The sequence below is a fragment of the Clostridiales bacterium genome (genome assembly GCA_015243575.1).
Lineage (GTDB): Bacteria > Bacillota > Clostridia > Peptostreptococcales > Anaerovoracaceae > Anoxybacterium > Anoxybacterium hadale.
Window position 1 is genome coordinate 3,805,902 of the sequence record CP042469.1, and the last position, 230,686, is coordinate 4,036,587.

At 45.3% G+C, this 230,686-nt stretch carries 207 protein-coding genes, 1 tRNA gene, 1 pseudogene and 1 riboswitch (2 of these 210 only partly in view); of the genes and pseudogenes, 159 read left to right on the plus strand and 50 right to left on the minus strand.

Annotation, left to right across the window (positions count from 1 at the left end; all coding sequences use genetic code 11):
- Together FRZ06_16695 and FRZ06_16700 are read left to right on the plus strand one after the other, a co-directional pair.
- A protein-coding gene (locus FRZ06_16695) for a PAS domain S-box protein (protein ID QOX64869.1) crosses the window boundary here: on the plus strand, positions 1-1,160 show its 3' portion. Its footprint begins 1,447 nt before the window's first position; the window shows 1,160 of its 2,607 coding nt (coding positions 1,448-2,607); the start codon falls outside the window, past its left edge; it ends in the stop codon at positions 1,158-1,160.
- Between the two features lie 94 nt (positions 1,161-1,254).
- On the plus strand, positions 1,255-2,205 hold the full coding sequence (locus FRZ06_16700) for an ROK family protein (protein ID QOX64870.1): 951 nt from the start codon (positions 1,255-1,257) through the stop codon (positions 2,203-2,205).
- A gap of 236 nt (positions 2,206-2,441) precedes the next feature.
- Here the strand turns inward: FRZ06_16700 and FRZ06_16705 are convergent, their stop codons facing one another.
- Positions 2,442-3,203 (minus strand): SDR family oxidoreductase, encoded by a 762-nt coding sequence (locus tag FRZ06_16705; protein ID QOX64871.1) that lies wholly within the window; start codon positions 3,201-3,203, stop codon positions 2,442-2,444.
- A 38-nt stretch (positions 3,204-3,241) separates the two neighbouring features.
- Positions 3,242-3,946: a GntR family transcriptional regulator gene (locus FRZ06_16710; GenBank protein QOX64872.1), complete on the minus strand. Its 705-nt coding sequence runs from the start codon at positions 3,944-3,946 to the stop codon at positions 3,242-3,244.
- A 370-nt stretch (positions 3,947-4,316) separates the two neighbouring features.
- Between FRZ06_16710 and FRZ06_16715 the strand changes: the two genes are divergently transcribed.
- The 11 genes from FRZ06_16715 to nifJ all read left to right on the plus strand — a co-directional run bounded on the left by FRZ06_16715 (position 4,317) and on the right by nifJ (position 18,536).
- Positions 4,317-5,333 carry a zinc-binding dehydrogenase gene (locus tag FRZ06_16715; protein ID QOX64873.1) on the plus strand — a complete coding sequence of 339 codons (1,017 nt, stop codon included), beginning with the start codon at positions 4,317-4,319 and terminating at the stop codon, positions 5,331-5,333.
- Between the two features lie 58 nt (positions 5,334-5,391).
- Positions 5,392-6,822 carry a hypothetical protein gene (locus tag FRZ06_16720; protein QOX64874.1) on the plus strand — a complete coding sequence of 477 codons (1,431 nt, stop codon included), beginning with the start codon at positions 5,392-5,394 and terminating at the stop codon, positions 6,820-6,822.
- 61 nt (positions 6,823-6,883) lie between these two features.
- The gene (locus FRZ06_16725) at positions 6,884-7,909 is read left to right on the plus strand and encodes a DctP family TRAP transporter solute-binding subunit (protein QOX65982.1); all 1,026 of its coding nucleotides are present in this window, start codon (positions 6,884-6,886) and stop codon (positions 7,907-7,909) included.
- A 185-nt stretch (positions 7,910-8,094) separates the two neighbouring features.
- Positions 8,095-8,532, plus strand: a complete 438-nt coding sequence (locus FRZ06_16730; GenBank protein QOX65983.1) for a TRAP transporter small permease — start codon at positions 8,095-8,097, stop codon at positions 8,530-8,532.
- The gene (locus FRZ06_16735; protein QOX64875.1) at positions 8,525-9,814 is read left to right on the plus strand and encodes a TRAP transporter large permease; all 1,290 of its coding nucleotides are present in this window, start codon (positions 8,525-8,527) and stop codon (positions 9,812-9,814) included. Before FRZ06_16730 ends, FRZ06_16735 begins: the two co-directional genes overlap by 8 nt.
- Before the next feature lie 33 nt (positions 9,815-9,847).
- Complete coding sequence (eda, locus tag FRZ06_16740; GenBank protein QOX65984.1) at positions 9,848-10,471, plus strand: bifunctional 4-hydroxy-2-oxoglutarate aldolase/2-dehydro-3-deoxy-phosphogluconate aldolase; 624 nt, start codon at positions 9,848-9,850, stop codon at positions 10,469-10,471.
- Between the two features lie 46 nt (positions 10,472-10,517).
- Complete coding sequence (gene gndA, locus FRZ06_16745; protein ID QOX64876.1) at positions 10,518-11,912, plus strand: NADP-dependent phosphogluconate dehydrogenase; 1,395 nt, start codon at positions 10,518-10,520, stop codon at positions 11,910-11,912.
- A 38-nt stretch (positions 11,913-11,950) separates the two neighbouring features.
- Positions 11,951-12,910, plus strand: a complete 960-nt coding sequence (locus FRZ06_16750; protein ID QOX64877.1) for a phosphoglycerate dehydrogenase — start codon at positions 11,951-11,953, stop codon at positions 12,908-12,910.
- A 210-nt stretch (positions 12,911-13,120) separates the two neighbouring features.
- Positions 13,121-13,573: a DUF2892 domain-containing protein gene (locus tag FRZ06_16755; GenBank protein ID QOX65985.1), complete on the plus strand. Its 453-nt coding sequence runs from the start codon at positions 13,121-13,123 to the stop codon at positions 13,571-13,573.
- Between the two features lie 191 nt (positions 13,574-13,764).
- The gene (locus FRZ06_16760) at positions 13,765-14,895 is read left to right on the plus strand and encodes a glutathione-dependent formaldehyde dehydrogenase (GenBank protein QOX64878.1); all 1,131 of its coding nucleotides are present in this window, start codon (positions 13,765-13,767) and stop codon (positions 14,893-14,895) included.
- Between the two features lie 74 nt (positions 14,896-14,969).
- Entirely contained in the window at positions 14,970-18,536 is a 3,567-nt protein-coding gene (gene nifJ / locus FRZ06_16765; GenBank protein QOX64879.1) for a pyruvate:ferredoxin (flavodoxin) oxidoreductase, read from the plus strand.
- Between the two features lie 264 nt (positions 18,537-18,800).
- Here nifJ and FRZ06_16770 read toward each other — a convergent pair whose 3' ends face one another.
- Positions 18,801-19,361, minus strand: coding sequence for a tyrosine-type recombinase/integrase (locus tag FRZ06_16770; protein ID QOX64880.1), 561 nt, complete (start codon positions 19,359-19,361; stop codon positions 18,801-18,803).
- A 236-nt stretch (positions 19,362-19,597) separates the two neighbouring features.
- Here FRZ06_16770 and FRZ06_16775 point away from each other — a divergent pair, with 236 nt between their 5' ends.
- The 3 genes from FRZ06_16775 (at position 19,598) to FRZ06_16785 (ending at position 22,955) form a co-directional block, all read left to right on the plus strand.
- Positions 19,598-20,107 (plus strand): purine-binding chemotaxis protein CheW, encoded by a 510-nt coding sequence (locus tag FRZ06_16775; protein ID QOX64881.1) that lies wholly within the window; start codon positions 19,598-19,600, stop codon positions 20,105-20,107.
- A 43-nt stretch (positions 20,108-20,150) separates the two neighbouring features.
- The gene (locus FRZ06_16780; protein ID QOX64882.1) at positions 20,151-21,971 is read left to right on the plus strand and encodes a HAMP domain-containing protein; all 1,821 of its coding nucleotides are present in this window, start codon (positions 20,151-20,153) and stop codon (positions 21,969-21,971) included.
- Between the two features lie 162 nt (positions 21,972-22,133).
- Positions 22,134-22,955, plus strand: coding sequence for a protein-glutamate O-methyltransferase CheR (locus tag FRZ06_16785; protein ID QOX64883.1), 822 nt, complete (start codon positions 22,134-22,136; stop codon positions 22,953-22,955).
- A 225-nt stretch (positions 22,956-23,180) separates the two neighbouring features.
- Here FRZ06_16785 and FRZ06_16790 read toward each other — a convergent pair whose 3' ends face one another.
- Positions 23,181-23,561, minus strand: a complete 381-nt coding sequence (locus FRZ06_16790; protein ID QOX64884.1) for a metal-dependent transcriptional regulator — start codon at positions 23,559-23,561, stop codon at positions 23,181-23,183.
- Positions 23,562-23,806: 245 nt separating this feature from the next.
- On the opposite strand from FRZ06_16790, the gene FRZ06_16795 reads away from it, so the two are divergent.
- The 8 genes from FRZ06_16795 (at position 23,807) to FRZ06_16830 (ending at position 33,338) form a co-directional block, all read left to right on the plus strand.
- Complete coding sequence (locus tag FRZ06_16795; GenBank protein ID QOX64885.1) at positions 23,807-24,517, plus strand: class I SAM-dependent methyltransferase; 711 nt, start codon at positions 23,807-23,809, stop codon at positions 24,515-24,517.
- Between the two features lie 16 nt (positions 24,518-24,533).
- Entirely contained in the window at positions 24,534-25,565 is a 1,032-nt protein-coding gene (locus tag FRZ06_16800; GenBank protein ID QOX64886.1) for a helix-turn-helix transcriptional regulator, read from the plus strand.
- Between the two features lie 157 nt (positions 25,566-25,722).
- Positions 25,723-26,292 carry an MptD family putative ECF transporter S component gene (locus FRZ06_16805; GenBank protein ID QOX65986.1) on the plus strand — a complete coding sequence of 190 codons (570 nt, stop codon included), beginning with the start codon at positions 25,723-25,725 and terminating at the stop codon, positions 26,290-26,292.
- Positions 26,293-27,012 (plus strand): energy-coupling factor transporter transmembrane protein EcfT, encoded by a 720-nt coding sequence (locus FRZ06_16810; GenBank protein ID QOX64887.1) that lies wholly within the window; start codon positions 26,293-26,295, stop codon positions 27,010-27,012.
- Positions 27,013-27,034: 22 nt separating this feature from the next.
- Positions 27,035-28,573 carry an energy-coupling factor ABC transporter ATP-binding protein gene (locus FRZ06_16815; GenBank protein ID QOX64888.1) on the plus strand — a complete coding sequence of 513 codons (1,539 nt, stop codon included), beginning with the start codon at positions 27,035-27,037 and terminating at the stop codon, positions 28,571-28,573.
- A gap of 3 nt (positions 28,574-28,576) precedes the next feature.
- A complete protein-coding gene (locus FRZ06_16820; GenBank protein QOX64889.1) occupies positions 28,577-29,530 on the plus strand; it encodes a helix-turn-helix transcriptional regulator in 954 nt (317 codons plus the stop codon).
- A 222-nt stretch (positions 29,531-29,752) separates the two neighbouring features.
- On the plus strand, positions 29,753-31,600 hold the full coding sequence (locus tag FRZ06_16825; protein ID QOX64890.1) for an ABC transporter ATP-binding protein: 1,848 nt from the start codon (positions 29,753-29,755) through the stop codon (positions 31,598-31,600).
- Positions 31,593-33,338: an ABC transporter ATP-binding protein gene (locus FRZ06_16830; protein ID QOX64891.1), complete on the plus strand. Its 1,746-nt coding sequence runs from the start codon at positions 31,593-31,595 to the stop codon at positions 33,336-33,338. The genes FRZ06_16825 and FRZ06_16830 overlap by 8 nt, the downstream gene beginning before the upstream one ends.
- Positions 33,339-33,432: 94 nt before the next feature.
- Here FRZ06_16830 and FRZ06_16835 read toward each other — a convergent pair whose 3' ends face one another.
- Complete coding sequence (locus FRZ06_16835) at positions 33,433-33,603, minus strand: DUF3787 domain-containing protein (GenBank protein ID QOX64892.1); 171 nt, start codon at positions 33,601-33,603, stop codon at positions 33,433-33,435.
- A gap of 159 nt (positions 33,604-33,762) precedes the next feature.
- On the opposite strand from FRZ06_16835, the gene FRZ06_16840 reads away from it, so the two are divergent.
- Together FRZ06_16840 and FRZ06_16845 are read left to right on the plus strand one after the other, a co-directional pair.
- The gene (locus FRZ06_16840) at positions 33,763-33,948 is read left to right on the plus strand and encodes a hypothetical protein (protein QOX64893.1); all 186 of its coding nucleotides are present in this window, start codon (positions 33,763-33,765) and stop codon (positions 33,946-33,948) included.
- A 131-nt stretch (positions 33,949-34,079) separates the two neighbouring features.
- Positions 34,080-35,276, plus strand: coding sequence for an amidohydrolase (locus FRZ06_16845; protein ID QOX64894.1), 1,197 nt, complete (start codon positions 34,080-34,082; stop codon positions 35,274-35,276).
- 41 nt (positions 35,277-35,317) lie between these two features.
- Here FRZ06_16845 and FRZ06_16850 read toward each other — a convergent pair whose 3' ends face one another.
- Positions 35,318-35,989 (minus strand): manganese catalase family protein, encoded by a 672-nt coding sequence (locus tag FRZ06_16850; GenBank protein ID QOX64895.1) that lies wholly within the window; start codon positions 35,987-35,989, stop codon positions 35,318-35,320.
- A gap of 57 nt (positions 35,990-36,046) precedes the next feature.
- Positions 36,047-37,489: an amidohydrolase family protein gene (locus tag FRZ06_16855; GenBank protein ID QOX64896.1), complete on the minus strand. Its 1,443-nt coding sequence runs from the start codon at positions 37,487-37,489 to the stop codon at positions 36,047-36,049.
- A 345-nt stretch (positions 37,490-37,834) separates the two neighbouring features.
- On the opposite strand from FRZ06_16855, the gene FRZ06_16860 reads away from it, so the two are divergent.
- The 3 genes from FRZ06_16860 to FRZ06_16870 are packed head-to-tail and all read left to right on the plus strand — an operon-like array spanning position 37,835 to position 41,369.
- A complete protein-coding gene (locus FRZ06_16860; protein ID QOX64897.1) occupies positions 37,835-39,091 on the plus strand; it encodes a hypothetical protein in 1,257 nt (418 codons plus the stop codon).
- Complete coding sequence (locus FRZ06_16865; protein QOX64898.1) at positions 39,051-40,367, plus strand: WG repeat-containing protein; 1,317 nt, start codon at positions 39,051-39,053, stop codon at positions 40,365-40,367. The genes FRZ06_16860 and FRZ06_16865 overlap by 41 nt, the downstream gene beginning before the upstream one ends.
- 21 nt (positions 40,368-40,388) lie before the next feature.
- Complete coding sequence (locus FRZ06_16870; GenBank protein QOX64899.1) at positions 40,389-41,369, plus strand: hypothetical protein; 981 nt, start codon at positions 40,389-40,391, stop codon at positions 41,367-41,369.
- A 102-nt stretch (positions 41,370-41,471) separates the two neighbouring features.
- Here FRZ06_16870 and FRZ06_16875 read toward each other — a convergent pair whose 3' ends face one another.
- The gene (locus tag FRZ06_16875; GenBank protein QOX64900.1) at positions 41,472-42,752 is read right to left on the minus strand and encodes a GHKL domain-containing protein; all 1,281 of its coding nucleotides are present in this window, start codon (positions 42,750-42,752) and stop codon (positions 41,472-41,474) included.
- A gap of 14 nt (positions 42,753-42,766) precedes the next feature.
- Complete coding sequence (locus FRZ06_16880; protein QOX64901.1) at positions 42,767-43,477, minus strand: response regulator transcription factor; 711 nt, start codon at positions 43,475-43,477, stop codon at positions 42,767-42,769.
- Between the two features lie 338 nt (positions 43,478-43,815).
- Between FRZ06_16880 and FRZ06_16885 the strand changes: the two genes are divergently transcribed.
- The 7 genes from FRZ06_16885 (at position 43,816) to FRZ06_16915 (ending at position 52,098) form a co-directional block, all read left to right on the plus strand.
- Positions 43,816-45,156, plus strand: coding sequence for a TolC family protein (locus FRZ06_16885; protein ID QOX64902.1), 1,341 nt, complete (start codon positions 43,816-43,818; stop codon positions 45,154-45,156).
- Between the two features lie 18 nt (positions 45,157-45,174).
- Entirely contained in the window at positions 45,175-46,341 is a 1,167-nt protein-coding gene (locus FRZ06_16890; GenBank protein QOX64903.1) for an efflux RND transporter periplasmic adaptor subunit, read from the plus strand.
- A complete protein-coding gene (locus FRZ06_16895) occupies positions 46,341-47,021 on the plus strand; it encodes an ABC transporter ATP-binding protein (protein QOX64904.1) in 681 nt (226 codons plus the stop codon). The genes FRZ06_16890 and FRZ06_16895 overlap by 1 nt, the downstream gene beginning before the upstream one ends.
- A gap of 21 nt (positions 47,022-47,042) precedes the next feature.
- Positions 47,043-48,215: an FtsX-like permease family protein gene (locus FRZ06_16900; GenBank protein QOX65987.1), complete on the plus strand. Its 1,173-nt coding sequence runs from the start codon at positions 47,043-47,045 to the stop codon at positions 48,213-48,215.
- A 76-nt stretch (positions 48,216-48,291) separates the two neighbouring features.
- Positions 48,292-49,701: a HAMP domain-containing histidine kinase gene (locus tag FRZ06_16905; GenBank protein ID QOX64905.1), complete on the plus strand. Its 1,410-nt coding sequence runs from the start codon at positions 48,292-48,294 to the stop codon at positions 49,699-49,701.
- A 1-nt stretch (position 49,702) separates the two neighbouring features.
- On the plus strand, positions 49,703-50,410 hold the full coding sequence (locus FRZ06_16910; protein ID QOX64906.1) for a response regulator transcription factor: 708 nt from the start codon (positions 49,703-49,705) through the stop codon (positions 50,408-50,410).
- Between the two features lie 236 nt (positions 50,411-50,646).
- The gene (locus FRZ06_16915; GenBank protein ID QOX64907.1) at positions 50,647-52,098 is read left to right on the plus strand and encodes an ATP-binding protein; all 1,452 of its coding nucleotides are present in this window, start codon (positions 50,647-50,649) and stop codon (positions 52,096-52,098) included.
- A gap of 116 nt (positions 52,099-52,214) precedes the next feature.
- On the opposite strand, the gene FRZ06_16920 is transcribed toward FRZ06_16915, so the two are convergent.
- From FRZ06_16920 to FRZ06_16935, 4 genes are all read right to left on the minus strand, one after another.
- Positions 52,215-52,823, minus strand: coding sequence for a manganese catalase family protein (locus FRZ06_16920; protein ID QOX64908.1), 609 nt, complete (start codon positions 52,821-52,823; stop codon positions 52,215-52,217).
- 2 nt (positions 52,824-52,825) lie between these two features.
- Entirely contained in the window at positions 52,826-53,077 is a 252-nt protein-coding gene (locus tag FRZ06_16925; protein QOX64909.1) for a spore coat protein CotJB, read from the minus strand.
- Between the two features lies 1 nt (position 53,078).
- Positions 53,079-53,267 (minus strand): spore coat associated protein CotJA, encoded by a 189-nt coding sequence (locus FRZ06_16930; protein QOX65988.1) that lies wholly within the window; start codon positions 53,265-53,267, stop codon positions 53,079-53,081.
- Positions 53,268-53,595: 328 nt separating this feature from the next.
- Positions 53,596-54,597: a patatin-like phospholipase family protein gene (locus tag FRZ06_16935; protein QOX65989.1), complete on the minus strand. Its 1,002-nt coding sequence runs from the start codon at positions 54,595-54,597 to the stop codon at positions 53,596-53,598.
- Between the two features lie 290 nt (positions 54,598-54,887).
- On the opposite strand from FRZ06_16935, the gene FRZ06_16940 reads away from it, so the two are divergent.
- The 14 genes from FRZ06_16940 to FRZ06_17005 all read left to right on the plus strand — a co-directional run bounded on the left by FRZ06_16940 (position 54,888) and on the right by FRZ06_17005 (position 69,866).
- A complete protein-coding gene (locus tag FRZ06_16940; protein QOX64910.1) occupies positions 54,888-55,298 on the plus strand; it encodes a zinc ribbon domain-containing protein in 411 nt (136 codons plus the stop codon).
- 74 nt (positions 55,299-55,372) lie between these two features.
- Positions 55,373-56,350, plus strand: a complete 978-nt coding sequence (locus FRZ06_16945) for a hypothetical protein (GenBank protein QOX64911.1) — start codon at positions 55,373-55,375, stop codon at positions 56,348-56,350.
- Entirely contained in the window at positions 56,337-57,710 is a 1,374-nt protein-coding gene (locus FRZ06_16950) for a cysteine desulfurase (GenBank protein ID QOX64912.1), read from the plus strand. Before FRZ06_16945 ends, FRZ06_16950 begins: the two co-directional genes overlap by 14 nt.
- A 109-nt stretch (positions 57,711-57,819) precedes the next feature.
- On the plus strand, positions 57,820-58,107 hold the full coding sequence (locus FRZ06_16955) for a 30S ribosomal protein S6 (protein ID QOX64913.1): 288 nt from the start codon (positions 57,820-57,822) through the stop codon (positions 58,105-58,107).
- A 35-nt stretch (positions 58,108-58,142) separates the two neighbouring features.
- On the plus strand, positions 58,143-58,574 hold the full coding sequence (locus FRZ06_16960; protein ID QOX64914.1) for a single-stranded DNA-binding protein: 432 nt from the start codon (positions 58,143-58,145) through the stop codon (positions 58,572-58,574).
- A 93-nt stretch (positions 58,575-58,667) separates the two neighbouring features.
- On the plus strand, positions 58,668-58,901 hold the full coding sequence (gene rpsR, locus FRZ06_16965) for a 30S ribosomal protein S18 (protein ID QOX64915.1): 234 nt from the start codon (positions 58,668-58,670) through the stop codon (positions 58,899-58,901).
- A 134-nt stretch (positions 58,902-59,035) separates the two neighbouring features.
- Entirely contained in the window at positions 59,036-59,785 is a 750-nt protein-coding gene (locus tag FRZ06_16970) for a DUF2232 domain-containing protein (GenBank protein ID QOX64916.1), read from the plus strand.
- A 227-nt stretch (positions 59,786-60,012) separates the two neighbouring features.
- On the plus strand, positions 60,013-61,878 hold the full coding sequence (locus FRZ06_16975) for a DHH family phosphoesterase (GenBank protein ID QOX64917.1): 1,866 nt from the start codon (positions 60,013-60,015) through the stop codon (positions 61,876-61,878).
- A gap of 103 nt (positions 61,879-61,981) precedes the next feature.
- Entirely contained in the window at positions 61,982-62,425 is a 444-nt protein-coding gene (locus tag FRZ06_16980) for a 50S ribosomal protein L9 (GenBank protein ID QOX64918.1), read from the plus strand.
- A 120-nt stretch (positions 62,426-62,545) separates the two neighbouring features.
- A complete protein-coding gene (gene dnaB / locus FRZ06_16985) occupies positions 62,546-63,883 on the plus strand; it encodes a replicative DNA helicase (GenBank protein ID QOX64919.1) in 1,338 nt (445 codons plus the stop codon).
- A 21-nt stretch (positions 63,884-63,904) separates the two neighbouring features.
- Complete coding sequence (locus tag FRZ06_16990) at positions 63,905-64,111, plus strand: DUF1858 domain-containing protein (GenBank protein ID QOX64920.1); 207 nt, start codon at positions 63,905-63,907, stop codon at positions 64,109-64,111.
- 113 nt (positions 64,112-64,224) lie between these two features.
- Positions 64,225-65,508, plus strand: a complete 1,284-nt coding sequence (locus tag FRZ06_16995; GenBank protein QOX64921.1) for an adenylosuccinate synthase — start codon at positions 64,225-64,227, stop codon at positions 65,506-65,508.
- A 202-nt stretch (positions 65,509-65,710) separates the two neighbouring features.
- Positions 65,711-66,985: a DnaD domain protein gene (locus FRZ06_17000; protein QOX64922.1), complete on the plus strand. Its 1,275-nt coding sequence runs from the start codon at positions 65,711-65,713 to the stop codon at positions 66,983-66,985.
- A 79-nt stretch (positions 66,986-67,064) separates the two neighbouring features.
- Positions 67,065-69,866 (plus strand): peptidoglycan DD-metalloendopeptidase family protein, encoded by a 2,802-nt coding sequence (locus FRZ06_17005; protein QOX64923.1) that lies wholly within the window; start codon positions 67,065-67,067, stop codon positions 69,864-69,866.
- Positions 69,867-69,909: 43 nt separating this feature from the next.
- Here the strand turns inward: FRZ06_17005 and FRZ06_17010 are convergent, their stop codons facing one another.
- Positions 69,910-71,058, minus strand: a complete 1,149-nt coding sequence (locus FRZ06_17010) for a S8 family peptidase (protein QOX64924.1) — start codon at positions 71,056-71,058, stop codon at positions 69,910-69,912.
- Positions 71,059-71,250: 192 nt separating this feature from the next.
- Between FRZ06_17010 and FRZ06_17015 the strand changes: the two genes are divergently transcribed.
- The 27 genes from FRZ06_17015 to FRZ06_17145 all read left to right on the plus strand — a co-directional run bounded on the left by FRZ06_17015 (position 71,251) and on the right by FRZ06_17145 (position 94,315).
- Complete coding sequence (locus FRZ06_17015; protein QOX64925.1) at positions 71,251-72,174, plus strand: LysR family transcriptional regulator; 924 nt, start codon at positions 71,251-71,253, stop codon at positions 72,172-72,174.
- A gap of 281 nt (positions 72,175-72,455) precedes the next feature.
- Positions 72,456-73,598: a 5-methyltetrahydropteroyltriglutamate--homocysteine S-methyltransferase gene (locus FRZ06_17020; GenBank protein QOX64926.1), complete on the plus strand. Its 1,143-nt coding sequence runs from the start codon at positions 72,456-72,458 to the stop codon at positions 73,596-73,598.
- Positions 73,599-73,718: 120 nt separating this feature from the next.
- On the plus strand, positions 73,719-74,291 hold the full coding sequence (locus FRZ06_17025; GenBank protein QOX64927.1) for a 5-formyltetrahydrofolate cyclo-ligase: 573 nt from the start codon (positions 73,719-73,721) through the stop codon (positions 74,289-74,291).
- Positions 74,292-74,504: 213 nt separating this feature from the next.
- Positions 74,505-74,694: riboswitch (cobalamin riboswitch) on the plus strand.
- Positions 74,695-74,926: 232 nt separating this feature from the next.
- Positions 74,927-76,333: a diaminopimelate decarboxylase gene (gene lysA, locus FRZ06_17030; GenBank protein ID QOX64928.1), complete on the plus strand. Its 1,407-nt coding sequence runs from the start codon at positions 74,927-74,929 to the stop codon at positions 76,331-76,333.
- Between the two features lie 18 nt (positions 76,334-76,351).
- Positions 76,352-76,960: a hypothetical protein gene (locus FRZ06_17035; protein ID QOX64929.1), complete on the plus strand. Its 609-nt coding sequence runs from the start codon at positions 76,352-76,354 to the stop codon at positions 76,958-76,960.
- Between the two features lie 358 nt (positions 76,961-77,318).
- Positions 77,319-77,591 carry a metal-binding protein gene (locus FRZ06_17040; protein ID QOX65990.1) on the plus strand — a complete coding sequence of 91 codons (273 nt, stop codon included), beginning with the start codon at positions 77,319-77,321 and terminating at the stop codon, positions 77,589-77,591.
- A gap of 211 nt (positions 77,592-77,802) precedes the next feature.
- Positions 77,803-78,501, plus strand: a complete 699-nt coding sequence (locus tag FRZ06_17045; protein ID QOX64930.1) for a response regulator transcription factor — start codon at positions 77,803-77,805, stop codon at positions 78,499-78,501.
- 5 nt (positions 78,502-78,506) lie between these two features.
- Positions 78,507-80,336: a cell wall metabolism sensor histidine kinase WalK gene (locus FRZ06_17050; GenBank protein ID QOX64931.1), complete on the plus strand. Its 1,830-nt coding sequence runs from the start codon at positions 78,507-78,509 to the stop codon at positions 80,334-80,336.
- 84 nt (positions 80,337-80,420) lie between these two features.
- The gene (gene yabP / locus FRZ06_17055) at positions 80,421-80,681 is read left to right on the plus strand and encodes a sporulation protein YabP (protein QOX64932.1); all 261 of its coding nucleotides are present in this window, start codon (positions 80,421-80,423) and stop codon (positions 80,679-80,681) included.
- Complete coding sequence (locus FRZ06_17060; protein QOX64933.1) at positions 80,678-80,980, plus strand: hypothetical protein; 303 nt, start codon at positions 80,678-80,680, stop codon at positions 80,978-80,980. Before yabP ends, FRZ06_17060 begins: the two co-directional genes overlap by 4 nt.
- Positions 80,981-80,984: 4 nt before the next feature.
- Positions 80,985-81,449 carry a hypothetical protein gene (locus tag FRZ06_17065; protein ID QOX64934.1) on the plus strand — a complete coding sequence of 155 codons (465 nt, stop codon included), beginning with the start codon at positions 80,985-80,987 and terminating at the stop codon, positions 81,447-81,449.
- 8 nt (positions 81,450-81,457) lie between these two features.
- On the plus strand, positions 81,458-82,000 hold the full coding sequence (rnmV, locus tag FRZ06_17070) for a ribonuclease M5 (protein ID QOX64935.1): 543 nt from the start codon (positions 81,458-81,460) through the stop codon (positions 81,998-82,000).
- Between the two features lie 11 nt (positions 82,001-82,011).
- On the plus strand, positions 82,012-82,884 hold the full coding sequence (gene rsmA / locus FRZ06_17075; GenBank protein ID QOX64936.1) for a 16S rRNA (adenine(1518)-N(6)/adenine(1519)-N(6))-dimethyltransferase RsmA: 873 nt from the start codon (positions 82,012-82,014) through the stop codon (positions 82,882-82,884).
- Between the two features lie 82 nt (positions 82,885-82,966).
- The gene (locus FRZ06_17080; GenBank protein QOX64937.1) at positions 82,967-84,931 is read left to right on the plus strand and encodes an LTA synthase family protein; all 1,965 of its coding nucleotides are present in this window, start codon (positions 82,967-82,969) and stop codon (positions 84,929-84,931) included.
- Positions 84,932-85,117: 186 nt separating this feature from the next.
- Positions 85,118-85,480, plus strand: a complete 363-nt coding sequence (locus FRZ06_17085; protein QOX65991.1) for an MmcQ/YjbR family DNA-binding protein — start codon at positions 85,118-85,120, stop codon at positions 85,478-85,480.
- 31 nt (positions 85,481-85,511) lie between these two features.
- Entirely contained in the window at positions 85,512-86,063 is a 552-nt protein-coding gene (locus FRZ06_17090; GenBank protein ID QOX64938.1) for a GNAT family N-acetyltransferase, read from the plus strand.
- On the plus strand, positions 86,060-86,410 hold the full coding sequence (locus tag FRZ06_17095) for a GIY-YIG nuclease family protein (protein QOX64939.1): 351 nt from the start codon (positions 86,060-86,062) through the stop codon (positions 86,408-86,410). Before FRZ06_17090 ends, FRZ06_17095 begins: the two co-directional genes overlap by 4 nt.
- Entirely contained in the window at positions 86,343-87,026 is a 684-nt protein-coding gene (locus FRZ06_17100; protein ID QOX64940.1) for a hypothetical protein, read from the plus strand. The genes FRZ06_17095 and FRZ06_17100 overlap by 68 nt, the downstream gene beginning before the upstream one ends.
- The gene (locus tag FRZ06_17105; protein ID QOX64941.1) at positions 87,023-87,544 is read left to right on the plus strand and encodes a YcxB family protein; all 522 of its coding nucleotides are present in this window, start codon (positions 87,023-87,025) and stop codon (positions 87,542-87,544) included. The genes FRZ06_17100 and FRZ06_17105 overlap by 4 nt, the downstream gene beginning before the upstream one ends.
- 74 nt (positions 87,545-87,618) lie before the next feature.
- The gene (locus FRZ06_17110; GenBank protein QOX64942.1) at positions 87,619-87,999 is read left to right on the plus strand and encodes a RidA family protein; all 381 of its coding nucleotides are present in this window, start codon (positions 87,619-87,621) and stop codon (positions 87,997-87,999) included.
- Positions 88,000-88,136: 137 nt separating this feature from the next.
- A complete protein-coding gene (locus FRZ06_17115) occupies positions 88,137-88,733 on the plus strand; it encodes a hypothetical protein (protein ID QOX64943.1) in 597 nt (198 codons plus the stop codon).
- Between the two features lie 76 nt (positions 88,734-88,809).
- On the plus strand, positions 88,810-89,193 hold the full coding sequence (locus FRZ06_17120; GenBank protein QOX64944.1) for a hypothetical protein: 384 nt from the start codon (positions 88,810-88,812) through the stop codon (positions 89,191-89,193).
- A gap of 254 nt (positions 89,194-89,447) precedes the next feature.
- On the plus strand, positions 89,448-90,107 hold the full coding sequence (locus FRZ06_17125; GenBank protein ID QOX64945.1) for a hypothetical protein: 660 nt from the start codon (positions 89,448-89,450) through the stop codon (positions 90,105-90,107).
- Between the two features lie 228 nt (positions 90,108-90,335).
- Entirely contained in the window at positions 90,336-91,031 is a 696-nt protein-coding gene (locus FRZ06_17130; GenBank protein QOX65992.1) for a polyphosphate polymerase domain-containing protein, read from the plus strand.
- Positions 91,032-91,104: 73 nt separating this feature from the next.
- The gene (locus tag FRZ06_17135; protein ID QOX64946.1) at positions 91,105-91,791 is read left to right on the plus strand and encodes a DUF4956 domain-containing protein; all 687 of its coding nucleotides are present in this window, start codon (positions 91,105-91,107) and stop codon (positions 91,789-91,791) included.
- A complete protein-coding gene (locus FRZ06_17140) occupies positions 91,751-93,631 on the plus strand; it encodes a spore coat protein CotH (GenBank protein ID QOX64947.1) in 1,881 nt (626 codons plus the stop codon). Before FRZ06_17135 ends, FRZ06_17140 begins: the two co-directional genes overlap by 41 nt.
- Positions 93,632-93,946: 315 nt before the next feature.
- Entirely contained in the window at positions 93,947-94,315 is a 369-nt protein-coding gene (locus tag FRZ06_17145; protein ID QOX64948.1) for an ACT domain-containing protein, read from the plus strand.
- A gap of 173 nt (positions 94,316-94,488) precedes the next feature.
- Here FRZ06_17145 and FRZ06_17150 read toward each other — a convergent pair whose 3' ends face one another.
- The gene (locus tag FRZ06_17150) at positions 94,489-95,247 is read right to left on the minus strand and encodes an SDR family oxidoreductase (GenBank protein ID QOX64949.1); all 759 of its coding nucleotides are present in this window, start codon (positions 95,245-95,247) and stop codon (positions 94,489-94,491) included.
- A gap of 426 nt (positions 95,248-95,673) precedes the next feature.
- On the opposite strand from FRZ06_17150, the gene FRZ06_17155 reads away from it, so the two are divergent.
- From FRZ06_17155 to ybaK, 5 genes are all read left to right on the plus strand, one after another.
- Positions 95,674-96,300: a TetR/AcrR family transcriptional regulator gene (locus tag FRZ06_17155; protein ID QOX64950.1), complete on the plus strand. Its 627-nt coding sequence runs from the start codon at positions 95,674-95,676 to the stop codon at positions 96,298-96,300.
- 28 nt (positions 96,301-96,328) lie between these two features.
- Positions 96,329-97,030 (plus strand): ABC transporter ATP-binding protein, encoded by a 702-nt coding sequence (locus FRZ06_17160; protein QOX64951.1) that lies wholly within the window; start codon positions 96,329-96,331, stop codon positions 97,028-97,030.
- Positions 97,024-99,405, plus strand: coding sequence for an FtsX-like permease family protein (locus FRZ06_17165; GenBank protein ID QOX64952.1), 2,382 nt, complete (start codon positions 97,024-97,026; stop codon positions 99,403-99,405). Before FRZ06_17160 ends, FRZ06_17165 begins: the two co-directional genes overlap by 7 nt.
- Positions 99,406-99,473: 68 nt before the next feature.
- Positions 99,474-100,559, plus strand: coding sequence for an efflux RND transporter periplasmic adaptor subunit (locus FRZ06_17170; GenBank protein QOX64953.1), 1,086 nt, complete (start codon positions 99,474-99,476; stop codon positions 100,557-100,559).
- 21 nt (positions 100,560-100,580) lie between these two features.
- Positions 100,581-101,057: a Cys-tRNA(Pro) deacylase gene (gene ybaK / locus FRZ06_17175; protein QOX64954.1), complete on the plus strand. Its 477-nt coding sequence runs from the start codon at positions 100,581-100,583 to the stop codon at positions 101,055-101,057.
- A gap of 313 nt (positions 101,058-101,370) precedes the next feature.
- On the opposite strand, the gene FRZ06_17180 is transcribed toward ybaK, so the two are convergent.
- The 4 genes from FRZ06_17180 to FRZ06_17195 form a co-directional block, all read right to left on the minus strand.
- Positions 101,371-101,568 (minus strand): FeoB-associated Cys-rich membrane protein, encoded by a 198-nt coding sequence (locus tag FRZ06_17180; protein QOX64955.1) that lies wholly within the window; start codon positions 101,566-101,568, stop codon positions 101,371-101,373.
- 103 nt (positions 101,569-101,671) lie between these two features.
- Positions 101,672-103,822 (minus strand): ferrous iron transport protein B, encoded by a 2,151-nt coding sequence (gene feoB / locus FRZ06_17185; protein ID QOX64956.1) that lies wholly within the window; start codon positions 103,820-103,822, stop codon positions 101,672-101,674.
- Positions 103,823-103,845: 23 nt separating this feature from the next.
- Positions 103,846-104,067, minus strand: coding sequence for a ferrous iron transport protein A (locus FRZ06_17190; protein ID QOX64957.1), 222 nt, complete (start codon positions 104,065-104,067; stop codon positions 103,846-103,848).
- Positions 104,068-104,117: 50 nt separating this feature from the next.
- Positions 104,118-104,327, minus strand: a complete 210-nt coding sequence (locus tag FRZ06_17195) for a ferrous iron transport protein A (protein QOX64958.1) — start codon at positions 104,325-104,327, stop codon at positions 104,118-104,120.
- Positions 104,328-104,706: 379 nt separating this feature from the next.
- Here FRZ06_17195 and FRZ06_17200 point away from each other — a divergent pair, with 379 nt between their 5' ends.
- Genes FRZ06_17200 through FRZ06_17215 form a run of 4 tightly spaced genes read left to right on the plus strand, consistent with a single transcriptional unit; the run spans position 104,707 to position 107,852 of the window.
- Entirely contained in the window at positions 104,707-105,279 is a 573-nt protein-coding gene (locus tag FRZ06_17200) for a transcriptional repressor (protein QOX64959.1), read from the plus strand.
- Entirely contained in the window at positions 105,276-106,319 is a 1,044-nt protein-coding gene (locus tag FRZ06_17205) for a zinc ABC transporter substrate-binding protein (GenBank protein QOX64960.1), read from the plus strand. Before FRZ06_17200 ends, FRZ06_17205 begins: the two co-directional genes overlap by 4 nt.
- A complete protein-coding gene (locus tag FRZ06_17210) occupies positions 106,316-107,032 on the plus strand; it encodes a metal ABC transporter ATP-binding protein (GenBank protein QOX64961.1) in 717 nt (238 codons plus the stop codon). Before FRZ06_17205 ends, FRZ06_17210 begins: the two co-directional genes overlap by 4 nt.
- Positions 107,025-107,852 carry a metal ABC transporter permease gene (locus FRZ06_17215; protein ID QOX64962.1) on the plus strand — a complete coding sequence of 276 codons (828 nt, stop codon included), beginning with the start codon at positions 107,025-107,027 and terminating at the stop codon, positions 107,850-107,852. The genes FRZ06_17210 and FRZ06_17215 overlap by 8 nt, the downstream gene beginning before the upstream one ends.
- Positions 107,853-107,891: 39 nt before the next feature.
- Here FRZ06_17215 and FRZ06_17220 read toward each other — a convergent pair whose 3' ends face one another.
- Positions 107,892-109,148 (minus strand): peptidoglycan-binding protein, encoded by a 1,257-nt coding sequence (locus FRZ06_17220; GenBank protein QOX64963.1) that lies wholly within the window; start codon positions 109,146-109,148, stop codon positions 107,892-107,894.
- A 205-nt stretch (positions 109,149-109,353) separates the two neighbouring features.
- Here FRZ06_17220 and FRZ06_17225 point away from each other — a divergent pair, with 205 nt between their 5' ends.
- The 5 genes from FRZ06_17225 to FRZ06_17245 all read left to right on the plus strand — a co-directional run bounded on the left by FRZ06_17225 (position 109,354) and on the right by FRZ06_17245 (position 115,273).
- A complete protein-coding gene (locus FRZ06_17225; GenBank protein ID QOX64964.1) occupies positions 109,354-111,117 on the plus strand; it encodes a S8 family peptidase in 1,764 nt (587 codons plus the stop codon).
- Positions 111,114-112,832 (plus strand): S8 family peptidase, encoded by a 1,719-nt coding sequence (locus FRZ06_17230; GenBank protein ID QOX64965.1) that lies wholly within the window; start codon positions 111,114-111,116, stop codon positions 112,830-112,832. Before FRZ06_17225 ends, FRZ06_17230 begins: the two co-directional genes overlap by 4 nt.
- Before the next feature lie 98 nt (positions 112,833-112,930).
- Positions 112,931-114,658 carry a S8 family peptidase gene (locus FRZ06_17235; protein ID QOX65993.1) on the plus strand — a complete coding sequence of 576 codons (1,728 nt, stop codon included), beginning with the start codon at positions 112,931-112,933 and terminating at the stop codon, positions 114,656-114,658.
- Between the two features lie 266 nt (positions 114,659-114,924).
- Positions 114,925-115,098 carry a 4Fe-4S ferredoxin gene (locus FRZ06_17240; GenBank protein ID QOX65994.1) on the plus strand — a complete coding sequence of 58 codons (174 nt, stop codon included), beginning with the start codon at positions 114,925-114,927 and terminating at the stop codon, positions 115,096-115,098.
- A 10-nt stretch (positions 115,099-115,108) separates the two neighbouring features.
- Positions 115,109-115,273 (plus strand): YtxH domain-containing protein, encoded by a 165-nt coding sequence (locus FRZ06_17245; GenBank protein QOX64966.1) that lies wholly within the window; start codon positions 115,109-115,111, stop codon positions 115,271-115,273.
- 133 nt (positions 115,274-115,406) lie between these two features.
- Here FRZ06_17245 and trxA read toward each other — a convergent pair whose 3' ends face one another.
- The 3 genes from trxA to FRZ06_17260 form a co-directional block, all read right to left on the minus strand.
- On the minus strand, positions 115,407-115,718 hold the full coding sequence (trxA, locus tag FRZ06_17250) for a thioredoxin (protein QOX64967.1): 312 nt from the start codon (positions 115,716-115,718) through the stop codon (positions 115,407-115,409).
- Between the two features lie 190 nt (positions 115,719-115,908).
- Entirely contained in the window at positions 115,909-117,321 is a 1,413-nt protein-coding gene (locus tag FRZ06_17255) for a HAMP domain-containing histidine kinase (GenBank protein QOX64968.1), read from the minus strand.
- Between the two features lies 1 nt (position 117,322).
- The gene (locus FRZ06_17260; protein QOX64969.1) at positions 117,323-118,003 is read right to left on the minus strand and encodes a response regulator transcription factor; all 681 of its coding nucleotides are present in this window, start codon (positions 118,001-118,003) and stop codon (positions 117,323-117,325) included.
- Between the two features lie 170 nt (positions 118,004-118,173).
- Here FRZ06_17260 and FRZ06_17265 point away from each other — a divergent pair, with 170 nt between their 5' ends.
- Together FRZ06_17265 and FRZ06_17270 are read left to right on the plus strand one after the other, a co-directional pair.
- Positions 118,174-118,587 carry a hypothetical protein gene (locus FRZ06_17265; GenBank protein QOX64970.1) on the plus strand — a complete coding sequence of 138 codons (414 nt, stop codon included), beginning with the start codon at positions 118,174-118,176 and terminating at the stop codon, positions 118,585-118,587.
- A gap of 100 nt (positions 118,588-118,687) precedes the next feature.
- The gene (locus FRZ06_17270) at positions 118,688-119,266 is read left to right on the plus strand and encodes a hypothetical protein (protein ID QOX64971.1); all 579 of its coding nucleotides are present in this window, start codon (positions 118,688-118,690) and stop codon (positions 119,264-119,266) included.
- Positions 119,267-119,375: 109 nt separating this feature from the next.
- On the opposite strand, the gene alr is transcribed toward FRZ06_17270, so the two are convergent.
- The 4 genes from alr to FRZ06_17290 all read right to left on the minus strand — a co-directional run bounded on the left by alr (position 119,376) and on the right by FRZ06_17290 (position 123,359).
- Positions 119,376-120,518, minus strand: a complete 1,143-nt coding sequence (alr, locus tag FRZ06_17275; GenBank protein ID QOX64972.1) for an alanine racemase — start codon at positions 120,516-120,518, stop codon at positions 119,376-119,378.
- A 170-nt stretch (positions 120,519-120,688) separates the two neighbouring features.
- Entirely contained in the window at positions 120,689-121,516 is an 828-nt protein-coding gene (locus tag FRZ06_17280; protein ID QOX65995.1) for a DMT family transporter, read from the minus strand.
- A gap of 50 nt (positions 121,517-121,566) precedes the next feature.
- Positions 121,567-122,169, minus strand: coding sequence for a hypothetical protein (locus FRZ06_17285; GenBank protein ID QOX64973.1), 603 nt, complete (start codon positions 122,167-122,169; stop codon positions 121,567-121,569).
- A 74-nt stretch (positions 122,170-122,243) separates the two neighbouring features.
- The gene (locus FRZ06_17290; GenBank protein ID QOX64974.1) at positions 122,244-123,359 is read right to left on the minus strand and encodes a radical SAM protein; all 1,116 of its coding nucleotides are present in this window, start codon (positions 123,357-123,359) and stop codon (positions 122,244-122,246) included.
- 178 nt (positions 123,360-123,537) lie between these two features.
- Between FRZ06_17290 and FRZ06_17295 the strand changes: the two genes are divergently transcribed.
- From FRZ06_17295 to FRZ06_17305, 3 genes are all read left to right on the plus strand, one after another.
- On the plus strand, positions 123,538-125,685 hold the full coding sequence (locus FRZ06_17295) for a diguanylate cyclase (GenBank protein ID QOX64975.1): 2,148 nt from the start codon (positions 123,538-123,540) through the stop codon (positions 125,683-125,685).
- Positions 125,686-125,791: 106 nt separating this feature from the next.
- Positions 125,792-126,403, plus strand: a complete 612-nt coding sequence (locus FRZ06_17300; protein ID QOX64976.1) for a TrkA family potassium uptake protein — start codon at positions 125,792-125,794, stop codon at positions 126,401-126,403.
- Between the two features lie 54 nt (positions 126,404-126,457).
- Entirely contained in the window at positions 126,458-127,126 is a 669-nt protein-coding gene (locus FRZ06_17305) for a TrkA family potassium uptake protein (GenBank protein ID QOX64977.1), read from the plus strand.
- Between the two features lie 71 nt (positions 127,127-127,197).
- Here the strand turns inward: FRZ06_17305 and FRZ06_17310 are convergent, their stop codons facing one another.
- Both FRZ06_17310 and FRZ06_17315 read right to left on the minus strand, forming a co-directional pair.
- A complete protein-coding gene (locus tag FRZ06_17310) occupies positions 127,198-128,547 on the minus strand; it encodes a Trk family potassium uptake protein (GenBank protein ID QOX64978.1) in 1,350 nt (449 codons plus the stop codon).
- A 73-nt stretch (positions 128,548-128,620) separates the two neighbouring features.
- Positions 128,621-129,343, minus strand: coding sequence for an AAA family ATPase (locus FRZ06_17315; GenBank protein ID QOX64979.1), 723 nt, complete (start codon positions 129,341-129,343; stop codon positions 128,621-128,623).
- Positions 129,344-129,478: 135 nt separating this feature from the next.
- Between FRZ06_17315 and FRZ06_17320 the strand changes: the two genes are divergently transcribed.
- Positions 129,479-130,024, plus strand: a complete 546-nt coding sequence (locus tag FRZ06_17320) for a phosphohydrolase (GenBank protein ID QOX64980.1) — start codon at positions 129,479-129,481, stop codon at positions 130,022-130,024.
- 19 nt (positions 130,025-130,043) lie between these two features.
- Here FRZ06_17320 and FRZ06_17325 read toward each other — a convergent pair whose 3' ends face one another.
- From FRZ06_17325 to hflB, 6 genes are all read right to left on the minus strand, one after another.
- On the minus strand, positions 130,044-131,675 hold the full coding sequence (locus FRZ06_17325) for an acetolactate synthase large subunit (protein QOX65996.1): 1,632 nt from the start codon (positions 131,673-131,675) through the stop codon (positions 130,044-130,046).
- A 92-nt stretch (positions 131,676-131,767) separates the two neighbouring features.
- The gene (locus tag FRZ06_17330; protein ID QOX64981.1) at positions 131,768-132,028 is read right to left on the minus strand and encodes a hypothetical protein; all 261 of its coding nucleotides are present in this window, start codon (positions 132,026-132,028) and stop codon (positions 131,768-131,770) included.
- Between the two features lie 47 nt (positions 132,029-132,075).
- Positions 132,076-133,251: a beta-hexosaminidase gene (locus FRZ06_17335; GenBank protein ID QOX64982.1), complete on the minus strand. Its 1,176-nt coding sequence runs from the start codon at positions 133,249-133,251 to the stop codon at positions 132,076-132,078.
- Positions 133,252-133,303: 52 nt separating this feature from the next.
- Entirely contained in the window at positions 133,304-135,490 is a 2,187-nt protein-coding gene (locus tag FRZ06_17340) for a M56 family metallopeptidase (protein QOX64983.1), read from the minus strand.
- A 2-nt stretch (positions 135,491-135,492) separates the two neighbouring features.
- Positions 135,493-135,855, minus strand: coding sequence for a BlaI/MecI/CopY family transcriptional regulator (locus tag FRZ06_17345; protein QOX64984.1), 363 nt, complete (start codon positions 135,853-135,855; stop codon positions 135,493-135,495).
- 478 nt (positions 135,856-136,333) lie between these two features.
- Positions 136,334-138,232 carry an ATP-dependent zinc metalloprotease FtsH gene (gene hflB, locus FRZ06_17350; GenBank protein QOX64985.1) on the minus strand — a complete coding sequence of 633 codons (1,899 nt, stop codon included), beginning with the start codon at positions 138,230-138,232 and terminating at the stop codon, positions 136,334-136,336.
- Positions 138,233-138,553: 321 nt separating this feature from the next.
- On the opposite strand from hflB, the gene FRZ06_17355 reads away from it, so the two are divergent.
- From FRZ06_17355 to FRZ06_17425, 15 genes are all read left to right on the plus strand, one after another.
- Entirely contained in the window at positions 138,554-141,046 is a 2,493-nt protein-coding gene (locus tag FRZ06_17355) for a hypothetical protein (GenBank protein QOX64986.1), read from the plus strand.
- A 367-nt stretch (positions 141,047-141,413) separates the two neighbouring features.
- Positions 141,414-142,124 carry an ECF-type riboflavin transporter substrate-binding protein gene (locus FRZ06_17360; protein QOX64987.1) on the plus strand — a complete coding sequence of 237 codons (711 nt, stop codon included), beginning with the start codon at positions 141,414-141,416 and terminating at the stop codon, positions 142,122-142,124.
- A gap of 1 nt (position 142,125) precedes the next feature.
- Positions 142,126-143,940, plus strand: a complete 1,815-nt coding sequence (locus FRZ06_17365; GenBank protein QOX64988.1) for an ABC transporter ATP-binding protein — start codon at positions 142,126-142,128, stop codon at positions 143,938-143,940.
- Positions 143,933-144,760: an energy-coupling factor transporter transmembrane protein EcfT gene (locus FRZ06_17370; GenBank protein QOX64989.1), complete on the plus strand. Its 828-nt coding sequence runs from the start codon at positions 143,933-143,935 to the stop codon at positions 144,758-144,760. The genes FRZ06_17365 and FRZ06_17370 overlap by 8 nt, the downstream gene beginning before the upstream one ends.
- Positions 144,761-144,874: 114 nt before the next feature.
- Complete coding sequence (locus FRZ06_17375; GenBank protein QOX64990.1) at positions 144,875-145,546, plus strand: hypothetical protein; 672 nt, start codon at positions 144,875-144,877, stop codon at positions 145,544-145,546.
- Between the two features lie 149 nt (positions 145,547-145,695).
- Positions 145,696-146,940 (plus strand): hypothetical protein, encoded by a 1,245-nt coding sequence (locus tag FRZ06_17380; GenBank protein ID QOX64991.1) that lies wholly within the window; start codon positions 145,696-145,698, stop codon positions 146,938-146,940.
- A complete protein-coding gene (locus tag FRZ06_17385) occupies positions 146,937-147,854 on the plus strand; it encodes a M23 family metallopeptidase (protein QOX64992.1) in 918 nt (305 codons plus the stop codon). Before FRZ06_17380 ends, FRZ06_17385 begins: the two co-directional genes overlap by 4 nt.
- 199 nt (positions 147,855-148,053) lie before the next feature.
- Entirely contained in the window at positions 148,054-148,269 is a 216-nt protein-coding gene (locus tag FRZ06_17390) for a helix-turn-helix transcriptional regulator (GenBank protein ID QOX64993.1), read from the plus strand.
- The gene (locus FRZ06_17395; protein ID QOX64994.1) at positions 148,253-148,735 is read left to right on the plus strand and encodes a hypothetical protein; all 483 of its coding nucleotides are present in this window, start codon (positions 148,253-148,255) and stop codon (positions 148,733-148,735) included. Before FRZ06_17390 ends, FRZ06_17395 begins: the two co-directional genes overlap by 17 nt.
- Before the next feature lie 507 nt (positions 148,736-149,242).
- Positions 149,243-149,920, plus strand: coding sequence for a Crp/Fnr family transcriptional regulator (locus FRZ06_17400; GenBank protein QOX64995.1), 678 nt, complete (start codon positions 149,243-149,245; stop codon positions 149,918-149,920).
- 5 nt (positions 149,921-149,925) lie between these two features.
- On the plus strand, positions 149,926-150,675 hold the full coding sequence (locus FRZ06_17405; protein ID QOX64996.1) for a nucleoside phosphorylase: 750 nt from the start codon (positions 149,926-149,928) through the stop codon (positions 150,673-150,675).
- A 1-nt stretch (position 150,676) separates the two neighbouring features.
- Positions 150,677-151,303 (plus strand): ECF transporter S component, encoded by a 627-nt coding sequence (locus tag FRZ06_17410; protein QOX64997.1) that lies wholly within the window; start codon positions 150,677-150,679, stop codon positions 151,301-151,303.
- An 88-nt stretch (positions 151,304-151,391) separates the two neighbouring features.
- Positions 151,392-152,168, plus strand: coding sequence for an energy-coupling factor transporter transmembrane protein EcfT (locus tag FRZ06_17415; protein ID QOX64998.1), 777 nt, complete (start codon positions 151,392-151,394; stop codon positions 152,166-152,168).
- A complete protein-coding gene (locus tag FRZ06_17420) occupies positions 152,156-153,019 on the plus strand; it encodes an ABC transporter ATP-binding protein (GenBank protein ID QOX64999.1) in 864 nt (287 codons plus the stop codon). The genes FRZ06_17415 and FRZ06_17420 overlap by 13 nt, the downstream gene beginning before the upstream one ends.
- The gene (locus FRZ06_17425) at positions 153,010-153,807 is read left to right on the plus strand and encodes an ABC transporter ATP-binding protein (protein QOX65000.1); all 798 of its coding nucleotides are present in this window, start codon (positions 153,010-153,012) and stop codon (positions 153,805-153,807) included. The genes FRZ06_17420 and FRZ06_17425 overlap by 10 nt, the downstream gene beginning before the upstream one ends.
- Before the next feature lie 119 nt (positions 153,808-153,926).
- Here FRZ06_17425 and FRZ06_17430 read toward each other — a convergent pair whose 3' ends face one another.
- From FRZ06_17430 to FRZ06_17440, 3 genes are all read right to left on the minus strand, one after another.
- Complete coding sequence (locus FRZ06_17430) at positions 153,927-154,898, minus strand: cation transporter (protein QOX65001.1); 972 nt, start codon at positions 154,896-154,898, stop codon at positions 153,927-153,929.
- Between the two features lie 30 nt (positions 154,899-154,928).
- Positions 154,929-157,112 (minus strand): ferrous iron transport protein B, encoded by a 2,184-nt coding sequence (feoB, locus tag FRZ06_17435; GenBank protein ID QOX65002.1) that lies wholly within the window; start codon positions 157,110-157,112, stop codon positions 154,929-154,931.
- A gap of 134 nt (positions 157,113-157,246) precedes the next feature.
- Positions 157,247-157,483, minus strand: a complete 237-nt coding sequence (locus FRZ06_17440; GenBank protein QOX65003.1) for a ferrous iron transport protein A — start codon at positions 157,481-157,483, stop codon at positions 157,247-157,249.
- A gap of 278 nt (positions 157,484-157,761) precedes the next feature.
- On the opposite strand from FRZ06_17440, the gene FRZ06_17445 reads away from it, so the two are divergent.
- Positions 157,762-158,157, plus strand: a complete 396-nt coding sequence (locus FRZ06_17445; GenBank protein ID QOX65997.1) for a DtxR family transcriptional regulator — start codon at positions 157,762-157,764, stop codon at positions 158,155-158,157.
- An 83-nt stretch (positions 158,158-158,240) separates the two neighbouring features.
- Here FRZ06_17445 and FRZ06_17450 read toward each other — a convergent pair whose 3' ends face one another.
- Positions 158,241-159,071 carry a MurR/RpiR family transcriptional regulator gene (locus FRZ06_17450; protein QOX65004.1) on the minus strand — a complete coding sequence of 277 codons (831 nt, stop codon included), beginning with the start codon at positions 159,069-159,071 and terminating at the stop codon, positions 158,241-158,243.
- Between the two features lie 223 nt (positions 159,072-159,294).
- Between FRZ06_17450 and FRZ06_17455 the strand changes: the two genes are divergently transcribed.
- The 7 genes from FRZ06_17455 to FRZ06_17485 all read left to right on the plus strand — a co-directional run bounded on the left by FRZ06_17455 (position 159,295) and on the right by FRZ06_17485 (position 165,087).
- Positions 159,295-160,296, plus strand: a complete 1,002-nt coding sequence (locus tag FRZ06_17455) for a Gfo/Idh/MocA family oxidoreductase (GenBank protein ID QOX65005.1) — start codon at positions 159,295-159,297, stop codon at positions 160,294-160,296.
- 33 nt (positions 160,297-160,329) lie between these two features.
- A complete protein-coding gene (locus FRZ06_17460) occupies positions 160,330-161,730 on the plus strand; it encodes a PTS mannitol transporter subunit IICB (GenBank protein QOX65998.1) in 1,401 nt (466 codons plus the stop codon).
- Between the two features lie 98 nt (positions 161,731-161,828).
- Entirely contained in the window at positions 161,829-162,479 is a 651-nt protein-coding gene (locus FRZ06_17465) for an HAD family hydrolase (protein ID QOX65006.1), read from the plus strand.
- Between the two features lie 19 nt (positions 162,480-162,498).
- Positions 162,499-162,939, plus strand: a complete 441-nt coding sequence (locus FRZ06_17470) for a PTS sugar transporter subunit IIA (GenBank protein QOX65007.1) — start codon at positions 162,499-162,501, stop codon at positions 162,937-162,939.
- Positions 162,940-163,042: 103 nt separating this feature from the next.
- On the plus strand, positions 163,043-163,939 hold the full coding sequence (locus FRZ06_17475; GenBank protein ID QOX65008.1) for an ROK family protein: 897 nt from the start codon (positions 163,043-163,045) through the stop codon (positions 163,937-163,939).
- A gap of 154 nt (positions 163,940-164,093) precedes the next feature.
- Positions 164,094-164,354, plus strand: a complete 261-nt coding sequence (locus FRZ06_17480) for an HPr family phosphocarrier protein (GenBank protein ID QOX65009.1) — start codon at positions 164,094-164,096, stop codon at positions 164,352-164,354.
- Between the two features lie 40 nt (positions 164,355-164,394).
- On the plus strand, positions 164,395-165,087 hold the full coding sequence (locus FRZ06_17485) for an N-acetylmannosamine-6-phosphate 2-epimerase (protein ID QOX65010.1): 693 nt from the start codon (positions 164,395-164,397) through the stop codon (positions 165,085-165,087).
- A 145-nt stretch (positions 165,088-165,232) separates the two neighbouring features.
- On the opposite strand, the gene FRZ06_17490 is transcribed toward FRZ06_17485, so the two are convergent.
- The 6 genes from FRZ06_17490 to FRZ06_17515 form a co-directional block, all read right to left on the minus strand.
- Positions 165,233-168,517, minus strand: coding sequence for a HAMP domain-containing protein (locus FRZ06_17490; protein QOX65011.1), 3,285 nt, complete (start codon positions 168,515-168,517; stop codon positions 165,233-165,235).
- Positions 168,518-168,667: 150 nt separating this feature from the next.
- A complete protein-coding gene (locus tag FRZ06_17495) occupies positions 168,668-170,107 on the minus strand; it encodes a pyridoxal phosphate-dependent aminotransferase (protein QOX65012.1) in 1,440 nt (479 codons plus the stop codon).
- Positions 170,108-170,124: 17 nt separating this feature from the next.
- The gene (locus FRZ06_17500) at positions 170,125-171,789 is read right to left on the minus strand and encodes an ABC transporter ATP-binding protein (protein ID QOX65013.1); all 1,665 of its coding nucleotides are present in this window, start codon (positions 171,787-171,789) and stop codon (positions 170,125-170,127) included.
- Positions 171,790-172,028: 239 nt separating this feature from the next.
- Complete coding sequence (locus FRZ06_17505) at positions 172,029-173,315, minus strand: radical SAM protein (protein ID QOX65014.1); 1,287 nt, start codon at positions 173,313-173,315, stop codon at positions 172,029-172,031.
- Between the two features lie 409 nt (positions 173,316-173,724).
- Positions 173,725-174,357: a helix-turn-helix transcriptional regulator gene (locus FRZ06_17510; GenBank protein ID QOX65015.1), complete on the minus strand. Its 633-nt coding sequence runs from the start codon at positions 174,355-174,357 to the stop codon at positions 173,725-173,727.
- Between the two features lie 197 nt (positions 174,358-174,554).
- Positions 174,555-174,630, minus strand: a tRNA-Arg gene (locus FRZ06_17515).
- Positions 174,631-175,111: 481 nt separating this feature from the next.
- On the opposite strand from FRZ06_17515, the gene FRZ06_17520 reads away from it, so the two are divergent.
- From FRZ06_17520 to FRZ06_17580, 13 genes and pseudogenes are all read left to right on the plus strand, one after another.
- Complete coding sequence (locus FRZ06_17520; protein QOX65016.1) at positions 175,112-176,638, plus strand: uracil permease; 1,527 nt, start codon at positions 175,112-175,114, stop codon at positions 176,636-176,638.
- Positions 176,639-176,675: 37 nt separating this feature from the next.
- Positions 176,676-177,629 (plus strand): riboflavin biosynthesis protein RibD, encoded by a 954-nt coding sequence (locus tag FRZ06_17525; protein QOX65017.1) that lies wholly within the window; start codon positions 176,676-176,678, stop codon positions 177,627-177,629.
- 143 nt (positions 177,630-177,772) lie between these two features.
- Positions 177,773-178,561 (plus strand): deoxyribose-phosphate aldolase, encoded by a 789-nt coding sequence (locus FRZ06_17530; protein ID QOX65018.1) that lies wholly within the window; start codon positions 177,773-177,775, stop codon positions 178,559-178,561.
- A 49-nt stretch (positions 178,562-178,610) separates the two neighbouring features.
- A complete protein-coding gene (locus tag FRZ06_17535; protein ID QOX65999.1) occupies positions 178,611-179,639 on the plus strand; it encodes a zinc-binding dehydrogenase in 1,029 nt (342 codons plus the stop codon).
- A 21-nt stretch (positions 179,640-179,660) separates the two neighbouring features.
- Positions 179,661-181,109 carry a hypothetical protein gene (locus FRZ06_17540; protein ID QOX65019.1) on the plus strand — a complete coding sequence of 483 codons (1,449 nt, stop codon included), beginning with the start codon at positions 179,661-179,663 and terminating at the stop codon, positions 181,107-181,109.
- A gap of 10 nt (positions 181,110-181,119) precedes the next feature.
- Positions 181,120-182,073 (plus strand): pyrimidine reductase, encoded by a 954-nt coding sequence (locus FRZ06_17545; GenBank protein QOX65020.1) that lies wholly within the window; start codon positions 181,120-181,122, stop codon positions 182,071-182,073.
- Between the two features lie 48 nt (positions 182,074-182,121).
- Positions 182,122-183,630 (plus strand): annotated as a pseudogene (locus FRZ06_17550) (hypothetical protein).
- 304 nt (positions 183,631-183,934) lie between these two features.
- On the plus strand, positions 183,935-184,663 hold the full coding sequence (locus FRZ06_17555) for a GntR family transcriptional regulator (protein ID QOX65021.1): 729 nt from the start codon (positions 183,935-183,937) through the stop codon (positions 184,661-184,663).
- Positions 184,664-184,849: 186 nt separating this feature from the next.
- Positions 184,850-185,482, plus strand: coding sequence for a hypothetical protein (locus FRZ06_17560; protein QOX65022.1), 633 nt, complete (start codon positions 184,850-184,852; stop codon positions 185,480-185,482).
- 32 nt (positions 185,483-185,514) lie between these two features.
- Positions 185,515-186,309 (plus strand): ABC transporter permease, encoded by a 795-nt coding sequence (locus tag FRZ06_17565; GenBank protein QOX66000.1) that lies wholly within the window; start codon positions 185,515-185,517, stop codon positions 186,307-186,309.
- Positions 186,296-187,081, plus strand: coding sequence for an ABC transporter ATP-binding protein (locus tag FRZ06_17570; GenBank protein ID QOX66001.1), 786 nt, complete (start codon positions 186,296-186,298; stop codon positions 187,079-187,081). Before FRZ06_17565 ends, FRZ06_17570 begins: the two co-directional genes overlap by 14 nt.
- 26 nt (positions 187,082-187,107) lie before the next feature.
- Positions 187,108-188,082: an aliphatic sulfonate ABC transporter substrate-binding protein gene (locus FRZ06_17575; protein QOX65023.1), complete on the plus strand. Its 975-nt coding sequence runs from the start codon at positions 187,108-187,110 to the stop codon at positions 188,080-188,082.
- 175 nt (positions 188,083-188,257) lie between these two features.
- Complete coding sequence (locus tag FRZ06_17580; GenBank protein QOX65024.1) at positions 188,258-189,568, plus strand: hypothetical protein; 1,311 nt, start codon at positions 188,258-188,260, stop codon at positions 189,566-189,568.
- Between the two features lie 60 nt (positions 189,569-189,628).
- Here FRZ06_17580 and FRZ06_17585 read toward each other — a convergent pair whose 3' ends face one another.
- Positions 189,629-190,273, minus strand: a complete 645-nt coding sequence (locus tag FRZ06_17585; protein ID QOX65025.1) for a CvpA family protein — start codon at positions 190,271-190,273, stop codon at positions 189,629-189,631.
- A gap of 179 nt (positions 190,274-190,452) precedes the next feature.
- On the opposite strand from FRZ06_17585, the gene FRZ06_17590 reads away from it, so the two are divergent.
- The 13 genes from FRZ06_17590 to FRZ06_17650 all read left to right on the plus strand — a co-directional run bounded on the left by FRZ06_17590 (position 190,453) and on the right by FRZ06_17650 (position 204,489).
- Positions 190,453-191,526: a hypothetical protein gene (locus FRZ06_17590; protein ID QOX65026.1), complete on the plus strand. Its 1,074-nt coding sequence runs from the start codon at positions 190,453-190,455 to the stop codon at positions 191,524-191,526.
- Positions 191,527-191,810: 284 nt separating this feature from the next.
- Positions 191,811-192,596: a transporter substrate-binding domain-containing protein gene (locus tag FRZ06_17595; GenBank protein ID QOX65027.1), complete on the plus strand. Its 786-nt coding sequence runs from the start codon at positions 191,811-191,813 to the stop codon at positions 192,594-192,596.
- Positions 192,597-192,608: 12 nt separating this feature from the next.
- The gene (locus FRZ06_17600; GenBank protein QOX65028.1) at positions 192,609-193,274 is read left to right on the plus strand and encodes an amino acid ABC transporter permease; all 666 of its coding nucleotides are present in this window, start codon (positions 192,609-192,611) and stop codon (positions 193,272-193,274) included.
- Positions 193,271-194,008, plus strand: a complete 738-nt coding sequence (locus FRZ06_17605; protein ID QOX65029.1) for an amino acid ABC transporter ATP-binding protein — start codon at positions 193,271-193,273, stop codon at positions 194,006-194,008. Before FRZ06_17600 ends, FRZ06_17605 begins: the two co-directional genes overlap by 4 nt.
- Positions 194,009-194,181: 173 nt before the next feature.
- Positions 194,182-194,637 (plus strand): nucleoside deaminase, encoded by a 456-nt coding sequence (locus FRZ06_17610; GenBank protein QOX66002.1) that lies wholly within the window; start codon positions 194,182-194,184, stop codon positions 194,635-194,637.
- The gene (locus FRZ06_17615; protein QOX65030.1) at positions 194,634-195,512 is read left to right on the plus strand and encodes a hypothetical protein; all 879 of its coding nucleotides are present in this window, start codon (positions 194,634-194,636) and stop codon (positions 195,510-195,512) included. Before FRZ06_17610 ends, FRZ06_17615 begins: the two co-directional genes overlap by 4 nt.
- A 311-nt stretch (positions 195,513-195,823) precedes the next feature.
- The gene (locus FRZ06_17620) at positions 195,824-196,816 is read left to right on the plus strand and encodes a 4-(cytidine 5'-diphospho)-2-C-methyl-D-erythritol kinase (GenBank protein ID QOX65031.1); all 993 of its coding nucleotides are present in this window, start codon (positions 195,824-195,826) and stop codon (positions 196,814-196,816) included.
- Between the two features lie 96 nt (positions 196,817-196,912).
- Positions 196,913-197,581, plus strand: a complete 669-nt coding sequence (locus FRZ06_17625; GenBank protein QOX65032.1) for a GntR family transcriptional regulator — start codon at positions 196,913-196,915, stop codon at positions 197,579-197,581.
- A 225-nt stretch (positions 197,582-197,806) separates the two neighbouring features.
- The gene (cysK, locus tag FRZ06_17630; protein QOX65033.1) at positions 197,807-198,736 is read left to right on the plus strand and encodes a cysteine synthase A; all 930 of its coding nucleotides are present in this window, start codon (positions 197,807-197,809) and stop codon (positions 198,734-198,736) included.
- Between the two features lie 386 nt (positions 198,737-199,122).
- The gene (gene srtB / locus FRZ06_17635; protein QOX65034.1) at positions 199,123-199,953 is read left to right on the plus strand and encodes a class B sortase; all 831 of its coding nucleotides are present in this window, start codon (positions 199,123-199,125) and stop codon (positions 199,951-199,953) included.
- A gap of 134 nt (positions 199,954-200,087) precedes the next feature.
- A complete protein-coding gene (locus FRZ06_17640) occupies positions 200,088-201,056 on the plus strand; it encodes a serine acetyltransferase (GenBank protein QOX65035.1) in 969 nt (322 codons plus the stop codon).
- Positions 201,057-201,162: 106 nt separating this feature from the next.
- Complete coding sequence (locus FRZ06_17645; protein QOX65036.1) at positions 201,163-203,496, plus strand: DUF3794 domain-containing protein; 2,334 nt, start codon at positions 201,163-201,165, stop codon at positions 203,494-203,496.
- Positions 203,497-203,592: 96 nt separating this feature from the next.
- Positions 203,593-204,489 carry a hypothetical protein gene (locus FRZ06_17650; GenBank protein ID QOX65037.1) on the plus strand — a complete coding sequence of 299 codons (897 nt, stop codon included), beginning with the start codon at positions 203,593-203,595 and terminating at the stop codon, positions 204,487-204,489.
- 168 nt (positions 204,490-204,657) lie between these two features.
- Here the strand turns inward: FRZ06_17650 and FRZ06_17655 are convergent, their stop codons facing one another.
- A complete protein-coding gene (locus tag FRZ06_17655) occupies positions 204,658-205,416 on the minus strand; it encodes a hypothetical protein (protein QOX65038.1) in 759 nt (252 codons plus the stop codon).
- Between the two features lie 246 nt (positions 205,417-205,662).
- On the opposite strand from FRZ06_17655, the gene FRZ06_17660 reads away from it, so the two are divergent.
- The 8 genes from FRZ06_17660 to FRZ06_17695 all read left to right on the plus strand — a co-directional run bounded on the left by FRZ06_17660 (position 205,663) and on the right by FRZ06_17695 (position 216,124).
- Positions 205,663-207,441 carry an HlyD family efflux transporter periplasmic adaptor subunit gene (locus FRZ06_17660; protein ID QOX65039.1) on the plus strand — a complete coding sequence of 593 codons (1,779 nt, stop codon included), beginning with the start codon at positions 205,663-205,665 and terminating at the stop codon, positions 207,439-207,441.
- A gap of 10 nt (positions 207,442-207,451) precedes the next feature.
- Positions 207,452-208,237 (plus strand): ABC transporter ATP-binding protein, encoded by a 786-nt coding sequence (locus FRZ06_17665; protein ID QOX65040.1) that lies wholly within the window; start codon positions 207,452-207,454, stop codon positions 208,235-208,237.
- 43 nt (positions 208,238-208,280) lie between these two features.
- A complete protein-coding gene (locus FRZ06_17670) occupies positions 208,281-209,402 on the plus strand; it encodes an FtsX-like permease family protein (protein QOX66003.1) in 1,122 nt (373 codons plus the stop codon).
- A 42-nt stretch (positions 209,403-209,444) separates the two neighbouring features.
- A complete protein-coding gene (locus tag FRZ06_17675; GenBank protein QOX65041.1) occupies positions 209,445-211,355 on the plus strand; it encodes an S-layer homology domain-containing protein in 1,911 nt (636 codons plus the stop codon).
- Positions 211,356-211,588: 233 nt separating this feature from the next.
- Positions 211,589-213,454, plus strand: a complete 1,866-nt coding sequence (locus tag FRZ06_17680; protein QOX65042.1) for a phospho-sugar mutase — start codon at positions 211,589-211,591, stop codon at positions 213,452-213,454.
- Positions 213,455-213,492: 38 nt separating this feature from the next.
- Complete coding sequence (locus FRZ06_17685; protein ID QOX65043.1) at positions 213,493-214,428, plus strand: Hsp33 family molecular chaperone HslO; 936 nt, start codon at positions 213,493-213,495, stop codon at positions 214,426-214,428.
- The gene (gene mscL, locus FRZ06_17690; protein QOX65044.1) at positions 214,428-214,898 is read left to right on the plus strand and encodes a large conductance mechanosensitive channel protein MscL; all 471 of its coding nucleotides are present in this window, start codon (positions 214,428-214,430) and stop codon (positions 214,896-214,898) included. Before FRZ06_17685 ends, mscL begins: the two co-directional genes overlap by 1 nt.
- 143 nt (positions 214,899-215,041) lie before the next feature.
- A complete protein-coding gene (locus FRZ06_17695) occupies positions 215,042-216,124 on the plus strand; it encodes a D-alanine--D-alanine ligase (protein QOX65045.1) in 1,083 nt (360 codons plus the stop codon).
- Positions 216,125-216,198: 74 nt separating this feature from the next.
- Here FRZ06_17695 and FRZ06_17700 read toward each other — a convergent pair whose 3' ends face one another.
- A complete protein-coding gene (locus FRZ06_17700) occupies positions 216,199-216,777 on the minus strand; it encodes a hypothetical protein (GenBank protein ID QOX65046.1) in 579 nt (192 codons plus the stop codon).
- A 764-nt stretch (positions 216,778-217,541) separates the two neighbouring features.
- Here FRZ06_17700 and FRZ06_17705 point away from each other — a divergent pair.
- Entirely contained in the window at positions 217,542-217,970 is a 429-nt protein-coding gene (locus tag FRZ06_17705; protein ID QOX65047.1) for a DUF1934 domain-containing protein, read from the plus strand.
- Between the two features lie 70 nt (positions 217,971-218,040).
- On the plus strand, positions 218,041-219,501 hold the full coding sequence (locus tag FRZ06_17710) for a PDZ domain-containing protein (protein QOX65048.1): 1,461 nt from the start codon (positions 218,041-218,043) through the stop codon (positions 219,499-219,501).
- 181 nt (positions 219,502-219,682) lie between these two features.
- On the opposite strand, the gene FRZ06_17715 is transcribed toward FRZ06_17710, so the two are convergent.
- Entirely contained in the window at positions 219,683-221,194 is a 1,512-nt protein-coding gene (locus FRZ06_17715) for a DUF1846 domain-containing protein (GenBank protein QOX65049.1), read from the minus strand.
- A gap of 499 nt (positions 221,195-221,693) precedes the next feature.
- On the opposite strand from FRZ06_17715, the gene FRZ06_17720 reads away from it, so the two are divergent.
- From FRZ06_17720 to FRZ06_17730, 3 genes are all read left to right on the plus strand, one after another.
- Entirely contained in the window at positions 221,694-222,695 is a 1,002-nt protein-coding gene (locus tag FRZ06_17720) for an S-layer homology domain-containing protein (protein ID QOX65050.1), read from the plus strand.
- A gap of 309 nt (positions 222,696-223,004) precedes the next feature.
- Positions 223,005-229,754, plus strand: coding sequence for a hypothetical protein (locus tag FRZ06_17725; protein ID QOX65051.1), 6,750 nt, complete (start codon positions 223,005-223,007; stop codon positions 229,752-229,754).
- 107 nt (positions 229,755-229,861) lie between these two features.
- Positions 229,862-230,335 (plus strand): hypothetical protein, encoded by a 474-nt coding sequence (locus FRZ06_17730; protein QOX65052.1) that lies wholly within the window; start codon positions 229,862-229,864, stop codon positions 230,333-230,335.
- Positions 230,336-230,579: 244 nt separating this feature from the next.
- Here the strand turns inward: FRZ06_17730 and FRZ06_17735 are convergent, their stop codons facing one another.
- Positions 230,580-230,686 carry the 3' portion of a hypothetical protein gene (locus tag FRZ06_17735; protein QOX65053.1) on the minus strand. 2,146 nt of this gene lie beyond the right edge of the window, so only the last 107 of its 2,253 coding nucleotides appear in the window; its start codon lies beyond the right edge, outside the window — the gene reads right to left on this strand; its stop codon occupies positions 230,580-230,582.

Consider the following 230,686-nt stretch of genomic DNA (forward strand, 5'->3'; position numbering starts at 1 on the left):
TATCCTCCAAATATCGATACAATCAGAAAAGCGAAATAGAGATCGTCGGAGTGAGCCGAAACATTGAAGAACGAAAAAAGGCAGAGAAAGAGGTTCTCTATCTGAGCTACCATGACCAGATGACCGGCCTATACAATCGGAGATTCTACGAAGAGGAGCTTCGCAGGATTGATCACATCAGAAATCTCCCGATCACGCTGGTTCTTGCAGATGTAAACGGACTGAAGCTTACCAACGATGCTTTTGGACATATTGCCGGGGACCAACTGCTGATCCGGACGGCAGAGGTTTTCACCAGGGAGTTTCGTCAGGGTGATCTGATTGCAAGGATCGGCGGAGACGAATTTGTTATTTTACTGCCCCGGACGGATGGGGAGGAGACAGACCGGATTATTGCAAGAATCAAAAAAGCGCTTGCAGCAGAACGTTGCGGAAATACGGTTTTGTCTGTATCCTTTGGCGCGGCCACAAAACAATCCATGGAGCAGGAAATGGAGAGCATCTTCATTGAAGCCGAAAATACCATGTATCGCCGTAAGCTAAATGAAAGCAACAGCATGAGGAATGAGACCATTAAAATCATCACCCATGCCTTGTACACAAAAAACCATACGGAAGAAGAACACAGCAGAAGAGTCGGAAGACTCTGCGGCAAAATTGCTGAGGCAATGGAGCTGAGCGAGGAAGCAATCAATGAAATCATAACAGCAGGGTTTCTCCACGATATCGGCAAAATCGGAATGGAAGAAAAACTGCTGCGCAAAGCAGAGCCGTTTTCACAAGAGGAATGGGCAGAATATAAACGTCACTCGGAAAAGGGCTATCAGATCTTGAAGGCCTCCAGTGAATTTGCCCAGGTTGCCCAGTATGTACTTTGCCACCACGAGCAGATGGACGGGCAGGGATACCCCAGAGGAATTGTCGGGGAGGACATCCCTATCCAGTCCAGAATTCTCAGGCTTGCCGATGCATACGATACCATGGTGCATCCAAGGGGATCTGCGGAGGCAATGACAAAGGAGGAAGTGACTAGAAGCATAAGAGAATCGGCAGGTACTGAGTTTGACGTCCAGATCGCAGAGCTGTTTCTTGAAAAGGTGCTGCCGGAAGAGGTTTCTCCCCATCATATTGACAGGATTACAGAAAATAAGATACAATGATCCTGACTTTTGAAAAGCAAGTTGTCATAAGTGTCACGGTTTGACAGGCGCTTGCTCCGAATGAAAAGACAAAAGATTGATAGGAGAGTAACAAATGTATCAGATCGGTTTTGATGTGGGCGGCACAAACTTAAAGGTTGGCGCTGTAAATGATGATAAGGTGATTGTTGCACGAAGAAATGTTGCGTTTCCAAAAGGCGAAACCTATCAGAATATCACTGCTCTTATGGCGGAGCAGGTAAGAGCGCTGGCTCAGGAATTAAACATATCAGCGAAGGATTTCAAATCGATTGGTGTAGCGACAGCAGGCTCCATCGATGCTGCAGGGGCAGTGATTCTTCATGCTCATAATCTTGGCTTTCATAATGTGCCAATGGTTGATGAAATGCACCGATATTTCCCCGATGTTCCCGTTTTTCTGGCCAACGATGCGGATGCCGCGGCTTTGGCAGAGCTTCATGCAGGAGCTTTCCGGGATAAGAAGACGGCAGTTCTGTTTACGCTGGGTACAGGAGTAGGCGGAGGGATCATCCTTGGAGGAAAAATGTTTAAAGGCGGCATGGGCAGAGGCAACGAGCTGGGACATATGGTTATTCAGGAAGGCGGTCCCATCTGTACCTGCGGGAACAAAGGCTGCATCGAGTCGCTTTGCACGGCAACCTGGCTGATTCAGCAGGGAAGAAGAGTCATCGTAGAGTATCCCATCAGCTTGATCCATGAAAAGGCCGAGGGTGATATGAATCTTGTAACAGCAAAGACCGTTATTGACAGTGCAAAGGAAGGGGATACCATCGCCAAGGACATCTTCAATACCTATGTGGGTCACCTAAGCTCTGCCATCGCATCCATCGCTGTCCTCCTTGATCCTGAGGTGGTGGCTCTTGGCGGCGGCGTAAGCCTTGCAGGGGATTTTCTCTTTGAATCTTTACGAGAGCGGGTAAAAGAAAAATCCTTCTTTAAAGTCTACCATGAAGTCGTTCCGGCACAGCTGGGAAATGATGCGGGAATCATTGGTGCGGCGATGCTGGCAAGAAACGAGGAATAGAGCAGTTCCGCTTCAAAATAAGAAATCAGTGAAAACGAGAAACCGAGCGGTATCGAATATATTATAGTGTTACGGATAATAAAAACAGCAAAACAATCTTTCGAAATGTTTTGCTGTTTTTATTTGGTTCTTTTTCTGTTTGTATTGGATGAAGAAGAGGAAATGGTACTGATTGTATCTTTGATACTGATGAATTCAGATACCCAATTCTTTATGACATCATTCTTGAAGTCATGTTATCTGGACAGATATCCGCCGTCAACAGGGATGATGGCCCCGTTTAAGTAATTGGAGGCTTCTGATGCAAGGAAAATTGCTACGCCTTTCATATCCTCAGGCGTACCCCAGCGCTTGGCTGGAATACGATTGAGTATCTCTGTATTCCTTGTTTCATCTGCAATGAGAGCCGTATTCATTTCTGTTGCCATATATCCTGGAGCGACTGCGTTTACGTTGATTCCTTTGGATGCCCACTCATTGGACAGCGCTTTTGTAAGCTGGGCTACGCCGCCTTTGCTTGCTGCGTATGCAGGAACTGTATATCCGCCGAAATAACTCAGCATGGAAGCGATATTAATGATCTTTCCTTGGCCTCCTTGCTTTATGTACTGCTGACCCGCCAGTTGACAAAGTAAAAATACGGAGTTCAAGTTGATATTGATCACTGCTTCCCAGTCTTCGATCGGAAATTCTTCACTAAAGTGGCGCTTTTGAATCCCCGCGGCGTTGATAATGATATCAAGCTGGCCGCCGAGGGCGTCTACTGCCAGAGCGAATCCTTTCTTAAGATCCTCCTTGTCGCCGAGGTCCGCGTTGACGGCATGGCACCGATACCCCTTTTGGCAGAAGGACTCAGCAACTTCTCCTGCTTTTTTTGATATGTCGATGATGCAAACTTCTACGCCTGCTTCCATCAAGCCCTCTGCCATTCCGTGTGCAAGACCCTGAGCCGCACCGGTAACGATTGCCTTTTTTCCTGCAATATTAAAAAAATCCATTGGTACTCCTTTCAGATTGACCCGCTTTTAAAGATGTGCTAAAGGATTTTATCAACCTTTAAAATAAGGCCTATGGTTCTCTTTGAGTTTCTGTTATGCACCCTTAGTGCCTCACGCAGAGACTCCTCGTCTTCCGTAAGAATGGAATTTAAAATTGCCTCATGCTCTTTCACGCCGGCAATATCTCTATCCTTTGACTGCTTGCGGAAGATAAAATTCGAATATAAGAAGGGGTTGATGTAATGAAATACATCAACAATTTTCTTGTTTCCTGAGCATTTCATAAGAAGTTCATGAAACTTGTAATCATAATCGTAATTTTGGAGATAGACGTCAACAGGAGAATCTGAAGTCAAGGAACTGACGCTTTGCATATGTTCCTCAACATTTCTTTTGAATTCTTCTTTCATCATCTCGTTATAGCTTACCGTTGTTATGATTTCTTTTGTAAAGCATAAATCCAGCATTAGACGCAGATCAAAAATCTCCGCAATTTCTTCTGCTTCAACAGATTTAAGCTTCATGCCCTGGCGAGGATAATTTTCTATAATCTTTTCAGATATCAAGCGGTTTAAAGCCAGCTTGATAGGTGTCAGACTTGCACCGTATCTTTCAGAAAGCTCTTTAATATTAATTTTCTGACCAGGAATCAATATGCCCTGAGTGATATCCTTGCGTATATTGTCATAAATAATGTCGACTAAAGTCGTTTTGGTATTCTTCGTCATTGCGGTTACTCCCATTTCTTGTAAATCTATTCTGATATCATTCAGACATAAAATCAGAGGATCTGTCAATATAAAAAACGAAATATTTTCATATTTGAATTTATTATACATGCTATTTTAATAATTGTGAAGAATAAAAAATTTTATTACTCAAAAAATAAATTTTTATCAATCTAAAATAAAATTTTATTTTCTTGACATTAAATTTTATTGCTCATATAATAGGGTTAATTCTTGTAAATCTAAACATCTTGCGTATGCCTACTCCAAAAGATACGCAGGAAAAAGACCGTATCTAACCGTATCTTGATGAAATCCAAAGAATCCCCAAAAGAACAAAAAAATAATGAGACAAAACGACAAATAAAAAGGGAGAGCAGCTACAATGAAAGCGATGGTTTATACAGAACCGAACAAAGTCGAAATCAGAGACATCCCCGAACCAACTCTAAAAGAAGGCAGCGTGAAACTTAAAATAAAGTATTGCGGTGTCTGCGGCTCGGATATCAGCATCTTTCACGGAAAGCACCCAAGGGCAAAGGCACCTCTTGTATTAGGGCATGAGTTCCTGGGAGAAGTTGCTGTGGATGGGAAAAAGTTTAAAAAAGGAGACAGAGTCGTTGCATATCCGCTTTTGTCATGCGGAGATTGCCTGCCCTGCAGAACCGGCAGCGCTCATGTATGCAATACCTTGGGACTGATCGGTATTGATGTGCAAGGTGCCATCAGCGAATATGCCTACGTGGATGAGGATGTACTGTTTCGCGTACCGGAGGGAGTCTCAGATAAAGCGGCTGCTGTCATCGAACCCCTTGCAGTAATCGTAAGAGCGATCCACCAAAGTAATTTTAAGGCTCTTGACACCGCAGCAGTAATCGGAGCAGGCCCGATTGGTATGATTACCGGAATGATGCTGAAGCACATGGGTGCATCTAAAGTTTTTATCTCTGATATCGATGAGAAGAGACTTGAAAAAGCAAGAGAATTTGGTATGGTTGCCGTCAATGCAAAATCCGAGAGCCTGAATGACGCTGTCAAATCTGCTACAGAAGGCGAAGGTGCAGATGTCTTGTTTGAATGCAGCGGAGCAGAAGTTTCTGTCATGCAGATGACTGATATTACTAAGGTTGGAGGAACCATTTGTCTGGTATCAATTCCAAAAACCCCGCTGAAAATAAACTTAAGAGATATTAACTTCAAAGAACAGCATCTCGTGGGTACACGAGTGTATACAAAGGAAGAATTCCGCCAGGCGGTAGAGTACTCCGCAGTTATTAATGAAGATCTTGAGAAGATTGTATCTCACATCATTCCATTAAAAGACAGTGAAAACGTCTTTGATATGATTGCAAATCCAGAATTTGGAACAGTTAAGGTTCTTGTAGACTGTACTGATGTTTAATGGTTTTATGGTACAGTTACAGCGAAGAGTATGACAGAAAAATGCGAAGGTGGAACCGATGTACATATTAGTTCTGGAATCCAGTACAACATCTGCAAAAGCAATGTTGTATGATGTAAAAAATCATGAATATACAGTAAAAGCTCAGGCTTATACCAGCCAGTATGAGGATCTTACCGTTCATAACGCTGAGCAGGTTTTTCAGGAGACCATCGCTTTGGGTCGGATGCTTTGTCAGAATAAGAAAATTGCACTGATTGCCTTAAGCGGAACGTGGCATAGCTTGCTTCTTTGTGATGAGGATATGAAACCACAAACCCCTGTTTATTTATGGTCCTATACAGGCGCAGCAAAGCTGTGCAAAGAATTGCGGAAGGACAAGGCATACACAAAGGAATTTTATCAAAAAACCGGGTGCATGGTGAATGCGATCTATCCCGCCTTTAAACTGAAATTACTGAAAGAGAAGGGACACTCTCTGGATCACTGCTTCATAGAAGGGCAGGGAACCTATAATCTGTTCCGATTGACCGGAGAACGTGTTACTATGGATAGTATGGCTTCAGGAACAGGTCTTCTGAACATTCATACAAAGCAATATGATCAGGACATTCTTCTTGATTTGGGAATCAAAGAATCTCAGCTTAGCAGATTGGTTTCCTATAAAGAAACGGTTCCTTTGTCAGAAGAGGGAGCTCAGATGCTGGGTGTTGATCCGGGAATTCCGGTGATGCCAACAGGTCCTGACGGAGGATTGAACCAGATAGGTGCAGGTGCAATCGGAGATGGTGTGATGACATTTTCAGTTGGTACAAGCGGAGCCATTCGACTATCGGCACCAAGGCCAATCATTCCCGACGTACCGAGTACCTGGTGTTACCTTTCCCCAAAGGGCTGGCTCAGCGGAGCAGCTACATCAGGCAGCTGCAATTGCATCGATTGGTTTAAAAATAAGATGTTCCCTTTCGGAACAACATATGATGAGATTGAAAAAGGGTTCAGCGGCGCAGGAAGTACACCGGTATTTCTTCCGTTTTTATACGGAGAACGCTGTCCCGGATGGCAGGATGATAGAAATGCAGGATTCTTTGATGTTAGGCCAAGTCACTCGGTCAATGATTTTTACCTTGGTGTCATGGAAGGCGTATTGTTCAACCTGTATCAATGCTATGAGATCCTCACAAAGTTGAACGGAATTCCTCGGAAGATAAAGCTCTCAGGGGGGATTCTTCATTCCGCATACTGGACACAGATGTGTGCGGATATCTTTGGAACGGACATGGTAATTGATCAAACAGAGCATAGCTCGTTATTGGGCGGCGCAGCCCTTGGTCTTGAGCTCTTAGGTCAGGTCAAAGATGCATCCGAGTTTATGAATGAAAACACGAAGGTCATTCATTATAACCCTGGAAAAGTAGACTTTTTTTCTAAAAAATATAGACGTTACAAATATTGGTATGATCAAACGAATCCAGATATAAAATATTAAGACCTGAAGGAATTAGTATTTTTATATAAAATAATGTTTAATTTTAGGGAGGAAAATCATGTTGAATCACAAAAGAATGCTGGCCTTGGCCGTGGCATTATTAATGGCAATGGCGATGTTCACAGGATGCGGCGGCTCAGATGCTTCGAAGGAAGCAGGCGGATCCGAGGAGCAAGCAGTAGCGCTTACTTTTGCAAATGTTACTTCACAATCTGCAAAAGATGCGGGGCAAAAATTTAAGGAAGTTGTTGAGGCTGAGTCCAATGGGACAATAACCGTTAATCTGTTTCCGGACAACCAGTTGGGCGATGATCGCGTAGCCATTGAGACCACCCAGTTCGGTGACATTGATATCGCTGTCAGCTCAACCAGCCCTCTGGCCAATATGTATGCAGACTTTTATCTCTTCGATGCGCCATATATCTTCTTAAGCAATGAGGAGGCATACCAGAATCTTGACGGTGAGGTTGGAAAGAAGGTTCTCGACGGAATGGAGGCTATCGGAATAAAGGGGCTTTGCTTCTGGGAAAACGGCTTCCGTAACTTCACGAACAATACCGTTGCGGTCTCAAAGCCCGCGGATGTTAAGAGCATGAAAGTACGTACCATGGAAAATGAAGTTCATATCGCTGCGTGGAAAGCGTTTGGCGCTAATCCAACCCCAATGGCGTTTACGGAACTATTCACCGCACTGCAGCAAGGTACTGTCGATGCGGAAGAAAATCCGTTAGGAATTATCGATGCCAATAAATTCGCTGAAGTTCAGAAATATGTTTCCATGACTCAGCATGTTTACACACCATATGTGGTTTGCATGAACCTTGAAAAATATAATTCCTTATCAGACGCTCAGAAAGCTGCCATCGACAAAGCGGCAGCAGCGTCAACGGAATACCAGCGGGAGGTTTCACAGAACCTGGAAAAAGAAATCATTTCGAAGATTGAAGGACAAGGGGTTACCGTTGTTCAGCTGACCGATGCTGAAAAAGCGGAGTGGCAATCAATTGTTACGGATGCCAAAGTTTATGATCTCGTTAAAGAGAAGATGGATCACCCGGAATATGTTGATACAATCCTGAACCAGTAATCCATAAGCAAATCTGAATTTTCTATGATGCTATAGAAAAGCAGATATCTGAAATTTGGATTTCAACCGTATGTACCCTTGGTTGAAATCCAAATTTATATTTGACTCTGAGGAAAGGATGAGAGTAGTTGAAGATTCTAAAAGCTCTTGACGAAAAACTTGAACTTACAATCTGTATTCTGTTGATGTCACTCATGACCATCATTATATTCATACAGGTTATCATGAGATATGTCATGGCAAACTCTTTGGTATGGTCTGAAGAACTTGCCAGGTATTTATTCATATGGCTCATTTATATGGGAATCAGCTATGGAGCAAAAATAATGAAGCACATCAAGATTGAGGCTGCGTTAGGCATGTTCCCAAAAAAAATCAGACCTCTGGTGGTGATTCTGGGGGATGTTCTCTTTTTAGGCTTTTCAATATTCATTGCCTATACAGCATTCACTGTGGTTCAAAAACAGCTGGTTCTTGGACAGACTTCTCCGGCAATGCAAATGCCAATGTGGGTCATTTATGCAGCTCCAATGGTAGGATTTTCACTCACCGCAATACGGCAAATTCAAACGATTTTGTTTCGAGTGAAAGAAATGAACAGCGGAGGTGAACTTGATGGTTAGTGCAGCTTTATTTCTTGGACTTATCGTTTTTCTTATCTTAAATGTGCCGGTAGGCATCGCCATTGGAATGTCCTCTCTGGCGGCCATCATCGTCGGCAATAAATTATCCTTGGCATATGTGGCACAAACCTTGGTTACAAGCACCGATTCCTTCCCCATTATGGCCATTCCGCTGTTTATTCTGGCAGGCGAGCTGATGGGTGCAGGCGGCGTATCGAAAAGAATTCTCGACGTCTGCAACGTTTTCTTCGGGAGAGTCACAGGAGGACTTGCTATTGTAACGGTTGTTGTGTGCATGTTCTTTGCTGCAGTATCGGGCTCTGGACCGGCGACAGTAGCAGCTGTCGGATCTATGGTTGTCCCGGCTATGCTTCAGAAGGGATACAGCAAACGGTTTGTGCTTGCGTTAATTGCTTGTGCGGGAAGCATCGGTGTTATCATTCCGCCAAGTATTCCAATGGTTATCTTTGGCGTATCCACAGGAACCTCGATTAGCGGCTTATTCATGGCAGGCTTTCTCCCGGGTATCTTAATCGGTATCGCCTTGATAATCTGGTGCTATTACTACTGCAAGAAACAAGGCTGGAAGGGTGATGACGAAAAATTCACCTGGGGCAGGGCAGGAAGAGCCGTATGGGATGCAAAGTGGGCCCTGATCAACCCCTTTATCATCTTGGGAGGCATCTACGGGGGGATTTTCACTCCTACAGAAGCCGCTTCCGTTGCTGCGGTTTACGCGTTTGTCTGCGGAGTCTTTATTCATAAGGAATTAAAATTCAATGGTTTGATCAGCACCATCGGAAATGCCTGCTCCACTACGGGAACCACCATGGTGATTCTAGGCTGTGCTTCTGCATTTACAAAAATCCTGACCATTGAACAAATCCCGGCGATGATAACGAATGCAATCATCAGCTCAACGGACAGTGCAATTCTTATCTTGCTGTTAATCAATATTTTGCTTTTGATTGTTGGCTGCTTTATGGACACAACGCCTGCAATCATGGTGTTAGCACCAATTCTTATGCCTGTAGCAGCATCCATCGGTGTTCATCCGATCCACTTTGGTATTATCATGGTTGTAAATCTGGCCATCGGCTTTATTACACCACCCCTTGGAATCAATCTGTTTGTTTCAGCCAGAGTCGGGGGCGAGCCCCTGGAAACGGTCACAAAGGGAATTATCCCCTTTATTATCGTCATGATTCTATGCCTGCTGCTGATTACCTTTATCCCTCAGATTTCCATGCTCCTGCCAAAGGTGTTTATGGGCTTGTCCTAAATGGAATTATCAAAGGAGTTATCAAACATGAACATGAATACCTTATTACATAAAATCGCGGAAATGAAGATTGTACCGGTGATCAAGATTGATGCTGCTGCAGATGCAGCACCTCTTGCAAAAGCGTTGATTGCCGGAGGGCTGCCCCTCGCTGAAGTTACCTTTCGAACGGCGGCAGCAGAAGAAGCGATTCGAGAGATGAAGAAGTTCCCGGAAATGCTGGTCGGCGCGGGAACCATCACAAGCGTTGAGCAAGCGAAAGCAGCCTGTGAGGCAGGTGCAGAGTTTTTGGTTACTGCCGGGTTTAATCGGGCGGTGACTGAGTTTGCAGTAGAGAATAATGTACCCATTTTTCCCGGTGTCTGCACACCGACGGAAATGATGCTTTTATTGGAATATAACCTTCCGGTAGCAAAATTCTTCCCTGCAGAGCAATACGGTGGTCTGGCTACCATTAAGGCCCTTTCCGCACCGTTCCCCGGCATAAAATTTATGCCCACAGGCGGAATCAATGAGAAAAATATACTGGATTATTTAGCAGCGCCTCAGATTGTTGCCTGCGGCGGGAGCTGGATGGTCAAGGAAGCTCTCATTAACAACCATCAATTTGGTGAAATAGAGCGTTTGGCAGCAGAGGCTGTTCAGCTGGTGAAGTAGGCTCCAGGATCTGCTGTATAACAGGAGCAATAGGGGTATTAAAACCATGTTTGATATTGCGATGTATGGCCTTGGCGTTATGGGGAGCAGCCTGGCGAAGAACCTTATCGATAAAGGGTTTCGCGCAGCACTCTTCAGCAAGGATCCTAAAGAATCAATGCGTTTTTCTCATAATGCACATGAGAGTTGGAGGGTTTTCTCAACGGAGAAAACGCTTGCAGCCTCTCTGGTCCGGCCGAGAGTGATCTTTCTGATGATTACAGCGGGAGAGCCGGTAGATCGTGTCATTGATAGCCTGCTCCCTTACCTGGAAAGCGGTGATATGATACTGGATGGTGGAAACTCACACTACAAAGATACCACCAGAAGAGTTCATCAGCTCAAGGAAAGGAACATTGGATATCTGGGCATTGGCGTTTCCGGCGGGGAAAAGGGTGCTCTTATGGGACCGAGTATGATGGCCGGCGGCAGCCTTGAGGGCTGGGAAGCAAGCAGATCCATCCTGCAGAAAATAGCGGCGCACCATAAGAACCAGCCTTGCTGCAGCTTTGTCGGACCGGAAGGTGCAGGACATTACGTAAAGATGGTTCACAATGGCATAGAGTACGGGATTCTACAATTGATTGCCGACATCTATTTCATCATGAAAAGAGGTCTTGCACTCGATCATGATGAGATAGAAACTACCTTTTCTGAGTGGCAATCGGGACGACTGAACTCCTATCTCATTGAAATTACAGTCCTTGTACTGAGGAAACGGGATGAAGACGGAACCCCTCTGGTGGATAAAATATTAGATGTAGCAAAGCAGAAGGGAACCGGAAACTGGACTGCCATTGAAGCTATTGAGCGGGGCGTATATGCGCCGACGCTTTGTGAGGCCGTCTTTTCCAGGCACTTTTCCGCAAATCAAAGGATCAGGACAGAGGGAAATCAAAAGCTTACCGATTCAGGGATGCCAATGAAGCTGAAGCAGTATAAAACGCAATTAGAAGGAGCACTGCTTGCAGGCATTATTTGCAGCTATGCTCAAGGTCTTGAATTGATCCAAAAAGCATCTGACGAGAATCACTGGCGCATCGATTTAAGTGAAACCGCTGCCTTGTGGAGAGAAGGCTGCATTATACGAAGCCCGCTGCTGGAAACTATTATGGAAGCATTACAAGAGGAGGTCAGTAATCTTCTTATTTCTGAAAAGTTTTCATTTATTACTTCGCTGGAGCCTACCTGGCGTGAGGTTGTGATACAAGCGCAGCGTGCGGCGTTATCTGTGCCTACGCTAGTATCGACCCTTTGCTATTATGATCGCATTCGTGGGGGCAAGATGCCTGCAAACCTTGTACAAGCATTAAGGGACTGCTTCGGTGCCCATACCTATGAACGGACCGACAGAGAAGGACCGTTTCACACAAACTGGGAGCAGAACGGGAACCGGGAATAGAGCAGCGTGATAAGAGGAGTTTAACAGGAGGAGTACCCATGGGTAAATATAAAGTATTAGTCACCGCAAGATCGTTTGGATCAGCAGACGGAGACGCGGTTAAATTACTGGAAGAAAATAATTGTAATGTGATAAAGCTATCCGCTGAAAGCGGTCCGATCTCGGAACAGCTGAAACTGGAACTGCCTGGTGCAGATGCGGTGATTGCAGGACTGGAGCATTATGAAAGAGAACTGCTTGCAGGGGCTGCGAAGCTCAAGGTGATCTCCAGATACGGTGTGGGGTATGACAAGATTGATTTAGATGCAGCAGCGGAGGGCAATATCACCGTAACGGTTACCCCTGGCGCAAATGGAGATTCTGTTGCGGATATGGCTGTTGCACTAATGCTAAGTGCGGCCAGAAATATTTCTTTCATGGATCAATGCATCAAAGAAAAGGATCAGAAAAGGCCAATCGGCGTTGAAATGTGGGACAAAACCCTTGGTGTGATTGGTGCGGGCAGAATCGGCCAAGGGGTAGCCAGAAGGTGCCGCGGCTTCAATATGAAAATTCTTTGCTACGATACGTATCGGGATGAGTCGTTTCAAAAGGAGTGCAATGCTGAATATACAAATTTTGAAACAATCCTAAAAGAAGCAGATTTCATAACGATCCACGCACCCCTCAACGATGAGACAGAGAATATGTTTGGAGCTGAACAGTTTAAGAAAATGAAAAACCGTGCGGTGATTGTGAATACGGCAAGAGGCGGCATTATAGATGAAGTGGCCCTTTACGAAGCGCTGAAAAACGGAGAAATCGGTGCGGCAGGTCTTGATGCTACGCTGGAGGAACCACCTTATACCAGCATGCTTTTGACGCTGCCAAACTGCACATTAACACCACATGCCGGGGCAGCGACCTACGAAGCCAGCAGTAAAATGAGCTTGCTGGCAGCGCAGAACGTGATTGACGTGTTAAAAACGGGAAGCTGTCAATTTACAGTAAGCAAATAAAACGGAACGATACAAATAATTCTCCTTTATACATTATAAAAATGAAATCCCATCTGTCATAAGAAAACGAATCACAGGATTTGGATTTTCAAAAAAAGTATTAACGCATTGTCTGTGACACATACTAAATTGAAAACAGTATCAGTTGCAGACAGCATTGTTTATCTGCAAGCGGCGTTATGTAAAAGGAGAGATCGTGCTATGATATGTATGAAAAATGTATTGCCGTCCACTACCCATCGTGTGGCAACATACACCAATCCTGAAATGAATGAATCAATTCGCAGAAGCACACTGGAAACCTTGTCTGAATTAGAAGATGCAGGGGAAGCCGAAATCACAAAACGAATTCAGAAATTGGATTCGGAATGGGATGTAGAACGCGTTGTAGAAGCCAAAGCGGCCATGTGTGTAGTAGGCTGCTCCTTATTTGGCATTGCTAAGAATAAATACTGGTCTTTTCTTACACTGATTGCAGGAACCTTTCTGCTCCAGCATGCGTTGCTGGGCTGGTGTCCATCCGCTCCGGTCGTAAGAAAAATGGGAGTGCGTACTGCAGAGGAAATCAACCAGGAAAAAATGGCGTTAAAGTTGATGCGGAAGGATTTTGCACATGTGAAACACAATGATGCGGAAAGTGTACTCGGCGCAGTGGAGAAATAGCTGAATCGTTGCCGATAAAGACATGATTCATAAAAAACAGTATCAGATGTTGATTGGAAGAGTAGAACAAGTAGAAAACTAAAAAGCCGTTTGTTTTAGAAATTATGCTAAAACAAACGGCTTTTCTGTTGGGCTTAGAATATTTCCGGCTTTGCAGGCAAAAATACCCTTAAAAGACGGGAGGAAATATTATGAAAGCAATTGTTTATGATGGGATGAAAAATGTTAATGTCAAGACGGTAAAGGACCCTGAACTCGTACAGGATGATGATATTATCGTAAAAGTCACCTCTACAGCTATCTGCGGGTCGGACCTGCATCTTTATAACGGACGGATTCCCAATCTGCCCCACGGCTTTATCCTTGGACATGAGACCATGGGTATTGTAGAAGAGGCTGGAAAAGGCGTAAGTAAAGTGAAAAAAGGAGATCGGGTGATCGTTCCGTTTCCAGTGGCTTGTGGGCACTGCTGGTATTGTGAGCACGGACTCTGGAGCCAATGCGATAACTCTAATGAACACGGAGAAGCGGGAGGTTTACTAGGCTATAGTGATACCTACGGCGGATATGACGGAGGGCAGGCGGAATATTTGCGCGTTCCTTATGCAAATGTGGGTCCATCGCTGGTTCCGCCGGATCTTACCGATGAACAGGTATTATTCCTTACGGACATCTTACCCACTTCTTACTGGGGTGTTGAAATCGGAGGGGTAAAGCAGGACGATACTGTCATTGTTCTGGGATGCGGACCTGTTGGACTTTTGACAATTAAATGGGCGCTTTTCAAAGGAGCAAAAAGGGTAATCGCGGTAGACTGGGTGGGGTACAGGTTGAAGCATGCGTTGACCTATCCAGGTGTAGAGGTAGTAAATCTGGAGGATCATGATAATACAGGAGAGTATCTCAAGGAGATTACAAGGGGAGGGGCAGACGTGGTTATTGATTGTGTCGGACTTGATGGAAAAATGACTGTGATAGAGCGGGCAGAAACCTTGCTGAAGCTTCAGGGTGGATCAAAATCAGCAATAGAGATTGCCACTCAGGCCGTAAGGAAAGGCGGTACCGTTTCCATGGTAGGCGTTTACGGAGGCCGATACAACAACTTCCCCCTAGGCGATTTCTTTGCGAGAAATATTACCCTGAAAATGGGACAATGTCCAGCGCACACCTATGTGGATCCAATCCTTAAACTCATTGAAGCGGGGAAATTTGATGCTACCGATATCATTACCCACAAGCTTTCTCTGGACGAGGGCGCTCATGCCTACGATGTCTTTAATAAGAAGGAAGATAACTGCATAAAGGTCATTTTGAGACCCTAGCGTATCACGATAGGAAAGAAAGAACGAAATCAAAAGAGCAAGATTAATTGGAAGAAAGATAAAGGAGAGAATCTATGAAAAAAAAGGAAACGATGGATGGAAACCAGGCTGCCGCATATGCAGCGTATGCTATGACTGAGGTAGCGTCCATATTCCCAATTACGCCGTCTACGGCAATGGCAGAAGGCGTTGATGAATGGTCTGCCTCTGGCAAGAAGAATATTTTCGATCAGCCTGTAAAAGTGGTAGAGATGCAATCAGAGGCAGGCGCTGTAGCGGCAATGAGAGGAGCCCTCCAGTCAGGCGCTTTGGCTTCTACGTATACGGCTTCACAGGGTCTTTTGATGATGATTCCGGGACTCTATAAAATGGCAGGTGAGCTGCTTCCTGGTGTCATTCACGTCACCGCAAGAGCACTTGCAACCCATGCTCTGTCCATTTATGGTGACCATCAGGACGTTATGGCATGCAGGCAGACCGGTATGAGCCTCCTTGCCTCCGCAAATGTACAGGAGGTTATGGATCTGGGTATTATCTCGCACCTGGCAGCCATTAAGTCCCGTGTACCTTTTCTTCACTTCTTCGATGGATTCAGAACCTCCCACGAGTACCAGAAAATAGAGGTGATTCCCTATGATGAGATCAGCAAACTCGTTGATTTTGATGCAGTGAAAGCCTTTCGGGAACGATCCTTGAATCCTCAGCGTCCGGTGGCAAGAGGGACAACTCAAAATCCGGATATTTACTTTCAGCAAAGGGAAAGCGCAAACCCATTCTTTGATGCAGTTCCCGATATTGTACAGGAATATATGGATCATTTGGCCAAGCTAACCGGCAGAAACTACAAGCTCTTTGACTATTACGGGGCAGAGGATGCGGAGCATGTTATTGTTGCTATGGGTTCGGTCTGCGATACCATACACGAAACCGTGGACTATCTTATGGGGAAGGGAGAAAAAGTAGGGGTAATAAAAGTTCGTTTGTATCGTCCTTTCGCTCAAAGCTACTTTCTTAATGCTCTGCCGAAAACCGTCAAACGGATTGCCGTACTGGACAGAACAAAGGAGCCGGGAGCTCCGGCAGAACCCCTCTATCTTGATGTGGTAAAGGCTCTCAAAAGCAACCATTCCTACATCAGAACCTTTGAAAGTGGTGATAACGAGTATGATCATTTTGAAAAGATCATGACCGTGGGCGGAAGATACGGCTTATCCTCAAAGGATACGACACCTTCCCAGATGCTGGCTGTATTTCGCAATTTGAAACAGGATAAACCAAAGGATGGCTTTACCGTTGGAATTGTGGATGATGTTACCAATACCTCCCTACCGGAAGAAGCGCTGGTCAATACTGTGCCTGCAGGCACAAAAAGCTGTAAAATATACGGCCTTGGCTCCGATGGAACCGTGGGTGCAAACAAAGCGGCTGCGAAGATTATCGGTGACAATACAGACCTTCTGGTTCAGGCATATTTTTCCTACGACAGCAAAAAATCAGGAGGAACAACCGTTTCGCACCTCAGGTTTGGCAAGCTGCCGATACGGTCTCCATATCTTGTGAATAACGCCGATTATATTGCCTGCCATAATCAGTCCTTTGTCTATCAATACGACCTTTTAAAGGGCTTAAAACAGGGTGGAACCTTTGTGCTCAACTGCACCTGGAAAGCAAAGGAATTGGAGGAGAAGCTCCCGGCTAATATCAAACGATATCTGGCAGAACATCAGATCCGTTTCTATACGATCGACGCACTTGCCATTGCATCCGAGCTGGGCCTTGGAAACCGAATTAATATGGTGATGCAGGCGGTGTTCTTTCAGCTGGCAGACATTATTCCGGTGGAGGAAGCTCTTGGATTTTTGAAAAAATCCATTGAGAAGATGTATGGCCGGAAAGGGAAAGAAATTGTGACGAAGAATACCGACGCAGTGGATCACGCCATTGAAGCGCTTCACCAGATTCAGGTGCCGGCGGACTGGAAGGATGCAAAGAAGGAGGTCCAGAAGGAACGAGATATTCCTGAGTTTGTCAGCAGGATTCAACGGCCAATGGCTAGACATGAGGGAGACGAACTACCTGTCAGTGCCTTTCAGGGAATGGAGGATGGAACCTATCCACTGGGAACAACAGCCTATGAAAAGAGAGGCATTGCACCAAATGTACCGGAATGGCAGATTGACAAATGCATCCAATGCGGTCGCTGCGTCTATATTTGTCCCCATGCAACAATAAGGGCATTTCTGCTCAACGAAGAAGAAATGGAAAATAAACCGGAGACTTTCAAAACAAAAGAGGCTTCCGGCAAGGGACTGGAGCACCTTGGATACCGCATCCAAGTCTCTCCACTGGACTGCACAGGCTGCGGAAACTGTGCGGATATCTGCCCTGCAAAGGGGAAAGCGTTAATTATGAAACCGGCGGATCAGGAGATCAAGATGGAGTCAGACAATTGGGATTTTGCTGTAACCATCACAGAGAAAAGCACGATTGTCAATCCGAATACCATATTGGGATGCCAGTTTATAAAGCCGCTGCTTGAGTTCAACGGAGCTTGTCCAGGCTGCGGAGAAACACCGTATATCCGTCTTCTGACACAGCTTTTCGGAAGAAGAATGCTCGTCTCCAACGCAACAGGCTGTTCCTCTATTTGGGGCGCATATGCGCCCTCCATTGCATATACTACCGATAAGGATGGACGAGGACCGGCATGGATCAATCCACTATTTGAAGATGCTGCGGAATTTGGTTATGGGCTGGCCCTTGGATCGTGGCAGATCAGAGAAAAACTTGCAGCTCTCATGGAACAAGCCTGCTCCATGGACATTACGGTTTATTTGAAAGAGCGCTTCCAGGGTTGGATCAAGCACATGTATGACGGCGAGGGATCAGAGCAGGCAGCAATGGAGATTTTGGCCTGCGAGCATGAGATGGAGAACAATTCCGTATTGACAGAAATTTTGAAACTGCGAGATTACCTCGTAAAACCTTCGGTATGGTCCATCGGCGGTGACGGCTGGTCCTATGATATCGGATACGGAGGACTGGATCACGTCATTGCTTCAGGCGATGACATCAATCTCTTTGTTATGGATACAGAGATTTATTCCAACACCGGCGGACAGGCCTCAAAGTCTACCCAGACAGGAGCAGTGGCAAAGCTGGCTGCGGGAGGCAAGAGTACCAGAAAGAAAGATCTTGGTCTAATGGCAATGACGTATGGAAATGTATACGTGGCCCAGATTGCCATGGGTGCGGATATGAATCAGACTATGAAAGCAATTCTTGAAGCAGAGCGCTATCAGGGACCCTCGCTGATCATTGCCTATTCTCCCTGCGTGAGCCATGGCATAAAATCCGGAATGGGTACCAGTATTATGGAAGAAAAGCGTGCCGTGGAAAGTGGCTACTGGCAGCTTTACCGCTTTAACCCAGATCTGCGCAAGGAAGGAAAGAACCCCTTTGTTTTGGATTCCAAACCGCCGACACAGGATTATAAAGAATTCCTCCAGGGAGAAATTCGATATGCGCAGCTAAGCAATACCTTCCCGGAAAGAGCGCAGGAATTGTTTGAATTAAGCAAGGACTATGCGTATAATAGGAACAGAATCAAAACGCTGCTGGCAGAGAAGGAAATCTTCTAAATGAAAAATGAATAAAGTTTGGTTTATAATTTAAACAGCATCAGCAACTTGTAAGAAGAGGGCGCTCTCCATGATTTGCAATCATTTCGAGATGCCCTCTTTAATATTCCATATTCTGGAGACATGCCCAGTTCTACTGAGCATACACTCAATGTAACAATTTACTTAAAATGTTGTCTAAAATTTATCGACAAAATAATACTAATTATGACACAAAATTTATAATTATGCAATTAAATTATAAGAATATACTGTTAATATACTCTAAAATTGGACAAGTGAATAAAGCTCATCTTTCTGATCCTGATTAACACCGATATAACGGAGGGTAATACTTTGAGAACTATGGTTGAAAGTGTCCATAATCAGACCAATATTATACTTAGACATTTTATAAGTCCAATAACCCCATGTTTTTCTCAGACTATGAGTCCCGAAATTTTCAACTCCGATCAAATCGGCTGCATCTTTTAGAACACGGTATGCCTGAATTCTGCCGATATAGTTGCCCTTTTTGCTTGGAAACAAGTAATCTTCGCCATCCAATCCATTTTCCAAAACATAGGACAGCAGCTTATTTCTCAAGGCTGCATTCAGTTTGATCTTCTTTTCTTTTTTTGTTTTCTTTTCTTTCAGAACAAGATATTCGTAAAAAACTCCCTTTCGATGAAAGATATCCTTAACCTTGAGCGGCAGAATATCGCTGATTCGGAGTCCTGTATTGAGCCCAAATTTGAAAATCAACCCATACTTCGGATCTCTTCCGTTCAAATATTGGTACATTTGTTTGATTTTTACTTTATCACGAATTGGTTCTACAGTCATTTTATTATCTCCTTCTGCGATTACACTTGGATTTATTTGATCAATTTTATGATGATTTGATTTATTAAAATGGCTTAGAAAACAATACATTAGAATTTAAGTCAAATCAATCATCTTTTGAATGTTGGAAACATTTACCTTGAATTTTAAAGCTCTTGGGCTTCCAAAGAATGTAACATTTTAAGTAAATTGTTACATTCTCAAAAAACTACACAAATGAGGAAGGTGAAAAGAGTATGACCCAAGTAACAGAAAGCATCGAAATCATGGAAGATACTCAAAAAAACCGGTTCCTAACATTCGCTGTCGGAAAAGAAATTTACGGGATTGAAATCATGCATGTAACCGAAATTATCGGCATTCAGAGCATAACCGCGGTGCCGGAACTACCGGATTACCTGAAAGGGATTATCAATTTGAGGGGAAAAATCATTCCGGTCATGGATGTTAGACTGCGTTTTAAAAAAGAACCCAAAAAGTATGACGATCGAACCTGTGTAATCGTCATCGATGTAGAAAGCAGCCCCATCGGTCTGATTGTCGACAATGTAGCGGAAGTTCTGACCATACCGGAAACAGATATTGTAGAGCCGCCCAAACTGAACAACGGCTTTAGCAGCAGTAACTTTGTCAACCGGATTGGAAAAACAGGAAATGAAGTAAAACTGCTGTTGGATTGCAGAAAATTACTTTCTGAAAAAGAGTCAGCAGAGTTGAACGAATTACCTCACCTAATGCATCACTAGATGAACTAAAAATTGAAGCAACTATCTTATCAGGAGGATTCACATGAAATTTACAATCAAAGCAAGACTCTTTCTAGGCTTCGGCATTATAACAATTATTTTAGCAGGAATGGGATTCTTTTCCCTGAATGCACTAAGTCAGTTCAACAAGGAGACCTTAAATATCGGCGAAAATTATTTGCCAAGTGTGGATGTTGCCCATACGCTGAATTCAACCGTTGCAAACTTCAGAATCGCAGAACTGCGCCATGTCATTGCAATTTCACCGGATGAAATGCAAGAAATGGAGGAACGGATAAGCACACTGGACAGTACAATGAAGGAAAATATTACGGCATATGAGGCGCTAATCAGCTCCGATGCGGGAAGAGATTTAATTAACAACATTCGTGCAGAGTGGCAGATTTACACAAATATAAGCAACCAGATTACTACGTTAAGCAGTAGCGGAAATAGTGATGAAGCCATGACTCTGGTTCGGGGTGACTCCAAAGCAGAGTATGATAAAATTACACAGATGACACAGGATTTAGTTTCTGTAAATAGGCAGGGAGCAGAACAGTCGGTAGATAACGCGGCACAAGTGTACAGCAGTACCAGAATGATTCTCCTTATTGTTATTGCCATTGCAGTTTTCATTTGTATTGGAGCAGCCTTCCTGATCACACGCAGCATTGTGAAGCCGATCAATCGTCTGATTACTGTAGCTGATGCAATGGCAGAGGGTGATGTTAACGTAAGTGTTGAGACAAACTTGAAGGATGAGATTGGACAGCTCATGGCATCCTTTGACCGGATGATCAGCAGTATCAGGGAGCAAGCGCTGGCGGCAGAACGAATGGCGGCCGGAGATCTGACCATTGATATCAAGGTACGTTCTGACCGGGATTTGCTTGGAAAGAAGCTGGCAGAAATGGTGGATAAGAATAATGAAGTGCTCTCCAACATTGCAGTAGCTTCAGAGCAGGTGGCAGCCGGATCAAAGCAGGTATCGGATTCAAGCATTGCACTTTCTCAGGGTGCTACCGAGCAGGCCAGCTCGGTAGAACAGCTAACTGCATCCCTGGAGGAGATTTCCTCTCAGACAAAGATGAATGCGCAGAATGCAAACCAGGCCAACGATCTGGCGGAGACTGCCAAATCCAATGCAGTGCAGGGAAATCAGCAGATGGGAGATATGCTCAGGGCGATGGAGGATATCAACGAAGCATCTGCTAATATCTCAAATATTATAAAGGTAATAGACGATATTGCATTCCAGACCAATATTCTTGCACTGAACGCAGCGGTGGAAGCGGCGAGAGCCGGCCAGCACGGAAAAGGCTTTGCTGTTGTAGCAGAAGAAGTGAGAAATCTGGCAGCCCGCTCTGCTGACGCTGCAAAGGAGACGACTTCTATGATTTCAAGCTCCATCAAAAAATCGGAGGACGGAACCAAGATTGCGAGAGATACTGCAGGTGCCCTCAATAAGATTGTTGACGACATTGACAAGGTTGCGACGTTGATTAAGGAAATCGCGGTAGCATCTAATGAACAGGCCACCGGAATCGGACAGGTGAATCAGGGAATCATGCTTGTCTCGCAGGTTGTTCAGACCAACTCGGCAACTTCAGAGGAAAGTGCCGCAGCCAGTGAAGAATTGTCCAGCCAGGCATCCTTCCTGAGGGAAATGGTCGGTAAATTTAACCTGAAAAAGAGAAGCAGCGGTTACAGCAGGCTGGCTTCTGTTGATCCGGAAGTATTGAAGATGATTGAAAGTATGTCCGAAAGGAAAACCGGAGAAGCCCAGGGCGAAGAGGCTCCGGCAGCGGTGCAAAAGGAAAAGACTATTTCCCTGAGCGATTTCGAATTTGGTAAGTACTAGGCGAGGATTAAGAACGTAACAGCCACAATAACTTTTAATACTGTTTTCAAATTATCTGAATTTGTTAGCAGTATCAAACGATAACTGAAAAGATGTGTTTGATATAAACTGGCTGAGGGGAGGCTTTTCCTCTCTCTCAGCCCCCTAAAGGCGAGTGAAACAATGATCTCCATAACGAAAAAAGAATTTCAGCAGCTGGCAGCATTTATCAAGAAGAATTATGGAATTCATCTAAAGGAAGAAAAGGAGGCACTGGTTACAGGACGCCTTCAAAATGTCCTTGTCCAAAACAATTTTAGCAGCTTTTCTGAGTATTATGATTATATCGTCTCGGATCGAAGCGGCGATGCGGCTGTGACACTTATTGATAAGATTACGACGAACCATACCTTCTTTATGAGGGAGGCAGATCATTTTCTGTATTTAAAGAACCATGTCCTGCCCTATTTAAAATATACCGTGTATGACAAGGATCTACGCATCTGGAGCGCTGGCTGCTCCAGCGGGGAGGAGCCATATACTCTGGCTATGTTGGTAGATGAATTTTTCGGAAAGGAGAAAATGTGGTGGGATGCAAAAATCCTAGCCACTGATATCTCCAATGAAGTGCTCGATATCGCAAAAGCAGCAGTTTACAACACAGACAGAATCTCAGTACTGCCACCTGAATGGCGGCTGAACTATTTTAAGAAAATAGATTCTGAAAACAGCATCGTTACAGAACGAGTTCGAGATGAAGTGATTTTCAGAAAGTTCAACCTTATGGAGCGGAACTTTCCATTCAAGAGAAAGTTTCATACTATTTTCTGCAGAAATGTAATGATCTATTTTGATTCTGAGACCAAAAAAGATTTGGTCAATAAATTTTACGACATGACGGAACCGGGCGGATATTTGTTTATAGGACACTCTGAGTCCCTAAACCGGGAGGAATCCAGATATAAATATATCATGCCTGCGGTTTACCGAAAGGAACTGCCCTGAAAAGCAGGATCATGACGCAATTAACTAACAGCATATATGGCTTACGCAAATACAAATCCGAACCCAACCCTTACGGGGACTGCGTTCGGATTTGTATTTACTGTCGCTTCCTATAAAAAAACTTCCTTGTTTCCAAGAGGGAAGTACCACTCCGAAATCAAGGAAGCCTGATGAACTTGTACTATAACAGATGTGTGACGGCCGCTTTCATCAATCAAATGAATGCTAAGCCTGATTTTTTACCAGAAACTCATAATGTTTCTTTAAACTCTGATAGCTTTCTTCACTGATATCATGCTCCATGCGACACGCGTCATCTAAAGCAGTTTCTTCCTTTACTCCTAGCAGCATCAAAAGCTGAGCTACTGTTTTATGGCGCTCATAAATTCGGGTAGCGATTTCATATCCGTCATCTTTTAACGTAATATATCCTTCTTCATCAACTTCGATATAACCGTTTTCTCTGAGCTTCTTCATAGCCACACTGATGCTGGGCTTCGTAAAACCCATCTCATTGGCGATATCGATGGAACGGACTTGTCCCATACGTTCTTTGAGCATCAGGATTGTTTCAAGGTAGTTTTCCCCTGATTCATGCATCTCCATTTTATCACCCCCGATTTCATTTTATCGTCATGCTTCTATAATAAAGGAAGCTTTGAGTTTTTTCAAGATAAGTTTATTTTAATTAGTTAGAGTACCCGCAATAGGCAGAACGGTGCTCCGTTGACAATAATTGTTAACGATGGTAAGATAAAAATGGGTTAGATGAAGCTAACTCGAGGCACTTAGAAACTTTTCACTTAATTATTAGAAAGCAGCGAAGAGCGGTTGGGAGAGGGGTGTTTTGAATGGAACGAAAAGATGTTATTTTTAAGCGATATCAGAAGGGGGCAGGGTTGTATGATCGCCTTCTATCAACAGATAGCCTATGGTCTACTCTGGCCTGCAAGCTGGTATGGGGGTTTTCTGATACGGTATATGCAAATCGGCTTTTAAAGTGGATCCCGGATGACTTCAACGGCAGTCTGCTGGATGTTCCGGTGGGAACTGCGCTGTTTACCACTCCGAAATACAAGGAATTAAAGGGTGCACAAATTACGTGTCTCGATTATTCACCGGAAATGATGACTGCTGCGGAAAGGAAGTTTGCGGATGCAGGTATTGAAAATATTCAATGTCTCAGGGGCGATGTGGGAGACCTTCCTTTTGAAGAAGCATCCTTTGATATTGTATTGTCCATGAACGGGTTTCACGCGTTTCCAGATAAGGATGCGGCGTTTCAAGAGATCAAAAGAGTGATAAAACCGGGAGGCTGCTTCATTGGATGCTTTTATATAAAAGGAGAGAATCGGAGAACCGACTGGTTTATCAATCACCTCTATGTTCCAAAAGGATACTTCACGCCTCCCTTTATGACAAAAATAGAGTTGGAGGATAAGTTGAATAACCACTACCGTCATGTCGAGATCTGGAATACTGGGTCTATCGTCTGTTTCCGCGGAGTAAACCCATCTAGGGAAATTCCCTCTGGGAAGGTTCCCTCTGGGAAGGTTCCTTGAGAGCGGGAGAGCAATCATGAGTATTCTATCAAAGGAAAAAGAGCTGTATGGGTCTGTGATTGAGATCGTTTCTCAGGAGGATGGCTGTGCGGTCTATCGGATGGCAGACGGAAGTGACGGAATTATGACGTCCTATGAGGTGTTTCCGGGTGTGGAGTTGATCTACAATGATTTCCATACGGGGGAGTGTTTTCAGGGTCCGAGAATTTATCGAGATATCATGGAAATCAACCACTGCAGGCAGGGGCGCTTTGAGTGTGATTTCCCCGATGGATCTTGTGTATATCTGGAGGAGGGAGACTTATCGGTTAATATGATTGGCAACAGGACACTTCGCTCTACATTTCCGCTGGAGCATTATCATGGCATTTCTGTCGTAATCGATCTTGAGCAGGCAGCAGGTTCTTTGTCCGGTGTGCTGAGTGATATCTCCATTAACTTATATGCTCTTAGAGATAGCCTTTGTGGTTGTGACCGCTGCTTTATCATGCGGGCCACAGAATCGGTGGGGCATATTTTTTCAGAGCTCTATCGGGTGCCGGAAGCAATCAAAAAAGGCTATTATAAGATTAAAATTTTGGAACTGCTTTTGTTTTTGAGCACCGTAGACAGTTCCGCCCACATGGGTGAGAAACAATATTTTCATAGAAGTCAAGTTGAGGTAATTAAAGAAATCAAGGAATATATGACTCAAGATCTTGAGAGACACGATACACTGGAGGAGTTATCAAAGCGTTTCAAGATACCGCTGACGGCTATGAAGCTGTGTTTTAAAGGCGTTTACGGAACAACGCTCTATTCATATATGAGAACTTACCGCATGCAGGCTGCGGCTGTTATGCTGAATCAGACGAGAGCAAGCATAGCTGAAGTGGCGGGCTTGGTAGGCTATCAGAACGCAAGCAAGTTTGCTTCGGCCTTCAAAGATGTGATCGGAATGTCCCCTTTGGAGTATCGCAGAGCCAACTGCGGTTTACCTTCCAATGATCCACTGACGTCTTTGCTCCAAAGAGACAATCCGCCGACGGACTGGAGTTGTTTTGACTAAATGGAGTAGACAATTTTACCTGTTTTTACTATATTTAAGAAGGGCGCTGAAGAGCGTTTTTCTTAAATAGATAGGTTAGTAATGACTAACTAAATTGCAAGGGAGGTTATTCGTGGAGAAAAAATTGAATACAGAAGGTGGGATTAAGGAGCGTAACCTGAACGCTAAGGATCTAATCAATGTGGGAATCTTCACCGCCATTTATTTTGTCATATTCTTTGTTACTGGAATGGTGGGGTACATACCGGTAATGATGCTCGCAATTCCTTTTCTTTGTCCTCTTACAGCCGGCGTACCCTTTATGCTTTTCCTGACACGGGTACGGAAATTTGGAATGGTAACAATCATGGGGATACTGCTTGCGATACTCATGCTGGTTTTCGGCCATCCCTGGCCTTGTATTATTACCGGAATCGTCTTTCCTCTGGCAGGAGATCTGATCCTGCGAAATGGGAATTTTAAAAGTTGGAGTTCTATTTTGCTCGGATATGCCGTGTTCAGCCAATGGATTACCGGGCTGATGATTCCCTTTTATTTCATGAGGGAAACATATTTCAAAAGTTTGCGGAGCGGCTATGGTGATACCTATGCGGATACTCTTATGGCTATTACTCCCACCTGGGCCTTCGGCGTTGTAGTTCTGGCCGCAGCGGCAGGAAGCGTGCTTGGTGCATATTTTGGGAAATCTCTGCTGAAGAAGCATTTCAAACGGGCGGGGATTGCGTAGATGAAGCTGCTCTTGTTTACCGAACAAAAGAATAGCAATTTTCGTCTTGATCCCCGAACGAAACTCATCATGCTCTTTGCCGTTAATCTTGTTTTGGTCAGCGGGGGCTATGACGGCTTGTCGGGAGCTGTACGCCAGATCCTTGCCGTTCTTCCGTTCTTGCTGCTGATAATGGAAGGAGGCGTTCGGACGGCCTTGATCTATTTCATTTTCATTGCAGCAGCCATATCGGGAGAAACCTTTCTGGTACAGAAGACGGAAGGAATTGCAAATCTGCTGATTGTGATTTTTTCGGGAATGATTACAAGGTTTGTCCCCGGATTGGTTATGGGCTACTATGTGGTGAGCACAACAAAAATCGCGGAGTTTGTCGCTGCTCTTGAACGGATGCGGATTCCGAAAAAGATCATCATCCCTTTTGCAGTAATGATGCGTTTTTTCCCTACGGCGGCAGAAGAGCTGGCTGCCATCCGAGACGCAATGCGAATGAGAGGGATCGGCTTGGGAGGGAATCGTCCCGCAGCTATGCTGGAATACCGTCTGGTTCCTATGTTGATGTGCACCGTAAAAATCGGAGAGGAGCTCTCTGCCGCAGCGCTGACAAGAGGTCTGGGCAAGCCGGTTCGGCGAACAAATATCTGCCGCATCGGGTTTAGATTAACGGATTGGCTGCTGATTCTGTTTTCGCTTGGGGCGCTGTCAGTATGGATTCTATTCTGAAACACAAAAGGAGGAGATATTTTTGATCGAAATAAATAATGTATCCTTCACCTATGGAAGCGGGGACCGCGAATGCGGCCTGCACGATATTAGCCTGACGGTAACGGAGGGAGAATTTCTTCTTTTATGTGGTGGTTCTGGCTGTGGGAAAACTACGCTGACCAGGCTGATCAATGGGCTGATTCCTCACTATTATGAAGGACGGCTGGCAGGTCGTGTTTTGGTTGAAGGAAAGGACGTAACCGTCATTCCTCTTTATGAAACAGCAGAGCTTGTGGGTTCTGTATTTCAGAATCCTAGGAGTCAGTTTTTTAACACCGACACCACAAGTGAACTTGCTTTTGGCTGCGAAAATATGGGCCTTCCGGAAAATGAGATTCTGAGCAGGATTAAAAATGTTACAGAGGAGCTGGAGTTGAAACCATTGCTCGATAAAAGTATCTTTGCCCTGTCTGGAGGCGAAAAGCAGAAAATCGCTTGCGGGTCAGCTGCTGCGATGGGCGCTGCGGTCTTTGTTCTGGATGAGCCATCGTCCAATCTTGATCCTTATGCGGTAGAGGATCTGAGGGTGCTTCTTGCTAAATGGAAGCGTATGGGAAAAACGGTAGTGATTGCAGAGCATCGGCTTTATTATCTTCGGGAATTGATCGACCGTGTCATGTATATGGAAAATGGCCGTATTACGAGAGAGTATAATGCCGAAGAATTTTCAACTCTCATGAGAAACGGACTGGATCTTATGGGTCTTAGGACTCTTAAGCTGGAGAGCCTTTCTGAGACTGCTCCTGCTGCTTCAACACAGTCCTTAAAGCCGGGCTGTAAAATTTCCCTGTCCCAGTTTCAATTTTGCTATTCCCGGAATACTGAGGTGCTGCGGATCCAACAGGCTGATCTCCCTCGAAACCAAATCATAGCAGTAATCGGGCAAAACGGAGCCGGAAAATCAACCTTCGCCCGCTGCCTCTGCGGCTTGGAACGGAAGTGCAGGGGTAAGGTGATCCTCGATGGAGACGCACTGACAGGAAGACAGCTTCTAACGAATTGTTATATGGTAATGCAAGATGTCAACCATCAGCTTTTTGTCGAAAGTGTATTGGATGAAGTATTGATCTCCATGGATCGTGAGGATATTCCAATGGCAGAATTCATTTTAGAAGGACTTGATCTTTTGAACCTGAAGGACTGTCACCCCATGGCACTTTCCGGCGGGCAGAAGCAGCGTGTTGCGATAGCCTCTGCCATAGCATCGGGGCGACAGATCATTGTATTTGATGAACCCACAAGTGGGCTGGATTTAAAACACATGAAGGAGGTGGCCCAAAACCTCCGCATGTTGGCTGCAAAAGGAAAGAGTGTCTTCGTGGTTACCCATGATCCGGAGTTCATATTTGCATGCTGCACCCATATTATTCAGATTGAGGATGGCAGAATTGTTCGGAATGAATCCCTTGATTCCTGCGGTATCAGAAAAACGCTGACATATTTTCTTGAATCTGCTGGAGAAAGACGTTTCATAGAGACCACCGGAGAGGAACGCTGCAGGGGAGAAAAGGTGGTGTAGAACATGGCAATTGATGACGCAGCCTATCTCGGCGACAATGTGATCTTGGTTTGCAGGGACGCATCCTGCACCGTTTTCAAGCTCCAGGATCGCACAGGTGAAGGGATGATGACTGCATATGAGGTGTTCCCGGGAGTCAGCCTTCTGTACCATGATTTTCATATCGATTGCTGTATGTCCTATTTTCGTCCGGAGGTAAATATGTTCTGTATCGACCATTGCCGGGAAGGACGGCTTGAGTGGGAACTGGATGAAGGAAGCTGCCTCTATATGGAGGCGGGAGACTTACAGATGAATGCGAGGGATCATCATAGCAGAATGTTTCACTTTCCCTTGCGCCACTACCACGGCATTACAGTTTCCTTCTGCCTGGAAGAAGCTGCTCAAGCGCTTAAGGGGATATTGGAGGGATTTGAGGTTGATCTTCATGACTTAAGTGAAAAATTCTGTTCGGGAAAACGCCCCTATATCATGAGGGCAGGGGCAAGTATTGAGCATATATTTTCAGAATTGTATTTTGTGCCTGAAACGGTGCGTACCGTTTTTTTTAGGATTAAAATACTAGAGCTTCTGTTATTTCTCAGTACCCTGGATGTACCGCCAGACTGTGGAGAACGGCCTTACTTCTATAAGACTCAGGTCGAAAAGGTGAAGGCCATCATGGCTTTTATTACCGCATCACCCCATCGCCATTACACCTTGGAGGAGATTTCGGAACAGTTTCGATTTCCGGTTACCTCCATGAAAAAATGCTTTAAGGGGGTTTACGGCACTTCTATATATGCATATATGAAGGCGTACCGAATGAATGTTGCTGCTGTTCAGCTCCGAAGAAGCGAAGACAGTATAACTTCTATTGCCCTTCAAATGGGATATGATAATGCCAGCAAATTTTCTGCTGCATTTAAGTCTATAATCGGTATGAGCCCGGGCGAATACCGGAGATCAAGCGGATAATCAAGCAAAAAAGGTGCATAACCAAATTGAGGAGATCGGTGCGCTGATCACTTGGCAAGATTTGTTGTCCGAACGGAGCAGCATAATCACATATGGAGTAGTGTAGCTTCCGAATCGTTGTTAAGATAGGTTGAGGTTAGAAACATCTAACCGTTGGCGGTGGTACCGACGTACTGCGCCAATCAGGCAGCAAATTAAACTTACCATTCGGAGGTGAAATCAATGAAAGAACAACGAGGTACGTTCCGTACCATAATCCAGTTTGCGCAGGACTGCAAGCTCAAATTCATACTTTCTGTCGTTTTTGCAGTGATCAGTGTGGCAGGAGGGCTGGTTCCATATGTGGGCGTCTATCAAATGATCCTTCTCTTTTTTGAAGGATCACCATCGCCGGATGTCATTTTGTTCTGGTCAGGAATTAGTGCTTTGGGATACGGGCTTAAGCTGATCTTTTACGGCATTTCCACAACGTTGTCTCATCAGTCTGCATATCAGATCCTGGAGAATATTCGTTTTGCCATCGCTCAAAGCCTGATGTCTGCACCTTTGGGAGAAGTTCAATCACATCCATCGGGCAGGATAAAGAACATTATAGTAGATCGGGTGGAGACCATTGAGCTGCCTTTGGCCCATATGATACCTGAGGGAATTTCAAACCTGCTGCTTCCGGCCGCAGTGTTCCTTTATCTGATTGCTATTGATTGGAGGCTTGCCTTGGCAGCTCTTATCTGCATTCCGCTGGGAGCGGCAGTTTATGGGGTGATGATGAAAAATTACAACACCCAGTATGCAGCATATATGGAGGCGAGCAATCGCGTCAACAGTGTTATTGTGGAATATATCGGCGGAATTCAGGTCATTAAGGCATTTAATCGTTCCTCGGGCTCATATGAGAAGTTTGCTGACGCAGTGGATTCCTTTAAGCAGTTTACACTGAACTGGTATCAAAGCACATGGAAGCTTATGAATCTGGGCGGTGCAGTTCTTCCTTCCACACTTTTGGGAATTCTGCCGATGGGGATGCTGCTTTATCTGGACGGAAGTCTTACCCCGGCGGAGCTGACTTTGGGAATGATTCTTTCCATGAGTATCACCGCACCCGTCGCATGGTTTACGGTTGCGGTAAACGACTGGAAGTCAATCGAATATGCAGTTAAGGATATCAATGAGCTGCTCACCCTTCCCTCTCTGCCGGATACTGCGAGAAACGTACCGCTCTCTTCCTATGAAGTGAAGCTGGAGAACGTGAGCTTTGCCTATAACAAGGACGGCGGGGATGTGTTGCATGATATCAATATAAGACTGCAGGAAGGAAGCTTCAACGCCCTGGTGGGTCCTTCGGGAGGCGGAAAATCAACAATCGCACGTCTGATTGCAAGATTTTGGGATGTGAACGGAGGCTCCATCACCATTGGCGGCACAGATGTGCGTAAAATGCCCCTTGCCCAGCTGGCACGAATGATCAGTTATGTGACTCAGGACACTTATCTTTTCAACTGTTCTCTTCTTGAAAATATTCGTCTGGGAAGGCCCGGCGCTTCAGATCAAGAGGTAATGGCAGCTGCAGAAGCAGCTCAATGCGGGGAATTTATTTCTCGTTTGGAAGGCGGATGGAGCACAATGGCAGGAGAAGCGGGGGGGAAGCTTTCTGGAGGAGAGCGCCAGCGAATTGCCATCGCGCGGGCCATCCTGAAAAACGCACCCATTGTTATTTTGGATGAGGCGACGGCCTTCACCGACCCGGAAAATGAGAATAAACTGCAGAACTCAATTGCAATGCTCACAAAGGGAAAAACGCTTCTTGTGATCGCTCATCGCCTTTCTACGATAAAGCATGCAGACCAGATCATCTTAATCCATCAGGGGATAATTACCGCAAGCGGAACGCAGCAGGAACTGCTGGAAGGCAGCAGGATGTATCTGGATATGTGGCGGGCACATATCGGTGCGAAAAAGTGGGCTGCTACAGGGAAGAAGGTGACGGAGGCAGACAGCACCGAAGCCCTCGATATTGGTGCCGGAGGCAGCGTAGATGCAGATCGCAGGAAAGGGGTGATGGCAGGTGCTTAAGACAATGAGAAGAATTTTTCAATGGTGCGGATCGAGGAGGAACAGGCTTTATTGGGGATTTTTATGGTCTTTTCTGAGCGCAATGTTCACTGCCATGCCCATAATTGGTGCGGCTTACGCGTTGAACCTTATGCTGGAGCATCAGGCAGGCAGAAGGATCCTTACCCCTGTTTACAGCCTGTATTTTCTTATATTTATGGTAATTATGATCATGGGAAGATTCTTATTTTCCTATCTGCGGGCTGTCTTTCAGGACAGTGTGGGCCATGAAGTGACCGCTGAGGAGCGGATGAGGATGGGAGATATATTGAAGAGGGTTTCGCTGGGATTCTTTGACCGACACAGTACAGGGGAACTGGTGGGCGCTGTGACAACCGACCTCTCCTTCGTGGAAATGTATGCTATGAACATGTTGGACACGGTAATCGGCGGATATATCAGCGCCTTTGCTATGATCCTTTGCCTTGGATTTTATAGTTGGACCGCCGCAGTCATTGCCGTAATAGGAGTGGCCTTATCTGCACTTTCTTTGCGGCTCATGGGATATTTCAGCCATAAAAATGCTCCGGTTCACCAGCAGGCGCAAAATGAAATCATAACAGCCTCACTGGAATACATAAAGGGAATTCCGGTTGTGAAGGCATACGGACAGGAGGGGGCCTCCACCGCCAACATCAGGAAGGCATTTCGCCGGCACCGGAGTATCAATGTAAAGATAGAGCGGCAGTACGTACCCTGCAACTGTCTTCACTTGATAGCCCTAAAGCTGGCGTCCGTTGCAATTTCTGGAGCTGCTGCGCTGATGGCAGCGGCAGGAAAAATGGCGGTCAGCGAGTTTCTGATGATGGCAATTTTTTCCTTTGTAATCTTTGGTCAGGTGGAGAAGGTGAACAATGCGACGCATGTTCTGCAGGTAATCGGGCCCACGTTAGATAAGCTGGACAAAATCAAAGGAACGGATTTTATTGATGAAAACGGCATAGATCTTGTTCCTGATAATTTTACTATTGAACTGAAAAATGTGGATTTTGCCTATGAGAGGCGCAAGGTGCTGGACGCGGTGAACTTCATCGTTCCTCAGCATACAACCACCGCCATCGTAGGACCTTCCGGAAGCGGAAAAACAACAGTGTGCAATCTCATTGCCCGCTTTTACGATGCGGATTCGGGCTGCGTGTCCATTGGGGGAATTGATGTAAAAAGAATGAGCTGTGACAGTTTGCTTCGAAATATCAGCATGGTATTTCAGAATGTGTACCTGTTTCATGACACGGTGATGAATAACATTAGATTCGGGAAGCCGGATGCAACCATAGGAGAAGTGGAGGAAGCTGCAAAAAAAGCCCGTTGCCACGACTTCATAACAGCGCTTCCGCAAGGTTATGAAACCATGATTGGGGAGGGAGGTTCATCATTATCAGGAGGAGAAAAGCAACGGATTTCGATCGCACGCGCCATGCTAAAGGATGCGCCCATCGTAATTCTCGATGAAGCAACCGCTAGTGTAGATCCGGAAAACGAACACTTTGTCCAGGCGGCAATCAGCTCATTGACGCAAGGAAAGACCATTCTAGTCATTGCACATCGCATGGCGACCATCAAAAGCGCAGATCAGATTTTGGTATTGGATGAGGGACGCATCGTCCAGCGGGGCGATCATGAAAGCCTTGCGGCCCAAGAGGGGGTTTACCGGCGGTTTATTGAAATACGAAAACAAGCAGAAGAATGGAACATATAGCTTTTTGGTTTGACTCCATTGTACGAGTAGTGAGCCCAATCTCAAATAGATTAATAAAACAGAGATTCATAAAATAGGGTGCATTGTGCGCACCCTATTTTTCGTTTTCATCCACGAAATCTTTTGCGAGGGCAACTTCTTGCTCGCTGGGAATATAGACGCCGGAAAGCTCATTATAAGTGCCGTTATTGCTGAACAAAGCTGCTGTCACATGACTTTCAACCTTCGTTTTCCTGTTTCTTTCGTTTAAGTTTTGCTCTGTCATCAAATCACCTCCATCACACGATTGATGCGAGTACACTGTAACGCAGCGAATACTCGCCGCCAATTAACTATAGTTTATCCTTCGGCAGATTTAATAAACGGGTAAAATTTCTGAATAATATTTTTTTCAGCGCAGATACTATTATCGGAGGTGAGAACTATGGACAACAGATTTGAAAACACAAACAACAACAACAATCAGAATGTACGCAACAGCCAGAATAATATGCGTAATTCTCAAGAAAAGAACAACGCTAACAACAGCCAGAACGTGCGCAATAATACTCAGAACAACAACAATAGCAAAGACTTGCGCAACAGCCAGAATAATAACAACAATCGTTAATAACAAGTTATTATTATTGGAAAAAACACGAGGTAGTGATCCGCTACTTCTTGTTTTTTTTGTAAGAAAAACAAGAAGTAGATTTATTATATTCAAGAGTAAGGAATTTATACACAAGGGAGCAAAGGAATATGAATCTTTTGATAAAAAACGGACGGATTCTCACCATGGCGGGCAAAGTATACGAATCGGGCTGTATTCTGATCCGGAACGACAAAGTTGCAGAAATAGGAGAATCAATCAGCATCGCCTCAAATGAGCAAATCGAGACGATTGATGCATCTGGGTGCTGGGTCATGCCAGGCCTGATTGACGCACACTGCCATATCGGAATCACGGAAGAGAAAAAAGGATTTGAGGGCGATGACTGCAACGAGATGAACGACCCGATGACGCCTTACATCAGAGCGATTGATGCCATCAATCCAATGGATTCAGCATTCCATAATGCCATTGGATCAGGAATCACCTCGATGATGACTGGGCCGGGCAGCTCCAATGTTGTAGGAGGACAATCCGCATTTATTAAGGCGGACGGGCGATGCATCGATGATATGGCTGTTCTTGCTCCTGCGGCAATGAAAATCGGACTGGGGGAAAACCCTAAAAACAACTATGATGAGTTAAAAATGCTCCCCACTACCAGAATGACCATTGCGGCGTTCTTGCGGGAAGAACTTTTTAATGCGAAAGAATATTTGAGAAAGAAAGAAGCTGCAGACAAGAACGGCAGTGATTTTGAGAGCGACTTTAGAAAAGATTGCTGGATCCCGGTGCTGCGAAAAGAAATACCGTTGAAAGCCCATGCCCACAGAGCAGATGATATTCTAACCGCAATTCGCATTGCCAAGGAATTCGACCTCAAGCTGACGCTTGATCATTGCACCGAGGGCCATCTCATTGCAGACGAGATTGCGGCTTCGGGATTTCCGGCTATTGTTGGGCCCACATTATCCTCAAGAAGTAAAATCGAAATTCAGAATATGGATTTTAAAACCGTTGGAATCCTTCATCGGCACGGTGTCGAAGTTGCCATTTGTACCGATCATCCTGTATCAAGAATTCAGTATCTGCCTATCTGTGCTGGATATGCGGTCAAGGAAGGTCTTAATATGGAAGAAGGTCTGAAGGCAATTACCATCAATCCAGCACAAATCTGCGGTGTGGCTCATCGTGTAGGAAGCCTTGAAGTAGGAAAGGATGCGGATATTGCTATTTTTGATGGAAATCCAATGGAGGTTTTCACAAAAACAAAATTTACCATTATCAATGGGAAAATCGTCTATCGCGCAGATGAAAAAACCACTGACAGTGGGAGACGAGATTAATAAAGAGGACCGTCGTTTCCGAAGGTCCAATTTTATAATATTTAATTATTAAAGCTCGGTGGATTGACATTCATATTGTTTCGCATAGCATCGCTGGCTGAAGGAGTTGAAAGGTTGAAATAGAGCTTGGAATCCTCTGTCACGCCGAAATCTTTATTGGATCCTGTATCCTGTACCTTGTTAAATGCCTGGCGGAACAAAGCATTATGAGCCTCCTCTCTATTCAGCAGAAAATCAATGGTTTCTTTTACATACTTATCATTGATCTGCCTGTAGAGGTATTCGTAAACCACCTTCGCCCTTTGCTCTGAAGCGATATTAGAAAGCAGGTCCGCACAAAGATCTCCGGTAACCGTCACATAGTCGGCGGTCCAGGAGTATCCGGATGAATTCATCAAACCTGGATTGAGACCAAGGAGCACATGAGTCTGGATTTCTCCAACCCCAGTCTTTTCATAATCAACCTCATGTCCGTTGAGCAGATTAATGGTGGTTGCAACCATTTCCATGTGGGATAATTCCTCTGCACCGATATCTAAGAATAGATCCTTGATTTCCTGATCTTTAATCCGAAAGCTCTGTGAAATATATTGCATCGCAGCTTTCAGTTCGCCATTCCCTCCTCCCAGCTGTTCTTGCAGCAAGACCGCATACTGGGGATTGGGTCGTTCAATCTTAACGGGATTCAACAATTGTTTTTCATGTTTAAACATAACAAACCTCCTTTGGTTTTGATTTTTAGTATGCGCCAAAGGAAGAATAATATGTTTCTATTCGTCGAATTCGAAATCTTGAGGTGTGAGCATCAGGTGCCATTGATTTGAATTATCTTCTGCTGCATCGTAAACCACTTTACCATCAATTACGGTCATGACAGCCTGTAATTCTTTTAATGCTTCGATACTTCCCAACCCAAAGGGGTCTTTGTCAAAGACTGCAAAGTCTGCATGTTTTCCCTTTTCAATGGTACCGAAGCTGTCAATGATTCCCAACTGGATTGCTCCATCAACGGTGAGCAGATCCAAGGCTTCGGTTATCGTTGCCGCTCTTTGAATGCCGATCCAGGCGCCTTCTCGTTCATAGGTGCGTGGAGTTTCTTTGATATCAGTTCCTAAGCTTGTGTGCTCAAGTGCTGCATTATCCGCATCTTTATCGTGTGCCACGGTGAAGGCGGATTTTTTATATCCGGCAGAACGGCTGGCTTGCAGCGCCTCCACTGCTTCTGCAACTGCTTGGCCTCCAATGGCATCAATGTGAATGTCAAAGCCGTTGTCGGCTGCCAGCAGGCAGAACTCCCGCAAAGCACTATCCGTAATGGAGACAGCTCCGGGTGTTCGATCAACAAGGAGCTTTAACGTAGAAAAATTCACATGTTCATTGAGCTCTACGCAGTGCGTACGGTATTGAGACAGTTTCCGGATCATGGGTGCAGGATTAATATCCCTGGTGACTAAAAGAGAGCCGAAAAACCGATTTTTCACCATATTCTCCTGATAAGCATGAACCATAAAACCCTGGTATATAGAAGTAAAATACTCTGGAGCACCGCAGTCAAAAACAGAGGTGAATCCCTTCTTGCAATATCGGAGCATGCCGTCTGTAAATTCTTTTGGAATAATGTCGGAATGAAAAGGTTCCAAAACATGGAGCAGATATGCCAGAGAAATTGTGGTGATCTCATCCTCAGCTGCTGCGGCCTTTACTGTCTCTGTTGCAAGGGTATTGAGCCAGCAGTGAAGTCCGCTTTTCCCCAGTACAACAACAGGCTTCTCCTGACAGATTTCATCCAGTGCTTCGCTGGCTTTGTCCTGCTCAAGAGACTCGAAGATCGATTCTTCATAGCCATAGGCAAAGATGATCTCTGAATCAGTTTGTGCACCTGCATATTCGGAAATTTGTGACAAGGTCTCATCGAAGGTACCTTTTTTCAGAAACAGACAGGAATTCTTAAATGTGTCTAAAACAGGATGACCGGAGGTTTCTATCAAACCGGGGAGCATGAAGCCTCCTGCCAGATCAACGATTTTGGTATGCTTCCCTTCAAGTTCCTTGATATCTTCATAATCGCCCAAGGCGAGAATCAGCCCGTTCTTACAGGCAACTGCTTCCGTCCAGGGCATGTCAGTATTTTGAGTATAGATTTTGCCGCCCATAAAAATGATGTCGGCTGTTTCTGTTTTCCTAAAAAATCCGAACGCCATAAAGTCCTCCATATTGATTTGCACCTAATACTCTGTAACACCTAATTCCCTACAAGATTTAAGGGCTACAGAGTGCTAGGTGGGGCATGAGTTTTGGTTTCTTTTATTAAATCATAAAGCGGTTTGTTTTTCAACAAATAGGGATACGTTCTTTTCCAATCGGAGATAGGGCATCATCAACAATGAAAACAACAGGAACGAGTATCTTGTTGCAATAGGGCTGTCCGGGTACTATTTTTGACGGAAATAAGCCTGATTTTGCAATCGTGCTCCACAAGACAATTCTGTTTGGTATATTGATTTGTATGATATAACAATGAAACTAAAAATAGAGGCACAGGAGGAACAGAAATAAAAATGGCAATACGAAAAAAAATGTCCCGTGTCTGCATGCTAATAATGTGCCTGCTTCTCGCAGGAATCATGCTGCTCCCCGGATGCGGCATGCAAAAGGCGGCAGGACAGAGTAATAGCACAGGGAAAACCGCATCTTCCAGCCACTCGGCTGAAAAGAAGGAGGAGAAATCTGCTTATGTACTGACCGGTGTCAAATACTATGATGCAGATGGAACCTGTACCATGGAGATCTCGTATGGATACAATGAGGAAGGCAAAAGGGTTCGCAGGATGCAGCAGAGTTTTGGCGAAAACGAAAGTATGTTCGAGTCGCTTTATTCCTATCCAGATGCTGTTACCCAGCAGGAAACGTACATTGACCAGGATACCGGCGTAAGAAGTCAGGTGGATACCACAGTGTATGATGAGGCGGGTAAAATTCTGACGGCAACAAGTACAGATTATGACAGGGAAGGTTACTCAAATGTAATGAGCCAGATAGAATACAGCCATGACAAACAAGGGAACCTGATCCTGAAAGAGGAGCATTCCACCGCAACGGTGGGCGGTGCCTTGAACAACATAACAAAAACGGAGTATACATATGACTCAGCCGGCAATTGCCTCACTGAAAAGCAAACCCATTCAAGGGAAGGGCAGGAGGATAAAGTCTGGCGTGATCTTGAATACCAGTATGACAGTAAGGGAAATAAAATCAGGGAAGTAAGTCATATCACAGACGAGTATACAAATTCACCAATTGTATATGAATATAATGGAAAAGATCAGTTGATCAAAGAATCTCGGTATCAGTCCATACAGCCGGATGCTCTGAGTCAGTATATCGTTTCTGAATACGACGAGTACGGCAATACAACAAGATCACGATCTTATTCAGCGGATGATCAGCTGCTTTCCTACGTGGAATACGAATATGCCAAGATTAGTGAGCTGAAAACAGAGGGAAAAGCTGGGTCAGAAAAGGATCGTCTCTATAAATCCTGGAAGGTGGATGGAACCGCGGCTTCCACAATTTCTTTCCAGATCATTGATCCGGCAAGCGGCATTTGCTGTGAGATCAAGAACTACGATATCCGAGCACAACAGGAAAGAGCAGAAGGAATGACGTCTACCTCTGCCGAAGTAGACGACAGCACCGTAGAGATATTCAGCGGACCAGACGAGTATACAAATCTAGCCTATTGGTTTGAAGCGGATGGAGCTCTTAAGCTGAGGGATGCAGCCACAGGAAATACCATTAGCTTGCATGCACAGTAATAAAGGAACGGGAATAGATCTAAAGTTGTTTGCATTGCTTGATCCATGTGGAATGAAAGCAGAACGGTTTCTGGGAGGAACAGTTATGAAGAAATACCTTATCATTTTAATTTTTATGGCGATGGTGTTCAGCGTGCCGGCTGCGGTATCTGCGGAAACCTACACCGAGACCGTGGTGACTGGACTTGGTTCCGGCTATTACATGGCGTGGGGTACGTTCAGTGAAGGGATGTGTGCGTTTTCCGACGGTGAAAAGTATGGTTATGTAAATTCAGATGGTAAGGTGGCCATCGACTGCAAACTGAGCCTTGTCGCCTATGGTTTTGCAAGCTCGGAATTTTCTGAAGGTGTCGCAAGGACCGTGATCAATGATAAGATCTGCTTTATCGACAAGAGCGGAAAGACCGTGCTTGCCACAAACTATAGCTATTCAGCAAATGCGAATCAATACAGTTGGTCTGACACAATGAACTGGGGTATCGCCGCCTTTCACGAAGGGCGGGCATGCGTTGTAGGCGATAACGGGAAATGGGGGTTTATTGACAAAACCGGAAATGCCATAACTGACTTTCTGTTCACCATCGGGGCAAAATTCGAGAACGGAAAAGCATATGTTAGCTATGAAGGCGGTGGCAGTAACCTCATCGATCTTAACGGCAATAAACTGTTTCCCAGGGATTATGGCAGAATTGATGAGAAGGAGGATGGAAGCTGGTACTGCTATGACCTGACTTTTCATCCAGAGATCGAGGTTGGTACCTTCTTTGGAACAGCTTACGATACAAACAGCTACGATGTTTATGATGCAAACTGCACCTATATAAAAACCGTTAAGGTTGACAAAAAATATGAGACACCGGATAGGATTGATTTTTTAAGAGCCATTCATCAGTATGGGTTTGACCAAAACAGGTACTCCTATGCGTATGAGGTGGGCAATGGCCTTGTGTTGGCAGAGTTAAAAGAGTTCGATGAAGATGGTAATTATCGTGTTCTGATAGATATTGCAACAAAAAAAGAATTGGCAATTCCACCGTTTGTTACGGCAGAAGAGTTTAATGATGACGGTATTTGTGTGATCGGAAGACGCTGTCCTGAAAATAATGTGAGCTATATAAAAATAGGCGCGATTGACATGAAAGGAAATCTCCTGGTTCCATTTAATTACCTTGGAAGCAGCTGGGCAAAGAAATTCAACAACGGATTTCTTCTGGCACAGAGAGCCTCAGATCATAAATTGGTGGTTGTGAAGCTCGCCGGAGCCAAATCATATTAAATTAATTGGAGAGGAAATAGAATGAAAAAGTTGATGTTTCTGGTTTTGATTGCTGTCACTACGCTGTTGCCGACTGATGCATATGCTTCCGGCATTACCCTGAATTTTGACAGCTATGGATCCTATGAGGATGATATCAATGGTGACGGCGCTAAGGAGAAAGTATGGATTGTGCCTGTCGGCGGTAGTTATCAGGTGGACAAAGCACGCTGTTCTGTTGATGTACACAGCTTTCATCTGATGTATGAAATGATAGATATACTGCCGGAGCCGATAATCATCAACGGCCATTTGCAATTCGTGCAGTATATCGATATCGGCACAAAAAAAGGCCTGGAGTGGTATGGCGCAATGAAGACCTTCGTTGGCAGCGGTACGTATGAGGGGCCCGATACAGCGTATTATTTTGACAAAGCGGATATCACCTATGTGGATTTGGGATCGACTGGCGGCAATGATTCCTTCAGTGATCTGGCCGCCGCAATTTTCAGCGGGAACTATCCTATGTCAGACCCTGTTCCAAAGGAATTTTATAGTCTTTCCGCAGTAAAAAAAGGCACGGCAGATGCGATTCAAACGTGGTACTTTAAGGTTCTGCCCTATGAATATGCAGCACCTGCGACCGTGAAGGCTTCCGTATTTGGCAGAGATGAGACCTTTCGTGCTTACAATATAGAAGGATACAACTATTTTAAAATAAGGGATTTGGCGGCAGCCTTCAAGGGAACGCGCTATGCATTTGATGTGGGATGGGACGAAGGGGGAGTTAATATCCTCATGGGCGTGCAATCCAAAGACGCAATTTCTATTGAAAGCCTGGGTGCAGATGCCGCCCACGCAGTACACAGCAACGGTGGAATTCTACACAAAGGCGATGATGTTGTAAGCGTGGAATGTTTTATGATAAACGGCTACAACTACTATAAAATCCGTGATCTAGCTGCTTTTCTCGGCTTTACTGTAAGCTATGACAGCAAATCAGGAAAAATAAACTGCCAATAGGGAGACGTCAACTACTAATAGGGAGACATCAACTGCCAATAGAGAGACTGTAATAGCGGGTTAGCGGCAAAAACTGAAGCCACGATCCCGCTGTTTTTTATATTATTCCACCACCGTCAGAGCAAGCATGGCGCAATAAATTCCGCTGTTCCATTCTGCCTGAAATTCGCCGCCGTACCGAAGGGCGATATCACGAAGAATTTCCTGCCCGTAGCCTTTACGCTGGTGTTGATGGGCTTTTTTTGTTTCTAAGGCAGAGTTTTCAACCTTGATGTGGAGGTAGTCTTCTTTTCTTGCTGATTTTAGTAAAATAAACCGCTCAGGCTCAGGGCATTTCTCCGCCGCGTGAATGGCATTGTCCAAAAGATTTGTAAAAATGCTGCACATGTGAATTGGCTGTATGGATGGAATCTCTCCAAGCTCCAGCTCGGTTTCCAGCCGTATCCCTCGGGCTTGACAGGCTGCAGCCTTTTCATTCAAAACGGCATTGACCACAGCGTTGCCACAGTAAGGATATTCTCCTGTACCGGCAATACCCGCCTTGACTGCGTCCAAAAGTGCACGCATCTTTGCCATTTCACCTTGCTCTGCCAGATGGTATGCGGTAACGAGCTGATTATTAAAGTCGTGGCGAAGCTTTGCCATTTCTTCTCGTCTGGCTTCAATGGCCTGGTAGTGAATCTGCTCCACTTGGTGAAGCGTTTCCAGCTCCTGAAGCTGCATTGCAAGGGCTTCCTTCTGCCCCTGCTCCACGAGAATATAAAGCAGGATCAAATCAGAAAGAAAACCAGCTAAGATTCCAACGCTGCCGAGAACTCCGCCGGAAGAGCCTTCTGCTGGAATGCTGTCATTGAGGGCATACAGCGTAACCAGCTGACTGAACGGAAATATGAAAAAAATCATGGTTCGGCGAGGTGTTGTTCTCTGACTGACAAACCGATTCCATATCATGAGAAGCAACGCAGAAAAAATGATAAGAACAGTGGTATTGGTAGCTACCATCCAGACCATTTCCGGTGAGTTGAAGGACGGATCAAAGGAAGTGTCCATGTTTCCAGCGAGAAACTTGCAAAGTATTTCACTGATGTACGTAATTGCACTAAAAAGAATGAAGAGTAGAATTTTCTTCCAGATCCGGTCCTTAAAGGGGATCAATATATACAGCAGCAGTGTGCCATAGGCAAGCAAGGCCAGAAGCTCAAACCAGGGGGTTGCCGTGCTGGTGATTTTCAAATATGCTTCCGGAAGGCAAAACAGCGTAAAGCCTACAGCAAGAAGCCAGCGGGGTGCCTTTTCCCAACGGGGCTCCAGCGCCATGGCGAAAAAGAATCCAATCCATAAAATTCCGAAGCACCAAAGTAAGAAATTGATCCAGAAAAGCATGGTAAAAGCCCTCCTTATAATGTTTGTCCTATATAACGAAAAAAAGCGGCGCGGGTATCAGCGTATTTGGCCTTGCTGACAGGCAGTTTCTCACCGGTTTTCAATAGGATACCTTGCTGCTGAATAAGGCGAATGTAGTCCATATTCACAAGATAGCTCTTATGGCATTGGTGAAAACTGCGGGGGAGTCGCTCTTTCATATTCTCCAGCCGCTCATAACAGGTCAAGCTCTCCTCTGCGGTATGTATTGTGAGCTGGTGTCCCCTGCTCTCTAAATAGTAGATTTTATGAATTGGAATTGCATGGCTGATCCCCTGCTGCTGAATCAACAATTGCTGCGTTTCTTTTGTACGAATGGCGGATAAGGCCTTTTGCATCAGTTTTTCCAAAATCTCAAGATCGATCGGCTTACCCATATATCCGCAGAGATTGATATGTTTGAGAAAAATTTGCTGATAGTAACTGTCAGGATGACCGGTGACAAAAACAATTTGAAGTTCTGGACACAGCTCGTTCAACGAATGGGCAAAATCAATTCCCGTCTTTTCTTGATTCCAGTCAATATCCATAAACAAAAGATCGTAGGATTTCCCTTCTGATATCGCTTGATGCAGCTGCTTTACAGAAAGGTAACAATCAATTACATTTGCCCGTCCATTCTGCTCTAGCCGGGATTGCAGCAGTTCCAACGCTTCTGCCTGGTCATCGCATATTGCAACACGCATAATTATGTCTCCTTTATTAATACACAGCTAAGTATATCAAATAATAGGCAATTCTGGTACTGAAAAAAGGCATGCGTTTCTATAATAGAACAGTCGGAAAGCAGTTGTTCTATTGTATTGCAATCGTAATTGTACAAGCTGTCTGGATCAAACATCATAAGGGAAAAGGGAAGGCCTAAGCCTGATTTGATGAGGTTTTTTAATATTTATCGCTTGTTTCGAATTTGTTTATATTTCTTCATGCGTCAGTTTATTTCAATCATCTAAACTATCCATATGCTTTAAGAGTTGCTGATATAGAAAGCAACGGCAATGGAAGCAAAGGAGGAGAATTTAAAATGAAGCGAACTATGATACCCGCATTGTTGATCTTGACGCTGATGACAATGAGCAGCATATCGGTCACATATGCGGATGAGGCGGCAACGGGCACTACCACCGCAGAAAAAAGTGCTGAAAATATAAAGACTGAGGATAAAAAGGAAACGGAAACTGCAAGTCCGGAGAACAACAAGGAGACTGAAAATTCAAATCCGGAGAACAACAAGGAGACTGAAACTGCAAATCCGGGGGATAACAAGGAATCCGAAAATGCAAAACCGGAGGACAGCAAGGAAACAGAAACCATTGCCGGGCTTGTGTTTATCGGCCCGGCAGAGGATTTGTCCCTGGAGCAGGCCCTCACTGATGCCTTGACCAGCGGAGCGTCCATCAAAGCTGCAGAAATTCAAAAACAAGCAGATGCAGCAAATGCAAAGGCAAATGCCGAATCCCTTTCCGATATGAATGCAGCAAATGAAAACGAGAACACCTTCTCAAAATCAGAGAGGGATAAAGTGAAAAAAGCAAGAGATTATTATAGCACAATGGCAGATAGAAATTTTGAAGCGACCCAAAATGCAATTACTTACAAGGTGAACAATGCATATTATTCACTGCTGAACGCGGGTGAGGGCGTTAGGATTGCGAAAGAAAATGTAACGCTTCAGAAGAACCTTTTGGCACTTGTCAATGAAAAGCTGTCACTGGGGGTTGCGTCAAAGCAGGATGTATTGAACGCGGAGATGAACCTTAAAAATGCGGAGTCTTCCTTAAGTACCGCAGAGGTTTCTTTGGCGGAGAAAAAAATTGCATTCAATAATGAGCTGGGGTATGAAGATATGCAGCGAGTGAGGCTCACATCAGAGCTTTCCCTGAAAAATATACCGGACCTGTCGGTCGATACGGCGGTAACGGATGCATTGGCAAACCGAAATGAACTGTATACCAGCGCTTTTAATATATATACGACTGAGAAAGAGTTAAATAACTATTCAGCATATCCCAAGAGTTCAGCCAAATATCTAACCGCTCTAAACAATTATCATTCTGCGCAGAACAGCTATAACAGCAAGGAGGATGCCATCAAGAAGGAAGTTCGTATCAATTATGCAAACATGGGAAGCAGCAAAGTTTTAGCAGAGAATTCAAAGCTCAGTGCAGAAAAGGCAAAAGAATCTTACGAGATCCAGCTTTCGAAATATAAGCTTGGATTGGCTACCTTGAGTGACGTTCAGCAGGCACAGATCAGCTGGGCTGACGGGCAGAAAGCTTACGCCGAAGCTATCCTGAACTGCAATCTTGCAATCATCACATTTGAACTGTCTGCCACTGTAGGAATGAGCAGTACGTCCCTATAATACGGAGGAAATGAAACCATGAAAAAGGTGTTAAATCTTAGCAGAAAACAGAAGATAATTTCAATAGTACTGATCCTGCTGGCAGCAGCAGCATTCCTGATCGTCAGAGGGTTTGCAGGGTCTGCATCAGCGGCTGAAGAGCAAGCAATTGCTGTAAAGCAGGATCTTGCAAAATACTACACGTTCAGTGGAAATATTGAGTCCAGCGAGGTGCAGAATGTAACCGCAACAACCAATGAGCCTGTAAAAAAGTTTTATGTAGAGGAAGGGGATAAAGTAAACACAGGGGATTTGCTTTACGAAGTGGACAGCAATACCATAGAATCAACTCTTACCACCGCATCCACGACCCTCTCCAATGCAAAGACCGGTTATGCGTCCAGCAAGCTTGATTATGAGAGAAAGCAGGAGCTTTATAATATGGGAGGCATCAGCCTTTCGGAGCTGGAGTCGGCAAGAGACAGCCTGACATCGGCTCAGAACCAGGTGACGCAGGCACAAGCCTCCTATTCCCAGGCACAAAAGCAATATGGAGACACGAAGCGCTATGCAGAGGTTTCCGGAGAGGTCGCTAAGACTTATGTGAAAGAGAATGAATCCATCATACCGGGAACTGCCATTATGGACATTGTCAACTATGATGACCTGGAGATCATAGTTAAGGTAGATGAGTATGATTTGTCCGCAGTTTCCGAAGGAATGGAGGTTTCTGTCTACTTAGAATCCATCAATAAAACCGTAACAGGAACCATTTCAGAAATCGCGCGGGGTGCCAGCGTTACCAATGGAGTTTCCTATTTTAACACCACGGTAAAGCTGCCACAGGATTCTGATCTTCGTGTGGGCTTATCCGCTGAGGTGAAGGCAGCAGCCCAGAGTGTGAAGGATGCAGTGACGGTACCGGTAGCAGCCGTTTTGTATGAGGGGTCAAATGCCTACGTGCAGCGTTACGACGAGAAGGGAAAGCTCCAGAAATTGCCTGTTACAGTGGGAATCAGCAACGGTGTTGACATCGAGATCAAAGAAGGCCTCAAGGAAGGGGATTCGGTGATTTACAGCGGAAAGAATGGGGCGATTGGAACTGCAGGTGCAGGCGGTGCAACAGACGGGAATCAGGGCGGCTTCGCGCCACCTGCAAGACAAGCAGGAGGTCAAGGTCAGACCGGCGGAACGGGGGGATTCTAATGAGTGAAATTCTCAGCATGAAGCAAATCATGAAAGAATACCAGATGGGAGAAGAAACCTCAACCGTTTTAAAAGGAATTGATTTGAATGTGAATTCCGGAGAATTCCTAGCGATTCTCGGTCCGTCAGGTTCAGGAAAATCAACACTTATGAATATCATCGGCTGTCTGGATACGCCCACTTCCGGCGAATACATTCTGTCAGGAAGAGAAATTGCCAATCAGGATGAAAAGGCGCTTGCACATATCAGAAGAAAGGAGATCGGGTTTATCTTTCAATCCTTTTATCTGCTATCCCGTCAAACAGCACTGAAAAATGTAGAGCTGCCTCTTGTTTATTCCGGATCGGATAAAAAAATTCGGCGTGAGATGGCGGCAGATCTGTTAAAAAAGGTAGGACTTGAGGAGAAAATCAATCATTTGCCCCGGCAGCTTTCAGGAGGTCAGCAGCAGAGAGTGGCAATTGCAAGGGCCTTGGTTAACAATCCCACAATTCTTTTGGCTGACGAACCCACCGGCGCACTTGATCAGAAAACAGGACATCAGGTTATGGAGTTGTTTCATCAGCTCAACAGTGAGGGAAGAACCATTATCATGATTACACATGATGTGAAACTGGCAAAGCAGGCCAAGCGGGTTGTCCAGATACTTGACGGCAATCTCATGGAGGAGGTGGTATAAGTGCTGAAAGAAAATCTTATCATGGCATGGGACAATATCAGGAACAGCAAAATGCGCTCCTTTCTGACCTCTCTTGGTATTGTCATTGGCGTTGCCGCAGTCATTGCACTCATCACCATCGTACAAAGCGCTACAGGGGAAATGATGTCTCAGTTTGAAAGCCTTGGCACCGATAAGATCACGGTGACAGCCACCGGGAATCCTCTGAAGTCAGGACTGAATTCCAGTGATCTGAAAACGCTGGAAGCGCTGGACAATGTGGCGGGCGTTGCCCCATCCGTCTCCATCACCGGGTCTGCCGGCCGTCAGGGAACTCTTCTCGACGAGGTTTCGATCATGGGGAAGAATGAAAAGTTCTTTGCAGCAGATACTACAGAAATGATGCAGGGGCGCAAATTGGCAGCATCGGACATGGATGGAAATACTTATGTGTGCGTCATTGACCAGGATATCGCGAAAAGCATGTTCGTCAATGAGAACCCTCTGGAACAAAGGATTATGGTAAACGGGCAGAGTTATGCAGTGGTGGGTGTCAGGGACACGGAAAGCACCAGTGATATCATGGCTGGAATGAATACAAGCAGCTCTGCTGATGGCACAATTATCATTCCTTACAAAAATGCCCTTGCCTTATCGGGAGCGTCAAACTACTCCACCGTAGACATTTATTTTGAAAACACAGATCTTTCCGACCAAACCATTGCAGATGTAGAGGGCGTGTTGGATGCAGCGTTCAACTATAAGGACAACAGTTATAGTATTCTGAACCTGGGAAGCCTGCTGGATATGATGAATACCATGAGCACCTTGCTTTCTGCTCTTCTTGCAGGAATCGCTTCAATTGCACTTGTGGTGGGAGGAATCGGTATCATGAATATGATGCTGGTGTCCGTTACGGAACGAACCAAGGAAATCGGGCTCAGAAAGGCGCTAGGCGCCGACCCGCTGCAAATACAGGTGCTATTTATCATAGAGGCACTTGCACTTTCGCTGGCTGGTGGAATCATCGGTATCGTTCTGGGACTAGGGATTTCCGTCATTGCAACCATGCTCATTGGAACTGAGTTTGCAATTTCATGGAGCGCCATCGGACTTGGTGCAGGATTCTCTATTGCAGTAGGGCTGATCTTCGGATGGACACCGGCAAAAAAGGCCAGCAGCTTGAAGCCCATCGACGCCTTGAGGACAGACTAGGGTTTTGGTATAATAAGGGAAAATACGGAGTTGCATTCGCAGTTTGAGGGTGAATTGCAACAACACGGGGGTCGGTATGAAAATAAAAAATAAAATTCTGTTGTCTAGTTCTTTGATGATGCTGTTATCGCTTATTACCCTTCTTGTGGTTGGTGGATTTGTCATTCGATCCTTTGCAAGTGCTTTCAGCGACGACAGCGTCAATCTCGTGAATAAGAATGCCTTTACTGTGGAAGATCAGCTGGCGTCTTTCGATGCAGAGGGAGGGGAATGGGAACCTTTGAAGGAAATGCTGGCCCAGTATCAGTACGAACTCTTTGTGATTCGAAATAAAGAGGCGGTATTTCCCATGGATGACCAGATACCAAAGGAGATTACCAGTTTTCTCAGCACGGGCAACTGGATGGAGGAGCCGAGAACCATTAATGTCGCAGGAATTACCATTGTGGGAATGAGAGAAGGAGAATACACAATCGCTGCAATTCACGGGAAGCGTGTGGGAGTTGCCAATATCCACCGAAATATAGAATTAATCTTGAAATCCTTTGTTATTATAGGAATTGCAGCAATCGCCATTATATTGCTCATCAGTCAGGTCTTCACAAATTGGCTCATCAAGCGGGTAATGCGTCCCGTTAATGCGCTGGCAGCAGGAGCCAATCGGATCGTCCAGGGAAATCTGTCCGAGCCGGTGATATACAAAGGCAAGGACGAGCTGGCTGCAGTCATTGCAACCTTCAATCAAATGCAGGCCTATCTGCTCGAGGAACGGAGGAGAAATGCATCCTTCGAAAAGGCGCGCACGGATATGATTGCGGGAATATCTCATGACCTGAGAACACCGCTGACTTCGGTAAAGGGATATATCAAAGGATTGCGTGATGGCGTGGCTTCAACTCCGGAAAAGCAGGAACAGTATCTATCTATCGCCTATAATAAAGCCAGTGAAATGGATGCTCTTCTGCAGAAGCTCTTCTATTTTTCGAAACTGGAGACCGGGAACCTGCCTTTAACGCTAATCCAAGAGGATCTGGGTCAATTCGTTAGAAAGTATGTGACGCAGAATCAGGCTGAGCTTTCTCAGAGAAATACGGCAATCAACGTGAACGGAGTAGAACTTGGACATTTTGTTTCCATGGATGCAGAACAAATGAACCGGGTGCTGACCAACCTAATCGACAATTCTATCAAATATGCAAGGGCAGAAATGCTGGATTTAAACCTATCAGTGTGGAGGGAAAAAGACAACGTACATCTGAGCGTTTCTGATAATGGACAGGGGGTGCCGGAAGAACAGCTGGCGAATTTGTTTGTTCAATTTTGGAGAGGGGATGAATCAAGGGGGAATCGTGACGGAGGAGGCGGCAGCGGCCTGGGTCTCAATATTGTGAAGCATATCGTAGAGGCTCATGGGGGGACTGTTTCTGCACGGAATGAAAATGGTCTGGTAGTGGATGTGATACTGCCTGCCGGAAAGGAGGGATAGGATGGGAAGAATATTGATCGTCGAGGACGATATCGAAATTTCCATGCTGGAGAGAGATTATTTAGAAATTAATGGGTTTGAAGCAGATATCATTTCCGATGGGAGCATCGCGGTACAAACCGCCTTAAGCGGGGAATATGACCTGATTCTTTTGGATCTGATGCTACCAGGCTGCAATGGCTATGAGATCTGCAGGGAGCTTCGGGACCGAATCGACATCCCGATCCTTATGGTCACAGCCAGGTCTGAGTCGGTCGATAAAATTCGCGGACTGGGCCTTGGCGCAGATGATTATATTGCAAAGCCCTTTGATCCCGCTGAGCTGGTTGCTAGAATCAAATCACATCTGAACCGTTATGAAAGACTGAAGGGAGCGCTTAAGGGCGGAACGGCCGCGGTGGATGATGCCATCATCATCGGAGATTTAAAAATATTACCAAGAAGCTGGAAGGTATATAAGGGTGACGAGGAAATTCGCTTGCCCAATCGTGAGTTTGAGCTCTTAAAGTTTTTAGCAGAGAATGCTGATCTGGTTTTTTCGAAGGAACAGCTTTTCGAGAAGATCTGGGGCTATGAGTATGTGGGCGACAGCGCTACTGTAACCGTTCATATCAACCGCATTCGAGAAAAAATTGAAGAGGATCCGTCAAAACCGCATATCATTGAGACTGTGTGGGGCGCGGGCTATCGGCTCAATCGGCAGAACTGATGCTTTCAGCATAAGAACAGCAGCAAAAGGTATGTAATGCCTCTGCTGCTGTTTTACGTTCAGCAATATGATCTTTCCTGAGGTCGGATTTATTTACATTTGGGCCTGTCGATTCAAGAACAAGTTGCATTTGAGAGATAAACTTTTAACTATGCGAATATTATTTAAAGTATACTTAGAATAATTATTGTAAATAATGAAAGTATATAATATAATTATTTCAAGAGGTGAGGAAAATGGCTATTACGACAAAAGAAGGAATCTTAAAGGTTTTATCTGCATTTAATCCCTGGTGGAAAACGGCAGCAGTACATCCGAGCTTTACAAAAGAGTACAAGCGATTCGCTTATCACGAAGCAATTAAGCGACTTGACCAGGCCGATATAAGACGGATCGTAGTACTTACCGGTACCAGGCGTGTGGGAAAAACAACCATTCAATACCAGATCATAGATACTCTTTTAAAGCGTGGAGTTGATCCTCAAAAAATCGTATTTATATCAATGGATCATCCGATGCTGAAGCTAAGTGATCTGAATCAAATATTAGAGTGCTACCATGAAAATATCCATGCCAATCAGGACGCCTATTATTTCTTTGACGAAATACAATACGCGACAGATTGGGATAAATGGCTGAAAACAATCTATGATATTCAGCCTGAAACGAAGGTTGTAGCAACCGGCTCAGCAAGTCCTGCGTTAATAAAGGGAAGTACAGAAAGCGGGGCTGGCCGGTGGAGTGTAATCCAGGTTCCGACTTTATCTTTTTATGAATATTGTTCCTTGATTGGCGTGAACGATGATGTTGAACTAGACAAATCCATACGCCCCACCGCTTTGATCAGTTACACGCAACCACAGCGTTCCGAAATAATGATGAAGCTTTCCGGAATGCAAAATCATTTTAACCGATATTTGCAGGTTGGCGGTTTTCCTGAACTTGCGCTTTCATCAAACGACTTGCTGGCAGAGCAAGCAATGAGAGAAGATGTTGTTGATAAAGTTCTAAAGCGCGATTTGCCGTCGCTTTACAACATCCGCAACTCGACAGAGCTTGAAAGAATTTTCTTATACCTGTGCAATGTATCGTCCAATATTGTATCAATAGAAGCAATTGCAAAGGAACTTAACGGAGTATCTCGCCCTACTGTTGAAAATTATATCCGCTTTCTTGAGAGTGCAAATCTCATTTATCTTAGTTATCCAGTAGAGATGGGAGCTAAAAAGGTTCTTAAGGCTAGTCCTAAGATTTATATTGCCGATGCAGCAATCAGAAATGCTGTGCTAATGGATGGCGATCTCTTAACAGAACCTGATGAAATGGGGAAAATGGTGGAAACCGCGGTCTATAAGCATGTTGCTGCGTTCTATTACCAAAAGGCTACAAAGATCGGATATTACCGTGGCGGTAAAAAGAATAAAGAGATCGATATTGTAGTTGACTATCCTAATATCAAAAACATCCTGATAGAAGTTAAATATAGGGAGCAGGCCCCTATTTCAGAAAATGAAGCTATTTGTGAATTAAGTAGTGAAGCGATCGCGGCAATTGTTGTGACAAAAAGATTCGATGATTATGGGATTCATCATGTGCCTGACGGGAGCAAATTATTACGGATTCCCGCATTTGCGTTTCTTTATCTTTTGGGTCATGCGGAGAAGAATGGCTATAAAGGCGAGGAATAGTCATAAGGGCAAAATAGAAATACCGCAGGCAAACAGCATAAGAACAGCAGCAAAAGGTATGTAATGCCTCTGCTGCTGTTTTACGTTCAGCAATATGATCTTTCCTGAGGTCGGATTTATTTACATTTGGGCCTGTCAAACTCGGGATTGAATGCGTAAAAGTTTTTGGAATTCAGGTTATCCTGAACCACTCTGAGCGCTTCGCCAAACCGTTGGAAATGTACGATTTCCCGTTCTCTGAGGAACTTGATGGGATCTCTCACATCGGGATCGTCGACGAGGCGGAGGATGTTGTCGTAAGTGGTTCTGGCTTTCTGCTCTGCGGCCATATCTTCAACCAGGTCGGTGATAGCATCACCTTTTGATGCGAAGACCGTTGCGGTAAACGGCATTCCGGATGCAGCAATGGGGTAGATTCCCGCGGTATGATCTACAAAGTAGGTATCAAAACCGGAAGCTTTAATTTGCTCCATAGTCATATTTCTGGTCAGTTGATGTACAATTGCGCTTACCATTTCCAGATGAGCCAGTTCTTCTGTGCCAACATCGTTTAATACACCGATTGCCTGTTTGTAGGGCATGGTATACCTTTGAGAAAGGTAACGCATGGATGCGCCCAGCTCTCCGTCCGGTCCTCCGTACTGGGTGATAATGATCTTGGCAATGGCTGGATTTGGGCATTTAATCTTTACAGGGTACTGTAACTTTTTTTCGTAAGTCCACATATCTATGCCTCCAATTCCCAGGGCCATGGCTTATCAATCCAGGTCCATTTGTTTTTAGACATCACCGATTCTGAAGTCATGGGGCCATAGCATTGATTATACTCGGCAACTGCAGCCTCCAGCAGCTCTCTATGATGGTGATAGTAGTTTAACGCCGCCTGATCCATCGGATGGGTATCAAGATAGAGAACGGTGTCATGGACTACAAATTCAAGAATTTGTATCTTTTGAAGCAATTCACGTCTTGCATCCATATTAGCAACCTCCTCCTCCTAAAAACGGCAGATCAAGTTCCGGGAAAATAGTTCCGCGATGCCAACCTTCTGCAGGTTCATAGGTGCTGGTCCAGCGCTGCATTGGCACATAGGCCATTGCCAGGGGACACATGTCGACAGCATCACATGCCGACTGGTTGTCATAGCAATTGTTGATGGGAACTGGCATGCCCACATAAGGCTCATTCGTATTGCGCCTGCCTTGTATTTTTACATTACTCAAGGTAAAGCTCCTTTCATTATTATATTTGATATCATTTTATGACAGCCCCAAAATTGGGTGCAAAGGTTCCGGTAAAAACATTGAAAAAGAAGGGACGAAGAATGCAGAAGAAACAAAAGCGCCTGCATTGCTGCAGGCGCGAAAAAACTTGAGGTGTTTATAAAGTTATTATTTAATTGTATTTTGAAAAGATCTAATGAAGCTAAAGAGGATTAGCGGTCATTTCTCTATATACTATGTAGGCTGCCTAAAAAGTGTGATATGGCCTCAAAAATTATTTTGAGAAAAAATCCATGGCAGCGAGATAGCCCTGATGATATAAAAATTGATAGTTCGTATCTCCCACACTAATATCAAAATCGATTGGGGAGATATCTCCCGTATCAATCTGAATTGACCGATTGATATCCAGAGGATTGTGATCAAAGAGGTTCTGCTGGATTCTGAGCTGAGAAAGGTAAAGGTTCTTGATATAATCCAGCAAATTGCTGATCTCATAATATTCTGTTTTGCTCAGAAACCTTGCGCCAAGGGTGATATTGCCAAGCTCCTGACCGGGCAGTGCTTGGAACGGATCAGAATCGAATAGATTGATCGGGTAGTTCCACATGACGCCTCCATCACAGAAGACGTTGAACTTGTCAGTATCACTCATTGCTCCGCAGCCGGTTTTCACTGCTTCAAAAAATAGTGGTATGGACATGGATATCCGGACAGCTTCCGCTACTTCCATGTTTGGTGTTGTCTCATATGAAAAAATGCAGGAGGAGCGATAGGACAGATTGGTTCCGATTACATAAAGATCGAAGAAAGGCCTCTGATCCTTATGGATTGCCGGATTACGAAAATCTGTAAAGGTGTAGGGCGGGGGTTTTTTATCACAAATAAATTGAGAATTGATCTGACTCTGAATCCACTGGTAAAAATACTGGCTTGAAAACCACCCATAATTATTCATCAGCCGGTAAACACTTTCGTAGTCCCCAAACATCTTCTCCAGCTCATTATTAATGGGTTCCGGTAGTTTCATCAGGTCGGGAAATGTACTTTTTTCAGGAACCTGCCTGAAATCGAGAGAGTCTGCCATCTTCTTGAGTTCTTCGAATGGAAGATTCAGGCTGGTGAGACAGGCGGTTATGGCACCGGCAGAAGTACCTGCCGTTCGCCTTAGATTCAGAAGCAGACCGTTATCCTCCAGATACTGCAGTACCCCAAGATATGCGATTCCCAGAACGCCTCCCCCTTCAAACACCAGATTCGACGGCTTGTAAAACATTGCATCACCTCCATGGATTACGGCTTTTGATAAACTATTCATCTTAGGAAATGTTGTTCCAATCATTTCCTCGACCATATGCACACCCCATTAAATCAGCGTTTTCATAATATATTAAATTAACTCCTGCGATATGCGGAATTGACCCAGATGAAAGGATTCAGCTGCAAGAACTCAAAAGGTACAGGACGCAAAAGGAAGCTGTGGCGGCGTGAATTCAACTATGATACAATGATGGAAGTGATGTTATCGGCAACTGAAGGATAGAAGCAAGTAAGGGGGAAAACGCCATGAAAAGTATAAAACCTGGAAGAGGACCGTCAATGATGAGTGCCATCGGATCTGCCGCAGCAGCAATCTTTGGTGTCATATGGACGCTCTCTGCCATATCCATGGGGGCACCAATTTTCTTCGCATTGTTTGGTGTCGTTTTTGTTCTGATGGGGATCGGTCAGGCAGTCTATAACTATAAAAACGCCACAGGAGAGAACCGATTTTCCGAATATGATATTACCAGCAGTTCCGAAGAGCCGGATCCGCTGAACGATTACTTTGGGCGCAGCAGGCGGGACGATAGCCATATCTCTCAAAGAAAAGAGACCCCGGCAGATACGGCAGGCAGACGGTTTTGTCCCTATTGCGGTTCTGAGGCCGAACGGGAACACCTCTACTGCTCAAAATGCGGAAAGAAGCTCTCATAAAATCGATCTATATGTTTAGAATGAGCCTCCTTTAACCATACTACTAAGGAAATAATGGTAAAGGAGGAATTTTAATGTCCGAACAAATAAGACAGGGGCAAGCAGGTTTTACTGATGCAAACAAAAAAATAGATTTTTTGACGTCAGAGGCAGCATATCAGCTGGCTGATATTACAAAGACGGTTCCACAGCTGGAATCTGTTACCCCAAGGTGGCTGTCCAGAATGCTGGAATGGAAGCCGCTGGACAATGGCATCTTCCGTCTGAACAAGGTGAAAGAAGGAGATTCGCCGCTGGATATGCTGAACCAGGAGGTAGGATATCAGTTTATTCCGGAGGGGTTTGTGGACTATGAGACAAATCCAAGAGAATATGTCCTGAACTCCATCTCTGCTATTGTGAAAATCAGCACCCAGGTATCTGATATCTACAGCAAGCCCTATGACCAGAGCGAGGAGCAGCTTCGTCTTTCCGTTGAATGCCTCAGGGAGCGCCAGGAATACGAAATCATCAACAGCAGTGATTACGGGCTTTTGAAAAATGCCGCAAAATGCCAGAGAATTCAGCCAAGAAACGGTTATCCAACCCCGGATGATTTGGATGAGCTGATCACCAAGGTTTGGAAGGAGCCCTCCTTTTTCCTGGCCCACCCCAAAGCAATAGCAGCATTCGGAAGAGAATGCACAAGGAGGGGAGTTCCGCCGGCGACTGTATCACTTCATGGTTCACCTTTCATCTCTTGGAGAGGCATACCGCTGATTCCCTCCAATAAAATGCTCATAGACGGAAAGCTTGACACAGCCGATAAAACTGGAAAAACCAACATTCTTTTGATCCGAACAGGAGAAGAGAAACAGGGCGTCATCGGCCTCTATCAGGCGGGACTTCCGGGCGAGCAGTCCAAAGGGTTGTCTGTACGTTTCATGGGCATTGATAATCAGGGCATCGGCTCCTACCTGCTGTTGCTTTACAGCTCCGCCTGTATCCTTTCCAAAGATGCCGTAGGCGTCCTTGAAAACGTAGAGATCGGAAATTACTATGATTATAAGTGATTGGCAAGGGTGGGCTCTGAGTGCAATTCCGTCTCTTGCGAATCGCGGCAACGGTGAGGATTGCAATGGGGGATTTCCCGTTCACCTGATTCGGAGAGATTTTCCGATTTTGTCCGAACGCATTAATGGAAAGCAGCTTGTTTGGCTTGACAATGCGGCTACAACCCAAAAGCCACAGTGTGTCATTGACCGGCTTACGGAGTTCTACCAGCATGAAAATTCTAATGTCCACCGAGGAGCTCATACTCTTGCGGCACGTGCAACCGATGCTTATGAAGATGCCAGAAAAGCCGCTGCCCGCTTTCTACATGCAAAAGATTCCAAGGAGATCGTCTTTGTGCGTGGCGCTACGGAGGCAATTAATCTAGTAGCGCAAACCTACGGGAGCAGAGAGATCGGCTTGGGAGATGAGCTGATTGTCACCCATCTGGAACACCATGCCAATATTGTGCCCTGGCAGCAGCTTTGTGAAGAACGGGGTGCCTTTCTCCGGGTGGTGCCGGTGGATGAAACGGGACAGGTCATTTTGGAAGAATATGAGAAGCTGTTCTGCAGGAGAACCAAGCTGGTGTCGCTGACTCACGTTTCCAATGCGCTGGGTACGGTGGTTCCGGTAAAGGAAATGATTCGCATCGCCCATGCCCACGGAATTAGGGTTCTGGTTGACGGCGCGCAGGCAGTGTCCCATCTTCCTGTGGATGTGCAGGAGCTGGGTTGCGACTTCTATGCTTTCTCAGGGCATAAGATTTACGGTCCCACGGGAATTGGCGTCCTGTACGGCAAGGGAGAAATTCTCCGCCAGCTTCCTCCCTATCAGGGTGGTGGAAATATGATTGCAGATGTTACCTTTGAAAAGACCAGGTATCAGGAGGCTCCTGAGCGGTTTGAGGCAGGAACCGGCAGCATCGGAGACGCCGCTGCTCTGGGAGCCGCATTGGATTACGTAAGCAGCATCGGCATGGAGCGGATTTCCCGATATGAACATGAATTGACAGAATATGCGATGAAGCGGCTCAAAGAAGTGCAGAACCTGATTCCCATAGGCACGGCGGAGGCAAAAACCTCGATTTTATCCTTTATCATAGAAAATATTCCGGGCGAACTCGTGGGAAAGGCCCTAAACGAAGAAGGCATCGCAGTGCGGACCGGTCACCACTGTGCCCAGCCAATCTTAAGACGATTTGGATTGGAAAGTACCGTTCGGCCATCGCTTGCGTTTTATAACACAAAGGAAGAAATTGACCGACTGGTTTCTGTTTTGATTGGAATTCATCGGGCAATCACTGACGAAAGAGCGTCTGGGAGAAGCGCGCATGGAGACACATCTGGCCCAACCGCTCGTCAATTTTTTCTTGCATAATTATTTTTTTATGGTATACTAGAAAAGCATTGGATTTTGCATCAGACAAAACTATTGCTCTCTGCTCTTTCTTGAAAAGAGCCATTTAGTCCACAGGGAGGTGAAAAAAATGAACAATTATGAAGTTATGTTCATCATTGAAGCGGCTTTAGACGAAGAGAAAAAAGCAGCTACAGTTGAAATGGTGAAGGAAATCATTTCTGCCGATGGCGAAGTGGGAAAAGTAAATATCTGGGGAAACAGAAAGCTTGCGTATCCGATCAATAAGAAAAACGAAGGATACTATACAGTGATCGAATTCACAGGCAGCTCCGAACTTCCAAAAGAACTCGACAGAAGATTGAAGATTTCCGATTCGGTTATCAGACACATTATAATCAATAAAGACGAGAAATAGAAATTATTTGGAAGCAGGAGGGGTGGTAATACATTATGAATAACGTTGTATTGATTGGCAGATTGACCAAAGACCCTGAATTACGATATATTCCTGAAAGCCAAAACGCGGTTGCCACATTTACACTTGCGGTGGATCGTCCTTTCGCAAAAGACAAGCAGGCGGATTTTATACGGATTACCGTATTTGGAAAGCAGGCTGAGAATTGTGAAAAGTTTTTGGCAAAGGGAAGGCTTGCGGGCGTACAGGGAAGAATTCAGACCGGAAGCTATAAAAATAAAGAGGGCGCTACTGTATATACCACTGACGTCGTTGCGGACAGAGTTGAATTTTTAGACAGGGGCGACAAGGGTTCCGGCATGGGAGGAGAGTCCGGTTTCGGATTCGACAGACCGGAGTCCAAGGGTTTCCCAGAGATTCCGGAAGGGTTCCAAGCCCTCGAGGATGACGATGATATACCATTTTAACGAGGCGCTTGCCCCGCTAAAACGCTCATAGGAACGGAAATTTTCAGTGAAAATTTTCTGTTTATGCGTTATTAAAACAGGAGGTAAAAAGTCATGATGGACAGAAAACGTAGTGGCATGAGAAGAAGAAAAGTATGCCAGTTCTGCGCTGATAAAACAGAGACCATAGATTATAAAGAAGTAGACAAATTGAGAAAGTACGTAACTGACCGAGGTAAGATTCTTCCTAAGAGAATCACAGGAACCTGTGCAATTCATCAGAGAGAAGTTACGAAGGCAATCAAGAGAGCAAGAATTGTTGCTTTACTGCCTTATACAGCAGACTAAGCTTAAGCGTAAGAAGAGGAAGAAGCGAGCAATCGCTTCTTTTTGTTCAAGCGTACATTTTAAAAATATACAGCCGGCTATGAGTTTTATAAAGCCGAGTTTATTCATGTGAAATTTGCAAAAGGGGGATTTGAATGTACACCCTGATCACGTTACTAATCATGATAGTTATGCCGATCCCCGTCATGATGAGATATATGCTGACCGGACGGAATGCCTACCGTGGAATTCTGGAAGGTTCTATGAGTGCGATAACAGGCGTAAGCCTTTTGTTTCTGGCATTCTGGTCCATGACAGGTCTATCCTATTTACAAGCGCTGAAAAACGCTTTGAATCAAGTCAATTTTGAAAATATGCAGCTTCCCAGCTACTATGCCATGGGCATAAAGGAGCTTGAGCCGGCTTCCATGCAGCTTGCCATGGATAGGATGAAGGAGATTACTACCCTTGCAGTGCCGGGGATTATTATTGTCTTCTGCATCGTCATCGCATATCTGAATTATGCGGTAATTTCCAGGGTTCTCAGTAAGGTAGGCAAAAAGAAGGTTTCGCTGCTCCCTCCCTTCAGAACGTTTTCCCTTCCGAAAAACATCGTGCTGGGTTCACTTTTGATCTACGTGCTGTCCTATATCACAGTAAGCATGGGAATCATTACCGAGGATCTCATTATGTTCAATCTTGAGATGCTGTTTACCTTTATCTTCTCTATTCAAGGGCTTGCGGCGGTTTTCTATTTCGGATACCGAAAAAGAGTGCCGAAATTTGTCTTGCTTTTATTTTCTGTGATTTTCTTCACAACCTGGATCGGACAGACGTTTTTGTTCCTTCTTGGCCTTACCGATCTTGTGTTTGATTTGAGAAAAAGATTTTCCAAACTCGTATAAAAAAGGAACGAATCTGTGGTATAATGGACGCAAATAATGGAAGCAAAATCAGAGATTTTGCCTCGGCAGGCGTACCTTGCATCACAGGCATTCTGTATAAAATAAAAAGTGAGCGTCAACAATGACCATAAGTTAGGGAAGTACTGATTTGACGAAAGGTACCGCCTGAATTAGTCAGCGTTTTCCATGACCATTTGAAAAACAAACCGAAGGATATAGGAGTTAGAATGGGCGAGAAATCTTTTAAAGACCGCATTTCAACTTATCTGAATATAGGCGCAGGTAAAAAAACGGAGTCCATGAAGGCGTATAAGGAGCATCTGTTCCAAATCGTTGACAAGACGATGAGTTATTCCGTTTCCAATCATCCTCTGCCCTTGTGCATGATCGATGCCGACGGAAAGTTTCTTTGGTTCAACAAAAAATTTGCAGATATCTATCAGGATGCGGAACTGGTCAATGCAGGAATCTATCGAGTGACCGGGTTGAAAGCATCTGAATTTTTTACTGAAGACCCGGTGGAAAAACCCGTTATGGTGACCCACAACGGAAAGCACTATAAGGTAGTATCCTCCTATCTGGATGAGGACAAAAACAACAGTGCAGTCTTGTACTGGATCGATATGACCAACTATGAGCTGCTGAAAAATCTTTATAAGGATGAAAAGAGCTGTTACGCTTACATTATTGTTGATAATTATGATGAATTGATCGGAAGTTCTCCCGATGATAGGAAATCCATTGTGGCAGCAGAAATTGAAAAAGCCATCAGACAATGGGCAGGCAGGATCTCTGCGTCTATCACCAGATATCGAAACAGTCAATATTTTATTATATTTGAACAGAAGCATTTTGAAAGGCTGGAAGCCAGTAAGTTCTCCATCCTGGACGAGGTGAGAGAAATTGAAACCGATGCGGATTTTCCGGTTTCTCTGAGCATTGGAATCGGGGTTGGCGGTAAAACTCCCCAGCAGGGCGATGAGTATGCTGCAGCGGCCTTGGATCTGGCTTTGGGCCGGGGGGGCGATCAAGCTGTCGTTAAGAAGGTCAGCAAAATTGAATATTATGGAGGCAGACTCCAGACTGTTGAAAAACGAAATAAGGGAAAATCGAGGATCATGGCCCATGCACTGCGTCAGCTCATTGAGCAGACCAATCAGGTCATCATTATGGGGCACAGAAAGCCCGATATGGATTCCTTCGGTGCGGCTGTAGGGATCAGCAGAATTGCTAAAAATAGAAATAAACCCGCTTATATTATCATCAATTCCTATAATGAATCCCTAAATGAGATGTACAATATGGCGGTTGAAACAGGAAATTATAAGTTTATCAATAATGAAGAAGCCATGGCGCTGGCAGACAAAGAAACCCTGGTGGTGGTGGTGGACACCCATCGGCCCAGCATGGTGGAATGCCCGGACCTGCTGACAAAAACGGATAAGCTTGTAGTAATAGATCATCATAGAAAAGCAGAAGAATTTATTGATAACGCAACGCTGACGTATATGGAGGCTTATGCATCTTCCACGGCAGAGCTGATTACAGAAATCCTGCAGTACAGCAGCGGAGAGAAAAAAGAGATCGACAAATACGAGGCGGAAGCCTTGCTTGCCGGCATTTCGGTGGATACAAACCGGTTTTCCATCAAGACAGGCGTTAGAACCTTTGAAGCAGCTTCCTGGCTGCGCCGGATGGGTGCCGATACAGCCATCGTAAGGCAGTTCTTCCAAAATGACATGGATGTGCTGAAGCAGAGATCCAAAATCGTATCCAGCACAACGATGCCATTGACAGGTATTGCTATGGCTAAATGTGAGGGCAAGCACCTGGACGTTCAGGTAATCAACTCTATGGCAGCAGATGAAATGCTGAACATTAAGGGTGTAAAAGCCAGCTTTGTAGTTGGTGAAAACGAAGACGGACTGACGGTTGTCAGTGCCCGTTCTCTGGGAGATATTAACGTTCAGACCATAATGGAAAAGCTGGGAGGCGGAGGAAATCTTACAAAGGCAGGCGCGCAGATTGAAATTCCAGTGGATGAAACCCTGGATCTCATCGTAGCCCTTGTCAAGGAACTGGAGCCCAAATAGCATTGGAAAAACTCAAGAGCTTAGCCCAAGTGCACCGCCGGAAAAAGAACAAATAGGTTGGTGGGTGTGGTGAGGCCTACGCTCATGATAGGAGGTATAGAAAATGATTGTAATATTACTGAAAGATGTAAAAGGACTTGGAAAGACCGGAGAAGTGGTAAAGGTCAGCGATGGATATGCTAGAAATATGCTGATTCCCAAAGGTACTGCAACAGAAGCCACAGAAGGAAATGTAAGAAACCTTGAAAAGCAGAAAGCGATTCAGGCAGAGAATAAGAAAAAGGAACTGGCAGAAGCAAACGCCCTTGCCGACCGGATCAAAGAACTTACGGTGGTCATCAAGACCAAATCCGGGGAAGGCGGAAAGCTGTTTGGTTCGATCACTTCCAAGGATATTGCCGACGCTCTTTCCAGTCAGCATAAAATTGATATCGACAAGAGAAAATTTATACTGGATAATCCCATCAAGCATATCGGAACCTTTTCGGTAGAAATTAAGATTTACCCCGAGGTAACAGCGAAGCTGAACGTTACCGTTTCAGCATAATATCAAAAGATAAAGAAGTGCTGATTTTATGGAGTGTGCGCAGCTGGTTGAGGAAAATTAGCCGACCAGATGTGCGCACGGAACGAATCAGTGTTTCCATAGATACCCGAGAGGTTTAATATGAGCCAATATGAAAGAATTCCACCTCATAATGATGATGCGGAAAAATCGGTGCTGGGCTCCATACTGCTGGATAAGGAGGCACTTTTCGAAGTGCTGGAAATCCTGCGGCCTGAAGATTTTTATAGCGAAATGCATAAAGAAATCTACAGCGGCGTAATCGAGCTGTACCGAAAAAATCAGCCGGTGGATATTCTTACTGTTTCGGAGGAGCTGAAAAAGCGAAAATCCCTTGAAATGGTAGGCGGCCGGGCGTACATAGCACTGCTGTCCACCTTGGTTCCTTCCACCTCCAATGCAGCAGAGTATGCGAAGATCATTGGAGAGAAAGCTATCCTTCGCAGACTGATTGGAACTGCTTCCGACATTGTTGATAAATCCTATCAAGAGAAAATGGGCCCCTCCGAAGTGCTGGATTTTGCAGAGCGAGGGATTTTTGAAATTGCCCAGCAGCGCCAGTCAAAGGATTTTGCTCCGATCAAGGATGTCCTTTGGAGCAACATTGCAAGACTTGACGAACTCTCAAAATTGGATGGCAATATTACAGGCCTGACCACAGGCTTTATTGATTTGGATGCCAGAACTTCCGGACTCCAAAAATCCGACCTGATTATGCTTGCGGCAAGACCTGCTATGGGAAAGACTGCGTTTGCACTGAATATCGCCCAGCAAGCAGCGATTAAGGGTAAGGGAACGGTTCTGATCTTCAGCCTTGAAATGTCCAGGGATCAGCTGGGGCAGAGAATGCTCAGCATGGAATCCAGAATTGAAATGCAGAAACTGAAGACCGGAAGCCTTGAGAGAAAGGATTGGGATCAAATTCATATGGCGCTGGACTCGCTGTCCAAAGCCAACATTTTTATAGATGATTCACCAGGCATAACCGCCATGGAGATCAAGAATAAATGCAGGAGATTAAAGGCCGATAAGGGACTTGACCTTGTAGTAATCGACTACCTTCAGCTCATGAGCTACGAGGGCAAAACAGAAAATAGACAGCAGGAAATTTCATCGTTGTCAAGGTTCCTGAAATTGCTTGCCAGAGAGATGGACTGCCCTGTTATCGTACTTTCCCAGTTGTCCCGTGCTGTTGAGCAGAGAACGGATCACAGGCCGATTCTTTCGGACCTGCGTGAATCCGGTTCCATCGAGCAGGATGCAGATATCGTAATGTTTTTGTATCGTGACGAATACTATAATCCTGAGACGACGGATAAACCGAATATTTGCGAAGTAATTATTGCGAAACAAAGAAGCGGACCCACAGGTACCGTCGAACTCACCTGGCTCGGAAAATACACAAGGTTTGTGGATAAGAGCCGCATAAGCGAGAAGTAGCGAGAAGTAGGAGGGAATGAAATGAAAGTAAATGAATCGATGCTCCTGAATGAAATTCTTGATATGGATCCAGACATAACCGATATCTTTATTCGCCACGGATTAAACTGTCTGGGCTGCCCCGGCGCCCGCAGTGAAAATCTCAGAGAAGCTGCAGATGGTCATGGAATCAACCTGACCCAGCTGCTGAAAGATCTCAACGATTATCTGGCGGAAAAAAACGATTGAGTGTATGCCTCTTGTTAAATGAGGCTAAACTATGGAAAAAGCTTAAATGGACCTTGTCAAAGGTGGGTAATATGCAAATAAGTTCAAAGGATAAATAGAAAAGGAGTGGTAGCATGCCAGGATTAGCAATCGTAGGTTCCCAGTGGGGAGACGAAGGAAAAGGTAAGATAATAGATTATCTGGCGGAAAAGGCAGATATGGTCGTTCGAGGACAGGGAGGCAACAATGCAGGTCATACCGTTGTCATCGGGGACAAGAAATATGCGCTTCACCTAATTCCATCAGGAATCCTCAATCCCGGAGCAATAAATGTCATTGGAAATGGTGTTGTATTTGATCCCGAAGGGTTTTTCAATGAGCTCGCGGTTTTGGAAAAAGACGGAGTGGATACTTCGGGCATCTTTATCAGCGACCGTGCCCATATTGTATTTCCGTATCATAAGGTTCTGGATGGTCTGTATGAGGCGGCTAGAGGCAAGGACGACATTGGAACAACTAAAAAGGGCATTGGCCCGTGCTATATGGATAAAATTGAGAGAAGCGGCATCAGAACCTGCGATATGCTGGATGAGGAAACCTTCCGAGAGAAGCTGGCTGCTCAAATTGATCGAAAAAATGACATTATCGTGAAGCTTTTCGGCAGTACCCCCGTGGATAAGGCTGCGATGATTGAAACCTTTGTGGATTATGCCAAACGGCTGACACCATACATTAAAGATACAGGAGTCATGGTATATGAAAGCCTGGAGCAGGGCAACAAGGTTCTGTTTGAAGGCGCTCAGGGCTCTCTTCTGGACGTCGACCTGGGAACGTATCCCTACGTTACCAGCTCTCATCCCACTTCCGGTGGTTTTACGACCGGTTCGGGAATTGGTGCAGGAGCGATTCAGGAAGTTCTGGGAATTACGAAGGCATACACTACAAGAGTGGGAAAAGGTCCCTTTGTAACAGAAGAGGATAACGAAACTGGAAATAAGATCAGAGAGCTGGGCCGTGAGTATGGCGTTACCACAGGAAGACCGAGACGCTGCGGCTGGTTTGATGCGGTAGTGGTCAGGTATTCCGCTAGAATCAACGGAATGACCAGTCTTTCGCTGATGCTTCTGGATGTGCTGGGTGAGTTTGAGACCATAAAAATCTGTACCAGCTATGAGCACGACGGAGAGCAGATCCACCATTTCCCTGCAAGACTGGATCTTCTTGAAAATTGCAAACCGGTTTATCGGGAGCTGAAAGGCTGGATGAGTGATATCTCAGCCTGCAAGACCTATGAGGAACTGCCGGAAGAAGCAAAGGCATACATTCAGGCCATCGAGGAAACCACCGGAGTACCTGTAAAAATTATTTCCGTTGGACCGCGAAGGGATCAGACCATTATCAGGGAGCAGATTTTCTAAGCAAATCATGTGAATATGGATCAGTACCGGGAACCGGTTAAGGGTGTTGCCGCCATCAAGGGAAACTCAAAACCGGATATGGTACAGGTACAACGAATTGAGGGTGTCTGTTTATTAGGCACCTTCTATAATCTTTAGAGCTAGCGCTTCTGCGCAGCATGAAAAATTAAGACGAAATTTATCAAGGCGAGTGGAATGAGATATGAACTTCAAAAGAGAGATCATCAAGGACTTTTATCTGCGTGATACCTGCGTGGAAAATATTTTTATCAATGAGTACATGACACAGGCCCCTGGCGATTATGTCAAGGTTTATTTGTTTGCCATCATGTACGCTGATTTTGACTTGCAAATGAGCAATGAAACCATAGCAAAGCATCTGGGAATGGAGGATGAAGATGTTCTCAAGGCTTGGAGCTACTGGGAGAAAATGGGTGTTGTTAAAAAGCACTACGAAAAAGCAAGCGACAAGTTCCGTTACCAGGTGGAGTTTCTCAATCTCAAGGAACGGGTTTATGGGAAAAAACCCAAACTCCAGAAAACAGAGAGTAAGGTGCCGGATCGACTGAAGGAGCTCATGGCAGACGACACCATCAAGGACATGTACTCTGAAATCGAGAGAATTACAGGTAGGCTGTTCACCGGAAAAGAGCCTTCAGAGATCCTGTCCTGGATTGACGATTATAATGCCACACCGGAAATGATCGTCTATGCTTATTCTTATTGCGTGAAGAAGAAAAATCACAGCAACCATAAATATGTGGCTGCTGTTGTCAAGGAGTGGACGGCACAGGGCCTAAAGACCATCGAACAGATCGAGGACTATCTGGAAGAAACCGATAACCGTCACTATCTTTATAAAAGGGTACTGCGCGCCCTGGGCTTTCTGCGTAATGCTACGGAAGAAGAAAAGCGCGTCATGGATACCTGGTTTGACCAGATGGGCTTCAGTATCGAAAAGGTGCTGGATGCCTGCAAAAAAACAACGGGGATTTCCAACCCGAATATCAATTACATAAACAGCGTTCTCAAAGCTTGGAGCAATGGCGTGGATAAACCAACGCCGGCACATGAAGAAGGAAAAACGGGAACGGGGTCCATCTCCAAGGTGATGAAGTATTATGAGGAACTGAGAGCTTCTAATGAGTTAAAAGCAGAGGGAAGACGGGCTGAAGTTTATAGCAGAATTCCGAGAGTAAAGGAAATTGAAGAGGAGTCCAGGGAAATCGGACTTCAAATTTCCAGGGTGATGCTGTCAGGCGGAAATGATGTCAAAAATAGAATCAGAGACATGAAATATCGAGTTGACAGCCTCAACGAAGAGAAGGCTTATCTAATGACCGAAAATAACTTTAAAATTGACTATATGGATATGGTGTATCATTGCCCCCTTTGTAGGGATACCGGTACACAAGATACAGGGGATCGTTGTATTTGCTTTGCTGAGCGGCTTGCCGCTATTCAAAAAATGGATTGAAAAATACCGCGAAAAAAGGTATAATAGCGGGAGTGGAAAAAAGAGTTACGGCTGCATATGATAAGCACCCCATCGTGAGATGACCGGGAGGAAACATATGAAGAATAGCAAGAACAAGAGCGATGAAAAGAACAGTCGCTTTTGGAGCAATATCACTTCAGGACTAAAAGAGAAACTTAATATAAAAGAGAAAAGCATATCAGAAAATGAAAACAGCATTAGGGATATGGGGGATACCCGTACCCCTTTTTCGCGTCTTGATTTAACAGGACTTAACAGACAGCAGGCAAAGGAGTTGATTGAAAAGGTCATCGACGAGCGGCTGGAACAGATTTCTCAGATTGAGCTTACAGAGTTGAAAGTAGATTACAAGGAAAAAGAGCGGCAGAAAGCGAAAGCTGCTGAGCGGGTTTCGGAAAGAAGAAATCGAAGGAAGCAGAAAGCTTCTGCGTCAGACGAGACAATGCTAACAGAAGATGGAGTCTTTTCGAATTGCAAACAAATATCCGTCTTTGATATCATACAGCCGGAGTCTTTCCCAATTGAGGAAGAGAGTCATCCTCTAGAGGAGGAGAGTCTTCCCTTGGAAGGGCAGCTGTCAATTTCAGAGGTTCTTGCTGAACCCGAAGTCGGATTGCCAGAAGCGCTTTCCTGTAAATCCGAAACCGAATTGACAGAAGGATTCACCTTTGAGGCGGAAGCCGAATTGGCAGAGGCGCTTTCCCTTGAGACGGAAGTCGAATTGGCAGAAACAGCAGGTCTTGAAACAGGGGGCAAAACAACAGAAGCCCTTGGCCTTGAGGCGGAGTTGGCACCCGCTGCTTCGAGCCAAACAGAATTTGGAGAAATTATGAGTGCCCAGACAGAGGCGATTACAAACCCAGATCAAGCAACCGGAAAAAAATCAAAGAAAAAATCAAAAAAACGTAAAGAAAATCAACAAAGTTTCAATACATTACCAGTGGAAAAGGGAGACGAAGAGACCTCAAGTCTGGCCGTGGCAGCGATTACTATGGCCGCTTCTGAAGTCCTGGCGGATGCCTCTGATGAAGAAACAATGGTACCAGCTGAAATCACACCCGCAGCAGCTGATGATGAAACCATGACAACAGTCTCTGACGAAGTCATTTTGACAGCCGAAGTTGTTTCAGCTACTCCTAACGTCAATACCTCTTTCGATGAAGCCATTGACATGATCTTCGGATTTTATGAGAAAAGTAAGGTTCAGATTCTGCGGGCCGGTAGTATTGGATGCAGAGTAACAAACGATGTTATTCATAATAAAGTGATTCCCCCTGTTTTAAGGTTTTTGAGCTTCATACGGATTAAAACCACGCCGATCATGATTGGCATTGATAAAAAGCTGGGACTCACTGTAACAGGACAAAAAGCACATCGCTTCCTTTCGAAAAAGGAAGCCGTTCTATCCGATAAAATGGCGCAATTTATAGAACTGACCGATAAGGGATGCGATAAAATTGCACTGCTTCTGTATCAGATCGGTAGCGGTACGAGCAGAATCTACAATCAATCGAAGGATTTCGTAGAGACACACAAAAAGAAGTTCCTCATCGGCTTTGGATGCACGGCAGCAGCAGCAGCAGCAATTACCATCACCATTGGCAGCATGACGGCTTACGAATACGTTTATAACGGAAAGGTTCTCGGTGTTGTTAAAAATCAGGAAGATGTATATAAAACCATTGATATCATTGGGGACAAGCTGTGCTACCAATATGATGCTGAAATAACCATTAATAAAGATGAGGATATCCAATTCAACAAGATTGTGGCGTTCGGTCAGGAACTGGATGATAAAGAGGATATCTTGAACAGGCTTACCTATATGCGGGATATGAAAGCTAACGGACATGGCATTTTCGTGGACGGAAAGGTAGTTGCTGTTTTGGACAGCGAGGAAACTGCAAAAGAAATCTTGAGTGCAATTCAAGATACGTATCTGAAACAGGCGGATAATATCCAGTACAAGGAAGTGGGCTTTGCAGAGAATGTTACCATAGATGATGTAGAGACAAAGCTTGGGAACATCGATGCGAGGGATAAAGTGCTGGAGTACATGATGACCGGTGCTGTGGAAAAGAAGATCCATCAAGTGCAGCAAGGAGAGACCTTCTCGGGAATTGCAAAGACTTATGGGATTAAGCAGAGTGATCTGCAGGTGTCCAACCCGAACATCACGCCCGACAAGCTTCAAATTGGACAGGAGATCAGCCTGAACCAAATAGTACCCCTTGTGACGGTGCAGACGGTAGAAGTTGCCGAATATATTGAAACGATTCCATTTGAAATAACGTATGAGAACACGGCCAGTCTCTTCAAAAAAGAGCAGACAGTAAAGTCTAAGGGTGTGAATGGGGAAAAAGATGTTGTCGCTGAGATTGTAAGAAACAACGGCTTAGAAGTAAGCAGGAAAGAAATCAGTGCAACGATTCTCTCCGAACCGGTCTCTCAGGTGGTGCTTGTGGGTACTAAGGATCCGCCGCCGCTCATCGGAACGGGGAATCTGATCTATCCCATCCGAGGAACCCTTACTTCTAGATATGGTACAAGATGGGGAAGGCTTCATTCCGGTATTGACCTGGCAGCACCCATTGGAACAAAGATAAAAGCTTCCGATGGAGGAAAAGTAATATTTGCAGGATACAATGGTTCCTTGGGATATATGGTCAAGATCGACCACGGCGGAGGAAAAGTTACCCTGTATGGACATTGCAGCAAGCTGTTTGTGAAAGTTGGAGACAGGGTATATCAGGGCCAGCATATTGCCAATGTTGGGAATACTGGCAGAAGTACCGGCCCTCACGTACACTTTGAAGTTCATATCAACGGCAATACAAAAAATCCGTTGAATTATTTATAAGCTATGAGCGCTGGAGCATTTGTTTCCGATAAGCTCCGTTTGCTTAAAGATTTAAGAACATCCTATAATTCAGGAGACCGCGGCCTTGTGCAAAGCGGTCTTCTCTTTTTAAGGGCATGGCATCCTGAACGATAATTTGTTTGACCTGCGCCGGGGTCAAATCCGGTCGCATGGCGTAGAGGCATGCGGCAACCCCGCTAACCACCGGTGCTGCCATGGATGTGCCGGATTGAATGGCATATCCTTTTAGATTTTTCCCGTCAAGAGAGCAGATCTCCACCCCCGGAGCGACAATGTCGGGTTTCGTGTCCCCTGCCAGCGTAGGCCCGCGGCTTGAAAAATTAGCCACTTTAATGTAGCCATCATCGCTGTGTGTCAGGTCGACTGCTCCCACAGTAATTACAAGAGGGCTGGTTCCGGGAGAATTGACGGTGCATTTCCCGGGCCCGTTATTTCCTGCGGCTGTGACGACAGTATATCCGTATCTGACTGCGGCATTCGCGCCTTTGATCAGCGGATCGTCGTCGTAGGGAGACTCAACCTTGATTCCCAGGGATAGATTGATCACCCGAATGTTATAGTAATGTCCATTGTTCACGATCCATTGCAGCGCGGCTAAAATGTCTGATTCCGTTCCGTTGCCGGATTCATCCAGCGCTTTGATTGCTATAATATTGGCACAGGGGGCTGTTCCGGTAAATTTGCCGGAAGTATAGCCATTTCCTGCAATGATACCAGCGACATGTGTTCCATGGCCATCGTCATCGTAAGGACGATCCCGATTAGAAAGAAGATCCTTAAAAGCAATGATTCTGTTGCGAGGCTTGATCAGATCATAGTGGGGAGAGACACCTGTGTCGATAATCGCAACACCCACTCCTTTTCCTCTTTCCGTGCTCCCGTAAATTCGCTCAATATCCTCCTCAAAATTACCACAGGTTGCTTTAACGGATTTCGCGCTGGGGTTGATAGGCGTTTTGGATACGATGGCGTCTTCGCTGATGGAGCCGACCATGTTATGTGCTGCCAGTTTTGTAATCTTTTCTTTCGGAATTTCTACGGAAACTGCATTGATGAAGGGGAGCTCATATTTTATTTGCCCGTAATTTTCAATAATACAGTCCCTTATCTCATTGATTGTTGATTTTGAATATATAATCACCGGGGTTCGATCCCCTTTGCTCAAATACATAGTTTATCACTTCCCATGCCCCATAATATGAGACAGGGCTTGGGCATGGTGATGGAGAGGGTTGCAGTATCTTCAAGGAAAAGGGTATAATAATTTTGAAACGGAATCCCTCTTTTTTCCATAACGAGTGATTCCGGCCGGCTGAAATCCGGTAAACTTTGTAGCAAGCGGAACGATAGAGGAGGGATTCCCATTACATTACAGCAGTTAAAATACGTGATTGAGATCGTTAACAGCGGCTCTATCAATGAAGCCGCAAAACGCTTATTCATAACCCAGCCCAGTCTTTCCAGTGCAGTAAAAGAACTGGAAGCGGAGCTTGGTGTTGAGTTGTTTCTGCGATCAGCAAGAGGCATTTCTCTCACGGCAGAGGGTGTAGAATTTCTTGGTTATGCCAGACAGGTAGTGGAGCAAACATCACTGCTGGAGCAGCGGTATTTGAATCGGAAACCCTCCAGGCAGCTTTGCAGCATCTCGACCCAGCACTATGCATTTGCAGTCAATGCTTTTGTGAACATGATTAAAAAGAGTGGTGCGGATGAGTATGAGTTTACGCTGCGGGAGACGAGAACCTATGAAATCATTGAGGATGTTCGTACCATGCGAAGTGAACTGGGAATTTTGTATAAAAACCCCTTCAATGCAAAAGTAATCGATAAGCTGCTGCGGGAAAACCATCTGGATTTTCATCCGCTGTTCACGGCCAATCCTCATATTTTTATCAGCGCACAGAACCCGCTGGCGGCTAGAGAATACGTTACTTTGGAGGACCTGGAGGAGTTTCCTTATTTATCCTTTGAGCAGGGAGAATATAATTCCTTCTACTTTTCCGAGGAAATATTGAGCACCGTATTTCACAAAAAAAGTATCCATGTCAGCGACAGAGCAACGCTGTTCAATCTCCTGATTGGGCTTAACGGGTATACCATTTCCACCGGCGTGGTCAGCGCCGATCTGAACGGAGAGAATATCATCCCCGTGCGTCTTCTTGCAGACGACCAGATTCAGGTAGGTTGGATTGCCAATCATCAGCTTCAGCTTAGCAAGCAGGCCTCTGCCTATCTGGCTGAATTAAGATTCGTAATTACCGAGTATGGCCAGGAGCTGCAGGAGTAGAATGCTGGATCTGACCAGGAGCTGGAGAAGCAAACGGTCGAGCTGGCCAGCTGCTGCAGAAACAAACGATAGAGCTGGCCGGAAGATATAGGAATAATCTATAACAAGATATAAAATATAGAAGTTACCCTATAGACACACCGCCGTGTTATAGTGGCATTAGTTGATGGAGCAGAAGACGTCCTGCAAGATCAAATTCAAGGAAACGCTGATTTCTTTCACGAATAACATCAGTGTCTTCCTTAGGAAAATAATGTGACTTAATATATGGAGGGAATCATATGGGTAAGCTATTTGAAAATACAACAAAACGAGAAATTCCACCGTTCCGATTCGATGCTGTCGGAAGCTATCTTCGCCCCCAGCCGTTAAAAGAAGCCAGAGAGGCGTTTCGTAACGCAACCATTACGCTGGAAGAACTCACACAAGTGGAGGATACTGAAATTAGAAAGCTGGTGGCAAAGCAGAAGGAAATCGGCCTGGCTGCGGTAACCGACGGAGAGTTTCGACGAAGCTATTGGCATCTGGACTTTTTCTGGGGCTTTGAAGGGGTTGAACATGTTTTGATGGATCGAGGATACCTCTTCCACGGAGAAGAGACGAGAGCGGATTCAGCAAGACTAACTGGAAAAGTTCGGTTTCAAGGGCATCCCTTTCTGTCCCATTACAAATTCTTAAAAGAGGCAGCAGGTGATGATGTCCTTGCAAGGCAGACCCTTCCTGCACCGGCTCAGTTTTATGCAGAGCTGGTTAGAGATGTAAATGAAAAAGAAATCGGTAAATACTACAGCGAACGGGAGGAGCTGTATCAGGATATCTCCAAAGCCTATCGAGAAGCAATTTTGGCTTTTTATGAGCTGGGCTGCAGGAATATCCAGCTGGATGACTGCACCTGGGGCATGCTTTGCGATAAAAGCTTCTGGAAGGCGATGGCAGGAGACGGTTATGATATCAATGAGCTTCAGGAGCTCTACCTGCGATTGAATAACGACGCAATTACGGATCTTCCTGAAGACCTGACGGTAACGACCCATATCTGCAGAGGAAATTATCACTCCACCTGGGCGACCACCGGCGGGTATGATCCAGTTGCAGAGACATTGTTTGGCAGAGAGAATGTTTCCGCATACTACCTGGAGTATGATACGGAGCGGGCGGGAGATTTCACACCACTAAAGTCGGTTTCCGGAAATAAGTTGGTTGTTTTGGGTCTTGTTACCAGCAAGTCAGGGAAGCTGGAAAAGAAAGAGGATATCATAGGCAGGATTAAAGAAGCTTCAAGGTATATCCCAGCAGATCAGTTGTGCTTGAGCCCGCAGTGCGGGTTTGCTTCTACAGAAGAGGGCAATATTTTGACTGAGGAAGAACAGTGGAGGAAGCTGGAGTTCATTAAAGAGATTGCCGAGGAAGTGTGGGGCGTATAAGCTGCGGCAACTTTGGGGTCGTATCACTGCAGCGACTTTGAACGAATCAATCGCAGGAAGCTGTGGAGTATAAAAAACGGAACCCCGCAAAGCGAGAAAAAACTAGGAGGAAAGATTGCAATGGAAGAGAATCGTATCCAGAAAAACATGCAGCGGCAGGAAGCAATTGCTGCCCGTAAGGCGCTCGACCCGGAGATTCGAAAGAGGTTCAGTCAGGTCATTTCAGAAAAGCTCATTGCGGAGCCAGCTTTTGCAAAGGCAGGAACGATTCTCTCCTACCAGGCCTTCGGAGAAGAGGCAGATCCCCGGCAGATAGACGCTGATGCTGTCAAAGCGGGGAAGAGGGTTGCTTATCCCCTCTGCTATGAGAAGGGGATCATGGCTGCGGCAATTCCCACGGTGGAAGATGGCTGGGAAGAAGGAAGGTATGGGATCAAAACACCGGTGGAATCCAAATCCCTAATCTTAAACCCTCTTGAAATTGATCTGATCGTTGTTCCTTGCGTTGCTTATGAGGGAAGTAAAAAAATGAGAATTGGCTGGGGTGCAGGATACTATGATCGCTATCTTCCTCAGTGCAAAAATGCGGTAACCATTGCGATTGGTTTCGAGGCCCAGCATATAAAAGACCTTACCTGCGACCCATGGGATATTCCCCTCGATGTGGTTATTACAGAAGCCAGGAGATACTGAATCAGGTCGGGACAAAGCTGCTGAGCTGATTGCTCAGATGAGAGGAAGGTATGGGCTGCAGCCGGATTGGTGAGGTAGCCTTTTGTAAGCCTTGAATGCCCAAAAATGATCCGTTATAAATTTATGGATTGACATTCCATCAGCGTGGTGATACGATCATGTCGAACCATATTTTGCAGGGATGTTATGCCTTATTTATGGTTCGAAGGAACAATTGAATAAGAGGCTTGATGTTCTGCTGATGAGAAATGATCAGCAGCTAAGAGGGAAGCAGGTGTAAGTCCTGCGCGGTCCCGCCGCTGTAAGCGTGTAGTCTGTTCGTAGCCACTGGGCATGTGCCCGGGAAGGAGAACCGATGTCAATGCGTGTAGCCAGAAGACCTGCATGAAGCTGATTAGGGGCACACCACGGGTAATTGGTTATCGTGTCTGGAGTACTGAAAGAATCATCTGCATATCACAGAAAATACGGCTGTGGCTTTTTGCCACAGCTTTTTTGACTTTCTGGGAGAGCGGTTTTTTCTATACGGTCACAACAGAGAACGGGCTGCGGCGGTTTGCTGCGGCCCGTATTTCACGTAATTGCTTTTTCTGAGGGTTCCCCTATCTGCAAAAAGAATCAGGAGGAAGCGATGTATGAAAATATTTGATAATAAGATTTATGGGCAAAAGGATGGCTGCTTTTGTTTTGACGGGCAAAACCTAACGGAGCTGGCCGATACCTACGGAACACCGCTGTACATATTTTCGGAGCGGGAGCTGAAGCGGAATGTTCAGGAGATCAATGAACAATTTGGACGCTTTCGGGAGAAGGTTTCCATACACTACGCGGCGAAATGCGAATCAACCGTTGCAGTTCTTCAAATCGTTCGAAAGGCGGGAGGCAGTCTGGAGGTCAATTCAGGAGGAGAGCTCTTCAAAGGTCTTTACTCCGGATTCAAAGGCAATCAGATTGTCTTTAACGGAGTGAGTAAATCGGAGGATGAGATTGAGATGGCCATCATCAATAATATCAAATCTATCAACGTTGATTCTCTGTATGAATTGAAACGAATCCTGAGGGTAGCCGGTAGATTAAAGAAAAAGGCAAAGATCTGTCTGCGTATCGTCCCGGAAGTTTCCACCGGCGTGGTAAAGGGCAATGAGACTGGAACCCATGAATCGAAATTTGGCATCACGCTTGATGAGGTGGAAAGAGCAGTCCGGCTGGCGTTGGAAAACCAAAGTCTGGTGATACTCAGGGGGTACCATTTTCATATTGGGACACAGACCTACGATCTGAAATCCTTTGTCGAGGCCCTTCGCACAATGCTTCAGATGGCAGCAAGGATATACAAATCCACAGGCTTCCGACCGGACCTGCTGAATATCGGAGGCGGGCTGCCGGTTCCCCATTATATCGATCCTACAGCAAGTCAGTATATGCCCAGAAATATCTATGCCATGCTGAAAAGTGAGCTTTCCATCGAACAAATCGCAAAAGAAATTTGCGGAGAACTAGCAGAAGAGAAGGTTCAGCATTGGGCCGGAGTGGAGTGTGGGGCACTGTTTCGCGATACTGAGCTGCTCCTTGAGCCAGGCCGGAAAATTTCCGCTTCTGCGGGAGTTCTTCTTTCACGGATCGAAAATGAAAAGGAGCGGAGAGAGCTTGACGAAAGCTGGCTGATGATTGATGCCGGATTCAATACCTTGATGGAAGTGAAGACCTATTCCTGGTATTACCATATGGTTTGTGCAAATAAGATGAATGAGCTTCCCACCAAGCCGTTCAAGGTTGCCGGTCCGTGCTGCGATTCGGGTGACGTGTATTTCGATATTGATTATCATAAAAGCCTGCCCGATTATCGGGTCTTCCCAGAGTCCACAGAACCGGGAGACTTAATTGCCATGCTCAATGTGGGTGCTTATGGTACTCCAAACATGTCCAATTATAACGGACGCCCTAAGGCAGGTGTTCTGCTGATTCGGGAAAATGGTGATGTCATCGTAATAAAGCCTGCTCAAAAGTATGGTGATCTTGTAAGTGATGAAATAAAACTATAGGGCGAGGAGGCTGGAGAAATGTATCAGTTGGAAGTATTCCAGAATAGAACGACAGTAAAAGAGTACATCCGAGATTATACTAAGGGAGAGGGATTCTTAGAGTTTTGTGAAAAAAACACCGGATATGGGCAAATCTGGTCTTGTCCGCTTTATGATTTCAATCCCTCTGCTTATGGAAAAAAATATAAATACCTTTACCTCTTTGGGAAGCGAGTGATCTTTGAACCTGCAGAACAGAATGATAAAGAATGGAAAAAAGCAAGAGCCGTCGACAGAGAACAGGAAAGAGCAAAGAAAAAGGAAAAAGAAAAATATATCAGTGAGGTTTGTCTGATGGAAAAGAATCTTCTGGTGGAACAAATTCATGGGCTGGAGAAAAAATACCCGGGCAGCATCACTCTTCCTGCAGGAAGCTGCCATGTCTGCAGCAGATGCAGCCGTACCGAAGGGGCGGGATGTCGATACTCCGACGAAATTCGCTTTTTTATTGAATCGCTGGGGGGCAGCATCGGCGGAACCGCCGGGGAGCTTTTAGGCATTGAGCTTCAGTGGATGAAACAACAGCCGCCGGGATATTATACCTTGATAGAAGGACTCTTTTCAGACGACCCAAGTGTGGAGATATAAAAAAAGTGAAAAAGACGGATCGAACGCGTACCAGCAATCTTTCTATAGAATTAAAAAGGATGAGAATATGAATATTAGCCAATTTACCAATCCAGAAAATGTGATAGTTATGACAACTGGAGAATTTGTATCGGGATTTGCAGATAAAACAGGAATCTCCGATTTAGAACGAGAGATCGAAGAATTTCGTCTGAAACCGGACAAGGAAGGAAAATTGCTCCTCGGAGAAAAGAGGACGACGATCAGAATTTTTATGCCAAAGCTTCTGTTTCGGAAACGCTTTCCGCAGGATGATTGCGTCTGGGTTTCCATGGGAGACAGTTCTCCCTATTACTGCCTTCAGGACATGGAGCCATGGATGGATAAATGCTATAGCTTTTTTACCAATTCCCAGTGTGAATATTTTCCATGTCACAAGGGAATTGATGAGAAAGCGTTTAACTGTCTGTTTTGCTACTGCCCGCTGTATGCGCTAAAGGACCGATGTGGAGGAAGGTTTCGTTACATCGGAAACATCAAGGACTGCAGCGGCTGTACCGTACCACACAGAAAGCAGAATTACGGGTACATTACTGGTAGATTTGCAGAAATTGCAGAAGCATCGAAACCTGACGGTAGGGTCTCTGACTAAGCAAGTCCCACAGATTTTAAAATTTTATAATAAAAAAACGGAAGTGATATATTACCAGAGTAATAAAAAGCTCCGGATTCATAATAAGATGAGGATATAAGTGCTGTTTTACTGCTATTTTTGAATAACAGAAAATGGTTTTTTGACGTAAAGGAAAATATTTGTTATACTTGCATAGTACTGTTTTCCAAAACGATTGGGGAGGATGGCTATGGACGCTAAAAAAGTGCTGATTATCGAAGATGAAAAATCCATATCAGATATTATAAAATTTAACTTGGTGAAGGAAGGCTTTGAGGTGGATACGGCATACGACGGGCAGGAAGGTCTTGAAAAGGCACTTGCGCGGCAGCCTGACTTAATCCTTCTTGATGTAATGCTTCCGCTAATGGACGGATTTCAGGTCTGCAAAAAAGTCAGAGAAACCTGTTCCGTTCCTATTTTGATGCTCACTGCAAAGGAAGAAGAGGTAGATAAGGTTCTGGGACTGGAACTGGGAGCAGATGATTATATCACAAAACCCTTTGGCATGAGGGAACTTATTGCAAGAATCAAGGCCAATATCAGAAGAACGGATCTTATGGCGAGCTTGCAGGATGTGCCTTCCAATATTCAGGACTTCGGCAGTCTGGCAATTGATTTGAATCGATATGAAGTCAGGAAACACGGAAAAGCTCTTGAACTGACACTGCGGGAATTCGAACTGCTTAAGTACCTGGCGGAACGGGAAAATAAGGTGTTTTCCAGAGAACAGCTTCTTGAAGAAGTCTGGGGTTACGAATATTATGGAGATATCAGGACCGTTGATGTAACGGTGCGCCGACTGCGGGAAAAGCTTGAGGATGATTCCAGCGATCCCAAATACATCATGACAAAAAGAGGTATTGGGTACTATTTCAGGAGGCCGTAAGGGTTATGATCGGAAAAAAGAGATGGTCCAGCATTAGATGGAAGATTGTTTTTATCTACTTTCTTCTTGTTTTTATCGCAACGACAATCATCGGTGTTTTTATTATGAGTCAGCTAGAGGCTTATTATAAAGGCTCAATTAGTTACAACATTACCCGTATGGTTGAGGAAAGTATGCTGCGTACGTCTCTTCAGGAATATGGGGATCTTGCCAGTCATCAGGCAGAGATTCAGATTAATATTGACAACTGGGGGCGGCGTGTTCAGCAGGAAATCTTCGTCATAGATGACGAGCTTACGATCATTGCCTCCAACAATGAAAACTTAATTTTGAAAAGTGCGGTGGGGTTTCTGAATCAAGATCTGATTGTGAGCGGACTCTCCGGAAAGATCGATGAAAAGGACGAAGTGATCGAGTCTTTAAAAAAAGAAACACCGGTAAAAAGTCTCGTCTTTCCAATCGGTGAAGAAGATGCGATTAAAGGGGTTCTTTATATACGCGAGGATATGACCAGCGTTTATGATACCATCAATAAATCAAAGCTTATCTTCGTTCAAGCGATGGCGATCGCGCTGTTGATCACCGTTGTCCTTGGTTTTTTTATCGCTAGAAGCATTACTGTTCCCATCAATGATGTGACAGAAAAAGCCGAAAAAATGGCCAAAGGAGACTTCAGCCAAGAGGTCAGCGTCAAATCAGATGATGAAATCGGACGGCTCGCCGAAATGTTTAACTTGCTCAGGCAGCAGCTCAATCTCACACTCTCCGAAATATCCAATGAAAAAAGCAAACTGGAAACCATTTTGAAATACATGGCGGACGGGCTCATCGCCGTAGACCTGTCTGGTCATATTATTCATGCAAACCCTGCGGCGATGGCAATGCTCAGCATTACAGCCGACGATATGGAGAACCGCTATTATGATGATATCATCAGGAATTATAACGAAGGACTGATGTTTGATAAACTTCGGGAAAACAGCAAAGACGGCGGCAACTCAGACATATTCTTCTATGGCGGCTCTACCTTTGCGGTGCGATATGACCGATTCAAGGATGAAAATGCTCAGGATGTGGGCATTATCATGATTTTGCAGGATATTACGGAACGCCAGAAGCTGGAAAACATGCAGACAGATTTTGTGGCAAATGTCTCCCACGAATTGAAGACACCGCTGACAACGATCAAAAGCTATACGGAGACACTTTTGGATGGCCACGTGGATGATAAAGAGACGGAAACTCAATTCCTGGGCATCATAGATGCAGAAGCTGATCGTATGAACCGTTTGGTCAAAGAGCTTCTACAGCTTTCCAGGATGGAATATAAGCAAGAGAAATGGAACAAGAAGGAGAGCAATCTCATCAGTCTTCTGAAATCAGTGGTGACCAAGGTTGAAATTACCGCAAAAAATAAGAACCAGCATATGAACTGCATCTTTGACGAAAGCCAGAAAATTATGGCGGTCATCGACAGAGATGGAATTGAGCAGGTACTGCTCAACGTACTTAGCAATGCAATCAAGTATACGCAGGAAGGCGGGCGAATCGACATTGATGCGCTTCGGAAGGATCGATGGGCCCAGATTATTGTAACTGACAACGGGATCGGTATTCCGGAGAAAGAATTGTCGCGGGTGTTCGAACGTTTCTTCCGAGTGGATAAGGCCCGGTCAAGGGCGATGGGAGGAACCGGACTCGGTTTAGCCATCTCCAAGCAGATTGTAGAGGAACACAAGGGAACCATTGAAATTGAGAGTAAGGAAGGACGCGGCGCCAAAGTCACGGTGACCTTGCCCCTCTCTCATGCCAGAGGTATTAAGGATATCGTGTAAACGCGTGGATTATTTTAATGGGATCTGGAATGTTAGACGAATACATGGACACTCCTTTTCATATATTGAAAAGGGGTGTTTTTTATGGATACACATGTAGTGAATATAGACAACAGAGAAAGAGTTTCCGTTACAGAAGTTGCGGATGTGGAAAGCTTCAACGAGGAGATCATCCTGCTGAGTTTGAAGAACGGCGGCCTGATTATCAGAGGAGAGAAGCTTCATATCCAGAAGCTTGATCTTGAAGAGGGCAGAGTTTTGATTACCGGGTCTATCGGCTCCGCTGTTTATACTGAGAAAAAAGACCGGCAGGATAAGGGATTCCTGAAAAAAATTCTCAAATGATCATAGGAATGAATCCGCTGATTCTGGATCAGTCCTTTGAATTCGTCATCATGCTTGCCGCCGGGATGACGATCATGATCTTCCATGATTTGTATTTAAAACTAAAAATTAAATTTCAGCCGAGCAAAAAGACGTCTTTTATTCAGGATGTCTTGTTCTGGCTGTTTGCCGCGCTTTTGACTTGCTCTTTTCTTTATTACAGCAGCTTTGGAAGGCTTAGTTTTCATGCTTTGCTAGCATTTGGAGCAGGGGCTGTCTTGTGGAAAAAATTTTTTTGTGCTACAATAAACAACAGGTGATCTTATGTTGAAGAGAAAGAAGCGCCGCAGCAGAGAATATAAGAATAGCAGTCAGGTTATTGACATTGAAGATGCAAGACGGGAACGAAAAAAGAAGCGGAAGGATGCTGCGGAGAAAAGGGGCAAGGCGCAAAAAACAAAACAGGTTGTAACGGAACGCCAGGCAGGGAAAAAAGCCCGTCGCAGAATGGTGTATTTTTTCATTTTCCTGTTTATCCTTTGCCTTATCGGTGTCTCAGCGTTTAATATTATCAGCCTCAAGCTCTTGGAAGCCAAAACAATTAAGGAACATCAAGCGCTTCTAGATCAGAAGGACAAGCTGGAAAAAATTTATTCACAGGTCAACAGCCCGGAGTACATCGAGCAGCAAGCGAGACAGCAGCTGAGGATGATACGCCCGGGAGAAATCTTATATGTGCTGCCAGACAAGGATGCAAAGAAGGACAAAGGCGGAATTATACCCGAATAGGAGTTTTCATGATAAAAGAGATCATTGTGGTAGAGGGCAGGGACGATGAAGCTGCTGTCAAGCGGGCAGTGGAAGCGGAAACCATCGCTACACACGGTTATGGAATCAGCAAGAAGACATTTGATTTGATAGAAAAGGCATATTCCGACAGAGGAATTATTATTTTTACCGATCCCGATTTTGCCGGAGATCAAATCCGGAAAAGACTTTCCTCACGTTTTCCTGATGGAAAGCATGCCTTTTTACCAAGGGAGGAAGCCTTAAAGGATGGGGACATCGGGATTGAAAATGCCGCACCGGAGCATATTAGAGCAGCGCTGGAAAAGGTCAGGCCATCTACTTCAGAGAAACGCTTCGAATTTACCCAGACGGATTTATTTGAACTTGAACTCGTGGGCACTTCCGGGAGTGCGCAGCGCAGGGATCGACTGGGAAAACTGCTTGGCATCGGCTATGGAAACGCTAAGGTGTTTCTAAATCGATTGAATCAATACGGGGTTATGCGCAGCGAACTTTTTGAAGCGGTACAGCAAATAGACAAAAGAGGATAATGGGGAAGAGCATGAAATTATATTCACCTACTACAATCAGTGAAGTTAGGAAAAAACACGGCTTTCATTTTTCGAAGAGCCTTGGCCAAAATTTTTTGACAGATAAAAATATCATTGACAAAATCATAGAAAAATCAATGATTGGAAAAGAAGATCTGGTTATCGAGATCGGCCCCGGTATCGGGGTTCTTACCGCTGCTGCTGCCGAGGCAGCAGGAAAAGTAATCGCCATTGAGATTGACAGAAATCTGATTCCCATACTAAGGGAAACGCTTGACGATTATGACAATATTGAAATTATAAACAATGACGTGCTAAAAATTGATTTTGCTTCCTTACTGGAACAAAACGAGCAGATCAATGGTCAAAAAAGAGAAAGCGTCAGAATTATAGGGAATCTTCCTTATTATATCACGACACCGATTATTATGAAGATACTGGAGGATCGGGTAAAGGCCGACAGCATCACCATCATGCTTCAGAAAGAAGTAGCGGACCGGATCAAAGCGCAGCCAGGTTCAAAGACCTACGGGGCTCTATCCGTTGCCGTGCAATACTATTGCACCGTTGCCCATGTGGCGAGTGCGCCAAAAGAAATTTTCGTCCCGCAGCCCAAGGTGGATTCCACTGTGATCAGGCTGGACGTACGTAAGGAGAAACCGGTGATTTTGTCCAGTGAAGAAACCTTTTTCGCTGTGGTCAAGGCTGGATTCGGTCAAAGAAGAAAAACGCTCCTAAACTCTCTAACCGGTATTTACGGGCTGACGAAGGATGAGGTTGCAGTGGTTATGGCTACCGCCGGGATCGATCCTGTTAGAAGGGCTGAAACCCTGAGCCTGGAGGAGTTTGCCGCTTTAGCAAATACCATTCGAGCAGAGAGATAACCGAAAGAAAGCGTATGGGAAACACGCATTGCGCACGCACAGTCTTTCCCAAGATAACAAACCTGGAGGAAATAGCATACTCATGAAAGCTTTTTTTAATAAATATTTGCATAACTCGATTACACTTTGTGTTGTGCTGTCGTTTATGATCAATTTCATAATTGAAGCCGTAAGCCGGAGATCTGTGCTGCTGTGTTTTGATTTTATCACAGACTCTCCCATGACCTTCCTGTACAACACATTTTTGATCTTCTTTACCTTTTCCATTGCATACCTGGTAAAGAGGCGAATTTTTGTATATGTGATGGTATCGATCTTCTGGCTGTCCATCGGAATCACAAACGGTGTGATTCTCAGCTACAGAACGACGCCGTTTACCGTAACAGATCTGGCCCTCCTGGAGTCAGTGATGTCGATTATACCCAATTACCTAAATACGTTCCAGATGGTCCTGGTCGGTGTGGCGGCACTACTGGTCGTCCTCGCACTGACTCTTGTTTTCTTCTTTATGCCAAAGCATAAGCAGAAGATTAATTATAAAAAAAGTGTTCTGGGAGTACTGCTTCTTGGCCTTGCCATGTATGGATCAACAAGCCTAGCGATCAATCAGAATTGGGTATCAACCTATTTCGGAAACCTGGGATATGCATACAGGGATTATGGATTTCCATATTGCTTTGTGAATACTTGGCTCAATACCGGAATTTCATCCCCAAACGGATATTCAGAAGCTGCAATTAAAGGAATTTTTACCGAAGAAGAGCTTGAGGAACTGAATACGATTCCCGTATCTGCGGGAGGGGAAGAGAGAAGGCCGAATGTCATTATGCTGCAGCTGGAATCCTTCTTTGATCCCACGCTGATGGAAGCTCTATCCTTTTCGGAGGATCCGGTTCCGAATTTCCGAAAGCTCAAGGAAAACTATTCTACAGGATTCCTTACGGTTCCTTCTATCGGTGCGGGTACTGCCAACACAGAGTTTGAGGTCCTGTCGGGAATGCGTGTGAGATTTTTCGGTCCGGGTGAGTACCCCTATAAATCGGTACTGAAGGATAAGACCTGTGAAAGCATTGCTTATGATTTGAAACGAATTGGCTACGGCACCCATGCAATTCACAACCATAGAGGAGCTTTCTACGGAAGAAACAAGGTATTCCCCAATATGGGCTTTGATACGTTTACTTCTCTTGAATACATGAATAATGTTACTAAGACACCGAAGAATTGGGCCAAGGATCGGGTTCTCACAGATGAGATTCTAGCCGCATTGAAATCGACGGTGAGCGAAGACCTAGTGTATACCATATCTGTTCAAGGACATGGACAGTATCCTGACATGAGGCTCATTGAGCCGAAGATCACAATGTCCGGAATTCAGGCGGAAAGTGATGCCTATGCGTTTGAATATTATGTGCAGCAGATTCATGAAATGGATGAATTTATTGGAGCACTTACTGAGGCCCTTAAGGCTTTCGATGAAGACACTGTATTGGTGATGTACGGAGATCATTTGCCAAGCTTGAACATCAAAGACAGTGATCTGGTGAATAAAACCGTTTACCAAACGGAGTATGTCATCTGGGATAATTTCGGACTAAAAAAAGAGGATAAGAATCTATACTCATATCAGCTCAGTGCAGAAGTACTGAACCAAATTGGGATTCATGATGGTGTGCTTACAAAGTTTCATCAGCAGCACAAGGAAGATCCCATGTATCTGTCAAATCTGAAAGCACTGCAGTACGATATGCTTTATGGCAAGGAGTACATCTACGGAGGCATTAACCCCTTTGCGACAACCGATATGAAGATGGGCGTTAAGGAGATCAAGGTGGATCGAGTGGTCGAGGTCGGTAAAAAATTATACATCAAGGGACAAAATTTCACACCGTTCAGTAAAATTACTATTGGAGATAAAGTCCTGGACACAATTTTCCTGGATCCCAGCGTCCTTGGATTACTGGAAGAGGTTAAGCCGGAAGATGTCTCAAAAATGAAGGTCAGCCAGGTGGAAAAGAATAACGAGATCCTGAGCACCACAGAATAAGACTGATAGGACCCTGAGTACCACAGAATAAAGTATGCTCGGTGAGCTTCACTGCATAAGGACGGTAGGCTTGGGCACTAAAATAAAAGGGACTGCGAAACAGGCAGCGCGGCTTGCGGAGAGGTTCCGTAGATCTTGCGCTGCCTTTGTGCGACAGCTCAAAGGATAAATATTAGGAGGTACATGATGAACTATTCTTGGATCGATGAATATTTGCTGAAAAAGCCGGGCGTCGAAAAGGATTATAAACCGGAGTGGGAAGCCACAAGGTATATGATCCGAGGGAAAATGTTCGGCATGCAGGGCGGCGATAAGTATGGAACCGCCATTTTTACCATGAAGCTAGCACCTATGGACGGTCAGCTGCTGCGAGATACTTACAAAGATATTGTTCCCGGTTACTATATGAATAAAGAACACTGGAATTCCCTGTATCTGGAGGGCGATGTGCCTGATGATGTGGTTCGGGATATGCTTGACCAATCTTATGAAGTCCTGCTGAATTCGCTGAGCAAGAAGGTACAGCAGGAGATCCGAGAACCTAGATAAACAGACAACAGATTGAGGAGATGAGACAATCATGAAAACCATAGAAACAGAGCGTCTATTGCTCAGAGACTGGTCCATTGAGGATGTTGATGATTTGTATGATTATGCGAAAAACCCTAACGTTGGACCCCACGGCGGCTGGAAGCCTCATGAGAGCAAGGTGGAATCTCTAGAAATCATGCAGTCCTTGTTCATTGACAAGTACGACAGCTGGGCCATTGTACATAAGGAGACTGGCAAGGTCATCGGTTCCATCGGCTATGAGAGCGATGCCAGGCGGCCGGGGATAAACTGCAGGGAGCTGGGTTATGCAATGCATGAGGGTTATTGGGGCAAGGGTATCATGACAGAGGCGGCCAAAGCTGTGATTCAGCATGCATTTTTAGAAATGGATATTCCGATGATCGCTATTTATCGGAGCCCACTGAATGAGCGCTCCGGGAGGGTCATTGAAAAGTGCGGTTTTACGTTTGAGGGCACACTTAGAAATGCCTATAAGATCTATGACGGAACCGTTCGGGATGTCAATTGTTACTCGATGCTGAAAGAGGAATTTGAAGCCCTTGCGAAGGTGAATCCATGAGCAAAAACGCTGAAGAAGCGAAAAAAGGAGACTTTGTGTATATCGTGGAGTGCGCTGACGGAACCCTTTATACGGGGTGGACGACAGATCTGGATGCTAGAATGGCTTCTCACAACTGCGGTGGAGGTGCGAAATATACAAGGGGGCGAGGCCCTGTAAGGCTTCTTTACAGCGAATGCTGCGAAGACAAAAGTACGGCTTTAAGAAGAGAGCACCAGATTAAAAACCTGGTGAGAGCAGATAAATTCAGGCTGATCAACGGGGAAAGAGAGGTTCTTGATGCAAGAGATGCAAAACGGAGAAACCATAAACGAAGAGGTGCAAAGAAAGAGAGCCCATCGATATGATATGAGCGGTTTAAAACTTGTTTTCTGGGGATTGATTCTCACTGCAATCAATGTTCGAATCCAGGGTTTTGACATCGTTCCGGATCCCATCGGATATATCATGGCAATCATAGGACTTGGGAGAGTTACGGTGTATGACAGTCATTTTGAAAATGCAAAGAAATTTGCTTTGATCCTGCTGGTGCTATCGCTGATTAATGTCTATCAGGCTCCTGCAACGGATTCTGTCGGTTCAGCGGGTGCTTTTGGAGAAAGTACTGCTTCTGTGCTCTTTAGCGCGGGGATCTTCGGCTCTGTGCCTTTGCTGGCCATGGTGTTCCTCTTGATGGGATTTGCTTGCAGCATTTTTTTTGCGTATTACATCTGCATGGGACTGAAGAATCTGCTGTCTGCCGTTGGGGATCAGACGCTGGCAGGACTTTGTGATGAGCGATGGAAATTGATGATGGCTTCTGAGATCGGTCTAATGGCTGCGCTGCTGCTGGTTCTGGTAGGAGTTCCCTTTGGAGAGATTCTGGTTATGCTGTTCGGTGCCCTTGCATTGATTGCACTGATTCTGTTTATTCTATTAATCCATCATAGCAATACAAGCATTCACGGAAAGGAAGTTTCATGAAAGAGATTACAATCAAGATCAGCATGACAGCTCAGGATTTTAAATCACTGACCTTTTTTAATACGTATCAAAAAAAGCGGGGATTTCTGCTATTTCAAATTTTGGCAGCAATATGCTCCGGAGGAGCAATACTTGGGAAAATGACTGGGGCTGCTGAGGTAGCAGACTGGTATTACTATGTATGCATTGCTTTTTTGGGTTTGATCGTTTTTCAGTATTTTGTCTTTGAAGCCAGCGTGAAAAAATTCCTTCGCTCTGATCATCTGGTGGTTGGAAGTGAGAGAACCATAACCATTTCCGATTCGGGTCTTCAGGAAGAAGGCGGGAAGGAAAACAGTTCTGGTTCCTATCAATGGGAGCTTTTTTACTGTGCCTATGAGACGAAAAAATACGTTTACCTATATCTCAATACCATGCAGGCAATTATTCTGCCTAAGCGGTATTTTCGCTCGGAGGAGATGGATTTTCTTCGTGAACTGATTCAAGAAAAAATGGTAAAACGATATTACAAACGTTAGTTGCCCAATTGATCAGGCAGTATGCCTTTGTAAATTGAGCCGCATCATTATTTTCATATAAATAGGAGGATTCTATGAGAAAAATTGTTTCAACAAAAGCCGCACCGGCAGCCATTGGGCCCTATTCGCAGGGCAATATTTTTGGAAATCTGCTCTTTACTTCCGGTCAGGTTCCGCTGGATCCGGAAACGGGTACCGTCGTAGGAACCACCATTGAAGATCAGACGGAACAGGTCCTGAAAAATGTGAAAGCTATCCTTGAAGAGGCGGGAAGCTCTCTTGACAAGGTGCTGAAAACCACCGTTTTTATTAAAGACATGAATGACTTTGCAGCCATGAACTCAATCTACGCCAAATATTTTACCGAAGGGTCCTATCCTTCCCGCTCTGCGGTGGAGGTTGCACGTCTGCCCAAGGATGTTCTGGTTGAGATCGAGACCATCGCGTACGTGTAAGCTTTCGGATTTTGTTGGCATCGAGATGAAGCACCGCATACAATATAGAGACAGCCCGCGGCATCCTTTTTTGAGGGAGCCGCCACCGCTGATTCTTACGAAAACCCCAGTGTTTGAATGAAGGAGATGCTTCGCCTATGGAAATGACTCGTTATCAGCAGGTGCCAATCATATCTTACGGATATATGAATTTAAGAGATGATATGCGGTTGTTAATGACACAGCTTGCATACTTGTCTCAATCCTACATGGTTTCCTCCTTTTCCGGCTATGGAAACAGCGAGGCGGTGGCGAGGAAGCTGTATGGACTTCCACTGAAATTCAAAGCAAAAGCGGAGCTGATCTTCGGAATTCCTCTGGGAGAAGAGCTTGTTACGCTCCTTTCCCTCTATGTTGTGCATCTGCAATCTTTGGTAAATGCGTTGATCCAGAATGATCTGGCAGCTGCTGAATACAGTGCACAGCAGCTTTGCCAGAACGGAAATGACATCTCCGCATACTACGCAAGGATCAATCCCTTTTGGGATGAAGACCAGTGGAGGAATTTGCAGAATACGTACTGTCAGACGTTGGTAGAGGAAGCGTATGCTTTAAAGGCCGGAGATTTTGAACGGGAGCTTGATGTTTTCGACAGGCTTTTGTTTCATGCCCTTCAAATGGGAGATTATTTGGCTGACGGAATCATTCAATATTTGACTGTGGCCAAAGGGGCTAGCTCACAAGGCTGGTCATAGGTGATCAGAGAATGGTCATAGTGTGATAAAGTACTGGTCGGGAGGATTAAAATACTGCAGATAAGGTGGTAAAGTAATGTCTAACTCAATGAAATTAATTGGCAGAACACTGATTATTCTGGTGTTGATGGCAGCGGGCTCATGGCTGAATAATCAGCTGGATCAATTTAGCAGCAGTACGGGACAACTGGGATTTCTATCCTTTGTTGCAATGTATGCCGTGTATTTTCTGATTGGAATCACATTGGGGGGAACTGCAAATCCCAGGTTTACAAAAGCAAAGAACAAATGGGTTTATTTTATCCCAATGATTTTATTTGCACTCATCGGAGCACAATGGTTTTTCAGTCCCATTTTCAACGTGGCCTCCCTGCCCTTTGGAATGGGGGCGCATCTACTTCCGTTCTCCTATCTCTCGTGGGGACTTGTGGGATACTTTCTGAATTTATCCCTTCGGTAGGCAGGAATAATCAATCAAGAATGTCTACATATTGAGGAAAACTGTCGAATGGATTCCGGGCATACGCTATATATAGCTGGGTTTCGGAGTCTTTTTTCATGGATTCCTGTCGAAAATTGAAGTAAAAAAAGGACGCAGCTGAAATAGAATTTGAGGTATCCTGTAATCAATGGAGGAAACTAATAAAAAAATGACTAAAAGGGGAACCCGGAAAATTATGAAAAAACCGGGTGATTCAGACGAGGGGATTGAAAATGATAAAAAGAGGGAAATTGAAGATCTACTTCGGGTATTCGTCCGGAGTGGGGAAAACCTACAGAATGCTGAAAGACGCGCATCAAGAGCTGAGAAGAGGAATCGACGTGATGATCGGATACATAAACCCAAATTCGGGAGCTGAGACGATAGAGCTTACCGAGGGCCTTGAGATTCTACCATTCAAGTTGGTTGCAAGCAGCAAGGGGATGCTGACAGAATTCAATCTGGAGGGAGCCTTGTTCAGAAAACCTCAGATTATTCTTGTGGATGAAATGGCGCATGTCAATGCGCCGGGGACAAAGCATGACAAAAGGTTTCAGGATATTGAAGAGATGCTGTCAGCGGGAATTAACGTATATACAACCGTCAACGCGCAGCAAATAGAAAGTCTGAATAAAACCGTAGCGGAGGCGCTTCAGATACAAAGTGGAGAACAGATTCCTGATTTTATTTTTGATTGTGCTGAGCGGGTGGAGCTCATCGATCTTGAGCCGGAAGAGCTGATTCGAAGATATCAGGAAGGCAAGTTTTTTTCCATAGAGAAAAAAGGCAGGTTAACGAAGGCTGCCATGAAGAAAAAGAATTTAGATATGCTCAGAGAGTTGTCGCTGAAAAGAACCACAGAACGAATTAATCAGGTTTGCAACTGGGGCTAGTCAAAAAATACGTTTGAAAACAATGCAGTAATTCTTATAGGGATCAAAAGCTGCTCAAAAACCTGTCACAAAAGAAGAGTACAATAGCACTTATTAACGTAATGTGCTGTCGTACTCTTTTTTTTATTGTGTATTGCAGGGAATATCATTCCCTAAGCATTCGGATGAAAAAAGAGAGCGACAGGATTAGGTAAAAAGAAAGAGAAGAAGAAAGGAGATGAGCCTGTGATTACGAAAGAATCGCCCGTCAAGTTCAGGCATGAATTAAAGCACTATATCAATATTAATGATTATTATCAAATCCGCCAAAGACTTCTGGCCGTTACCGATCTTGACTGCCACGCAGGGGAAAAGGGGTACTATAACATACGAAGCCTGTACTTTGATACTCCTGATGACAAAGCGCTGCGGGAAAAATTAAATGGAATCAATCCTCGGGAGAAATTTCGACTGCGCTACTACAATGATGCGTTTGACTGCGTGAAGCTGGAGAAAAAGTCTAAAGTGAACAATCTTGGGAACAAGCTATCCGCACCCCTTACAAGAGAGGAGTGCGAAAAAATGATTGAAGGTCAGACGGAATGGATGCGTAGTTCAAAGCACCCGCTGGTTCTTGAGCTTTATGCGAAGATGCAGTATCAGCTGCTTAGGCCCAAAACCGTTGTGGATTACATCCGGGAGCCTTACCTTTATGAACCGGGAAATGTGAGAGTGACCATTGACAGTGACATCAGAACTGGGCTCCATTCCAAGGATTTCTTTAACCGTGAGCTGCCAACCATCCGAAGCGGTGTGGGAGACATGATCGTCCTGGAGGTAAAATATGACGAATTCCTACCGGATATCATTCGCAATGCGATTCAGCTGAACAATAGAAGAGCAGCAGCTTGTTCCAAGTATGCGCTGAGCCGGTTGTTTGGATGACCTGGGTCAATTCGTTACGATTCTATAATAAGGCGTTACAAGTGTGTGACCTGCTTGATGATGCCGGAGAAAAATGAGGAGAAAAATTATGACTTTTAATGATATTTTTAAATCAAGCTTTGTGGAGAAGGTAACAGCCTTTTCAGCGGCAGATACGGCAATTGCTCTTGGGCTTGCCTTTGTTCTGGGCTTGTTTATCTTCTTTGTATATAAGAAGACGTTCAGCGGAGTAATGTATTCTTCGGGATTTGGGGTGTCCCTAATCGGCATGTCTCTCATCACGACTTTGATCATTTTGGCCATTAGTTCCAATGTGGTACTTTCCTTAGGTATGGTCGGTGCTCTGTCAATTGTCAGATTCCGGGCTGCAGTTAAAGATCCCATGGACATTGTATATTTATTCTGGTCCATTGCGGTGGGCATCGTTCTGGGAGCGGGAATGATTCCGCTGGCATTTTTCGGTTCGCTTTTCATAGGAATCATCCTAATGATCTTTGCTAATAGAAAGCCAAGCGACAATGCGTATATTCTTGTTGCTCACTGTGCTGATGATGCGGCGGAGAAGGCTGTGACTGACACGGTTAAAAGCAGTGTCCGCAAGCATTTGGTCAAATCCAAATCTGTATCCGCAAGAGGGATTGAGCTTACCCTGGAAATACGATTAAAAGAAATGTCTACCGAGTTCATCAACAAAATATCGGCTGTTGAAGGCGTCAGCAATGCGGTGTTGGTCAGCTATAACGGAGAGTACCTCTCATAGGGAAGGAGGTGTTCTCATGATAGAAAATAGATACATCAATAGAATTATTATTGGCCTGGTGGCCGCAGCCTTAGTCTTTACCGGTATATTTGTCTGGAATCCCGATTTGATTAAAATCCAGGCCCAGACAGCAGCACCCGAATATGCACGGCTGCTGTTCCCGGAAGATGAGGTGATCACCATCGATATTTCTGCGGATCCGGATGAATGGAGTGAGATGCTGGAAAACGCACTAAATGAAGAGTATATCTCCTGTGACATTACCATCAACGGCGAGACCTATTATTCCGTAGGCATAAGACCCAAAGGAAATTCCAGCCTGCAAACCATCGCAAGAGATGATACAACCGATCGCTACAGCTTTAAAATCAAGATGGATGAATATGTAGACGGTCAGACCTACCATGGGCTGAGCAAATTTGTAGTCAATAACATGCAGGCGGATGCTACCTACATGAAGGAGTATTTGTCATACGATATGATGAACTATCTGGGTGTCAGCACACCCCTCTACGCCTTTGCGGATCTTTCACTCAACGGGGAGGCTTGGGGATTCTATCTTGCTATCGAAGCGGTAGAAGATGAATTTGCCCAAAGAAACTTTGGATCAGACTTTGGTATTCTTTATAAACCGGAGAGCGTAGAAATGGGCGGCGGACAAGGTCAGCGCCCAAATGGGGAGCAGAACCAAGATGGAGGACAAGGTCAGCGCCCAAATGGGGAGCAGAACCAAGATGGAGGACAAGGCCAGCGCCCAAATGGCGAGCAGAACCAAGATGGAACGCAAGGCCAGATGGGGCAAGATGAGAATCAGAATGAAAAACAGCCGTCGCAGAATATGATGAACAATAGGCAGGGAGAAGCAGGAAGCGCGCAAGAAGGTGAGGCGACGGCGACTGATGAAGATGCGGATGGCGGCTTCAGAGGCGGTAGACCAGAAGGTGGCTTTGGCGGCGGACAAGGAGGCGTGTTCGGCGGCGGTCCGGGGGGCGGTTTCGGAGGCGGATCAGGCGGTTCAAGCGGAGGAACAGATCTCGTTTATACCGATGATGAGATTGATAGTTACTCCAAAATCTTTGACAATGCCGTATCCAAGGTTAGCGATACGGATAAACAAAGAGTTATCAAAGCGTTGAAGGCACTTTCAGTGGGAGAGGATCTGGAACAATACATCGATGTGGATGAAGTAGCCCGATATTTTGCAGCAAACACGGCACTGGTGAATCTGGATAGCTATGTCAGCAGCCTGAAGCATAATTATTATCTGTATGAAAAAGACGGTAAGCTTTCGATCCTTCCATGGGATTTCAACCTTTCATTTGGAGCCTTCCAGGGAGGCACGGCGGACGCGGTCGTAAACTTCCCGATTGATACACCAGTTTCGGGCATTTCGCTGGAAGAACGCCCTCTTTTGAATATCCTCTTTGAAAACGAGGAATACACAGAGCTGTATCACAGTTATCTTCAAAATTTAGTTGAGGGATATTTCGGAAGTGGTCATTTTGAGGAAACGATCAACCGCCTAGATGCATTGATCAGTGATCACGTGAAAAACGACGTCTCCGCATTCTATACCTACGACCAGTATCAGGCAGCAGTTGATACGTTAAGAGAGTTTGGGAAATTGAGAGCGGAGAGCATAAAGGGACAGCTGGAAGGAACAATCCCAGCTACTTCTGAAGGCCAATCAACCGATTCCAGTCAGCTCATCGACGCCACAGGAATCACCATGTCAACCATGGGATCTCAAGGAGGAGGTGGAGGAGGCCCCGGCGAAAATCAGGGAGGTCTGTCCCAAGGAGGCCCCGACGAAAATCAGTCCACACCAGCCGAAAACTGATGGAATGACAGGCAGTGAGGTTGCAAACATAAAAGTCTGGGTATATAATGACTAGTATAGGCCACATTAAATACCTTAATGATTGGCGCAGAATATTTTTCCGGGAGTGCTGTTTCACAAACGCAGGCATAGCAGTGGCTACGCCGAGGCTTGGGGAATAGTGCTATCGGGAAAAGAGGCAAGCGAAGCGTAAGGTTATTTGGTGTGGATTATACTAGGGGTAGCAATCAAGGAATCAGACAAGGTCAGTTTGGAGACGCCACCCTAGTGAATGGGCAAAGTTTTGCCGCCTCAATAGAACAAGGAGCAGTTTCAATGGAGTTAAAAATCATCGATGCGGACTTTTCTGTCTGCCAAATCAAAGATATTCAGGCTGTGGATTTCTCGAAAGAGTATGTTTTTGTAGGAAAAACGGACGAGGAATTGTCTCTCGTCTGTAGCACCGATTCGGTTCCTCAGGAATGCATCGCTGCTGAGGAAGGATGGAAGGCATTTCGGGTACAGGGTATACTGGACTTTTCACTCGTCGGCATTTTATCCAAATTGTCATCAATTCTGGCAGACAGCGGAATCAGTATCTTTGCTGTTTCAACCTTCAATACCGATTACATTTTGGTAAAAAAAGAGCGGTTGGAAGAGGCAGCAAGGATCCTTGAGAGAAACGGCTTTGAAGTAATTTTGTAGAGAAACAAAGAAAAATAAAAAGGAAAAGTAATTAAGGCGCTTGGTGCTGATTGGGGTAAGAACAATCTACACGAAGCGCCCTTTTGTATCCTTATAGGACTCGCCGCTGCGGCGTTGTAATGCTGTTATAACGTCCCGTTGCTGAATTGATCTGCTTGGGCTGTCAGCTGAAATTAGTATGCAGTCCAACCTGCGTCGGCTGTAATCACGGTGCCGTTTACAAAGCTGGAATCGTCAGAGGCGAGAAACAATGCGACCTTGGCAATTTCATCTGGGTCGCCGGAGCGGGGACTTAAGCTCATGCCCGCCATTGCCCGTTCCATCCCAAAACTGTGGGGTGTGAACAGAGTGTTTCCGATATTGGTGTTTACTGAACCGGGAGCAACGGCATTACAGCGGATTCCCGACTGTGCATACTGGAAACCGACATTTTTTGTAAGGCCGACAACGGCATGCTTGGAAGCGGTATAAGCCGCACCGGCTCTTGAACCCAGCAAACCGCCGGAAGAAGCGATATTGACAATCACACCAGCTCCTTTTTCCGTAAAGATCGGCAGAACCTTCCGGATGGTTCTCATCGCACCGGTTACATTGATTTGGAATACCTTTTCCCACAGATCATCTGTTACGGCTCCCGCGGGGACGAAATTATCCATGACACCTGCGTTGTTGACCAGAATATCCAGCGTGCCATATTTATGAACGGCAGTATCAATAAGATTCTGCACGTCTTCTTCTCTGGTAACATCTGCTTTAATTGCAACTGCTGTACCGCCGGAAAAGGATATTTCCTCAACCACTTCTTCAGCGTGAATCAGATCAATATCGGAAACGATAACCTTCGCACCCTCCCGGGCATACAGGACAGAAATTGCCTTACCTATGCCGGAACCGGCTCCCGTAACAACCGCAACTTTATTTTGAAGCTTCATTTCACAAACCTCCTTTAAATTCAATCAGAATAACAAGAGAAAAATTTTTACAATCTTATCACAGGTTTTTTCGGGCTGCAACCATAGTTTTTTATTTATCATAAAAATCCCCACCGGATTAATAGGAAAAGAAGCGGGATGATCTAATCTCCCTTGCAATTCAAGGGTTGTGATACGATTATATTTTAAAGCGATGAGAAAAAAATATAAAAAGGCAGGAGCTTCTGCCCTTTCTGGATTATCTTTTAATTAACGATAAAAACATGGTCATTCAAATGAAAATAGAGATGAAAATCGGGCTCGTAAAGAAAAACTGGAGTCGCTTGACACTCCCACGGTTTTGTATTATATTAATTAGACCGGGTGGTTTAGACTGGGTGGTCTATTTTCCGCTATGGGTAGTAGAAACAATCGGAGTGAAAGCAAATGAAAGAGAAATCCTTTGATCGGAAACAAGAGCTGCTTGATGCAGCACTTACAGAATTCATAGAGTACAGCTACGGTGAGGCATCCCTGAACAATATCATCAAAAATGCAGGAATCAGCAAGGGAACCTTTTATTATCATTTTGCGGATAAACAGGCTCTTTACTTATCTTTGATCCAGGGAACTGTGGATGCAAAAATGGAGTTCCTGGAGAGAAGGCTGAAGGACTACGTTCATGATGACGATATGAATATCTTCGAGACCTTAAAGCTTCAAGCCAGATTCGGCATCGAATTTGCCATTGAGAAGCCCAAATATTACTTGCTGGGTATGATGTTTCTCAAAGAAAAGGGAAATAAAATATACGATGCGGTAATGGACATGCTTGACAATACTACGGAGAGCTATTATGACAGCCTAATAGAAAAGGCAATGAGTCGCGGTGATTTGCGGGAAGGCTTGTCGCCAGCCTATATTAAGAGGATGCTTACCTACTTGCTATACCATTATGATGAAATTTTTGATATTAAAAGAGAAGAGCTTGATTTCGATCAGATGATTGCAAATTTCAACCAGCTGATTGATTTTATATGGCATGGGCTAGGGGCCGATCAAAGCCAGTTTTAAAGGTTTTAAATGGAAGGGGTGATCTAGTATGAACGTGATTAGAGCCGAACATATTTCTAAGAGTTATCTGATGGGTGAAATTGAAGTTAAAGCGTTGCAGGAGGCCTCCTTTACAATTAAAGAAGGAGAATTCGTTGTTATTTTGGGACCCAGCGGTTCCGGGAAAAGTACGCTGCTGAACATCATAGGCGGCATGGATCAGCCTACCACGGGTAAGGTGTTTCTTTATGATGAGGAAATCACAGGTTACTCCGAGCGGCAGCTCACGCAATATAGGCGAGATAAGGTAGGCTTTGTATTTCAGTTTTATAATATCATGGCAAACCTCACTGCAGAGGAAAATATTGAGTTGGCCACGGAAATTTCCCGGAAGCCCTTACCGGTAGAACAAGTACTCGAGGCCGTTGGTTTAGACGAAAGAAAGGATCATTTCCCTGCCCAGATGAGCGGAGGGGAGCAGCAGCGGGTTTCCATTGCCAGAGCAGTGGCAAAAAATCCCGATATCCTGCTCTGTGACGAACCGACCGGAGCACTGGATTATAATACAGGGATTACCATATTAGCCTTGCTTCGGAAGGTGAATCGTGAGATGGGTAAGACCGTGATAGTGATTACTCATAATTCCGATATTGCATATATGGCTGACAGGGTTATCAAAATGCGAAGCGGCAGAATCATAGATGACAGAGTCAATGAAAACCCTATGGCTGTTGAGGAAATCAAATGGTAACGAACAGAAAAAAGACTCGGGTTTCGAAGCTGGATCTCATGCTGCTGCGTATGATCTCACGTTCCAAGGGGCAGTTTGCGGCGGTGTTGACTATAATCATTTTGGGTATCGCCATCTATACTTCTTTGAATATGACCTCCGTAAATATGAATCATACGGTTGAGACGTATTATAGGGAGAACCGCTTTGCCGATCTGACCTTGCAGACCGCCGCCGTGCCTGCTCAGGAGTTGAAGGCACTTCAGCGGATGGCTGGCGTCGAAAAGGCTATGGGGAGAACCTCCGTAGATGTTCCTGTCATTACAGATAATCTGGATGAACGAGTTCGCCTCCGACTGATAACGGACAGAGAGGAAGCAGATGATCTAAGCAAATCCACCCTGCTGGAAGGAAAAAAGCTGTCCGGTACAGGGAAAGAAATTTTAATCATCGAGCAGTTTGCAAATGCGCGTAACCTTAAAATTGGTGATGAATTAAAGCTGCAGATCTCTGGTGTACAGCGTACGCTTGAAGTGTGCGGCATTGTGGCCAATCCGGAGTACATTTATCTGATGGAAAACAGTCAGGCGGTGATGCCTGATGAAGAACATTTTGGAGTTGGCTATGTCTCTGAGCAGTTTGGGCAGGAGGCAGCCGGGCTTCCGGGCAGCTACAATGAGATTTTAATTCGGTATGAAGCAAATGTGGATGAAGAAGGGCTCATTAAAAAGCTGGAAGACCAACTGGATGTTTACGGAGTCAAGCAGACCATCAAGCAGAAGGACCAGTTCAGCAATGCCATCATCGGCCAGGAACTGACGCAGCTGGACTCCATGGCAAATTCAATACCGATCCTGTTTCTTCTTGTGGCTGGCTTGATTTTGATGATGATGCTGTCCCGGCTTGTAAAACGGGATCGAATAAAAATAGGTGTGCTCAAGGCCATCGGTTATCGAGACAGGCAAATCCTTTTTCACTATGTAAAGTATGCACTTGCAGCAGGTGTTTCCGGCGGACTCGGGGGATCGTTGCTTGGTATGCTGATGGCAGGGGGGATGACCCGGATGTATCTGGGATATTTCCACATCCCGCTGCTGCGCATCGAGTTTTACTACTCTTACCTAGTGTACGCCATCATCCTGTCTTCTGCCTTTTGTGCCTTCTCCGGGCTCATCGGAGCCAAAGGTGTGATGAAGATTGCTCCGGCAGATGCCATGCGGGCAGAAGCTCCGAAAACCGGAAAAAGAATCTTGCTGGAGAGGTATCCCTTCCTTTGGAAACGGCTGAGTTTTAGCAACAAATTAATTACAAAAAATATATTTCGAAATAAAAAAAGAACCGTTTTTGTGCTGGCAGGCGTCACCGTGACTTATGCGATGATGCTGTTTACGACAAGTATGCCGGGTGTCATTGATCAAATGATGAATGAACATTTTAAAGAGTTTCAGCGGATGGATTATAATATCAATTTTGCTGCTCCGGTTCCAAAGGCAGCAGTGAGGGATATGGAGGCTCTCATTGATGCGGAAATCATCGAGGGCAAGCTGGAATATCCTTTTGAACTGTCCAATGGAAATAAAAAACAGGCGGTAAGTGTGATTGGAATTTCTTCCGACACGATGTTCTTCACCTTTCATGACGTAAAAGGGCGAGAGATCGAGCTGCCGGAGCGCGGGATGCTGATTTCTCAAAATTTGTCGAGGCTTCTTGGAGTAGGTGTAGGAGATCTGGTAAGAGTAAAAAGCTATCTTCCAAACAGGCAGGATGTTTATCTTCCAATCAAGGGCATCATCAAGCAGACCCTTGGCATGAATGCGTATATGGATCTGGAAACCATGGGGCAGCAGCTTTTGGAGAAGAATGTGATCAACGGCGTTTATGCAGACTCACAGGATCCTGACATCAACAAAAAATTATTGCCTGCATCCAATATTGCTTCCATTATGTCTATTGCCGACATTCGTGCGGTATATGACAAATACATGACCATGATGGTGCTCTCTATCGGTTCCATGGTAGTCTTTTCCGGTGTGTTGGGATTTTGTATTGTTTACAATGCTACCGTGGTCAGCCTGGGAGAACGGGAGATGGAACTTTCCTCACTACGGGTTTTGGGCTTTGGAAAGCGGGAAGTCTTTTTCATGATTCTGAAGGAGAATAATATGATAGCGATCTTAGGAATTATTTTTGGAATCCCCGTCGGCATATTAATGTCTGAATACAGTTCTGCTGCCTTCAGTACAAAGCTCTACAGCATCGATATGTCACCGAATGGAGAAGCTATGATCATGGCCGCTGTCTATACTGCAGTATTTGTAATTCTGGCTCAGCTTGCAACCTATCGAAAGATCCAGCGGCTGGACTTCTTACAGGCGTTAAAAAACAGAGAATCGTAACAGTAGAATTAAACGAAATTTAAAATAAAGAACCACAGCTTATAAAAGCAAAGGAAAGGAATGTAAATATGATGCATTTCACAAAGAAGAAAACAGTTTTCCTTCTCGTCGCCGTGCTGGCGGTAGGTACAATTTCCGCTGCAGCATGGTTGGGCGGCGGAAAAGAGGCAGAGACTGCTGCCGTGGACAAAGGAGAGGTAAAGAAAATTTTAAAAGAGAATGGAACTGTGGAATCCAAAAGCGCGGTAACCATCATGGCGAAAAACGCGGGTGAAATCAAAGGTCTGATGGTAGACGAGGGCGATCGGATAGAAAAAGGAGCTGTGCTCATGCTCAGCGACGGAACCAGCGCTGCTCTGGATATCAAAAGCCAGCAGGCAGAGCTGTCTGGCTTGCAGGCACAATACAGCCAGGCAAAAGAGCTTGCCGATAAGAACCGCTTACTTTACGAACAAGGCGCTTTGAGCTACGAGGCATACAATACATCAAATACAGAAGCAAAACAGCTGGCAGCCCAAATTTCTGCTCTGCGTTATTCCATTGAAAGCTATGCCCAGTCCACTGGTTCGGAGGGGGTGACCGCACCTGTGGCAGGTGTAGTCACGGCGGTTTACGTGAAAGAAGGAGCGTCCGTGGCAGTGGGAGCGCCATTGTTTGAGATTTCAAATCTGGATGATATCTATGTAAAGACCGATGTCATAGCAGAGGATGCAGATTTGATTCAGGAAGGGGATTCTGTTAAAATATACAATACAGACTCCGGTTTCAGCGACGAGCTGGCCAGCGTACGAAAAATTCACATCAAGGCCGAAGATAAGCTCTCGGATCTGGGAGTCAGTCAGAAACGGGTTACGGTGGAAATTGCATTTGGCTCTGATAAAAGAGCACGGCTGGGCAGCAGCTTGGATGTAGAGATAACGGTGGAACAAAAGGAAAATGCACTGAGAGTGCCGGAGCTTGCTGTCTTTGTGAAGGAAAAGGAAAATTACGTCTATCTTCTTGAGAATGGGAAAGCGGTCCTAAAGCAAGTCGAAACCGGACTTGAGGGTGAAGACTACTATGAGGTTTTGTCTGGCTTGGCAGAGGGAGATCAGGTCATCCTATCTCCTGGGGATGACATTTCTGGAGGGATCAGGATCAAGACAAAAGATTGATGATGAAAAAAGGAGAAGGAAATGGCTGGCGGAAAAACAAATGCGGTAAGACTTTTAGATTTAAAGAAAGTGGACTATAAATTATATGAGTATGATGCGCCTGACGGGTTTTTGGACGGTGTATCGGTGGCTATCGCCACAGGCTTTGAACCGGATAAGGTTTATAAGACGCTTGTCGTTCAGGGAGTGAGCAGGGAATATTATGTCTGCGTCATACCTGTTGCCCATGAGCTTGATCTAAAAAAAGCGGCAAAGCATTTTGGAGAAAAAAAGATGGATATGATCCCCGCAAAAGATATCACTAAGGTAACGGGGTACATCAAAGGGGGCTGCTCGCCAGTAGGAATGAAAAAGCAGTTTCGAACGTCCATTGATGAAAGCGCCTTGAAACTGGAACGCATCGTTGTCAGCGCAGGTAAAGTTGGACTTCAGATGGAGCTGCCGGTGCAGAGTCTGCTTGATGCTGTGGATGCAAAGCTAGCGGATTTAATGATATAAAGAGGGAATACTAAAACGAGAACCGTTACCGAAGAAATTCAGGGAGGTGATCGTATGAAATATAACTTGTCTAAAAATATTAGACTCGTTAATGCTAAGATTGGGGCGGATTTTTATCTGAAAAATAAGCCAAAGAGCATGCAGTAAATGGATTTTGAAAAATCAAAAAAAGAAGGGGAGAGCTTCGGCGATTGAAAACCGCTTGTGCTCAGCCCTTCTTTTTACTTGTTTTTGTTGTATGATAGGAGTTTACTTATTACGATATGCTTCCTCTTGATTTGCTGTTCATCTACGTTATATGGCTGTGAGATGATTACTTGTTATCGCTCTTAAGGCTTTTTCTGGCTTCTTCCTCAAATGAGCTGAATGCATTGCAGCTTGCAGAGGGGGTGTGACCGGAGCAGCCGGAGCATCCGCTGCAGCAGCTGCCGTTTTTACGGTCCCTTCTGATCTTTAGGATTGCCAGCACAACTGCCAGCAAAACAAGAGAGCCAATGATGAAATCTGCCATGGTGATTCTCCTTTCCACCAATTGGTGTGCGTCTCTCGGTCTGGATTTCCTTTGAAACCAAACATGAGATTTCTAAGTTATATTTTATCGTACGATCTTCTGCTTATGCAGTTACTTTACGTCCTGATTCAATGGACTTGCGGGTTTTTGCTGGGCTGCCCGGCTTTCTAAACAGCAGATAGAGCAATGCGATCAGAAGTAGGATTGCCACAGCAGTACCGACTCCAAATCCGTTGCCGCTGAAAAGCATACCGAGTTGATATACAATCATGGAGGCGATGTAAGCAAAGCCGCACTGATATCCCACTGCGATGAGCGTCCATTTGTTGGAACGGAACTCGGTCTTCCCGGCACCGATTGCAGCGAAGCAAGGAGCGCAAAGCAGATTGAACATCAGGAAGGTATAAGCGGATAGCTGTGTAAAGGAGCTCTGCAAATTCATCCAAACTTCTGCGCCGTCTTCGGCAACTTCAGCAAAGCCGAACAGGATACCGAAAGTACCAACAACATTTTCTTTTGCGATCAAACCGGTAACCGTAGCGACTGCTGCTTTCCAGTCACCCCAGCCAAGCGGTGTAAATATCGGAGCGATGACTCTTCCGATGGAAGCCAGGATGGAATCTTCAATGTCAACCATTTGGAGGTTCCATCCAAAGGTACTGAGGAACCAAATTACGATTGTCGCCAGCAGAATGATGGTTCCCGCTTTTTTTACAAAGGACTTGCCTCGATCCAGCATGTGGATGAAAACACTTTTCACTCCGGGCACATGGTAGGAAGGAAGTTCCATTACAAAGGGTGCAGGGTCTCCCGAGAATAACTTCGTTTTTTTCAGGATTACACCCGATATGATGATCGCTGCAATTCCCACGAAATAAGCGGATGGACCGACCCATACTGATTCGGGGAACAGCGCGCCGGCAATCAAAGCGATAATGGGAAGCTTTGCACTGCAAGGAATAAAGGTTGTGGTGATAATGGTCATCCGGCGATCATTTTCACTTTCAATGGTTCTGGTTGCCATAATGCCGGGAATCCCGCAGCCTGTTCCGATCAGAATCGGAATAAAGGATTTTCCGGATAAGCCGAAGCGTCTGAAGATCCGGTCCATAATAAAGGCAATCCTCGCCATATATCCGCTGTCCTCCAGGATTGCGAGACAGAGAAAGAGCACCAGCATCTGAGGCAGAAAGCCCAGTACTGCGCCGACGCCGCCGACAATACCATCCATCAGCAGAGAGTACAGCCATTCCGATGTGCCGACGGATGCTAAGAAGCTTCCCAGTCCGTTTGGAACAATATCCCCAAACAGAACGTCGTTGACCCAATCGGTGCCCATAGCTCCTACCGTTGAAATGGAAATGTAGTAAACCAGGAACATGACCACTGCGAAAATAGGAAGTGCCAGCCACTTATTGGTGACGATTCTGTCAATACGATCCGATGGCGTCATGTCCGATTTGCTGCCTTTGCGAAGACTGGTTTTGATGACACTGTTGATATATGTATATCGCTCGTTGGTAATAATGCTTTCGCCGTCATCGTCCAGATCGCTTTCACAGATTGCTGTGATGCCGTTGATTTTATCGAGAACCTCTTTTGAAAGGGAAATACTGCTCAATACTTTTTCATCATGCTCAAAGAGCTTGATGGCCAGCCACCGGCTGCTGATGTTACTGTCACTGCCTGCAATTAATTCTTCGATTTGGGACAAGGCCTTTTCAACCGGTACAGAAAAGGTATGCTTTGGTTCAAAGTTAGCTTTTGCCTGCGCCAGGTTTACCGCTCTTTGGGTTACCTCTTTCAGTCCGATTCCCTTTAAAGCCGATGTCTCCACAACTTCGCAGCCTAGAGAATCTTTTAGCTTTTTCATATCGATGACATCGCCGTTTTTTTGAACTACGTCAATCATATTGAGTGCAATGATCACAGGAATGCCGATTTCTGTCAGCTGAGTCGTTAAATAAAGATTACGCTCGATATTAGAAGCGTCTACAATATTAATAATTGCGTCTGGCTTTTCATTAACCAGATAATTTCTGGTCACGACCTCTTCCAAAGTGTAAGGAGAAAGGGAATAAATTCCCGGCAGGTCTTGTATAATGACATCCTTGTGTCCGCGCAGCTTTCCTTCTTTCTTTTCCACAGTAACGCCCGGCCAGTTTCCTACGTACTGGGAACTGCCGGTAAGCTCATTAAACATCGTTGTTTTCCCACTGTTGGGATTTCCGGCAAGTGCAATTTTAATTGCCATGATTTAACTTCCTTTCTCTAAAACTACTCTACTATGATTTTTTCCGCATCATCCTTACGCAGCGTTAGCTCGTAACCTCTTACGGTAATTTCAATAGGGTCTCCCAAAGGGGCTACCTTTTTAATAAAGATGCGAGCGCCTTTTGTGATGCCCATATCCATGATTCTTCTTTTCACCGCACCCTCTCCGTCGAGCTTCAAAACGGTGACCGTTTCGCCGATGGGCGTGCTCTTTAAAGTTTTCATGCTCATTCCTCCGTTTTCAATTTATCTGTAAGACCCGAATCCTCGTTACGCTATACGATGATCCGTGTCGCCATGGATTTATCCAGTGCTACCCTGGTATCCTTAATATTGAGGATCATGTTTCCTCCGATTTCAGATACAACGGTAACGGTACTGCCTACGACAAACCCGAGGCTTTCCAAAAATCGCTTCGTATCATCCTTCCCGTTGATCTTCTTAATGGTATTCTTCTCACCGGATCTCATCATTGATAGTGGCATTTCTCCAACCTCCTTTAGTAAGTCGATGCTAACTTGTGGTCAAAATATTTGGTTAGCACATGCTAACCCAATTACAGTTTACTATCACTAACTCGCTTTTGTCAATGAAAATTTGAAAAAATTTCTATGGCGAGGCAAAATTTTTAAGCAGGACAGGCACCTCAGCATAAAAGTCCTCCGATCAATAAACCGGAGGACTTTTACAAAGTGTGTATCTATTAAAAGAAGGAAAGTGCTCACATGAGGTATTCCCTGTACTTATGATTTTAGAGTCTGATTGTGTTGATTCTGTGTAGAACTTGTGGTAAGTGGATAAAAATAAAAAATAAGGCCATATAAAAATAAGGCTGCTTGACAATCTCGGAATGGGGAATATAATATGAAACTGAAACTCAGTTTCAATTTGTGCCATTGTTTACGGCAGGAGGACGGTATGAACAACACCATTTCTTATAAAACAAGGCAAAAGGATCAGGTCATGGAATGGCTGATGCAGAATAAAGAGCGGCATATCACCGCAGATGAGATTATGGAAGGCTTGAATCAAAAAAGTATGAGAGTTGGGAAGGCCACCATTTATAGACATCTGGATCGGCTGGTATCGGAAGGAATCATCCGAAAATATTTTGTGGATGATGGGAAAAGCCCCAGTTACCAATATCAATATGTGGGTTCTGCTGAGACCTGCTCCCATCACTATCACTTGAAGTGCCTGGATTGCGGCAGGCTGATCCATCTGGACTGCAAGTACCTTTGGGGAATGGATTCCCATATAAAGGATCACCACGATTTTCACGTGGATCACATCAAGACCGTTCTGTATGGACAGTGCGGAGCCTGTGCGGAGAAGAAAGCGTGCGGATGCTATGATGAGAAACAATCGTGTGAATCGTGCGCGGATAAACGAGCAGGTGAATCGTATGCGGGAAAAGAAGAAGGAGAGAATGAATGAAGAAAACGGGAATCGGAAAAATACTGGAAGTGGTGGTTACGGCTGCTTTGGCGGCTGCACTTCTGCTTACGGGTTGCTCCCAAGCGGAACAAGCTCCTTCCGGAGAAGGCCGTGGTGCACCGGTGTCAAATGAGACGGAAAGCCATAAGCCGCAAGTGATTGCTACGTTATTTCCTCAATATGACTTTGCAAAACAAATTGCAGGAGACAAAGCCGATGTAATACTGCTATTGCCCCCGGGATCAGAAAGCCATTCTTACGAGCCGACCCCTTCTGACATGATAAAAATTCATAAGGCCGACGTGTTTCTTTATACGGGAGAAAGCATGGAGGCATGGTCACATAAACTTACCCAGGGCCTTGAGAGTGATAACTCAAAATGCTTGGTTGTAGATGTTTCCAGGGGAGTTCCTCTTGTCAGGACTGCAGATATCGAGAAGGAGCATGAGCATGAACATGCAGATGGGGATCATTCGGATGGGGAACATCCTGAAAGTGAACATTCCCACATTTATGATCCCCATATTTGGACAGATCCACAGCTTGCTAAGATCATGGTATTAAATATTCTGGAAGGGCTGTGCAGTGCGGATCCTGAAAACGCAGACGTTTATAGAGCAAACGCCGCTGAATACGTAAAAGAGCTGGATGGGCTTGATCAGGAATTCAAAACGATCATTAACAACGCAAAACGGAACGAGGTTATTTTTGGAAGCAGATTTGCATTTTATTATTTTGTGAAACGGTATGGCTTAGACTATGAATCAGCGTTTGATTCCTGCTCTGCAGAAACAGAACCCAGCGCAAGAACTGTTAAGCTCTTGATCGATGAAATCAAGGAAAAGAAAATCCCCGTTATTTTTTATGCGGAGCTGGAAGAGCCTAAAACGGCCAAGGCACTAAGCACTGAGACCGGTGCAAAGCTGCTGATGCTCCATTCCTGCCATAACGTTACAAAGGATGAATGGGAGCGCGGCGCAACTTACCTTTCTCTGATGAAGCAAAATGCGGAAAACCTCAAGGAGGGTCTGAGTCAATGACACAAATCAGCGTTAGAGACGTAATGATAAGCTATGAAAAGCGGCCTGTGATCAGCGGACTCAGCTTTGATGTGAAGCAAGGTGATTATCTCTGTATCGTAGGGGAAAACGGCTCTGGAAAAACGACCCTGATGAAGGGACTGCTCGGGCTGCTGCCGCTGAAAAAGGGAGAAATCTGCTATGGAGATGGAGTAAAATCCAGCCAAATCGGATACCTGCCGCAGCAAACCCTGGTGCAAAAGGATTTCCCTGCATCGGTACAGGAGGTTGTACTGTCCGGTTGTCTGAACCGGATGGGTTTGCGGCCGTTTTTTGCAGGGAACGAGAAGCGAAGAGCCGCGGAAAAAATGAAAGAGCTTGGGATCGACCATTTGAAAAACCGCTCCTATAAAATGCTTTCGGGAGGGCAGCAGCAAAGAGTTTTGCTTGCACGGGCGCTTTGTGCCGCAGAGAAGATCATTCTGCTGGATGAACCCTTTTCCGGCTTGGACCCCATCGTTACCGCCGAATTCTATAAAATTATCAATCGATTGAATGAGCAGGGAATTACCGTATTGATGATCACCCATGATGTAAAAGCCGCTGCAGAATATGGCGGGAAGATTTTGCATCTTGGAGCCACCGATGATTTCTTCGGAACAACAGAAGAATATCGTAGGAGCGAAATTGGCACCCGGTTCTTGCAGCAGGAGGGAGGGGCTCAGCATGTTTGATTTATTTATTGAGCTATTTTCCTATTCCTTTCTTCAGCGTGCCTTTCTTGTGGGGATTATTGTAGCGCTTTGTTCAGCCCTTCTGGGAGTCAGCTTGGTGCTCAAACGGTATTCCATGATCGGAGACGGTCTTTCCCACGTAGGGTTTGGGTCTCTCTCCATTGCAATGGCGCTGAACCTAGCACCGCTGAAGGTCTCGATACCCGTTGTTGTGGTTTCTGCGTTTTTGCTGCTTCGAATCAGTGAAAACAGCAAAATAAGAGGAGATGCGGCAATTGCCATCATCTCCAGCAGTTCCATTGCGATTGGTGTGCTGATTACCTCACTGACCACGGGAATGAATACGGACGTCTATAATTTCCTGTTTGGCAGCATCCTGGCTATGAGCCGGGAGGATGTAGTTCTGAGCATGGCTTTGTCAGCCGTTGTACTCCTGCTGTTTATCTTCTTTTATCATAAGATCTTCGCGGTAACCTTTGATGAAAACTTCGCGAGGGCAACGGGTACGAATGCAGGGCTTTACAACATGCTCATCGCCCTATTAACAGCGGTGACCATCGTGGTGGGCATGCGGATTATGGGATCACTGTTGATCTCCAGCCTGATTATCTTCCCGGCATTGTCTGCCATGAGAATCTTCCGCAGCTTTCGGGGGGTGGTGTTCACAGCTGCTGTGGTTTCTGTTATCTGCTTCGTATGCGGAATGGTAATCTCCTATGGCTTCGACACTCCTGCAGGCGCCAGCATCGTGGCTGTGAATCTTGCTGTTTTTCTCATCTGCTGTCTGCTAGGCATGATTCCCAGAGGTGAGGAGGCGTAATCTTACTTAACAATTTGAGGCAGAGTACTTTTGCATGTGCTATAGTTCCGCCATTCTCGTGACAGCCACGTAGATGGCGGATATTTTATACCAGGTTGCAAAATCTACAATGCCCGATCTGGGTAAATTAAAAATTCCCTGGAAGGTTTCTACAGCGGTTCTTGTCTGCTCTCCGAATTCTCCGTCAACACGCATCTTATTAATCGCTGGGTAATTGTTCGAGATTGCATTCAGCTGCTCCTGTATGGTTCTCACAGCAGGGCCGGTGGAACCCAACTGTAAAATCGCACCGGGATAGGAGACCGGTACCCCGGAGACCCGTTCCGCAGCCATGAGAAACACATCCTGACCATAAAAATTTCTTAGAATTGAGATTGAGTCATAGCCCTGATCTCCTAGATATTTGGACCCCCATTGGGTGAGCCATCCCGGGCATTGAACCCTTGTTCCATCACAATATTGCGTTAGAAGCGGCTGACGGATACCAGGCCGGGTAATGTAGGTGGTAAAGAGATCATCTACGATCATAGAAATATTGTCAAAAATATTTCTGCCGTAATTAAATGCCTGATCGAAGGCGGTTGAGTTTGTGATGGTAAAATCAAAGCCTCTGCCCCGGTACCATTCGGTATAGATTCGATTCATGGTAAAGGAGAGGATGGCGAGAACGTTGGCTTTGATGGTTTCTTCCGGCCATGTGGAGTAGATTTCGCAGCTGGCTACATTCTTTATGTAGTCTTGGAAGGTCACCCAGACATTCCGGGCAGAGGAATCGGTTGGGACGCCCAGATGAACCACAACAAACTCCGGAACCACCGGCTGAGGCAGCACCACAAAGCCCGATGAATCGGGCAGCGGCTTGACTTCGCTTTCCGGTATTTTGGGCGGAAAGATGCCGTAAAGGGTGTGGGGCTGGATCGGTATATTCTCTGGTCCTGCGGGAGGTGCTTCAACTGGTTCCAGATTGACATTCTGGATGGCCAGAGCGTCAGGCAAAATTTGGGTTCCCTCCACTCGTACCGGTTTATATCCTTCCATAGTAACATAAACATCATATTCTGAATAAGGCATGGGCGAGCCCGGAACTTGCGAGAATTCAAGAGGAGGGGCAGGCAGTTCCGTGATCGGTGTTTGACCTGAAGTATCGGTCATCATCTCTTCGACGATGTTTTCTCCGTTTCGCGGCGTGATCCGAACGACTGCTGCGTCCGCAGGCCGGCCAACATCAAGGACGGATACGTTAACTTGAATCCTTCCTTGATCCACCTGGTTTCTATAATAATATCGGTTTCTCATGAAAACACTCCTTTTCCGTTCTATTTAGCACGGGTCTGCGCTTTGCTTCTGCGGCAGATCCGGTTCATTCGCTACTCTTATTTATATTTTTTTCTGCGTCATTATATGCAAGCAAAAGCCGGAAAACAACGGCTTTTCGTTCATTTTTGCAGAGTCCTTCAGACTTGGTAGTTATTTTAACAGGCTCGCTTCATATAATTACATTATGAGGCGCTGGGAATCATTTGATCGACAGCAAAATTGTGAGGTGGGCAATATGGCAAATGGGGTCCCTATTATTTTTGATGAAACAGGTCTGGGAATTGCGCAAACCGGTTTAATTGAAGTAATTGTAAAGTTTCATGGTGATATTCTCGAAGTAGGCCGGCAGCTGGGGATCGATATCGAAATATTGACCTCTAATTATGCCATTGCTTCCATGGATGTGGCGCAGCTGCCTGCATTCTATGGCTTTCCTGAGGTGGAGTATGTTGAACTTCCTAAGAATCTCACGTTTTTTCTAGAGGAAAGCCTTCGAATATCATGCATTACTCAGGTGCAGAGCCCTACAAGCTTTGGGCTGACAGGAAGCGGAGTCATCGTCGGAATTATTGACTCGGGGATCGACTTTACCCATCCTGATTTCATCAATCCAGATGGTACCAGCAGAATTCTGTTTCTATGGGACCAAACTGTCGCGGGGAATCCACCTGCCGGGTTTTCATACGGTACGGAGTTTCCCAATGAGAGAATCAATGAAGCACTTGCCAGCGGATCACCCTTTACCATTGTGCCAAGCCTTGACGTCGCGGGACATGGCACTGCGGTGGCAGGAGTGGCTGCCGGGAATGGCAGAGCCAGCGGGGGTACTCTGCGGGGGACAGCACCGGATGCAGCTTTAATCATCGTAAAGCTCGGGCACAGCGCAAACGAAAACTTTACCAGAAGCACCGAGGTTATGCGTGCCATCAAGTATATCATCGAAAAAGCAACGGCGCTGAACATGCCTGTATCCATTAATTTAAGCTACGGAACGAATAACGGGTCTCACGATGGTACTTCGCTATTTGAAACATTTATCAATACTATGGCGGATCAATGGAAGACGGTGATTTCTGTTGCCACAGGAAATGAGGGAGCAGCCGGACATCATTTTTCATCACGAATTGCACAAAGAGAGACCTTAAACGTGGAGATTGCCATAGGTGGTGATACCAATACCCTCTATATGACGCTATGGAAGAATTTTGTCGATACCTTTACCTTTACTCTGGTGTCTCCCAGCGGAAGAATCTCCCCGGTGATTCTTCCCACTCAGAGCTTAACCAGCTTTACGCTGGATAATGTTACGGTGACCGTATTCATTCGTCAGCCTACTCACTATAATCCGGCACATGAAATCTATTTTCGATTTCAGGCTGTAGACGGCGTGATCCCCCAGGGGCTTTGGCGGCTGACCATTACCGGGAATCAGGTTGTGGATGGCAGATTCGATATCTGGCTGCCTACCATCGAAGATGTTTCTGAGGATATTTCCTTTTTAAATCCCAGCCTGGAAACTACCCTGACGCTTCCTTCCACCGCACTAAATGTCATTTCGGTGGGAGGGTACAATGCAGCCATCAATACTAGTGCAGATTTTTCGGGAAGAGGATATACCAGAAACAACGTCTATGTAAAACCTGATCTTGTAGCCCCTGCGGTGGGCATCAGAACGTCGCGGACAGGGGGCGGCTACGATGTTGTTACAGGAACCAGTTTTGCGGCGCCCTTTGTTACAGGCTCCGCCGCACTCATGATGCAATGGGGCATTGTCAGCGGTAACGACCCATTTTTATATGGGCAGCGGGTAAAGGCTTTTTTACAAAAAGGAGCCAGGCGCGTGCCCACTTTGGTATATCCAAACCCGATTTGGGGTTATGGGGCACTTTGCCTCAATGGTTCTATGGACTTTCTTGTAGAATATCAGAGAGGAGGGATTACCATATGACCACTTGGACAGTGGATCCGCAGATTACCGCCTTTCTCGAGCATCCGGATACCATCGATTTTATCACCTTGCAAAGTGAAGTACTCATGGGAGGACTTGTGGGAAATCCCAACGTTTTTTTTACGCAGACACTCTTAGGAAGATACATTGTAGGCTATACCAATCGTCAGAATATCAGTCTGATCATCCAAACCATGGGAGCGAGTTTTATCAATTCATTTCCTTACGTAGTGGGTCTTCTGGATATTCGGACCTTGGAGGAGTCCGGCATCATTCAAGTACAGCAGAATCCTTATCTTGATTTGAAAGGCAGAGGGGTTCTCGTGGGGTTCGTTGATACGGGAATTGATTATACACAGAACACTTTTATCTATGAGGATGGAACCAGTAAAATTCAGTATATATTTGACCAGACAGGGAGCGGAAACACGCCAGAGGGGTTCTATCTCGGGACCGAATACAACAACCAGCAGATTAATGATGCGCTGCGTGCGGAGAATCCCTATGATATTGTTCCTCAGCAGGATACGGTGGGTCACGGAACGTTCCTGGCTTCTCTGGCTGCAGGCAGGGCAGACGGTCAGGGATTTCTTGGTGCTGCGCCGGATGCAGAGCTGATTGTGGTAAAGCTGAGGCCGGCAAGGCCTTACTTTCGGGAATATTATCTCGTACCGCCAGAACAGGAAAATGCATATGAGTCCAGTGCTGTAATGGTTGGAATCGAGTATATTCTGACAAAGGCAAGAGAACTCAACAGGCCAGTGGTAATTTGCATTGGCGTTGGTACAAATTTAGGCGGCCACGACGGGTTTAGTTTGTTTGAGCAATATATCAGCGAGGTGGCGGGTTTAAGGGGTGTCTGCGTGTGCTCCGCAGCAGGAAATGAAAATCAGGAAGGGCACCATATGGAGAATACTCTGACTGCCACAGGAGAGCAGCAGAACATTGATATCCGAGTGGGCGACAATGCGGGAAATATCTACGTTTCCATATGGAGCTCCGCCTCGGACCGCATCTCTGTTGCGGTGCGCTCTCCAACAGGAGAGCTTGTGGGATTTCTGCCTGCAAGGTCCGGCGCTGTATTGGATTCCCGGCTGGTATTAGAGCAGGCGGGGGTATCCATTGCATACTATTTTCCTGTGGAAGGCAGCGGGAGTCAGCTGTCAACGGTGAGAATTTTTAATGCCACGCCCGGTATCTGGACCATCATTGTAAGAGGAGATATTGTTCTAAACGGGAATTATCATGCATGGCTTCCCATCACAGGTTTTGTATCGCCTACAGTCGAGTTCTTAACACCGTCGCCTTATACCACCGTAGTTGTTCCCGCCACTTCCTTCGGTATCATCACTTGCGGCGCCTACAACAGCGCTTCCGATAGCCTGTTCATCCATTCCTCCTGGGGGCCTTCCCGGCTTCCCCTGCTCACTATGGATCTGGTCGCACCTGGTGTAAATGTAGGTGGGATCTATCCTACAGGACCCGGGACCATGAGCGGAACCAGCGTAGCAAATGCAACCGCTGCGGGTGCATGTGCCCTCCTGCTGCAATGGGGGATAGTGGACGGGAATGATGTTGCAATGAGTTCGTTTCAAGCCAGAGCGTATTTAATCCGTGGCTGCGTGAGAAATGAAAATATAACATACCCTAATCCCCAATGGGGATATGGCAGACTTAATCTGTTGCAGACCTTCTATCTGATGCGGCAGGTATAGCCCGGGAAATTGAGATCCAGTCCGGCATTGCCATTTGCCGGGAGCCTGGGAACGGAGCCCAATTAAAGGGGTGATTAAGGAGATGAGGTGTGGCCTTCATGAATGTGAATACGTTGGAAAATACAACCGTACCAAATAATGAATTTATGTATCATCCGGACACCATGGATTTCCTGGTAAGAAGAACCGAATATATCACAGACTTCCTTGAGACAAATCCAAATATCGTGCAGACTCAAACGCTTATGGGAAGATACATCATTGCTTACACAGACCGAAGGAACAACGATATGCTGATGGATTTCCTTGGATCAAGCTACGCAAATTCCACGTCACTTATCTGCGGACTTCTGGACAGAGAAAGTCTTGAAGCGGCAGGAATCTATCAAGTTCAGCAACAGCCTTTTCTGAATCTAAGAGGAAGAGGCGTTTTAGTCGGATTCGTAGATACGGGGATCGATTATACCAAGGAAACCTTTATCAATGAATTCGGATTCAGCAAAGTGCAATATCTCTACGATCAGACCATCCCCGGCACTCCGCCGGAGGGGTTTCTGATGGGCACGGAATATAACAACATACAGCTCAATGCGGCATTGCGGTCCGAAGATCCTTACTCCATCGTTCCTTCGAGGGATACAGTTGGACACGGAACCTTTCTGGCATCCATTGCTGCCGGCCGCCAGACCCAGGACGGATTTGTGGGCGCAGCACCGGAGGCGGAACTGATTGTGGTAAAGCTAAGAAAGGCAAGACCATTCTATTTGGAACGGTTTCTCGTTCCTCCTGAGCAGGAAAACGCCTATGAATACAGCGATATCATGATCGGAATCGAATATATTATGGCCAAGGCGCAGCAGCTGGGAAGACCTGTTTCAATCTGCATTGCACTGGGAACGAATCTTGGCAGCCATGATGGATTCAGCATCTTTGAGGAATATATCAGCGATGTTTCCAGCCTTAGAGGAGTCTGTGTCTGTACTGCAGCAGGCAATGAGAGTCAGGCACGGCACCATACCCAGGGAGTGCTGACAAGTCAGAATGAGGAACAGAATATCGATATCAGAGTGGGCGAAAATGCAGGAGATTTCATGATTTCTCTATGGAACAATGCTTCGGACCGAATGTCAGTTTCGGTCCGGTCTCCGACAGGCGAGGTGGTGGGAAGGGTACCGGCAAAGGCCGGGACGCAGTTCTCCGCGAGATTGGTCATGGAACGGGCAAGGGTGATGATTGAGTATTACTTCCCTTTAGAAGGGAGCGGAAGTCAACTCACTGTCATCAGCATCTTCAATGCCACCCCGGGAATCTGGACTATTGTGGTACATGGAGACATTGTCCTTGACGGAACCTATAATGCCTGGCTGCCTTTGACCGGATTTGTTTCTCCGACTGTAGGCTTTCTTTCCCCGTCCCCTTATATGACTGTGGTCGTTCCGTCAACGGCCATCGGGGTTATCTGCTGTGGTGCCTATAACCCCAGAACAGAGAGCCTGTATTTGAACACCTCCTGGGGACCCACAAGAGCCATGACTTTAAAACCTGACTTTGTGGCGCCCGGTGTGGAGGTGGGAGGAGTCTTTCCCAGCGGGCCAGGCCGAATGACCGGAACCAGCGTTTCCTGTGCACTTGCAGCAGGAGCAAGTGCCCTGCTCTTGCAGTGGGGAATCGTTCGAGGAAACGAGGTTTCCATGAGTACCTATCACATCAGAGCGTATCTCATTAGAGGCTGCTCCAGAAGTGAGACTATTACCTATCCAAATCAGCAATGGGGTTATGGCAGCTTGAACCTGATGCAGACCTTCAGCTTGATGAGGGAACTGTAGCGTTTATAGGAACAAAGCCGGATCAGTGGTATGGTGGAACACATCATGCAACTGATCCGGCTTTTGTGATATGGTCACAGAACATAACCGTTTCTTTTTATACAATAGACACACTGAATACGATTTTCAAAACTTGCTAAGTGATATGAAAACAGTATCAAAACTCGAGTATGAAAGAAAAGAGGTTATGTAAAATGAGTATATTCGGTTCGTTTAAGAGAGAAGCAAATGAAACGGTTTTGCAGGACAAAAAGAATCTGTCGCTGATGGTGAAAAAAAGTAAATGTCCGCAGAACCATCCCTGCCCATCGGTTAGAGTCTGTCCCGTGGGTGCCTTGGTCCAAAGGGGATATGATGCCCCCTCCGTGGATGAGGAAAAATGCATCAAGTGCGGAAAATGTGTTCGGTTCTGCCCCATGAAGGCATTGGTTATGGAATAGGAGGTAGGTCATGCTGATTAAATCAATTGCAGGAATTGTGATTGGAGCTTTGCTGGGATTCGCTTATTATAAGCTGGTGGGCTGCTCTACGGGAAGCTGTCCCATCACAGCAAGTCCATACAACTCCACAATTTACGGGGCGGTAATGGGGCTTCTGATCGGGGCGTCCAGTTAGGAGAGAAACGGAAAATAACAGAGCCGGACAGAATTTGCAGGTTCCGTCCGGCTCTGTTATTTTATTATAAGCTGCTTTGGGAGTGGGCCAAAACGGATCAGCAGATCACATTTTGGCCCTCATATGTTTGAACTTATTCCTTTAGCATGGAGAGGATAGCATCCTTTTGTTTTGCTCCCACTGATGTCTTGACCAGCTCTCCGCCTTTCATCACAGCCAGTGTGGGTATGCTCATCACTCTGAACTTCGCTGCCAGCTCCGGTTGCTCATCCACGTTGACTTTACCAACCTTGGCATGGGTGACCTCACCAGCGATTTCATCAATAACCGGTGAAACCATTTTGCAGGGTCCGCACCAGGATGCCCAGAAATCCAACAGGACCGGCTTTTCAGATTTTAGAACTTCATTTTCAAAATTTTCCATCGTGATTGTCAATGCGCTCATTTTTCTATCTCCTTTATTTTTAGCAATGCAGGTACGCACTCTGGCGGCATTTGCTTTTATAGTTTTGGCGTTTATAAATACTTTCTGTCTCTATTATATACGCTGAGAAATACAATTCCGTAACTTAATCACAGAACAATCTCCTCTGAAAAAAAGAATTCCGTGACGAAGTCACAGAATCAGAGGTTTTCTAACTTAAGGGAAGGCGGATTTCGAAAACCGCTCCGTTCTTATTATAGGCGGTGATACTTCCACCCATGAATTCCACCGCAGATTTGGCAATTGACAGACCGAGACCGAAATTACCTCCCTTTCCTTTATAAAATCGTTCGAAGATATGAGGGAGATCTTCTGCGGATATGCCTTCTCCATCGTCGGAAATTTGTATTACAGCATAGCAGCCTTCTTTGAAAAGCGCAGCGGTTACGGTTCCGCGGGCATGCTTGACACAGTTGGATAAGATATTGATTACAGCCTGTGCAAGCAGTGTATCGTCTATCATCGCTGTATAGTCTTCTTCGGGAAATTGCTGTTGGATCAGCTTCCCTTCCTTCAACACATACCCGTCGATTCGCTGCAGATATTCTTTCATATTGTCACACAAGTTGGCGTAGACCAGACCCCCTTGATCATTTTTATTTTCTATCCGAGAAAGAGTGAGCAGCTGCTCAACCAGATGATTCAATCGGCGACTTTCTTCTCTTATAATCTCCGCAGTTTTTTTTGCATCCGGAAATACTCCAGCAGAAATTCCCTCGGCATACCCTTGTATACTCATGAGCGGTGTTCTCAACTCGTGAGAAGCATTCTGCAGAAATGATTTTTGAGCGTTGTCATACTGCTTCAGCTGCTGGCTCATTTCATTCATGCTCTTGGTCAGCTCATAAATTTCAACGCTGCTCAGATCCTCCGGCAGCTCTAAAAATTCACCGCCTCCGATTCGCTTTGCATAATCCGTCAATTGCGTGATCGGAAGAGAGAGCTCCTTTGAGACCCTCAATGCGATGGAGGTTGCCAGAGCAGCTGAAAGCGCTGTAATCACTAACAGGATCATATTAACCAGGCGTGCAAAAGCAGCAGCCTGACTCCCGGATGAGATGAAGGCCAGCCGTGTGGAAGAGGGTTCTTCGGTTAACATTTGATACGTTGCATAATATTCTTCCCGGCCAACCCGGTATTTGATAATCGTATTTTCCTCAGCATGGTCAAGGCTTGCAGTTGCCCTTGCCACGATTCTTTGAGATAGAAAGCTGTCTTGATAGGATCGTGGAAATAAGATGGTACCATCCTTTGCGATGAGAAGAAACTCAATATTCATGGACTTTACGCGATTCAGCAAAGAAGCTTTTGATAGCTTCAAGTTATTTCTAAGCTCGGTTAAGCCTGCTGAGGACATGTTATCTGCTGTTTGATTCAGAGCATGATCCATGAGCTGCTGACGGATCAGGATTTCGATGCCGGAAGCAGCACTCTTCAGCTCTTCGCGGGAGGTTCGGTCAACATATACATGCATGGAAATGTTAAACAAAATGAGAATCATGATGGGAATTGCAAAGATGATTTTTAGGAAGGGAGAAGATATCTTAGTTTTGATTGTCTTCATGTTACTCACCCAGCTTCAGTTTAAATCCAAAACCCCATACCGATTCAATGCTGACAGTGCTTCCTGTCAGCTTTTTTCTCAGTCGTTTCAAAACATCGTCAGTGGCCCTCGTATCTGCTTCAAAGTCGAACTTCCATACGTTTTTTAGGAGCTCGCTTCGTGAAATAGCCCGATCGCTGTGTTCAAACATATAGGAGAGAAGCGCAAACTCTGTTGGTGTAAGGTCCAGTGCCCTTCCATTCATCAGGCATTCCCTGGACGCAAGGTTCATTGTAATATCACCGTATGCAAAAATCCTTTTGGAGACGGCTGTCTGATCCAAGCTTACGCGGCGAAAAATTGCCTTTACCCTGGCTACAAGCTCGATGGGAGAAAAGGGTTTTACCAGATAATCATCTCCCCCCAGCGTAAATCCGGTGATCCTGTCCAGCTCACTGTCTCTGGCAGAGACAATAATGATGGGAACATTATGCCTGGAGCGGATTTTTGAACAGACCGAAAGCCCATCGGTTCCTTCCATCATGATATCCAGGATCACCATATCAGAAGGAAAGCGAAGGAATTCTTCTAATAGTGCATCGCCAGTTTCAAAGGCTTTTACATCAAACCCTTCGTTGGTAAGAAATCCCTCAATAAGATCTCTGATATTTTTTTCATCATCCGCAATATAAATTTTCTGCACAAAAGCCCACCTCCTGTCCTTATTATACACAAAAATTTCGCATATTGAATCCCTGCCACTGATTTGCCACAGATTGACCTTTGATTTTCCAATCAAGATCCGATAAACTGAGTATGCAGAGTGGGAAACCTATTCTGCAGCCCATTGAGAAAGGAAGGATAGGAAATAAGGTGAAGCGAAAAGGCTGTATTATATTGCTGATCATATTAATCATGGTGCTTTCTGTGAACTGCGCAGGACAGAATCGCAGCAGTCCTTCTGCCGGGCATAATTCTACTGATCAAACGGCAGTGCAGGAGGATGATCAGCCATCCTCGGAGAACTCCGCCCAGAATCCTGATGATTCTCATGAGGCCAGTGCCGACAGCTCTTACCCCGGTCCAGTGGATTCCAAGGAACCAGTTTTCGAGCAATCAGACCCTAAGGAACCCGATTCTGTGAGACCGAGCTCCGGCAGCAATCAATCTGCTTCTGCAGAAAGCAGAGCTGTTTTGGATGAAACACTGAAAACCCTGGATGAGCTTGAAGCGGTACTGAACTCCCTTGACGAGATAGAGGACTCGGATCTTGAAATTCCTAATTGAATAGGGATGTACTGTCCTGCTGAAATCTTCGCGAAGCTCCCAGTGACTCGGCGCCCGAGCCAGGAAATAAATAATGAACCAGATGAAAGGAAGGATTAAAATGAAAATAAAGAAAGTAATTGTCGTCGTGAGTACGTTGATCTTTGTATTATCAATGAGCGTAAATGCCTTTGCAAATGAATCGGATGGAACGGCATCCGTAAAGGAAGGGAGTAAGGCTGTTGCAGTTCAGGAAAAAGTAAAGGAGAAAAAGGCTGAACTGCAGGAGAAGAAAGGAGCAGCATCTGATTTTCGAGCAGCTGTCAAGGAAGAACGAGATGGAGTAAAAGAAAAACGCGATCTCAATAGGAGTCTTCGCCAGGAGAATACAGCGCTCAGAAAAGAGCTTACCGCGGGTATCAAAGCGCAGAAGGAAGCAGGGATCATACTGGATGAAGAAACAGCAGCAAAGCTGGCAGCATATAGCGAAGAACTTCAGTCTGTGACCGCAGAGCTAAAAAGTACAAAGGGTGACATAAAAGAGATCGCCGCAGAGAAGAAGGAAGCACTTAAGGCACTGGACTATGAGGCTATGGAAGCAGCCTTTGCGGAGATTGGCAGCATACAGGAAGACAGAAACGATGCACTGATTCGGATCAATTCTCTGCTCAAGGAAATGATTGCTCTGGTGCAGGAGTAACAGAATAAACGAAGGGGCTGCGCGCTAGCTATAAAATGCTAGTGTGCAGCCCTTTTGATATCCGCAGCGATATGTTTTTCTACTTATCCCAGGAAATGATGATGATCCATTAAACAAGTGCTTCCCTAACATAAACTTTCGGCAATCTCTGACCGAAAGCACATACGACTTCATAATTGATGGTACCGGTCTTTTCTCCGAGTTCATCTGCAAGGATTGTCAGCTCCCCCTGACTGCCCATCAGAACTACCTCGTCGCCCAACTTTACGCCCGGAACATCGGTTACATCGATCATACACTGATCCATGCAGATATTCCCTGCCAGCGGAGCGAAGACGCCATTGACGATGACCCGGCCTTTCCCCGAAAGAAATCTTGGGTAGCCGTCAGCATAGCCCAGGGTAAGGGTTGCAATGATGCTTTCTCTTGAAGTTGTGAACTTCCTGCCATAGCTTACGGAAAAACCAGCAGGAACTTTTTTAAGGTGGACAATATTGGCCTTTACAGACATGACGGGCTTAATGGAAAAGAGCGTTCGATCCACCTCTGAAGAGGGATAGCATCCATAAAGAATGATACCGGGCCGTACTGCGTCATAGTGTGCGTCAGGTATCTCCATGATCGCCGCACTGTTGGCAATGGTTCTTGCAGGAATTGAAATTCCTGCTTCGGAGAGCTTCTGATAAAAGTTCTCGTAAAGGGAAAGCTGGGACTGAGCATAGGCCTTGTCCCTTTCGTCTGCTGTCGCAAAATGAGAAAAGAGCCCTTTGATCCTAAGATTTGATAGCAGGCTTATCTTAAGGATTTCTTCTGCGCCCTCATCATTGGGAAGAACGCCAATTCTTCCCATTCCGGTGTCAACCGCGGCATAGATTTCAATAGTCTTTTTTGCCGATGCGGCGGCAGCAGAAATGGCCGCTGCATTCTCTACGGAACAGACCACCGGCGTAATATCGTACTGCAGAAGCGTGTCGGCATACTGCTCAGGGGTAATCCCCAGCATGATGATCGGGCAGGTAAATCCGCTTTCCCGCAGAGAAATTGCTTCTTGAAGGGTGGCGATCGCAAGGGTACCGACGCCGTTTTCCAGCAGAACCTTGGAAACAGCCGCAGCTCCATGACCGTAACCGTCAGCTTTTACAACGCCGATGATTTCCTTGTTTCCTGCCTTACTCTGAATTTGCTTTATATTATACTCTAGATTGCTCAGATTAATCTCCGCCCAAGCGGGCCGCAAGGCTTCCTGATACATAAGATAATCCCTTTCTGAGGAAGCTCTGATTTCACAAAGTGTATGCACGAATGAATCAGCGTTTCCCTAAACACAAAAAAATAAATGCAAGCCCATTATATACCTCGGTCTTATTGCCAGTCAATATGAGCCAACGCAACCATGGGTAACCGCAAAAAAATTTGCGGAACTCACACAGACGGCTGTCTGGAGTAGCGATAAGTCAGCAAAGATGCAAGGATCACCAGTGCTCCTCCTGCCAACGAGTTTGTTGAGACAGTTTCGCCCAGCACAAGATAACCAAGCAGCATGGAAAATAAAATTCCCGAATAATTGTAGATGCTGACTTCCGCTGCGGGAGCCAGGCGGTAGGCGTAGGTCAGGGCAATCTGTCCAAAGCCTCCGAAGATGCCCATCAAAACCAAAAGCAGAAAATCCGTTAGGCTGGGAGGCTTATAATTTATGATAAAAAAGGGAAGGGACACTAGGGCGCAAAAGGTGGAGAAGTGCATAATAACAGTAAGTGCATCGACCTTATCCTTGAAGTAAGCCAGCAGGGTATAGGAAACGCTGGCAAATACAGCGCAAAGAATGGCCATAAAGAGCGGAAAAAGATCCGAATGAAACGCGGGATTTGCAACCAGATAAGCGCCTCCAAAAGCGATGAGCAGCGCCGGTACCTGTATTTTATTAATTTGCTCCTTCAGAAAGAAAAAGGCAAATAACGTAATGAGAAACGGAGACAGCTTGCTTAGGATGGTGACATCTGCCTGTGTGGCATTCGATGCTGCGTAGAATAGGGAAACAAGACCAAGAAGACCGAAGGAGGAACGCATGAAAAGAAGCGGCTGATATTTTCTTTCTCCAAATAATGAAAGACCGTGTCTACGTATGATTACAAAACAAAGGATCAGACTGACGATATTACGGAAGAATACTTGTTCCATCAGCGGAACCCGATTTCCGGTAATGTTGATGACCACCTGCATCGCAGAAAAGAGTAAGGCAGATAGCAGCATTAAAAAAATTCCAAGCTGCTTCGATGTTATTTTAGTTTTTCTTGATAAATTCAAAGTTTAAGCCTCTTTTCCAGATTGCCTCGAAAATACTGAACCGTAGGCCCGGTCAACAAACCCTGTATAATGGTTCCCGCACCGAAGACACCGCCCAGCAGAATCCCAATTGTGATAACACTGATGTCAAAAACGATCTTGCACCAACGAAACTGCAGGCCTGCTTTCTCTGATACCATGATTGTAATAAGATCTGCACCTGATATTCCAAAGTTGGCGGCGAGATACAGGGCAATTGCAAATGCAAGGCAAAGGAACGCGATGATATAGAAAATGACCCGGATGATCATGTCGGATTCCGGTGTGACTACCAGGCTGACAAGCCTTGCAAACTGATCGATGGAAGGCCCTACGATTATAAGTGACAGCAGGGTTGCACCGCTGATGTAACTACGGTCAACAAAGAATGCTCCAAGAATGATAATAAAGTAAAATCCAAGGCTGGCAATTCCTACTGAAGTGTGAAATACATTTGCCAGGCCAGCGGAAAGAACACTGATGGAATCCAGTCCGAATCCCGCTTGAATAAACAGGCTTACAGCCATACCGTTGCATAAGAAGGCCAGTACAACGATGATAGTCTTTTTGAATATGAGCATAATACCTCCAGTATGTTTTTAATATTAGTAGGCTTCCCCAGAACGTGTACCGCGAAAGCAACAAAGTAATTTTTCTATTCGGATGTTGCCATTTCCATGATCTCGTCATCCTTGCCGAAAAGTGCACAGCCACCTTCGTGTTCTATAGCCAGCATTCCCGAGTCTTCGAGACTTCGGAACAGTCCCGAGGCCAAAACCTCCTTGAGCGGATAATCTCTGACATTGCGATCCGAAATGGGGGAAAAGGGGCAGGGCTCGGCGCCGCCAAAGGGGTTAATATGGAAAAAACCGCGGCCTGCAGCAAGACAGCCGCCGGAGTATTTTTCATCACCGGGAAAAGAGAGCAGATTGGGACAGCCGGGAAGGGTACGCAGCTTGCTGAGCCTGCGATCCATGAGTGCTCTGTCTGCAGTACCGGGTGCAAGTGATTTCGCTTCCTCTGTGACGGGGACATATTCCACGAAGAATACGATGCCACAGCCTGTTTCCTGGAGGGTGCGGACAAATTCGTATTCCGTAACTCGACGGATATTCTGGCTTGTAACTGTGATCGAGACCCCAAACAAGGCAGACTGCTCTCTGAAACGAGCCATCGCTTCTGTTACCTTCTGATAAACACCATGGCCCCTTCTAAGATCCGTCTCATCCTCATCTCCTTCCAAACTGAAGACCGGAATTAGATTTCGATTTTCGTCAAAGAAGGTAATCCAGTCGGCATTCACTAGGGTTCCGTTCGTAAAGACGGGGAATAGGATCTGAGGATGGTCTGACGCTTTTTCAAGAACTTCTCTTTTCATCAGCGGTTCTCCGCCGGCCAGAAGGATAAAGGAGATTCCCAGATCGGCTGCCTCCGTAAAGATTCTATCCCATTCCTCTTCGGTGAGCAGAGCTTTTTCTGGCATTTTGGGATGGGAGCACACGCTGCTGCCGCAGGATTGATTTGCTCTTGCATAGCAGCCTTTGCAGAATAAATTACAGTCGGAAGCGATGCTGGCGATGAGGAAGGGCGGAACGTGCAACCCCATTGCTTCATGCCTCATACGGATTCGGCGGGCATTTGATGCATAAGCAACAAACCGCAGCAAAAATTTGATCTCCTGTGAGTTTTTCAAAGAAGCTTTTAAAGTGTTCAGAATGATATCTTTGATGCCTTGGTTCATATAGCGATTTAATTCAGAGTGGTCCTTCATAAATACCTCCCCGAGATAACATAGTTTGTGACCTTTAATTATAATTCGTTTCTGATCTCCTGTCAAATTTATGCTGGAAGTTATGCTGTCATGCTCCCTTTTGGCGGTGTTGCATAAACTTATTGAATCGCGTCGAAATATGAAGTAAACTGATAAAAAAGAAATCGGAAGGATTGAAATGACTAAATTTAAAACCCTCATTTCGAATACGGCAGGTCACACTGCAAAGTCGAGACTCATTTTTTTAGTCTCGTTTATTTTTCTGTTGCTTATTTGCATGATTAGTGTGAGCACAGTTTGGTATTTGTCCATGGAGCAGAAAGAAGAGGAAGCCCTTCGCATGACAGAGGTTGCTAAGGCCGGGTTCAGCGAAGCCGATCTGAGGAAGCTGGATTATAATAAAAGTGATCTTTTGAAACGAGAATATATAGAAGTAAAAGAGGGACTGCAGCAAATCGTTGCTGCCTCTGAAGATATTCGTTTTGCATATATTTTTGCTATGCGAGATGACAGACTCTATTTCGCTGCTGATTCGGAGCCTGAGAGTGCAGAAAACTATTCTCCTCCCGGTCAGGAGTATACAGAAGCTGGCGCCGAAGATAAGCAGCCGTTTTACGATGGGAAGCCAATCATTTTAAAAAGCAAAGATCGCTGGGGTACTTGGATCAGTGTGCTGTCCCCCATGAGAGATTCTGTCACGGGGGAGCTAATTGCTGTCTTTGGGGTTGATTATACGGAAACCGCATGGTATCGACAGGCAATGCGAAACACAATTCAGGCTGGTGTAATTGCAGCAAGCCTATTGTTTGTATTTTTATCCCTTTCCTATGTGTTTCGGTCCAATTTCCTGATTCGCAGGGAGCAGAGTAAGCATTTCGAGACGAATAGTAAGCTTCATGAAAATGAAAGAAGTTTTTCCCTTCTTCTGTCCAATTTACCTGGCATGGCCTACCGGTGCAAATATGATGTTCACTGGACAATGCTCTTCGTATCTGAGGGATGTCTGGATCTGACCGGTTACTCCGCATCCAGCCTTGTCAATAACCGGGATGTTACGTACAGCGATATCATAAGCCCAAGATTTCGGGATGTTTTGTGGGAAAAATGGATCCATGTAATAGAAGAAAAGGGGAAGCTGGCAGAGGAGTACGAAATCATTACTGCTTCCGGTGAAGCCAGATGGGTCTTTGAACAGGGGCAGGCAATTTTCGAAAGTGACGGCAGCGTCTCCGCGCTGGAAGGGCTGATTATCGATATAACAGACCGAAAGAGGAAAGAGGATGAAATTCAATACCTGAACAATCATGATTTTCTCACGGGTATCTATAATCGTCGTTTTCTTGAGCTAATGAAGGTGCGAATGGACCGGGGAGATTTTCTTCCCCTCTCAGTCATTATTGGTGATATCAACGGAGTCAAACTGGTCAACGATGCGTTGGGACATGCTGAGGGGGACAAGCTCATCATTGAGACTGCAAAAATCATTCAGAAATGTACCAGGGAAAATGATATCGCTGCAAGAACTGGTGGAGATGAATTCACAATTTTACTGCCCTTCACAGATAAAGAGACTGCAAGTGACAGGATGAGTTTGATCAGAGAGGAGTGCGAGCGATATAATCGAAAGCTTTTTAATGAAGCATATTCTCTGAACATCTCCCTTGGATTTGCCACCAAAGAAAAAGCTGAGGAGAACCTGGACAACACCATAAAGCTGGCGGAAGATTTCATGTATAAGCGAAAGCTTTTGGAGCATAAGAGCTCTCATAGTGTTATACTTTCCTCAATCAAAGCAACCATGCATGAAAAGAGTCATGAGACACAGGAGCATGCGGAACGACTCACCTATCTTGCCAAGGAAATCGGAAGAAAGCTCAAGCTCACTCAGCTTCAGATGGATGAGCTTGAACTGGTTGCAATGCTTCATGACATCGGCAAGGTTGGCGTGGACGACCGGATTTTAAACAAGCCAGGCAAGCTTAACGATGAAGAATGGGTGGAAATGAAAAAGCACTCAGAGATTGGATATCGAATTGCCATGTCATCGCCTGATCTGGTAGCAGTAGCAGACTTTATCCTGTATCTTCATGAACGATGGGACGGGCGGGGATACCCGCAGGGTATCGCAGGAGAAGAGATACCGCTGCTCTCACGAATTGTATCCGTTGTAGATGCTTATGATGCAATGACTGAAAATCGGCCATACCGAAAAGCGATGTCTGAAGAAGAGGCATCCGCCGAAATCCGGAGAAATGCTGGCATCCAATTCGACCCGAAGATCGTAAAAGTGTTTCTGGACAAGGTTTTGAACGTAAAATATGGGTAAAATAAAAGCGGAACCAGTTGTATTCGTTAGGATGAATGATTATAATAATTCTTGCCCGAAAGCCTTTGGGTTTCGGTGAAAATTGTTCCTTACAGGAGGAGAAAAAATGCAGATCGTAATAGCGGGATGCGGCAAAGTTGGGGCTCAATTTGCCACAGTCATGTCTGAAGAGGGTCATGAGATCTCCGTAGTAGACAGCAACAGTGCCAATCTCAATCTCTTAGGACCCAGCTTTCACGGTGTGACGGTATTGGGTGTTCCCATTGATGAGGATGTACTCAAACAGGCTGGGATTGAAGGTGCTGATGGCTTTGCCGCTGTAACGCCGGATGACAACATCAACATGATGGCATGCCAGATTGCCAAAGAGGTTTTTCATGTACCGAGGATTTTTGCTAGGATTCAGGATCCGGTCAAGGAACAGGTTTTTTATCAATTTGGAGTGCACACAGTATGCCCTACAAATATGGCGGTAGAGGAGTTCAGAGCTCTGATGCTTGGTGAGTCCAGCACCAGAACCTGTTATTTGGACAATACAGGGATCGAATTTAACTACGAGAGAATTGGAGATAAGGATGTGGGGAAGCTCTTGAAAGAGATCACTGCAGCCAAAGATACAATGCTCTTAGGCGTTCTGCGAAATGGGCAGTTGAGCTTTGCTAGCCCATCTTTCAAGTTGGAATTTAACGATGAACTCGTCATCGTTTCAAAGATATAGTCTCGTGAGCAAGAAGAAAATGGGTTGCGCTCCGAAATATAAAGGAGAAAAGGAATGAATATCGTTGTCATCGGCGGAGGAAAAGTCGGATACTATCTGGCAAAGACTTTGCTGTCTTATCGTCATAAGGTTAGTGTCATAGAGATGAAGCGGGAGATCTGCCAGAAGGTTGCAGATGAGCTGAATATTCCTGTTTATCAGGGAGATGCTACGAAGATCGATATTTTAAAAAACGCTGATACTGCAAAAGCAGATGTGGTGATTGCCGTTACCGGGCAGGACGAAGAAAACCTGATTGCGTGCCAGCTTGCAAAGAATAACTTCAGGGTATCAAAGACCATCGCCAGGGTGAATAATCCCAAAAACACAGATGTGTTTTTGAAGCTGGGGGTTGACATACCTGTCAGCAGCACAACAATCATTGCTGATATGATTGAGCAGGAGGTTGATTATGCTGGAATGAAAACCCTCACCAGTATCAAGAATAATAAGATTGTAGTCAGTGAAGTTGAAATCTCCAAAAACTCTCCCGTCTTCAACCGAAAAGTGAAGGATATAAAAATCCCGAGGGATTGCCAGCTTGTTTCTGTCATTAAAGACAATGAGGTGTTAAAGCCAGGGGAAAATCTTGTCCTATTAGAGGGTGATTCCGTGATCGTAGTGTCAGATTTGGAGAGCAAGAAGCACTTAAGGGACTTGTTTGCGGGCCAGCGTCCCGGTTAAGAACATCTCCTTTGTGATTGGCTTGATTGTAACTCCTGGCTTGACTGTGATTCTTGGCTTGATTGTATCCGTCAACCTACCATAATTTTTCCTTCAGGATAGACCGCGTTCTGCAGCTTCTTGTTTTCTCTTAATGCAATTGCAACAGCAAAGCTCAAGGGGCCCACTCTGCCAAGAAACATGGTGATGATCAGCATTAGCTTGCTGATGCCTCCAAGCTGAGGCGTGATGCCTGTAGACAAACCCACCGTACCAAATGCAGAGGTAACCTCGTAAAGTACGTTGATGAAGGGAAATGGCTCCAGGGTTGCAATGACCGAAGTCATAATAAAGATCAGTACCATACTGAGCCCTGCAATGGACAGGGCTTTATTTACGACTACCTGAGAGACTCGCCTTTTTAAAACCACGGTTTCATCATTTCCTTTAATATTGGAGAGGATTGCCATCAAAAGAATTCCGAAGGTAGTTACCTTGATTCCTCCACCCGTCGAACCTGGCGCTGCACCGATGAACATCAGCAGGATGGTAACAATTTTAGACAGCTCACTCATTTCATTCAAGGGAAGCGAGTTGTAGCCTGCGGTTCTGCAGGTGACGGAATGAAACACTGCTGCGTTGATTCGTTCGTATAGATTCAAGGGCCCCATGGTCTGCGGATTGGTATACTCTGAAACAAAGAAAAAGAGTGCGCCGATGATCAAAAGACCTGCAGAAATGATCAGCACCAATTTGGTATGCAGATAAAGGCTCCGAGTCTTACGGTAATCAGCCAGGTCTTTCCATACAATAAACCCAAGACCGCCGGTTATGATGAGCAATGAAATGGTATAAATTACAATAGGGTCGTCGTTATACTGGGTGAGGCTTCTGAAATTGCCGATCAGGTCAAAACCCGCATTGCAGAAGGCTGAGATCGAGTGAAAGATTGAAAGGTAAATCCCTCGCATTCCAAACCGCGGGATAAAGCTGAAGGAAAGCAGAACGGCACCTGCAAGTTCCAGTCCCACTGTTATTTTTATGACGCTCCTAATCAGCCTGGTAACATCAGCAAAGCTATAGCCGCTGGTAGACTCCTGGGCAAGAATTTTTCCGCTCATGCTTATTTTTCTTCCCAGCAATACAGAGAAGAAGGTTGCCAGGGTTACAATCCCAAGACCGCCGATTTGAATCAGAAACAGAATGACAATCTGACCGAAGAGAGTCCACTGGGTCAAGGTGTCAGCAACGACTAGTCCGGTGACACAGGTCGCAGATGTGGCAGTAAAAAAAGCATTTAGGAAGCCAATGCTGCGACCGTCGTTGGATGCAGCAGGCAGGCTCAGCAGAATAGCACCGGTAAATATGATCAATGCGAAGCTGGATACGATGATTCTCGTTGGAGAAACAGAAGCCAGCAATTTTTTTTTCCTGGTTAGCATAAAAATCTTTTCATTCCTTTACTTTTATAATGAATATGGTAATAATATGTTTGTTGAAAACACGGTTTCTCATTCAGTTCTCCAATAAATAACCCAGCATCTTTTCGGGGTTTTCCAAAAAACTGCGGGTGAGCTGGTAGTGTTCTGTTTGACGATAATCCACAGAGGAGATTCCGGCTTGTGTCAGCTCCAGAACCTCCGCTCCTGGATATGCCATCAGAATCGGAGAGTGGGTGGCGATAATAAATTGAGAATGTTGTGTTGCAAGCTCATGGATCTGAGCAAGAAGTACCAATAAGCGGCTTGGTGACAAAGCAGCTTCAGGCTCGTCCAGCAGATAGATTCCATTTCCTCTGAAACGATTCTGTACCAGAGAAAGAAAGCTTTCCCCGTGCGACTGCTCATGAAGAGATCGATCTCCATAAGAACCTGCAGCACCAACCTCATCAATATAGCTTGCGGCATTATAAAAGGTTTCTGCTCTGAGGAAGTATCCGTCTTTGGGGTACGCTCTTCGGGCGATGGTCAGATGACGATACAATTCCGAATGAGTGCCTTTCGTTGTGAAGTTGAAATTGCGGGACCCGCCCTCAGCATTAAAGCCATAAGCGATCGCAATTGCCTCCAGCAGCGTTGATTTTCCCGTTCCATTTTCTCCAACCAAAAATGTGACCCGACTGGAAAAGTTCAGCGTATCCATTCCTGCCAGATGACGAACTACCGGTAATTTGTTGAGATAGGAATCCTTTTCAACCGGTGAATTCAGCCGGATACTGCTGATAAAAGTCTGTTCCATCCATAACCCCTTTCTTATCATAGTCCCTTCGTAGATATGCTATTAGTATAACAAATCTTGTTCAGTAAAGGGATTGTAATATAAAAAAAATTGCAATAAAATGGTACTCAGAAGCTTTAGGAAAGGTGGCCTATTATGAATCAGGACTGCATCATTACGTATTCCAAGGTAAAATTTTCACCGCTGTGTGCAAGAGAAGAGGATATTAAAATTGCGGACATCGCCCACGCACTGTCTCTGATGTGCCGCGCTAATGGACACATCAAACATTTCTATAGTGTGGCCCAGCATTCTTTGAATTGTCTTCAGGAGGCAAAGGCGAGGAGGCTTTCAGAAAAGGTTCAACTGGCCTGCCTGCTCCATGATGCAAGTGAAGCCTATCTTTCTGATATTACCCGTCCTGTGAAGAGGAGCCTGCCTCAGTACAAAGAATATGAGGCAGTTCTGCAGTCGCTGATCTACAGCAGGTTTGGTTTGGCGGATTTGAGTGAGAAAGACCATGAAGCAGTCTGCTCTATTGATGATGGGATACTTTTCGAGGAACTTTTGTACTTAATGGACGAGGAGATCTTTGACCAGAGACCGGGTTTGGTGAGTCTGCCCGATCTGGAGCTGCGTGAATTTGCTGCGGTTGAGCAGGCCTTTCTGAAGGAGTTCGAGGTTCGATTTCAACCGAGATGAGAATTGCAGTGACGGAACATTAAATGTCCGGGTTGTTATAGATCTGCTGAAGGTGTTTGGTTAGTTTGACATTTTCGCCGTAATCAACGGCGCAATCGATGATCGCAGGTACCTTCTGGAGAAATGCATTTTCCAGAATAGGGATGAGGTCGTCGGCCCTGCTGACCCGATAACCTCTGCAGTTCATGGCCTCAGCCAACCTGACAAAGTCAGGATTGGTAAAGGCAACATGGTGGTTTTCTCCATACTGATCCATCTGCTTCCACTTGATCAAGCCGTAGGCAGAATCGTGAAAGATCAATACAACAAAATTGAGTCCCAGACGAACTGCGGTTTCAAGCTCCTGGGAATTCATCATAAATCCGCCGTCACCTGTGACGGTAAGAATCCTTTTTTCGGAATAAAGCAGCTTGGCTGCCACTGCTCCCGGTATACCGATTCCCATCGATGCGAATCCATTGGAAATCATGCAGGTGTTAGGGCGGTAACAGCTGTAGAGGCGGCCGATCCACATCTTGTGTGCCCCCACATCAGAGATTAGAATATCGTCTTCACTCAGGATCTTTCTCACATCTCTCAGAATTCTCTGGGGCTTCATGGGAAAGGCACTATCGGCTTCACAGCACTTTTGTTCCTCTAGAAACATTTCCTTGATTTTCAGAGCATACTCCGGCTCGGCCGTTCGGGTAGTCCTTCTTAAAATACTAAAAAGTGATTCCGCTATGTCCCCAACCACCTCTACGGTGCATTGATAGCATTTGTTGGTATGGGCAGGCTGCCTTCCAATATGGATAATTCTTTTATCGCCCATATCGTTCCATGAGGTTGGTGCAAATTCCACAAGATCATAGCCCACGGCTACAACCAGGTCTGCGTCCTCCAGAATCTTATTGGCATAATCCTTTTGCGGGATTCCGATCGTCATCATCGCGTAGCGGCTGTGTGCAGATATGACACCCTTTGCCATCATGGTATTGATAACAGGCAGTTTCAGTCCCTCTGCAAATTGAGTCAGTGCCTCCGATGCGCCTGCTCTTGCTACGCCGCTGCCTGCCAGAACCACCGGACTTTGAGCACGAAAAATTTCAGCTGCTGCAATTTCCACACTGAGCATGTTCGCGTACTCTTTAAAATTTGCGGCAGCTTTAGACAAAGGGAGTTCCTGGGGCGGAACTTTCATCTTTGCAACGTTAACCGGCAGCTCGATGTGCGTTGCTCCCGGCCGCTCACTTTCCGCATATTTAAATGAGATACGAACGATTTCACCAATTGTTTCCGGTTTTACTACCAGCTTGGTCTTCTTGGTAATCGGCTCAAACATTTTGCTCAAGTCGAGAAGCTGATGGGAGGTGATATGCATCTTATCGGTGCTGACTTGTCCTGTAATTGCCACAAGGGGAGCACCATCACCTTGTGCATCAGCAACTCCGGTGACCAAGTTTGTCGCGCCAGGACCCAGGGTTGATAAACAAACACCTGCCCTTCCAGTAAGCCTGCCATACATATCCGCCATAAAAGCGGCACCTTGTTCGTGGCGGGTGGTTATAAATTTGATCGAAGAGTTCTTTAAGGCCTGCATCAGTCCAAGATTCTCTTCTCCTGGTATGCCGAAAATATATTCAACTCCCTCTGCCTCGAGGCATTTTACCATCAACTCTGCTGCACTGGGAAAATTGTTGTCCAGATTGATAACGTACACTCCCTTCCTTGAATCATAGCAATGAATATAGAAAATCCAGCAAATTAAATCAGCTGGTCTGCATTTTTCTTCTGTTCGGGGGTGTCTCGTATCTTCATCAATTCTGTATCAATCAAATCCTGAGAACGGTCAATGAGTTCGTAGAGCATTTTGAACTGGTTCTGTGCAGTGTCATATAAATACTGCTCTCTGGGGGACAGGCCGCTTTCCGGTATTGTGGCATAAAAATCATCCAGCTGCTGATTCACCCGCTCTTTATATTTATAAAACCATGCTTTCCTTTGAAATAAATTCTCTTTCCGCATAATAAGCTCCTTTTACTTCTATTTTCTAATAATAGTATGAGCAAGTATTAGGAGATAATACCTAGATGAAGCTTCCATTCCAGAATTTTGAGGACGGAATCATCGATGGTTTTTGCAGGGATCCGCCCTTCCTTTACTGCGCTTAGAACTGCCGGAATCTGGACGTCGAAATGGGTAGATATCAGCAGATTATTACCTGCTGCAACGGCCAGCTCTGCTGCTTCTTCCACCCCGATGGAATCTTCAATGGCTTTCATAGAAAGGTCATCTGTCATAATGACTCCGGTAAAGTTCAGTTGCTGCCGGAGGATTTTGTTCACGTTTGGAGAGAGGGAAGCGGGAAGGCTCTCATCCATGGAGGTTACAATAGTATGGGAAACCATAACGCTTTCGGCTCCTGCCTGGATTCCTGATTGAAATGGGAGAAAATTGCGTGTTAAAAATGACTCATAGCTGCTGTTGTCCACGGCAATGCCCTTATGGGTATCGAGATTACTGCCATAACCGGGAAAGTGTTTTAAAACAGCGCCTATTTCACTCTCGTTCATTGCCGTCACCACGGTCTTGACATATTGCGCAGTCTCTGCTGCAGACGTTCCAAAGGTGCGATCATAAATATAATCAGAGGGGTTGTCAGAAACATCGCATACCGGTGCAAGATTGACATTGAATCCCAAGCCCTTTAACAGTGCTGACTTTTCTTTTGTATCCGAAGTAATTAGGTCAAAACCGCCTTTTGAATAGAGCTCTTGAGGGGACGGAAAGGGCGATTCCCGAAATTCACGATATTTACTTACACGAACGATACTTCCCCCTTCTTCATCAACGCCTATGAAAAGACCAATGGAAGAAGCGGATTGATAACTCTGAATGACCGCTGTAAGCGATTCTTTGGTCTGACCTTTGATATCTGATCCAAAGAGAATAAAACCTGCCGGATGAAATTGGGCAATGTCAGCAACGGCTGTATCTTTTCTGCAGCGGACAAAAAACATCTGACCAACCTTTTCCTCCAGAGTCATTCCTGCCAATATCGTTTGGGCCCGGCCGGCATTGGATGGGGTCTCCTCAGTTCCTTCTCCGCTTTCGGGCTGGTCCTGCGCACCGCTGCCCGGAGTTTCAGCAGATTTGCTGCCGTTATCAACACATGCGGAAAACGCACATCCCACAAAGAGCAGCAGTGCGATAGGCAGCATCCTTAAAAATCTCCCCTGCAAAATCATTTTATCCTCCCCGTCACGGTTCTATATGTGAGCGCTTTTGCACTTTAGGCTGTCATTTTAATTTCCAGAGCGTCATAATGATCTCTGAGCCATCGGCGGTATTGTCTGCATAGGAAGCCAGCCAAAGTTCATTGTCCATGAGATAGAAACAGTAGTTCGTATTCTTATGATCCCCAGTAAAAACGTTGTACCTGTACTTCTCTTTATACTTTTTAATGGATATTTTCTGAAATGTAGATTTCTCGAAATCAGCCGTCATTTGCTCTGTGAATTCCGACTTGATATAGATCGGGCTTGCAATTTCATAATGATTGTTTTCGTTCGGGTTGTCGATGGAAAATCGTTCTGTCCCTATGATGCATTGCGCTTCTTTCATCCTGTTTTCAGCATAGTCTAAGGTGGCTGAGCTCAGGGGAGACAGATAAAGAATCTTATCAAACCGATACGTTGCTTCCGTCCATTGGCTATCTCCAAAAAAAGGATCTGCCGTTGCAGGCTGGCTCCACCAATCGGCGTCGGGAGCGCCTCCTGTCATGAGACCTTCAACGTACCATCCAAGCGCATCCTTGGACAGCCAGAGCCAGCGTGGTGAGCTGCCGGTTTCAAAAGCAGAGCTTCCGCCTTCATCAATCGTAAGCTCCAGCTCATAACATGCCTTATTCTGGCGGACATCCTGTGTTATAACACGGACTTTACTGATCTTTATTGTGTCCCAGATGATCTGGCCGTATGGATCAAGCGGAGCAGATGGGGTTATGGACAGAATCGTTAGGTAATTACTTTCCATCAGCGCGCCGCGATACACTTCAAGGGCTTGCTCTGCCGACGGTGCATGGTAGCTGTATCGCTCGTAATCGCTAAGCAGTTCATCCGCTTTTACCACAACGGTTTTTCCATCTTCCTTTCCAAAAAGAAGGACTTCCTTTTGTTCATAGGTACTTTGGGAGCTGTCCGTTAGCATGTAGATGATTTCTGCTGTATCACCGTTGACAGTTACCTTATAATCTGTAACCCATGGACTGGAAACGCCAATATTAAAATTCCAGGGTTCGCTTCTTTCCTTTTGTTCTTTGATAAATTGCTTTTTCATTTCAGCGGACATCATTTCATATCGAGGCTCACCATTGCGGGTTTTCAGGGCCTCGGCCCAGGTTTCCGACATGGTGTAAAGATCCTGCTGGCTGAAAGAGGTTGCAGCGGGCTGACCTTCCAAAGCAGATTCTGTTTTTGGATCGGTCACTAGGCTGATGGCTGTAATGATAAGCGCAATGATGAGGCCCACTGCGATCCATACAGGTGGTTTCCGATAGTTCAGTATGTTTTTAATTCGTTTACTTACAGTTTCTTCTCCGAAAGCCAGGGGGCTGCCGCTGAGTCGGCCTCCCGGTGTCGCAAACGAAAGAAGGGAGCTGCTGTAGGCTTTTTTGATATCCAGGCCCATTCCTCTCAAGACGCTTTCATCACAGGACATTTCCATGTCACGTCCCATGAGGCGGTAGCTAATCCATACGAGAGGATTGAACCAGTGAAGACAAAGCGCAAGAAAGGCCAGGGGCTTCAGAAGATAATCAAACCGCCTGATATGAATGTTTTCGTGCCTTAAAATATATTGCCGTTCCGGGCCGGAGATGCCTGAAGGCAGATAGATGCCGGGGTGAAAAAAGCCGACAACACAGGGGGATTGAATCAGATCTGATTCAAATATGTTTTCCTCAATCCAAAGAGCAGTGGAAAGCCTGCCTTTCAACTTTGCGTAGGACCAGGCACTGTAGAGGAGGAGCACAGCAACCCCAGTCAGCCAGAGAATGGTCATAGCAGTGAGGATAGGATGACCCTGCCCAAGCAGGGAATCGATATAGGATTGTTTCTGCGTGCCTGCCTGTAGATTCTGCAGCAGTACTCCTGCATCATGAATTCTACCGGTAACTTCTTCCGGAGTGCCTGTTCCTGCCGCAGCTGGGGTTCCAAACGGCAATGGAGCAACGACCTCCACTGGGGGTGACACCGCAGATGTCCGCCCGATAACACCGGACGGCAGAAAACGCAGGAGACTCATGGATGAGGAAATAGAGGCAGGGAAGAACAGACGGAAAAAGACAATAGACCACAGACCGTAGGAAAAGACCTTCGGAGCCTTTATGAGCATAAGCCGAAGCAGTAGCACAATCAGAATGACAGCGCTGGCTGTAATACTCATATTAAATAGGGTTAGAAATAGCCCGATCAGATTGTGTTCCATCCTTAGTCCTCCTTAAAACTGTCGATCAGGCACTTGAGTTTTTCGGCCTGATCCGGCGGCAGCTTTTTATCGCCCATAAAAGCGGAAATAAACTGGGGGAGTGACCCTCCAAACGTCTTGCTGATGATCTGCTCACTTTCATATTGTTGAACCTGTTCCTTCTTAACCAAAGAGGAAACGACTGCATTTGTATTTTCGAGAACTCCTCTCTCACAAAGCTTTTTTAAAACAGTGTAGGTTGTGGATTTCTTCCAGCCCAGACGCTCTTCGCAGAGTCTGACCAGATCCCCAGATCCTAGAGGCTCATATTCCCATACGATATCAGAAAAGCGGTATTCGCTTTCACACAATTTTAGTTGTTCCATTTTTAGTGCTCCTTCATCATGCTGGTCTATAAAAGTAGACCGGATTTCACGGTAAGTCTATCATTGTAGACCAGACGTGTCAAGCTTTTTTCAAAACCATTCACAGAAAGCAATGATCCTTCATAGCATATACGGTACCGAACAATGAAGGGAGGTATTAGAATGTGTAATTGCAGACGTAGACGCAGGGCTGTAGAGGAAGTCGAAGCGGCGCGAGACATATGCAGAGAACGGGTAGAATCAGAAACCGAATCCTTATGTAACAGTGACTGCTTTTTGATCATCTGGAGAGACCGCAATGGCCGGCGCAGATGTAAATGCTGCCGCGGCGGTTGCAGATCCTAGTTCCATGTGTCAGCCACTCGGCGCAAGACACTGATTATTACGTTATGGCACGCCCGTCAATTTGACGGGCGTTTTTTTATCTAATTAGGAAATATACCAAGGGTTTCCCTAGCGGAGTGGCGTCAGCACTTTTTTAAGAGGTCAGCTGCAGGGGCTCTTCGCCATCCTGTCCTGAAATAAGACGATCAATTTCAGGCTCATCAAGCGTCTCCTTGTCAAGGAGAGCAAGGGAGATCCTATCAAGGCTGCGGCGGTTTTGCAATAGAAAGTTTAAGGTTTCACGATAGAGTTCATTGGCCATGCTTGAGGCCTCTTCAATCATATTAAACTGGTTTGTCAGCTGAGTCAAATCGATCATTCCCTGCGTGCCCATGCCGTAGATGGCAATGTATTGCTTGATGATTTCCGTAGCCTGCTTGATGTCCTCGGAAGCGCCGGTTGTAATATCCTCATCACTGCCTAGAAGAATCTCCTCAGCAGCCCTGCCGGCATACATCACCTTCACCAGGTTTTTTAAATATTTTTTGCTTTTTAGCGGAGTATCCTCCGGAGCACGGAAGGTAACCCCTCCTGCGCCAGACGTGCTTTGGACGATTGTCACAGTGGGTACACCGTCGTTGGTCAAAAGCTTTGTGGCTAGTGTATGTCCTGCTTCATGATACGCCACAAGTCTTACATAGCTGTCATCCTCGCTTCGTTCTTTTTTGTGGCCATTTAGAAGGAGCTTGAAAAAGGCATTTTCAATATCATCGTTGGTAATAAAATCCTTATCCTCCGTTGCGGCGATCAGCGCGGCCTCGTTCAGCAGATTTTCAAGTTCTGCACCGGAAAAGCCGTTGGTTTTTTTTGCCAGAGCATCAATTCGGACTTCCTCGGATAGTTTCTTCCCGGAACTGTGCAATCTGAGGATTTGGTATCGGGCTTGTTTGTCCGGAAGGTTGACTGCAATCTTAAGGTCAAACCGGCCGGGGCGGGTAAGTGCCGAATCCAGAATATCCAGCCGATTGGTTGCGCAAATGGTAAGAATCCCTTCCGAAGCAGCAAATCCGTCCAGTTCAGTAAGCAATGCATTGATCGTCTGGTCTCTTTCACTATTGTTGCTTTCACCGCGGATTCCTCCGATTGCGTCCAGCTCGTCAATAAATACAATGCAGGGAGAGGCCTTTCTAGCCTTTGCAAAGAGCTCACGGATTCTGGATGCGCCCACACCTACATACTTTTCTACAAAGTCACTTCCTGACGCGGAGAAAAACGGGACTTCCGCTTCACCGGAGATTGCTTTTGCAATTAGGGTCTTACCCGTTCCGGGCGGTCCGTACAGAATTAACCCTTTTGTAGGTCTTGCTCCCAGCCGCTTGTATTTTGCAGGGTGTTTCAGAGCATCCACCAGTCGAAACAAATCCGGTTTCAGTTCATCAATGCCTTGGACTTCATCAAATGTGATCTTTTTTTCTGGTGTGGCTGGCATATTCTTCGGTTTTTCCTTTGTCCCCACGGTTATTTTATCCGGCTCATAGGCTTTTCTGCTGACACTGAAAAACCAGATCAAAAAAACAGTAAATCCAAGGATCATAGAGACCAGTATAAAGGTTCCCATGATACTTTTTGGCTTTTCCTGACTGGTGTTGGAGGCAAATCTAACGCTGGCGCCGCTGTCTACTGCTCCGGTTAGCTCCAATGCCTTGATATAATCCTCAGACATGGCAATGGTGCAGTACTGGTTATCAAGCGTTCGCAGGAGCAGCAGGTTTTCCGTTGTAAAAGCGACGGAAGCTATACGCATGCCAAAATTCAGATCATAGAATTGATCCTCAGTAATGGATGCCACCGGAACATATTTGGATAAAGTAGATAGATCTACCCGGTTTAGTATCCTGGTACTCCCGGTAGGAACTGTCGTTGATTCAATGGAGCTGCTGCTCCAAGCCGCAGTCGGGATTTCTGCATAGCTAGGAACGGGAAGCAGGCATAGGAACGTCAGCAAGAGGAGAAATCGGAACACGGTACTGCTTTTGCGGGATTTCTTTGGCATGATATATCCTCCTTTCAGATAAATCGTATGTATTCTGAATGAGTCGCAACAGGATTTTGCAGCTTACTGATTCTATTCTTTGCAATTTTGCGATTTGTATTAATACAAAAATAAAAAATAGTAAAAAAGATCCTGATTTCATTTTTTTACGAAATCAGGATCTTTTATTGCATAGGAAGTCTTATGATTGCAAGAAGGTGGGAGCACCTGATTATCGCAGAAAAACCTTTTTCTGTGCAGAGTTGTTGTAAGTGGGAAATTATGATAAAATATTGTATCTATTAAGCAGTTTTCACCAATTTTTTAGTCGGGGTCGTTACAATGCCAAATTATAAAGTTCTGAAACGAAAACGAATTGAAAATGGTTTATCCAATATCTTTCAGTATCCGCTGACAGTGGTATCTGCAACAATGGGTTATGGCAAGACGACAGCGGTAAAAACCTTTTTGGAGAATCGAAAGGCAAATACCATATGGGTTTCTCTTACGGGTGAAAGAAGCACCGAGAGCCAGTTTTGGAACAAGCTTTGCGCCGCTTCATCCAAATACTACCCAGATATAGCGAAACGACTCCTTGAAATGGGCTTCCCTTATAATCAGTATCAGATGGACAAGATGGTTGAATCCATAAATGAATACGGCTCCGATAAGAAGACGGTGCTGGTCATTGATGATTATCATCTAATCGAAGACAACAAGCAGGTTGAAGCGTTTGTAGAAGTTGTAGTGCAGGAGGAGATTCCCAATTTTCACATCGTTTTAATTTCCCGTACCCGTCCCGATATCGGCCATGCGGGGCTTCTCAGCAAGGGGCTGTGCTATTATGTGGATTCATCATTTCTAGCGTTTACAACAGAGGAAATTGAAGAATATTTCCGGTTAATGGACTGCGGACACCTTACCCAAAAGGAGCTGGAAGGGATCACGAACTACACCGCAGGGTGGATTTCTGCCATTTATCTGATTCTTCTTGGGATGAAACAAGGACTGCGCCCGGAAATTAACTCCAATATTAATCGATTGATCGAAGCAAATTTGTTTAACCAGCTGGAGGATGAAGCCAAAGAGGCGATGCTTGGGCTGTCAGTCTTCGACAATTTCACAATTAAACAGGCACAAGTCGTGCTTCAGAATAAAAATATCCGTCATATCGTAAACCAGTTGGTAGACCAAAATGCTTTTATCGAATGGGATCCGCAGACGGGAGCATATCGGCTGCACAATGTGCTCCGGGATTATCTGCACGCAAAACTGGAAAGCAGTACTCTTGATATCAATGCACTCTGCATGGGAGCAGGTCACTGGTATCTCGTCTTGGGGGACTACGTCACCGCATTCGGGTATTACCACAGAGCGGGTCGGACTGAGGAACTTTTGGATCATCTAAGTAAGATGGAGGATGTGTCTATCAGCTTTCTTGGAAATGACCTGATGCATAGTATCTGCAACGACCTCCCGCAGCATTACTGCTACAAATACCCGTTGCTTTTTATGCAGATCGCATTAAACTTCGTTGTCGGCGGAGAAGAGCATCTGATTCGAAGGGGAGTGGAAATTGTCCAGGAGATTTCTGAATACTATGGACGTCCCGAGGGCTTTGCACTGAATCTTTGCGATAGCATTTTTGCGGAAATTGAATTAATTTATGCGATCTTATCCTTTAACGATATTGAATTAATGGAAAAGCACGCGCGAAGAGCTGCAGCACTTTTTCATGGCGGCAAATCAGCATTGATCCTTCGCCACAGCGAATTTACGTTCGGACTCCCTCATTTTCTGTACGGTTATTATAAAGAACCGGGAACACTTCAGGAAACACTCGAAAAATTAGCGGACCATTTTGCTCCCGAGTTTTTGGACGGCTGCGGCACAGGCTGTGAGTTTTTGGCTCTTGCCGAGGCAGCACTGGAAACGGGGCAGCTTGAGCAGGTAGAACTCTATGCAATGAAAGCCATCTACAAGGCCAAGACCAAAATGCAGATCGGCATAGAAATCTGTGCCAATTTTACCCTTGCAAGGCTCCGTTTGATGGAAGGACGTATTGAGGAATCCCGGGAATTAATGAGAAAAGTGAAAGAAATGCTCTCAGAGCAAAAGCCTCGGCTTTCCATCCAGAATAATCTTGTGTTCAGCACGATGATTGATCTTTGCGACGGTTATCTTTACGGCTGCATGAAACAGGCTGAATTTATTCCGAACGGGCTTCGCAGCGGCGATTTCTCATACGGTGCATACCTGCTTCGCGGAATGGCGTTTCCCTGCATCATCCAAGGCAAAGCAGTGATGCTTTCCGAGAATTGGATCGCCCTAGAAATTCTATGTGAAAGCTTTAAGGCAAAGTTCGATTTTATGCACAACCAACTGGGCATTCTGCATAATTCCATCTATGCTGCCATAGCACAGCAGAAGCTGTACGGAATGGAAGCGGGGATTTGCGCACTGCTTCCGGTGCTGAGGGAAGGACAGGCAGACGGAATCGTCATGCCCTTTGCTGAAAACGGGGAGTACCTGCTGCCTATGCTTGAGAACCTGAAGGGAAGAGAAGGGATTTCGCCCCGCTATCTGGATGACTTGCTTTCTGCCTGTGCTCGGTACAGTGAAAATATGAAGCCAAGGAATCAGACTAGTTTGACAGAACGGGAAACGGAGGTTCTAAAGCTGCTTGCAGAAGGACTGACCCAAAAGGAAATTGCAGAAAACCTGATTTTGTCTTCCTCCACCATCAAGCGGCATTTGGAGAATATTTATCAAAAGTTTGAGGTAAACAATAAGATTTCAGCGATAAAGAAAGCAAAAAACTTGAAACTTCTTTAAAAATGGGATTTTTGGCCAATGTCAAAAATCGACAAAATACACTATACTCGTAAGTGTGTAGAATCATTATAGAAGAATGGTCCGGCAGCGCAAGCCGCCGCCGGCCAATCGTATGCCTTCCCCGGATAGATCGAAGAACAGTGCAGGTGCCAATGCTGGACAGCACGTAAGGCAGCCGGGCAGCGTATTTCGGAAACAACCCAATCTAATAGTCCAAGTGTAGAGGGGATTGGAGCTTTCGCTCCAAATCCCCTCCTGCCGTTTTTGGACAAACAGTCGGGTGAGAAGAAGGGAGAATGGCATTGGAACGCAGGAAATGGAATTCACAAGAAAAAAAGGGCAAAGTCTGGAAATTTGAAAAGCATTCATGTATACTATAATCGCATTTATTTCATTTTGTGGAAAAGGAGAAAAGATTATGAATGGAATCAGCGGATTTTTTCAATCAGTAATCTCAAGAGAAGGCATCATCGCAGTTATTGTTGCCGTGGTACTCTGCATCGTCATCGCTCTTTTGAATAAGAAAAAAGGCAGACATATGAGTACGAAAACAGTGGTTGCAATTGGTGTCGGTGCGGCGCTTTATGCTGCATTATCGGCAATATCAATTCCGGTAGGTCCCAATACCTCTTTTCGGATTGCGATTGCACTGCTTCCGATCTTTGGTGCATTTTTTGGACCCACGGCGGGTTTTCTCATTGGTTTTATCGGACATGCGCTGAATGATGCGTTTATGTACGGCAATGTTTGGTGGAGCTGGGTCTTCCTGTCGGCCATAATGGGGCTCTTCGGAGGCTTCGTCTGCTTTGATAAAAAATTTGACCCCTTGAACGGGATCTGCACCAAGGTCCACATTGGCCTGATGTACCTGTGGTCTCTCATCGGCATGTTTGTAGGAAGTGTCATCGCATATCTGGGTGATGTATATCTCTACAGCGAGCCTACTGAGAAGTTGTTTGTACAGATCACCCTTGCCAACATTTCAAATCTGGTGGTCATTGCTGTCATCGGCATCCCAGCTGTAATTTTAATCGCGAAATCAAAGGCCAAGAATCAAGGACTGAAAAAGGACTTTTAACATGAAATCAGTTGTATTCGAGGATGTGTCATTCCAATACGGTAATTTAGACCAGCCTACGCTCCATCACATTGATCTGGTCATCAATGAGGGAGAGAAGGTATTAATAACAGGAAAAAGCGGAAGCGGAAAATCAACATTAGCCCATTGTATCAATGGGCTAATTCCCTTTACCTATAAAGGGGAAATGAGCGGCCGGGTTCTTGTAAACCAAAAAGAACCGAAGGAGCTTTCGCTCTTTGCCATGGGAACACAAGTGGGCAGTATTCTGCAGGATCAGGACTGCCAGTTTGTAGGGCTGTCAGCAGGAGAGGACGTAGCCTTTGCCCTTGAAAATGACTGCATTTCCGCGGAGGAGATGCATACTGCCGCTGATCGTGCATTGGAACAGGTAGATATGCTGCAGCATAAGAATCAGCCTCCCCAAAGCCTTTCCGGCGGACAGAAACAGAAGGTGGCGATCGCGGGGATTCTGGCCATGAACGTTCCGATTCTTCTCTTTGATGAGCCTTTGGCAAACCTTGACCCTGCCAGCGGCAAAAAAGCCATGGAGACCATTTTAGATATTCATGGGAAAACAGGAAAGACCATTATCGTCATCGAACATCGGATTGAGGATGTACTGGAGCACGGTTTCGACCGGGTCGTGGTGGTGGATGATGGAAGAATCGTATTCAATGGAACACCGGATCTTCTTTTGGCTGAGGACATACTTCCAAGGTATGGTCTGAGACAGCCTCTTTACGTGGAGATGCTTAAGCTCTGCGGCATAAAGGCGAAAGAAGAGGACCGAATTTCTGTTCTGGAAAATACAATAAAATATAAGGACCAAGTATTAAAAAAATATATGGAGGACCGGTTTGCAGATCAACGGCCGGATCACCGTACGATCTTGAAACTTCAGGGAGTGAGCTTCCGTTACTTTAAGGAAGATCCCTACACCATAGAGGATGTCAGCTTCGATGTGAAAGAAGGAGAGATGCTGGCAATCGTAGGAAACAACGGCGCCGGAAAGTCCACACTGCTCAAGGCCATCTCCGGAATCGTCAAATACCAAGAGGGTTCCATTTATTATGGAGACAAGAATTCTGAGGACAAGAAAGACGATAAAGGTAGTTCGATTTTGGGAATGAATTGTATCAATTCGTGGACCGCAAAGCAAAGAGCGCTTGCTATTGGATTTGTAATGCAAAACCCCAATCATATGATCACCAAGGATATGATCTATGATGAAGTGGCTTTTGGCCTCAGAAATTTCGGTGTCGATCAAGCAGAGACTGATGCAAGGGTAAAAGAAGCGTTGAAGATCTGTGGTCTTTATGAATACAGAAATTGGCCTGTATCCTCATTGAGCTACGGACAGAAGAAGCGAGTGACCATTGCATCCATCCTTTCCATGGGGCCTAAAGTAATTATCCTGGATGAGCCGACAGCCGGCCAGGATTACACAAGCTACCGAGAGTTCATGTCCTATCTTGATCAGATCAAAAACACCGGCGTGGGTATTATTCTGATTACACATGACATGCATCTGGCACTGGAATATGCCGACACCGGAGTTGTTCTTTCCAGCGGGAGAGTCATTGCAAAAGACTATATGGATCGTATTCTGGCTGACTCCTGGATTATCGGAAAGGCAAATCTGAAGCATACCTCTATCGAACGGATGGGAAGGCTTTTCGGTGTTGAAGATCTCAGCTCGTTTATTGCATATTTCACAAGAAGAGTAACTTCAGCGACGAACCCAGGCCCCGGTATGACGGAATCAATGAAGCGAAGGACTCCAGGGGAAGGAGAGGAGGTGCCTCATGAGTAAGAGCGGCTCTCTTTATATTGAGCGGGAATCTCTTTTTCATGGTTTAGATGGCAGCATCAAGCTGCTAATGCTCATCGCATGGACTGGCTTTGCCTTTGCTTTCATGGATGTGAGAGTTTTCTTGGGAATGGTGCTTGTTGGACTTGGCATCTTGAAATTATCTAAGCTTCCAGCAAAAGCAATCTGGCCATTGTTTGCGTTCATCTTTGTTTTTACACTGTTTAATTCAGTCTTTCTATTGCTGATTACCCCAGAGTACGGTTCGAAATTGACAGGAAGCTACACAGGGATTCTTCGTCTGGGCTTTTATTCCATCACTCTGGAGACGATCTTTTACTGCATTACACTGTCACTGAAATATATCGCGATCATGCCCATTACGATCCTGTTTATTTTCACCACGCACCCCAGCAATTTTGCCAGCAGCCTGAATCGGATCGGGGTTCCTTACCGGGTTGCATATGCGGTAAATATCGCGCTGCGGTATATCCCCGACGTGAAGACCGAAGTGGATAATATCATCAATGCGCAGGAAGCAAGAGGCGTTGCATTCAGAAAAGGCGACGCAGGACTTGCCACGAGGCTAAAGAATTATGCTACGGTTATGGTGCCGCTTCTGCTCAGCTCTTTTAACCGCATCGAAGTGGTTTCCAATGCAATGGATCTGAGAGGCTTCGGTAAAAACAAAAAGAGAACCTGGTACCATAGGAAGAATTATACCGGCATGGATTTGGCGTTTGCGGCCCTTTCCTTTGCAGTCCTTGCCGCCGGTGTTGCAATCAAGATTACGGTAGGGGCCGTTTATTGGTATCCCTTTTGATGAGAATAATTTTATTTGTAATCCTTACGGTCAATATACGCTGCAAAAAAAATGTGTAAGGAGATAGACTATGGCCATTATTGATGTTGTTAAAAATAACGGGGGAGAAGTGAGATGGAACAGACACTAGCTACACGCAATCGTAATAAAATCGGATTTTGGTATACTTTGCCTGCAATCGTCCTGTTGATTCTATTCTTTTGGCCGGCAGGAATCTATTGCTACTCAAGGAGAATGAAGATGGGGGTTACAGCGGCGGCAAGCGCAGCCAATGTGGGCATTACCTTCGGAATTCTAAACCTGCTGATGGGCGTTCTCATGTTTACTGTAAAGAGCGCAGATCGGTCTTTGGACATTGGAACGTCCTTATACTTTCTGATTCCCGGATTGTTCTTATTTCTCACCGGAATCAATGCAAAGAGATTTAAGGCGAACTTTGTCAAGTATGAACGGTGGATTGAACAGGAAGGCTTGACTTCTATTGACGGTCTGGCGTCTGTGGTGGGAAAAACTTATACAAAGACTAGGAGTGACCTACAAAAAATGATTAAAAAAGGGGCCATTCGGGATGCTTTTATTGACGATGAGGCCAGAGAATTGGTTTTTGTCGAAACAGTTGAGGAAAAAGCGGTCAAGACCACTCCAGTAGTACACGTTAGCTCCAAGGGCAGGATTGTTCCTCAGGAGGAAGAAAAAAATGTTCGCTGTCCAAGCTGCGGTGCCAACAATAAGGTGATTCCGGGACGAAAAGTTGAATGCGAATATTGCGGTACCGTATTAAACTGAAAAGAGACAAGTGAATCAGAAGGGAGCCGCCATGGCTTTGATACAGGCTGATCACAGCGGAACATAAAACCATCAAATTGCATAGAAATGAAATAGTAAGGCCATGAATCACCGATTCATGGTCAAATCTATTTAATGGAGGCGATCGTATGGGGAAAAAAGTTGCCGCTGTGGTCAGCCTTGCCCTGTTTTTGGGGGTAACCTTAGCTTCCTGTACAGCAGACGATAAAAATTGGTCTTTCGTGGCAGACGAAAGTTATTCGATCCTCTCAGTACAATGTGACAACCCCATCCTGATCAAGCGGGTGCAAGACGGTGATTATCTTAAGCAGAGCGGCGGTGTAAAAGCTGCGGGTGCAGAGGAAGAGGCTGCACAGATTCGCACCTTGAATGAGGACAGTGGAATCGGTGAAGCGGAGAACTTTAATGTAACCGTTAAAACGCTTCAAGGGAGTGACCGGATCAAGATGAAACAAGTCACCTCCGAAGGAATTGTCATGGCAGTCCCAAACAATTCCGATGAGCTCGGTGTACAGTTTGTGATAACACCCGATGGTCAGCAGTCATTTCTGGCATCTGACCTAGGAATTTGGTCTGTTGATTCCAAGCAGGCAAAAAGAATTTCGCCTGCTGATTATAATACGATGAGCTACGATGCTCTGGCGCAGCAGTCGGCAGAGCTTTATCAAGAAAATATTGTACGGTGGAATGAGAATGTTACACCAGACCCTACCAGTACAAAACTCGCCTATATTTCCAACAAGCACGACATCTTTAATGATAGAAATGCTCTGTATGTTTTGGATTTGACGACCGGGATGGAAAGCATTTCTGCCAGGGATGGCGATGCAACCTATATGCTGGAAGGATGGCTTGACCCGAATACACTGCTCTGCATGAAAATAAGCGAGGATAAGACAGCGTATGTAGCGGTTCCTCTCGATGAGGAGGAGGTGCCGCTTGCGATGGTCGGATCAGATCCTTTTGTCTATGCAGTTCAGGATGGCGTCATTGCATACGCGGAGGTCTTGGGCAGCCCTGAGATCCATTTTGCAAGATATATGGGGGCCGATGGACTAAAGGAAATCAAATCTGTGAAAATGGGATGGCAGACAAGAGTCAGAGGAGGAAACTACGGATTCAGTCCCGACAGTACAAAATTTGCTTGCCTATATATCCCTGAAGGCAGCAAGGATACAAGATATGTTCAGGTTACTAGCCTCACAGAAAATAAAAAAATAAAGATCGATTCCCTGCCAGGTGACAGCGATTTTCTAATCGAGTTTTACTGGGCGGATAACGAAACACTGCTGGTGGTTGCAGGAAAAGACAACAAAGGAATCATTGAGCAATCCACTTGGAGCTATGATTTGTCCGGAGGTGAGAAGCAATGACTGGACGAAAACGACTCTTGATTTTCATACTGGCGATTATTTTTTGTATCAGCGTTACAATTCCCGTTTTTGCACTGAGTGATTACAGCATTGTATTTACCGGAGCATATGACGGAACAACACGCTGGATTTCGCCCCTTCAGAGCAGCTCCGGCAATCCCCTTTGGGCTACCATCACCAGCAAATGGGCAGAGCCTAGAAGATCAGGAACCTCTCCACACATTGGTGTGGATCTTTATGCTCCCCGGGGAACCCGAGTGGTGGCGGTACAGACCGGTTATGCAACGGCATTGGGAGGTGCCTACAATACGCTTTCTTTGGGAGGTAAAAATGGGCTCCCTTATTGCCATTACCAACACATGTCCAAAATCCTGAAGACAGGATATTGCCTGCAGGGAGATATTGTCGGTCTCGTGGGTGACTATGGAAGTCCCGGCTCTGTTCATCTGCATTTTGGAGCGTATACGAAAAACAGTATGTCCGGCAGACTTTCCTATCGGAACGAGACCTTTTACAGGAATACACCGGCATGGAATTATGGAAGAGACTTGGATGTCTACAGCCAGGTGCACTTCAACGGAGGCAGAATCGCAAAGCTTGCAGTGGTCTTTGGCGGGGCACAGAACACCAACAATGAGATTGCGGCAGAAGTAAGAATTTATCATAGACTAAAGGGCAAGGTTGCCTGGATTGACGGCGGACTGATGACGAGAAACGGCTATGATTACTCATATACCTTCTCTCCAGCTACCTATCCCATCGGAAGTGAGGTTCAGTGGATGGTGCGAATCAAAAGAAACATCAATGTGTCCTACCCCTACACCTGGGCTCCTTCGAAGTTTTACAATCCAAACCCAAATCCCAACGCAAATTCCATGAAATACGGATACTTTTCAAATACGATTACCCATTAAGATAGGGGAATCGATACAGGCCGGTTTAGCGAAAGCCAAACCGGCTTCTTTTTTTACGGCAACCCACTGTCCCTCGCGGGAATCTTACTTTTCTCAACCTAAAAATCCTAACCCAAAAACCCTCATGTTCTAAAATTGTGTAATATATATTTGACATTTTGTCTTATATATTATATTATGAAAATAAGGAGGTGATTGTGTGGGGCGAAATCTTAAAATCAAGGTTGCTCGGGTGCAGCAGGATATGACGCAGAAAGACCTTGCCCAAGTGGTGGGTGTTTCACGACAGACCATTAATGCGATCGAGCAGGGCGAGTATAATCCGACGATAAAGTTATGCAGGGCTATCTGCAAGGTATTGGGAAAGACCCTGGACGATCTATTTTGGGAGGAGGAGAATGAGGATGAAAGGTAACAATAGACTGGATGAGATGCAGGAGCAAAAGTTGCTGAGAATAGAGCATTTTGGCGTGTGGTTTGCTTTCTGGGGTCTTTTTGCTGCAATTATAATTCAGCTGATCATAGGTGGAGCAGGGGTTTTGCGGGAAATCGCGGGAGAATGCATTGTTTTTATGCTGCTGGCATTTTATCTGCTTGTGGCCTGCATTAAGAACGGTATCTGGGATAGAAAGCTTGTCCCTTCGTTGAAAACCCATCTGCTGATCAGTCTGGCTGGAGGTACGGCTACCGGTATCATTAATGTTGCAGCATCATATCACAATTATGGAAAACTCTATGGGGCAATCGCAGCAGGCGTCTTCACCATGGCATTTACGTTTTTACTAACCTTACTGGCACTGTCTTTTGCCGCTGTGATCTATCGAAAGCGTGCGGCAGCGCTGGAGCGCAGAGGTGATGAGAATGATCTGGATAAAAGATGAGGTTTAGAAGATACTATTAGAAAATAGTTGCTGGAGGTGAACCTTATGTCTAATGAATGCCCGAAGAAGGATAAGGACGGAAATTGCATTGTGCCCGGTGTCTACAGCGATTCTGATGAAATCGGCGGTGGCTGAGCAGAGGTAAAAAAATCGATGCAAAGAAATAGTGAAAACCCTGCATAATCAACCATTATGCAGGGCTTTTTCATGTGTGACTGTTGAGCTCACGTTCTGACAGAGTCCGTACCTTTGCAGCTTGAGGACATTTGTCCTCAAAGGGAACGGCCTTTCTGGTAAATTATGAAAGATTGAGATGTGGCTGGGACAATATTCCTTTACTTAATTCTCTGTCGGAATTATAATTTTTGTATCATACATGAATCACCTGTACGATCAAGAATCACCTGTTACGATTCGCAGCCAAGGTTGATGAAGGGGTTGGCTGCGGCCTTGCCGGTAGGGGCAACCGCGCTTCTCCCCCATTGGCTGTGAAGAAAAGGAGATACGATGGGAAGGAACTATGTAAAAGAAATTAGTGAAATTCTTGAAAAGGATCCGATCATCTATAACATCATGAAGCAATGTCCCTACGAGATCCTCCGTAACATCTCCATCAGAGAGTTCCGTGCCGGATCGTTTACCTTAAACCAGGGTGAGATCCATGATTTCATGTATATCGTACTGGAGGGGGAATTGGGAATTTCGGTAGAATCGGAGCATGGCAAGAAATACTACTTGAATACATATCGGAAAGGCAATTATATCGGCGAACTTGAGATGTTCGGAAGCTTTCCCTATATCAGCACCGTGGAAGCCAGGACAGATGTAAAGCTCTTTGAGATCGCCCGGGAGGATTTCGTCAGGTGGGTTCAGTTGGACCGGAATCTGAACGATTATTTCATTCGTACCCTTTGCGACAGTACCTACAAGCTTTGCAGCAACATGGGTGCAAATACTCTGTACACGCTGAAAAGCAGAATCTGTAGATTCCTGCTGGATCATGGAGACCGGCCTGAGGGCAGAATTTCCGTCAATTCGGAAACGCTGAGCGAACATATGGCGGTTACCCAGAGGAGTGTGAACCGCATACTGAAGCAGCTGAAAGAGAAAGAGATTATTGAAATCAATAAATCCTATATTGTGATAAAGGATCATCAAAAGCTACAGGAAGAAGAAAGGGATTAACAACAATGGAATTACAGTCTCATATCCGGCTCAGTGAAAAAGATAAAGCAAAATATGCGCTGCTGCCGGGTGATCCGGCAAGACTAAACAATATAAAGAACTTCTTATCTGATGTAGAAGAGCTTGCGTACAACCGCGAAATGCGAAGCGTCAGCGGATATTACAAAGGCGTTAAAGTTCTGGCGGTTTCCACCGGAATGGGAGGCGCATCAACGGGAATTGCGGTGGAGGAACTTCGCAATATCGGAGTGGAATATATGATCCGCATCGGGAGCTGCGGGGCACTGGATACGAGGATGAAGCTAGGCGATCTTCTGATCGTAAACGGAGCTGTAAGAGACGAGGGGACGTCCAAGGCATACGTGGAAAGCATTTATCCTGCCATACCCGACACCCAGCTCCTGATGAGCTTGATTCAAGCGTCACAAAAATGTGAGGTTCGCCATTTTGTGGGAATAGCAAGGAGTCACGACAGCTTTTATATTGACAGAGAGGAGGAGATAACAGAATACTGGTCGAGGAGAGGCGTAATGGGATCTGACATGGAGACGGCAGCTTTATTTACCATCGGCTCTCTAAGAGGCGTGAAAACTGCATCAGTTTTGAATACCGTTGTGGAGTTCAAAGGGGATTTGACGAATAACATCAACGGATATGTTGATGGAAACACACGGATGATCCAGGGCGAAAGCAATGAAATTCTAGTCGCTTTGGAAGCTTTTGTTAACGAAGAAAAAAATAAAGGAGATGTTTAGCATGAAAAAGAAATTATGGTCAATGTCATTTAATTCAGCGACACTGGTTCTGATTCCTGCGGCAATCGGAATCAATTATCTTGGGAAACTGTTTGCCGGGCTTTTAAAACTCCCACTTTGGCTGGATTCCATCGGAACCTGTATCGCCGCAGTGCTTGCCGGCCCAATCGTAGGTGCCATCTGCGGAGCAGCCAACAATATTATTTACGGACTTACTATGGATCCTATTTCAACGATTTATGCACTGACGAACATCGGTATCGGAATTGCGGTGGGAATACTCGCTCATAAGGGGTTTATGAAAAATATAAAAGGTGCAATTATTACAGGTATTATTGTTGGTGTCGTTGCTGTAATTATTTCAACCCCATTGAACATTATTTTCTGGGGAGGAACAACAGGAAACATCTGGGGCGATGCGCTTTATGCATGGTGTGCATCACAAGGTTTGCCGGTCTGGATTTCTTCCGGCTTGGATGAACTGGTTGTAGATGTGCCGGATAAGCTGGCGGTTGTCCTCATCGTATTTGCAATCATGAAGGGTCTGCCCAAGAATTTGGTCAGCCTATTCCACAGTGATGAGGAGATTGAAAGTCTGGATCATACCGATGATCTGAAAAAAGACTGATCGAATTCATTCGTGCAGCACAAATAACTGGTTGCGTTTTCTAACTAACCAGTTATTTTAATACGCTATCCTAGAGAGGAGCCTACTTTTGAAAACCATCAGTTTGTATGTGGATAAAGGAACAATGTTGAACAAGGTCGCGCCTGAGAGCAAGATCTGGTATGTGATTGCGGCTATAACAATACCGGCACTCATGGGGATCCGGTGGGCTGGACTTGTTCTGATTGCGGTGAGTACCGCATTGCTGTTATATGGGAAGGTGCTGAGAAGAACCCTGCCTCTTTTGGCCGTGTCAGGCTTTGTACTTCTGACCGTCCTGATTATCCAGGGAATGTTTTGGTGGGGAAATGAAACCCCCATGTTTGCCATTGGTCCGGCAGTTTTTTACCGGGAGGGTGTGGATTATGCGCTTGGAATTCTGATCAATATCGTCAATATTCTGATGAGCTTCTGCGTATTGATTCTAACAACAAAGCCTTCTGATATGATGGAAAATTTTGTGAGACGAGGATTTTCCCCGAGATTCGGTTATGTTTTCATTTCGGTATTTCAGATTATACCTCAAATGACGGAAACCATGAGCACCATAACGGACGCGCAAAGGAGCAGAGGCATGGAAACCGAAGGCAGTCTGGGCGTTCGGATCAAGGCATTTATTCCGCTGATTGCACCGGTCATTATGAGCTCACTGATCAATACAAAAGAAAGAGCTTTGGCGCTTGAGGTCAGAGGCTTTAATTCAAGGAAAAGGAAAACATTTCTAAATGACGAGGTAAAAACCGCTGGCGACCGCTACATACAGATTGCTTTGCCGGTACTGATTGCTGCTGTGGCAGTATGGAGGGTAACCCAATGGCTGGCATAAACATCGAACACCTGAAATATAAATACCCCGGCACGGAGCGGCTTGCACTGAATGATATTTCCCTATCCATTGAGACAGGAGAATTCATTGGAATTATAGGAAGAAACGGATCTGGAAAGAGCAGCCTCTGCCAGGCGATCGCAGGGCTGATCCCCAATTTTTATAAAGGTGCTTACGGCGGCAAGATACTGATCGATGATATCGAAGTAAAAAAAGTACCTGTTGACGAGCTTTGTGAAACGGTTGGAACCGTTTTTCAGAATCCTTTCAATCAGGTAACCGGTGCGAAAGCAACCGTGTATGAGGAAATCGCTTTCGGACTCGAAAACATGGGAGTTCCTAAAGAGGAAATGATACGCCGCATTGACAACGCCATGGAGCTTTTGGATATCAGTAAATACAAAGATCGATATCCCTTTGATTTATCCGGCGGGCAGATGCAGCGCATGGCCATCGCTGGCGTCATTGCCATGCAGCCTCAGGTGATCATCCTTGATGAACCTACCTCCCAGCTTGATCCACAGGGCAGAGAAGAAGTATTTCAAGCGGTTCAGAAATTATGCGGCCAGGGCATTACAATCATTCTGGTAGAACACAATATGGAAAAAATCGCCCAGTACAGCAATCGGGTGGCATTGCTCGAAGATGGAATGCTCATCGATTTTGATACTCCCCAGAAAATTTTTTCTCGGGAAGATCTGGAGCATTACGGTGTGGAAGCTCCGGTTTACACCCAGATCAGTAAAAGGCTGAATTTGACAATGGAAGGTACGGGCTGCTATCCGGTCACACTGGAGGAAGCCAAGCAGGTATTGCTGCGGAAAGGGGGAAATGATCCAGAATGGCTGTAATTGAAATCAAGGATCTGCATTTTTCCTATACTGCAGAGGAAGAAGTTATAAAAGGCATGGACTTTACCATTGATGCTCGATCGACGGCAATCATCGGGCAGAACGGAGCCGGTAAGACAACCTTTGCAAAGCTTCTCAAGGGGCTGCTGAAACCTACAAGGGGCGAAATCCTGCTGAATGGAACCCGTACAAAGGAGATGACTGTGGCCATGCTGGCAAAGCAGGTTGGCATGGTATTTCAGAATCCCAATGATCAGATTTTCAAATATCAGGTGCTTGACGAAGTAATGTTTGGCCCGCTGCAGATCGGTATGGATAAGGAAGCTGCCCTCGGGAAAGCGAAACAAGCACTGGAAACTGTGGGCCTTTCCGGGCTTGAGACCACAAATCCCTATGATTTGGGTTTGTCCTCAAGAAAACTGGTCGCAGTGGCATCCATTCTGGCAATGGACACGGAGGTGATTCTATTTGATGAGCCTACCATCGCGCAGGATTACGCGGGAAAAGAGCGGCTGAAAGAGATTGTTTTGCAGCTTCGAAATCAAGGAAAAACAGTAATCACCATTACCCACGACATGAATTTTGTGGCGGACGTGTTCGAGAGAACCATTGTTTTTGCCAGCGGCAAGATGATTGCTGATGATGATACCAAATCTGTTTTCCTACAGAGAGATGTGCTGGAAAAGGCTTATCTGGAACAACCCGATGTTATGAAGCTCTGCACGGAGCTGGGGTGGAGGGAGAGCTTTCTAAGCATCGATGAATTTGTGAGTGCCATTCAAAAATAAATTTGAGCGATTAATAACGATAAAGAGATATTAGACTTGCGGCTTTGAGAAAATATTTTTTCTCAAAGCCGTTTCTTATAAGCAGTTTCTATAGAAACCTTTTGCTCGTGCTGCTTTGGTCAACACCGTTTCTTTTGAACGTCTGTAGAGACCCGGGTGCAGTCTACGCATAGATTGCAGCCGAGACTATGATCCGGTTTGCTGTGATAGCAGCTGCTGCAGGGTAAATTTTCAATCTGAATTGCAGAGTGTTCAATGCCAAATTGCTCTTTCAACATATGTTGTACCTTGTGTAATGTAGTTTCATAAAGAGACATATTGGCTTCATGAATGCAGATATGTGCTGTCATTGCTAACGTTTCCATGGATAAGCTCCATACATGGATGTCCTTTACATCAACAATTTCCTGAATCTCTTTCAGCGCATCCCTGAGCTCTTCAATTGAGATGTCCCTGGGGACAGCCTCCAATAAAATCTTAGTACATTCATAGCACATTCTAAGGGCATTTTTCAAGATCAGACATGCAAGTGCAGCGCTTAATAATGTATCGACACCGTGCTGGCCGGTGAGCAAAATAATAACACCGCCAAGGAGAACACCCACGTCAGAGAGCGCATCACCCATAAAATGAAGAAATACACTTTTTACATTTGCATTTTTAGAATGATTGCCCAGGTTCCGAATAATTGCTAAATTAATCATCAACCCTAAGACTGATAATAGAATCATTCCGCGGGGTGCAATCTCAACGGGATGGAAATACCTTAATATCGCTTGATACAAGATGTAGATAGAAATGAGAATCAGAGATACATTGTTGATCAAGGCAGTAAAAACACTGTAACGGCAGTACCCGTATGAATACTTGGTTGAGGCCGGTTTTAAAGAACTTCGGATTCCCCACCAGCTGATGATCAGCGAAATGAGGTCTGTGGCAAGGTGCCAGGAATCACTAAGCAGGGCTAGACTTTTAGTGGTGTATGCGCCTATGAATTTTGCAGTCAGAATGAAGGATACGAGTATAATTGTAACCACTAGTTTCTTTTGACTCTGTATCATCGTTTCATGACTGGAATGAGATTCGGTCATGGGAATGCCTCCATAGATATGGGGTTGGCGCTATGCCAATCCCAGCAGCCTAACGGTATTTGCTACGATAAAACAGATGGCAATGCCCGTAACTGTGGGGATGAGAAATGCAACCAGAGTCCACTTCCAGCTTTGAGCTTCCTTTCGAATGGTCAGGCACGTTGTACCGCAGGGCCAGTGCATCAAGGAGAACAGCATTACGCATACTGCGGTGAGCCAGGTCCATCCGTGGGAGAGCAGCAGTTCCCTCAATTGGGTAAGGCTATCCAGCTCCAGCATGCTGCCTGCAGCCATATAACTCATGATCATGATGGGGATCACAATTTCATTGGCTGGAAATCCAAGAATAAATGCCATGAGAATGTAACCGTCAAGCCCAATGAGCCGGGCAAAGGGATCAAGGAAGGTTGCACATTGCGTCAGCAGGCTGACATCGCCCACATAGATGTTGGCTAGGAGCCAGATGACCATACCTGCTGGTGCGGCGATCACGACAGCGCGGCCAAGGACGAACAGCGTTCGGTCAAAAACAGATCTCACAATTACTTTCCCGATTTGAGGCATCCGATACGGCGGTAGCTCCAAGGCAAAGGAAGAGGGAAGACCTTTTAAGATCGTCTTGGATAAAATTCTGGAGATGAGCAGGGTCATAACGACGCCCAGAACGATGACTGCGGTCAGAAGCGCTGCCGATGCAATGGACTTTGCAGGGCCGGTGAGAACCCCTGCGAAGAACATGGTTATAATTGCAATCAGCGTGGGATACCTGCCGTTGCAGGGAACGAAATTATTGGTGATCATTGCAATCAGCCTCTCTCTTGGGGAGTTGATGATTCTGCAGCCGATGATTCCAGCAGCATTGCAGCCAAAGCCCATGCACATAGTCAGCGCCTGCTTACCATGTGCGCAGGATTTTTTAAAGAAATTATCCAGATTGAAGGCTACACGCGGAAGATAGCCCAAATCCTCCAGCAAGGTAAAAAGCGGGAAGAAGATCGCCATCGGAGGCAGCATTACAGAGATTACCCAAGCCAATGTCCGATACATGCCCAGTACTAAGATTCCATGAACCCAGGAAGGGGTGCCCAATTGGGTAAATAGCTCTGTCAAATGGTCTTCAATGCCGAAAAGGAAGGATGCAAGCATTTGAGAAGGATAGTTGGCGCCGTTTATGGTTAGCCAGAAAACAACCCCAAGAAGCCCGATCATAATAGGGATCCCAAAGGTTTTGGATGTGACGATTCGATCAATTTTTCGATCCGTATCATTATAAGTTTCTGCGGCAAAGGTAACTGATTCGCAGCAGATTTTTTCAGCACAGGATACGATCGTTGATGCAATTCTATCCCGGAGCTGCTCTTGCCCAAATCCCGCATTGTTTAATAACAATTTCGCTTCGTCCAGCTTCTGAATCAGCATCTCGTCAGCCTTTAAGTTAAACTCCAAGTACTTTTGTAAAGAATTCATCAGGGATTCGTCCCCATCCAGCAGTTTTAGGCTGACCCAGCGACTGTCGATTTGACTCTTGAGCAGGCTGCGGACATATGGTTCCAGAATATCAATGGCCTGTTCAATCACATTGTCGTACCGCACCTTTAGCGGGACTGGTGCACTTGCTCCCTTAAGATCTTCGGCGTTTACAGGATCAGTCGTATCCGCTGCCGCATATACTGCGTCCATCAGCTGATCCAGGCCTCTTCCGCTTCTGGCACTGGTTCCGATGACAGGGATACCAAGCAAGCGGTTTAACGCTTTCAAGTCAACTTGAATCTTTTTTCTTTCCGCTTCATCCAGAAGGTTTACACATAGAACGATTCGGTCTGTGATCTCTAGAGTATGTAGTACGAGAAATAAATTGCGCTCCAGGCAGGTTGCATCTGTCACAATTACGGTTGTATCAGGATTGCCGAAGCAAATAAAGTCACGTGCCACCTCTTCTTCTACTGAATTCGCAGAAAGAGAATACGTTCCCGGCAAATCCATAAGGGTGAAATCCTTGCCGTTATGCCGGTATCTTCCCTGAGCATTCGTAACTGTTTTCCCCGGCCAGTTTCCGGTATGCTGGTTCATCCCGGTTAAGCTATTAAATACGGTACTTTTCCCAACATTGGGATTTCCGGCCAGTGCGATGAGTTTGTCGTCACGACCTCCTCGGTCAACTTTAAGATCGCATTCTAATATGCCAGCTCCTGTCGACTGACTTGTCAGGCCCATTCTTGTTACCTCCATATTTCTTAAATAATTTTCTTCTTCAGATGATCCCTTGGTCAGTACACTGGGAGCAGAATCCGATGCGCTAAACCAGAAAACCCAGCGGATGGCGTCGAAAACTGCTCCTTATAATTGCGTTAGATCGCTTCGACCATGATGCCGCAAGCATCCTCTGAACGAAGCGCGATTACGGTGCCGCGAATTTGATATGCTGTCGGATCGCCGGATGGGCTTTTCTGCAGAGCTTCCACTTCCGTATCAGATACAAGCCCTAAATCAAGCAGTCTTCTCCTGGTTTCCATTTCCGAACGAAGCAGCTTTACGCGTGCCTTGCTTCCTATTGGTAAATCATTCAGAGGAATAAACTGTTCCATGAATGAACCTCCTATTTTATAAAATGTAATAGATTGGGGAAAGAATGTTTCCCTAGGCTAAAATATGTTAACTAGAACAGGAGTGTTACTCATATAAATAAAATAGTGAATCCTATTTTTTGGTTGGATCAGAATATGAATTCGCTTTTCAATTTGATATTTTCATTCAATAGAATGACAACGATTCCCTGGGGGTGATTGGTCTGGGACAGGAGGAATATTATACGGTACGGGGTTATCAACTGCTCAAACAGAACAAAGAATTGATTACCCCGGCAATGGAGGATTATTTGGAGATGATCTACAGGTGTTGTCAGGAAGAGGGATATGCGAGAATCAGCAAGCTTTCGCAGCTTCTGAATGTCAGAGCTTCCTCTGCTACAAAGATGGTGCAGAGACTGGGAACTCTTGGACTGATAAAATATGAGCGGTATGGGATTGTCAATCTGAGTGACAAAGGGCTGGAGATCGGGCATTTTCTTTTGGAGCGGCATAATATTCTGGGAGAATTTTTTGAGCTGCTCGGTTCGGAGGAAAGTGAAATTCTAAAACAAATAGAATTGATCGAGCATAATCTCAGCACTGGTACGGTTCTGAATATAAAAAGCCTATGCGACTTCTTCTATGATCATCCAGAGCTTCATGAGCTTTTTTTGGAACACAAGAAGCTGTAGCTTAATGCGGAGAGCGGGATGGTAAAAAGAAACCAACGTCAAGCAAGATTTACTATGCATGGCGTTGGTTTTCGTGTTTTCTTCTATATATGCTGGGCTTTCTGGTAACTCGCATTATAAGTTGGGTTCATCAGCAAAGTATAAGTAATGATATCGATCATGAACAAAAAAGATAACTGCGTATTAACAAACAAATTATCATGAATCTGGTTTTCATCACTGACGAAAAGGGTAATGTCAGATAAAGCGGTCAATTGTGTGTTGTTATTTTTGGTAAGTGCACAGATTGGCGTTTTGATATTATTTGCAATGGCGCATGTTTTTAAGACTTCTTGCGTTTCTCCGGATGTAGAGATCGCAATCAACAGATCGCGGGGCGAAAACCGGTTTGCTTTCATTAACATTAAAGAGCTGTCTGTTATTGCTTGGGAGGATAATCCCATACGCATTAACCTGGAGCTCAACTCAATGGCTGTTAAGCCGGAACTTCCTATCCCGCATACGAGTATTTGATCTGCGTTCTGTAGCTGCTCTATAAACTTGCTGAAGGTATTTTTGTCTAATAGTTCAGCTGTAGAGGAAAAGACGACATCGTAATAATGATTCAGGCGGTCGACCACATCGAATGAATTCGTCTGTGTATTGTTTTCTGCCTTTAACAGTGTTTGGAGCTCAATATAATTCCGGTACTGAAGTTTTTGGCAGAATCTGCTTATCGTAGAGTTTGATGTTCCAACGTTTTGTGCCAGATCATTGCTGGAGATTATGGCTGCATCAATTGTGTTACTTGCTATAAATTCGGCCACTCTCATCTCACTTTTTGATAAGCTGCTGCCATAAAGCTGTAAACGATTTTGAAAGTTTAATTCTTTCATATTTGATTTGGATGATATCCGCAGAGGCTGATATCGCACATCCTTTTCCCTTTCTATCAAAATTAAGACAATAGTACTATATCATAGTATGAAATTATTTTCAATAACAAATGTGTTGACGCAAGTAATTTCAAGTGATACAATGCAATTGAAATTACTAACAGACATAAATAAAATAATGAAAGTAATTTCAATTTTCGAACATTAGAATGGTTGGAACTTGGGTTGGATGAAAGATAATAATTTTTAAAGGAGAAGGGAAATGAATCATGTCGTAAAAGTTGGTGTAATTGGTCTTGGACAGATGGGTCAAATCCATGCAAGGATTTACCGAAAGATGTCCAATGTTGATCTCGTGGCAATATGCGAATATAGCGACGAGAGAAGAGCGAAAGCGCAAGAGGAGTTCGGGTGTAAAACGTACAAGCATTATAAGGAAATGCTGGCTGATCCAGAAATTGATGCGGTAAGTATTGTTTTGCCTGATAACCTTCATAGGGAAGCTGTTGAAATCGCGGTGCAAAATAAAAAGCATATTCTGCTGGAAAAGCCACTGGCGAAGGAGCTTGCAGACGGTAAAGCTATGTATGAAATTACGAAGGACTATGATAAAGTGTTTACCGTTGGATTTCTGCTAAGGTTCGATCCGAGGTTCAGCATGATAAAACGTGCGTTGGATGAGGGGGAGCTGGGGGACATCATTCATCTCTACTGCAGAAGGAATAGTCCGATTATCGGGCCGAGGCGGTATATTGGCGCTTCTGATCTCAGCATGCATGTTATGATACATGATATTGATTATATTAACTGGTATATGCAGAGTGAGCCGGTTAAAGTATTTGCAAAAAGCAGAAGTGTGCTGCTAAAAGAACATGATATGGATGATGTGATCTATGCAATTGTCACGTATGCAAACGGTGCAATTGCGTGTATGGAAGCTTGTTGGGTTTTGCCGGAAAATTCACCTACGACGATTGATGATAAACTGGAGCTCGTTGGAACAAAGGGTGTCGCCTATGTTGATTCCTGCGATAATGGTGTTCGGTTTGTCAGCGATAAAAGAATCGCTTATCCCGATTCAAGACATTGGTATGAGGCCAATGGAGAAACCTCAGGTGACTTATCAGAACAATTGTACGCTTTTATCAATAATGTAGTCTCTGGTACCAAATCGATTATTACACCAAAAGAAGCTTATGATTCCTTGCGTGTAGTTGATGCCATTGAAAGATCCATTGCAGAAGGAAAAGAAGTAGAAGTTTAATTGTTGAATCATTTAATGTAAAGGAGTGGTATGATGTCATTAAGAGTGAAAGCACAGCATTTTGGAAGCGCACTCAGCCGGATGGTGATTCCGAACCTGGGGGCATTTCTTGCCTGGGGTATCTTAACTGCTGTTGGAGTTGCAATCGGTAATGAGATGATAAAGTCTTTTATTTCACCGATGCTTGTCTATATGCTGCCGATCTTGATCGCAGTAGCTGCGGGTAAGATGGTCTATGATTATCGCGGCAGTGTCGTCGGTGTCGTCGCAACAATGGGTGTCATTATCGGTTCGGGTATTCCGATGTTTCTTGGAGCGATGATCATGGCTCCGATCGCGGCATACATCCTTAAGAAGTTCGATGAGAAAGTAGAAGGCAAAATCCCTATGGGATTCGAACTGCTGATCAACAATTTCACTGCGGGTGTGATCGGTTCTGTGATTGCAATCATCGGATACGTGGCTGTTGCACCTGCAATTGAGTCGTTGACTGGTGTTATGGCTGGTGCAGTAGACGTAATGGTTGAGAATCGGCTGCTGCCGCTCACAGCGATATTTATTGAACCGGCAAAGATCTTATTCCTCAATAATGCAATCGGTCAGGGGATCTTGACGCCGATTGGGAGCACTCAGCTTGCATCCGCGGGAAAATCCATTCTGTTTTTGCTGGAATCAAATCCGGGGCCGGGATTTGGCGTCTTGGCTGCATATATGCTGTTTGGTAAGGGTGGCTCAAAGGGTTCTGCATACGGTGCCAGTGTCATTCATCTCTTTGGAGGGATCCATGAAATCTATTTCCCGTTTATTCTGATGAATCCAATCTTAGTCTTGCCGCTGATTCTTGGTGGTATGACAGGAACGCTATTGTTTACAATTTTTAATGTGGGATTAATTGGTGTTGCTTCGCCGGGAAGTATTCTCGCCATTTCGATGATGGCCGCCCCAGGTGACCGACTTCAAATTATTATTTCAATTATGGCTGCCGCAGCAGTATCCTTTGCCTTTGCAGCTCCATTGGTAAAAAGAGCAAAGAACAATGACCAGCAATTGCAGGATGCAGCAAAAGAGATGGAGCGGTTAAAAGGAAAGAAAAGTCGAGTGTCTTCCGTCTTCGAAGTGAGAAGTGACACGTTTGATTTTTCCAAAGTAACGAGAATTGCATATGCATGTGATGCTGGGTTAGGATCAAGTGCGATGGGAGCAAATGTATTACAGAAAAAGATCACAAAAGCAGGCATTGAAACGATCAAAGTCTTTCATATTTCGGTCAGTGACCTCCCAACAGACTGCCAAGTCATCGTTACGCACCAGTCTTTGGTTGAAAGAGTAAGAGAAAAACAGCCAGATGCCTATTTGATCTCAATCACAGATTACTTGAAGGCCCCCGAGTATGATCAGCTGATAGATAGCCTCCAAGTTGCTGAAAATCAATGATTGCTGGTTAATCTTGCCCAATGACGACATAAGAAAAGAGGGGAACTCGTTGAACATCAATTAAGGGTTCTCTTCTTTCATTAAGAGAGGAAGAGAAGATGCTAAAAGCAATTGTTATGGATTTTGATGGTTTAATTATTGACACAGAAGTGATCTGGTTTGATATCTTTGCAGAATGGTTTCGGCGGAATCTGCAGCATGAATTGGAGATGAAAGACTTTCTGATCTGCGTAGGTTCAAGCAGCGAGGATCTGTTTTGTTCTCTTGAAGAATTACATGGATGGACCATTGATCGGGATCAGTTTGATCAGGAGACATTGGATACTTTTATTGAGAGGAGCAGATTACTGGAACCAAAAGATGGTGTAGTTGCGTTCATTCAAACCGCAAAGAGACTTGGCCTGAAACTGGCACTGGCCACATCGGCAAAAAGACTCAAGCCAGTTACGCATCTAACGCGTTTGAAGCTCCTGGATTATTTTGATATATTGGTTACAGCAGAAGATGTTGAGAGAATCAAGCCTTATCCTGATCTGTTTCTTAAAGCAGCGGAGGATCTTGGAGTCAATAAAAATGAAGTTTTGATTGTTGAAGATTCGAAGAATGGATTGATCTCCGGACGGAATGCCGGAATGCGTGTAGTAGTAGTCCCAAACGAAGTAACAAAACATAGTGAGTTTGAAAATTATTATATGAAAGTAAATTCACTGAAAGATATTGATCTTGAGGAGTTAATGAAAACATTCTAATGCAAGGAGTTGATGAAACGTGTTACTGGATAAAATTCATTTGGATGATCTGGAGGTTGGACTGAAAGCTGACAATTGGGAAGATGCCATTCGTAAAGCTTCGAAGATTTTGCTGGCAAAGGGAGCAATCCTGCAAAGCTATGTTGAGGGGATGATAAATGCAGTCAAAGAGAATGGGCCATATATCGTCATAGCGCCTCACGTGGCATTGGCCCACACAAGACCGGAACATGGTGCAAATGCCCTTGGAATTAGCTTCTCGCTGTTAGAAGCTCCAATTCCGTTCGGATCAGACACAAACGATCCTGTCAAATTGATTATTACATTTTCATCGGTAGATAACGAAAGTCACCTTGAACTGCTAAGTGAACTGGTAGATGTTCTGATGGATGAGGAACGTATGGAGAAGCTTTTTTCGGCCAAGTCAAAGGACGCGTTTTATGATAGTTTGACAGATTAGAGGGATCAAGAAAGTGCTCTGGAGCGCTGTGCCAAGTTTTAGATGCTGCAGCGTTATCGTGTACTGCCCGCACACTAGGCCTTTAATTTGGGAGGGTATAATCATGTATTTATGTATCGACATTGGTGGAACTGCTATCAAGTATGGAATTGCTCATGTGAGTAAAAAAACAATTGAATTCATCGATAAAAAAGAGATTGCAACAGATGCAAAGAAAATCAAAGGGCCTGGTATTGAAAAGAAAATCGTTTCCATCGTAAGGGAAAACCGGAAAGCTTATGAATTAGAGGGCGTAGCAATTTCAACTGCTGGAGTAGTCAATTCTGTAACAGGAGATATCATATTTGCAAATGATAATATACCGGATTATATCGGCATTAATCTGAAAAAGCGTGTGGAAAATGAATTTGGACTCCCTTGCGCGGTTGAAAATGATGTGAATGCTGCTGCCTTGGGTGAACTTGCTTATGGTTCAGGGCAAGACTACGAGCATATTCTTTGTTTGACGGTAGGAACGGGTATTGGCGGAGCGTTGATTCTAGATGGAAAACTGTACCATGGAAGCACCTATAACGCGGGTGAAGTGGGTTACATGTCGATTAATGGTAGGACCCTTGAAGAGGAGGCGTCCGTAAGTGCTTTGATCCAGCGGGTCTTAGATCAAATGGATGACAAGGAAATCACATTAGACGGGAAAAGCATTTTTCATCTGGCACGGAATGGAAATGCCATATGCCAAAAAGAAATTGACAGAATGTGCAGTGCACTGGCACAGGGGATCGTACAGTGTGTGTGTATCACCAACCCGCAGGCAGTAATTCTTGGAGGGGGTATCATGAGCCAGGAAGATTATCTGCGTCCTATCATGGAACAGTATCTAGAAAAATATATTTGGAACAATACGATTGGTAATATAAAATTGATCTTTGCCGTGTTAGGCAATGACGCTGGAATGGCGGGAGCAGGCTACAACCTTAAGCAAAAAATAGATGATATGTAGCCCTTGGTATATTTCCCCTGGAGCAGAATTGTAATTGAATAAGGTTGCATCTTTGAGATTAGAAATTGACATTACGAAGGTTGCACCTGTGAGATTAGAGACGAATAAATAGAATAAGTATTCCGCCCAATGCGGAATGAATTTGGAGGTTATTATGGCACGTCAGGCAGTAAGCGTAAAAAATAATACAGGGTTACATGCACGTCCTGCAGCAGAATTCGCAAAAATTGCGAAAAGTGCGCTTTGTGAAGTATATGTGGAGAAGGATGGTAAGAAAGCTAATGCCAAGAGTGTATTAGGAATACTCTCTTTAGCAATCTGCAAAGGTAATGTGATTGATATTATCACGAAAGGTGAAGGTGAAGATGCGGCGCTCTCTCAATTAGTAAGTTTCATAGATGGCTTGATCGAGTAAGCACTTGATAACTGCCTTCCAAATAATAGGAGGTCCTAAATTGGAAAAAAATAATGTGATTCTTTCGCTGAAAAATGGATTGATTGTATCTTGTCAGGCTTTGCCGGGAGAGCCCTTATATACTGAGATTGGCGGGATCATGCCCCTGATGGCTCTGGCGGCTAAAAATGCAGGAGCCTGTGCGATCAGAGCAAATAGCACCAGAGATATTGTACAAATAAAAGAAACCGTTAATTTGCCTGTGATAGGAATTATCAAGAAGCAATATGACGGGTATGAACAACATATTACAGCAACGATGCAGGAGATTGATGATCTGGCAGCTGTTAAAGCGGATATAATTGCCTTTGATTGCACATTGCGTGAAAGGCCTAATTATAAAGACGTAAGTGTCTTTGTACAAGATATTAAAAAAAAGTATCCGAATCAATTATTGATGGCTGATATATCCACAGTTGAAGAGGGGATGAATGCATATGAGGCGGGGGTGGACTTGGTCGGTACGACTTTAAGCGGTTATACAAAATACTCGCCTCAAATGGGAGAACCCGATTTACAACTTGTGCGTGAGCTGTCAAAGCAGATCACGATTCCTGTGATTGCAGAAGGACGATATCATTATCCAAAGCAAGTAAAGAAAGCACTAGAAGCAGGAGCATATGCCGTGGTAGTCGGTGGAGCAATTACACGTCCGCAAGAAATCACCGCAAGATTTTTGAGTGAGATAAGATAGGGATAGGGATAGGGATTCCCATCCCCGAAGGAAACAAGAGTGAGCCTCTAAACCGGAAGGAAAGCATAAAGCCGATCTAATTGATGCTGCTGATCTGACACCGCTTTTCTTCTTCCATTAAAAGGCTCACTGTTTATTTGGTAAATTAATACTTGTCCTGTTCCGTTAAAATGATCCTACTTGGAATCTCTTTGACTTGAGTTGTCTCTGGTGCTTCGAACTGATTGGACAAGAATCTTGTATTTGATTCTTTCATTTTAAATTTGCCCACCATTTCTTTGAGGAACTCAGACTGAGAGGATAGTTCTTCACTTGCTGCAGCGCTTTCTTCAGCTGTTGCTGAATTGTTTTGAACAACCATTGATACCTGCTCGATCCCCTTATTGATTTGAGCGATGCCTGAAGCCTGTTCGTTGGAAGCGGTGGAGATTCCTTTTACGAGATCTGCGGCTTCTCCGACCTTGCTGGCAATGCCTTTGAGGGCAGCTGCCGTATCATTTGCGATCTTTGTACCAGAGCTAACCTTCGAAATAGAACCTTCTATCAGTTCTGTTGTTTCCTTGGCAGCTTCTGCACTTCTTGCAGCTAAATTACGAACTTCTTCTGCGACAACAGCGAATCCTTTCCCGTGAACACCGGCTCTTGCTGCCTCGACTGCTGCGTTCAGTGCCAGGATGTTGGTTTGAAATGCAATGTCATCGATGACCTTAATGATCTTAGAAATATTAGAGGAAGCCTCGTTTATTTCTGCCATCGAATCCAGCATTCCACTCATTTGATCATTGCCGCGTTCTGCAAATGCTTTTGCATCTTCTGCAAGGTCGCTTGCAAGATTTGCGTTCATTGCATTTTCTTTCGTCTGCGTTGCAATTTCTGCAATGGAAGCGGATAATTCTTCAATCGAGCTGGCTTGTTCTGTGGCTCCTTGAGATAATGCCTGACTTCCGTCAGAAACCTGTCTGGCTCCAGAATTAACTTGCTCAGCTGCTTCGTTGATATTTCCGAGCACTTCGCTTAAAGAGGTGATGATGTTGTTCAGAGAATCCTTGATTGCAACAAAATCGCCGGTATAATTGGCCGTCACTGCTAAATCGAGATTTCCGTCTCCAATTTCTTTCAGTACATTGGTTATTTCGAAGATATAGATGCGGAGGTTCTCCAGAGTTCTGTTCAGTGCATTTTTTATGAGCGCGTGATCCCCCGTGTAGTCTCCCTTTACCAGCACCCCAAGATTACCTTTTTCCATCGCTTCAAGTACTGCTGTTGCTTCTGAAATCGGTGCGATGACAACATCCAGAGTATGATTGATTCCCTCAACGACCTTTGCATACTCGCCGTCGAATTTATCGACCTGGCCTCTGACTGACAATTTGCCTTCCACCGCAGATTGAGAAAGCATGCTGGTTTCATCTACCAGTGCTTTGATATTCTCCATCATACCAATGAGCGTCGGCACTAAAGTATCATTTTCAGATCTTTTCCCGCCTTGCTTCAGAGCTTCAAGCTCATCGAGATCTCCAATAGAAATTTCATCGAGAATTCTGAACAAATTCTGGATTCGGTCGATCACCATATTGATGGAATCTGAAATATCTTTATAGATTCCAAGATAAGCGCCTTCCATCCTTGATGAATAATCGTTCAGGCTCATTTGTTTTAATATTTCCTTGCCTTTGACAAGGCCGTCAAGACCGTCAATACACGAGTTGATGCTATTTTTAATACTATTAAAATCGCCTCTGTACTCATCAGTAATTTTTTCCGGAATCTCACCGTTTCCGATTTGCTTGATATAGCTTGCGGCTACATTAAGCGGGTCGATGACTGCGTCAAGTGTTGCATTTACACCTGCTACGATTTTTGCAAAATCACCGCCATGTTTGGAAATTTCAGCGCGGGTGTCTAGTCTGCCTTCGACCGCAGCCCCCGAGAGCATTAAAGAATCGGCAACCAGCGCTTCGATCGCGTCGATACAGGTATTCAGACTATTCTTGATATCGTTGAAGTCACCGTTGTATTCTTCCGATATTTTCTCAGGAATCGATCCTTTGCTAATCTGATTCATATAGTTGGCTGCCACATCCAGCGGCTCGATGACCGCATCCAAAGTGCGGTTAAAGCCTGCGATGATATCTCTGTAACCGCCTTGGAAGGAATTCATATTGCCGCGGTTCGCAAGGTTTCCGGCAACCGCAGCAGCCGTCATGCTTTCCGCCTCTGATACCAGGCTCTTTAGTGTTTTCACTACGGAAACCATGCTAAAGGCCAGTTTATCCTTTTCAGAACGTGGCACGATCTCAATCTCCAGATCACCGGAGGCGATTCGATCGGCTTCCTCCGCTTGTTGCTTTATACTGTTTGTCATTTTGAGAAAGGATTCCATTAGGATTCCGATTTCATCTTTTTTTGTATTCTCAATGTTAAAATCTGTATCTCCTAGTGCAATACGATCCGCCACATCAGTAATTCTTCTTAAAGGGATCGACAAACTTTTACGTAGAAAAATAATGATTATGAAGGCAAATGCTAAGAGAATAACAACAGATAATAGCACAATTTTCATTACAGTGTCTCTTATTTGAGCATTGGTTTCGGCCATAGATTTTCCGGAGAAAGTTAGGCCGATGGCTTCTCCCTGAGCATCCAAAATTGGCTTGTATGCGGTGACATAAGGCATACCAAGAATATTGGCTTCACCGTAATACTCCTGTTTTTGCTTCAGAACAATTTCTGCAATTGCTGGATCGAGTGTTGTTCCCAGCAATCTTGACCCATCCTTGATGATGGTGGTTGAAACACGGACGTCACCCGCAAATACCGTAACATCAGTTCCGTAAAGGGATTTGATCAAATCCACAAGCTCATTGCTGCTTAAGTCATATCCAGCAGCAATACTCCCCATAACTTGTCCGTCTTGACTTGTTATAGGAGCTGCTGACAGAATGTAAAAGTGATTCTCTTCTGTTCGTCTATATTCCGCAGCACTGCTACCTTGAAGAGCATTCTTGATCAGGGTTTCCGATGGTAGTTCAATGCCTTTTATGCCAAGCTGGGATTCTGTCATTGCCATACCGCTCGCGTTCGTTACGGTCATGAAATCCAGATCGGTATGCTGAATGAGTCCATTTACTACCTCGTCCAACAGTGCCCCATCCTGCAATGCCATTGCATTTAGTAATTCAGACGATTGGGAAGCCTGAAGGGTATCGTTTAATGCGGAAACTCTTTTTTCCTCTAAGCGGCCGCTGAGTGCGTTGAGGCTATAGCCCGACTGCTTTTGTGCAACAGTAAGATTGTAGCTTTGATAGGACACAATTGCCACTCCCACTGCAATTGATACTGCTAACAACATACATACGATAAAACTTGCAATTACTTTAACTGTAATTTTGAGGTTAAAGAACCATTCTACTAAATTAATCTGCTTCATTCACATGTGTTTTCCTTTCGATTATAAATACCCCTATAGATAGATAGGTCTGTAGATATATAGATATATACCCCATATATTTATATCGAAATACTTTACTAAGAATTAAGCTAAAGTAGAGAAATTAGTTTCTCCAAATTATTCTACTTATTAGGAATTGAAGTGTTTCTCCAATTCTGATAGATAAAGATAGAGCCGGTCTATCGTTTTTTCAAAGATATCACTTGGCGCGGCCAAAGAAATGCGCACCCAGTAATCATTTTCCTTTGCCTTCGTCAGGGCAAAGCCGGATTCTGTGAATATGGCAATCCCCGTTTTCTGCAGAAGATCTTTGCAAAATTCCAGTTCACCGAGTTTGGAACAAGGTTTTAACTTTACTAAATAGTTAAAACCACCATCCATTTCGGTTGAAGCCGTCAAGTAAGGAGATAATTTTTTGCTGAAATATTCCTTATTTGAGGCAAAGACTGTTTCTTTCGCGTACATTTCCTCTCTGTATTTCTTATATTCATCGAAAAGACGCTCGTCCACTAATTCTGTAACATAGTCCCATATAGGCTGGGGGCATAGCACCGTAGTGACAAAAAACATCCGCTTGAAACAAAGGATGATCCTCTCTCTCACTCGTTCAGCCTGTCCGTATTGCTCACTCAGATGCAAACACCGAAAAAGCATCGTAATCCACACTGCGATTGTAGGCATGTTCGGCGGATTCATGATACTTACTTGCTTCGATCTGACAAACTGGATCACGTCATAATGGCCCGCAATGTATCCAATCCGAAAGCCGGGAACACTTTCGGTTTTAGAAAAGGAATTGACAATAATGCTTTTTCTCATCATTTTGTTCTCCATAATCATCGGCTCCGGAACAGTCACATCCTTTTCAGACAGGATCATATTACACACGCAGTCAAAGATACAATAGATGCCTTTTTGGTATAATGTCTGCATGATCTGATCCAGCTCCTCGTCCTGGTATTTTTCACCGGACGGATTGCAGGGGTATGTAAATACAAGAACATCAGGCTTGAATTGTTCAATATCCACCTTCAACTCACTTACTGTGGGCATATCCCTATTGGGCAATGCGGAGCGGCTTTCTCTCATTTGATAACCGTATTCATTCCCGAGGGTCATATAAAGAGGATATGTCATCCCGACCAAAAGCATCCTTTTCTTGCCAATGGAATGGAGGTAGGCGACGGCAAGGGAGGCGGCTTGACTTGCTCCGATCGTCATGCAAACTTCAAGATTCGCTTTGAGGGAGATATTCCCCCTTGAAAATAGAAATCTCTCGTAGAGCTTGACCGCGTAATTTGCTGTCTGAAACCCATCCATGGAGGTATACCGTTGGTACAGAAAGTCTTCTTCGATTTCTTTCTGCATGGTCTCCTTCCAGATTGTCGGCGCGGAAAGGTGATTGACGCCAGAGGAAAGCATCATATAATCGTCCCTCACCGGCAGATGAAATACTTCCGCATGGATTCCAAACTGCTTCGATAAAAATTGATTCGGATTCCAAGGTTTTGCTCTTTGCTTCCAAGCATGGGGCAGAATGCGGCTTATTCTCAAAAAAAAGTGCTTCATCTTTCCCTCCGCAGAAATTACATAGGCCGGATATCCCAGTCGACAATTTGATACATATGGTCTGCAATATCCATGAGGCTCCTTCTATGTGTGATGACGAGAACGGTCTTTTCCTTTAGACTTTTGATGGTATCAAAGATGATGCGCTCTGTCCCTTCATCCAGTGCGGAAGTCGGCTCATCAAAGATAATAATCGGTGCGTTCTTCAGCAAGGCCCTGGCAATTGCTAATCGCTGACGCTGCCCGCCGGAGAGGGTGTATCCCCGATCGCCCAACTCTGTGTCTAGCTTGTGAGGCAGATCCATGACCTCCTCCAGCATTCCTACCTTTTTTAATACGTGAAAGATGTCTTCGTCCGTATGCTGGTTCTGATCCTCCACCAGATTTTCTCTTATGGTCTCGTTAAAAAACAAGTTGTCCTGGGAAACCAAAGAAATATGCTTTCGCAAATAGGCTAAGTTCATATCTTTAATGGAATGCCCGCCGATGGTGAGTGATCCTTCTGCTGTATCCCAAAGACCGGTAATCAGGTGAATCATGGTTGTTTTCCCCTGGCCGCTTGCCCCCACAATAACGTGGGTTTTTCCCGAGTCCATCTTTACGTGTACCTGCTTGAATACCTCTTTGCCTGTGGGATAAGAAAATTTCACATTATGAAACTCAATCCCAAAGTGCTCAAAAACAGGCTTTTCATGACCCCCGTACGTGCCCGTGGTATCATAGATCTTATTCACTCTCCGGAGGGAAGGCATGAGTTTATTGCCCTGAACCCGCAGAGCAGCGAGGATCCTTCCCGGTTCAATTAAAAAATCCGAGTACTGGATAAAGGCCACCAGTACACCGATGGTTGCCGTTCCCATAAAGATTTTGTAGCCCTCATAGGCCATGGCTACTGCGATGGATAGGATGATGAACCCTTCTAAAGCGCCATAACCGATGTTCGATAACGTTACAATTTTTTTGTAGATGACAGACAGATTTTTCAGCATCTGCCCATATTTGCGCTTGCACTTTTCTTTGATGCCATGAGAGGCGATGAGCGCTGCGTTTGACACAAATTCTTCTGTCAAAGAAATCTCCCGCGATAACTCTTCCCGCAGCTTGCTATAATGATCATCCAGTTTCCATTCCAAGTTGTTTTGAACAATGAGAATAAAGGGAAGAATCGCCAATAAAATTAACGCCAGATCCCACTGTAAATATGCCAAAATAGAAAGAATTGCCAGTGAGTTGACGACATCCGCTACCGTTCTGTACACCTGATACGTAAAGGAGGCCACCTGCATATTGTCATCCATGATCACTTCCATCATGTCGCCGGTTTTATTCTTAATATAAAACTCACCTTTCTTATCAAAAAAGCGATCCATAGAAATTCTTTCTAATTTTTTTCCGTATTGAAACTCTCTTTTCTCAGTGTAAATATTGATGATTGTCCGTAAAGTCGCTTTGGACATGTTAATGACAAAAAATAATAAAGCCAACATAAGGAACCTGCGCAAATTGTCCGCATCCACCAAGGCATTGATCACCTGTACGGTAATCAGAGGCAATAACAGTGTTACTCCCGCATAGATAATCAGTAAAAACAAATACCCCCACATCGTTTCATCATATTCCTTGGCAATCTGATGGGTACGTTTCAGTGCTTGTATAAAAGTTCCACTTCCGCGTAGTTTCATAATACAATACTCACTATTCTCTATTAAAAAAAGCAGAGGGCAGAGTATGAACTATGTAACCGGACTCATACGCTGCCCCGCCTTCATGATATTATTCTAATGTTTCTGACATGACCTGGAGCATGAGTGACTGCAGGTAGCAGCACGGGTGTCGAATTCGATTGGTTCGACGATCATCTTCATAATTGGACCCTCCTTTCCCCAAGGTTTATAATGCAGTTCGCATTATCATAAGTAAGTTAGGAGGCATCGCAGGTCAGCTTGATGTAGTCCCCCAATACATATTTCCATCTATCGCAGACTGGTTCGCCAGCTCTTTGCCCATTATACTGACAGCCCCCGGTGCAAATTGGCAGGAAGCTGCACTCTCTGCACTTTTCAAAGTTGAAAGGAGACCAGGTCAGGAATTTCGCATAATTCACGTTTGGATTTCTGATGAACTGTTCGTAATCCTCACAGGTTCCAATATTTCCAATACGATATTTATCAATTCCAACCTCGTTCCAACACTTATACATGTTTCCATTGGGTTCTATCACATAAGAATACAGGTAATCAGCACCGCAATAGGTATGGTGAAGCAGCGGATAACCTGGCTTGAGATTCTTGGCTAACAACAGCTTCTCATAATCCACATAGGTTTTGGCGAACTCTTCATGGCTCAGGCAGTTTGCTGCATATCCTTTACAGCTGTCTGTATTGCCTTCCAGGTATCCTAAGTACAGGTCTTCGCCCAAGCCTTTTTCTATCATTAATTCCACAAGCTGTTTCAATTCGGTTTGCGTCTGCTTGTCAATGTTGATCCGAATCGCTGGTGCGATACCATGTTTTTTCGCCAGAATTATGTTTTCCACGATTTGATCAAATGTCGGATCACCGGTATTGTTCTTTAGCCTTCTTTTTTGATTGTGTGTCGCGGGAAGCCCGTCGAGGGTAATCTGCGCCTCGGATACTCTGTACTCTTTTAGTTTGCGAACTGTCGCTTCATCCAGGAGGTATCCGTTTGTGATAATGGTTGCCTCATATTCCACTTTGTTCTTTTCACAGATTTCTATTAATCTCTCCGACGTACGATAGATTACCTCTTTGGCCAGAAGCGGTTCGCCTCCAAACCAAGTAATCTTAATTTTTTGGCCGCTCCGTGCAAAGTCCTCTGCCATGGAAATGATTTTGTCTTGGATTTCCACTGACATGATGCCGCTTTTGGCGGATTCATAACAATACGGACATGAAAAATTGCAGGCCATGGTTGGTGCCACGATTAAATCCAAGCCGGATTTTTCGTATCTGCCTAAGTTGTATCGAACTTCAAGCTGCTGTAATTCATTGATGAAATCGTCAACCAGAAATCCAGCCTTTTCCATCGCCTTCACCAGCTCGGTTTCTTCCACCTCTGCCCCTTGTCTCACCGCATCCAGTATGTCCCTTGCGGGCTTGTCCAAAGCGGCAGTAGCCGTCGTTCTGCTGTTAAACATAAGATGCTGACCGTTGTGTTCCACACAAACATTGTATTTTGATTCTTTCATAATATACTCCTTTACTTAACATAAATAACCCGCCTGTCATTGGGAATAACGGAGTGATTGTGGGATTTATTCAATTTTTTAGGTTAAGGGCGAAATTCAGGACGAGAGCCTTAGAGGAATAGGAACGTTTCATTATTTCATTGTTTTATTGTGTTCTTTGCTTACATTATATTATAATTTATCCAAATTTCAGCAATTCTTTCTCGCCAAATTATTCCATATCCTTACAAATTCCTGTTGACGGATAGTTTGAAAAGAATCACATAAGCCTGTTCCCCAAACCAAAAAAGGTGATGGGAAATCCATCGCCTTTTGTAGTGTTAGCTATATTATTAGGTCAAAATAGAAGCAATCAAATCATATCTAATAGCCAGTGTTCTAAAATTTTCAGATTGATTTAAGCTTCTTTCTAGCCCTTTTTCTTTTTAATAATGAAAAAATCTCCAACAACGCAAATCCCAAAGTATAGCAGCCAGCATAATCCATATGTTTTGAACGAATTTCCAAGTTGAGGATACGGTGCAATGAAACCCACATATCCACCGAAAAAGCCATCCAGCAAATTAAAACATATTGAAATTGGTATCAATATCAAAATCCATAAGTTTACTAACCAAAAATATTTTTTTGCCTTTGCCTTTGTTTCTTTAGCACCCATATTCTGCCCAATTGCAAAACTCACACACCCAACCACCATAATGATAAGTCCAACGGCAACAGAGGAAGATATTTGCTCTTCATACCATATCATAATCGCTACAATCAACCCTATAAAGTTAAATGCTGTACCAACGATTGAAAATACTCCAGCATCTGGCTGCTTTCTTATTTCATCCGCCTTCGGCTCAATTCCTTTCAAAAGATAGTCTGTAGTCACTCCAAAATAATCACTCATGATAATAATTTTCTCTATATCAGGCGTGCTTTGTTCACTTTCCCATTTCGATACGGCCTGACGGGAAACTCCTACTTGGTCTGCAAGTTCCTCCTGTGATATTCCCTTTGTTTTTCGGAGGCTTTGTATTCTGTCTGCTATATTCATAACTGGTACTCCTTCCTTAAGTAATGTCATAGTACCCTAACGTTTGGTTGCATTGCAATCAACTAGACTTGGAAATATGTCAACTACCAGTTGCGGTATGCTATACGAAACTGATTTTATATATAATTTGTATTAATCATCTCTTCGCAGCTACAAAAACTGAAATACCCCGGCACAAGGCCGAGGCAATTTCAGTTTGGCACTCCCGAGATGATTCGAACATCCGACGCACGGTTTAGGAAACCGACGCTCTATCCCCTGAGCTACGGGAGCATAATACTTATGAATTTCAGCGCAGATTGATAGGACTGCCGTCCTGAAAGATTCAACAGTAGTAATTCTAGCATATCAGAGGGTCGCTTTCAAGTCGTTGTTTGATTTTATTTGTTTTAATGAAACCCTAAACGCCATAATTAAAACGAGGCTGCAAGGCGATTGTTAAAGTCGCGAATCGGCTTGAAAACATGTATGCGTTCATAAACGTTTATTTTCTATGCTGCATTCTGCAGTTTTTTTCTGCAATCATACCATAGCGGAAAGGCAGCGTCAACAAGCTGGGAGCTGCATCTTTTTTTGTTTATTTTCATTTCGGGTATTTACAGAAATGAAATAGGAACGTATAATGCGTATATACTTATATACGTATATACAAATAAATCTCCTGTCCTGTTATATTTACAGACCAACAGATATAGCTTTTTCGCAGGTAATGCGGAAGAACGAATTTTATCATCGTACAAAAATGGGAGAAGTTATGATTGGATTAAGATTGCTGAGAAACCCTTATTTTGGTAAGGGTGAGTGGGAAGCCTTTTTCGGATTGTTTGGTGATGTCTTTTCAAAGATTGCAGCAATTGTGGGTGTCCTGTATTTTGCAGAAGGTTTTCCCGTTGAAGTGGTGATGGGAAAGATTCTGCCGGGTATCGGAGTTGGGTCCCTGATTGGATGTTTCATTTATTTTTGTGAGGCATACTTTCTGGGCAGAAAGGAAAATCGGTTTGACGTTACGGCATTGCCTTTCGGAATCAGTTCCACTCAGGTCTTTGCCTGGCTTTTTCTGATTTTGGTTCCCATCTACAGACAGACCGGTGATGCTAATGCCGCATGGCAGATCGCCCTTGCTGCATGCTTTGTCGGGGGCCTCATTGAAATCGCAGGAGCATTTATCAGCAGAATTCTGGTGCAATACATACCTGACTCGGCATTGCTTGGCAACATGGCCGCGGGAGCTCTGATCTGGCTCTCCTTTAACGGATTTGTTACAGTTTTTCAAGCCCCTGAAATCGGAGTCTTGCCGCTGTTTCTCATTATTTTAGCGTTTAAGATGAAAAAGCCCTTCCTGAGGGGCGTCCCCAATACGCTGACCATTCTTTTAGCAGGTTCAGCGCTTGCATGGATAACAGGCTATTGCAGTGTCAGCAGCATGAAGGAATCTCTTCAATTTTTTCATTTGTATCTGCCCTCAGTATATTTTTCTGATATCCTTGTTGGCTTGGGTAAGATAGGGCCGTACCTTTCCATTGTGATTCCGCTCCAGATTGCAAACTTCATTGCGACAATGCAGGCGGTTCAGGGTGCCGCAATTATAGGAGACGCATACCCATTGAAGCGCAGTATGGTACTGGATGGCATAACCACAGTCCTGTCCTCCGTTACCGGCAGCCCGTTTCCTACGACGGTATACTACGGACATATGGGTTGGAAGAAGATTGAGGCAAGGAGCGGATATGTTCTTCTGATGGGATGCACCTATATCACTTGCTTTCTTGGACTTCCGCTCATCATATTGCAGATTGTTCCATACGAAGTGATTGTTGTACTGCTCGTGTTTATCGGCCTGACCGTGGCCTCGGAGGTAGCAGATAATCTGGAACGGGAATACAGCGGCGTGATTTTTATCTCACTGTTTCCCATCCTTGCCCAGTATATCAATAACATTGTAAACGATGTGCTTGCGGTGGCAGGAACCAGCGTCCAGGAAATTGGTATGAGCGCTTTCTTAGATGCAAGCGTAATGCTGTCCTCCATACAAGTGCTTTCCTATGGCGCCTTTGCGTCAAGTCTCTTGTACGCGGTCTGGATTGCCTATGTATATGAGAGGAATTTTGTACTTGCGGGCCTTACAGGGGCTTTTCTGTCGGCATTGTCCGCAATTGGTTTTATTCACAGTGAGCAGCTGCAGTTATTGCCTCCAAAGGGAGGTGTGCTTGCTGCAGTCTACCTGGCAATCGCAATGATATGCCTTGTTATCGGGAGAAGAGAAGAGCACATGGACGTCTGAAGGAAAAGATTTTAACAAGAAGAAGGAGGAATAAGACATGGCAATACCAAAAGTAGAATTTAATGAGGAAATCATCTGCTTGAAAAGGCTATTTGACAATGTAGCTGATGGTAGTGATTCTCATGTAGGACTGAAATGCGGTAAGGTTGACCGGGTATATGGTAAGTTTCTGTTCGGACCCGTTCCGCAGGATCGCCCAATAACTTATGCATCTTATGTTATGTCCGTAGACGGCAAGATTGCATTTGAAGATAATGAAGTAGGGCCGTTGATTGCAAAAACAAACCGCTTTGATCCGGACGGCGCTTTTGCAGATTTCTGGGTTTTGAACCTGCTTCGTGCAGCATGTGACGGAATTATTATCGGAAGTGGCACACTGATTAAGGAGCCGGATTATTCAGGGAGCGCATATGATCCTGATCTGCTGGATGCCAGATTGGAAAATGGAAAACCCGCAGCACCCTGGACTGTCATCGTTACCACCACAGGAAAAAACATTCCCTTTGGGAATCCTGTATTTCGGTGCGAGGAAGTCCCGATTCTGATTAACACCTCTCCGGAGGGATTTAAAAATCTTGAAGCAGAGATTCCCGGTGAATACTACCTGATTAATCTTGCAGGCAGTGCATCGGACAATGAAACCATTGCCGGATTGATTGCAGCGAACCATGGAAAAACAGCAGTCGCAGTCACGGGAGAAGGATGGGATACGGATTCACAGGAACTGCTGAAGATTTTGCGCGCAATGGGCATGGGAAAAGTGTTGGTTGAGTCACCAACCTATTGCCACCATCTAATGAGGAAAGCGCTGCTGGATGAGATATTTATCAATACTTCCTGTGTTTTTGTAGGGGGGCAGGCTACAGGCATCGGAACCTTAGGGAGTTCCTTCCCGTCCACGGATCATCCACACAGCGAAATTCTATCCATCCACATGCACAGCCCGCACTTCGTCTATACGCGCCACAAAATGCTTTACGGGGCAAAATAAATCCAATCTAACAAGTTGGCGTCAAACAGATCTGGAAAGTTGGCTTCAAACAGATCAATTCGACAAACAGAGGAACCGCGTAAAGCGGAGTTACTCGATAAACAGACTATGAAAACCACTGAGAGGCAGAAAGGAGAAAGAAGATGAATTTGAAAGTGAGGAGAATGAATCACATTTTTAAGGAGGATGGAAAAACCCTGATCGTTGCCATTGACCATGGAACCTACAACGGGGCGGCAGAAGGGCTGGAACATCCCGGAGAGACCATTGAGAAAATATCCGCGGGAGGTGCAGACGCAGTACTGTGTAATTTCGGAGTGGCAAGAGCCTTTGCCAAAGAACTGGCACCGCTGGGGTATATTGCAAGACTGGATCTGCCGCCCACCTATATGGGCAAAGGGCACGACAGCAGGCTCGTTTTCGATGCTGACTATGCCATGCACCTGGGCGCCGATGCAGTAATGGTCAATGTTGGGCAGGGAGTCGGTGTTGAGGAAATTACATATCCCCAACTTGCGCAGGCAATTGCATACTGTGACAGCATTGGAATGCCGGTGTGCTCTGAGCCGGTTCCCGGAGGCTTTGACGCCGGTCCTGACTTTAAAACCCTGGACAATATTGCAAGGGGAGCCAGAATTGCCTGCGAAATCGGTTGCGATTTCATGAAAGTCGGATACGCGCCGGGGTTTGAACGGGTTGTTGATGAAACCTTTGTCCCGCTGGTAGTGCTGGGAGGAGCCAAGACAAAGGATGAGAAGGAGTTTTTAGGGTCAATCCGGTCGGCCATGGACGCTGGCGCAAGTGGTGTTGCCATCGGAAGAAACATATGGGGAAGCGGAAATACGGTTTCCATGACAAAAGCGCTGGCTGCAATCATACATAAGAATGCTTCTGTAGAAGAGGCATATGAGATCCTGAAGACAGGGAGATAGGAAAACAGATGTGACGAAAGGAGGAGCTATAATGAATGAAGGAACAACAATAAAAGCGGCAATTATGCCGGAAGCCGGCAAGATTGAGTTTGCCGAGGTTACGCTTCCGCAAATGCAGGAGGATGAAGTGCTGGTTGCCATAAAGGCTGTTGGAATCTGCACCTTTGAACAGGGCTTCTATTATGGGAAGTCCAGGGGCTTCCCATTTGCGGGAGGTCACGAAATCTGCGGTGTTGTAGAAAAGATTGGAAGCAAGGTGGCACAGGATTTAAAGGTGGGGGACAAAGTTGCAGTACTCAGCCTGACCCGGTGCGGTGAATGCTATTACTGCAGGAGAGGCTATGACAACCAGTGTGAAAATGCAGCTGATGTACAAAAAATACCCGGAGCCTCCGGCCCGGGCGGATTTGCGGAGAAATTCATTGCCAAAGGATACGAGGTTTACAAAATTGACAAGGAGATTCCCTTTGCCAGAGGAACTTTGGCAGAGCCGCTGGCCTGCGTAACGCTAAGTCTGAATGCAGCCTGTGTGCAGGTAGGAGATTATGCACTAGTCTGCGGCGGGGGAGCCATGGGTATTATCCACCTTCTTTTGGCAAAACAGAGAGGACTCAAGGTCATCGTCAGTGAACCGGAAAACACCAGAAGGGGGAAGGCGTTGGAATTTGGTGCGGATTATGTGATTGACCCCATCAATCAAAATCTGGAGGCCGAAATAAAAGCAATTACCAGCGGACGTGGCGTTGAGAAAGCATTTTTTACAGCCGGTGGAAAAGCGGCAATCGAGGGTGCCATCAGAGCACTTGCGATTCGAGGAACCCTGGTCATTTACGGAGGAACCAGTGCGGAAGACAGCTTTACCGTAGATCCCAAATGGTTCCATTATAAGGAGATCACCATAACAGGTGTCACAAAGCATACAAAGGAAACCATCCGGGTAGCAGTTGAACTGCTTGGAGCAAGAGACCTGCCTCTTGACCGTCTGATCACCTCGCAGTTCCCCTTTGACAATCTAGAGGATGCGCTGGTGGAAGCCCGGAACACGTCTTCCTACAGGCCTGTTGTTCTCATGGATTAGCCAAAAGAAAGGGATGTGGATATGAAACGCTATTTAATGGGTTTTGATATTGGGACCTTAAGCTCGAAAGCAGTGCTGACAGATCTGAGCGGAACGATTATTGCGAAGTGTCAGATGGAGCACGCCATAGAGATAAAGCATCCGGGATGGCAGGAAGAAAGCATGACCATGTGGTGGGAAGAATTTAAGGCGGCGGCGGCGTACTTTCTTGGCCTTGCGGGTATAGAAAAAGATCAGATTAAAGCAATCGGCGTTACGGGTCTGATTCCTGCCATGTGCGCGGTGGATTACGGTGGAAACCCGGTGAGGAATGCGATTTTGCATACCGATGTTCGCGCTGAGAAAGAGCTCCGGGAAATCAATGAGAAATTGGATTGCAAAATCTCTCATGGCCACATGCTCCCCAAGATTCTATGGGTGAAGCGGCATGAACCGGAAGCCTTCAAGCGAATTCATAAGATTATGGTGCCCCACGGATACATAGGATTCAAATTGACGGAACATGCGACCATGGACTATGATTCGGCAACTATGGCAGGCGGACTGTTCCGGGAGAGCTCGCTGGGCTGGGATGAAGGAACAATCAGAGAATTCGGGTTGGAGCCATATTTGTTCCCAGATGTATATCCGGCAAGCCAAGTCAATGGGCAGATTTGTGAAGCTGCAGCCGAAGAAACAGGACTTTCTCAGGACACAAAGGTAATTGTGGGTGTGGGTGACACGTTCGCATCGATGCTGGGAGGAGGCGCATATAACGCAGGGCACTTTATGCTGTATCTGGGCACCTCCGGTACGTCGATCTATGCTGAAAATTCTCCGGAGCAATACATCACCATACCGCATTACGGGGAAGGAAAAGGTCACTTTACAGGCAGAATCTTCTCCTTTGGCGAAAGCATTTTGCATCTACGAAATAATCTGGGGTACGACAGCTGGGAGGCGCTCAATAGTCATCTGGAAGAGATCCCGCCGGGCTCAGAGGGACTTTGGTATTTTCCTCATTACAAGCTGCAAACTGAGGCGTCTTTCTTTGGTCCAGATGCAGAATTTATGCTGGGATACAGAGGGTGCCACAGCCAATTCCATCTCTACCATGCTATGCTGGAGGGAATTGCTTACAATGCAAGGTATAATATTTCCGGCCTTGATCTACCCATTCGCAGGATCAACATGTTCGGAGGCGGAACAAATGCAAGGGAAATCTGCCAGCTGTTTTCCGATGTAATCGGGCGGGAGCTCTACTATAATCCCAAAAGCTCCACGGCGCTTGGAATCGCATTTCTGGCAGGCTACGGAAGCGGGCTGATCGAACGTTACGACACGCTGGAAAAAAGCTGGCTCAGCGACAGCATTGCGGTTAAGCCTGATGAGGCAAAGGCCAGACAGTATCACGCGCTTTATGATAAGTATCAGGAATTAAGAGAAAGACTCATGGAGCTTGATTCCGAAATCGATAAAATTCAGGAGTAGAGGAGGAATTATGAGTTTACCTATGATTCCGTTTGACGCGGAAAAAATAAAAATCAGATCTGTCTATCAGAGTCAGGAGCTCGCACATTACATAGACCTTCCGGTTCCCTCTGAGAAGATAAAGCAGGTATATGGCGATGAACTCCGGTTTCCTGAGAACCGGGAAGACAGACCCTACCTTTTTTCCTCGTTTGTATCTTCCATCGACGGGAAATTGGCTTACGCAGATAAGCCAAGTGCGTTTTATGTTGCCGGAAAGAATCAGCTGGCGGGAGCAGGAAAAGATACAGATTTCTGGATTTTGAACGCGCTGCGGGGTGTCTGCGATGCGGCACTCATTGGAGGAAACTCCATGGGGACAGACCCCGACTATTCCATGCACTGCATGGATGCGGATATTGAAGAGGATCGTATCAAGGCAGGCCTTTCAAGGGTTCCTCTGAATATCATCATGACCCTTGATGCCACTGATGTACCTTTGGATCATACGCTGCTGGCAAATGAAAAGGTTCCGGTACTTATGATCACGTCTCCGGCAGGCATGAACCATGTTCGCTCTGCTTACAAAGGAGATTTTCTTACGGTTTCAGGACAAGAGCCTGCGGAGTTGATCAGAGAAAAGATACAGGGAGCAGTGCCCGGCGTATTGCCGATTCTGGTAACCGGTAGCGAGGGTTTCCCGGATACGACAGAGTCCATGAGGATTCTAAAGGGAATTGGAATCAACCGCCTTTTAATCGAATCACCCGGTTACGGCAATTACTTGGTGAAACAGAAAATGATGGATGAATTCTTCCTAAATATTTCGGGAGTATACATCGGAGGCGGGGATACCATGACACTGGGAAAGGCAGACCAAGGCTTTTCCGCAGAAGCACACCCCCATACGAAGCTAATGTCAATTCATATCTTCAATGAGTACTTTGCTTATTTCAGATACAAATTCAATTATGAGTTTATCTAAATTATTATTAGGAAAGGGAGAAAAGATATGTTAGGAGAAAACAAGGAAATGCAGATCGCCTGGTTTAAGGGCGGAGATGTAGACGCAACCATCGGTGTATTCTTTGACGGATTCACCAAGATTCTCGTTGGGGTAAGCATCCTCAGCGGTGTAATGGCCATGCCCAATGATATTATTTTTGGAAAAATTGTATCTTCTATCGGTTTTACGGCGTTTCTGCTTTTGGCGTTTAATACGTTTTATGCCAGATACCTGGGTCGAAAGATGGGCAATCCTGAAATTACCGCAATGCCTGCAGGCGTAAGCGGAGGAACCTTCTTTGTGTGGCTGTTTGCCATTATGATGCCTACTTATTTCGCTTCTGGAGATGCGCTGTACGCCTGGAAGGTAGCGGTAAATGTAAATATCCTGTATTCGGTTATCATTATCGCCTTTGCATTTATCATCAAATTTATCATGAAGCATGTACCGAATCAGGCGATGCTGGGAGGCGTTGTGGGAGGCTCCATGGCATATCTGCTCATCGGAGCAATGGGTGACGGTTTCGCGCATCCACTGATTATCCTAGTCACACTGTTTGTTCTCTTGTTCTTTAACTTTGGAAAGATTAAACCCAAATTTTTCTCCCCCGCGTTTATCGCAGTAGGACTGGGAACCATTGTAGCCTGGGTGACGGGCGTAATGAAGCCCGAGACATTTATGGCTTCCTTTGCAACCACAGGACTTTATATTCCGCTGCCTCAGATTGGGCTTCTGGGTGGGGAAGCATTCCAGGGTGCGCTTGCGTTTTTACCGCTGATTCTGGCCTTTGCCTTCTCTGATGTGACTGCGTTGTTGCAGGGGCTGGAGCAGGCAGTGCAGAGCGGAGAGAAATTTGATCAGAAAACTTCTCTCCTTGCAACGGGCCTTTGTAATTTTATCGGTACTCTCTTTGGAAACCCGTTCCCTGTTAATATGTACTGGGGGCATCCTGCGTGGAAAAAGGCAAAGGCAGGTGCATCCTACCCCTTATTTACGGGGGCCATCTATTTGATCTTATGTGTAACAGGACTGGTAGCCATAGCAACATCAGCCATTCCATCCAGCGCTACCCTTGTGCTGCTGGTATTCGTGGCAATTATGACCGGTGCGCAGGCATTCGAAGTTGTGGAAAAGAAGTACTATCCTGCTATGATTGTGGCAACTGCTATTCCCATCTTTGAACTGATCTACGGAAAAGTATCCAACGGGATTTCTGCCGCTTCCAATGCCATTGGAGATGCCTTAACCTCAGGGGGGATTGATTTCGATGTGAGCAGTGTTGCGGTCAATTCGTCATACTTGGCAAAAGCAGGGGTTGCAAACGGATATTTTGATATGTCAAAGGGCTCTATGCTCATTGCTATCATCTTCGCCTGCGTCATTATCTTTATGATTGATAGAAAATGGATCAATGCATCGGTGACATTCTTAGTTGCCAGTGCCTGCTCCTTTGTGGGATTGATTCATGGTGCAAATGTGGAATTCAATGCTGCACCGTTGTACACCGGAACCTATCTTGCTTTCGCGGTCGCATTTATAATCATTAAGATCCTCAGCAAAAATATGCCGGGCCTGCAGCCTGAAGAAGAAATCAGGAGCGTGCAGGAAGCCTAATGTTTCCTTAGGAAAAGAAGAAACGGCAACGGTGAGCCAGCAAAACGCAAAAACTGTATAGGGGTCTGTGCAAGCATGCACAGGCCCCTGTACAGTTTTAAATATGGAGCATACTGCCATGCAGGTATGATATAGACGTATATACAAATTTGCCGACGTATGCTATAATAGCTGATAATATTGGCAGCCAAAGCAGAACGATTATTTTGGAGGGATTGGGTACCAAATGATGAACGAAAGCGATTTCAAGAAAGCGCCTCTTTATCTACAGATTCGAGAGGCCATTTACAATAAGATTATCAGTGGAGAATATAAGGCTGGAGACAAACTTCCTGCAGAGGATAAACTGGCAGAACAATTCGGAACAAGCCGAATGACGGTAAATAAAGCCCTGCTGGAGCTCGTCAATCGTGAGTATCTCACAAGAGTTCAGGGAAACGGAACTTTTGTCAGCAAGATGAGAAAGGAAGGAAGTCTTTCAAAGGGTCTGAGCTTTAATGACTCAATGATGCAAAAAGGTTTTAAGGTTTCCACGACGGTGATGGAGCAGAAAATGATTCTGCCTGCACGAAGCGTTGCAGAGCTTCTGAACATTCCCGTGACTTCAGAAGTGCTGTATTTAAAACGCCTTCGCGAGGTAAATAACGAACCCATCGTCGTTCAGGAAGCTTACCTTACAAGCAGAGTAAGCCAATCTCTGATGGAGATTGATTTTAGTGAGAAAGCGTTGTATTCCAGCTTGAGAAACGATTGCCAGGTTGAGATCGTACGGGCAAAAGATACAGTAGAAGCGAAGGCGGCTGATGAGGAAACCAGCACCCTGCTGAAGATTCCAGAAGGCTTTCCTGTTTTGGTGACCCAGCGGTTGGCTTATGATGGATCGGATACACCTATTGAACTGTCCTACAGCATTTATCGAAGTGACCAATATATGCTGGAAGTGGAATATAAATAGAGTTACTCCGGAAGTGGAATATAAATAGAATTTGCATAGAAAGTAAATGATAAGTAGCTGCTGACTTACAGAAGTCCGGTTGACAGCGGGGGATATCTTTGGTAAAGTGGTTAGTGAACGCTAACTACGAGCGTGCATTCTATAAAACAAAAGGCAAAGAGTCAAGCACAAAAGATTGGAGGGGCTATGACAAATTATTTATGGATCAATCCGGTTTCTGCCGCACTTTACGAGTGGGAGGAGCTTGATCAAGCCGTCAGAGAACAGGGCTTTCTTCCAGTTCAATGTCAGGGAAACCACATTGGGCTTGTCAGGGAAAAATATCGCACAGCAATTGCTGGCGCCAGCGGCTGTGTCGTCGATATGCGATGTCCCATGGCGGCAGATTACATAAAGGAGCGGTTTGATCAGCCTGAGCTCCTCTTTCCACCGATTCAGCCAATCCTGATTCATTGTGCCTTGGAATTACAGGAGCGGTTTGCCAGAAGTGGGGATGTTCTAACCGTTACGACACCTTGTGCTGCGCTGAAGCAGCTGGGCGATGGCCTTGGACTTGCTGCCACGACCTTCCAAACATGGAATGAGTTTGTGCAGGATCATGGCATCACGCTCAAGCGGAAAGCACTTGAGAAAAGCCCCATTCCACCTGGTTTCTTTGATGAATTCGGTAAGGATGTTTACACCCTGTCCTCCCATAAAAAGTTCGATGCTTTTTTTTTGGAGCAGAAGCATAAGAACATAAAGCTGATAGAGGCCCTTTATTGTGAAGAGGGGTGCCACAATGGGGATGGGATATTGGAGGAGGTGCCTGCCGAGTGAAGAACCGCGGAGAAATGAAAACCCATGACCGAATGAGAGCTGTCAGCAGATTGGGAAAGGGTAGTCAATGGCGAGACCGGTGTAAATCCTGGGCGGTTACCCTAGGGATTCTAATCCTTTGGTTTGCAGTCAGTAAAACAGGTATCTGGAGCAGTTACGTACTACCATCACCGGAACGAGTCTGGATTGCCTTTCTTGTCATGGTAAAGTCGGGAGTGCTCTTTATCCATATCTGGGATAGCTTTTTACGGGTGTTTACCGGGTTTTGGATTGCGTTTTTTCTCGCCTTTTGCTTGGGCATACTGGCAGGAATCAAGCCGTCAGCATCGGCCTACTATAATCATATCGTGGAGTTTATGAGGAATGTTCCCCCGCTCAGTTTGATTCCCCTCCTAATTTTATGGTTTGGCATTGGTGAGACGTCCAAAATTATTATCATCGTGCTGGCTTCCTTCTTTCCAATGTTTCTCAATATAAAGAAGGGTCTTGCATCCTGTGATCCAAAGCTTCTGGAGGTAGGCACCTCGTTGAACTTCACTCCTTGGCAAAAGTTCGCCCGCATTATGCTTCCCAATGCAATTCCTGATATTTTGATTGGAATGAGAGTCGGGTTGGGTTACAGCTGGCGGGCAATCATCGGAGCAGAAATGATTGCTGCCGCAAGCGGACTAGGATATCTGATTTTGGATTCCCAGCAAATGTCTCGGTCGGACAAGGTAATTGTGGGGATTTTCGTAATCGGAATTGTGGGATATTGCTGTGACCAGCTGTTCTCACGAGCCATCAGGAAGCTCGCACATGGGGGTGTTTATGATAGCTGGAGTTAAAATAACAAACCTGCATAAAAGCTTCGCCGTATCTGGCAGGGAGGTACCGGTCCTTACGGGCTTAAATCTGACCTTAGGAGAGAAGGGGATCACCGTCATTGTGGGGAAAAGTGGCTGTGGGAAAACCACATTGCTCAGGATTTTAGCAGGACTTGAAACTATGGACCAAGGTGAAATCCAGATACCGGGCAGCGGGATTCATAGAATAGGAAGTCCAAGGTATCGGCAAGACGGGCAAAAACAGAGGGCAAGGAGCCAAACACCACAGCCCGAGAAAAAGATCGGGATGGTCTTTCAGGAACCTCGTCTGATGCCTTGGCTTACCGTTTGGAAGAATATTATCTTTGGGCAAAAAAAGCATGAGATTCACCAGGAGAACATACAAACCTTGATTGATACAGTGGGTCTTACGGGATTTGAGAAGGCCTATCCGAATCAACTCTCCGGCGGAATGCAGCAGCGTGTTTCTCTGGCAAGAGCCCTGGCATATGATGCAGAATTAATTCTCATGGACGAGCCTTTTGCTGCCTTGGATCATTTTACACGGGAAACCATGCAGCAGGAATTGCTTCGGATTGATTCTGTGAGCCGTAAGCTCACCGTTTTTGTTACCCACAGTATTGATGAAGCCCTGTTGCTTGCGCAGAAGATCGTCGTTCTGGGAGAAGGAAACGTGAGAGGAGAATATGATCTCTCGCCATGCCCCTACCCAAGAGACTTGCTGTCAGGCGAGCTGATCGAGATCAAGAGAGACCTATTGGAAAGGCTCTGAAGAATTATAGAAATAGGAGAAGAAAGATGAAAAAAATAGTTGTCTTAGCATTAAGTTGTTTCTTAACACTCACTCTGCTTGCCGGATGCGGCGCAAAAGCTGCAGAGGAGGGGGAGACTGTAAAAACATATGACATGGATAAAGTCGTTGTGACCTATGTAAAGTCACCGCTGAATGTTCCGTCTATCGTAGAGAAAGAGAAAGGCATTTTTGCTGAAAACTTTAGCGATTATGGACTTGCTGTGGAATATTCCAATCTGACAACAGGACCTGAACAGACCCAGGCTCTGGCTTCTGGAGATATTCAATTCCTCAACGCCGTTGGCGCTACTTCGGCAATCCTTTCTGCATCGAACGGAGGGGATATCAAAATCGTTAGCATGTACAGCCGCTCACCGGAGGCCTTCCGCCTCTTTGCCAAGGATGATAGCATCAAGTCAGCAGCGGATCTAAAAGGCAAGAAAATTGCAGGACCCAAGGGAACCATCCTTCACGAGCTGTTGGTATCCTATCTGGCGACCGAAGGGCTGACGGAGAAGGATGTAGAATTCATTTCCATGGGGATTCCAGAATCGCAAGCGGCACTCATTGCAGGGGAGGTTGACTGCGCTCTTCAGGCAGGTCCGGCGGCATATAATCTGGCAAAGGACGGCTATCCCGTGGTAACCACCGGGAAAGGTCTTGTGGACGCTACCATTGTAACTGCCACAAGCAATGCGTTCTATGAAAAGTATCCCGAGCTGGTTCGTGCGTTCCTGGCGGCACAAAATGAGGTACTGACCTATATGGACGATAATTATGATGAAATCATTGATATTACAGCAAAAGAAACAGAACTGAGTACCGATGCGGTGCTGGAAATGTTCCCGATGTATGACTTCAGCTCAAAGATTACAGATAGCGATATTGCATCGATGAAAAAAACCGTAACGTTCATGCTTGATAATGATATGATCGAAAACGATGTAAATATCGACGACTTGATTCTCGATGTGAAATAAATCCATCCATACAGACTGTAGAATGAACCCAGTATAGAGGCGCTTGAAAAAGTCCCTTTACTGGGTCTCTTTTTTGAGCGGAAGACATCAGGAGCGTCTAAAGCCAAAAGAAGTTCGATTTCCATTCTTTTTTACAGAAAGCGCAACTATAATAATAGTGAGGTGATGGAGTCAAATGCAAATAACCATATACCGCGGCACCCATGAGGTCGGCGGAACCATGATCGAATTAAAGACAGAACATACGCGGATTCTTTTGGACGCAGGGTATCCCCTGTTTTATAAAGGAGAGGTTATCGATGATAAGCTGGTGAAGCTTCCCTGGCAGGAGCTCCTTGTAATGGGAATTCTGCCAAATGTCAAAGGTCTATATCATTGGGACAAACCGCAATTTGACGCGATTTTAATTTCTCATGCCCACAGCGACCACTTCGGACTCCTGAGCTACGTTCATCCAGAGATCCCTATATTCCTTACCCCTATCACGGAAAAACTCATTGAGATGAGCCTGGTCTTTCCTATTGAAGGTTTCGGCAGCCGGCACATGAATCAAATCTCCATGTATGAACCATTTTGTGTGGGAGACTTTACGGTGAAGCCCTTTCTCATGGATCATTCTGCATATGGTGCTGGCGCTTTTGAAATCAAAGCAGAAGGAAAGACCATCACCTATACCGGAGATTTCCGCGGCCACGGGAGGCGGCAAGACTACTTTGAGCGGTTTCTTTCTGAAGCGGCAAAGGAACCGGATCTTTTGCTTATTGAAGGAACCACCCTTGGGCGGACGGCAGAAAAAGAATTGGCGGAAAAGCAGCTTCAGGCACAGTTTGAGGAGATTCTTTTGACGGAGAGAGGACTTGTCCTATGTCAGCCCACCAGTCAAAGCATCGATCGGATCATTGGCTTTTACGAAGCAGCTTTCGATGCGGGCAAGACCTTTGTCATGGACATTTATACCGCGAACCTTCTGTATGAGATCAAAAAGATAGATAAAACGGGAGGAACCAATGCAATCCCTCTCCCTGGGCTTCTGCATCCCGAACTTCGGGTTTTTGCACCACTCATGCTTACAAAGAAAATGGATCAAATTCTAGGCCCCAAATATGGAAAGCGTTTCAAAACAGGAAGAATCTCTCGCTGGATGATTCGAAGAAAGCAGAAGCAGATTGTCATGCTGGTTCGTCCTGCCATGCTTCCCGATCTGAAGCTGATGGGCCTTAGAAATGGGGTGCTGGTCTATTCCATGTGGCAGGCTTACCGGAATAAGCCCCCTCAGGTGAAACTGGAAAACTACCTGAAGTCACAAGGCTTCTCAGACCGGTATCTTCATACCAGCGGGCATGCCTTCAAGGGCAGCATCAAAAAAGTAATCAAGGGACTATCCCCGAAGGAAATCGTCCCTATCCATACCTTTGATCCGGAAGCATTTCTCGAATTTTCGAATGTGGTGACCCTTCGTGAGGATGGGGTCCCATTTTATCTTTGATCTGCAAGCTTTGACTGAGAAGGTCTTGGAGATCAACTGGGTCCAGCCCGCAGAATCAAGTTAAAACAGTCCTTTTACGGCCATTAATATCAGATTGTTATCATATAGATAACCGCCCAGGATCGAGCCGTCCAGTCCCTCCGATAGGAAGGCAGCGCCCCACAGGCTGGAAACCGGAACCAACAGCGCCAGTAGTATGTAAACCAGAATCAGCCCCTTTAGTGCACCGGCGAAAATTCCGAGAAACCCGTCGATACCGCCGATGATGCCTTTGTTTTTTTCCTTGGAAAAAAGCATGGTTAGAATATAAAACACCAGCTTTATGGCAAGGGCTATCACCAGAAAACCGATGATACTAAAAATTAAATTTGATACGCTGTCCGATACCGACTGTGCAATAGTGTTTGCAGCGGAATCAATTGCCTTGTTCAGAATATCACGGATAATGTCCGGGATTCCTGTCATGGCAGCATCTGCTGCAGAACCGGTATTCTCTGCAATTCTTTCTGCAATTTTTTCGTGTACAGAGCCATAAAGACCCGTTTCTTCTTTCAAGAACTTGATGACGTGGGGATACCAGACAAAGCCCAGAACCACTGATAGAAGCCATCCTGCGGTATGGATGAAGGTCTGAAAGAACCCTTTCCGATACCCTTGGATAACCGAAGTTAGAAGAATGGCAGCGATAATAATATCAAACCACATATGCGTCCCCCTTTCTATTTCTCCTGCATATTACCAATCCCAATCGCATATATCTATATTACCAATTTGTGAAGGCAATTTCAACTGATGCCAATGACATGATGTGATGCCGACAACATGATGTGATGCCAATGACATGATAGAAATGAGGATCAAACAGGAGGAGGAGAAGGAAACGGATGAATTACGTCAAGTATAACCGCTCTTTCGTCATGATGGAGGAACAGAATAATCAGTTTGCAGCAAGAGAATCCGCTCCCATCAAGGGCTATCTGAAGGTGGAAACAGGAAATAATAAAGGCGCGCTTCGCTGCACTGTACAGAACCTCAAGTATTATGAAAAAGGCGACTACATATACAAACTGATCCTGTTCGGAAAAAAAGGCGAGAGGACCATTCATACTACCATTGGAAATCTGGTGATCAATCGTCAGGGCAACGGCGAATCCTACTTCCGCTTTCTGCCGGGAGATTTGGACGGTAAGGGGAATGCTTACCATAACTATTCGACAGCCATTGTAGCTGCGGCCTCAACCAAGGATGAGAAAGAACCTCTTCACCCGGTGCTAAAGGGGGTCACCCTCAGCGAGGGGGAGTCCTTTCAATCCGAACTTTTTCAGATAAGCGATGAAGATGAGCAAGAAGAAGATACGGATTTTGAAAAAATCATGAACCAGATCGACCAGATTGTAGAAGAAGTGGAAGAAGCAATGAATGGCAATGAAATACCAATGCAGGCAAAAGAAGCAACCTCCGATGATCTGCTCCCCAGTGAAGCTGCTGTCTCTTCCAAAGATGAAGCCATTACTAAAAAAACATACAATAGTTTTTACAATGAGTATATTTTAAACGCATGCGCACATACCTGCAGAGTTGCAGAATTTTATGAAGATGTATTCCCCTTTGATAAGGATAAGACAGGAGCCAGATGGAAGAAAATAGACAATACAAGCAATCTGCCAATGGTATCTCCGGGAGCGCACTACTTTGCCACACAGTATCGACACTACATATTTGGAGCAAAAGCTGATGAAAGCGGAGTTGCGTCAAGATTTTATTTCGGGATTCCCGGACGATTTCTATCTGAAGAACAGCCAGACGGCGGAAAATCGGGCTTTACCTACTGGCAGCCCATTCGTGGAGCAGATCATGTTTTCGAACAGAGCTGGGGTGAAGAAAACAAAAATCAAGGCGCTTATGGATACTGGATTGTTTCCATTAACGGTACAACCGGAAGCATTGAAGAAGTATAAGGGAACCGCTGCCATTCCGTGCGCGTACACTTCATAAAATCAGTACTTCCTAAGCTTTTAAAATTACAACAAATTGCTCAATTCTAGAATAATCCTATAGAGAGAAGGGCTTCGGTACCTCACCGGCCCTTCTTTCCATTTTTGACCTTGGGATAGGGAATTATTGTTAACTCCGATTGTATAATTGTATTATTTTATACAATTTTTCAACAAACCTATTCCGTAACCGGGGGGTCTTAAGGTATAATGTTCTGTATCTAATTTTTAATCTGGGGAGGAATATTATGAAAAAGAGTTTAAGCGTAGTCTTGATTATGGTACTGGCTATGGGATTATTTGTAGGATGCGGAGGCGGAAAAGCAGAAGATCCGTCCGATGCAGGAGCTAATGCAGGAAAGGTATTCAACATCGCAACCGATACGACCTTTGCGCCGTTTGAATTCCAGAATGATAAGGGCGAGTATGTAGGAATCGACATCGAGATCCTGGCAGCCATTGCAGAAGATCAGGGCTTTGAGTACAAACTCAATCCATTGGGCTTCAGCGCAGCAGTAGCGGCACTGGAATCCAATCAGACCGACGGAGTTATCGCCGGTATGAGTATTACAGAAGAAAGACAGCAGAAATATGATTTCTCTGAAGCTTATTATGATTCCGGTGTTGTTATGGCCATCAAGGCTGACAATGATACCATCAAATCCTATGGCGACCTGAAGGGCCAGCAGGTTGCGGTAAAGACCGGGACCGAAGGCGCAACATTCGCAGAATCCATCAAGGATCAGTATGGCTTCACCGTTGTATATTTTGATGAATCCCCACTGATGTATGAAACCGTTAAAACAGGAAATGCAGTAGCCTGCTTTGAAGACTATCCTGTTATGGGTTACGGAATCACACAGGGCAACGGTCTGAAGATGGTTACTGATATGGAAAAAGGATCCTCTTATGGATTTGCAGTCCTGAAGGGAAAGAATACAGACCTTCTTGATATGTTTAACGCAGGACTTAAGAATATCAGAGAAAACGGTACTTATCAGGCAATTTTAGACAAGTATATCGCTGCAGAATAAAGAGGAAGAAAAATGGACTTAGGTAAAGTTTTCGGCGAGTTAAACCCGCTGCTTTTGATTGGGCTTAAAATGACCATTTCCGTGACGGTGCTTGCATTAATTTTCGCATTTGCCCTGGGATTGGTATCCTGTTTCTTTACCCTTTCAAAGAAGCCGGTGTTAGGCTGGATCTCGAAATTATACGTTGGCCTTATCAGAGGGACTCCGCTGCTGGTACAGGTGTTTTATATCTTCTTCGCAATCCCTCAGATGATGCAATTTCTGGGATTTGACGTTCGATTGACACCGTTCCTTGCGGGACTGATCACGCTGACCTTAAACGCAGGCGCATATATGTCGGAAATCTTCCGCGGTGCAATTAATGCGGTCAATACAGGGCAGATGGAAGCGGCAAGAAGCCTTGGCCTGAACCATGGACAAGCCATGAAAAAGGTCATTCTGCCTCAGGCCCTGCGGATTTGTCTGCCGTCTTTGGTCAATCAGTTCATCATCACCCTGAAGGATTCCTCCTTGATTTCGGTTATTGGCTTTGCTGATATCATGTATCAGGCGAAAATCTACCAGGGGCGTACCATGCAGTCCTTTGCCACGTATACCTGGGTCGCTGTGTACTATCTTGTACTGATTGCCATACTTACGTTTATTGCAAAGCAGGTCGAAAGGAAGGTGAAGATATGAGTGCTCAGATCATTGTAAACAATCTTCACAAGTACTTCGGAAGCCTGGAGGTACTCAAAGGAATTAGCCTGGAGATTGAGAAGGGACAGGTGGTCTGTGTCATCGGACCCAGCGGCTCGGGCAAATCGACTCTGCTGCGGTGCATTAACCGTTTAGAGGAGCCTACCCGTGGAGAAATTGTTGTTGATGACATTACCATCACAGACTCCAAAGAAGATATCAACAAGGTGAGAAGACATATCGGAATGGTGTTTCAACAGTTCAATTTGTTTCCGCACCTTCCCGTCAAAGAAAATATTATGATGGCACCGCTGGAGCTCAAGCTGAAGACGAAAAAGGAAGCGGAGCAGAAAGCACTCGAGCTGCTGGAGCGAGTAGGCCTTTCTGAGAAGGCCGACGCAATGCCGAGACAGCTGTCCGGCGGACAGCAGCAGCGTGTGGCTATCGCAAGAGCCCTTGCGATGGAGCCTGACATCATGCTCTTCGACGAACCGACCTCTGCACTGGACCCCGAAATGGTCGGTGAGGTTTTGGCCGTTATGAAGGAGCTTGCTGCCATGGGAATGACCATGGTAGTGGTCACCCACGAAATGGGCTTTGCAAAGGACGTTGCTGATCGGGTTATTTTCATGGATGAAGGAATCATTCAGGAGGAAGCCCCTCCATCAGAAATCTTCACCAATCCGAAAAACCCGAGGACAAGAGGATTTTTAGATAAGGTACTTTCCGTATAACAAAAAATTTAAAAAACCAATTATAGGAAAACCCTGCGCAGCTGATGCCGCAGGGTTTTTTGACGATGAAAGCGAAATTCGATTTTCATTGAAAAATTCAATAAACTATGGTAATATTGTAGGGCATATGAAATCGCAGGAAAGGAGCATAATAAATGAGTCCGGAAGAATTTATGCTGGAAGCATTTAAAGAAGCAGAAAAAGCTCTTTCCCTGGGTGAAGTACCCATTGGCGCCGTCATCGAAAAGGACGGTATGATCATCGGCCGGGGGCATAACAAGACAGAGACAGACAAAGACCCCACTGCTCATGCTGAGATGATTGCAATCCGGGAGGCTGCCGGAACGCTGGGGGGTTGGAGGCTCCTCGGCTGCCGTATGTATGTAACAACGGAGCCCTGCTCCATGTGTGCCGGAGCCATGGTTCTGGCAAGAATCCAAAAGGTTTTCATAGGAACCTTGGATCGGAAAACTGGCGCTTGCGGGTCCCTGTCCAATATTTTGCAGGATGAAAGATTAAATCATAATGTGCAGATAGAAACTGGAATCATGCAGCAGCAATGTGAGAAAATCATGAAATCATTTTTCCAGAAGCTTAGAAAAAAGAAATCGGAGGAAGATACAATATGAAAAAATCAGGCATAATTTTGAGCCTAACCCTATTGGTGTTTTTAATGTCCTTTTCCACTTGCTTTGCAGCAGGTCTGCAATTGGAAGACAGCTATCCGAAAAACGGAAGCCACAATTCCATGCTGGAAAATGTAGTGGTAAAGCTATATTTTAATGAGGATGTTTCCGCGGATGAGGTACAGGCAGCGAACAAGGACGCATTTGAAGTAACCGATGCCAAAGGAAAGACTCTAAAGACAAAGATATTGTATCCGAAACAGACAAAAGAAATCTGGGTGCTGGTTGAGGAGACGCTCATATCCAATACAGACTATAAGCTTAAAATTTCCGGAGACCTTCAGATGGTAAACGGCGACACACTGGGAAAAGAACAGTTGGTTGAATTTACAACCAGAAATACAAGCGTGGATTCCAGTGTAAACATGGGTCTGATGGCTGTTATGATGGTCGGTATGATCGGCTATACCTCCCTCTCTGCAAAGAGACAGCTGAAAAAGCAGGAAGAGGAAGCGGTTGCTGAGGAAAAAGTCAAAGTGAATCCATATAAAGTTGCCAAAGAAACAGGCAAGTCCGTAGAACAAGTTGTGGCGAAAACGGAGAAAGAGAAAGAAAAGGCAAGAGCCCAGGCAGAAAAGAAAAACAAAGGCAAGAGTAATGCCAAGGCAAACGAAATCATTCTTGCAGATGAACCGGCAAAAGATACTCAGCGCGTAACCGGGCCTAAACCGATTACCGCAGCAGGAAGCACTTACAAGTCCGGACGCAAGGAAAAAGCAGAACTGGAAAGACAGAGAGCGGCTGCAAAGGCTGCAGCAGGAACCACTAGACCGAAGAACGCCACAGGGAAGAGCAAGAACAAGAAAACGACGAAGTAATTCGAAAGTATGAAGCGGTCAAATGAAAAGCAACAACAGCGGGCGGATCTTAATGTTTCGCCCGTTTTTTTTATCTAATAGGGACTATCATTTTCTATTAGATAAAATGGGGAGTGCAGAGGGGGTACCCCTCGCCGATAAAGGAGGGTGCTCAGCTCGCACGGCGAGCGCCTAAGGGAACCATCGCCTTTTTGCCCCAAGCTTGCTTGGCTTGGCAAAACGGACAGCATGAGAGCGAAGCGAGTCGGAGGCGCAGCCGGTGGGTTCCCTAGCGGAAGTGGCGCAGCAACTTTTTTATGAGGAGCAGAACAATGAAAGAGCTTATTCTGAAAGCGTATGCGAAGATCAATCTCTCCATTGACGTATTGGGAAAACTCCCAAGCGGCTACCATGAGGTACTCATGGTAATGGAGCAGGTGGATCTATATGATACCGTAAAAATAATATGGCAGGAGGGTCTTGAAGCAGGGTCAATAAAGGGCAATCCAAAGGACGCAAGCGGAGATGCAGAAGGGGTGGCCGGAAGATTGGACGATGATGTTGCAATCAACCTTTCCACCAGTCTGTCCTACCTGCCTGATGACCAAGGAAACATTGCTTATCGAGCTGCAGAGAGAATGATTCGGGAGTACGGAAAGGGCCGCATTGGAACGTTCCAAATCCACATCGATAAGAGGATTCCGGTGGCTGCCGGACTTGCGGGAGGCAGTGCCAATTGCGCGGCAGTTCTGCATGGGGTCAATCAACTTTGGAATCTGGGACTTGACTTAAAAACTCTAATGCGGCATGGTACCGCATTGGGCGCAGATGTTCCGTTTTGTCTGGCAGGGCAGGCAGCGCTCAACAAGAATTTGTATTTACATAAAGATCCACTTGCCGGAACCTGTGCGGCAGCATCGGGAATTGGGGAGAAACTTGAGCAGATTTCTCCGATGAAGGCATGGGTATTGCTGTCAAAACCGTCCATCAGCATTTCGACGGCTCAGGTCTACGGAGGACTGAACCTGGAAGAGATTGAAAATCGCCCAAACACCGTGGAATTAAAGGCCGGACTGAGGGAAGGGAACTACTATAAAATTTCAAAAAATATGACGAATGTACTTGAAAATTATAGCCTAAAAGAGTATCCTGTAATTGTGTATACAAAGAACAAAATGGAGCAGGAAGGGAACGCTTATAAAGTATTGATGAGCGGAAGCGGCCCCACAGTGTTCGGACTTTATACCAGTAAAAGGAAAGGTGAAGCGGCATATTCGAAGCTCAGACAGCTAAACCAGGAAACCTTTTTTGTAAAAGCACTATGATTGGGTTGGATATCATTCGGCAGCCCTGATTGGATTAAAACATTACGGAAATATCGTGATTTACAAGCGGTATTTCCGATCTTATTAAAAGAGGAAATGAGAATGCTTAATTTTGATATTCAAAGTCACAGACCGCTGAGAGAAATTGTATATGAAGAGCTGAGAAACCTCATTCTCACAGGCAAGATAAAACCCGGCACCAGGATGATGGAAATAGAGCTTGCTGAGGATATGGGCGTCAGCCGTACCCCCATCAGAGAAGCCATTAGAAAGCTTGAAAAAGAAGGACTTGTAGTCATCGAACCGCGAAAAGGAGCATATGCTTCCGAGGTGTCCATTAAGGATATGGAAGATATCCTCGAAGTAAGAGCGAACCTGGAAGGCCTTGCCGCATATTATGCAGCCGAAAGGATGACCGAGGCAGAAAAGACGGTTCTCGCTGAGACCAGCGAGAAATTCAAGCAGGCGGTTATCGAGGGAAATATGGCGGACATGATCACCACTGATACAAAGTTTCACCATCTCATCGTTGAATCCAGCCGAAACAACCATTTGATTCATATGGTTGAGCAGCTTCAGGAGCTGGTTCTCAGATTTCGTTACATCTATTATAAGGATTTTAAGCGAGCTGAGGAAATGATCCCGGAGCACAAACGGATCTATGAGGAAATTGCGAATGGAAATGGCGCCAACGCCAGATTCGAAGCCTTCAATCATATCGACAAGCTGAAGGATATGATCATGGAAGACGGCCATTTTAAATAAGTGTAAAACAGCAAATAATTTGACAGCAGGCTTGTCCAGCCGCCTTACAGGCAGCTTGGGCAGGCTTTTTTCTATGACTCAACAGTAAAAGATTTTCAAATTTCCAAATAACAAAATTTCCAAATTATCTATTGACAAATCAAAGTGTCAAGCATACAATAATGGTAAATTACATATAAATCATATAGATATACTATGATATATATAAACAAGGGGGAAATTGAAATGAGTAAAATTGCAAAGAACTTGACAGAGTTGATCGGAAATACACCTCTGCTTGAACTAGCCAATTACGGTAAAGCAATCGGCCTTGAAGCGGAAGTGCTGGCGAAACTGGAGTACTTTAACCCTGCATCCAGCGTAAAGGACAGAATCGGTTACGCAATGATTAAAGATGCAGAGGATAAAGGCCTGATCAATAAGGACACCGTGATTATTGAACCGACCAGCGGTAATACTGGAATCGCATTGGCATTTGTTGCGGCGGCAAAAGGTTATCGGCTGATCATCACCTTGCCCGAGACCTTCAGCGTAGAGCGGAGAAATCTTCTGAAGGCACTGGGCGCAGAACTTGTTTTGACACCTGGAGCGGAGGGAATGCCAGGAGCCATTAAGAAGGCAGAGGAACTGGCTGCCCAGACGGCGAATTCCTTTATTCCACAACAGTTTAAGAACCCAGCCAACCCAGAGATTCACAAAAAGACCACTGCAGAAGAAATTTGGAGAGATACCGACGGCAAGGTGGATATCTTCATTGGCGGTGTAGGTACGGGTGGAACCATCTCCGGCGTAGGAACGGTATTAAAGGAAAGAAATCCAAACGTTCAGATTATCGCAGTGGAACCCTTTGACTCCCCAGTACTGTCTGGCGGTACCAAAGGACCTCATAAGATTCAGGGCATCGGAGCCGGTTTTGTTCCCGATGTATTTAATAGAGATGTTGTGGATGAAATCTTCAAGGTAAAGAATGACGAAGCCTTTGACACCGCAAGAAAACTTGCCAAAACAGAAGGCCTGCTGGTAGGAATCTCCTCCGGTGCCGCAGCCTTTGCGGCGACACAGGTAGCAAAGAGACCCGAAAATAAAGGAAAGACTATTGTCGTGCTGCTTCCTGATACGGGAGAAAGATATCTCTCCACAGAGCTATTTCAGTAAGAGCAGTGTTGACTTTGCTTTTATAGTAAGAGCAGCGCTGATTTCGTTCGGCAAGGACAGTGATGATTTTGTCCAGTAAGGGCAGCCCTGATTTAACTAATCAAATAGGATTATAGATAATAATTAAAGGCTGTGTTTCAACAAGAAGCACAGCTTTTTCGTCTAATAGGAAATATCATTTGCTATTAGACAAAATTGGGGAGGAGGAGGAGGCAGCCCTCGCCGATAAAGGATCACTGGAGCAATTGAAACTGTGACGACTTATAGAGCATAGCAGTGGCAGGACACTTTGCCGCTGAAAGGACAACTGTTAAAACACAAGCAAAACGTGGTGCATCTTGTAAAAGGAGGGTATAATGATGATACACATAAATTAAATTAGGTAGATTAACAGTCAATATCGAAAGGAGCAAATCGGATTGGGAAAGAAAAGAAAATATGTTTTGCCGGTCTTTTTTTTGGTTGTCTTTGCAGTCTCGTCACTTTTGCTTCTGCAGCAGTTCACAGATGAGTTTGGGTATCGCGCCATGCAGGAACGATTAAAGGCACAGACAGAGAAGGAACAGGAGAATGCGGGAGAAGGGCTGGGGTCAAAGGATGAGGCTGGAGGAGACGATGGTTCTGGTCGGGCGATCCTTCCCCGATACCGCGAAATTTACGAGAATAACAGAGAGTTTGCCGGCTGGATCAGTATCGCAGACACCACGATCGATTATCCTGTGATGAAGCCGGAGACGGATAATGACTATTATCTCACCCACAGCCCGGAGGGAAGAAAAAGCAAGTACGGAGCGATCTATCTTGACGTGAAGTCTGACTTGAACAACGAAAAAACCAATTATCTGATCTACGGACATTATTTTCGGGATGGAAGCATGTTCGGCAGTCTTCAGAATTATAAGGAAGAGAATTACTTTACAGAACATCCATATATCAAATTTGATACCATCTATGAAGAGGGTACCTATGAAATCCTGGCGGTCTTTTTATCAAAGGTGTATCAGAAAAATCAAGATGTATTTAAATACTATCAATATACCGATATTACAACCCAGAAGGATTTCGAAACCTATGTATCCGAGGTAAAGAAGCTGGCGCTTTACGACACAGGAGTCGATGCCGAATATGGGGATTCGCTGATTACCCTGTCCACCTGCGATTACTGGACAGAAAACGGAAGAATTGCGGTGGTGGCAAGAAAAGTCACGAAAAAATAGGATTGCACACCAGATGGATGTATGATAATATACACTAAATTAAGAAATCATATCTGACAACTATGAAATAAAAGCTGCACAGATAAGGCAGCTAAGATATTGTGATGTGTATCTATCTGACAGAAGGTGATGAAATGAGTTTTGATTTTAAGAACCAGGTGGAAGACCTGGTTTCCCAATTATCAGAGAGCTATAAAAGAGAACAGTATATTATCCCCCAGAGTCTTGGACCGCTTCCCAACAAGGAAGTTGTGATAGAAATATCTGAGATTCTCAGAAGATTGATCTTCCCGGGTTATTTTGAAAAGAGCAATTATATGGAAGATCTGAGGGAGTACCATATTGGAGAGCTTCTGATTCGTGTTCGCGGGAAATTGACGGAACAGATTAGTTTTGCACTGCGCCACCAGGCCAGCAGCCTGGAGGATTTTGAAAGCGAAGATCTGGAAGAAAAGTCAGAGCAGCTATGTTTTCAGTTCCTGGAAACGCTGCCTAAAATCCGAGAATACCTGGCGACGGATGTTCAGGCGGCATATGACGGAGATCCAGCCGCCGGAAGCAAAGATGAGATAATCTTCTCCTATCCAGGGGTATTTGCAGTCAGCATTCATCGGCTTGCCCACGAATTGCAAGCGTTATCGGTTCCACTGATTCCAAGAATTATGAGTGAATATGCCCACAGTATAACGGGAATTGACATTCACTCCGGCGCCAGCATCGGCAAGTATTTCTTTATCGATCATGGCACAGGCGTTGTAATCGGAGAAACGACGGTGATCGGTGACCACGTCAAAATATATCAGGGAGTGACCCTTGGAGCCCTGTCCACAAGAGGAGGACAGAATCTACGCGGTGTGAAGCGTCATCCAACGATTGAAGCTGATGTCACGGTTTACTCCGGCGCTTCTATCCTCGGTGGAGATACCATGATCGGAAAAGGTGCGGTAATCGGAAGCAACGCCTTTATTACAAAATCCGTTCCCGGAGGAACAAAGGTAAGTATCAAAAACCCTGAGCTCGTATTTGTCAATCAGCCGGCAGCTGACGGAAAACAAGAACTGACTGACAGCAAGCAAGAACTTATTTTCGACTGGATCATATAACAGATCAGCAAAGGCTGCCCAAATTATTTGTCATAACAAGCCCTCTCAAAGAATACATTATAGCAACGAACAGTAGAACGAACAGTAGATAGAGGGGGATAATGCGATGACGTACGAAAAAAACCCGTTAGAATTTGAAGGGATTCCGGATTTCGCTTTGCAGCCTGCAAAAGAAGCAGACGAATATAGTTACCATTACATGCCCAAAGGCGTCAACAGCCGTTTTGATCCTGCGGCATATGAAAGAGTGCTGCATGAAACCGCCAAGCAGGCAGCGGAGACTGAGCAGGTAGAAATCCCTGTTTTTCAGGATGAACAGACCTTCGCGGGCTACGATGACACTTCAGAGAATACCGCAGCTCAAGCGGCGGTGGCACAGGTTGCGGCGCAGGATGCCGCGGAAGGTTTTCCTGCATATGGCGAACCGGCTTTGGAGGCAGTCCCGGAGGTTATTCCCGTTTCTTTGGAAGCGGATAATGTTTCGGAGAGCTCGGAAGATGCAGCCCTTGCAGCTACCCAGACAGAGGATGCGGCCATTCTGGAGGAGGTTTCTCCTGATGCCGCTCCGGCAGCGGCAGATGTCCTCGAGAAAGGAGCTGGGGCTGATGAAGAAGCAGCAATGGAAACGATCACTTTCACTGAGGCCATCAAATCGAAAAATTGGCCGGACTTACCTTTTGCGTTTGCCGACAAGGAAAAGAAATCGGAGGCGATCCATAATTTTACCGCGCCTTTTGCAAAACGTCCGGTACTTCAGCCGACGCCTGTTCCCAAAGCAGTTCCTGTAAAGGCACCGATTGTGGGAAGTTTGATGAGCAGCAAGCTGAAGCTTGTAGATATGAAGCAGAAGAACCCGCTTCGCGTAAGCCTGGAAGAGGATATTCTGGTTCCTGATGTCAAACCTGATCTGGCTAGAATTTTGACCATGGATGGCAAGGTTAAGCTTTCCGACAGGGAAATCCATACCGGACAGACAGAAACGGATTCCGTGCGAATCACCGGAGATTTGCTGCTGCAGACACTTTATGTACCAGAGACAAATGCTGACGGTGATCCTATCGTCGCAATTGAATCCAAAATACCGTTTAAAAATGATGCAGAAATGAAGGCGGGACCCTATTCGGATCTGGCCGTTGTTCCCAGCGTCGAGTCAATAGATTTCACCGTTGTGAACGAAAGAAAATTCAGGGTAAGAGCTACCATCGTTTTTCATCTGAAAGAATACAGCAATGTAGATATCGAAGTCTTTGAAGGACTCAGAGACGAAGAAGTCCAGATGCTGAAGGAGCGGATCAAGCTCACTGATGTAGCTCTGAGAAAAACTGAGACGACAGAAATTAAAGATGATCTGGCACTGAAGGAAAATATGCCGGAAATATCAAAGATACTGAAATATGATGTCAGCGTGGTAGAAAACCATAAGCAGATCACGAAAGAGAAAGCAGTGATCAATGCATCTGTTAATTGTAATATTTTGTACCTAGGGGCAGAGGGAAACAACGACGCGGCGGCAGCCGATGCCGGAGCCCAGGAAGATAATTCTACGGCGGTTCCGGTACTGTACCAGGGAAAGACAGAATTTACACAGTTTATTAGACTGGACGGAGAACACAATCCCGGTGATCAAAATCCTGCAGGAAGCAAAATCAACTTCAATATCTCTTCGTTAAATCTAACTGCAAAGGAGGACGGAAACGGAAAAAGAGGCCTTTTTGAATTGGATATGAGCGTGGATACCGGCTTGGAACTCTACAAAAACGTAGAAAAGGAAGTTGTAACCGACGTATACCATCACAAAAAGGATGTTCAGTTTGATACGGATGAAATCGGAGTGTTGACTCTTGGCGGCAGCGGAGTTGCTGAAATCTCCGCCCGTGAGATCATCAATGTTCCGGATCGGTACGGAAGCGTCGATAAGGTCATTTATGTCAATGGGACCATTAAGGAGAAACGGTCCACGATCGAGCAGACCAAGAGTGTTGTAGAGGGAACGGTTAATGTCAGCCTGATCTGCACCTCTGCGGATGAGAGAAAAACAATCTTCAGCATCGAGCAGGAAATCCCGTTCCGTAGTGCTATGGAAATTCCCGGAATCACACCGGATATGACGGCGAATAATGATATCGCGCTGAAGGAAATTTGGTTTGACAAAATTAATAATAAGCAGATTGAAGTGAATGCAGGAATTCTGGTCAATACCGTAGTAGCCACGCAGGAACGGCATCAGCTTGTGAAAAGTGTCAGCTTTCTGGATAGCCCTCAGGATAGTAACCCAGTTCCAGGTATTATTCTCTACATATCAAAAACAGGAGACACCATCTGGAATATTGCGAAAAAATATCGAACTACCATTGATGAAATCAAAAAAATCAATGATTTAGAATATGGAAAGGAGATTAACCCCGGTACGAAACTTTTGATCGTAGCCAAAAATTATTAGATGGAACCTTTAGGTAAAACGGAAACAGATTGTATAAAATTCCCTCTCCATGGGCAAGATTACTATTGAAAATCTTAATCAGGGGAGGGATTTTTATTGGGATTAAGAAGAAGGCAAATCAGAATCTTGTTTCTTTTAATGATCTGTATCATCGTTTACAGCGCGTGGACGGTTTACAGCAGTCAAAATAAATTGAGCAATGATGATTTCATAAGGTTTCACGTTATTGCAAACAGTGATTCAGTCTCTGATCAGCAGCTAAAGCTGAAGGTGAGAGACGGTGTCCTTGCAAAGATCAACAGCGAGCTGGTCAAAGCGGCTATGGCTCAGGAAATGGATACATTCCTAAATCCTGAAAAGGATTCCGCTCCGCCTCAGCCATCCGGTGACAAAACAGTTCCTTCGGGGTCATCCTCGTTGTCAGGCCTGGCAGGCCGCTCCCAGCCGAGCGTTTACGCGGCTGAGTCTTCAGAGGAGACTGCCCTGAAGAAAAACAATACAGCTGCCGGCGAGGCACGGGTAAGCCTTAACCTGGAACAATCCAGAAAGTACATTCAGGACAATCTGAGGGAAATCGAAAGCACAGCAGAACGGATCATCGCTGAAAACGGATATGATTATACGGTCAAAGCAGAGCTGGGCGTGAAATGGATTCCTCGGAAAGCCTACGGAGAGGTCATATTTCCTTCCGGAAATTACGAGACGCTGAACATAACCATAGGAGAAGGAGAAGGCCAGAATTGGTGGTGTGTCCTGTTTCCACCGCTTTGCCTCATTGGAGCAGAATCAGATGACGACAAGAAATCAGCAGAGGAAGCCCAGGAGCTTTATAAGGATATCCTGCTGGATCATAAATATGACCCGCTGATGCAGGAATATGACGAGCCGACAACGCTCAAACTTAAGTTCAAAACATTGGAATTACTCGATAAACAGAAACGGGAAACTTCAGATGCTGAGATTGAGACGAAAAAAGGCACTGAGAGGCACTGACTTCTAAAATAATAAAGACGAGAAAATCCGCAGTATGAGAGACAGTTTCAAACTTTGAAACTGCCCCAATACACGGATTTTTTTATTCTTCTCCTATTTCCCCCAAATTCCATAAACCTTTTTGGGCCAGCCAGATCTAATTTGCAACTGAACTATGGAGTCTTGCCGTTACTCCAGGATACGAATCGTATCAATGACCTCATTTCCATCCTCATCCGTTACAGTTGTAAACATGATTACAGAGCCTTCCTTAATTTCCGATAAATCAATTTCGGTCTCTTCCTTATTGTTTCCCATCGTCACCTTTAAATCCGACGATAAGCTAAAGGTAACTTCCCCGCCGGTAAACTGAATTTCCCCGCCGCCTTGACCTGGTTCCTGCCGGTTTTCCCCACCGCTTTGATCAGTAGCTTGATCTTGCTGCCCCGGCTGCGAGAATCGTTCCGGCTGAGCAGGTTGCCCTGAAGGAGTACCCGAATCACTCTGACCACCATTTACTGCAGCACCCGAGGTAGGGGGCTGACCGCCTTCCGGAGGAGCTCCACCGCCTTCCGGAGGTGTGGCTCCGTCTTCGGGAGGTGTACCGCCGCGTCCGCCTCCTCCGCCTCCAGGGCCTCCGCCTTGAGGCGGCTGGCCTTCAGGAGGAGTAGCTTGCGCCGCTGTGCTGTCATCTGCTGCCAGAAGGCTGGTACGAACTGCTGCTGTGGCGGCAGAGCTGACTTCGTCTGAAGAAGCACCGTTCTTTTCTGGTGTATCGGCCAAAATTAAAGTGATTTGATCTCCGTCCAATGAGACCACCTTTGCCATAGTCTCCTTTTGCTTCTTAAGTACAGAGACTTCACCTCCCTCGTCTTTGGCGCATGCTCCCAGAGATGCTGCAATCAGCGCGACCGCCAGAATGCAGGGAAGTATCTTTGACTTTCTCATATTATCATAACTCCTTTCCAATCGGCTTTTTCCTTTGCTCGACAGTTCCTAATGATAAAGGATGAATATGACGCTTTTGTGAAGGCGCTGTGTCACGTTGGTAAATTAATGAAAATAAAAGGCAGTTTTTGCCACGACTTTTAAGATCTGCCCACACAGTTCTCACGAAATGAACACAAAGAAACGATACTATGAAATCATCAAAGATTGTGAAATAAAAATGTGTGGGAAAGTGAGGAACAGGACTTGGGGCAAAACATAGAAAAAGAGATTTTGAAAAAGCGGCTCTCTAAATGGATTGACCGGTTAGAGGCATCAAAGGCCGCCGCAATTTTAACCAGCTTAATTGGAAAAGTACCATTTCTGAAGAAAATCAATCAATTGAATTACCGAAAGCGAAGAATCGTCTGCACTTCTCTTTTATTAGTAATCCTAATAGGAGCATTCGCCGCGGCAACCGGATTTTTTAAGGGAGATAAAAACGAAGTATCTTACACAGAGCACGAGGTGGCAAAAGGGGACGTCACCGTTGTCATCAGCGGTGAGGGTACTGTCTCACCGATAGAACAGTATTCTGTCATAGCGCTGGTGGAAGGGGATGTGCTGGAAGATACGTTCCAGGAGGGGGACCCAGTGGAGAAAGGTCAGACCTTATATCGAATCGATTCCTCCGATATGGAAAAAACACTTGAAAAAGCAAATATCAGCTACGAGAAGGCACAGATGGAGTATCAGGATAGTTTGGAGGCATATCAGGGACTGACGGTATCCGCGCCTATTTCCGGGCGGGTTACAGACGTGCTCGTAGAAAAAGGAGATAACGTGTCCAGCGGGACGAAAATAGCAACCATTGTAGATGACTCCAAGCTGACGGCAAAGGTTTCTTTCGGCACAGCCGATGCAGGCAGTCTTTCTGTGGGCCAGACCGTAACCGTTACGATTGAAAATACCTTCGAAGAGCTGAAGGGAAAAATCAGCAAAATATATAGTTCAAAAAGGGTTTTAGAAGGATACATAGAAGTAAAGGATGTGGAAGTGACAATTGACAATCCGGGGGCGCTGGATAGCGGCACTTATGTCACAGTAAATGCAGGAGGGATTGACTGCTACAGCGGCGCCCAGCTGGAAGGGGGAACGGAGAAGATCGTAACAGCCAAGACTTCGGGCCTTGTGTCAAAAATTCTCGCATCCTCAGGAGAATACCTGACAAAAGGGGATGGCATTCTTCAGCTGACAAACGATGGGGCAGATAATACGCTGAAATCAAGTCAGTTCTCATTGAGGGAATCTCAGCTATCCTATGAAAGCTCGCAGGATCAGCTGGACGAGTATAATGTCACTGCTCCTATTTCCGGCACAGTCATTGAAAAGGATATCAAGGCGGGAGATACTCTGGAATCATCAAATTCCGGCTCGACAACGCTTTGTGTCATCGCTGATATGTCAGTAATGACGTTTACCATCAACGTCGATGAACTGGACATTGCTCAGCTTGAGAAAGGCCAGGAAGTCAGCATTTCAGCAGATGCGCTGAGTGACAGAGATTTTACCGGATATGTGGATAACATTGGGATTTTGGGAACGTCCTCCGACGGAGTTACCTCCTATCCAGTAAAAATCGTAATCAATGATGCAGAAGATTTATGGCCGGGAATGAATGTATCGGCAGAGATCATCGTCGATTCTGCGAAAGATGTACTCCGTGTTCCAGTCACGGCAGTGAACCGGGGAAATACGGTATTGGTCAAGGGTGCAAAAGGTGATGAAAAAATCAATCAGAGCAGTGCCCCCGACGGTGCCAAATACGTTCGGGTAGAAATGGGTTTGAATGATGAATCCTATATTGAAATCAAAGGTGGATTGTTAGAAGGGGATATCGTTTTGGTGCCTGAAGTGAAAAGCTCATCGGCAGAATCGAGCTCACAGCAGCAGAGGATGCCAGCCGGAGGAATGGGCGGCGGCCCCACCGGAGGCGGCGGCGGAGGCACTGGAGGACCGCCATCCGGCGGCGGCCGCGGAATGTAAGGTGAATGCGATGATTCGACTGGAAGATGTCTATAAGATTTATCAAATGGGAGACAATGAGGTCCGTGCCATAGACGGTATTACAATGGAAATCAGAGAAAATGAGATGGCGGCTATCATCGGGCAGTCCGGTTCGGGAAAATCCACCTGCATGAATATCATTGGCTGTCTGGATGTGCCCACACAGGGGAAATATTATCTGAATGGGCAGGATGTCAGCCTCATGAATGATGATGAACTCGCAGATTATAGAGGAAAGACCTTGGGATTTATTTTTCAGCAGTATAACCTGATTCCAAAGTTAAGCGTTCTGGAAAATGTGGAGCTGCCATTAATTTACCAAGGAATACCAGAGAAAGAGAGAATTGAGCTGGCTGTCAGAGCGCTGGAAAAAGTGGGGATTGCAGATAAAAAACTGAATATGCCATCCCAATTATCAGGGGGGCAGCAGCAGCGAGTATCCATCGCCAGAGCTCTTGCCGGAAATCCTTCTATCATCCTCGCGGATGAGCCCACGGGAGCATTGGACTCCAGAACCGGCAGAGAGGTACTGGAATTTTTACAGGCACTGAACGAAGAGGGAAATACGATCATCTTAATCACCCATGATATGGGCGTTGCCGAAAAAGCCAAACGGATCATCCGAATTTCCGACGGCAGGATTGTTGAAGACAGCGGGCACAGCGTTCCTGAGCAGATCGGGGTAAAAAGCCATGAACATGCGGGTGAACGGAAAGGATCCATCAAGGGAGGCGCGGTGCCAGCGTCTGGAAGGGAGGCACTGCATGAATTTTAAGCAATCCTTCCGCCTGGCCATCAAGAGCCTCAGGGCAAGTAAAATGAGGGCTTTTCTGACGATGCTGGGAATTATTATCGGTGTTGCTTCCGTGATTATACTGGTGAGTCTGATGAACGGGCTCTCTCAGGATATGACGTCTCGTTTTGAAAGTATGGGCACCAATACCATCACAGTAAATGTCATGGGAAGAGGAACCAATCGAACGCTGTCCGTAGACGAGGTAGAGCAGCTTGTGGAAGAAAATCCGGAATATCTGGATCAGTACAGCCCTAAGGTTACTGCTAGCGTCACAGCAAAGTACGATATCAATTCTGTTGACACCTCAGTAATCGGAGTGAACGAATATTACGACGATATGCAGAGCGTCGCTGTATCGGAAGGGCGTTTTATCCAATACATTGATACCCTTCGAAGATTGAAGGTCTGCGTCATTGGGACGTATGAGGCCGCAGAGCTGTTTGGCGGAGCCGATCCGATTGGAGAAACGATCAAGCTGAATGGTTCTACTTATACAGTGGTAGGCATATTGGAGGAAACTGGTGATTCGGAGGAAAGCTCTGCAGACGACGTGATTTATGTTCCTTATACGGCAGCCACAAGACTGGCAAACAGTGCCAGCATCGGGACGTATTACCTCACAGCAGTGGATACGGATAAAATAGAAGAGACGATGGCAATCATAGAAAATATGATGTATTCCGTTTTCGATGACGAAGATGCCTATCGGGTTACAAGCATGTCGGAGATGATTGATACCGTAAATGAAATGACTGCATCGATAGCCATGGTTCTGGTGGGTATTGCCGGAATATCACTAGTAGTTGGAGGCATCGGCATCATGAATATCATGCTGGTATCTGTAACGGAGCGTACCAGAGAAATCGGAATCAGAAAGTCTCTCGGCGCGAAGAAAAAGGATATCATGCGTCAGTTTCTCATCGAAGCCGCAACCACAAGTTCCGCTGGAGGAGTGATCGGAATTGTATTTGGAATAGGAGCCGCCTATGGTGCGGGGGTTGCCATGGATATGACGGTTGCTCCGTCCTGGAATGCAGTTGTGATTGCATTCTCCGTCTCAGTTGCCATAGGCATGATCTTCGGTTATTTCCCGGCAAATAAAGCTGCAAAGATGAATCCCATTGATGCGCTCCGTTATGACTGATGTGTATCTTGTAACAATATCTACAAATAGGAGGAAGTTATTTTGATCAAGAGTTCAGAACACCGCAAGAGGAAAAGACTGCAAACGGGTCTTTCTATGATTTTAGTTGCTATGCTTCTGTTTACCGCTGCCGCGGTTCCCTCAAGTGCCGATTCAGGAGCCGACAGTGCTACGACTTTGCTGGCATCCATGGGTATCATCAGCGCAGACGGCAGTGGGAATTATAATCTGTCAAACACCGTTTCCAGAGCAGAATTTGCAAAGATGCTGGTTATGGCGTCGAGCTACAAGGATCTTGTAGACACCTCGTCAAAATCATCACCATATAAAGATGTGCCAGCAGGAAACTGGGCTGCACCCTACATCAAGATCGCTGTATCCAACGGCATGATGTCTGGCTATAGTGACGGAACCTTCCGTCCTGATGCTGCAGTGACATTAGAGCAAGGTGTCAACAGTGCACTGAAGCTGCTTGGCTATACCGCCAGTGACTTCACCGGTTCCTTCCCAGCCGCCCAGATGAACGTTTATTACAGCAACGGTCTTTCCAAGAATATTGCAGGAGGCATTGGGACTCTTTTGTCAAAAGGAAATGCTGCAAATCTGATTTATAACATGCTGAGTGCAAAACTGAAGGATGGAAGCAAAACCTATGCTGAGAGTCTGGGATACTCCCTGAACGACAGCGGCGCAGTGGATTATGCTTCCATTATCTCTGACAATATGTATGGTCCCTATACGGTGAACTCATCAAATTGGGCAGGTGAGCTTGGAATGAATGCCTCAGCACTGACCATATACAAAAACGGCAGCCTTGTGAACGCTTCCGACGTTCATACTTATGACATCCTTTATTACTCCCAATCCAAGGGAACGGTCTGGGTATACGATGACAAAGTAACCGGTGTTTATGAAGACGCATCTCCAAGTCAGAATGCGATAACCTCGGTAACCATCTCGGGGACTTCCTATCCGCTGGAATCTTCCGCAGCCTTTGCAGCGCTCTCTTCCACAGGAAGTCTGAAAATTGGTAGTGCCGTGACACTTCTTCTTGGGAAAACCGGGGGTGTTGCTGACGCCGTATCTGCAACAAAGATCAATGCCTCGGCGGTGGTCTACATAACGGAGGTAGGAACGAAAAACTATACCAACTCCAGCGGGAAGGAATACACCTCCAACTATTTCAGGGGAGTCAAGCCAGACGGAACGGAAATCGAATATACTACAAGCAGCAGTACCCTAAATGTGGGCAGTATTCTTACGGTACGCTTTGACTCCAATGGGACTATGATTCTTGGGGGTGTAACGGGGGGCAGTATCACGGGCGAGGCTGATGCAGACCTCAGAATGATCGGAACCGCCAGCATATCAACCAATGCAACCATCCTCGACACCAGCATGGGCAATTACGTGAGGACTTCCATGGAGCGGCTCGATGGTATCAATTTTGCCTCAGGCGACGTCTTGTATTATGAAGCAAGCGGCGGGAAGATTACTGCGTTGATCCTGAAGGATGTGACCGGAGATACCAGCAGCTACGGCGTGGTTACCAAGTCCAGCTCCAGTGACTCCAGCATGAGCCTAAGCGGCAGTTACCAATATTTAATCGATGGTGTTTCACAGACTCTCAAGACATCCGGTTCCACTCTTGGTGCAAAAGCTGGGCCTGCCCGGTTCTACGGAGAAAGCGGTGAAATCAGCATGATCAGGAATCTAACAGCAACGAGCAGCAGAATGAATGACTTCACGCTGACAGAGCTCAAGGTTGACGATGATACGGAAACCTATCCTGTTTCCGCTAATGTTGCGGTCTACAGCAAAAGCTCCGGAAACTACACACTTTCGTCCATAAGCGCCGCCATGGACGCCTATCAATCAGGCAAATCTCTGTCCTTCTACTATGATAAGGCACCAAACAGAGGCGGTTGCATCCGCGTCATTGTCATCAATTGATGCTTCGAGAATTACAAGCATTCAAATGGTGGGGATGACACCGCACCGCACAACACTTTAGATTAGAGTAAACCTGCAGATTTTCGAATGTGGACTGCGGGTTTACTCTTTTTGCGGAAGAGCAACACCGCAAGTTTTTTTTATGGTAAAATAGATTGGAAAAAAGATTCTGACGCCGCGAATTAGGGTATTATTTTATAACAGAAAATAGTAATGTATTGGAGGGTACTTGTATGTATCAAGCGGAAGAGATTAGAAAACAATGGCTCGATCAGAAAGATCTGGATGAACTCCTGAGAAAGGAACTAATTGAAATTGAGGATCAAGAAGAGCTTCATGATCGGTTCTACCGGGATCTGGAATTTGGTACCGGAGGCTTGCGGGGCATTCTCGGAGCAGGGACCAATCGAATGAATATCTACACCGTCAGAAAAGCAACTCAAGGCTTTGCCGATTATATCAACCTTCATTACAAGCCGGGGGGAGACAGCTGCAAAGGCGATATTCCCACGGTAGCTATTGCATATGACAGCCGGATCAAATCCGATCTCTTTGCGGCAGAAGCAGCCTGCGTCCTTGCAGCAAACGGGATTAAAACCTACGTATATCCGGAGCTGATGCCTACCCCCGCCCTGTCCTTTGCCGTCAGACATTACGGCTGCTGTGCAGGTATCATGGTTACCGCCAGCCACAACCCTTCAAAATACAATGGATATAAAGTATACGGCTCTGACGGCTGTCAGCTCACGCTGGAAGCTGCCTCTGAAGTGCTTTCTCTGATAGAAAAAGTAGATTTGTTTAAAGACGTAAAGACCCATTCCGGAGGATTTACGCTGGAACACGGCATCATTAAGGTTTCAGCTGTTGATGCTTCCTTGCAGGAGCTGGTTCAAACCATACCGACTACAGTAACCGAGGCATTTCTCGCCGCCGTGAAAAATGAGAGCACCGGAATGGACTGTTCTGACTTGTCCGTGGTATATACTCCACTGAACGGCACAGGCAACCGTCCTGTAAAAAAGATCATGAAAATGATCGGTGTGAAAAAGGTGAGTACCGTTCGGGAACAAGAGATGCCCGATGGAAACTTCCCTACCTGCCCCTATCCCAATCCGGAAAAAAAGGAAGCGCTGGCTCTGGGGATTGCGCTATGCCAGAAATTATCTCAGGAGGGGAATCCGCCGGATCTGCTTTTGGCCACCGACCCTGATTGCGATCGAGTTGGCATTGCCGTTCGCCATAAAAACCTTGAAACAGGAACCGTTGATTATCAGCTGATCAGCGGGAATGAAACCGGCGTGCTGCTGCTGGACTATATCTGTCATCGGAGGGGTAAGGCCAATATGGATAAACTGGCAGGAAAAGAGAACCCTGCCCGCGAATTTCCGCGGCCTATGCCAAAGGATCCCATTGCCATAAAAACCATCGTAACAACAAAGATGGCGGAAAAAATAGCCAAGTTTTACGGTGTTGAAATGATCGATGTCCTTACCGGATTTAAATTCATCGGGGAACAGATCGGCATTTTAGAAGAAAACGGAGAAGAACACCGATATATTTTCGGATTTGAGGAAAGCTATGGGTATCTGGCCGGAGCATATGTCAGGGATAAAGATGCCGTCAATGCCTCCATGCTGATCTGCGAAATGACAGCCTATTATAAGAAGCTGGGGAAGACACTGGTAGATCGTTTGAAGGAGCTATATGAGAAATATGGATATTACAGAAATGACCTGATGGAATTCACCTTTGAAGGTTCTGCAGGAATGGAGAAAATGAACAGCATCATGGAAGGCTTCCGAAAAGAAGCTCCGGCTAAGTTCATCGGCAAAAAGGTGACCGAAATCGCTGACTATAAGCTTTCCGTCCGCAGAGTGCTGGGGGGAGGCTCCTGTGATCTCTCTGTAGGATCAAAACCCATCCGTCTGCCAAAATCAGATGTGCTGGAGTATATTCTTGAGGATGGAAGCAGCATCATTGTGAGACCTTCAGGCACAGAGCCGAAGCTGAAGATCTATCTTTCGGCAAAGGGAAGCAGCAATCAAAACTCCCTGGAGATTATCGAAGCGCTTCGGACAGAGATGGCACAAATAGGCTAGTCTATGAAAACAGGAAAAAGAACATAGGAGAAGACGAAATGAATAAAGCGTTAATCGCAATGGATAGAAGCGGTTCCTTCCGTGTCTATCTGGCAATCACCACATCTATGACGGAAGATGCCAGACGGATTCATGAAACAAGCCCTCTGGCAACCGCAGCACTGGGAAGGGTGCTGACGGGAGCAGGACTCATGGGACTGCAGCTTAAAAATACAAAAGATAAACTCACCGTGCAATTTAAAGGAGACGGTCCCGCAGGAGAAGTCCTTGTGACAGCATCTGGAGACGGCAGGGTAAAAGGATATATTTCCAATCCGATGGTGGATCTTCCGCTCAAATCCAACGGAAAGCTTGATGTTGGCGGTGCGATCGGCATCGGCACCCTTACCGTGATCAAGGATCTGGGCCTCAAGGAACCTTATGTAGGAAAGATCGACCTCGTGAGCGGTGAGATCGGAGATGACCTTACCGCATATTTCTTTCTTTCGGAGCAGCAATCTTCGTCCGTTGCTCTGGGGGTGAGGATCAATCCAGACTATACCACGGCATCTTCTGCAGGGATGATCATACAGATGCTGCCTGATGCTCAACCGGAGTCTGTGGATGCACTGGAAGCTCTGCTCGCTGAGATGGAGCCCATCAGCAGTCTGGCTGAAAAAGTGGTCGCTGAGTCTGCGGGAAAGACGGAAGAGGCCATTCTGAGCAGCCTGCTTGCAAGTGTCTTCGGCACGCTTCCTGACGAGTTCGCGGTTCAACTGCTGGAATACAGGGAGATCGGCTGGAACTGTGACTGCTCGGAAGAACGACTGGAGCAGGTGGTGCTCAGCATCGGATCGAGAGACCTGCGAGAAATTATCGAGGAAGACGGGCACGCCGAATTGATTTGCCAGTTCTGCGCAACCCAATATCAGTTTGATAAAGAGCATTTGGAACGACTTCTCGAAGAAAGTCTACAGAGAGAGGGGAACCAGTAATGTTAAAAGAATTTAAAGAATTTGCCCTGAAGGGTAACGTTATGGATCTGGCCATCGGAGTTATCATCGGCGGCGCTTTTGGAAAAATTGTCACATCTCTGGTTCAGGATCTGATCATGCCGATCTTTGCACTGCTTACCTCAGGGATGAACTTTGAAGACATGGCGTATGTTTCAGGAAATGTAACAATCAAGTATGGAAGCTTCATTCAGACCGTTGTGGATTTTCTGATCATATCCTTCTCGATTTTTATTGCGGTGAAACTGATCAACCGAGCCAGAAAAAAAGAAGAAGTGGAGGTGGATGCTGCGTCCGCTGCCAAAGCTGCATCCGGCGCTGTTTCAGCACCTCAAGCCGGTTCCTCTGCGCAAGCCCCACAGCCGCAAGGGCCGTCACAGTCTGGCGGCCAGTCTCAACAGGCGGAGCTGGAACTGCTGACCGAGATCAGAGATTTGCTAAAGAAACGCTGATTGAATGAAGTTCGTGCTCAGATTTATCAGCGCTCAAAGCAAAAAAAATTGAATTGCGTCTTTTTTGGCCTAAGACGTGATACAATAAAACAATAGGTTCGCGACTGCCTGGCAGTTAATTATCGGGAACTGGAGGTTATGAAATGATTAGACTTGGAGTAATATTCGGCGGCCGATCAGGTGAGCATGAAATCTCGCTGATGTCGGCTACCTCTGTGATAAAGGCTATTGATAAGAATAAATTTCTTCCCGTATTTATTGGGATCACCAGAGAGGGAAAGTGGCTGCTCTATGATGGGCCGGTGGAGCATATTGAGGATGGAGGCTGGCAGAAGCTGGCGGAAGAAGCGTTGGCCACAGATCCGGAGAAGTATGGAATCACGGTGCTTGGCGCACAAAAATCTCTGAAGGACTGGATCGATTTTGCGCTCCCTGTCCTCCATGGACCTTATGGTGAGGACGGAACCATTCAGGGACTCTTTGAAATGGCGGATATTCCCTACGGCGGCTGCGGTGTGCTGGGATCAGCGGCAGCAATGGATAAATCTCTTGCCAAAGAGGTTTTTGCCAAAAAGGAACTGCCGATCTGCAGACATCTTTCTCTGTATAAAGAAGAACTGGATGAGAATTTTGATCGGGTCATAGGAAGGGTAGAAAAGTATCTGCCTTATCCCATCTTTGTGAAACCGGCGAATATGGGTTCCAGTGTGGGAATCAGCAAGGCTAAGAACAGGGAAGAGCTGACCGCGGCATTGGAGCTCGCAATGAAATATGACAGGAGACTGATCCTGGAAGAAGGTCTGGACTGCAGAGAAATCGAAACCGGCGTTTTGGGCAATTACCGCCCGGAGGCTGCTGCAGTGGGTGAAATTCTTCCTTCAGCTGAATTCTACAGTTATGAGGCTAAATATTTCGACGGCGGAATGTCTAAGATCTGCATTCCTGCGGATCTTCCCGATGAGGTGACCAAGGAAGTCAGGGAGATTGCCGTGGAGGCATATCGCCTTCTGGATTGCTGCGGATTTGCGAGGGTAGATTTTTTCCTGGAGAGAGGAACCAACAAAGTCTACATAAACGAGATCAACACCATACCGGGCTTTACAAAGTACAGCATGTTTCCGCTTCTCTGGGCTGAGAAGGGACTGCCGTATCCGGAGTTGATCGAGAAAATTATTCAACTTGGCTTTGAACGTTACGAAGACAGGAAACAGTATCATACCGTATAGTTGTCATACCGCATCATCGCTTCACGGACTTTATGGTTATCATACCGTATCATCGCTTCGGCAGACGTTTCACATTACAGTACTTGGGATAGACCGGCTTCTATTGACATGGGAGCCGGATTTTTTCTTTGCGTCTCCTTTTGGTTCAGAGTGCGATGGGCGATATACTCCGGAACCTTATCCCTCGAAATCCCAAGGGCCGCGGACAATTCGCCATAAAGCAGTTCTTCTGCTCTCTTTAGATATTTCTCATCAATCGCACCAAGCTTTCGCTTATCCTGCTCCAAAAGCTTCTTCTTTGCATAGATCGACGTGGTGAGTTTTGCCCAGTCAATGCAGCTGTGTGTTTTCAGGGCTTCCTCATAATGCTCCGATAGCTGACGGATCAGTCTGGTGTGATAGATCTCAGCCTTGATTTCAGGAATCATCTCTATAATCTCTTCCGCTTGTTCCTTGTTGATAATGGGGCGCATGAATACTTTGGGATTGCTGACAGGGGAAAAGATCGTACAACTATGATACAGCGGCTTTAATACGTAGTAGAGAAGCTCCTGCTCAGTGTGCCAGTGGATCTTGACGGCGCTTTCTTCGATGTCCGTGATGATGCAGACCCCGATTCCTCCATATAGAACAAAATCACCTGTTTTGTACAATTGACTTCACCTCTTTCAACTTTTTTGAAGGAAGCACTGATTAAACTGATCAGGCGTGCGCCTGATATGAATCAACGTTCCTAAGTAAGGGGTTACGCTGTATACTTTAATTATTAACCATTCAGGCGGTTTTCATGATAAAAATACAGATGTTTCCTGAAAGAAGTGTGTTTTTTCAATGAATATAGCTTCTTGGTCTGCTTTGCCGGTGCATAAAAATAGATCATGGGGTTACATTAATAACTGGAGGTGAATGGAATGGATTATAAAAATGTACAGAGTGCCAAACGTGAGGGTATGATGGATATGCCGTCAGAAACGGATATCGATTATGAAAAGGAAGATGATGAAGTGCTGAAGAAGCTTGGGAGACAGACAGAAGATTAATCTTTTCTAAGCAGTCGGCATCAGGAGCGGTATCGTTTTTGATTCGCCAGAAGTTTTGAGGTAATATCAGGAATAGAATCATCAAAAAGCGCATCTAGCGGAAAGAATGCGCTTTTTTCATTTCAAAAAATCATTGCAATTCCATATTTATTACGGAAGAAATTCGGAAAATCGGATTCATTTGAAGATTTTTTTTCGATGTGGTATACTAAGAAAACACTGATTCACTCCGTACGCACACCTGATCGGATCATTTTTCTCAGGCCATCTGCGCACACTCCATTGAATCAGAGCTTCCCTAATATTGTGATACAAAACGATTGACTTTAGAGATAAAAAGGCACTAGTGCTCTGCAATGCTTAAAAGGAGGTGTAGTATGAAGGAAATAATGCTTAAAATAATCGGAAAGCAAGTGACTTTGGATGCGGAAGAAGAACAGCTGGAGTTTGTAACCGAGGGTAAATACTATGAAAAGGACGATTCTGTTTATTTGCTTTATGATGAAAGTGAATTTTCCGGTATGGAGGGTTGCACAACCAGCCTGAAAATTACAGGCGAAACGATAAAGATGAAGCGATTCGGCGAAAACATCGGACTTGATACGGAAATTGAGTTTGAAAAAGGGAAACGATTTAAAGGCTATTATGATACCCCTTTCGGCTCAGTCGAAATGGAGGTTCTGACAAATGATGTTGTGAATAATATTGTAAAAACAGAAGGTAAAGGGAAGCTCAATATTGATTACAATATCAGCCTGAGAGGTTTGTCGGAAGGCAGAAGCATTCTCGATATCGAGATTATCTAACCTCTGCTTACTGTCGCAAAAGGGACATAACATAATACTAGAAATACAATGAATTAAGGGGGGAAAAGGGTTGGATCCATACAAAGCAAGAAAAATAGCAAAGGTGATCGCGTTCGTTGTCGTAATAACCATGCTGATAACATCGTTCTCATTTCTGCTGTATCTACCTGGATTATTTGGACAAGGAGTGGTTTATGCTGCTGCTGCCCAGAAGGATGACGAGCTGGATGCCCAGTTAAAGGACCTGAAGGATTATATCGTATTCATCAAAGAAAACTACAAAGATGATGTTGCATATCAGGACTTGATACAGGGTGCGTTTGAAGGTGTAGTCTATTCTTTGGGTGATCCGTACAGTATCTATTACGGAAACAGCGGGGGAGGGACCGAATTTGTAGAGGCTGTAAGCGGCGAATACTCAGGAATCGGTCTGAGCGTTGAATCCTATAACGGGCTTTGCCGTGTCGTTGCTCCAACTGCCGGAACTCCGGCTGAGGATTCTGGAATAAAAGCCGGAGATATTATAACCAAGATAGACGGCACCGATATTTCCTCAAAGACGCTGGATCAAGCGGTTAAAATGATGCGGGGAAAAGCGGACACCAAGGTTACACTGACCGTTGACCGAAACGGACAAACGCTCCAGTTTACAATTACCAGAGCGGTGATTAAAAATACATCTGTCAATTATAAGATGCTGGAAAACAACATCGGTTACATACAGATCACAGGCTTTGACAACGATTCCAACAAGGAATTTGAGGCAGCGCTCGCAGCCCTGAAAAGCAAAGGACTGGAAAGCCTTGTTCTTGATGTAAGAAACAATCCCGGCGGATTTATCAACGTGACGCTGGACATCGCGGATCAGCTGATGGGCAAAGGCCCCATTATGCATACTGAGAGCAAGGGAAAGATTCTGGAATCATATTATGCAGATGATGAGTCAAGCTTTAACAAACCAATCGTGCTTCTGGTAAATGAAGGGAGCGCAAGTGCTTCCGAGATTCTTGCAGGAGCGCTAAAAGACAGCAAGGTTGCAACCTTGGTTGGTACCAACACGTTTGGCAAGGGAGTAGCACAGCAGGTCTTTGGCGGTAATGACGAGCTCAAGCTTTCGATGTTCTATTTTCTGACACCCAACAAAACAAGGATCGATCATACGGGAATTACTCCCGACTATATCGTGCAGAACAGCACCGGTGTTGATACGGAGGCCTTGACAAAAGAATACCTTGCCTTTGCACCGATGAGTGAGAAGGTAAAACCCACAGCAGGTTCTACCGGATTGAATGTTTTTGGTGCCCAACAGCGCCTTTCCATGCTTGGCTATAAAGTCAGTGCCACGGCAACCATGGATGATGCTTCCGTTGCCGCGGTTAAAAAGTTCCAAGCGGAAAACGGGCTTTACTCCTGCGGTGTTTTGGACTACACGACAATGAACAAGCTGGATAAAGCAGTGATTGAGTATATTACAGGTTCCAAGGCAACGGAAGACCTGGCCCTGAAAAAGGCGATAGAGCTGCTGAAATAGAAGATGAAAAGCCCTGCATCGTACCATAATCGATAGGATGAAATCCTTTTATAGAAAATAAACCGGACATGGTTCCTTCAAAATATGATCCGGCCTCCCATCTGTTAGACCTAGGTCTAACTTTTAGGGGGCGGTTCATGGAAGAAATCCAGTCCGGTTTTTCATTTATACGGAAGACTGATTAGTTGAAATATAAGTTGTTTGTCAGGTACTCCGGGTCGCTTGTGACATCAAGCCCCAGATCTCTAAGGGTTTGCTCGTCCCGGTCGCTGAGGATTGCAGTACAATGCGCCTTGCAGCCTTTGAGCATCAGGAGCTTTTCCACTGCGATCTGAGCAGATGGGTTTGTGGCGGCAGAGATTGTCAAAGAACTCAAAATTTCTTCCAAATTGAGGCTGGATTTTTCATTTTGGAGGATATCCGTCTTAAGACGCTGTATCGTTTCCAGTACCATTGGTGACAGGAGGTAGATATCATCTGAAAGACCGCAAAGCTTCTTGATCGCGTTTAATACCGCGGCTGCGGCTGCCACCATTCTTCTTGAGCTTCTTCCGGTAACGATAGATCCGTCAGGCAGCTCAATAGCCATGACAACTACGTTTTCATACCGCTTGTCCTCTGATCTTTTGTGTTCTGCATAATCTCTGGCAGGCTTCACGACAGCTCTGTCCTCCACCTTTACGTTCAGATCGTCCATGAGTAGTTTTGAACGGAGCAGAGAGTCTTCGTCGATTTTCCCCTTCTTGTAGTCACACTGAGCAATCAGGTATCTGCGAATCAGTTCCTGCTCGGAGGCTCTTCTGACAGCATCATCATCTGTGATCGAAAAACCAACCCGATTGACACCCATATCCGTAGGAGATTTATAGTCCGCTTCTTCTCCAGTAATTTTCTCTATGATGCGCTTTACCACGGGGAACACTTCCAGATCCCGATTATAGTTAACTGCCTTTTGGCCATAAGCCTCCAGATGGAAAGAGTCGATCATATTTACATCCTTCAGATCAGCAGTCGCTGCTTCATATGCTACATTAACAGGATGCTTCAGGGGAAGATTCCAGATGGGGAAGGTTTCAAATTTTGCATAGCGGACTTTCATTCCTCTTCGGTAATCATGGTAGAGCTGGCTGAGACATGTAGCAAGCTTTCCGCTTCCTCCGCCGGGTCCTGTAACGACCACCAACGGTTTGGTAACCTCGATATACGGATTGGCGCCGTAGCCCTCATCGCTGACAATGGTATCTACATCTGTAGGATATCCCTTCGTAAACAGATGACGGTATGTTTTGATTCCTCTTCGGTTTAGCTTATTGATGAACATATTGACGGCAGGCTGATCCTCATAGCGGGTAATTACCACGCTGTTGATTGCCAGGTCATATTTTCTGAAGGTGTCGATTAAACGAAGTACTTCGAGATCGTAAGTGATCCCGAAGTCCTGACGGGTCTTGCTCGTAGTAATATCTCCTGCAAAGATGCAGATAATGATTTCTGCTTTCTCCTTCATTTTTTGAAGCAGCTTAATTTTTGCATTTTCATCAAAGCCTGGGAGAACACGCATCGCATGCTTGTCATGAACCAGCTTGCCTCCGAATTCAAGATATAACCGTTCGCTGTTCTTGTCATTGACGCGTTCCAGAATGTACTTTGACTGTTCTTCGATATACTTGCTTGCATCAAACCCTGTTTTCATTTTGCACCATCCTTCGTAACTAATACTTTTCAGAATCCTTTTCTGCTCCGCAGAGGATTCCCTTATCTGAGTGAAACCGACTGTTTTTTGCTCAGATCAGAGGCTGATCCGAGCGGCCCATTAAAAACAACCTTGTGAATTATATCAGATATCATATACGGGTACAACTGGATAAATTGGGTGATTGGAATAAATGGGGTGATAAATGAACGGCCCCACAGGGGTAAGCTTGTAAAGGAAAGAGGCAAGTTTTACTTGACAGGAAAGAACAGATTGTATAATATGGAAAATAATAACAAGTGTTGTGTAGGAGCGCTGCACTTTGAAAACAAAATAATATGACGGGAGTTCTGTAAAGGACTGCATGTATTTCGGGTGCAAGAAAACTGTTATTTCGCTGCCGGGAAAGAACCGGTGGTTATGCGCGTAATTCTGCGTGCATCAAAATCCTAACAAGAGGAGAATTTGTTTCAGTTAGAACAGGATTGGGAGAATTATTATGAAGAAAATTATGACACTGATCGTTTCCGCCTCAATGATCATGGGATCGGCGGCAGCGGTCTATGGAGCCGATTACAGCGATCTAAAAAACACCAACTGGGCATATGAGGCAGTGAATGCCATGTCAAACCAAAACATTGTGAAAGGGTATCCCGACGGCAGCTTCCACCCCAGCGATACCGTTACCTATGGAGAGTTTATTAAAATGGCGCTGACCGCAGATACTGGGTCGGATATCGGTAATGCTGAATCTGGATATTGGGCAGAGTCGTACTATAACAAGGCCCTTGAAGAGAAATACTTTCTCGTAACTGATATCGGTAAGTCTATGTTATCGATGGAAATCCCAAGAAGCGATATGGCACTGATCATAAGTGCGATCCTTGGAGAGGCAACAATTGAGAACTATGAGGAACTGCAGAAAAACATAAAGGATATCAGTTATAAAACAAAGCATGAGTACGATATTACAAAAGCATATGCTACTGGAATATTGACTGGATATACGGACAAAACCTTTAGGCCGGACAATACCTTGACCCGTGCAGAAGCGGCCACAGTAATTTATCGGCTGGTGGATGAGAGCAAGCGGGTGCTGCCTGTTATTGGGGGAGCTGAGGCAGAAGAAAACAGGCCGCTGGCAGAGGTGATTACGAATTATAAGTCCTTTTATACAGAAAATGGATACTTAGACGAAGATTTAGCAGCTGTTGAATCATATTCAATTGATAAAGATCCAGACAAATACGGAATGACTTTAAAAGAGAATAGAGGAACAAAATGGATAGAATTTCCTGCAAACATAAACAAAGATGTTGGGTTAGTTTACTTAGTAAAAGATAATATAGTAATCGATCTTACGGGGCGGGGATATGGTTCTGGTAAGGTCGGTACTGCTGGATATGATTCAGATATAGATATAACAACGGTAGATTATATTGCATCATTAAAAACAAGTCGGCATCATATCACATTAATAAAAAATCCATTCAAACAATAATTGATTAAGTCTAAACTTATTAAGTAGCAGGAGAGTGGGGAAAATGATAATTTCCCGTAGTTGCCATTAAAGTGTGAACTTTTATGGTAATCCACTCTTCTGTTTTTTTATGTAATAGATGGGGGGCAATTGCATTTGAAAAAATTTATATCATTAACAATAACCATATGCCTACTATTCACGACTGCATTTTCATTTGATGGTCATCGTGAATCACATGCATTAACAACTTATAAGAAAGTGACCAAGTACCATTTGGACCTTGGAGTAATTCATATATGGGGTACTGGAACATCTAAAGAGAATGCAGTGTATCAAAATGGGTTATCATATGGAGAATCTGTTAGTATTTCTACTTCAATAACATTTGGAAGAGCGATAGATACAGTAGTGGGGGCTTATCCGCTTGATTCATCTTCATTTTATTGGAATGATGATGATTATACTTTTAACTCAATAGAAGATTATCTAACCGATAGAGATTCCTTCGATACCAATTATAAGAAATATTCTTCGAACACAATAAAAAATATTAAACCAACATTAAGCGGATCTAATATAGTTAATCTCTCATATAATGTTGCATTAAAGAGCGATGAAGATTTTGATTTATCTAAACGATTAAATGGAGGAGAATTTGATTATATAGTAGCACTACTAGGCGGAATTAATTTAATAAAAAAAGACCTTTATAAAAAATTAAGTGATGGAGCAGATTATGGTGTTGGTCCTGGCGTATTCGGCTTCATCTTCTTCGTCCCCATCGTTATTGAATACACGGTGCTTGAGGCCGTAGAAATCCCTGATGGAGATTTTATTCCATATCTGGATGTGCCCACATCAGCAAAACAGAATGAGGTCTTTTCGGTTGTGGATGAAACAATTTTTGATAAAGAAGCAGAGTTCGATCATTCGGAACTATATTACTCAGTTGACGGAGGCCCACAACGTGAGGTTTCCGGCTGGAATGGGCGAAGGCTGGGGACGAACATCAACCAGTCTTTCCCGGAAATCTGTACTGTGAAGTATACGCTCTACGTTACAAATACGTTTGGAGAAGAAAAGTCTGTTTCAAAGACCGTAAATATCACAGACGGAAGAGAGATCGACGGAGAGGCAATCCTACTTCTGCCAGAGTACACCTATGAAGGGCATCCGGCGCTGGCGGAGGACGTATCCGAATTTACCGTGGATGGAATCGGATATTCAGCGACAAGGGCATATGAAGAAGGGGTCGCAACAAATAGCTTTAGGCCGTTGCCTAGCGGAGCTGGAACAACGCAAAAACAAACGAGTACAACCTCTAATGTGACTTTCAAAAGCTATGGAAATTATGATGTAAGGTTATCCGTAAACTTGAAAACAGGCGGGACATTAACGGACACAAAACCCATAGAAGTAAGAAAGACACCCCATATCGTAGATAATCTTTCAGGATTCCAAAAGCAGAACAGGAAGCAAACATTAAGTATCGATGTTGCAACCATGCCGGGAAAGCCCATTGCTGAGTACTACGTGGAGCTGCTGGATATGAAAACAGGACAAGCGGTAACGTTAACGAATGAAAATCCTAAGGTAAATAATGCGACGATCAAAACAAGGACAATCGCAAGCAGCGGAGACGAATACTGGACAAACTTCCGGCTGGAGTTTTTAACAAAGAATCCTGAGCGGCAGAATTACCGATATACCATCTATGTAAAAGATAGCAAAGGGGATACGGACTCCGTCCAGAAGGTATTTGAGGTAGCACCAGACCTGCCGCCAGTTGCAAAAATAAAGCTGAGCGACAGCTTTCTTCGGGAAAAAGGAACAAACCTTGCAAACATCATTTCAGAAGATCTAAGCACGACGGACGGGGATCAGCTGGAGCGATACTGGAGCGTGGGAGGCAAGGATGTAACCACACTTCCCGGCTACGAAGATCAGTCCTTTGGTTCAGGGCTGAAAGTCAAGTATCGAAAAACAGGAGTCGGTAAAGAAACGGTAACATTAGAAGTAAAAGACGTTTGGACGGAGCCGACTTTGGAAGAGTATGTAACGGATGCGGACAGGCTTTCTGCTACCACCCAGGCTGTCACAGATGTCATCAATATTGCTCCTGTCGTTAGCCTGGAGCCGGTTTTGTTCGATGAGATAAATGTTGCCCTGCTGACAGACCAAAGGTTCAAGTCAAAAACCGAAGAAAAGGTAAATACACTCATTTCGGCGCTGATCGGAAATCAGTTTGATGCAAGCATACTGGTTGCGCCCCTGCAGGAAAGCTACACCGGAGCACCAGCCCTTATGATGGATAAAACATGGAGGTCAGCCAATATGTGCTCCTGCGGCAATTGCAGAGATCGAGGCTTTAGTGACGGAGAATATTCATTTGTCGCAAGAAGAGCCGAGGTCTACAATGAAGGCTATTATGATTATTGCAGGGGGCCCATTACTGTTTATGCATTCAAAGGAAATGCTGCCACGGGGCAGGCAGACACCGTATGGAGCTATACGGGAGGCGCAACAGAGGTGTTTACCATTTCAGAGGACAAAACAGAAAAATATATCTTCCTGCACAAGGCGAACAGTACGGTTTTGCTCAATAGAAATACCGGGGCCGTTGTCACAACAATCAGCAAAGCGATCGGAAAAACCTCCTTTGTATCAGAAGACGGAAAGCGCATTTACGTCATTGAAGAGAACGCTGTAATGAAATATGATACAGCAGATAAATCCTATGCTCCTATCACCAATTATGGCGGGTCCTTTGCTCGCCTGCAGGACGGACTTGCGACCTTTGTCAGCAAGACAGATGAGAATCAGTACGCGATCGTTAGGCTGGATCTGAAGACAGAGGCGGTAAAAATGAACGCCATCCCTGGATTTGTAATCCCACACGACCCAAGGTATACCATTCGGGAAGATTTGAAACTTGTTGATGTGGACATTACCGGGAAAATGCTGTTTACCAAGTCATACAGAGATAATTACTACTCAGATTCCAGAACATACTTTTGCGTTTATGTGGATCCGGCAAGCGGATATACCATCACCGAATCCTATGATCCGTCAGAGTACTCCCATGACTGGGGATTTGTAAAGGATGAAACAGACAAGGCGGTGGGCATTTATCGGCTGCACTTTGGCGGAGACAGCAGTAAATCAGATGTGGTGCGGTATCTGCAGTATCGAGACATCAAACCCGATGGCCCCGTAACGGCGGAACGAAGTGTTTTATCTGATACGAAAGGGAAGGTTTCCAGCGGCAAAATAATCTACGCCAGAAAGCACACCGCAGAGAACAAGATCTATATCGTTCAGGGCTCGGGTGAATATTATTCCTCCAATGGTTCCTTCCCCATCGAGACCGACGGTGTAACCGTTATAATGAATGCCGCAAGCGGTGCGGTGGCATCGGTCATCAAATCGACGGCAGCCTTTGGCGACTTATCGAGCAGAGAAAATGCAGCTGCAGTAAACGGAAATCTTTTGACAAGCTCCTATCTTCTCACGGGATTAAATGGAGGGAAAACAACGCTGAAGCAAATTCGTGTGGGATTAAGTCAAGCGCAGGCGCAGGAGAACTCGTTTCAAAAGTATGTAAAGGATAAGGTAAATGATCTTGTGTACTTCGTAAGCAATGGTGCTTTGGATCCGCTGGATGTGGTGGCAAAAGCAAAGGACAAAGCAGCATCCAGGGCAGCCGTAAAAGTAAACGTCAGCGGAACGAAAGGGACGATATCAAAAAAGGTTGCCTTAGATCCAAATGAAACCTATTATGCCGAGTACTCCATAAAACCGCTGTCCGATTCAGGCACAGTATCCGTAAAAACCACCCAGGTTCCATCAAAAGTCACAAATGATGAGATCGAGTATGTTGTGACGGATGAGAACCTAGAGGACTTTTCCTCTTCTGTGAATACAAACCCGTTCTTTGTATTTTCAAACAAGAGCAACATCAAAGAAGGCTGGTATTCAGAGGATATTTCAAGGAGAGTGGGAAACAATGATAGGGCGCAGCCCATTATCTATAGCAGCACGATCACCTTCACCATACCAGCAGAGAAAAAGGCGGTTTTATCGTTTGATTATTACATAAATCTGACCGATATCGGCGGAAACGAGGGCATCTGGCAGAACGGCTTCAAAATCGACGGCAAACGGTGGAGCAGAACCATGGGGAGCGGATCAGGCCATTATACGCACCCATATCTATTAGCCCCCGGAAAACATACCATCGAAGTATTCTCAAAGGTTCATGCCGCAACGATCTATAATCATAGTACGAGAATGGACAACCTTTCCGTCGCTTATGCGGAGCCAAGGGAAACGACAACCGTATTAAAATCATCCGCTGGACAGATCCAGACCTTCAAGGCTCCCGCCAACGGAACCTACAAGGTGCAGCTTTATGGGCCGGAATCAGACAGCTTTGGAGGGCTTGTAGAAGGAACCATCGACTTAAAAGCAAATGAAACCTTAGAGGCCTATCTTGGATCAGGTGTCCCCAGAGCAACGACGCTTCCTGACAGCGTAAGCGGCTCCAACGGAAATGGCTACGGTTCAGACGGATTCTCCTTATCAAAGATCTCCTTCAAAGGAAAAGCGATTGCCATTGCTGGCGGCGGGGGAAGCAACGGAAACGATGGTTCTGGAACCGGAGAATTAATAAAGTATGATTCGGGATCAGCAGAATTAGATTTTAGATGCCAAAACTGTGGGAGAAATCCTACGACAATTACAAATAATAAATGTGATAATTGCAACTCCAGCAGGATTGTCCTAAAAAACCCCTGCTCAACATGCAAATTGAGCATATATCCGCCGAGTGGAACCCATAAACACTACTATTATGAAGGGACTGGCGGAAAGGGAGGTCTGGCAGGAATCGGAGGAAGCAGCACAATTACTATGGGACTGGATGGCGAGCTTGGCAGTGGAGAAAAGCACTGGAGACAAAGTACATCCTATGAGGAACGATTTAATAACTACACAACCGCTTATGACGGCGGAAAGGGAGGAAGCGGCGGAGCATCCTGGTTGGACAGTTCTGTTTTAAAAAGCGGCAAATTGACTCCGGGCGGGAGCTATGGTGAATCTAGACTTGTGATAACCAGAACCGGAACTGCACCGGCAGTAGCCTACGGAACAAAAGAAACCTCAGAAACAAAAGACAGTGAAGGTTGGATCAGCGGAAGAATTGTCATAAAATCGGAGCCGACCATTACCGGATACTCGGCCACTGATTTTATCCCGCGAAACTATGACGGAGCCTTATCCCAGCGTCTCATTACAAGATCAAATACGACAGGGTTAAGTGAGACGTTCACGTATACAGTTCCTTCGGATCAGGTGTCTGTTCTGACGCAAATTGCCCCCAGGTTTGAGTGGACAAATGTGAGAGACAATCAGACCATTTTCGGATATAAGTACGATGGCAAGGAGTATACCCTGCTGGCCAATTCCAGCAGCGAAAGTGGGCCGCTATGGAGACTGGACGGATCGCTTTACAACTTCTCGACTGTAAATGTTATAGGAACGCATACGTTAGCCGGGTATCAAAACGCAAGCGGGAACAAATATGACGAAGGAAGAAAGCAAACATTTTTCGAAAACATTAATTTAAACTTGCTGGATACCAGCAAAATGAATCCTTCCTTTCACGATGGCTATTATTTTCTGGAGCCGGAAACCTTTCAGGCAGTCTATGCTAACGCCAAAAGTCCGCAACAAAAGACAATAGAAATTGAATTTAATAAAGGAGAGTATTTAATAAAGGACTTTAGATTCTATTCCATAAAAGACGGGAAGAAGGTCTATGTTGATGAAACAAACAATGATGTGGGGGAATATAACAAGAATTGGATCCGCTCCTCCGGAGTCAAACTTGAAGGGCACATTGCGCCAGTCGAGGAAAAAGAAGAAGCGCCAATGGTCTATAAAAAGGGGCAGCTGGTTGCGTACAACATTTTTTATGATGATTATGAAAAAGATCCGAGCAAGAAGCAGTACTGGAGATATACCCATACACCATTTAACGATGGGGAGCATCCCGATGCAGCATATATAACAGACAGCGACGGAAACATTATAAGAAACACGGGCAAAATACTATCCTCATCCATTCCCCGGTTCTACATCGATGGCAAATATGTGGTAGAACACTGGCAGGAAGATAACACAAACAGAACGGGAGACACCTCCGGAAAAGTTGACTATTCGAAGTATGACAAAGGATCCAATGTAGAAACCGTGACGTTCTATGTACAGGGCGGAGGGGCGGCCCCATGGATCACATCCATCAAAACGGCTCCGGCAACCGTGAAGGAGGGAGCTGCCTACAAGCTGCAAATCGGAGTGGATGATGCCGAGAAGGATGTTTTGGAGTTAAGAACCGAGGTCTACAAGGAAGGGAAGCTGATCTATACCCATACCCAGAAGAACATCACCGCAAATACCATGGGAGTCTATCCGGTTACAACGACCGGAAGTGCACCGATCGCCCAGGTTGGGAAATATACTGTGGTCTGCACAGTCCGGGACTGGTCCGGTGTAGGAATTGGTTCTTACGCCTTTACAGTGGTATCGGAGGGCAAGATCACGGGGATGGTTTCTCATACGCCAAAGTGGGATGAGAACCGGAAGAAGTACAATCTCAAGCGGTTTGATGAAGAGGGAAACAGAGTGATCCCTTATGAGGAATATTTCAGAATAGCCCCGCCGAGAATGAGGGGAACAAACATCTTCTGGGCTGGAGAGCAGTTCGTGCTGAACGCAGAGACGGAAGGGGCGGCAACGCAAGTAGCGGTCAGCATTTTCCAGATTGGTTCAGATGGCAGGATGAAGGATACCGGCTACACTACAAGCCTGTCAAAAGGTGGCTCAAGTGGTACCAAAACCGCTTGGACTGGGAGTCTTTGGAACCAGAATATGATCAATCGGTGGGGAAGGAAGGAGCCTGAAAAGCTGATCTTCCTCTTTACCGCAACCTTTTCAGGAGGTATGGAACGGACTGACCAGGCGGAAATCATAATTGACAACTATCATGATTATTGGCAGCTGCATCGTTTGTGGTAAATAAAAGAAGATAAAAAATTCGACTTCTGAAGAGGCCAGCCACTATCCATATTTGTTGAATTGTGATAGAATGTGCCTGAAATCAATTGGAACGGAAGTGATGCAAAATGAAAAATACTCAGCCGGTGAATAAGAAGGAGTACCGGGAATATGTGACGGAAGACTTGATTATTTACTGGAACCTCTCCCATTGTTCCCACTCTGGGAAATGTACGGACATGCTTCCGGAGGTTTTTAATATGGAGAGAAGACCTTGGATTTGCATGGATGGGGCGGACCCTCTTGAAGTAATCCGAGTGATCGACAAATGCCCGTCAGGAGCATTGCGGTATGGACTTACGGAGCATTCCGCAATCGAACCTCGTTTGGCTCAAGGACCAGGCTGGATTGGGTATAAGGTGACCGAACCGTCAGTCGTGCAGATTCGAATGGTGCAGAACGGACCGCTCCTGGTCAAAGGACCTGCGCGCATCCTTGACCCCGAAGGGAACTCAATCAGAGAGTGCGTCAGCATGGTGCTGTGCCGCTGCGGCAAAACAAAAAATCCGCCCTTTTGTGACGGATCTCATGCAGAAGAATAAACTTATTTTTGACTATAAAGTTTAGATCACGAAGCACATATCTCGGACCATGACGAACAGAAAACAAACCCATTACTGATTCAGAAATAAGAAAAGCCGGATATTTGGATGCGGTGCCCTTCTGGGTTCCAGTCCAAATGCCCGGCTTTATTGATTTGACAATTTTGCAGTGATGAATTCTTTTAAAGCCGCACTGCCTAAAGCGGCCCTGCGGGAATCGTCACTTGTCAACAGAGCGATTCCGCTATTGAGCCGCCACCGTTACGTTGATAACATAATCTACTGCTTTCTTGTTGTCCGCTGAAATGTTGACGGTGATCTTCGTAGTTGAACCTGCAGTTACCACAATGC

Coding starts and splice junctions, on each gene's coding strand:
- FRZ06_16700 (QOX64870.1), top strand. CDS start 1,255: ATGTATCAGATCGGTTTTGATGTGGGCGGCACAAACTTAAAGGTTGGC.
- FRZ06_16705 (QOX64871.1), bottom strand. CDS start 3,203: ATGGATTTTTTTAATATTGCAGGAAAAAAGGCAATCGTTACCGGTGCG.
- FRZ06_16710 (QOX64872.1), bottom strand. CDS start 3,946: ATGGGAGTAACCGCAATGACGAAGAATACCAAAACGACTTTAGTCGAC.
- FRZ06_16715 (QOX64873.1), top strand. CDS start 4,317: ATGAAAGCGATGGTTTATACAGAACCGAACAAAGTCGAAATCAGAGAC.
- FRZ06_16720 (QOX64874.1), top strand. CDS start 5,392: ATGTACATATTAGTTCTGGAATCCAGTACAACATCTGCAAAAGCAATG.
- FRZ06_16730 (QOX65983.1), top strand. CDS start 8,095: ATGTCACTCATGACCATCATTATATTCATACAGGTTATCATGAGATAT.
- FRZ06_16735 (QOX64875.1), top strand. CDS start 8,525: ATGGTTAGTGCAGCTTTATTTCTTGGACTTATCGTTTTTCTTATCTTA.
- eda (QOX65984.1), top strand. CDS start 9,848: ATGAATACCTTATTACATAAAATCGCGGAAATGAAGATTGTACCGGTG.
- gndA (QOX64876.1), top strand. CDS start 10,518: ATGTTTGATATTGCGATGTATGGCCTTGGCGTTATGGGGAGCAGCCTG.
- FRZ06_16750 (QOX64877.1), top strand. CDS start 11,951: ATGGGTAAATATAAAGTATTAGTCACCGCAAGATCGTTTGGATCAGCA.
- FRZ06_16755 (QOX65985.1), top strand. CDS start 13,121: ATGAAAAATGTATTGCCGTCCACTACCCATCGTGTGGCAACATACACC.
- FRZ06_16760 (QOX64878.1), top strand. CDS start 13,765: ATGAAAGCAATTGTTTATGATGGGATGAAAAATGTTAATGTCAAGACG.
- nifJ (QOX64879.1), top strand. CDS start 14,970: ATGAAAAAAAAGGAAACGATGGATGGAAACCAGGCTGCCGCATATGCA.
- FRZ06_16770 (QOX64880.1), bottom strand. CDS start 19,361: ATGACTGTAGAACCAATTCGTGATAAAGTAAAAATCAAACAAATGTAC.
- FRZ06_16775 (QOX64881.1), top strand. CDS start 19,598: ATGACCCAAGTAACAGAAAGCATCGAAATCATGGAAGATACTCAAAAA.
- FRZ06_16780 (QOX64882.1), top strand. CDS start 20,151: ATGAAATTTACAATCAAAGCAAGACTCTTTCTAGGCTTCGGCATTATA.
- FRZ06_16785 (QOX64883.1), top strand. CDS start 22,134: ATGATCTCCATAACGAAAAAAGAATTTCAGCAGCTGGCAGCATTTATC.
- FRZ06_16790 (QOX64884.1), bottom strand. CDS start 23,561: ATGGAGATGCATGAATCAGGGGAAAACTACCTTGAAACAATCCTGATG.
- FRZ06_16795 (QOX64885.1), top strand. CDS start 23,807: ATGGAACGAAAAGATGTTATTTTTAAGCGATATCAGAAGGGGGCAGGG.
- FRZ06_16800 (QOX64886.1), top strand. CDS start 24,534: ATGAGTATTCTATCAAAGGAAAAAGAGCTGTATGGGTCTGTGATTGAG.
- FRZ06_16810 (QOX64887.1), top strand. CDS start 26,293: ATGAAGCTGCTCTTGTTTACCGAACAAAAGAATAGCAATTTTCGTCTT.
- FRZ06_16820 (QOX64889.1), top strand. CDS start 28,577: ATGGCAATTGATGACGCAGCCTATCTCGGCGACAATGTGATCTTGGTT.
- FRZ06_16825 (QOX64890.1), top strand. CDS start 29,753: ATGAAAGAACAACGAGGTACGTTCCGTACCATAATCCAGTTTGCGCAG.
- FRZ06_16835 (QOX64892.1), bottom strand. CDS start 33,603: ATGACAGAGCAAAACTTAAACGAAAGAAACAGGAAAACGAAGGTTGAA.
- FRZ06_16840 (QOX64893.1), top strand. CDS start 33,763: ATGGACAACAGATTTGAAAACACAAACAACAACAACAATCAGAATGTA.
- FRZ06_16845 (QOX64894.1), top strand. CDS start 34,080: ATGAATCTTTTGATAAAAAACGGACGGATTCTCACCATGGCGGGCAAA.
- FRZ06_16850 (QOX64895.1), bottom strand. CDS start 35,989: ATGTTTAAACATGAAAAACAATTGTTGAATCCCGTTAAGATTGAACGA.
- FRZ06_16855 (QOX64896.1), bottom strand. CDS start 37,489: ATGGAGGACTTTATGGCGTTCGGATTTTTTAGGAAAACAGAAACAGCC.
- FRZ06_16860 (QOX64897.1), top strand. CDS start 37,835: ATGGCAATACGAAAAAAAATGTCCCGTGTCTGCATGCTAATAATGTGC.
- FRZ06_16865 (QOX64898.1), top strand. CDS start 39,051: ATGCAGCCACAGGAAATACCATTAGCTTGCATGCACAGTAATAAAGGA.
- FRZ06_16870 (QOX64899.1), top strand. CDS start 40,389: ATGAAAAAGTTGATGTTTCTGGTTTTGATTGCTGTCACTACGCTGTTG.
- FRZ06_16875 (QOX64900.1), bottom strand. CDS start 42,752: ATGCTTTTCTGGATCAATTTCTTACTTTGGTGCTTCGGAATTTTATGG.
- FRZ06_16880 (QOX64901.1), bottom strand. CDS start 43,477: ATGCGTGTTGCAATATGCGATGACCAGGCAGAAGCGTTGGAACTGCTG.
- FRZ06_16885 (QOX64902.1), top strand. CDS start 43,816: ATGAAGCGAACTATGATACCCGCATTGTTGATCTTGACGCTGATGACA.
- FRZ06_16890 (QOX64903.1), top strand. CDS start 45,175: ATGAAAAAGGTGTTAAATCTTAGCAGAAAACAGAAGATAATTTCAATA.
- FRZ06_16895 (QOX64904.1), top strand. CDS start 46,341: ATGAGTGAAATTCTCAGCATGAAGCAAATCATGAAAGAATACCAGATG.
- FRZ06_16900 (QOX65987.1), top strand. CDS start 47,043: ATGGCATGGGACAATATCAGGAACAGCAAAATGCGCTCCTTTCTGACC.
- FRZ06_16905 (QOX64905.1), top strand. CDS start 48,292: ATGAAAATAAAAAATAAAATTCTGTTGTCTAGTTCTTTGATGATGCTG.
- FRZ06_16910 (QOX64906.1), top strand. CDS start 49,703: ATGGGAAGAATATTGATCGTCGAGGACGATATCGAAATTTCCATGCTG.
- FRZ06_16915 (QOX64907.1), top strand. CDS start 50,647: ATGGCTATTACGACAAAAGAAGGAATCTTAAAGGTTTTATCTGCATTT.
- FRZ06_16920 (QOX64908.1), bottom strand. CDS start 52,823: ATGTGGACTTACGAAAAAAAGTTACAGTACCCTGTAAAGATTAAATGC.
- FRZ06_16925 (QOX64909.1), bottom strand. CDS start 53,077: ATGGATGCAAGACGTGAATTGCTTCAAAAGATACAAATTCTTGAATTT.
- FRZ06_16930 (QOX65988.1), bottom strand. CDS start 53,267: ATGCCAGTTCCCATCAACAATTGCTATGACAACCAGTCGGCATGTGAT.
- FRZ06_16935 (QOX65989.1), bottom strand. CDS start 54,597: ATGTTTTACAAGCCGTCGAATCTGGTGTTTGAAGGGGGAGGCGTTCTG.
- FRZ06_16940 (QOX64910.1), top strand. CDS start 54,888: ATGAAAAGTATAAAACCTGGAAGAGGACCGTCAATGATGAGTGCCATC.
- FRZ06_16945 (QOX64911.1), top strand. CDS start 55,373: ATGTCCGAACAAATAAGACAGGGGCAAGCAGGTTTTACTGATGCAAAC.
- FRZ06_16950 (QOX64912.1), top strand. CDS start 56,337: ATGATTATAAGTGATTGGCAAGGGTGGGCTCTGAGTGCAATTCCGTCT.
- FRZ06_16955 (QOX64913.1), top strand. CDS start 57,820: ATGAACAATTATGAAGTTATGTTCATCATTGAAGCGGCTTTAGACGAA.
- FRZ06_16960 (QOX64914.1), top strand. CDS start 58,143: ATGAATAACGTTGTATTGATTGGCAGATTGACCAAAGACCCTGAATTA.
- rpsR (QOX64915.1), top strand. CDS start 58,668: ATGATGGACAGAAAACGTAGTGGCATGAGAAGAAGAAAAGTATGCCAG.
- FRZ06_16970 (QOX64916.1), top strand. CDS start 59,036: ATGTACACCCTGATCACGTTACTAATCATGATAGTTATGCCGATCCCC.
- FRZ06_16975 (QOX64917.1), top strand. CDS start 60,013: ATGGGCGAGAAATCTTTTAAAGACCGCATTTCAACTTATCTGAATATA.
- FRZ06_16980 (QOX64918.1), top strand. CDS start 61,982: ATGATTGTAATATTACTGAAAGATGTAAAAGGACTTGGAAAGACCGGA.
- dnaB (QOX64919.1), top strand. CDS start 62,546: ATGAGCCAATATGAAAGAATTCCACCTCATAATGATGATGCGGAAAAA.
- FRZ06_16990 (QOX64920.1), top strand. CDS start 63,905: ATGAAAGTAAATGAATCGATGCTCCTGAATGAAATTCTTGATATGGAT.
- FRZ06_16995 (QOX64921.1), top strand. CDS start 64,225: ATGCCAGGATTAGCAATCGTAGGTTCCCAGTGGGGAGACGAAGGAAAA.
- FRZ06_17000 (QOX64922.1), top strand. CDS start 65,711: ATGAACTTCAAAAGAGAGATCATCAAGGACTTTTATCTGCGTGATACC.
- FRZ06_17005 (QOX64923.1), top strand. CDS start 67,065: ATGACCGGGAGGAAACATATGAAGAATAGCAAGAACAAGAGCGATGAA.
- FRZ06_17010 (QOX64924.1), bottom strand. CDS start 71,058: ATGTATTTGAGCAAAGGGGATCGAACCCCGGTGATTATATATTCAAAA.
- FRZ06_17020 (QOX64926.1), top strand. CDS start 72,456: ATGGGTAAGCTATTTGAAAATACAACAAAACGAGAAATTCCACCGTTC.
- FRZ06_17025 (QOX64927.1), top strand. CDS start 73,719: ATGGAAGAGAATCGTATCCAGAAAAACATGCAGCGGCAGGAAGCAATT.
- lysA (QOX64928.1), top strand. CDS start 74,927: ATGAAAATATTTGATAATAAGATTTATGGGCAAAAGGATGGCTGCTTT.
- FRZ06_17035 (QOX64929.1), top strand. CDS start 76,352: ATGTATCAGTTGGAAGTATTCCAGAATAGAACGACAGTAAAAGAGTAC.
- FRZ06_17040 (QOX65990.1), top strand. CDS start 77,319: ATGGATAAATGCTATAGCTTTTTTACCAATTCCCAGTGTGAATATTTT.
- FRZ06_17045 (QOX64930.1), top strand. CDS start 77,803: ATGGACGCTAAAAAAGTGCTGATTATCGAAGATGAAAAATCCATATCA.
- FRZ06_17050 (QOX64931.1), top strand. CDS start 78,507: ATGATCGGAAAAAAGAGATGGTCCAGCATTAGATGGAAGATTGTTTTT.
- yabP (QOX64932.1), top strand. CDS start 80,421: ATGGATACACATGTAGTGAATATAGACAACAGAGAAAGAGTTTCCGTT.
- FRZ06_17060 (QOX64933.1), top strand. CDS start 80,678: ATGATCATAGGAATGAATCCGCTGATTCTGGATCAGTCCTTTGAATTC.
- FRZ06_17065 (QOX64934.1), top strand. CDS start 80,985: ATGTTGAAGAGAAAGAAGCGCCGCAGCAGAGAATATAAGAATAGCAGT.
- rnmV (QOX64935.1), top strand. CDS start 81,458: ATGATAAAAGAGATCATTGTGGTAGAGGGCAGGGACGATGAAGCTGCT.
- rsmA (QOX64936.1), top strand. CDS start 82,012: ATGAAATTATATTCACCTACTACAATCAGTGAAGTTAGGAAAAAACAC.
- FRZ06_17080 (QOX64937.1), top strand. CDS start 82,967: ATGAAAGCTTTTTTTAATAAATATTTGCATAACTCGATTACACTTTGT.
- FRZ06_17085 (QOX65991.1), top strand. CDS start 85,118: ATGAACTATTCTTGGATCGATGAATATTTGCTGAAAAAGCCGGGCGTC.
- FRZ06_17090 (QOX64938.1), top strand. CDS start 85,512: ATGAAAACCATAGAAACAGAGCGTCTATTGCTCAGAGACTGGTCCATT.
- FRZ06_17095 (QOX64939.1), top strand. CDS start 86,060: ATGAGCAAAAACGCTGAAGAAGCGAAAAAAGGAGACTTTGTGTATATC.
- FRZ06_17100 (QOX64940.1), top strand. CDS start 86,343: ATGCAAGAGATGCAAAACGGAGAAACCATAAACGAAGAGGTGCAAAGA.
- FRZ06_17105 (QOX64941.1), top strand. CDS start 87,023: ATGAAAGAGATTACAATCAAGATCAGCATGACAGCTCAGGATTTTAAA.
- FRZ06_17110 (QOX64942.1), top strand. CDS start 87,619: ATGAGAAAAATTGTTTCAACAAAAGCCGCACCGGCAGCCATTGGGCCC.
- FRZ06_17115 (QOX64943.1), top strand. CDS start 88,137: ATGGAAATGACTCGTTATCAGCAGGTGCCAATCATATCTTACGGATAT.
- FRZ06_17120 (QOX64944.1), top strand. CDS start 88,810: ATGTCTAACTCAATGAAATTAATTGGCAGAACACTGATTATTCTGGTG.
- FRZ06_17125 (QOX64945.1), top strand. CDS start 89,448: ATGATAAAAAGAGGGAAATTGAAGATCTACTTCGGGTATTCGTCCGGA.
- FRZ06_17135 (QOX64946.1), top strand. CDS start 91,105: ATGAGGAGAAAAATTATGACTTTTAATGATATTTTTAAATCAAGCTTT.
- FRZ06_17140 (QOX64947.1), top strand. CDS start 91,751: ATGCGGTGTTGGTCAGCTATAACGGAGAGTACCTCTCATAGGGAAGGA.
- FRZ06_17145 (QOX64948.1), top strand. CDS start 93,947: ATGGAGTTAAAAATCATCGATGCGGACTTTTCTGTCTGCCAAATCAAA.
- FRZ06_17150 (QOX64949.1), bottom strand. CDS start 95,247: ATGAAGCTTCAAAATAAAGTTGCGGTTGTTACGGGAGCCGGTTCCGGC.
- FRZ06_17155 (QOX64950.1), top strand. CDS start 95,674: ATGAAAGAGAAATCCTTTGATCGGAAACAAGAGCTGCTTGATGCAGCA.
- FRZ06_17160 (QOX64951.1), top strand. CDS start 96,329: ATGAACGTGATTAGAGCCGAACATATTTCTAAGAGTTATCTGATGGGT.
- FRZ06_17165 (QOX64952.1), top strand. CDS start 97,024: ATGGTAACGAACAGAAAAAAGACTCGGGTTTCGAAGCTGGATCTCATG.
- FRZ06_17170 (QOX64953.1), top strand. CDS start 99,474: ATGATGCATTTCACAAAGAAGAAAACAGTTTTCCTTCTCGTCGCCGTG.
- ybaK (QOX64954.1), top strand. CDS start 100,581: ATGGCTGGCGGAAAAACAAATGCGGTAAGACTTTTAGATTTAAAGAAA.
- FRZ06_17180 (QOX64955.1), bottom strand. CDS start 101,568: ATGGCAGATTTCATCATTGGCTCTCTTGTTTTGCTGGCAGTTGTGCTG.
- feoB (QOX64956.1), bottom strand. CDS start 103,822: ATGGCAATTAAAATTGCACTTGCCGGAAATCCCAACAGTGGGAAAACA.
- FRZ06_17190 (QOX64957.1), bottom strand. CDS start 104,067: ATGAAAACTTTAAAGAGCACGCCCATCGGCGAAACGGTCACCGTTTTG.
- FRZ06_17195 (QOX64958.1), bottom strand. CDS start 104,327: ATGCCACTATCAATGATGAGATCCGGTGAGAAGAATACCATTAAGAAG.
- FRZ06_17200 (QOX64959.1), top strand. CDS start 104,707: ATGAAACTGAAACTCAGTTTCAATTTGTGCCATTGTTTACGGCAGGAG.
- FRZ06_17205 (QOX64960.1), top strand. CDS start 105,276: ATGAAGAAAACGGGAATCGGAAAAATACTGGAAGTGGTGGTTACGGCT.
- FRZ06_17210 (QOX64961.1), top strand. CDS start 106,316: ATGACACAAATCAGCGTTAGAGACGTAATGATAAGCTATGAAAAGCGG.
- FRZ06_17215 (QOX64962.1), top strand. CDS start 107,025: ATGTTTGATTTATTTATTGAGCTATTTTCCTATTCCTTTCTTCAGCGT.
- FRZ06_17220 (QOX64963.1), bottom strand. CDS start 109,148: ATGAGAAACCGATATTATTATAGAAACCAGGTGGATCAAGGAAGGATT.
- FRZ06_17225 (QOX64964.1), top strand. CDS start 109,354: ATGAGGCGCTGGGAATCATTTGATCGACAGCAAAATTGTGAGGTGGGC.
- FRZ06_17230 (QOX64965.1), top strand. CDS start 111,114: ATGACCACTTGGACAGTGGATCCGCAGATTACCGCCTTTCTCGAGCAT.
- FRZ06_17235 (QOX65993.1), top strand. CDS start 112,931: ATGAATGTGAATACGTTGGAAAATACAACCGTACCAAATAATGAATTT.
- FRZ06_17240 (QOX65994.1), top strand. CDS start 114,925: ATGGTGAAAAAAAGTAAATGTCCGCAGAACCATCCCTGCCCATCGGTT.
- FRZ06_17245 (QOX64966.1), top strand. CDS start 115,109: ATGCTGATTAAATCAATTGCAGGAATTGTGATTGGAGCTTTGCTGGGA.
- trxA (QOX64967.1), bottom strand. CDS start 115,718: ATGAGCGCATTGACAATCACGATGGAAAATTTTGAAAATGAAGTTCTA.
- FRZ06_17255 (QOX64968.1), bottom strand. CDS start 117,321: ATGAAGACAATCAAAACTAAGATATCTTCTCCCTTCCTAAAAATCATC.
- FRZ06_17270 (QOX64971.1), top strand. CDS start 118,688: ATGAAAATAAAGAAAGTAATTGTCGTCGTGAGTACGTTGATCTTTGTA.
- alr (QOX64972.1), bottom strand. CDS start 120,518: ATGTATCAGGAAGCCTTGCGGCCCGCTTGGGCGGAGATTAATCTGAGC.
- FRZ06_17280 (QOX65995.1), bottom strand. CDS start 121,516: ATGCTGCTATCTGCCTTACTCTTTTCTGCGATGCAGGTGGTCATCAAC.
- FRZ06_17285 (QOX64973.1), bottom strand. CDS start 122,169: ATGCTCATATTCAAAAAGACTATCATCGTTGTACTGGCCTTCTTATGC.
- FRZ06_17290 (QOX64974.1), bottom strand. CDS start 123,359: ATGAAGGACCACTCTGAATTAAATCGCTATATGAACCAAGGCATCAAA.
- FRZ06_17295 (QOX64975.1), top strand. CDS start 123,538: ATGACTAAATTTAAAACCCTCATTTCGAATACGGCAGGTCACACTGCA.
- FRZ06_17300 (QOX64976.1), top strand. CDS start 125,792: ATGCAGATCGTAATAGCGGGATGCGGCAAAGTTGGGGCTCAATTTGCC.
- FRZ06_17305 (QOX64977.1), top strand. CDS start 126,458: ATGAATATCGTTGTCATCGGCGGAGGAAAAGTCGGATACTATCTGGCA.
- FRZ06_17310 (QOX64978.1), bottom strand. CDS start 128,547: ATGCTAACCAGGAAAAAAAAATTGCTGGCTTCTGTTTCTCCAACGAGA.
- FRZ06_17315 (QOX64979.1), bottom strand. CDS start 129,343: ATGGAACAGACTTTTATCAGCAGTATCCGGCTGAATTCACCGGTTGAA.
- FRZ06_17320 (QOX64980.1), top strand. CDS start 129,479: ATGAATCAGGACTGCATCATTACGTATTCCAAGGTAAAATTTTCACCG.
- FRZ06_17325 (QOX65996.1), bottom strand. CDS start 131,675: ATGGTAAAATGCCTCGAGGCAGAGGGAGTTGAATATATTTTCGGCATA.
- FRZ06_17330 (QOX64981.1), bottom strand. CDS start 132,028: ATGCGGAAAGAGAATTTATTTCAAAGGAAAGCATGGTTTTATAAATAT.
- FRZ06_17335 (QOX64982.1), bottom strand. CDS start 133,251: ATGATTTTGCAGGGGAGATTTTTAAGGATGCTGCCTATCGCACTGCTG.
- FRZ06_17340 (QOX64983.1), bottom strand. CDS start 135,490: ATGGAACACAATCTGATCGGGCTATTTCTAACCCTATTTAATATGAGT.
- FRZ06_17345 (QOX64984.1), bottom strand. CDS start 135,855: ATGGAACAACTAAAATTGTGTGAAAGCGAATACCGCTTTTCTGATATC.
- hflB (QOX64985.1), bottom strand. CDS start 138,232: ATGCCAAAGAAATCCCGCAAAAGCAGTACCGTGTTCCGATTTCTCCTC.
- FRZ06_17355 (QOX64986.1), top strand. CDS start 138,554: ATGCCAAATTATAAAGTTCTGAAACGAAAACGAATTGAAAATGGTTTA.
- FRZ06_17360 (QOX64987.1), top strand. CDS start 141,414: ATGTATACTATAATCGCATTTATTTCATTTTGTGGAAAAGGAGAAAAG.
- FRZ06_17365 (QOX64988.1), top strand. CDS start 142,126: ATGAAATCAGTTGTATTCGAGGATGTGTCATTCCAATACGGTAATTTA.
- FRZ06_17370 (QOX64989.1), top strand. CDS start 143,933: ATGAGTAAGAGCGGCTCTCTTTATATTGAGCGGGAATCTCTTTTTCAT.
- FRZ06_17375 (QOX64990.1), top strand. CDS start 144,875: ATGGAACAGACACTAGCTACACGCAATCGTAATAAAATCGGATTTTGG.
- FRZ06_17380 (QOX64991.1), top strand. CDS start 145,696: ATGGGGAAAAAAGTTGCCGCTGTGGTCAGCCTTGCCCTGTTTTTGGGG.
- FRZ06_17385 (QOX64992.1), top strand. CDS start 146,937: ATGACTGGACGAAAACGACTCTTGATTTTCATACTGGCGATTATTTTT.
- FRZ06_17395 (QOX64994.1), top strand. CDS start 148,253: ATGAGGATGAAAGGTAACAATAGACTGGATGAGATGCAGGAGCAAAAG.
- FRZ06_17400 (QOX64995.1), top strand. CDS start 149,243: ATGGGAAGGAACTATGTAAAAGAAATTAGTGAAATTCTTGAAAAGGAT.
- FRZ06_17405 (QOX64996.1), top strand. CDS start 149,926: ATGGAATTACAGTCTCATATCCGGCTCAGTGAAAAAGATAAAGCAAAA.
- FRZ06_17410 (QOX64997.1), top strand. CDS start 150,677: ATGAAAAAGAAATTATGGTCAATGTCATTTAATTCAGCGACACTGGTT.
- FRZ06_17420 (QOX64999.1), top strand. CDS start 152,156: ATGGCTGGCATAAACATCGAACACCTGAAATATAAATACCCCGGCACG.
- FRZ06_17425 (QOX65000.1), top strand. CDS start 153,010: ATGGCTGTAATTGAAATCAAGGATCTGCATTTTTCCTATACTGCAGAG.
- FRZ06_17430 (QOX65001.1), bottom strand. CDS start 154,898: ATGACCGAATCTCATTCCAGTCATGAAACGATGATACAGAGTCAAAAG.
- feoB (QOX65002.1), bottom strand. CDS start 157,112: ATGGGCCTGACAAGTCAGTCGACAGGAGCTGGCATATTAGAATGCGAT.
- FRZ06_17440 (QOX65003.1), bottom strand. CDS start 157,483: ATGGAACAGTTTATTCCTCTGAATGATTTACCAATAGGAAGCAAGGCA.
- FRZ06_17445 (QOX65997.1), top strand. CDS start 157,762: ATGGAGGATTATTTGGAGATGATCTACAGGTGTTGTCAGGAAGAGGGA.
- FRZ06_17455 (QOX65005.1), top strand. CDS start 159,295: ATGAATCATGTCGTAAAAGTTGGTGTAATTGGTCTTGGACAGATGGGT.
- FRZ06_17460 (QOX65998.1), top strand. CDS start 160,330: ATGTCATTAAGAGTGAAAGCACAGCATTTTGGAAGCGCACTCAGCCGG.
- FRZ06_17465 (QOX65006.1), top strand. CDS start 161,829: ATGCTAAAAGCAATTGTTATGGATTTTGATGGTTTAATTATTGACACA.
- FRZ06_17475 (QOX65008.1), top strand. CDS start 163,043: ATGTATTTATGTATCGACATTGGTGGAACTGCTATCAAGTATGGAATT.
- FRZ06_17480 (QOX65009.1), top strand. CDS start 164,094: ATGGCACGTCAGGCAGTAAGCGTAAAAAATAATACAGGGTTACATGCA.
- FRZ06_17490 (QOX65011.1), bottom strand. CDS start 168,517: ATGAAGCAGATTAATTTAGTAGAATGGTTCTTTAACCTCAAAATTACA.
- FRZ06_17495 (QOX65012.1), bottom strand. CDS start 170,107: ATGAAGCACTTTTTTTTGAGAATAAGCCGCATTCTGCCCCATGCTTGG.
- FRZ06_17500 (QOX65013.1), bottom strand. CDS start 171,789: ATGAAACTACGCGGAAGTGGAACTTTTATACAAGCACTGAAACGTACC.
- FRZ06_17505 (QOX65014.1), bottom strand. CDS start 173,315: ATGAAAGAATCAAAATACAATGTTTGTGTGGAACACAACGGTCAGCAT.
- FRZ06_17510 (QOX65015.1), bottom strand. CDS start 174,357: ATGAATATAGCAGACAGAATACAAAGCCTCCGAAAAACAAAGGGAATA.
- FRZ06_17520 (QOX65016.1), top strand. CDS start 175,112: ATGATTGGATTAAGATTGCTGAGAAACCCTTATTTTGGTAAGGGTGAG.
- FRZ06_17525 (QOX65017.1), top strand. CDS start 176,676: ATGGCAATACCAAAAGTAGAATTTAATGAGGAAATCATCTGCTTGAAA.
- FRZ06_17530 (QOX65018.1), top strand. CDS start 177,773: ATGAATTTGAAAGTGAGGAGAATGAATCACATTTTTAAGGAGGATGGA.
- FRZ06_17540 (QOX65019.1), top strand. CDS start 179,661: ATGAAACGCTATTTAATGGGTTTTGATATTGGGACCTTAAGCTCGAAA.
- FRZ06_17545 (QOX65020.1), top strand. CDS start 181,120: ATGAGTTTACCTATGATTCCGTTTGACGCGGAAAAAATAAAAATCAGA.
- FRZ06_17555 (QOX65021.1), top strand. CDS start 183,935: ATGATGAACGAAAGCGATTTCAAGAAAGCGCCTCTTTATCTACAGATT.
- FRZ06_17560 (QOX65022.1), top strand. CDS start 184,850: ATGACAAATTATTTATGGATCAATCCGGTTTCTGCCGCACTTTACGAG.
- FRZ06_17565 (QOX66000.1), top strand. CDS start 185,515: ATGAGAGCTGTCAGCAGATTGGGAAAGGGTAGTCAATGGCGAGACCGG.
- FRZ06_17575 (QOX65023.1), top strand. CDS start 187,108: ATGAAAAAAATAGTTGTCTTAGCATTAAGTTGTTTCTTAACACTCACT.
- FRZ06_17580 (QOX65024.1), top strand. CDS start 188,258: ATGCAAATAACCATATACCGCGGCACCCATGAGGTCGGCGGAACCATG.
- FRZ06_17585 (QOX65025.1), bottom strand. CDS start 190,273: ATGTGGTTTGATATTATTATCGCTGCCATTCTTCTAACTTCGGTTATC.
- FRZ06_17590 (QOX65026.1), top strand. CDS start 190,453: ATGAATTACGTCAAGTATAACCGCTCTTTCGTCATGATGGAGGAACAG.
- FRZ06_17595 (QOX65027.1), top strand. CDS start 191,811: ATGAAAAAGAGTTTAAGCGTAGTCTTGATTATGGTACTGGCTATGGGA.
- FRZ06_17600 (QOX65028.1), top strand. CDS start 192,609: ATGGACTTAGGTAAAGTTTTCGGCGAGTTAAACCCGCTGCTTTTGATT.
- FRZ06_17605 (QOX65029.1), top strand. CDS start 193,271: ATGAGTGCTCAGATCATTGTAAACAATCTTCACAAGTACTTCGGAAGC.
- FRZ06_17610 (QOX66002.1), top strand. CDS start 194,182: ATGCTGGAAGCATTTAAAGAAGCAGAAAAAGCTCTTTCCCTGGGTGAA.
- FRZ06_17615 (QOX65030.1), top strand. CDS start 194,634: ATGAAAAAATCAGGCATAATTTTGAGCCTAACCCTATTGGTGTTTTTA.
- FRZ06_17620 (QOX65031.1), top strand. CDS start 195,824: ATGAAAGAGCTTATTCTGAAAGCGTATGCGAAGATCAATCTCTCCATT.
- FRZ06_17625 (QOX65032.1), top strand. CDS start 196,913: ATGAGAATGCTTAATTTTGATATTCAAAGTCACAGACCGCTGAGAGAA.
- cysK (QOX65033.1), top strand. CDS start 197,807: ATGAGTAAAATTGCAAAGAACTTGACAGAGTTGATCGGAAATACACCT.
- FRZ06_17640 (QOX65035.1), top strand. CDS start 200,088: ATGAGTTTTGATTTTAAGAACCAGGTGGAAGACCTGGTTTCCCAATTA.
- FRZ06_17645 (QOX65036.1), top strand. CDS start 201,163: ATGACGTACGAAAAAAACCCGTTAGAATTTGAAGGGATTCCGGATTTC.
- FRZ06_17655 (QOX65038.1), bottom strand. CDS start 205,416: ATGAGAAAGTCAAAGATACTTCCCTGCATTCTGGCGGTCGCGCTGATT.
- FRZ06_17665 (QOX65040.1), top strand. CDS start 207,452: ATGATTCGACTGGAAGATGTCTATAAGATTTATCAAATGGGAGACAAT.
- FRZ06_17670 (QOX66003.1), top strand. CDS start 208,281: ATGAGGGCTTTTCTGACGATGCTGGGAATTATTATCGGTGTTGCTTCC.
- FRZ06_17680 (QOX65042.1), top strand. CDS start 211,589: ATGTATCAAGCGGAAGAGATTAGAAAACAATGGCTCGATCAGAAAGAT.
- FRZ06_17685 (QOX65043.1), top strand. CDS start 213,493: ATGAATAAAGCGTTAATCGCAATGGATAGAAGCGGTTCCTTCCGTGTC.
- mscL (QOX65044.1), top strand. CDS start 214,428: ATGTTAAAAGAATTTAAAGAATTTGCCCTGAAGGGTAACGTTATGGAT.
- FRZ06_17695 (QOX65045.1), top strand. CDS start 215,042: ATGATTAGACTTGGAGTAATATTCGGCGGCCGATCAGGTGAGCATGAA.
- FRZ06_17705 (QOX65047.1), top strand. CDS start 217,542: ATGAAGGAAATAATGCTTAAAATAATCGGAAAGCAAGTGACTTTGGAT.
- FRZ06_17715 (QOX65049.1), bottom strand. CDS start 221,194: ATGAAAACAGGGTTTGATGCAAGCAAGTATATCGAAGAACAGTCAAAG.
- FRZ06_17720 (QOX65050.1), top strand. CDS start 221,694: ATGAAGAAAATTATGACACTGATCGTTTCCGCCTCAATGATCATGGGA.
- FRZ06_17730 (QOX65052.1), top strand. CDS start 229,862: ATGAAAAATACTCAGCCGGTGAATAAGAAGGAGTACCGGGAATATGTG.